Below are 230,686 nucleotides of genomic sequence, written 5' to 3'. Positions count from 1 at the left end.
ACGCCCGCACGAGCACGTGGACGACGCCACGGTCATGCGGCCTGCCCGGGGAACCGCGGCGGCCGGTCCGACCCCGGACGACGACCCCACCATCATGGGCGGGCGCGTCGGTGGCGGCCTGGCAGGATCTCGGGCGCCGTCACGCCCGGCGAGGTCCTATCCCGACGCCGGCGGGGAGTGGGAGCCCGACGGCACCACCGCGCGGCGCGTGGAGGAACAACCGGCGGGTTCGCCGTTCGCCGCCTGGATGGGCGAGAACAAGATCGGCATCATCGCCTCACTGGTGGTGCTGGTGCTGGGCATCGTGGGTGCCGTCTGGCTGGCTAACAGCATGGCAGTCCAGCCACGGGAGGACCCGGACCCCGCCTTCATCAGTGAGTCACCCGGGCTGCCGCTGCCGGAACCTGAAGATCCCGTGGTGGCCGCCGAGAACGTGACGGCCACGGTGGACGGAACGGATGCCGTGTTCACCTGGGAGAACCCGGATCCGAAGGAGGGGGACACCTACATGTGGAGGACGTCCACGGCCACGGGCCAGGGGCGGATCACCACTGCGGACGAGGCCACGGCCACCACCCCCGTGCTGGAGGAGGACCGGACGTGCATCGAGGTCGTGGTGATCCGGTCCAACGGCAAACAGTCAGATCCGACCGTGGGTTGTCTGAATTAGACCCTGTCTCAATACGGGCTCGCACAGGATTCACGGGCATCATGGGACTGTGACGTTGATTCAGGGAGAGTGGCGATGAGCGTGGACGAGCAAGGTCAACGGGTCCAGCCGGCTTCGCCGGACGAGCAGGACCATCGAGACCAGCAGCTCACCGAGGGCAGCTCGGCGGCGCTGTCGATCGACTTCGTCGGCGAGTGGTACGAGGTCATGCCGGACCAGGTGTTCACCATCGGCCGCGAGGGTGACCTGGAGATCGACGACAACCCGTATTTGCACCGCCGGTTCATGGAGATCCGGCAGATCGACGGGCTGTGGTGGTTGTCCAACGTGGGCACCATGATCTCCGCGACCGTGGCGGACTCCTCCGGCGGCATGCAGGCCTGGGTCTCGCCCGGCTCCCGCATCCCGTTGGTCTTCGGCCAACTCAACGTGGTGTTCACGGCCGGGCCGACCACCTATGAGTTCTCGGCTCACCTGAAGAGCCCTTCGTTCATGCAGCAGTCCAACGGCAATGACGCCGTGGGGGAGACCACCATCGGCCCGGTGATCTTCACCCCGGCCCAGAAGGCACTCATCGTGGCCTTGGCCGAGCCGATCCTGCGCCGCGGTGGCACCGGATTCTCCACGGTGCCCTCCTCCGCCAATGCCGCCAAGAGGCTGGGCTGGCCGCTGACCCGGTTCAACCGCAAGCTGGACAACGTCTGCGACAAGTTGGATCGCGTGGGCGTGGCCGGGCTGCGCGGTGGTGGCGGCAAGCTGGCCACGAACCGCCGTGCCCGCCTGGTGGAGCATGCTGTGACTTCCCACCTGGTCACTCCGGATGACCTGCCGCTGCTGGACCAGTCCCTCGGCGACGAGGACTGACGCGGCTGCTCTGCCATCTGGACTGAACCGGCTGTACCGGGCGGGGCCGCCCGACTGAGTACATCACCGGCCACCGCCGGCCGAAGCTTGGCGCGGCACTGCCGTGCACGGTAGACACATCGCATGTGTGCAGGGTCTGGATACGGGGGCAAGCAGCCTTCTCGGGTGCTCGCGGCGTCCGCGATGCTGACCGTGGCGCTGGCGGTCTCCGCCTGCACGGCTGACGGCGGCGGTGGAGCCGCAGCGGGGAAGCAGCCGATTCCGCACCAGAGTTTCGCCAGCCGCCCGGACCTCAAGCCTCCGGTGGTGGAGATCACCCCTGGTCCCGCGTGGTCAGCCGAGTATGAGCAGTCCGAGGAGTTCACGTTCCTGACCCCCAACTACGGCTCGAAGACTCCCTCGGACGGGGCCGTGATCCTGGACGCCCGTGGGGAGCTGGTGTGGATGAGCCCGGCCGAGGATGACGACCCGGAGGACAATCCGTTCGACCTCCGGGTCCAGGAGTACCAGGGCGAGCCGGTGCTCACCGTCTACGAGGGAACCAGTGACGGCGGCATGGGGGATGGCGAGATCATCGTCCTCGACCAGTCCTATGAGGAGATCGCCCGCGTCACCACCGGCGGCTCGCTGGGGCCCGGCCAGGCGGACTTCCACGACACGACGATCACGCCGGAGGACACCATGCTGATCGCCGCCTACGTGCCGGCACCGGCAGACCTCAGGGACGTGGGCGGCCCGGAGGACGGGCACATCCAGGACGCCGTGGTCCAGGAGGTCGACATCGCCACCGGTGACGTGCTCTTCGAGTGGAGCGCCATCGGCCATGTACCCCTCACGGAGACCTTGCTCGACTTCGATGACGAACAGGCGGAACTGGAAAAGGAAGCCGAGGAGGCCGAGGAATCCGAACAGGCCGACTCGTCCGAAGCCTCCGATTCACAGACCGGACCGCCCGAGCTCGGCACGGAAGAGCACCCCTTCGACTACTTCCACATCAACTCCGTGACGGAGGACGATGACGGCTCTCTGCTGGTCTCGGCCCGCCACACCAACGCGGTGTACAAGCTGGACCGCGCCACCGGCGCGGTGGAATGGACTCTGGGCGGCTCGGCCAGCGACTTCGAGATGGGCGAGGGAGCGGACTTCACCTGGCAGCACGATGCACACCGGAGCCCGGACGGCACGCTGACCCTCTTGGACAACCACTCCCACGGCGGCAGTGACGACGAGTCCTCCCGCGGACTGCGCCTGGCCCTGGACGGGGACGCGATGACCGCGGAGGTGGCCACCGAGTACCTGCCGCCCGCCGACCGGGTGGCCAGTTCCATGGCGAACGTGCAGCAGCTGGCCAACGGGAACATGCTGATCGGCTGGGGCGCCCGCCCGCACTACTCCGAGTACACGCCGGGAGGCGAGCTCATCTACGACGTCTGCCACGGCGATGAATGCCGGGAGGACGAGTTCGAGGGCGGCGGCGGCAGCTATCGGGCGTACAAGTTCGCCTGGGAGGGACGGCCGGCGTCCGACCCGGACGTGGTGGTCCAGGACGGCGGTGAGGAGTACGACGGCGGCCCGGTTGCCTTCGTCTCCTGGAACGGAGCCACCGAGGTCACCCGGTGGCGGCTCATGGCCGGCGAGGACGAGGGCAGCGCCACCGAGCAGGCCGTCGTCGACCGCGAGGGATTCGAGACGGCCATCCCGGTTCCGGACGCTGCCGCGGAACTGCCGTACGCCGTCGTCGAGGCCCTGGACGCCGAGGGCACGGTGCTCGGGACGGCCCAGGCCCGGTGAGCGCCCGAGGGCGGGCGGAGGGTTATCCCGGGGGTTAGCGCGGCTAGGCTGGACCGGTGAGCAGCGAGCAGAAGAACGTCACGGATCCGAGCGTCGATCCACAGGTCGATTCCGCCGTCCAGCCCGAGGCGGAGGACATCCCGCCGGAGTCCCTGCGGGAGCAGTACGAGCACCTCGTGGACGAGATCCGCAAGCACCGCACGGCGTACTACCAGAACGATGCCCCGCTGGTCTCGGACGCTGAGTATGACGCGCTCTACCGCCGCCTCGAGGACCTGGAGGCGCTGCATCCGGAGATCGTCTCCAATGACTCGCCCACCCAGGAGGTCGGCGGGGAGGCGTCCGCCGCCTTCGCCCCGGTGACCCACCTGGCCCGCATGTACTCCCTGGACGACCTGTTCTCCATCGATGAGCTGCGCGCCTGGTACGCGAAGACCTCAGCCTCGATCGCGAACATCGCCCCCAGCGCTGCTGAGAAGGGCGTCCGCTGGCTCGTCGAGGTCAAGATCGACGGGCTCGCCGTGAACCTCCTCTACCGGGACGGCAAGCTCGTCCGGGCGGCCACCCGGGGGGACGGCACCACGGGTGAGGACGTCACGCACAACGTCATGACCATCAAGGACATCCCGCAGCAGCTCGCCGGGTCCGGCTGGCCCTCCGAGGTGGAGGTCCGCGGAGAGATCTTCATGCCCAGCGCGGATTTCCGCACCTTCAACGAACAGCGGGTGCGCGATGGCCTGGCCCCCTTCGCCAACCCCCGTAATTCCGCGGCCGGCTCCCTGCGGCAGAAGGATCCCGCCGAGACGGCCAAGCGGCCGCTGAGCATGTTCGTGCATGGCATCGGTGCCCACACCGGCCTCGACGCCGAGTCACAGCACGCCACCTATGACCTCCTCGCGTCCTGGGGACTGCCCACCAGCCCGTACACGAAGATCGTGGACTCCCTCGAGGGCGAGGGCGAGGGCGAGGGCGAGGGCGGCAGTGGCAAGGACGGCAACGGCGGCATACTCGGTTTCATCGAGGACAACGGCAACCAACGCCATGACCTCGTCCATGAGATCGACGGCATCGTCATCAAGGTCGACTCCTTCGCGTTGCAGCGGGCCCTGGGCCACACCTCCCGCGTGCCCCGTTGGTCGGCGGCCTACAAGTATCCGCCGGAGGAGGTCCACACGCGGCTGCTGGACATCAGGGTCAACGTGGGGCGCACCGGCCGCGTGACCCCGTACGCCGTGATGGAGCCCGTCCTCGTGGCCGGCTCCACCGTCTCGATGGCCACCCTGCACAACCAGGACGTGGTCAAGGCCAAGGCCGTGCTCATCGGGGACACCGTGGTGTTGCGCAAGGCCGGGGACGTCATCCCGGAGATTGTCGGTCCGGTGCTGCCGTTGCGCGAGGGCAAGAAGCAGGTGGAGGGGACCGGCCCGGTCGGGGAGGACGAACTGCGCGAGTTCGTCATGCCCACCGAGTGCCCGTCCTGCGGCACCACCCTCGCGCCGGCCAAGGACGGGGATGTGGACCTGCGCTGCCCCAACGCCCGTTCTTGCCCCGCCCAGCTCACCGGCCGCATCGAGCACGCCGCCTCCCGCGGGGCGTTCGACATCGAGGCGCTCGGCGAGGAGGCCGCCCTCTGGCTGACGAACGGCCCGGGGCCGGATCCGGCGGAGAACAATCAGCATGTGCGTCCCGAGGGGCCGGGGGTCATCACGGAGGACGCCGAGCTCTTCGACCTGGCGGACAGCGGCGAGAAGAACCTCAAGGATCCCTTCGATCCGGAAGGGCTGTCCGCATTCCAGGCCCGGCTGCGCGAGGTCATGGTCTGGCGGGAGAAGCGGAAGAAGGATCCCGAGACCGGCAAGCCGGTGCCCTCGGGCGAGTGGGAACTCAAGCCCTACTTCTGGACGCAGGGCACGGCCAAGAAGCCCGCGGAGCCCACGGCGAACACCCGCCGGCTCTTCCAGGAACTGCACAAGGCGAAGACGCAACCGCTGTGGCGGGTGCTTGTCGCACTCTCGATCCGGCATGTGGGCCCGACGGCGGCCCGCTCCCTGGCGACGGCGTTCGGCTCCCTGCAGGCCCTCCAGGCACTGGCCACGGAAGGGTCCGCGGGGCACACCGGGACGGAGGCAACGGCCGCGGACGAGCGCCGCGCCGCGGCACAGCAGCGCCTGGCGGACGTCGACGGGGTCGGGCCGATCATCGCCGAGGCGGTCATCGACTGGTTCGCTTCAGCCTGGCATCGGGAGATCGTCGAGCGTTGGCATGCGGCCGGCGTCGTGATGGAGGACGAGCAGGACGAGGACACCCCGCGCACCCTGGAGGGGTTGACGATCGTGGTGACCGGGTCGCTGGAGACCTTCAGCCGGGATTCCGCCAAGGAGGCGATCATCGTCCGCGGCGGCAAGGCGTCTGGCTCCGTCTCCAAGAAGACCGACTACCTGGTGGCCGGGGAGAACGCCGGCTCCAAGCTGGACAAGGCCGAGTCCCTCGGTGTCACGGTGCTGGACGAGGAGGGGTTTCGGACGCTGCTGGCCGAGGGACCGCCGGACTCTGAGGGCCCTGACGAGACTGACGCTGACTCTGCGTCTGACACCGAAACCACGGAGGAGACCGCATGAGCGCCAAGGGCCTGCTGGCCGTCGCCCGAGCCGCGGCCCGCGCCGGGGCCGAGGTGCTCGCCGAACGTCCCCTGGGCCCGACGCCGGCCACGCGTGCCGAGCTCGGAGCAGTCACCAAGTCCTCGGGCTCGGACTGGGTCACGGACTTCGACCGCCGCGCGGAGCAGGCGGTGCGCGAGGTCATCACCGCCTACCGCCCGAATGACGCGATCTCCGGTGAGGAGTACGGCCACACCGAGCCGGAGCACCCCTCCGGCTACCGCTGGTCGATCGACCCATTGGACGGCACCACGAACTTCATCCGGGGGATCCCGCAGTTCTGCACCTCCGTGGCCGTGGAGGGGCCGGCGGCGGCAGGCGAGACGCGCTGGCTGGCCGGGGCCGTCGTCGCGCCCGCCCTGGGCCGGACCTGGTACGCCTCGGCCGGCGACGGGGCCTTCTCCACCGTGGACACTCCGGGGATCCCGCAGGCCGACCTCCCGCCGGCCTCCGGGGAGCCGGTGCGCCTGAACGGGCCCCTTCCAGGCCGCTCCGGCCGATTGCTGGCCACGGGCTTCGCCTACGCGGGGCAACGCCGCGACTTCCAACTCGGCGCCCTGGCGGCGCTCATGCCCCATTTCGGGGACGTGCGGCGCATCGGTGCGGCGGCCCTGGATCTGTGCATGGTGGCTGACGGCACGCTGGACGCCTACGCCGAGTACGGCATCCAGGAACACGACTGGGCGGCCGGCGCGCTGATTGCCGAAGAGGCCGGAGTCCCGGTGCGGCGCCCTGCCTCCGGGGACGGCACCAACCACCCGGACTGGACGGTGGCCGGGGTGCTGGACTCGTCAGAGCCGACGGAGACGACTGAGCCGACTGGTCAGTCGAGCCCGCGGGCACACTCGTTGTTGCCGATGCCGCCCGTGGAAGACTGAGTCCATGCGCCAGCTGATGTCCAAGGCGTGGTTCGTGCCCGCCGTCATGCTCGCCCTCGGGCTGCTCTTCGCCTACTGGGGGCTGATCGGCCGGGGCCCGCTGAACTACGTGGCCGCGGCCATCCTGCTGTTCTTCGCCCTGCGCTTCGTCTCCACCACCCAGGTGCGGTCCCTGCCGGTCTCCGGGGTGGACGAGCACCTGGCGGCCGGGGGAGTGGTGGTGTACTGGCGGCCCGGCTGCCAGTATTGCGCCCGGCTCATCCGCGAGCTCGGCACCGAGGGGCGGGAGCGCGTGTACTGGGTGAACATCTGGAAGGACGCCGGCGCCGCAGACCGCGTCCGGCATTACCACCACGGCTTCGAGACCGTCCCGACGGTGGTGACCGCGGACGACCACTTCGTGGCCAAGGACGCCGAGTCCTATGACCGGGCCAAGGCCGTCATCCGCGGAGCCACTCCGGTGGACTGACCCCGATCACCCGGCTCAGCGCCGCGGGCGGCAGGCCATCGTTCCCCTGGACATCGACCCGGAGGGTTCCGCAGCCGGTGCAACGCACATAGAGCACCAGCCCCTCGGAGGTCAGATGCCGCGATTCCGCGCGCCACGCATGCTCGTGCCGGGTGGTCCGGTCTTCCTGCAGGGGCAGAGGGAACGTGTGGGGTGAGGTCATGAGGCCATCGTGATGTAATGGCATTATGCATCTCAACCCTTACGGAGAATACGCGGTCCTGCTCGCGGCCTCCCTGGCCAACGAGTGGCCTGATGACCGCCAGGGCATCGAGGAGCGCACCCGGGCCTTCGGGATGACGATGATCTTCCCGGCCGGAGCAGATGACCATGCCGCCACCGGCGCGGTGGTGGAGGACTGGCTGCGCGTCGTCGATGCGCCGCCGGAGGACGGTGAGCGTGCCCGCCTGCTGAACGAGCAGATGGCGGCGGCTGCGGCCTACCCACGCCTGACCGATCACGACGGCGAGGGGTGGCACCTCCACTATCGGGGCGAGAACGACTCGATGCCCTTCGTCCTGCGCGCTGTCATCAGCGTGGGGACCTCGTTGCACCTGGCCACGCGGGGGATGCACCGGCTGGGACGCTGTGCCGGCGAGCCTTGCTGCAACGTCGTCGTCGATGTCACCCGCAACGGCCGCCAGCGGTACTGCTCAGTGCGGTGTGCGAACCGAGCCGCCGTCCGTCGGCACCGGGCCCGTCCGTCACGGTGACGGGGGCGCAGCAACTCTGGACAGCTTCTTGCGTGATGGGGGCCGGTGTGTCGCAGGATCCACCCAGGTCGGTGGAGCAGACTCCGGTCTCGGGCAGGTCCAGTTGCACGGCGTCAGCGGCGGCTTGGTCCCCGGCCAGGGAGGCGGCGATGGAGCGGACTTGTTCGTAGCCGGTGGCCATCAGGAAGGTCGGGGCCCGCCCGTAGCTCTTCATGCCCGCGATGTAGAAATCCGACTCGGGGTGCGCGAGCATCCGCGCCCCGTGTGGGGCCACAGAACCGCAGGAGTGGAACTCCGGATCGATCAGCGGGCCGAGCTGACGGGGTGCGTCCACGGCCGGGTCCATGTCCAACCGGAGTTCGGACAGCATGCCCAAATCCGGGCGGAACCCCGTGGCTGGGGCCACCAGATCCGCAGCCACGGTCTGCTCGCCGGTCGGAGTGGAGGCATGCACGGAGAATCCATGCTCTGTGGTGGTGAATCTGGTGATGGTGAAAGAGGTGTGGATCTCGATAACCCCGGAATCCACCAAACGGCGCAGCCGGGTGCCCAGGGTGCCGCGGGCGGGCAGCTCGTCGCGATCCTCGCCGCCGTAGACGCTGGAGACGTCGGCCGAGCGCACGGCCCACGAGATCCGGGTGTCCGGCTCGTCCTCGGCCAGGGAACCGAGCTCGAGCAGGGTGTTGGCGGCCGAGTGGCCGGCCCCTACGACGAGCACATGCCGGCCGGCGAACCGCTGCCGATCCCGACCGGTGACGTCTGGCAACGCGGCGGTGATGCGCCCGGCCGCGAGCGCCTCGGTCTCGCCGGGGGCGGGCAGTCCGGACTGGCCCAGGGGGTTGGGCCGGGTCCAGGTTCCGGAGGCGTCGATCACCGCGGAGGCCTGGATATCCTCCATGGTGCCGTCGGTGTGCTGGGTCCGGACCAAGAAGGGGGTGTCGGCTCGGCCGGTGGTGCGGGTCTTGTCCATCCCGGCCCGGGTCACGGCGAGGACCCGAGTGTCGGTGCGCACGTGTTCGGCCAACGCGGTGGTGATGGCCAGCGGTTCCAGGTACTGATCCACCAGTTCGGTGCCGGTGGGCAGGGTCTGGGCGTCGGGTTCGGTCCAGCCGGTGGTGTGCAGTAGGCGGGCCGCGGCGGCGTCGATGTTGTACTGCCAGGGTGAGAACAGGCGGGTGTGGCCCCACGCGCGGATGGCGGTGCCGACGTCGTGCCCTGCTTCCAGGATCAGCGATGTCAGGCCGCGTTCGTGCAGGTGCGCCGCGGCAGCCAGTCCTACGGGCCCGGCGCCGATGACCACGATGGGCAGGTCCTGCGCCTCGGTGGGTGGGGGTGTGGTGGTGGAAAAGGCCTCAACCATGGGGATGATCCTCAATCGTTCGGTGTGGACGGCGTCGAGGGGTCGGGCAGCAGCTCGGTGATGAGCTGTTGGATGCGGGCCTTGATGTCGTCGCGGATGGGGCGCACGCCCTCGATGCCCTGGCCGGCCGGATCTTCCAGCTTCCAGTCCTCATAGCGCTTGCCGGGGAAGAACGGACAGGCGTCTCCGCACCCCATGGTGATGACCACGTCCGAGTCCTTCACGGCCTGCTCGGACAGCACCTTGGGTTGGTTCGCGCTGATGTCGATGCCTTCCTCGGCCATCGCCTCCACCGCAGCTGGGTTCACGGTGTCTGCCGGGGCGGAGCCTGCGGAGCGGACCTCGATCCGGCCTCCGGCCAGGTGCGACAGGTAGGCGGCGGCCATTTGGGAGCGGCCGGCGTTGTGCACACACACGAACAGCACAGAGGGCTTGTGCGTCGTGGCGGTGAGCTCGGCGAGGAGGACCCTGACGCGGGTGTCGATGTCGTCGCGGACCAGGCGCATCCGCTCGGCTCCCTCGATTCCGCGGGCGGAGGGCTCGTCGGTGTGCCAGGTCTCGATGGTGCCGGCCATGCCGTCGACCGGCTCGACTTTGGCCTCGTCGCCGAGGACGACCACTCGGTCCACGCGGGCCAGCAGGCGCGGGTCGATGGGCTTGGGGCGCCCAGCAGACATGTCCGCGCCGGCCTCGGCGATGACCTCAGCCGAGAGCGCGTTGATCGTCTCGCCGGGTTGGGTGCCAGCGGAATGGACCTCAACGGCATCGGCGGCCCGGTACTCCATCAGGGCCGCGGCCATCTGGGACTTGCCGCCGTTCTTCGCACAGACGAACATCACAGACGGACGGGATGGGGATCGTGGATCGGTGGACATCTCTACAGGTCTCCTGTCGGGGCGACGGTTCAGGCGCGGGTCGCCGAGAGGGCCTCAGCGCGAGCGGGGACGGTGGGGTCGCCGGGGAAGAGCTTGCGGCCGGCCCACAGGGACACGTACACAAGCCCGACCAGCACGGGCACCTCGATCAGGGGGCCGACGACGCCGGCCAGGGCCTGGCCGGAGGTGACGCCGAAGGTGCCGATGGCCACGGCGATGGCGAGCTCGAAGTTGTTACCGGCGGCAGTGAACGCGACGGTGGTGGACTTGGCGTAGTTCAGCCCGATGGCCTTGGACGCGATGAGGCTGATGCCGAACATGAGTACGAAGTAGGCCAGCAGGGGCAGAGCGATCCGGGCGACGTCCCAGGGATTGGTGGTGATGGCCTCACCCTGCAGGGCGAACAGCAGAACGATCGTGAACAGGAGTCCGTAGAGGGCCCAGGGGCCGATGCGGGGCAGGAAGTGGTTCTCGTACCAGTCCCGGCCCTTGGCCTTCTCACCGAAGTGGCGGGTCAGGAACCCGGCCAGCAGGGGAACGCCCAGGAACACCAGGACGCTGAGCACGATCGACCAGACGGAGAAATCGGCCGAGGTGGTCGGCAACCCCAGCCAGGACGGGAGTACCTGGAGGTAGAACCAGCCCAGGGCGCCGAACGCGATGACCTGGAAGCCGGAATTGATGGCCACCAGTACTGCGGCGGCCTCCCGGTCCCCGCAGGCCAGGTCGTTCCAGATGAAGACCATGGCAATGCAGCGTGCCAGGCCGACGATGATCAGCCCGGTGCGGTACTCGGGCAGGTCCGGCAGCAGCATCCAGGCCAGGGCGAACATCAGGGCCGGTCCGACGACCCAGTTCAACATCAGGGAGGTGACCATAAGCCGCTTGTCCCCGGCAACGCGGTGGGTCTCGTCATAGCGGACCTTGGCCAGCACCGGGTACATCATCACCAGCAGGCCGATGGCGATCGGCAGGGACACCTCGCCGACCTTCACTGCTTCCAGGGCGGTGTTCAGGCCGGGGATGAATCGGCCCAGGGCCAGTCCGACGACCATGGCCAGCAGGATCCAGGCCGGCAGCCAACGGTCGAGGAAAGACATCTCCTTCATCACCGGCTGGTGCGGGGCGGTGGTGGTGCTCATGCAGGCCCAACTCTCGTATCGATAACCATCGATGGGAACACTACTGGTCATATCGATGATCGTCAATGTAAGATGGGATGATGGTACCGACAGCTACCCAGACGGCCATTGCCGCCGCTGACACCGCGGACCGCCACCGCGCAGCCTCCGATTCATCCGGGTGCTGCTCCCTGGCGGCCGGTCCGATCGGCGTCGACGACGCTCACCGCTCAGCGGGCATGTTCAAGGCTCTGGCCGACCCCATGCGACTGCGCCTGTTGTCCCACGTGGCCGCGCAAGGGTGCGAGGCGGTCTGTGCCTGTGACCTCACCGAGGACCTGGGCATCAGCCAGTCCACCGTCAGCCACCACATGAAGAAGCTGGTCGACGCCGGGCTGATCGCCCGCGAACAGCGCGGCAAGTGGGCGCACTACACCGTGGTGCCGGAGGCCTTCGCCGCCCTGCGCAGCCTGCTCGAGATCGGCTGAACCGCCCCCTTCTCTGTGAGGGGGAAGGCGCTCATTCCAGTGAACATCGTCGGGCTCCTGCTCGGCATCTCAGGTCAGATCGTCAACGGCCACGGTGGCGGCCTGGGCCACGAAGTCGTCCTGGAACTGCCCCTCCGGGTCATCGAGGTTGGTGTAGACGGCCACCAGCAGCGGGGCATCACCCTCGCGCTCGATGACGGCGAGGTCATTGCGGGTGCCGTGGCCCAGCCCGGCACCACTCTTGTTCGCCACCGTCCAGGGGGCATCCTCCGGCACAGCCGCCCGGATCAGCCCCTCGCTGTTCTCCGAGGCCCGCATGGCCTCCAGCAGCTCATCCTGCGCCCACGGTTCGAGGGTCTCTCCCAGGGCGTAACCGCGCAGGTTCTCTGCGGCCTGGCGCGGCGTCGTGGTGTCCCGGGTCTCTCCGGGAGCCCACTCGTTCAGCGCTGGCTCCTCGCGGTCCACCGAGGTGATCCCATCCCCCATGCGGACCAAGGCGGCCTGCAGGCCCTCCGGGCCGCCGAGTGCATCGAAGAGCAGGTTGCCGGCGGTGTTGTCACTGTGACTGATGGCGGCCCCGATGATCTGCTCCAGGGTCATGCCCGTCTCCACGTGCTGTTCGGCGATCGGAGAGTTCGCCACCAGGTCCTCGGCGGAGTAGTGGATCCGCTGGTTCAGGTCCGCCGGCTGACTCTGGGCGAGCACGGCGGCGGCGGAGAACACCTTGTGCGTCGAGGCATATCCGAAACGCTCGTCCGCGCGGTACTGGACCTCCTCGCCCGTCCCGGTGTCCACGGCGTAGACCCCCACCCGCCCGGAGAACCGCTCCTCCAGATCGGTCAGGGCCTGATCTGTGGACGGAGCACTGGAGGCAGCGGGCCCGGCTTCCGCAGCAGGGCTGCACCCCGTGAGGAGCAGCGGGGCCAGAAGGACCGGAAGAATGAATGACGTGCGCATCGGTTCAGGCCTACCACGGCTCTGATCAGCCTGCGATGACCGGCGCGCTGTCCGCCCTGCAGCTGTCTACACTCAATGGGAGCCCGAACGACCTCCCGGAAGGGGACCGCCATCTCCGAGCCGACCCAGGCCCTCCCCACCCGCACCAGGCGCCTTCTCCTCGGCACCGCCGTCCCCGTGACCATCGCGCTCGGGCTGGGCATCCGCGCCCTCAGCACGGCAGCCTGGACGGGGCCGGCCGGAGATGCCCTGTATGCCGTGCTGATCTACCTCCTCGTCGCCATCCTGCTTCCGGCCCGGCCCCGGGTCCTCGTGGCCGGCCTGGCGCTGACCGGGTGCGTTGTGGTGGAGCTGCTCCAGCTCACCGGCCTCTCGGCGGAGCTGGGGGCACTGTGGGCACCGCTGCGCCTGGTCCTGGGCACCACCTTCGGGTTCGTGGACCTGGTGGCCTACGCCGGAGGAGTCGCCCTCGCCTACGCGGCCGACCGTCTGCTCGGCGTAGGATTCAGCCGTGCCGCACGAACGCCCTGAGAATCCAGACCCCACCGAAGACCTGCACCCGGCCCTCCGCGCCGCCGGGTGGCCGCAGTCGGTCTCGCGCGTACCCGGCGTCATGGTGCGTGACGCGCGGGCGGAGGATCATGCGGCGATCGCCCACCTCACGGTGACCTCCTACATCGACGGCGGTCATATTGACCCTGAGGACGAGTACATCGTGAACCTCCAGGACGTGGCCACCCGGGCACGCCAGGCCCGCGTCCTCGTCGGAGAGGTGGAGGCGAGCACGCTCGCCGAGCCACCATCACATCCTGGCGAGCCCGACGCCGGCCTGGCCGCACCCAGCGCCGCGGGCACCGTCGTCGCCGGGTCGGTGGTGCTGACCCTGCCGGGGATGCCGATGTCCGAGACCGCCCGGGAGGGCGAGTTCGAGTTCCGGATGCTGGCGGTGGACCCGCGGGTCCAGCGCCGCGGGGTGGCCCGCGCCCTGGTCCGTGCCGCGATCGACCGGGCCGAGCAGCTGGAGGGGATCGACGCCATCGTGTTGACCACCATGGTGACCATGACCGGAGCGCACCGGCTCTACGAATCCGAGGGATTCGTCCGGGTCCCCGAGCGGGACTGGCGCCTCTCGGACATCGGCCAGGCGCCGACGTCGGGCGAGGACCCGTTGTACTGGGTCTACCGGCGCGCGGTCTGAACCCAGCTCGGCAGTAGTCCGCACTAGACTGGGTGACCGAACCACCCCGCCCGCGGAACCACAGGAGATTCATGTCCGCCATCACCCGTGAGGACGTCGCCCACCTGGCGCGACTGGCCCACATCCGGATGGACGAGAACGAACTGGACAAGATGTCCGGAGAACTCGCCTTCATCATGGATGCCATCACCTCGGTCAGCGAGGTCGCCGGCCAGGACGTGCCCCGCACGTCCCACCCGATCCCGCTGCGCAACGTGTTCCGCGAGGACGTGCCCTCGGGCATGCTCACACAGGAACAGGCACTCGCCATGGCACCGGACGCCGAGGACGGCCAGTTCAAGGTCCCCGCGATCCTGGACGGGGAGTGATCGGCATGACTGAGCTGACTGAACTCTCCGCGAATGAACTGATCAAGCTGACCGCCCTGCAGATGGCCGAGCGCCTGCGCGCCGGCGAGATCACCTCGGTGGAGCTCACCCAGGCCCACCTGGACCGCATCGCTGCGGTGGACGGCCCGGCCGACGGCCAGGGCACCGGCGTGCACGCCTTCCTCCACGTCAACACCGAGGAGGCGCTCGCCGTGGCCGCCGAGGTGGACGCGATCCGAGCCGCCGGCGGCACCGAGGCGCAGGACCTGCACCCGCTGGCGGGCGTCCCCATCGCGGTGAAGGACCTCATCGTCACCGTCGGCCAGCCGACCACCGCGGCCTCGAAGATGCTCGAGGGCTGGATGAGCCCCTATGACGCCACCGTGGTGGAGAAGATCCGCGCGGCCCGCCTGCCGATCCTGGGCAAAACCAACCTGGATGAGTTCGCCATGGGATCCTCCACCGAGCACTCCGCGTTCGGGGACACTCGCAACCCGTGGGACCTGGGCCGGATTCCCGGCGGCTCCGGTGGTGGCTCCGCCGCCGCGGTGGCGGCCTTCATGGCCCCCCTGGCCCTCGGCACGGACACCGGCGGCTCGATCCGCCAGCCCGGCGCCGTCACCGGCACCGTGGGCGCCAAGCCCACCTACGGCGCGGTGTCCCGCTACGGCGTCATCGCCATGGCCTCCTCCCTGGACCAGGTGGGCCCGGTGACCCGTACCGTCTCCGATGCCGCCGCCCTGCAGGAGCTCATCGGCGGTCACGACCCCAAGGACTCCACCTCCCTGCCCGAGCCCATGGACGGCCTGCTCGAGGCGGCCCGCAACGGCGAACTCGCCGGGCTGCGCATCGGCATCATCGCAGAACTCGAGGGCGAGGGCTTCCAGGAGGGCGTGCTGGCCCGCTTCCAGGAGTCAGTGCAGGTCCTCAAGGACGCCGGGGCAGAGGTCTCCGAGGTCTCCTGCCCGCACCTCGGCTACGCCCTGGGCGCCTACTACCTGATCATGCCCTCGGAGGTCTCCTCCAACCTCGCCAAGTTCGATGGCGTCCGGTTCGGCAACCGCGTGGTCCCGGACGGCGGCGGCACCATCGAGCAGGTCATGGGTGCCACCCGTGCGGCCGGCTTCGGCGACGAGGTCAAGCGCCGCATCATCCTCGGCACCTACGCGCTCTCGGCGGGCTACTACGACGCCTACTACGGCTCCGCGCAGAAGGTCCGCACCCTGATCCAGCGCGACTTCGCCGCCGCGTTCGAGCAGGTGGACCTGCTGATCTCGCCGACCTCGCCGGTCACCGCCTTCCCGCTGGGGGAAAAGCTGGATGACCCGGTGGCCATGTACAACAACGACATCGCCACCATCCCCGCCAACCTGGCCGGCATCCCCGGCATCTCGGTGCCGGCCGGCCTGTCCGAGGGCCTGCCCGTGGGCATCCAGTTCCTGGCCCCCGCCCGGGGGGATGCCACCATGTACCGCGCCGCCGCCGCACTCGAGTCCCGCCTCGAGGAGGCCTGGGGCACCCCGTTCTGGGCCCAGGCCCCGGAACTGGCCGCCTCGAGCGCCGCCGCACCGGCCGGCGTCGAGAACGCCGCCGCTACCGCAACTGCAGGAGGAGAGAACTGATGGCCGCCGTCACTGACGAGGTGCTCACGTTCGACGAGGCGATGGCCCAGTACGAGCCCGTGCTCGGCTTCGAGGTCCACGTGGAGCTCAACACGAAGACCAAGATGTTCTCCTCGGCCCCCAACGGCTTCGGCGACGAGCCGAACACCAACGTCACCCCGGTGGACCTCGGCCTGCCGGGCGTGCTGCCCGTGGTCAACGGCAAGGCCGTGGAGTACTCCATCAAGCTCGGGCTGGCGCTGAACTGTCAGATCGCGGAGGTCTGCGGTTTCGCCCGGAAGAACTACTTCTACCCGGACACCCCGAAGAACTTCCAGACCTCGCAGTATGACGATCCGATCGCCCACGACGGCTGGCTGGACGTCGAACTCGAGGACGGCACGGTCTTCCGCGTGGAGATCGAGCGCGCCCACATGGAGGAGGACGCCGGCAAGCTGACCCACCAGGGTGGGGCCTCCGGCCGCATCCAGGACGCCGCCTCCTCGCTGGTGGACTACAACCGCGCCGGCGTTCCGCTGGTGGAGATCGTCACCAAGCCGATCACCGGGGCCGGTGAGCGCGCCGCCGAGCTGGCCAAGGCCTATGTCACCCAGATCCGTGACATCGTCAAGAACCTCGGCATCTCGGACGCCCGGATGGAGCGCGGCAACGTCCGCTGCGACGCCAATGTGTCCCTGATGCCGAAGGGCTCCACCGTGTTCGGCACCCGCACCGAGACGAAGAACGTCAACTCCACCCGGGCCGTGGCCCATGCGGTGACGTACGAGATCCAGCGCCAGGCCGCCGTCCTCGCCTCCGGCGGCAGCGTGACGCAGGAGACCCGCCACTGGCAGGAGGGCACCCGCACCACCACCTCGGGCCGTCCCAAGTCGGACGCGGACGACTACCGTTACTTCCCGGAGCCGGACCTCGTGCCGATCCACACCACGGCGGAGTGGATCGAGCGCCTGCGCGCTGAGCTGCCGGAGCCGCCGGCCGAGCGCCGCAAGCGCCTGCAGGCGGACTGGGGCTTCTCGGACGAGGAGTTCCGGGACGTGGTCAACGCCGGCGTGCTGGACGAGATCGCCGCCACCATCGAGGCCGGCGCCAGCGCCTCCGCCGCCCGCAAGTGGTGGATGGGGGAGATCGCCCGCCTGGCCAACCTGGCCGAGAAGGACATCGCCGAGCTCGGGGTCACCCCGGCGGACGTGGTCGAGGTCGAGGCGTTGATCGCCGAGAAGACCATCAATGACAAGCTTGCCAAGCAGGTCCTCGGCTTCGTCGCCGACGGCGAGGGTGCCCCGCGGGCCATCGTTGAGGCCCGCTCGCTCGCCGTGGTCTCGGACGACGGCGCGCTGAACGCCGCCGTGGAGGCCGCCATCGCCGAGAATCCGGGCGTGGTGGACAAGATCAAGGCCGGCAAGCTGCAGGCCATCGGTGCCCTGATCGGCCCGGTCATGAAGGCCACTCGCGGCCAGGCGGACGCCGCCCGTGTCCGCGAGATCGTGATGGAGCAGTTGGGCGTCAGCGAGTAGCCCACCCGTCAACCTCCCAGAGACCAGGTTCCCAGAGAGGGGCAGCATGCCGTGGGAGTTGCGTGACGGTGAGCCGGTCATCGACCCGGCGCTGGCCCGCGCCCTGCTGAGAGAGCAGCACCCCGACCTCGCCCGCATGCCGCTGGGGGAGCCCGTCCGCGGTTGGGACAACACCATGGTCCGGCTCGGGGAGCGGCTCGCCCTCCGCCTGCCCCGGCATGCCCAGGCCGAGACGCTGCTCGACCGGGAAGTCGCCTGGCTGCCACGGCTGGCGTCCCAGCTGCTGGCCGGACTGCCGTCCGGCACCGCACCGCACACCATCCCCGCCATCCCGACGCCGGCCCGCACCGGCGTGCCTGGCGCCGGCTACCCGTTCCGCTGGGCCGTGGTGCCCTGGGTGCACGGGACACCGGCGGTCCACGCGCCCCTCGAGGTCCGGGATGCCTACGCCCCCAGCCTGGCCGCCACCCTGCGGGCACTGCACCAGCCGGCACCCGCCGACGCCCCCGCCAGCGCCTTTCGCGGGGTGGACCTGGCCGACGTGGAGGACCGTTTCGCCCGGCGCTGGGATGCCTTGGCCGGCGATCTCGGCCGGGAACGCCGGGACCAGCTCGCCGAGGTCTGGAGCCGGGCGGTGAACGCGGCGCCGTACTGCGGTCCCCGGGTCTGGCTCCACGGGGATCCGCACCCGAACAACACGGTGCTGGCCGGCGTCGGGCCGGGGCCCCTGCACAGTTCTCCGGTGCTCGTGGATTTCGGTGACCTGTGTGCCGGGGATCCGGCCTCGGACCTGGGCTCGGCCCTGTTGCATTTCTCACCTTCCGGCCGGGAGGCCTTCATGACCGCCTACGACGCCGGTCTGGTTCCGGACTCTGCCCTGTGGGCCCGGGCGCAGGGCTGGGCGGTGAACTACGCGCTCATCTTCGCGGCCCAGTCCCCGGGGGAGGCGTTGCGCCCGTTGGGGCGGGGCCTGCTGGGCTGAGGCTCGACGCGCCCGTCCGGTCCCACGTTGTGTTCCGTCCACAGCCGTGCCTACGGTGGCCGCAGGCTCGAGAGGAGCTGTTCGACGACGATAGGTGCATCAGATGGCAAAGACCAACGTCCACGTCCTGGGCATGACCGAGGTCCAACGGCACGAACTCGAGACCGTCTCTGGTGCTGAGAACCTGGCGTTCCACAACGTGCTCGACTACGAGCGGCTCGTGGAAACGGCCGAGATCGATTTCGAGGAGCTGTTGGCGGCCGCTCGCAGCCAGCTCGATGCCTTCGATGGGACGGTGGATGCGATCATCGCCCACTGGGACTTCCCGGTCAGCGTGATGGTGCCGATTCTGGCGGCCGAGCGCGGGCTGCCGGCCCCCTCACTGGAGAGCATCCTGAAGTGCGAGCACAAGTATTGGAGCCGGCTGGAGCAGCGGGCCAGCATTCCCGAGTGCGTGCCCGGCTTCGCCGCCTTCGACCCGTTCGACGATCACGCGTTGGACACGATCGACCTGGACTTCCCGTTCTGGGTCAAGCCCGTCAAGGCCCACTCCTCGAACCTCGGCTTCAAGATCGAGGACGAGGCAGGCTTCCACGAGGCCCTGGCCGAGATCCGCGAGCATATCGAGGAGATCGGTGACGCCTTCGATGCTGCCCTGTCCATGGTGGACCTGCCCCCGGAGCTGCAGCAGTGGGGCGGCAACACCTGCCTGGCCGAGCAATTCGTGCAGGGTACTCAGGCCGCACCGGAGGGCACGGTGTTCCGGGGGACGTTCCGCGTCCACGGCGTCCTGGACATGCACAAGGATGCTGACGGCACCAGCTTCGACCGGCTGGACTACCCGGCGAGCAGCGTGCCGGAGCACGTGCAGCAGCGCATGATCGATGCCACCGAGCGGTACATGAAGCACGTCGGCTTTGACAACGGATGCTTCAACTCCGAGTTCATGTGGGACGAAGAGGCGGACCAGCTGTGGATGATCGAGGTCAACACCCGGATCTCGCAGTCCCACAGCGACCTGTTCGCCAAGGTGGACGGTGCCTCGAACCATGAGGTCGCCATCGATATCGCCCTGGGCCAGGAGCCGCGGATGCCGCACCGGAAGGGCGATTTTGCGGTGGCCGCGCAGTGCATGGTCTTCCATGACGGGGACGCCGTGGTCACCCGGGTGCCCACCGAGGAGGACAAGGCGGCGCTGGCGGAACGATACCCCGGTACGGTCCTGACCACGACGGTGCATGAGGGGGATCGGCTCTCCGAGTTGGCAGGCCAGGACAGCTACCGGTACGTCGTCGGAAAGTTCTACCTCGGTGCGTCCAGCCATGAGGAGCTCGGCCGGCTCCATGCGCAGATCGTCGGGGAGCTGCCGTTCGAGTACACCAGTGCAGGGCCTGAAGCCGACCACGAGGAGGGCGGACGATGAAGACCATCACCGAGTTCCCGCACGAGACGCGGGTCATCGAGAACGTGTTCATCCCGATGCGGGACGGTGCCCGGCTCGCCGCCCGGATCTGGATGCCGGTCAACGCCGAGCAGCAGCCGGTTCCGGCAATCCTGGAGTACATCCCCTACCGGAAGCGGGACAGCAGCCGGGCTCGGGATGAACTGAACCACCCGTACATGGCCGGTCACGGCTACGTCTGCGCCCGGGTCGATATGCGCGGCAGCGGCGACTCCGACGGCGTCTTGGTGGACGAGTACCGCGCTCAGGAACACGAGGACGCCGAGGACGTCATCGCCTGGCTGGCCGAGCAGTCGTGGTGCGACGGCAACGTGGGCATGATGGGCATCTCCTGGGGCGGGTTCAACAGCCTGCAGCTGGCGGCCCGCCAGCCCCCGGCTCTCAAGGCCATCATCAGCGCCTCGGCCACGGACGACATCTATGTGGACAACATGCATTACATGGGTGGATGCCTGCTGGGTGACAACCTCTCCGAGGCCACCGTGATGTTCGCCTTCAACAGCCTCCCGCCCGATCCGCAGATCGTGGGCGAACGGTGGCGGGACATGTGGCACGAACGGCTTTCCGGCAGCGGGTTGTGGCTGGAGACCTGGCTCGAGCACCAACGGCGCGACGACTACTGGAAGACCGCCTCGGTCTGCGAGGACTACAGCCAGGTGCAGTGCCCGGTGATGGCCGTCGGCGGCTGGGCCGACGGCTACACCAACTCTGTGTTCCGTCTGATGGAGAACCTGGACGTCCCGCGCAAGGGACTCATCGGCCCCTGGGGCCACAAATATCCGCACCTCGGTGTGCCGGGCCCGGCCATCGGCTTCCTCCAGGAAGCCGTGCGGTGGTGGGACCACTGGCTCAAGGGCAGGGACTCCGGGGTGATGGACGAGCCGATGCTCCGGGTGTGGATGCAGGACAGCGTCTCGCCGGCCGCCTCCTACGAGGATCGCCCAGGGCGCTGGGTGGCAGAGGACCAGTGGCCTGCCCCCGAGATCGAGGACCGTGAGTTCATCCTGCGTGGCCACCACTTGGAAGAGGCCGGCTCGGACGCCGATCCGCACGGCGAGTCCGACGCCGAGATCGCCGTCAAGTCGCCCCTGAGCGTGGGCATGTTCGCCGGTAAGTGGGCGTCGTACGCGGCCGTGCCGGACCTGCCCTTCGACCAGAGGGAGGAGGATGGCGGTGCCATCTTCTTCGAATCGCGTCCGCTCACCGAGGATCTGGAGATCTTCGGCCTGCCGGAGTGCCACCTGGAGGTCTCCGCGGACCAACCGGTGGCCATGCTGGCCGTGCGGCTGTCCGACGTGAACCTGGACGGCGAGGCCACCCGGGTGACCTACGGACTGCTCAACCTCACCCACCGGGACGGCAGTGAGGACCCGAGGCCGCTGGAGCCGGGGAAGAAGTACCGGGTCACGGTGCCGCTCAACGGCATCGCCCAGACCTTCCCGGCCGGCCACCGCCTCCGGTTGTCCATCTCGACGTCCTACTGGCCCCTCGTCTGGCCATCCCCTGAGGCGGCCACCGTCACCCTGAGCACCGGGATCAGCAGCCTCACCGTCCCGCAGCGTGCCCGCCGGCCGGAGGACTCGCGGCTGCGCGAGTTCGGGGAGCCGGAGGCCGCCGCCCCCTTGGAGATCACCCAGACCTCACCGGGCCGGCACCACTGGCGGGTCACCCGCGACCTGGCGACGAACGTCTCCTCGCTGGAGATCGCCAATGACCAGGGCGCCTTCCGCATTGAGGATACCGACACCCACATCCGGCGTGGGACCGAGGAGTGGTACAGCTTCCGCTGGAACGACGTGAACTCCGTGCGCGGCGAGACCCGGACCGTGCGCCGGATCCAGCGTCAGGACTGGGGCGCCGAGGTCACCACCAACACGGTGCTGACCTCCACGCCCACCGAGTTCATCATCGACGCCGAACTCGACGCCTACGAGCTCGACGCCCAGCGTGGTGATCCCCGCGTCTACTCGCAGAGTTGGCACCGCCGCATCCCGCGGGACCTCGTGTAGGACACGTGCAGGGACCGCCCTCCGGCCAGGTGCCGGTGGGCATCCCGGCTCGGCCTACTCCGGGCGGCGGCTGCGGAAACTCCGCGCCGCCGCCCGGGCCACCAGGGCGCAGCACACCGCCAGGCACACCAGGGCGCCGAGGGAGAAGGCGCCGGTGATCCCGGCATCGGTGGTCTGGCCGCCCGGATCCGCGGTGACGGCGAAGATGGCTGCGGCGGCCGCGGTGCCGAAGGAGCTGCCGATGGTGCGCAGCACCTGGTTGAAACTGACGGAACTGCCCAGGCCCTCGGCGGCCACGTTCCGGGCGATCAGGGCGGGCATGGCCGCATAGCTGGAGCCGATGCCCAGGCCGAAGAGGAACATGCCGAGCAGGACCTCCCAGAGCTCCGTGTGGGCGAACCAGAGGAGTATCCCGGACGCGGCGGCCAGTCCGGCCCCGATCGGCAACAGGGCCGTCAGCGGCACCCGGTGGGAGAGGCGGCGGACCATCCGGTTGGCGGTGAAACTGCCGACGGACAGCGGCAGCATCACAAAGCCTGCCCAGAAGACCGGGAGCGCCAGCCCGTATCCGCTGGAGGCGGGAGCCTGGGCCACCAGGCTGGAGACCGAGAGGCCGATGTAGATGGCGGCGCCGAGCCCGATGGCCGAGGCGTTGGCCAGCAACACCTCACCGTTGGCGAACACGCGCAGGTTGATCAGCGGGTGGCGCGCACGCAGGGACGTCCGCACCCAGAGTGCCAGCAGGAAGGCGGCCAGGATCAGGGTGGCGAGGGTCCAGGGGGAGGACCAGCCCCAGGTGGGCCCTTCGCTGATACCGAGCAGCAGGCTGCCCAGGCCGGTGCCCAGCAGGATCGCACCGGCCGTGTCGAAGGGGGCCCGCACGGCATCGACGTCGCCACCGGCGGGAACGGTCCGGGCGACCACCACCATGGCGGAGAGGACGAAGAGTGCGGCGAACCAGAAGGCGAAGCGGTAGTCGACCAGCCCGGCGATGATGCCGGTCAGCGGATAGCCGATGCCGAGCCCGGTGGACACCGTGACGGACAGGCTGGAGATGGCCGGCTGCACCTGGGGCCCGGCAAGATACCGGCGCGCCAGGGCAATGGTCACCGGCACGATGCCGTAGGTCAGCCCCTGGAGGGCCCGGCCGATGAGGAAGACCGTGAAGTTCGGTGCCAGGGCGGCGACGACGGACCCGGCCAGGATCACGGTCAGGGACACCATCAGCAACCGCTTCTGGTTCGGCCCGTCACTGATCCGTCCCATCACCGGGGTGGCGATGGCGCCCACCAGGAGGTTCACGGTGAGCATCCACTGGGCGGTGCTCACGGAGACCCCCATGTCCTGGGCCACGGACGGCACCAGCAGCATGCCCAGCGAGCTGACCACGGCCGTGCAGAGGGCCGCGTAGACCAGGGCCGGCTCCAGGCGTCGAGGGGTATCAGTCATGCGGCTCCTCAGAAGGTGCCTCAGGCGTGGGCTCAGGCGCAGGTGTGGACGCAGCCGCGGAGAGTGTCTCGGAAGCCGTCCCGGCCGTGAGCCTGCGCAGGACCGGGATGGCGGAGGCGAGCGTCTGCCGCTCCTCCGGCGTCAGGCGTTCACGGATGGCCTCGTAGAGCCATGCGCGGCCGGTCCGGGTCTCCTCGGCCAGTTTGAGTCGGCCCGCCTCGGTGGGGTGAATCCATGAGCGCCGTCGATCCATCTCATCCGGGATCCGTTCGACCAGTCCCAGAGCCTCGAGTTCCCGGGCGGCAAGCGAGATGGCCTGAGGGCTGACCTGGACCTTGACGGCCAACTCCGCCGAGCTGGCCCGCCCGTTCTCGGCCACGTGGCGCAGGATCCCCACCTTGCCGGGGGACAGGGTCCGCTCCACGTGGATCCGGTGCAGAATCGGGAGCAGGGCTTCGAGCAGTTCGGCGGTCGGCGCGGAATCGGAGTTCAGGTCATGGGGCACGCCCCAACCATACAAGCAACTTGATCAAGGTGCTTGCGCATGTGGGGGAAACCACGTTCTCGCTGGTCGGTCAGCCCCACCACGCTGGCGGGTCAGTTCAGGCGGTGTTCGTCCGTCCGACGCACAGCAGGCTCAGCCGGCTGAGGAACCGGTCGGCATCCCGGGGCAGGCGTGCCGCCCGTGCCCAATCCCGCAGTGGCAGCGTTGCCTCCACGTCCAGGCGCAGGTCGGCATCCACCAGCACATCCACCAGGAACGCGAAGCGCTGGAACGCCTGAACGTCGATCTCCTCGGGGTGCGGCACGGCCAACAGGCGCCACCTTGAATAGGTCCGAGTCAGTCCGAGGAAATCCTGCACGGACACCGGCGTGCCGCACAGCTGGCCGAAGGTCGCCTCGACCTCGCCGGCCTCCGGATCGGCGAAGGCCACCTCCAGCTGCCGGGTCCCGCTGAACCCGACTGGCACGCGCGTGAAGGTCCCGGCCGCCGTCGGCCCCGGCGATCCGGTGACCGTCCAGGATCCGGAGGCGAAGCCCGAACCCCGTCCGTCGCCTGCGTTCAACGGCCGGTAGTCCACCCCGTCCGGGATCTGCCACTCGGTCAGGGCGGACTGGATCATCTCGATCACGGGCACCATCGTGTGGTGGAACAGCGGGTCCGGGAGCAGCTCGTCGGCCGGGTAGTTCGAGGTCAGCAGGAGCCCGGCATCCAGGGAAAGCAGACCGGGCAGGACACGGCGCAGCAGCATCGCATCGCCGACGTCATGGACGTGGAACTCGTCGATGAACACCATCCGGGCGTCCCCGACGATCCGCGCCACCGCGTGGTCGATCCCGATCGGCCGGCCCGCCTGCGCGCTCGCGACCACCTGGTTCACCTGCCCCAGCAGGGCATGCATGTGCAGCCGCAGCTTCGGCACCTCGAGTGCGTTGAAGAACTCCGCGCCGAGCCACGTCTTCCCGCGCCCCACCCCGCCATGCAGGTACACCCCGCGCGTGATCCTTCTCCCGGTCAGCAACTGCACGGTGGCCCGCTGCCCTGCGTCCAACACCTTGCCGTCTGACTCCAGTGCGGCCGTCAGGGTCGTCTCCCGCAGGTGCGGCCACGGACCCCGTTCCCGACGCCGGCCGCTCACCAGCCGTCCACCGTGCTGGCCACCGGCACGTGCTCGGCCTGCCACCGGCCCAGCGCCTCGGCGGCTCGTTCGATGCGGGGGAGTACCTTCCGCAGCAGCTTGGGCCAGTTCGCCGGCGGGATCTCGCTCGCCGGCCCTTCACGCAGGGAGGCATCGTAGATCGTCTCCAAAGCCATCCATCCCAGCCACACCCGTCCCCGGAGGGCTTCGTCGGCGTCACGGGCGATGCCCTCCAGTTTCTCCTCGCCGTGCCACAGCGCGAGGTAGGCCGGGTTCAGTGCCGGGTCCCACACGGCGGCCAGATCCCAGTCCAGGATCCCGGTCAGGTGCCAGCGCTCTCCGTCATCTCCGTCCCTTCCGATCCCTTCGGCGGCAGAACGCTGCCACCGCATGTTGTGCCCGGCCAGGTCCCCGTGGACCAGCGACGGTGGCACCACCGGATCCTCCGTCCATGCGGTGTGCGTGGTGGTCAGGGTGGCGACCGTCTCGGCCCAGCGGTCCGCTGAGACCGCGCCACCCGGACCCTCCGGCGACCCGTCGGTCCAGACGCCGGGCCCGTGCGACGCCGCCAGCATCGACGGCACTGACTGCACTGCAGCGACCTTCTCCGCGGTCCAGGGGCCACGGTAGGCGAACGGCGGGCCGAGGTACGGCGCCAGGGGAGCGGTGTCGATTCCCGCCAGCGTCCGGCACAGCTCGCGCAGCACCGGCACCTCGCCGGTGTGCGGTGGGTGCGCCTCGCCCGGGAGGTACTCCTGCACCACGGCGGCCATCCCCGCCGGCAGCCCGTCCGCCTCCCCGACCACCTCGGTCAGCGGCACGGGCACGGCGAAGGGGAGCGCCGCCGTCGTGCTGAGGATCTGCAGGGCGGCCATGCGGTCGCTGAGGTGTGCCGCGGCCTCGTGGGTGCGGGTCATCCGCACGGCGCCCACGCCGGGCAGCACGAGCACCCGGTGGAACTGACCGCCCTCGTCGATCACGCCGGCAGGCCAGTCCGCCTCGGACAGCCGGCGAGCGAGTCCGTCGTCAGCGGCGAGGGCAGAGGCCAAGGGCCGGGCGGCCGCGGCGCAGGCGGCGGCGACGTCGTCAGGAGTCGGTGCGGAGGCCATGGATCCACGGTAGCGCGGGAGCCGGCTCTGCCCGGGGCGGGACGAGGGGACCGAAGCCCTGGGGCCCGGGCACTCCTACACTGGGGCGGTGACCACTCCAGCTTCGTCGTCTCCGAACGCCCCGACTCCGCCGACCCGGCCGGCAGTGGCAGGGGGGCTCGAAGCCCTGGCGGCGCCCTCCGCCCGGATGGTCCGCTGGGAGATCGCCATCGTACTGGCGCTGTCCCTGGGGAAGTCGGCGGTCTACGCGATCGTCAACCTCATCGACAAGTGGACGCAAGCGCCCCTGTCCGGGCAGACCACCACGCTGAACCCGGCGCTGGACGATCGGCAGTACTTCGACCTGACGTACCAGCTGCTGGATATCGGTTTCGCCCTGGTCCCGGTGCTGCTGGTGCTGCACCTGGTGTGGATCCGGGGGCGCAACCCGCTCCGCACCTTCGGCCTGGACTTCCGCCGGCCGGGCGCGGATGTGGGCCTCGGAATCGGACTGTTCCTGGCGATCGGCCTCGGAACCCTGGCGGTCTACGCGGCCGGACGCGCCGCCGGCGTCACCACGGCCATCGTCGGCAGCGCGCTGAACGAGTACTGGTGGACCACCCCGGTGCTGCTGTTCTCCGCCCTGCGGCACGGGCTGCTGGAGGAGATCATCGTGGTGGCGTGGCTCTTCGACCGGATCGGCTACCTGCAGCAGCGGCGCGCCGGGCTCGATCCGAGCCGGCCCGGAGGCCTCGCCGGAGCGGACGGCGGGCTGCGCACCTGGGCGAGCGGCGCCGTCGTTCCCTTGAATCCCGTTGCTGTGCTGGTGGGCTGCGCCGTCCTACGTGGCACCTACCACCTCTACCAGGGGGTGGGGCCGGGGATCGGCAATCTGCTCATGGGGCTGGTGTTCGGCGCAGTCTACCTGAGATACCGGCGGGTGATGCCGCTGGTGATCGCACACTTCCTCTTGGATGCCGCCGGGTTCGTGGCCTATCCGCTGCTCGCGGCGGCAGGCCTGTTCGGCACCTGAATCCGTGACGTGAGTCTGGAGGGATTCACGTATATCGGGGCTGAGAGGTGAATCCCTCCGGACTCAACGCAGGGTGGTGCGTGGGGTCAGAGCGTGATGGTGCCCTTGGGGGTCTCGAAGGTGACCTCGAGGATGCCGGGGGTGCCGGAGGGTGATTCGAAGACCACATTGAGATCCCCGACCGTCTCCTCCGGATCGTCCAGGCCCAGCCAGCCGCGAACCCGGTCGCGGGAGCCGGCGATCGTGATGGAGGACAGTTCGGCCTGCGGTGTGTGAGCCTGTGAGGGGTGCAGGTCCTCGGTGCCCTCATCCCAGCGCAAGAGGTACGGGACCTGCGGGTCGGCGATGAGGCCCTTGATGCCGATCTGGCGCCACGTGAGCTCGCGGCCGTCCGGGAACTTGCGGTTGCCGGGCACGGACTGGCGCTCCAGGCGCTCCTCGAACGGGGCGAGGTCGTCCACGGTGACACACCAGCCCATCCAGCCGCCGCCCATCTCGGAGCGGGCGCGCACGGCCTGGCCGAACGGGGCCTTCTCGGAGGAGGGGTGGTCCAGGACCTCGACCACCTCAAGGTACTGGCGGTTGCGCAGCGGGAAGATCGCATTGCGCGTGCCGAAGCGAGGGTGGACACCGCCCTTGACGCGCTCGATGCCGAGCGTTTCGGCGAGGCGGGCCACCGTGGCGGCGAGTCCTTCTTCGGGTCCAACGGCGTACGAGACGTGATCCAGGCGCATCATGCCCATATCGTTGCACTTTCTTCAGTCACGGACCGGTTAGGTTAACCTCACTTGGAATGTGGTCGAGGTCACAGGTCTGATCGGCCCTCGATGCCGGGTGCCGAAGTCCGTGAGGATGATGGCCGCTCGGACCCCGCCGTGAGGCGCTTTACGACGTTCCCTGGTGGCCGGGGATGAATCCCCGGAGCCGATCTGGCAGACTTGATGAAGGTCATGAGTGCCAGCATCAAGCCCCGGCTTGCTGGCCGGCAACCCTCCAGCTCGCGGTGGGGTGCCCCGGGTGAGGACCAGGCAGGTGCCAACCGGCACCGGCAAGCGCGGGCCACCACGCCGCGTCGGGTTGCTGGACGATGTCCATGCCCGCCGGCACCATGCAGGTGGCCCTGGACTGACAGGAGCCGTCACATGACTGACACCCCCGATAACACCCCCAACACCACCCCGAACACCGAGGCCGTCGCCGATCCGGCCCAGTGGGGCTTCGAGACCCGCCAGGTCCATGCCGGTATCCCCGAGGAGAACCCCTACGGCGCCACCGTGCTGCCGATCATCCAGTCGAACTCGTTCGACTTCCCCTCTGCAGAGGTCGCCGCGGACCGCTTCGCACTGAAGGACCTCGGCCCGATCTACTCCCGCATCGGCAATCCCACGCAGGAGGCCGTAGAGGGCAAGATCGCCGCCCTGGAGGGCGGGGTCGGGGCACTGCTGCTGGCCTCGGGTCAGGCCGCCACCACCTTCTCCATCCTCAACCTCGCCGGCGCGGGGGACCACGTCGTCGTGTCGGCCTCGCTGTACGGCGGCACACAGAACCTGTTCAAGCACACCCTGGCGAAGATCGGCATCACCACCACCTTCGTGCAGGACCCGGACAGTCCGGATGCGTGGAAGAGCGCCATCCAGGACAACACCAAGGCCCTGTTCGGTGAGACCCTCGGCAACCCCCGCGGGGACGTGCTGGACATCCGGGCCGTCGCCGACGTCGCCCACGCGGCGGGGGTGCCGCTGATCGTGGACAACACCCTGGCCACCCCGTACCTGCTGCGTCCGATCGAGCACGGCGCGGACATCGTGGTCCACTCCGCCACCAAGTACCTCGGCGGCCACGCCGCGGCCATGGGCGGTGTGATCGTGGACGGCGGCACCTTCGACTTCGCCGCCCAGCCGGAGCGCTTCCCCGGCTTCAACACCCCGGATGAGAGCTACAACGGGATCGTTTTCGCCCGTGACCTCGGTGTGGACGGCATCCTCGGCGCCAACCTGGCCTTCGTGCTCAAGGCGCGGGTCCAGTTGCTGCGCGACTACGGCAGCGCGATCAGCCCCTTCAACGCCTTCCTCCTCAACCTGGGGCTCGAGACGCTGTCCCTGCGCATGGAGCGCCACGTGGCGAACGCACGCCAGGTGGCCGAGTACCTGGAGGGCCACGCCCTGGCCGAGACGGTCATCTACCCGGGCCTGGCCTCCAGCCCATGGCACGAGCGCGCGAAGCAGTACCTGCCGCAGGGCCCGGCCGGCTTCGTCTCCTTCGAGATCGCCGGCGGCCGCGAGGCCGGGGCCCGGTTCGTGGACGCACTGCGCCTGCACCACCACGTGGCCAACATCGGTGACGTCCGCTCGCTCGTCATCCACCCGGCGTCCACCACGCACTCCCAGCTCACCGAGGAGGAGCAGCGTGCCGCCGGCGTGACCCCCGGCCTGGTCCGCCTGTCCGTGGGTGTGGAGAGCATCGAGGACATCCTGGCCGATCTTGACAACGGCTTCGCCGCGGCCGACGTGAGCGCCTAGGTCCGGAGATATTCGCATGACCACCACCACCCCCCAGCCGACCGCCACGGACCTGCCCGAGGGCGGCCTGCACACCCAGCGCATCGGCGCCCTGGACTTCGAGACCGGAGGGCACCTGCCGGAGGCGGAGATCGCCTACGAGACCTGGGGCAGGCTCAACGCCGAGAAGTCGAACGCCGTGCTGGTGCTGCATGCCCTGACCGGGTCCACGCATGTGGCGGCCTCCTCCGGTGATCCGGAGGAGGGCTGGTGGGAGGGCGTCGTCGGCCCCGGCTGCGCCATCGACACCAACACCTGGTTCGTGATCGCCCCGAACATCCTGGGCGGTTGCTACGGGAGTACCGGACCGTCCTCGCTGGACCCGGAGGGTAACCCTTGGGGTTCCCGCTTCCCTTTCACCACCATCCGCGATTCCGTCCATGCCGAGGCGCGGTTGGCCGACGCGCTGGGCATCGAGCGCTTCCAGGCCGTGATCGGCGGCTCCATGGGGGGCGCCCGTGCCCTGGAGTGGGCCGCGACCTACCCCGACCGCGTGGCCGGCATGGCCGTCATCGCCTGCGGCGCGCACTCGACCGCCGAGCAGATCGCCTTCGCTCAGGCACAGGTGCAGTCCATCACCCTGGACCCGAACTTCCGCGGCGGGGACTACTACCCGGGCCCGACGCCGGACGGCGGGCTGGGGATCGCCCGCAAGATCGCGCACATCACCTACCGGTCCGAACCGGACATGGTCGCCCGCTTCGGCCGCGCCGCGCAGCCCGAGGAGAACCCGTTCGGCGAGCCGGTCCGGCGGCAGGGGCGCTATCAGATCGAGTCCTACCTGGACTACCAGGCGGCCAAGCTGGTCAAGCGCTTCGACGCGAACAGCTACCTGGTGCTAACCGAGGCCCTGATGAGCCACGACGTCTCCCGCGGCCGCGGCCCCGAGGCAGAGGTGCTCGGCTCCATCCGGGTGACACCGTTCATCGCCGCCGTCGAGTCCGACCGCCTGTACTTCCCGGGCCAGTCCCAGGAGCTCGCCCGCCAACTGCCCGGTGACGTCACGGTGCACATGATCGATTCGCCGATCGGTCATGACGGGTTCCTGACGGACCTGGACCAGGTGGCCGCGGAGATGACGCGGGTGCTCGGACTCTAGGTCCTCACCCGCCGCGCTCAGTCGGCCCGTCCCGTCCCGCGGTGCCCCGTGTCAGGGCCAGATGGCCGCCGAGGAAGCCTGCTGAAGCCGCAACGGCGTTGCCGGCCGCAGCCAGTCCGACCCCGAGGGTGTGACGGCCCCGGAGGCGGGCGACGAGGGATCCCAGGAACAGGAAGACGGCGGCATCCGTTCCCAGCGCGTGGACCGCGCCGATCCGGTAATCGGCCCCCTCGGTCTCCGTCCAATCGGCAGCGCCGGCGAGTGCTGTCGGAATCGCGGCCAGCAATCCCGCCGAGACCAGTAGCGTGGCGCCGCGGCGTGACGGCGTCCCCCCGGCCAGGTCGAGGAGGGAGGCGCCCATCCAACTACCGAGGGTGATGTCGGTGAGGGGCGGGTGTACCGAGTGGCCGAGGGCGTTGGTGTGGAAGGGGCTGTGGCGCACCCGGTCGAGGATCGGCCCGTAGACGAATCGCTGGGCCTCGGCCAGGCGTTCCGCCGTGGAACTCTCGCCGACCGTGCGCAACATCGCTGTCGAGAGTGGTTCTGAGTCCGTTGTCCTGTGCATCGATGCTTCTTCTTCAGCTCAGATCGGATGGCCCGGGCACAGGCGTCGTTGACATGACGTGACCTCCTGGGAGATGCGGGGAATCGTTCCCCGCAGGAGAATTGTCCCACCGCGTCCTCGTTGGGGGGGAGTCCTCGACGCCGCCGGGTTGAGCCCGGCAGTCCTATTGTCCGGAGGTGTCCGCGCCCTGGGGCATCGGGTGCCCGAACATCGGCTCGGCGAGTGGCCGCTTCGGGGACAGCCCGTCACCGGAGGACTGGCGCCGCAACCGCCGCAGCACCCAGGGCATCAGGTGCTCACGGGCCCAGAGCACGTCCTCGGTGGCTGCTTGACGCCACGTGCGCGGCACCGGTGGCTTCGGCTCCAACGGCACCAGGTCGTGGGGGACGTTGAGGGTCTCCAGCACCATGGCGGTGATCGTGTGGTGCCCCGTGGGGGAGAAGTGCAGCCGGTCCGCGGCCCACATCTCCTTCCGGGTCAGCTCGCGCAGGGCCCAAAGATCCGCCACCACAGCCTCGTGCCGCAAGGCCACGGTGTGCACGTTCTCGTTGTAGATCGCCACCTTGCCGCGGATGCGACCCATCACGGGGGTGTCCCGGATGTCAGGGCCGGTGAAGAGCACCACCGTGGCCCCGCTGGCGGCGAGTTTCCCGACCAGGTCGTCCAGCTTCCGGGCGATCTCATCCGGGTCCCCGCCCGGCCGGATCACGTCGTTCCCGCCGGCGCAGAGGGTGATGAGGTCCGGGTTGAGCTCGAGGGCCGGCGTGGTCTGTTCGGCGGCGATCTGGTCGATCAGCCGGCCGCGGATGGCCAGGTTGGCATAGGAGAAGTGCTCGCTGTCCGGGACTCGGTGGGCCAGCTCCTCGGCCACCCGGTCCGCCCAGCCACGGTGAGAGCCGGGCCGCTCCGGGTCCGGGTCGCCGATGCCCTCGGTGAAGGAATCGCCCAGGGCCACGTAGCGGCGCCAAGGGTGGATCGGGTGCAGAGGCGCGTCGGAATGCAGGGGCGCATCAGAATGCAGAGGAGCCGAGGAACCAGACATGCCACGATCCTAGATGCCTGGTTACCCATCGGTCACTTCGCAGTACTGGCGGAACGCATCGATGACTCCTCGCCTACGCTGGGATCATGACCGAACCGCAGACTCCCGACCCGTCCCATTCCGAGCCCACTGAACCGTTCGTCCGCTGGTCCCGCCCTGAGGCCGAGCGCGAGGGGACCCATCTGCTGGTGGTGCTGCACGGCTACGGCGCAGACGAGAACGACCTGTTCGGGATCGTTCCGGAGCTGCCGGAGAAGTTCACGATCGCCTCGGTGCGGGCACCGCTGGTCATGGATCACGGTGGCTACACGTGGTTTCCGCTGACCAACTCCCTGCAGTCCTCACCCCTGGCGGTGCGGGCTGCCATCGAGGACCTCCAGGAGTGGGTGGCCGCGCAGCGGCCGGACTTCGCGAGCACCTCCCTACTGGGATTCTCCATGGGCATGGCGATGGCCACCTCGCTGCTGCGCCGGGAACCGCAGGCCTATGCCTGCGTCGTCGGACTCTCGGGGTTCGCGATCGACCCGACCATGGCGCCCGGTGCCGAATCCGCAACACCGGAGGCCGGCGTCGTGCCCTCGGAGGTGTCCGGTGCCGGCCCCCTGGCCGGCTTCTTCGATGACGAGGCCGTTAAGGCGGTCAAGCCCCCGGTGTTCTGGGGCCGGGACCAGGCCGACCCGGTCATCACCCCGGACAAGATCGAGTACACGCACGCCTGGATGAACGATCACGTGAACATGACCAAGGTGCTCTACGCCGGCATCGGCCACGGAATCGGCCCGCAGGAACTGCGACACGTGGGCGAGTTCCTGGACTACGTGGTGAAGTAATCCGCCCTCAGACGAAGGTGCCTTCAGCCCCCGGCCGGAACCACTTTCACGGCCTCGCCGGAGAACTCGAACACATCCCCTGGGTGCAGCTGGCGGCCGCGGCGGGTCTCCGGATCCCCGTTGACCTGGACCAGGCCGGCCTCGATCACCGCGCGGGCGTCCGCCCCGTCCTCGACCAGGTTGGCCAGCTTCAGGGCCTGTCCCAGCCTGATCATCCCATCGCGGATCTCCAGCGGTGCCGGATGTGCGGACGGGGCCTCGGGGGCGCGGCGGTGACGGTGAGGGGTATCGGGGCTCGGGTGTTCGGACATACCTCCATTGTGGCCTGAGATCCGTGCCGGTGCACCAGCCGCGGCCCGCGGGGGACCTAGACTGGGCCGGTAACCGACGAATGCCGGCGTGCCACGCGCGCCGGCTCCAGTGCGCTGACCGCAGCCAGCGGCCGAAGTAACAGACACGGATGTGATGCCCCCATGGCCCCCAAGACCACCCTCGACCAGGTCATCTCCCTCGCGAAGCGACGCGGCTTCGTGTTCCAGGCCGGAGAGATCTACGGCGGCTCCCGCTCGGCGTGGGACTACGGGCCCCTGGGTGTGGAGCTCAAGGACAACATCAAGACGCAGTGGTGGAACACCTTCGTGCGCGGCCGTGAGGACATGGTCGGCCTCGACTCCGCCATCATCCTGCCCTCAGCCGTGTGGAACGCCTCCGGTCACGTGGCCACCTTCACCGACCCGCTGGTCGAGTGCACGTCCTGCCACAAGCGCCACCGCCAGGACCACCTCATCGAGGACTTCGTGGCCAAGAAGGGCCGTGCCCCCACGGGCGGGATCGGCGGCATGGACGAGATCGCCTGCCCGGACTGCGGCACCCGCGGATCCTGGACCGAGCCGCAGATGTTCTCCGGGCTGATGAAGACGTTCCTGGGCCCCGTGGACAACGAGGAGGGCCTGCACTACCTGCGCCCCGAGACCGCGCAGGGCATCTTCGTGAACTTCCTCAACGTGGTCAACGCCGCCCGGCGCAAGCCCCCGTTCGGCATCGGCCAGATCGGCAAGGCCTTCCGCAATGAGATCACCCCGGGCAACTTCATCTTCCGCACCCGCGAGTTCGAGCAGATGGAGATCGAGTACTTCACCCACCCCGAGGCCGCCACGGAGCACTTCAACACCTGGGTGGAGGCCTGCTGGAACTGGTTCATCGATCTGGGCATCAACCCGGACAACATGCGCCGCTTCGACGTCCCGGACGGCGAGCGCGCCCATTACTCCGATGCCACGATCGACCTGGAGTACAAGTTCGGCTTCGCCGGATCCGAGTGGGGCGAGCTCATGGGCATCGCCAACCGCACGGACTTCGATCTGAACTCCCACACGGAGGCCTCCGGAACGAAGATGCAGTACTTCGACCAGACCTCCGGGGAGCGCTACACCCCGTACGTGATCGAGCCCAGCTTCGGCCTCACGCGGTCGATGATGGCCTTCCTGGTGGACGCCTACCGCGAGGAGGAGGCGCCCAACACCAAGGGCGGCACGGATGTGCGCACCGTCCTGGGCCTGGATCCGCGGCTGGCGCCGGTCAAGGCCGCCGTCCTGCCGCTCTCCCGCAAGGAGGAGCTCGTGCCCACGGCCAAGCGCCTGGCGGACGAGCTCCGGGGCGTGTGGAACATCGACTATGACGACGCCGGCGCCATCGGCCGCCGCTACCGCCGCCAGGACGAGATCGGCACCCCGTTCTGCATCACCGTGGACTTCGACTCCCTCGAGGACCAGGCCGTCACCATCCGCGAACGCGACTCCATGTCCCAGGAGCGCGTGGCCCTGGACCAGGTGCGCGGCTGGCTGTTCGAGCGGCTGTCCAAGTAAGGGGAGGGGTACAGATGACGGTTCCCGACGCCGGCCCCCAGCTCCCAGCGGGTGTCTCCCTGCGGCCGTGGGCCGAGGGAGACGACCTGCGGCTCCTGGAGCTGTGGGGAGACCCCACCGACGCCCAGCACCACCAGGACCGCGCCATGCTGCGCCCCTCGAGGACCCGGCCGGACGAGCCCTGGGCCCGGTGCCTGGTGGCGGAGGACGAGGGCATCCCGGTCGCCGCCGCGGTCGTGTATGCCTCCTCCGTGCATCCGCAGCGCCTCTGGTTCTACGCCGAGACGGCTCGCGAGTTGCGGGGCCGCGGTCTCGCCACCGCACTGCTGACCGCACTGCGCGCCGAGGCTGAGGCCGCCCGGGCCGAGGGGACGTTGGTGACCACGGAACTCAAGACCCGCTTCGCGGTGGCCGCGGACGCGCTGCCGGAGACCGCGCCGGACGCGGCCGAGACCGGCGCCGCGGCGCAGCAGCCGACCAACCACCCGGCAGCGTCCTTCCTGGCGGGGCAGGGATTCGCGCCGCTGCAGCGGTCCCGGCGCATCGCCGTCGGGCCCGGGGTCATCAAGGCGCCGGAACTGGACGGCACCGGGCTGGCCGTGGAGGACCTGGCGACGGGTTCGGTGGAGCTGACGCAGGCGGTGGCGGCGTTCTACGCAGCCACGCATGACTGGGACCCGTCCGATCTGAGCATCGGCCAGGCCCAGCAGCTGCTGCTCGGCCCCTCCACCGGGGCCTCCGGAGCGGTCGTGCTGCGCTCCCAGCCCAAAGCCCAGGGTGGCGGGATAGACGCCTTCGCCATCTCCTACACGCCGGAACGCACCGAGGAACCCACGGACGTGCTGCTGGGCTGGAACCCGGAACTGGCCCGCGTGGACGCCCAAGCCGCGGCCGCCTCGCTGCTGGCCCTGCTGACCACGCAGTACCCGGTCCAGCTCGAGGTGGACGACTCCATGGACATCCTCACCCCGATCCTCGACCAGCTGGTCACCACCGGCCACGCCCGGGTGCTGCTGGACACGCGGATCTGGGCCACCGATGTGCCCGATGCCTCCTGAGCACGGTCCTGAGGTAGGTCACGAACACGGCCACGGGCACGGCCTGCCGGCGGGGCCCGGTGCCGACGAGGCACTGACCGGGGCGGGTGGGTCAGGCCGCCGGCGGGTGGTCATCGCCCTCGCGGCGATCCTCGGTCCGCTGACCGTGGTGCTGATCGCGGCCATGATCGCCCTCTGGCCGTCCGGGTCCCATCAGGAACTCTCCCTGGCCGATCCCTACGGCACCTCGCAGGGCATCACCATGGTCACGGGCACCGTCACCGGACTGCAGCCCCGGGACTGTGGCCCGGAGGCCGGGACCCTGGAGACCCCGACCGGCGGGATGGCCGGGGACCCCTCAGCCGCGCAGGTGGCGTGCGTGGATGCCGTGGTGGATCCGGACGGTGGCGGCACCGACAGCGCGGTGGTGCCCATCCCGACGTCGATCAGTGCCTCCATGGACGTGGAGGTGGGGGACCGGCTCAAGGCCCTGGACCTCAGCGCGCTGCCGGGCGGGGACGCCGGCGCCGGCGGGGAGTCGGACTACGTGTTCGTGGACTTCGAGCGGACTGTCCCTGTGGTGGTCCTGGCCCTGCTGTACGCCCTGGTGGTGGTGGCCGTGGCCCGTTGGCGGGGTTTGCGGGCCATCGTGGGCCTCGGCCTGGCATTCACGGTGCTGTTCGGCTTCATGTTCCCGGCACTGCTGGAGGGTGGTCCACCGCTGTGGATCGGGCTGGTCGGCTGCTGCCTGATCATGCTCGTGGTGCTGTACTTCGCGCACGGGTTCTCGCTGCGGACCACCACCGCGTTGCTGGGGACCCTGATCGGCCTGGCCCTCACCGCCGTGCTCGCGTTGTGGGGGACTGATGCGGCGTATCTGACCGGGCTGGGGGACGAGTACTCCTACATCTTGGCCACCGTGGCCCCCGAGGTGCGGCTGTCCGGGATCGTGCTGTGCGGGCTGCTCGTGGCCGGGCTCGGGGTGCTCAACGACGTCACGATCACCCAGGCGTCCGCCGTCTGGGAACTGCAGGCCGCGAACCCGGCGGTGTCCAAGCGAGAACTGTTCGCCTCCGGGATGCGCATCGGCCGAGACCACATTGCCTCCACCGTGTACACGATCGCCTTCGCCTACGCCGGAGCGGCCCTGCCCGTGCTGATGGTGGTCTCCCTCTACGACCGCAGCCTCTGGGACACCCTGATGTCCGGCGAGCTCGTGGAGGAGATCGTGCGGATCCTCGTCGGCTCGATCGGGCTGGTGCTGGCGATCCCGATCACCACCGGCATCGCGGTGGCGGTGGCGAAATCCGTCGCGGCGCCGGTTTCCCAGGCTCCCGCCTCTAAGGTGGATGCATGACTGAGCTATCGACCGCCGTGGTCTTCATCGATCTGCAGGAGGGGTTCTTCGAGGATCCCTCCTCACGGGACAACCGTGAACTGATGGTCGCGGAGTCGAACCGGTTGGCCGGGCTCGCCCGCCAGGCCGGCATCCCCCTCTTCGTGGTCAGCACGGTGCACGCGCGGGACAAGTCGACGTGGACGCTGAAGATGCTCGAGGACGATCAGGGCTTCAACTTCCCCGGCACGCCCCAGGTCCAGCTGCTGGACGGGCTGGACCTGGAAGCGGCCACGCATCTGGAGAAGATCCGGGACAGTGCCTTCCACGGGACCTCCCTGGCCCAGCGGCTGCGGACCGTCGGAGCCCGGACCGTCATCCTGGCCGGGGTGACGGCCGAATCGTGCATCGCGGCGACCGGACGTGACGCCTTCGCCCACGACTTCCGCGTGGTCTACGCCCGTGAGGCCATCGCCTCGTCCACAGCGGAGGTCGGATGGCCCCTGCTGGAAGGGCTCTGCGACACCTTGCGCCAGCAGATCCTCAACCGTCCGGACCTGGAGCGGTTGCTCACGGCAGATGGCTGAGCCTGGCGCGGGGGCTACCGCCGGTAGGTACTGGGCCAGCCGCTCCGCAGCCGCCGGACGAGCCCGTCGGGCTGCCGCTGTAGCCGGCCGGTCACGAGGCCCTCGTGCAGGCCCTCACTCAGCAACTGCCGGATCTTCGGGGCGGAGGTCGGCAGGAATGCGCCGTGGGGCACGGCGCCGTTGATGGTGCGCTGCACGCCCTCGGGCAGGCTCTTCAGCCCGCGGGCGATGCCATCATTGAGGCTCTGGGTGAGACCGGACGTGAAACCGGCGGTCAGGGCGAGGTGCTGCTGGGCCAGTTCGAGCAGTTCCTCATCCGGCATTCCCCGGTCCGCGGGCAGCAGGACCCACAGGGCGTTGGCGACCTCCACCGGGGGGATGTCCTGGATGCTGACCTCCGCGTCGCGGCCGAAGGTGCGGTAGACGCCCCAGTGCTCGATCACCGTGGAGCCGGGCCACAGGAAGCCGTGGTGGTCGGCGGTGTACCGGCGGGTCTGAATCAACTGGTCGAGAGCCTTCTGGGCACGGTAGGCGTGGCCGGCACCTCCGCTGCGTTCCCGGAGGGCTTTGAGGGCCGTGTCCCGGCGGAGGGGGTAGGCCGCGTCGAGGAATTCCTTCACTGACCGTGCGGCGCTGGCCTGCTCGAGAGAGCCCAGGCGGGGGAGCACCGCGGACCGTCCCCACCGTGGGTCCAGGAGGAACTGGGGATGGGGGACCTGCAGCGTTCCGGGGCGGGTCCACCCCACGGACCGCACGGCGCGGTCGGTGTCCCGGTAGGCGTCCTCCAGCCGTTCGACGAGCAGTTCGAACTCCTGCAGGTTCTGCTCGGTGGGATCCAGGCCCGACGCCGGATCGCGGCTCCCGTTGCCGAGCTCCCGTCCGGCGCGGCCCGGCGCCCGGGAGACCGACCGCTCCAACTCGGCCCGGTCCCTCTGGGCGCGCTTGAGCGTACCGGAGAACCCACGGACCACGGGGCTGGAACGATCCAGCCAGCCGGGGGCGGCCAGCGCGTCGTCCGGGCTGCGCTCGTAGCGGTCGGCATCCAGGGTGACCTGGTTGAAGCGGCTCTCCAGGGCCCGCCACCGGTCCTGCCGACCGGTCAGGAGGTGGCGCTGGATGACGGCCACTCCGGCCCAGCCGCCGAGCCCGACCACCACGGCCAGCACGAGGAGCAAGACGACCCAGAGATCCATGCTTAAAAGTTACTTCACTTCCAGCCCATGGCCCGCGCCACCTCGGCCCACTGCGTGAACAGATGCGCGTTGTACTCCACGCCCAGCTGATTCGGGTTGGCCATCAGCACGTAGTCGGCCGCCTGCACGGCCTCGTCGGCACGCAACAGCTCCACCACCTCGTCGAAGGTGCCGGAGTACGTCGGGCCGCCGCGGGCCTTGCCGCCCTCGAGGTGGCCGGAGGAGTCCGAGCGCTCGCGGCGGCCGCCGAAGTACATGTCGTCCTGGGCGGAGACGATCGGGAACACCGAACGGGTCACCGCCGTCATCCCGCCGGTCGTGTGACCGGACGCGGCATAGGCCTGCCGGTACTGGGCGATCTGGTCGGCCTGCTGGACGTGGAAGGGACGGCCATCGTCCTGCAGCAGGAGCGTGGAGGAGAGCAGGTTGTAACCCTGCTCTCCCGCCCGGACGCCGGAGACGGTGTTGCCGGAACCCCACCAGATACGGTTCGGCAGTCCGGGCGACTGGGGCTGGATGGAGAGCTTCTCCTGTCCCGGCTGGGCCCAGCCGGAATCCGGATCGGCGTGCGCCACGAGCCCACCCGAGATGGCGTCTCTGAAGCGGTCACCCCGGGCCTGGGCCAGGTCGGACCAGGACTGGCCCGGATCCAGGTCGTAGCCGAACTGGTGCTGCCCGTCCCGGGCGGCCTCGGGGGAGCCGCGGGAGATGCCCAACTGGAGCCGGCCGCCGGAGATGAGGTCCGCCGTCGCCGCCTCCTCGGCCATGTACAAGGGATTCTCGTACCGCAGGTCGATCACGCCGGTACCGAGGTCGATGGTCTTCGTGGCCGCTCCCATGGCTGCCAGCAGCGGGAACGGTGCGGAGAGCATGTTCTGGAAGTGGTGGGACCGAATCCAGGCTCCGTCCAGGCCAGCCTCCTCCGCGGCCACCGCCATCTCGATCGTCTGGCTCAGGGTGGCTCCGGCGTCCGGGGTGCGCGAGCCGGGCACGGAGCTCCAGTGCCCGAAGTTCAGGAATCCGATCTTCTTCATGACTGCAAGAACATCACGGTGACCGGGGTTCTTCCAACGTTGGCCTGTGGCGTAGGCCTCCACCGGTGGAGGGAGCCAGCGGAAGCCGGCACGTTCTGGGATAATGGGTGGAATGACTGCCGTGACCGACGCTTCCCAGCGCACCGAACCAGCGGTCCAGACTCCAGAGCGCTTGAACCTGCCCGCCCTGCATCTGGGCCCCCTGACCATCGAGACCCCCGTGGTGCTGGCCCCCATGGCCGGCATCACCAACAACGCCTTCCGCCGGCTCTGCCGTGAATACGGTGGCGGACTGTACGTCTCGGAGATGGTGACCGCCCGGGCGCTGGTGGAGCGCCGGGCTGAGTCCCTCCGGATCATCCACCACGATCCGGATGAGACCCCGCGCTCCGTCCAGCTGTACTCCGTGGACCCCGTCACCACCGGCCAGGCGGTGCGGATGCTCGTGGAGGAGGACCGTGCGGACCACATCGACCTGAACTTCGGCTGCCCCGTCCCCAAGGTCACCAAGCGCGGCGGCGGCTCCGCCCTGCCCTGGAAGTCGGAGCTCTTCGCCGCCATCATCGGGGCGGCCGTGCGGGAGGCCTCCACGAAGGACATCCCGGTCACCGTCAAGATGCGCCGTGGCATCGACGAGGATCACCTGACCTACCTCGACGCCGGCCGCACCGCCCGGTCCCTGGGCGTCGCCGCCGTGGCCCTGCACGGACGCACCATGGAACAGCACTACTCAGGCCAAGCCGACTGGGACTCCATCGCTCGGCTGCGTGAGGCCCTGCCGGACATCCCGGTCCTGGGCAACGGGGACATCTGGAGTGCCGAGGACGCCATCGCGATGGTGCGGCAGACCGGGGTGGACGGGGTCGTCGTCGGCCGCGGCTGCCAGGGCCGGCCGTGGCTCTTCGGGGACCTGCAGAACGCCTTCGAGGGGTCGGACGAGCGCTTCCGGCCGGGGCTGGCGAAGGTCGCGGACACCTTCTACCGCCATGCGGAGCTGCTCGTGGACACCTTCGGTGGGGACGAGGGCAAGGCTCTGCGGGACGTCCGCAAGCACGTGGCCTGGTACTTCAAGGGCTACCAGGTGGGCGGTGAGCTGCGGGCACGGCTCGCCCAGGTCCCGGACCTGGCCACCTTGCGCGAGTTGCTGGACGAACTCGATCCGCACGCCCCGTACCCCGGGCCCGACGCCGAGGGGCCGCGGGGGCGTGCCGGTTCGCCCAAGCGCCCCCACCTGCCCGAGGGCTGGCTGGACTCCCGGGAGCTGAACGCCGAGCAGAGGGCGCTGATCCAGGCAGCCGAGCTGGACGTCTCCGGTGGCTGAGCCGGCGTCGTTCCCGGTGTCTGCCCGGCGGGTCCGGCACCATCAGGCGGTGCTCTTCGGCGCCGAAGGCCGGCCACCCTACGCGGGCCGTCCGATGGAGCTGCCCGGATACGCGCCGCAGGACCGGGAGCGCTGGCTTCCGGAGCCACCCAAGAGCTCCTACCGCTCGGACTTCGAACGGGACCGGGCCCGCATCCTGCACTCCTCAGCCCTGCGCCGGCTGGGAGCCAAGACCCAGGTGGTGGCCCCAGACGAGGACGATTTCGCCCGCACCCGGCTGACCCACTCCCTCGAGGTGGCCCAGGTGGGTCGCGAACTCGGGCGGTCGCTGGGCTGCGATCCGGACGTGGTGGACGCCGCGTGCCTGTCCCACGACCTGGGGCACCCACCGTTCGGGCACAACGGGGAGAAGGCCCTGGACGCGCTGAGCCAGGACATCGGCGGGTTCGAGGGCAACGCCCAGACCCTGCGGCTGCTCGCCCGGCTGGAGACCAAGAAGTTCTTCGAGGACGGCCGCTCCGCCGGACTCAACCTCACTCGCGCGTCCCTCGACGCCTCCTGCAAGTACCCCTGGACCAGGGATGCGGCGCCGTTGAAGTCAGACGGCGAACCCACCCGCAAGTTCGGCGTCTACACGGACGACCTGCCCGTGTTCGAGTGGTTCCGCCGCGGCGTCACCGGAACCAGGAAATCGATGGAAGCGCAGGTCATGGACCTCGCGGATGACATCTCCTACTCGGTGCATGACGTGGAGGACGGGATCGTCAACGGCCAGTTCCAGTTGAAATGGCTCACCGACCCGGAGCACCGGGCCCTCGTCATCGAGCGCACCCGCCAGTGGTACCTGCCGGACACGGACCCCGCCGCGGTCGAGGCCGCCCTCGCCCGGCTGGAGGCCACGGATGTCTGGGTCACCGAGGCGGACGGCACCCGCCGGTCCCGTGCTGCGCTGAAGGACATGACGAGTCAGCTCATCGGCCGGTTCTCCAATGCGGCGTTCGACGCGACCCGTGAGGTCTTCGGCAACGAGCCCCTCACCCGCCACGGCGCGGACGTGGTGATCCCCGAGGACACCGACATCGAGATCGCGACCATGAAGGGCATCGCCGCCGCCTACGTCATGAGCTCCGACGCCCGCCAACCGCTCTACGCCCGCCAGCGCGAGATCCTCACCGAGCTGGTGGAGCTGTTCTGGGAGACCGGGGAGAGATACCTCGACCCGATGTTCGCCGGGGACTGGCGTGAGGCCGCCGACGACCGGGGGCGCCGCCGCGCGGTGATCGACCAGGTCGCCTCGCTGACGGACTCCACCGCCATCGAGTGGCACGCCACCCTGGTCCGCGGCGAGCAGTTCCGCCGCAGCTGGGTCTAGTTGGCCCGTTCCTCGTTCCGCCGGACGATCTCGGTGATCCAGATCGGAGCGAACGGTGAGGTGCAGTTCGGGGGAGTGGGGTAGTCCTTGAGCACTTCGAGGCGCTCGCCGATGGCCAGGGCCCGGTCCCGCAGCTCCGGGTTCTCGATCCCGATCGCGGCCAGGGTGTTGTTCATGGACCACTGCAGGTCCTTCGGGGCGTCCTGCATCCGGGCCTCGATGGTGTCCAGCAGCGCGGACAGGTCCAGGACCTCCGGCTTCTTGTACACCTGGTGGCTGATGAGGTCCCAGCCCGCGGCGGCCACCAGCTGGTCCGGGTCCTCGGCCCACAGCTCCCGGAGCTCCTCCAGGTGGGGGCTCTTCTTGGCCACGTAGTTGACCAGCCAGTCGTGGACCTTGGGAATGCGTCCCTCGCGGATCATCGCGTCCAGCTCTCCGACGCCGAACCTCTTCGGCGAGCAGATCAGCAGGGCGACCAGCCGCGTGGCGGTGTCGCCGGTGGCCCAGAGCTCCAGGGCGAAGTCGTGCCGGGGTGCGGGCGGGAGCTTCACGGCCTTGGCCACCCCGCGCAGCTTCGTCAGATTCACCCCGTGATCGTCGCCGCGCTGCTCGTTCGCCGCGCGCATCTTCGCATCCTCGAGGGAGGCCAGCTCTGCCTGTACCGCCTCGACGGTGGGTTGGATCTCAGTCTGAGCGCTGGTGGCCATGGTGACCATCGTAGGCCCGGACCAGCGCCGGAAGCACCTGCCCGGCGGCCCCGCGCAGGCTCACGGTGGCCGCGGTCGAGAACTCGGTGACCTCCGGATTGACCTCGACGACGGCGGCGCCGGCTCCCAGCGCCGCGTACGGCAGGGAGGCGGCCGGCTGCACGGTGGCCGAGGTTCCGACGACGACGGCCATGTCGCACTGCTCGAGGGCGGCGAGAGTGTTCGCCAGGGCGTCCGCCGGCAGCATCTCCCCGAACCAGACCACCCCGGGACGCAGCACCCCGACCCCGCAGACCGCGCACCGGGGCGGGGCGACGCGGAGTATGGATTCCAGGTCCGGAGCGGAGCCCGCATCCCCCTCCGGCGCCGTGCCGGTGTCGTGCACGGCGGGTTCGCCGCAGTCGGCGCAGCGGTCGTCGAAGAGGGAGCCGTGCAGGTGCGCCAGCACCTCGGCGCCGGCGCGTTCGTGCAGGTCGTCCACGTTCTGGGTCGCAATGGTGAGCGAGTCGCCGTTAGCGGCCAGCCGCCGCTGCCACGCGGCGACCGCGAGATGCCCGGCGTTGGGTGGGCAGGACCGGATCAGCCGGGCGCGCCACTGGTACCAGGACCAGACCAGCTCGGGGTCGGCCAGGAAGGCGTCCTCGGTGGCCAGCTGCTCGGGGGAGTAGCGCTCCCAGAGCCCCGTCTGCGCCTCACGGAAGGTGGGCACGCCGGACTCGGCGCTCAGGCCGGCTCCGGAGAGCACCACCACGCGCCGCGCGGCGCGGGCTAGGTCGGCCGCCTCCGCCAGACCAGGGATGATCTCTGCGTCCATGAGTCCATCTGACCACCTTCCGCCCCCGGACCCCGCATCATGAGCGCGCCAGTCGTCGAGACACGCCGAGCGGATCGACAGTTGGCGCGGCCGTGATCCCACATCTAGTGGCCGGGGTCTCGGCGACCTGTGACCACCGCGACAAAAGTACGTATACGTAAGGTAGAGTGTTCAACGATCGTGTGAGCGCCGTCATGGACACCCATGGCGCAGGACTCAATCCAGCCGCCCGCGAAACCCTGACCGTCTCATCTCGGAGGTCCCATGGCCACGTCCGTCCCCGCCCGTTCCGGGTCCGGCTCACTCGTGTTGCGCGGACGCAACTGGGTCGCGCCCCTCTGCTGGTTCGCCGTCCTGCTCGATGGCTTCGACGCCGTGGTCCTCGGTGCCATCATGCCCATGCTCACCTCCGATGCCTCCATGGGCATCGACAACGGCACCGGCACCGTGATCGCCACCGCCGGCCTGGTCGGCATGATGATCGGCGCCCTCGGTATGGGCTGGCTGACGGACAAGTTCGGCCGCCGCAAGCTGCTGATCGGCGCCGTGATCGCCTTCTCCATCCTGACCTTCGTCACCGGCTTCGCCCAGGACGCCACCACCGTCGGCATCCTGCGCTTCCTGGCAGGCCTCGGCCTGGGCGGCTGCCTGCCCACTGGCATCTCCATGGTCACCGAGTTCGCCGGCCACAAGAAGGGCTCCAACGCCACCACCCTGATGATGACCGGTTACCACGTGGGTGCCGTGATCACCGCGCTGCTGGCCATCTGGGCTGCCAGCGAGACCGTTTCCGGCTGGCGTGAGATGTTCTTCATCGGCGGTCTGCCGGCCCTGGTCCTGGTGCCGCTGATGTGGCGCTACCTGCCGGAGTCCCCGGACTTCCTGCTCTCGCAGGGGCGCACGGCCGAGGCCCGCCTCGTGGCCGAGCACTACGGCGTCGAGATCGACGAGGAGCCCGAGCGCACCTTCGTGGGCTCTGCGGGGCAGGCGGAGGCCGAGAAGACAGGCGCCGCGCTGCTGCTGTCCGCCAAGTACCGCCGCAATACCATCTTTATGTGGCTCGCCTCCTTCATGGGTCTGCTGCTCGTGTACGGCCTGAACACCTGGCTGCCGCAGATCATGCGCGCCGCCGACTACGATCTCGGCAACTCCCTCGGCTTCCTCGTGGTCCTCAACGCCGGCGCCGTGATCGGCCTGATCATCGCCGGCAAGGTCGGCGATGCCATCACCCCGCGCAACGCCGCCATCCTCTGGTTCATCGGCTCCGCGATCCTGCTGGCCGCCCTGGCCATCAAGCTGCCCCTGCTGGGCATCTACGTGATGATCTTCATCACCGGCTGCTTCGTGTTCTCCGCGCAGAACCTCGTCTACGCCTTCGCCGCCACCAACTACCCGCCGAAGGTCCGTGGCACCGCCCTCGGCATGGCCGCCGGGGTGGGGCGCCTCGGCGCCATCTCCGGCCCGATCATGGGCGGCACCATGGTCGCCGCCGGCATCGCCTACCCCTGGGGCTTCTTCGGCTTCGCGATCGCCGGGGCCCTGGGCGGCCTCGCCGTGACCGGGATGCGCACCATGCGCCGTGGCCAGGGCAAGGGCCAGGTCGAGGCCGCACCTGTGGACAGCGACGACCGGGAGCAGGTCTCGGCCTAGACTGTCTGCATGGCAGGCCTGATCAAACGCGAGGACATCGATCTTGTCCGCGAGCGATCAGACCTCAAGGAGATCGTGGACGCCTTCGTGACGCTGCGCAGCGCCGGCGTCGGCTCCTACAAGGGACTGTGTCCCTTCCACGATGAACGCAGCCCCTCCTTCCACGTCCGCCCCTCGGTCGGCACCTATCACTGCTTCGGCTGTGGGGAGTCCGGGGACGCCATCGCGTTCCTGATGAAGATGGAGCACACCACCTTCGCCGAGACCGTCGAGCGGCTGGCGGCGCGCGCCAACATCGAACTGCACTACGAGGACGGCGGTTCCGGCCCGGACAAGGAGCAGGTCGGCCGCCGCCAGCGGTTGCTCGAGGCCAACAAGATCGCGGACGAGTACTTCCGGGAACAGCTCGGCACCTCCGGTGCGGCCACCGGCCAGCAGTTCCTCGCGGGCCGCGGCTTCACCTCCGAGCACGCCCAGCACTTCGGTGTCGGCTACGCCCCCCAAGGCTGGGACAACCTGCTCAAGCACCTGCAGCGCAGGGGCTTCCGTGAGGACGAGCTGAGGCTCACCGGATTGTTCTCCGAAGGCCAGCGCGGCATCTATGACCGCTTCCGGGGTCGGCTGGTCTGGCCTATCCGGGACATGACCGGCGCCACCATCGGATTCGGTGCCCGCAAGCTCTTCGAGGACGATCCCGGACCCAAGTACCTCAACACCCCGGAGACCGGTCTCTACAAGAAGTCCCAGGTGCTCTACGGGATCGACCTGGCCAAGCGGAACATCGCCAAGAAACGCCAGCTCGTGGTCGTCGAGGGCTACACGGATGTGATGGCTGCTCACCTGTCCGGGGTGGATACCGCCGTCGCCACCTGTGGCACGGCCTTTGGCTCGGACCACGTCAAGATCGCCCGCCGGCTGATCTCGGACGACGGCACGGGCGGGGAGATCATCTTCACCTTCGATGGGGACGCCGCGGGGCAGAAGGCCGCGCTGCGGGCCTTCGAGGAGGACAACAAGTTCCTCGCCAAGACCTTCGTGGCCGTGGAGCCGTCCGGGATGGACCCCTGCGACCTGCGCCAGGACAAGGGTCCGGAGGCGGTCGTGGCGCTGATCGACTCGCGCCGCCCGCTGTTCGAGTTCGCCATCAAGGCGGGGATGAAGAACTTCAACCTGGACACCGTGGAGGGCCGCACGGGTGCCCTGCGGCACGCAGCCCCCATCGTCGCCGGCATCCGCGACTCCGTCGTCCGCCCCGGCTATGAGCGTGAGCTGGCCGGCTGGCTCGGCATGGAGCCGGCCACCGTGCACCGCGCGGTGCAGAGCGCGCAGCGTGCGGCGGCCTCGCCGGCGCCGGGACATCGCCGGGGCCATCCCGACGACGGCCGGTCGGCGGGTCACGGCGCCGAGGGCGACGCCGGCCGGCCCGGGGAAGCGGGGCCCGGCTTCCAGCGCCCGGACGTGCGCGATCCGGCGGCCCGGATGGAGAAAGAGGCGCTCGAAGTGGTGCTCCAGCAGCCGACCCTGCTCTCGGCGGAGCAGTGGCAGGCGTTCTACGCCGCCGATTTCAAGGTGCCCGCCTACGCCGTCATCCACTCCGGGATCCGTGCCGCCGGCATGGCCGGTGCCACCCCGTCACAGTGGGTGGAGCAGGTCCGCCAGGAGGTGCCGGTCGAATTGGGATCACTCGTCAGCGAACTGGCCGTGACGCCGTTGCCCGCCCGGACTTCGGAGGACCTGGTGCGGTACTGCCGGGACATCATGAACCGGCTGTTCGAGCTGCAGATCACCCACCGGAAGGGCGACCTCATGGGCCGGCTGCAGCGCCTGGGCCCCCAGGGGGATCCGGCGGAGTTCGCAGCGCTGAACCGCCAGCTGGTGGACCTGGAGATGAAGCGCCGGTCCCTGCGCGCCCGGGACTGATGACCGGCGCCGGCGCGGCGCCGGCGCGGCGCCGGCACAGCGCCGGCCTTCGGGCCGGGCGCGCAGGGGATGACCGGTCAGTTGTCGGTGGTGACCGCGCCGGTCATGGCGTCGACGTGCAGGTCGTCGTCCTCGCCCTGGGCGTTGTCGAGCTCGACCTCCCAATGCAGGGCGTTGTCATCGTCATCCAGACTCAGACTGTCGATGGTGCTGCCATCACGGCCCTCCAGTGCGGCACGGGCGGCGTCCTCGGCGGTGATGTCCGCCTCCTGGGCGCGGCGGATGTCCTCCTGATCATCGTCGTCGTCATCATCGGTGTCCTCACGGACCTCGCCGTCCATGGTGACGTCGAAGTCGAGGATCTGCTCGCCGACGACGGCCTCGATGTCAAAGCGCGTGTCGTTGTCGTCCAGGTCGATCTCCACGATGAGGGCGCCCTCCTGCTCGGCGAGGAACGCATCGATGGCCGCGAACACCGGGTCGTCCCCGGCCACCGCGGCGGTGGTCTCACCGGACGCGGACGTGCTCGGATCGGTGGCCGAGGCCGACTGGTTGCCGGTCGCCCCGTCCGTGCTGTCACCGGTGGGGTCCGACGTCTCGGCCGCGGCGCCGGACGTGGCAGTCGTGGCGGTGTCGTCCGAGTCATCCGGCTCGGCCACCGAACAACCGGTCAGCAAGGCCAGGGCCAGGACGCCGGTCCCGGTCCACGCGAGGGTCTGGGTGAACGTTCTCTGGGCTACCTTCTTCTGCATCATGGCACCAGTGTGCCAAATCGGCATGAGCGGGTCATGAGAGTCTGATGAAGCGCTGATGAGAGGGCACGTCACGGCTTACTTCAGGACGTAGAGCATCTTGGCAGTCTCGCCGCGGGTGACATCACGTCCCGGGCGGAAGGTGCCGTCGGCGTATCCACTGATTCCGCCTTGAGCTCGGAGCCAGCTGATCGCCAGGTAGTGCGAGGACGACTCGCTCACGTCGCCGAAGGGAGACGTTTCGGTAGCGGTGTGGTTCTCCTCGGAGGCACGGAAGACGAACGACGCGAGTTCGGCCCGGGTGACCTGTTGGTTCGGCCGGAACGTCTGGTCTCCGTAGCCCAGGGAGTAGTGGTTCTTCGCCATCCACCGGATGGCCTGGTAGTGGGATGTGGTGGGGTCGACGTCCGTGAACTGGGGACCGCCGTTGTTGCTGGCCTGGTCACCGGAGATCCGGTAGAGGAAGGAGGCGGCCTCGCCGCGGGTGATCGCCTGGCCCGGCCTGAACGAGCCGTCGGCGTACCCCGTGGTCACACCCTCCTCCTTCATCCACGTGATCGGGGTGAGGAAAGTGTGGTTCGTGGAGACATCGGAGAACGGACCGGCCGGCTGCGGAGTGGAGCCATCGGTCGGCAGGGCAGCCTGCCCGTTGAAGTAGGCGGTGGGGCTGGCATACGTGTACGGCAGGTGAGTCAGGCCGGAGCCGGTGCCGTAGAAGACCGTGGTGCCGTACATGCGGCCATGGGAGTCAGTGAAGAACGCGACGCCGTAGGTGTCGAATCTCTCGCTCAGCATGTTGGCGCGGTGCCCGGGTGAGTTCTTCCACTGGGTGAACATCTCAGCGGCGCTTTGGCTGGATGAGTAGGCGACGTTCTCTCCCCAGGCGCCCCACAGCCCTTCGAGTGGCTGGTACCGCTGGTGGGGTTGCTGGTGTTTCAACTTCCCGTCCTGGGCCTGTGTCCTGGACCAGTCGTAGGCGTCGACTGCGGCACCGACGTTGAAGGTCATGGGCGCGACGCCGTTGCTCTGGCGGAACTGGTTGACGAGGCGGTGGAACTCGATGATCTTCGACTTCTGCTGCTTCAGCGCGGCCGCCTCTGCGGAGGTGACGGACGCAGTTGCGGACTGCGTTGGCGCCTCGACCGCCAGCGCGGGGGCCACGGACCCCAGGGACATCCCTGCGGCCAGGAAGGCCCCAGCCGCCACTGCCGCCAGGCGCTTCGAGTTGTTCTGAACTGACATCACGGTTCTCCTCCAGTCGGCCACCATCCCGTGGGCGTCGCCCGGTGGCGCGTCTTCCCTGTGGTGTCAGCCTATCGGCCAGTCCCCGAGCGACTCCCACCAGCCGGTGATCCCAGAAGAGATATCCGGTGCCAATCGGTCATGGTGGCGTTGCGCGTGTACACCTTGCCGTGGGCTGCCGTTCACGCAGCGAGCACAGGGTAGGTGAGTCAACGGTTACCCCCGGCCGGAACCACATCCATCGGAAGGTACTTCGTGAACGCGATCACTCGCTCCCCACGCCATCGATCAGCCCGCCTCGCCGCAGGCGTCCTGGCCCTGGCCACCACCGGCGCCCTGCTCAGCCCGGCCGTCACCGCCGCCGCGGCCACCCCCATCACCGCCCAGAAGTCCGAGACCGCGCAGACGGCCCAGACCGCAGAAACCGCCGAGACTGCCGAGCAGGCCGGCGCCGCCTGGGACGAGAGCGCCTTCCGCGGCGCCGTAGACGTCGTCGACGGCGACGACGAGACGCCCGAGGTCCTCGAGGGCGTGGTCTTCGATGACCTGAACCAGAACTCGCAGCAGGACGAGGGCGAGCCGGGCGTCGAAGGCGTGAGCGTGTCCAACGGCCGCGACGTTGTCACCACTGACGAGGACGGCGCCTACGAGCTGCCGGCCTTCGACAACATGACCGCGTTCGTCACCCAGCCGGCCGGCTACCAGGTGCCCGTGGATGACGAGAACGTGGCCCAGTTCCACTACCACCACCTGCCCGAGGGCTCCCCGGAGCTGAAGTACGGCGGCCTCGAGCCCACCGGCCCTCTGCCCGACCAGGTCAACTTCCCGCTGGTCGAGAGCGAACTCACCGCATCCTCGGAGCAGCACTGTGCCATCGGGGCAGACGTGCAGACCTACAACGAGAAGGAGGTCAACTTCGCGCGGGAGGGCGCCTTCGCCGACCTGGCCGCACGTGACGACTACGCTGGCTGCGGTGCACTGTTCATCGGCGACGTCGTCGGTGACGATCTGTCCCTCTTCTCCCAGACCCGCGAGCTGACGAGCATGCTCAACGGCCCGGCCCGCTTCCTGCCCGGCAACCACGACCTCGACTTCGACTCCCTGGACGGCGAGCACGAGTTCGACACCTTCCGCGCCGAACTCGGACCGGAGTACTACTCCTACGATGTCGGGCAGGCCCACGTGGTGGCGCTGAGCAACATCGTCTACCCGAAGGCTCCGGGCGAGACGAGCGGCTACACCTACGGCCTCGGCGAGAACCAGCTCGAATGGCTGCGCCAGGACATCGCCAACACCCCCGAGGACAGCGTGGTCGTGCTGGCCGGCCACAGCCCGCTGCTGGAGTTCTACTACTCGGACTCCCACACCCACGGACAGATCGAGGAGATCTACGAGATCCTCGAGGGCCGCGAGGTCATCTCGCTCGGTGGGCACACCCACATGTCGGAGAACCTGCGCGAAGGCGATCTGATGGCCGGTTGGCGCGACGAGCTCGGGGACGCGGGTCTGCCGTTCACCCACCTGACGGTGCCGGCCATCTCGGGCCAGTGGTACAACGGTCGCGTGATGCCGGACGGGTACCCGACGGCCGTCCAGCGGGACGGAACTCCTCCCGGGGTACTGACCCTGGACATCGAGGGCACCGAGGTCATGGAGCGCTTCACCGCCACCGGTATGGATGATCAGGACCAGATGGCCCTGGGCTTGAACACCCCGGAGTACCGCGAATGGTTCGATACGTACCACGATCAGCGCGGAGACGCCCCGGAACTGGAGAATGCGCTCTCCGCAGAGCAGGACGACCTGGCGGAGACGTGGCTGACCACCAATTTCTGGATGGGTTCCACCGGGGCGACCGTGGAGGTCTCCATCGACGGAGCAGATCCGGTTGAGGCCGAGCGCACTCAGCAGATGGACGGCGAGGAGCCGAACATCGGGGCTGCTTACACTGACCCAGTCGCCACCCAGGAGCAGCTGGTTCACGGTGGCGGGCTACACGATCGCACCTCCCACCTGTGGCGCCTGCCCCTGTCCGAGGACCTGACTGTCGGGGAGCACACCGCCGAGGTGACCGCCACGGACGTCCACGGCCGTGAGTTCACCGAGACGCTGACCTTCAACATCACGGAGAACGGCCCGGAGGCGCCGGTGTTCTCGGACAATGAGCCGGGCTCGGCGTTCTACGCCCCGGTGCAGTGGATGGCCGCCAACAACATCTCCACCGGCTACACCGACGGCACCTTCCGCAAGTACCGGGACGTCACCCGCGGCGAGACCGCCGCCTTCCTCCACCGTTACGTGAAGCCGGAATTCGACACCCCGGAGGACAGCCCGTTCGAGGACGTCACGGACGCTGGCTCGTTCTACGAGCCGATCACCTGGGCCGCCGCCGAGGAGATCACCCTGGGCTACGCGGACGGCACCTTCCAACCCCACCGTGCCGTGACGCGCGGTGAGTTCGCCACGTTCCTCTACCGACTGGCCGCCCCGGAGCACAACGCACCGACCGACAGCCCCTTCGAGGACCTCAGCACCGGCAGCAACCACTACGAGGCCATCACCTGGCTGGCCTCCCAGGGCATCACCATCGGTGACACCCACGGACACTTCAACGAGGCCGATCCCGTCACCCGCGGCGAGATCTCCGCCTTCCTCGAGCGCTACGACAACACCCAGCACTGACGCACTCAAGCGCTGACGCAGTAAAGCTCCGCCCCCGAGCCATCCGGTTCGGGGGCGGAGCTGTTTACCTCAGTTCAGGAAACACGGGGGCAAAGAAAAACCTCCCTGACGGCTGGACGCCTGAACAGAGAGGTTCTCTTGCTCCCCCGACTGGACTCGAACCAGTAACCCTTCGATTAACAGTCGAATGCTCTGCCAATTGAGCTACGGGGGACTGCTGGTGCTGTTCGTAGAACTGCATGACAGCGGGTTCCACTGTACCGAAGTTCGGCGGAACTGTGAAATCGGCGGAGGGAATCCTGCCGGTGCCCGGCACGGCTAGAGTTTTTCGGTGACCACGTCCTCCATGCCCGCCGAGATGACACCGCTGCGCCGGTGGCTGCTGCTGGTCGCGGTCAGCGCCGGGGTGCTGCTGATCACGCTGGACAACACGATCCTCTACACCGCGCTGCCGACCCTGACGGCGGAGCTCGGGGCCACGGCGTCGGAGTCACTGTGGATCCTCAACGCCTATCCGCTCGTGATGTGCGGCCTGCTGCTGGGTGCGGGGACGCTGGGGGACCGGTACGGTCATCGGCGGCTCTTCCTCATCGGCTTGGTGCTCTTCGGGGCCGCCTCCCTCGTGGCGGCCTTCGCGCCTGGCGTCACCGTCCTGATCACCGCACGGGCCCTGCTGGCCGTCGGCGCTGCTTGCATGATGCCGGCCACCCTGGCCCTGATCCGCATCGGCTTCGATGATGTCCGCCAGCGCAATGTCGCCATCGGCGTCTGGGGGAGCATCTCCGTGGTCGGTGCGGCACTGGGCCCGATCGTCGGCGGCCTGCTGCTGGAGCACTTCTGGTGGGGCTCCGTGTTCCTCATCAACGTCCCGGTCGTCCTGGGTGCCCTGGTGCTGACTCCGTGGGTGGCGCCGCGGGCCCGGCCGGACCGGTCCAGGTCCTGGGACGCGCTGTCCTCCCTGTATGCCATGGTCGCCCTCACGGGAGCCGTCTTCGCGATCAAGGAGGCCACCGGCCCGGACCCCTCGTGGCCACTGCTGGCGGTCACCGCCGCCAGCGCCGTGGCCGGGGCCTGGCTGTTCGTCCGGCGCCAACGCGAGCTGGACGATCCGGTCCTCGACTTCGCCGTCTTCCGCAACCAGGCCTTCTCCGCAGGGTTCCTGGCGGCGGCCTGCTCGATGTTCGTGATCGGCGGTGTCCAGCTGGTCACCACCCAGCGCTTCCAGCTGGTCGAGGGCTATACGCCGCTCCAATCGGGCCTCCTGGTCGCCGCACTCGCCGCAGGGTCTCTTCTCACGTCCCTCGCCGGCGGTGCCACGCTGCACGTGCTCGGACTGCGCACGCTCATCACCGGCGGCTTCATCCTCGGCACGCTGGGCATGACCCTGGCCGCACTCGGGGCCACGAGCCACCTGGGTCTGCTGGTGACCGGTCTGGTGCTGACCGGAGCCGGCATGGGCGCGGCCATGTCCGTGGCGTCCACGGCCATCATCGGCAACGTCCCGGCCCGTCAGGCCGGCATGGCCTCCTCCGTCGAGGAGGTGTCCTACGAGTTCGGCAACCTGCTGGCCGTCGCGATCCTCGGCAGCCTCGCCACCCTCGTCTACACGCTGACCGTCCAGCTGCCGTCCGGAGCCCCGGCGGGAGCGGCGGACAGCATGTCCCAGGCCGTGACGGTGGCCCCCGGTGACCCGGCCGTGCTGGCCGCCGCGGGCGCCGCGTATGACACGGCATTCGTGACCGTGCTCGCCATCATCACCGCCGTCGTCGCGGTGTGCGCCGTCGCCACCGGTTGGCTCCTGCGCCACTACGGCCCCGGCACCCCGGCCAGCGCCTACGAGAGCAATCACTAGTCCGGCCGGCGCAAGCCGTCACGCCCTCTCAGGAGACATCACCCGCCGTCGGGTCCCTCCAACTCCAGTCGGGACCAGGCGGCCAGGTCCCGCAGCAGCTGCCGGTCGTGCGTCGCGACGACGACGGCCGCCCGGGTGACCAGCAGTGCCTCGGTGAGGGCGTCCACCACCGGTGCGGACAGGTGGTTGCTGGGCTCGTCCAGAAGCAGCAGATCCGGGCGCTCCGCCAGCCGCAGGGCCAGGTGCAGCCGGCTCCGCTGCCCCGCGGACAGGGCGCCGACCGGGGTACGCAGTGCCTCTGTGTCCAGCAGCCCGGTGGCTCCCAGAGGCACCAAATCCTCCTCAGAGCGGGTATCGGCCGCGAGCAGCCGGTGCACATGGTCCCGGTACAGCTCGTGGGCGAGCATCCGCGTCGGCCAGACCGGGGGCTCCTGGCCGACCAGCGCGATCCGGGCCTCAGGGGAGTGACGCACTTCGCCGGCATCCGGTGCGATCCCGCCGGCCAGCACCTCCAACAGGGTGGATTTGCCCGCCCCGTTGGGCCCGGTCACGAGCAGGCGCTCACCTCCGGTCAGCCGCAGATCCACCGGCCGCCTCAGCCGGCCGGCCACCGTCACCCCGCTGCAGTGCATCAACGGCTGTCCGGCCCGAACCGCCAGATCCGGAAAGGTCAGCTGCGCCGGTGGTTCCGGCACGGAGATGCGGTGTGCCTCCAGGTCCGCCTGGCGCCGCTTCACGGCCTGCACGACGCCGGGTGCCCGGCTCTGGCGTTGGTGCTTGCCATGCCCCTTGTCCGGCCGCCACGCGGATTCCAGCAGGTCCCGCGCCGCGTCGGCGGCCTCGGCCAGGCGGTGGTGCTCGGCCCGTTGGGTCTCATGAGCCTGCACCCAGCGTTCACGGGCGGCGTTCCGCCCCGATTGCCAGCCGTCATAGCCTCCGGCGTAGAGGGTGGGCCGTCCGTCCACGCTCGGGTCCAGGTCGAGGAACTCCTCCGCCACATCCCGCAACAGGGTCCGGTCGTGGGAGACCAGAGCCAGTCCGCCGGGATGTTCGCGCAGACTCGCGGTCAGGAAGTCCAGGCTGCCGGCATCGAGGTGATTGGTCGGCTCGTCCAGCAGCAGCGTGTCGTACCGCGCACCGAGCACGCAGGCCAGCCGGACCCGGTACCGCTGCCCCACAGACAACTCCGCGAGCAGGCGGGACCGGTCCGTCACGGCGTCCAACGCCGCCAGCGCCATGTCCACCCGGCGTTCGGCGTCCCAGGCGTCGAGGACGGTGGCCGTCTCCAGTGCGGCCGCATAGTCATCGTCCGCACCGGTCGAGCCCCGGGCCAGGGCGTCCGCAGCAGCGTCCAGGGCTGTCAGAGCCCGTTGTGAGGCCCCGATGGCCTCGCCCACGAGCGTGCCCACGGTCTGGCCGGGGCCTGCATCGAGGGTCTGCTCGGCCACGCCGAGCGTGCCCACCCGGGTGACCGAGCCGGCGTCGGGCCTCAGGGTTCCGGCGAGGACGCGCAGCAGGGTGCTCTTGCCGCGGCCGTTCTCGCCGACGATGGCGAGGCGGGAACGGACGGAGATGGTGACGCGGGCGTCACGGAGGATCCGCCGGCCGCCGCGGACGACGCAGAGGCCGTCCGCGCGCAGATGAGCGGCCGAGCCCGCGGGAAGCGTCGTCTCCATGCGGAGGTCGGCGGGGGAGGAAGGGTGTTCAGGGAAACGTGGGTTCACGGTGGTTCTTTCGACTCGTCAGGGAGCCGGGCACGCCACGAGGCCGCCCGGCAGGAACCGGGACGGCGGTCGGGGGTGGATCAGTTGATAATGGGGTGTCTCACCGGGCCGCCGTCAGCGGCCGGGACGTATCCTGATCATCGCGATGCTGGTGTGAACCATGCGGGCCATTCTAATCAGTGCTCGTCTGTTCTGGTCGGTTCTTGTCCGTTCTCGCCTGTTCTCGTCTGTGCCCGCCCGTTGTAGACCGCTGCACTCCCTGGGGCTGGACTAGTCTCAAGCCATGACGAGCACGCCCGGAGGGCCAACCGAACCCTCCGGACCGGCCGGCCAGCGGAACCGCGCCGCGCTGGTGTCCGTGCTCGCCGTCGTGCTGATCGGCCTGAACCTGCGGGCCGGGATCGCCTCGGCCGGGCCGTTGTTCGAGGACCTGCAGAACCTGCTCGGCTACGGGCCGCTCATCGCCTCTCTGCTGCCGACCATCCCGGTGCTGTGCTTCGCGGTGGCTGGCGCGGGCACCTCCTGGCTGGTGCGCCGGTGCGGGCTGGAGCCGGCCATCGCGCTGGCCCTGGCGCTGCTCACCGGGGGACTGGTCCTGCGTGTCTTCGAGTCCACCGCCCTGCTGCTGGTCGGCACCGTGATCGGCATGTGCGGCCTGGCCGTCTGCAACGTGGCGATGCCCACCTATATCCGCCAGCACCACGGGGCCAGGGCCGCCACGATGACGGGGATGTACACGGTGTCCATGACGATCGGCGCCACCTCGGCGGCAGCCCTCGCCGTCCCCGTGGCCCGCGGACTGGGTTCGCCCACCGCAGGTCTCGCCGCCTGGGCGGTCCCGGCCGCTGTCGCGCTGGCGGTGTTCGTCCCCCTGGCGGTGCGCAGCCGGCTGTCCGGGGATTGGGCCGCACGCCGGGACGTGCCCTACGTCTCGCCGTGGGGGCTGCTGAGGACACGCAAGGGCCAGCTGTTCACGGCACTGTTCGCCGCTCAGGCGTTCCTGGCGTACGGGGTCCTCGGCTGGTACCCGCACATCCTCATCTCCCGGGGGCTGGACGCCACCACGGCCGGGCTCATGCTGGGCCTGATGCAGCTGGTCGGCATCCCCACGATGATGGTGCTGCTCACGCTCGCCGGCCGGCCCTGGCTGTTGCGCACGGCGTTCATGATCACCTGCGGCGCATCCCTGGCCGGTTATGTGGTCCTGCTGCTGGCGCCGGTGGACTGGGTCATCGGAACCTCGATCCTCATGGGGCTCGGCTTCTGCGTGTTCCCGCTGCTCATGCTCCTGATCAGCCGCAGCGGGGAGACCCCGGCCGAGACCACGGCACTGTCCACGCTCGCCCAGTCACTGGGATACCTGGGAGCCGCCATCGGCCCCTTCGGCCTGGGCCTGATGAACGGGCTGCTGGGGGACTGGGCCGCCGCCATCATGGTGGTGATGGCCGTCTCCGCCCTGCAGCTGGTCCTGAGCTATCGCGTCAGTTCCCCGGCGGCCCGGTTCTGACCGGTCCTGAGCCGCGTCCGCGCGTCGGAGCCTTGGAACTGCGAGTGAGCCCAGCCTTCCCTTCTTTAGCAGAGCCTTTCCTTCGGTGACAAGGCGCTCGTGCGGTTCTACTGTGGTCCCATGAAGATCTCAGAAGACCTTGTGAAGAAGTTCAACGAACAGATCACCCTCGAGTTCGAGTCCTCCCTGGCCTACCGCCAGCTGGCCATCGAGGCGGACGAGCAGGACCTGACCGGGTTCGGCTCGTGGCTGCGCCACCAGGCGGACGAGGAGATCGTCCACGCCAACAAGTTCATCGACCACGTGGTGGACCGCGGAAACCATGCCGAGATCGGCGCTATCAACGCCCCCGTGGTGCGGGCTGGCCTGAGCCCGCTGGAGATCTTCGAGGAGTCCCTGGCCAACGAGATCAAGGTCTCCAACGCCATCCGTGACCTGTACCGGGAGACCGAGGCCGCCGGCGACCTGGACTCCCGCCCGCTGCTGAACTGGTTCGTGGACGAGCAGATCGAGGAAGAGGCCACGGTCAGTGAGATCATCGGCCGCATCAAGCTCATCGGCAATGACGGCGCCGGCCTGTTGCGCCTGGACGCCGAGCTGGGCTCGCGTTCCGTGGGGACCACCGAGGCCTGATGTCCGCCCCCGGGGAGACCCGGCCGGAGATCGAGGAAGCCGGCGCCGCTCATCAGGGGGAGAGAGGGCGCCGGCTTCAGCTCGACCCTACTCGCGTAGCTTGAACTGTCAAGTGACGGTCCGGGGGCGATCTCTGGGAAAGGACGGTCGGTGGTAGGTTTGACCTGCCCGGACCGGTCCGGGACAGCACCGAATTCCAGTCGTAGACCACAGGGAAGGCACACTCACATGGCCAACCAGAGTTCTCCCCGCGTGACGGACCAGACCCGCTCCAGCTCGTTGCCCGACCTGGTGACCACGGCGGGGCGTCTGCTTCCCCTGCAGCTCAAGGATGAGCTGGCCATGGTCAAGAGCCAGATGGGCAAGAAGGCGATCACCGCCGGGATCGGTATCGGCCTCGCCGTCGTCGGCCTGGTGTTCCTGTTCATCATGGTGGTGGCACTGATCGTCGCGATGATCGGTGGTTTCGCCCAGGAACGGCCCATCTGGTTCTCCGCGCTCATGGTGGCGGCCGGCGCGCTCCTCGTCGCCCTGATCTTCCTCCTGATCGGCCTCTTCCGCGTGAAGGCGGCCATGCCGCTGGTGCCCGCGGAGACCATTCAGGGCGTGAAGTATGACCTGGGGTACCTCAAGGAGGGCAACGCCTTCGACCCGGCGGAGTTCGACCGCCTCGAGGCCCAGAAGGCCGAGGAGAAGAAGGTCGCCGCCGCCCGGGACGCCGAGCGTCGCAAGGCCGCGGCCGCAGAGGACAAGGCCGCCCGGAAGCGTGGAGAGGCCCCGCAGCACGCCACCGTCCAGAGCCCGTCCTACGCCGAGTTGCGCCGCCGCACCCAGCTGCGGCGTCAGCACCTGGGTGACATCCGCTCGGGTCTGGAGGAGAAGACGGACCTCAAGTCCCAGTTCTCTGCCTTCACCTCCCAGTTCAAGGGCGATGCGTCCGGCGCCGGTTCCACCGAGCAGGATCCGACCTCGCCGACCGCTCCGCACCACACCGGCGCGCGGGCGGGCCAGAAGGCCAACGACGCCGGTGACTTCGTGAAGGACCGGTGGCAGCCCCTGGCGATGCTCGGTGCCGCGACCACCGCCGTCGCCGTGTTCGCCCGCCAGCTCAAGAAGTAGCCGCGCCCACGGCGGGCGCAAGCCACTCCATGCGTTTGATCGGTGCGGGCACCCGGGACGATATCGACTACGTGGTCACGGACCGGTTCTGGACCGTCCCGAATGTCATCACAGTCGCGCGGTTCTGCCTGGTCCCGTTCTTCGTCTGGCTGGTCTTCACGCAGCAGTACCTGGCCGCCTTCATCGTGCTCGCGGTGCTCTCCTGCACTGACTGGGTGGACGGCTACATCGCCCGCCGCTTCAATCAGATCTCCACGGTGGGCCAGTGGCTCGATCCGATGGCGGACCGGCTGTCCCTCATGGTCATCGTGGTCACCCTGGTGCTCGCCGGCATCGCCCCCCTGTGGCTCGTGGTCAGCGTCCTGGCCCCGGACCTGATCCTGGGGATCACCGCCCTCATCCTGTTCGGGGGCAGCCCTGAACTCGAGGTGACCCCCCTCGGCAAGATCCGCACGGCGCTGTTGCTCGTGGGCACGCCGTTGCTGCTGCTGGGCCAGGTGCCCGGGCTGGCCGAGGACGCGCTCACGGTGGCCGCCACCATCCTGCTGGGGCTCGGCTGTGCCGGCCACATCTGGGCCGCCGGGGACTACCTGGCCGGCTGCGTGCGCAAGCACCGCGAACTCCGGAAACGGGGCATCGACCCCCGGGACCGGGCCAGCTGGTCCCTCGCATGAAATGGCTCTCCATCCTGGCGGCCCTGGTGGCTGCCTGTTGCCTGGCCCTGGGCAGTGAACGCCAGTCCGTCGGTGTCCGCCGCCACGAGGCCCACCTCCGCATCCATCCCCGGTCCGGATTCCTGACGCTCTTCGCTTCCCCCGTGTGGCTGGCCGGCGGCGCCCTGATGATCCTCGGGATCATTCTCAACGTCTACGCCCTGGCCACCGCCCCGCTGACGGTGGTGCAGCCGATCGGTGCCATCGCCGTGGTGATCACCACGGTGCTCAACGCCCGGATCCAGCGCCTGAAGCTCAACCGCGTCACGATATGGGCCATTACCGCGTGTGTGGCCGGCTCAGCGGGATTCGTTCTGATCGCCTTCATCGCCACGGAGGAGAACCCGGCGCCCACGCTGCGGCAGGAACACCTCACGGCGATCGTCGCGCTCACCGCCACGGCCGTCTTCGCCCTCGTGGCGGTGATGTCCCGACGCCGGCCCAGCGCCTTCCTGTTCATCCTCGGGGCCGGCGTGCTGTTCGGCTTCGTGGCGGTCTTCGTCCGCCTGGCCTCGATCCACCTGCTTCGCGGTGATGCCGGCGGCCTGCTCGGCATTCCCTGGTATCAGCTGGGCATCATGGCCCTGGCCGGGCTCCTGGGCGTCTATTTCGTCCAGATGGCGCATCGGTACGGCCCGCCGGACCTCGTGGTCGCCGGCCTGACGGTGGTCGACCCGATGGTCGGTGTCCTCACCGGCGTCATCGTGTTGGGTGAACTTCAACCGAATCTGCCCTGGTGGGTGGGTTTGTGCATGGTCGTGGCGGCCGCCATTGCTACGCTCGGAGTCGTCGCCTTGTCACGTCATCACCCGGACGTGATCAAGCGCCGCGAACAACGTCGCCGTGCGGCCAGCGCGCCGGCCGAGGACTAGAACGGTCCGGTTCCGTGCGGCACCGGCACCCCACCAGACAGGAGCCCCTTGCCCGTGACGGCAGCAACCGACCGCAAACTGAAGGTCCTCATCGCGGCGGACACCTACCCGCCGGATGTCAACGGAGCCTCCGTCTTCTGCTATCGACTGGCCCGGGCCCTGCATGCGCGGGGTCACGAGGTCCACGTGGTCGCCGCTCGCAACGAGTCCGGACCCGACTCCGTCCAGTACAACGACGAGGCCACCGTCCACCGCCTGCAGTCCGTGGCCGCGCCCACCCACGAGTACTACCGGCTCGTGTTCCGCCGCCATGCCAGCCAGTCCATCGGGGCCCTGCTGGATGAGATCCGCCCGGACGTGGTGCATGTGCAATGCCACTACATGATCGGTGAGGCCGCCATCAAGGAGGCGGAGAAGCGGCGCATCCGCACCATCGCCACCAACCACTTCATGCCGGAGAACTTGGAACCCTTCCTGCCGTTCCCGCAGTGGTTCCTGGATATCGTCTCCAAGAACTCCTGGCGGGACATGGGCCGCCTGATGCGCAAGACCGCCGCCGTCACCACGCCCACGGCGCTGGCGGCCAAGACCATGACCGAGAACGCGGGCCTGGACTACGTGCTGCCGATCTCCAACGGCATCGACTCCTCCGCGTACGAGTTGGCCCCGGGGGAGACGGTCGAGCGCCGGGAGCACCCGACGGTCCTGTTCGTGGGCCGCCTCGCGGTGGAGAAGAACGTGGATGTGCTCATCCGCGCCATCGGCGTGTTGGCCTCCACGGTGGGTGCCCACCTGGAGATCGTGGGCGACGGCGAACAGCGCACCGCCCTGCGCGGCCTCGTGGACGAGCTGGGGCTCCAAGACCGGGTGCATTTCCTCGGCCACGTCAGTGATGCCGAACTGCACCGGGTCTACCTGAGGGCAGATGTCTTCTGCCAGCCCGGTACGGCCGAACTGCAGTCGTTGGTCTCCCTCGAAGCCATGAGCGCCTCCCGACCCGTCGTCCTGGCCGATGCACTGGCGCTGCCGCACCTGGTCTCCGATGGTGACAACGGCTACCTGTTCACCCCGGGCGACCCGCAGGACCTGGCGGAGAAGCTGGCCGCCGTGCTGACGGCCAGTGATCAGGAGCGGGCGCGGATGGGGGCTTCCTCCCACGACCGCGCGGTCCAGCACTCCCAGGAGAAGACGATCGACCTGTTCGAGATGCTCTACCGCGGAGCAACCGCTGAAGAGGTCCGCGCACTGCTCTAGGATCGGCCGCGTGGAGTGGTTCACCGAGATCCTGCCGGTCTGGCTCGCGGCCCCTGACGGAGAATGGGCGCGGGAGATCCTGCAACGCGGGGTCGCGGCCCTGTATCTCGTCGCGTTCCTGTCCACGCTGAACCAGTTCCGTCCCCTGCTGGGGGAGCGAGGCCTGCTGCCGGCCCCGGAGTTGCTGGAAGCCGGACGTCAACGTGGGCCCACCCTCTTCCGCCGCTGGGGCTACAGCGACCGTCGGCTGGTGATGCTGGCCGTCGTCGGGATGGCGGTCTCCGCGCTCCTGGTGGCGGGGATCCCGCAGGCCGGGTCGCCGTGGCTGCCGCTCGCGCTGTTCCTGGGGCTGTACGGGTTGTACCTGTCCGTGGTGAACATCGGGCAGGTGTTCTACGGCTTCGGCTGGGAGATGCTGCTGCTCGAGGCCGGATTCACGGTGGGCCTCCTCGGCTCCCAGCAGGTGCCGCCGCCGGCACCGGTGCTGATCCTTGTCGTCTGGCTGGTGTTCCGCCTCGAATTCGGGGCGGGGATGATCAAGATGCGCGGCGGCCCCGAATGGCGGGACCTCACCGCACTGGACTACCACCACCAGACGCAGCCGATGCCGAATCCGTTCAGCCGGCAGGCGCACCTCAAGCCCCCATGGTGGCACCGCTGCGAGGTGGTCGGCAACCACGTGGCCCAGCTCGGGGTGCCGTTCCTGCTTTTCCTGCCCCAGCCTGTGGCCTCGATCGGCGCCGGAGCAATCATCCTGACCCAGCTCTGGCTCGTCGCGACCGGCAATTTCGCCTGGCTGAACTGGGCCACGATCATCCTAGCCTCCGCTGCGCTCGGGGACTCGGTGCTGCACCGCCTCATCCCGGCCCTGCCGGCGGACCTGGGCGCAGACGCCGCGCTGGAGGCCGGGAACGCGAGCGGCGGGTCTGCCACCGGCGTCCCCGTGTACTGGACCGTGATCGTCCTCGCCGGATCGGTGGCCCTGATCGTGGCGTCCGTGCCGGCCCTGCGGAACCTGTTCTCCCGCCGCCAGCTGATGAACGCCTCCTTCAATCGATGGCAGCTGGGCAACGCCTATGGGGCCTTCGGCTCGGTGACCCGGCAGCGCATCGAGATCATCATCGAGGCCACCGAGGCAGGTTTCGGAGACCATCCGCCGGAGGACGAGGCGGACTGGCAGCCCTACGAGTTCAAGGGAAAGCCCGGCGATGTGCGGCGTCGGCCACGGCAATGGGCGCCCTATCACCTGCGGCTGGACTGGATGATGTGGTTACTTCCGCTCAGTGGTCTCCACCAGCGCTGGTTCCACACCCTGCTGGCCCGGCTCCTCGTGGCGGACCCGGCCGTGCTGGGGTTGCTGCGCCGGGATCCCTGCGCCGGCCGGCTGCCGCGGTTCATCCGCGTGAGGTCCTTCCGCTACCGCTTTGCCACGCGCGCGGAGCGCCGCGAGACCGGCCAGTACTGGATGCGCGACGACGGCCGGATCGTCATCGGTCCCCTCGCCGCCCGCTAGGATGGACACTTGCGCGCCCGGCACGGCCGTGCGCCGAGGGGCGTTAGCTCAGTTGGTCAGAGCAGGGGACTCATAATCCCTGGGTCGCGGGTTCAAGTCCCGCACGCCCTACTCATCACCGCACTTCGGATACCGAAGAAGACGCCGATCCACTCGGCGGCGTCCATTTCCGACCGCACTGACCCGTCATCGTCAGCGCTCGCATCATCATGAAAGAGGGAAACCACGTGAGCTACGAACAGCCAGCCCCCTATCCGCCGGCAGGGCCCATGCCCCCGGCACGCCGGACCAACGGCGTCGGCATTGCGGCACTCGTCGTCGGCATCATCGCCATCCTGCTGTCCCTGATCCCGATCGTCGGCATCATCGTGGCCGTTGTGGCCGTCGTCCTGGGCATCATCGGTCTCGTCCTGAAGAACCGGGCGCGCGGCATGGCCATCACCGGTCTGATCCTCGGCGCGGTCGCCCTGGTGGTCGGAGTCATCGTCACCATCGTCGCGGGCGTCTTCGTCAGCGAGATGGACCGGCAGATGAACCAGGAGAACGCCATCGAGTACCGGGCCACGGTCTCCGCCGGTGCGGCCACCGTCTCCTACGGATCCGTCAGCGGACAGTCCACCGCGGAGTTCGAGGGCGAGTGGACCGAATCCCTCAACGTCACCGGCTTCGACATCCCGAGCCTGATGGTCAGCGGGGACATCCTCGGCGAGGACCAGGAACTGACCTGCGAGATCATCGTCAACGGTGAGACCGTCTCCTCCCAGAGTGGCACCAGCACCGTGTCCTGCTCCGGCAGCACGATCGACTGACCTGCACCTTCAACGAACAGTCATGGTCAGCTGACCACCACGGACAGAGCGCCGGCGGGCTCGGGCAACCGAACCCGCCGGCGCTCTTTCAGTAGTAGCGGCCGGCCTGCGGGAGCATGTTGTACGGGCTGTAGTTGATGTTGGTGATGGACAGGCCCTCTTTCTCGTTGCGGGCGTGGGCGATCTTGCCTCCGCCGAGCACCACGGCGATGTGATAGACCCCGGTGCCGGAGCCATTGCTGGACCAATAGACCAGATCGCCGGGTTTCGCCTGGGAGACGGGCACATAGGACGTGGCGGCGCCGTGCTGAGCCCGCGCGGTGCGGGGGAGTGACCGTCCGGCGGCCTTGAAGGCGTCCACGGTGAAGCCTGAGCAGTCGTACTCCCAGGGACCGTTGCCGCCCCACTGATACTGCGCACGGGGGTCCTTCGCCTTGGCGGTGGCCCAGGTGACGACCTTCGAGGTCCAGGACGGGGCGGTGGTGGAGGGCATCTCCGCCTGGTTCGGCAACGGGCTGACGGCGGGGGTGCTGACGTCACCCCGGTGGGCGATGAAGCGGTGGGCCTTCTGGAGCATGATGGCGGTCTCGCCGCGCGTGATGCTCTGCTGCGGTTTGAAGGTGCCGTCGGCGTAGCCCCGGGCGATGCCGTTCTCCTGCAGCCAACTGGCCTCATGGTAGAAGGACGTGGACCAACGCATGTCCGCGAAGGGGGAGTAGTTCGGGCCCTTCTTCGTGGCCCCCGCCAGTCGGTAGATGAAGGCCGCCATCTGGCCACGGGTGATGTCCTTGGTCACGCCGAAGGAGCGATCGGCATTACCGGTGGACACACCCGCCTGGGCCATCCAGGTGATCGGACCGGAATAGTACTGTCCCGTTGCGGGCACGTCAGTGAAGTACTTTTTCCCGTTTTGGATGTACTTCGGGGTGACCTGGCGGAAGAGGAAGGTGGCCATCTCCGCGCGGGTGATGTTCTGGTACAGGCCAAAACTGCCATTGGTGTAGCCCGTGGCGATCCCGTTGCAGTACACCCAGGTCACGGCGGAGTAGTACGTCTTGTTGGTCTTCTTGACGTCGGAGAAATTGGATGAGGAGCACTGGGCGGCTGCCGCCGGGGGCGCCGTCATCACGTCCGCCGCCACGCCGGCGGTGGCGGCGGAGGCCACCAGGGCCGTCGCACCGATGAAGGCTGCAACGCGGTGCCGGAAGGGTCGTTGCGTGCGGAAAGACGGGACGGTGGGGCGAGCGGATGAAGACACAGTGGTCCCCTTCAAGGTGCGAATCACGAGCATGACAGGTCCCACGCCGGACTAGCCGTGTCCTAGGAAAGGCCAGGGACAGTCCAGGGAAAGAGGCGCGGGGGCGGCGGCCCACCGGCGGGTCAGGAGCTACCCGCCCGAATGACATCGGGCCAGGAGTCAGGATATCGCACTGTTATGGAACTGACACCTCGAAATCCCACGATTCACCGGAGACATGTGCCTCAGGCGCCTCGCAAACCAGGGTCCTGTTGCCCGGTACCGTGGAACCGTGCCAGCCCCCGAGACTCCCGAGACCCCTCAGGTCCCCTCAGCAGCCCGTGCCACGGGCGTCCCGCAACAACGCCCCGTCCGTCTGTTCATGGACGCCCGCTACACGCGGATCGGATTCCATGACGGCATCTCGCGCTACGGTGCCAGCCTCATTGCCGCGGCCGCCCGCCTCGCGCCGGCGGTCGAGGTCACGATGATCATCTCGGACGAGGCGCAGCTGGACATGTTGCCGGCAGGCCTGCCCTGGGTGAAGGTCACGGACCCGACCTCCCCTGCCGAACCGTTCCTGGCCCGGCAGCTCAATCCGTACCGGCCGGACATCGTCTTCTCGCCCATGCAGACCATGGGCTCCGCCGGCCGGGACTACGGCCTGATCCTGACCCTGCATGACCTGATCTACTACCAGCACCGCACCCCGCCGGGGGACATGCCCGGGCCGGTCAAACTGCTCTGGCGGGCCTTCCACCTGGCGTATTGGCCCCAACGGCTGGTCCTGGACCGGGCCGATGCCGTGGCCACCGTCTCCGAGACCACCCGCACGCTGATGAGGCGTCACCGGCTCACCCGGCGTGAGATCCGCATCATCGGCAACGCGCCCCAACCGGTGGACCGGCCCCGTGATCCCGAGCAGGCCCCGGAGCGGTCGCTGGTCTACATGGGCTCCTTCATGGACTACAAGAACGTCCAGACCCTCATCCGGGCCATGGCCCACCTGCCCGGTTACCGGCTGCACTTGCTCTCCAAGATCACTGCCGTCCGGGAGGGCGAACTCACGGCCGTGGCCCGTGCCGCCGGCGTCCGGGAGGACGCGGTGGTCTTCCACCACGGCACCACGGACGAGGACTATGTTGAGCTGCTGCGCTCGGCCACCGCCCTCGTGATCCTCTCCCGGGCGGAGGGCTATGGCCTGCCCCTCGCCGAGGCCATGGCGCAGGGAACCCCGGTGGTGGTCTCGGATGCGGAGATCTTCCGGGAGATCGGCGGGCCCGACGGCGGCGCCGCACGGTTCGTGCGCCTCGGGCCTTCCGCTCCCGGTGGCGGAGCGGCCGCTCACCCGGCGGACACCTCGCCGGCCGAGATGGCCGCCCGGGTCCGTGAGCTGGAGGATCCTGCGGTCTTCGCCGCGGCTTCCCGGGCGGCGGCCGAGCGTGCCGGCCTGTTCAGCTGGGATGCCTCCGCACGAGCGCTCGTGGACCTGGCCCGGGACATCGCCGGGCGGCGGTCCCGCTCCGCCTAGCTGCCCCTGCCGGTGCGTTCCGCCGGGCCGCCCCTACCGGGGCGGGCCGCCCTCGAGTGGCCACAGGATCGACGGTCCGGACCAGCCCAGCAGCACCAGCGGATCGAGGTAGCGGTCCCAGGCCGCGCCGTCGACCACCCAGCCATCCGGGATGCGCACACCCCAGTGCACGCAACGCTGGGGGCAGTGCTCTGCCTCCGAGGCCACGGTGCCGCCGTTCTCTCCGCCGTCCTCTCCGCCGGTGTCGTCCCCTTCACTCCGGCCCGGACCCACGGTGCCCAGCAGTTCTCCGGCTTCCACGCGGTCACCGACGGACCAGTGCTCCGCGGCCGTGACCGGTTCCAGGCTCGAGAGCATGCCGTTGGCGTGGGCGAGCGTGATGACGGGCCGCCCTGCCACCGGTCCGGCGAAGCGCACCGTCCCGGCCCCGGGGGCCACCACCTCGTCCACCGTCGCCTCCCAGTCCACGCCGCGGTGGCCGGCCGCCCACGGTTCCGGGGGAGGATCGAAGGCCCGCAGGACCGCGCCCGAGGTGGGCGGCACCCAGCCGCTCGTCACTTCGGTCGCCGTGGTGACCTGCGACGAGGACGCCACGGGTGCTGCCGCCGTGATCGGCGGGACGGCGGCCGGGGCTGCCAACCCCAGGGTCGCCAGGCCGAGCAGGCGCAGCACCAGCGGGAATCGACCGCCGCCGTCGGCGGGAAGGGTGGGCAAGGACCAAGGTGACATGACTCCAGACTGGGGCGCCGGCGTCGTGCGTGGGGGGCGGGAACGGTCTGCTGGTGGATGAGTACGCCAGACAGGTTCCCTGTGGAGGAGCGGAGGCCGCCCAAGAGACCAGGAACCGGGAGGAGCCACGGGGCGGAACGGCTGACGCAGCAGGGCAGGCCGGAAGCCGGCCGGTTCGGAGCATGGATTCGGCTGGGGTAAGATTGGGCCAGCAGTTGTGTGCCCTTGCCGTCAGCGATGACGTGCGGAGTGCGCCGCTGACTACGCGTATGACTGATGCCGGCCCCCCAGGGGTGCGGCAGGTTCCCACCATCGGTCCCGGACGCCCGCTGAGCGGGTGCCACGGGTCAGCGTCGGGAATGCCGGGTTCGCCCGCAGGACATGCCAGGGACCGGACCACCACGGAACGGTCGTCAACCGACAACATACAAGGAGCGACATGCCTGTCGTCACCATGCGCCAGCTGCTGGACTCCGGCGTCCACTTCGGACACCAGACCCGCCGCTGGAACCCCAAGATGAAGCGCTTCATCTTCACCGAGCGCAACGGCATCTACATCATCGACCTGCAGCAGTCCCTGTCCTACATCGACCGGGCCTTCGAGTTCGTCAAGGAGACGGTGGCCCACGGTGGCACCATCCTCTTCGTCGGCACCAAGAAGCAGGGTCAGGAAGCCATCGCCGAGCAGGCCACCCGCGTGGGCATGCCCTACGTCAACCACCGTTGGCTCGGCGGCATGCTCACCAACTTCGCCACGGTCTCCAAGCGCGTGCAGCGCATGAAGGAGCTCGAGGAGATCGACTTCGAGGACGTTGCCGGTTCCGGCCACACCAAGAAGGAACTCCTCCTGCTGCAGCGTGAGCTGACCAAGCTGGAGTCCAACCTCGGCGGTATCCGCAACATGACCCGGACCCCCTCTGCGGTCTGGATCGTGGACACCAAGAAGGAGCACCTCGCCGTGGACGAGGCCCAGAAGCTGGGCATCCCGGTGGTCGCCATCCTGGACACCAACTGCGATCCCGACGAGGTCACCTACCCGATCCCGGGCAACGATGACGCGATCCGCTCCGTCAACCTGCTGACCCGCGTGGTGGCCGACGCCGTGGCCGAGGGCCTCATCGCCCGCAACCAGGGCAAGTCCGGCGGCCAGGCCGCCGAAGAGCCGATGGCCGAGTGGGAGCGCGAGCTCCTCGAGCAGCACCAGGCCGAGCAGGCCGCCGCTCCGGAGGCCGGCCCCGCCACGGGCGGCATGTCCTCTCCGCAGGGCGAGCAGGCCGCCCAGGCCGATGTCGAGGCCGCACAGGACGTTCCGGCTTCGGCGGACGCCTCCGAGGTGGCCGAGGCTGCCGAGGGCACCGAGGCACCGGCAGCGCAGGCCCCCGAGGCCAAGTGATCCACCACCGGCCGGCCCCACACGGGGCCGGCCGGTGTCTGCCCGGACCAGGTCCGGGCACCAGAACCAAGCACCACAACACCACTTCGGGACAATCCCGCTACAGGTAAGGATGGGTACCACGCATGGCGAACTACACCGCAGCTGACATCAAGGCCCTGCGCGAGCGCACCGGCGCCGGAATGATGGACGTCAAGAAGGCGCTCGACGAGGCCAATGGCGACAGCGACAAGGCGATCGAGATCATCCGCGTGAAGGGCCTCAAGGGCGCCACCAAGCGCGAAGGCCGTGCGGCCGTCGAGGGCCTGGTCGCCGCCGTCGTCAAGGACGGCACCGGCGTCATGATCGAGGTCAACTGCGAGACCGACTTCGTCGCCAAGAACGAGAAGTTCATCGAGCTGGGCAACGTCGTCCTCGAGCAGGCCGTCTCCACCGGTGCAGCCGACCTCGAGGCCCTGCTGGCCTCCGAGTTCAACGGCCGCACCCTGGGCGAGCACGTCGTCGACGAGGGCGCTGTCCTCGGCGAGAAGGTCGTCGTCCGCCGCATCGCCCGCGTGGAAGGTGCCTTCGTGGACGCCTACCTGCACAAGACCTCCAAGGACCTTCCCGCCCAGGTGGGCGTGCTGTTGGCCGTGGATGCCGACACCGAGGCTGCGCAGACCGCCGCTCACGACGTCGCCGTGCACACCGCCGCCTTCGCCCCGACCTACCTGTCCCGCGAGGACGTGCCGGCCGAGACCGTCGAGAACGAACGTCGCATCGCCGACGAGACGGCCCGCGCCGAGGGCAAGCCGGAGCAGGCCATGGCCAAGATCGTGGAGGGGCGCCTGACCGGCTTCTTCAAGGAGATCGTGCTTGTGGACCAGCCGTTCGCCAAGGATCCGAAGCAGACCGTCGGCAAGGTCCTGACCGACGCCGGCACCGCCGTCGCCGGTTTCGCCCGCTTCCGCGTCGGCAACTGACCGACCCGCACGGCGGGCCCCCGCCCACGCGGTAGGATCGGACCGACCGCGCAGCGGATGAGTCTGAAAAGGGGGTGGTCATCCAACATGGATGGCCACCCCCTTTGCTCTGCCCGACGAACCCCCTCACGTGGTGCACCGCCACCACCGCCAGTCCCGATGAGCCCAGGAGGCCAGCCCATGGAGAGCACCGACCAGCGAACCACACCGGACATCCGCGACGCCACGTCCTTCAACGAATCCCGGGACCTGCAGCAGGCCCAGGCCGGTGACACCCGAGGCAATCCCGGCCGGACCGGGAAGCGCCGGGTGCTGCTCAAGCTCTCCGGCGAGGTCTTCGGAGGCGGCAAGGTCGGCGTGGATCCGGACACGGTACGCGGCATGGCCGAGCAGATCGCCGATGCCCGGGGGGAGGTCGAGATCGCCATCGTCGTCGGTGGCGGAAACTTCTTCCGCGGAGCCGAGCTCTCCGAGAACGGCATGGACCGCCGGCGTGCCGACTACATGGGCATGCTCGGCACCGTCATGAACTGCCTGGCTCTGCAGGACTTCCTGGAGCAGGCCGGTGTGTCCACCCGCGTCCAGTCCGCCATCCACATGGAACAGGTCGCCGAGCCGTACATCCCGCTGCGCGCCATCCGTCACATGCAGAAGGGCCGCGTGGTGATCTTCGGGGCCGGCACCGGCCTGCCGTACTTCTCCACGGACACCGTGGCTGCTCAGCGTGCCCTGGAGATCGGTGCCGACGAGGTGCTCATGGCCAAGTCCGGCGTGGACGGCGTCTACACCGCAGATCCGAAGAAGGACCCCTCGGCACGGAAGTATGAGCACCTCACCTATGATGAGGCGCTGCTGAACGACATCCGGGTGATGGACCAGACCGCGATGACCATGTGCAAGGACAACGGCCTGTCCATGATGGTGTTCGGCATGGAGGGTCAGGGCAACGTCACCCAGGCCCTGCTGGGTGAGAGGATCGGCACCACCGTCACCCTCTGACCTGCACCGCCGGTCCGTCCGGACCGCCCACCTGGGACCGCCGCACGAGCGGGTGTCCTAGGATTGACCACAACCGCACCAGAACCCAGGAGACAACGTGACGCAGGAAACCCTTCAGGCTGCCACCGAGCAGATGGAGAAGACGATCGAGGCCACCCGCGAGGACTTCGGCTCGGTCCGCACCGGCCGGGCGAACCCCGGGCTCTACTCCAAGGTCATGGTGGACTACTACGGCTCCTACACGCCGCTCCAGCAGCTCGCCTCCTTCACCACCACCGACGCCCGCACCCTGCTGATCACGCCGTTCGACGTGTCCGCACTGCGCAACATCGAGAAGGCCCTCTCGGACTCCGAGGTCGGCGCGAACCCGTCCAACGACGGCAAGGTCATCCGCGTGGTCATGCCCGAGCTGACCGAGGAACGCCGCAAGGAGTACGTCAAGCTCATCAAGACCAAGGCCGAGGACCACAAGGTCTCCCTGCGCAACACCCGCCGCAAGACCAAGGAGACCCTGGACAAGATGGTCAAGGACGGGGACGTCGGCGAGGACGAAGGGGCACGCGCCGAGAAGGAACTCGACGCCATGACCCGTCGGTTCACGGACGAGATCGACGAGATGGCCAAGCGTAAGGAAACGGAACTCCTCGAGGTCTGAGCACCCCACCACACCATGACTGATCCCTCCGCGCCCGCTGCCTCGCAGCCGGTCCTGCCGCCGGTTCCGCAACCGGACCAGCCGGAACCACCGGTGACCCGGCGGCAGCGGCGGGAGCAGGAGGCCGCCCGGGCTCGCCAGGCCAAGGCCGGCCGCAACATCCCGGCTGCCATCACGGTCGGCTTGCTGCTGCTCGGTGGCGCCCTCGTCGGGTTGATCTGGTTTCCGGTGGTGCTGGCGATCCTCGTCATCGCACTGCTGCTGCTGGGGGTCACGGAAACAGCGCAGGCCGTCTCGCGGCGCGGCCTCGACATCCCCCGGATGCCGCTCTGGGCCGGCGCCGTGGCGATGCCCCTCGGCGCCTTCGCCGGCGGGGTCGAGGCCCTGGTGCTGGCGCTGCTGGGCACACTTCTGCTGGTCCTGGTGTGGGCGGTGGTCGAGGATCTGCCGGCCCGGGGAGAGTCCGTGATGGCCTCCGCCTTCATCGTCCTCTGGGTGCCGTTCCTGCTGTCCTTCGCGATCGCCCTGCTGGGCCAGGAGCACGGCAACCTCATGGTGGCCTGCATGCTGCTCATGGTGGTCTCCAATGACACCTTCGGCTACATCGTCGGCGCCAGCTTCGGCAAACACCCCATGGCGCCCAAGATCAGTCCCAAGAAATCCTGGGAGGGCTTCGCCGGATCGGTGGCCGGCTCCGTGATCGTGGGCACGGCCGCGGTCCATCTGTTCCTGGACCACCCGTGGTGGGTCGGCAGTCTGCTCGGCCTCCTGACCGTGGCCTCGGCGACCGCCGGTGACTTCGCCGAATCCATGATCAAGCGGGAGCTGAACATCAAGGACATGGGGTCGATGCTCCCCGGCCACGGCGGTGCCATGGACCGGTTGGACTCGCTCGTGTTCTCCGCACCGGTCGCCTACATGGTCTTCGCCCTGCCCTTCGTGTGAGACCGGCCTGCTGCGGTGTGAGAGAGAGTCCTGACACCCCGGCGGCCTGACGGGATCTGCCGGTCCCGCTGGCTACGATGGACTCGTTGGCGGACCCCCCACTCTTTTCGAAGGAGCCTTCTCGATGGACCACGGCACGCGGCAGGATTCCGAAGGACTCCAGCAGCAGGTGATGCGGTCGGCCGACCGCCAACCCTTCGACCTCGCGGACCGGCGCACCTTCGGATACCACCGCAAGCAGGTGGACCGGTTCCTGGCCCGGGCCCGAGTCGCCTATGAGGGCGGGGGAGACCTGCGCTCTGCCGACATCCGCCACATCACCTTCGACGCGGTCAAGGGCGGCTACCGGGCCGACCAGGTCGACGACGTCCTGGACCGGCTCGAGGACGCCCTCGCCCGGTCCGAGCGCGAACGGCGCATCGAGGTGGAGGGCGAGGAAGCCTGGATGAATCGGGTCCACGCGTCCATCGACGTCCTCCGGGGCCGCCTCGACCGCCCCGACGGCGAGCGATTCCGCCGCCCGGCCCGGGATCGGGACGGCGGCTACGACCGGGCCGAGGTGGACGCCCTGTGCCACCGCCTCTCGGCTCGCTTCGACGACCGCACCGAGGGTGCTGACCTGGGTGCCGATGACCTGCGCAGGGTGGTGTTCGCGGCTGCTCCCGGCACCGACGGCTATGACGAGGCGCAGGTGGACGCGTTCCTCGACGCCGCCATCGACGTGCTCTCCATCCTCGACTGACCGGCCCAGCCGGCCTGACCGGCCAGTTCGATCCGTTGTCAGCGGCCACCCTTACCGCCGGCCTCACCGCCGCCCAGGAGCGACTCGACGAGCGGCACCGTCCGCCAGGCGACCAGTTCGGTCATGGCCAGGGACGTGTCCGCACGGTCCACCCCGTCGATCTGCAGGATCCGCGAGTGGATCCTGAACAAGTCCTCGGCGTTCCGGGCCGCCACCCGGGCCAGGACATCCGCCGAGCCGGTGAGGCCGTGCGCCTGGACCACTTCGGGGATCCCGCGCAGGGCCGCGGTGATCTCGGTGAGTCGCTGCTGGTGGACGTGGATCTGCACGAACGCCGTCAGCGGGTGCCCGAGGGCGTCCATGCTGATCCGGCGTTCGAAGGGCAGGAACACCCCCTCCTCCGTGAGCCGGACCAGGCGCGCCTGGACCGTGTTGCGGGACAGGGAGAGCGCCTGGGCAAGGGCCACGGTGGTGGCATCCGGCGTCTTCGAGAGCTCGACGAGAAGCCTCAGGTCCGTGGTGTCCAACGTGCGCATGGTGCTCACTTTCTCGGGAGGGTCTCGCGCGGTCGCTGAGCAGGATGCCCAGTGCGGACAGCGTACCTTGTGCAACCCTGTCGCTGTGACTAGCATCACAGGACAGCGGTCGACACCCTGACCGCGTCCACGGCTATGGCACGGCACCCACCCGGTGCGGGCCTGAACGAGGAGGTCACCATGGGATCCACCAGCCTGATTCCCCCATCCACCGGCATGCCCCACGTCCCCGAACCGGACCTGCTCCAGGTGCTCACCCCGGAGGGCCATCGCCGTCCGGATCATGACCTGGACCCCTGGCTGGAGGACGTCACCCCCGCGATGCTGACATCCCTGCACCGGGACATGACCCTCATCCGCCGGATCGACACGGAGTGCACGCACCTCCAGCGTCAGGGAGAACTCGCCCTGTGGCCGCCGCTGCTGGGGCAGGAGGCCGCGCAGGCCGGTTCGGCCGTGGCCATGCAGGACGACGACTACGTCTTCCCCTCCTACCGGGAGAACGGCGTGGCCTACCTGCGGGGCGTCGACCCACTGGGCCTGGTCCGCCTGTGGCGCGGCGCCACGTTCGCCGGCTGGAAACCCCAGGACCACAACTTCGCGGCCCAGCAGATCATCATCGGCGCGCAGGCGCTGCATGCCGTCGGCTACGCCATGGGCATCACCCGGGACGGCGCGGACGCGGCGGCCATCGGCTACTTCGGCGACGGTGCCACCAGTCAGGGCGACGTCAACGAGGCCATGGTCTTCGCCGCCAGCTTCCACGCCCCCGTGGTGTTCTTCTGCCAGAACAACCACTGGGCGATCTCCGAGCCGGTCGGCCTGCAGGCCAAGCGCCACATCGCCGACCGCCCCTGGGGCTTCGGCATCCCCGCCATGCGGGTGGACGGCAACGACGTCCTCGCGGTCATGGCCGCCACCCGCCGCGCCCTCGAACGGGCGCGCAACAGCGGCGGCCCCACCTTCATCGAGGCGGTGACCTACCGGATGGGCCCCCACACCACCGCGGACGATCCGACCCGCTACCGGGACGCGGAGGAGGTGGAGGCCTGGCGCGCCAAGGACCCCATCGACCGGCTCGAGAAGCACCTGGCCGAGCTGGGGGAGGACGTCGAGGCCCTGACGGCCGACTCCACCGCCGCGGCGGATGCCATGGCCGCGGAGCTGCGGGCCGGCGTCGCCGCCTTGGCCGATCCGGAACCGGCTGATCTCTTCGACCACGTCTACGCGGAGCCGCACCACGAGCTGGAGCGTCAGCGCGAGCACTACCGCCTCTACCTGGAGCAGTTCGACGGGCCGCAGCTGGAAGCGGGTGTGCGATGACGGGGGCCGCCGCCGAGAACCTCACCTTCGGCAAGGCCATCAATGCCGGCCTGCGTGCCGCCTTGGCCGATGACCCCGCCGTCCTGCTCATGGGCGAGGACATCGGCCAGCTTGGCGGAGTCTTCCGCATCACCGACGGCCTGCAGGACGAGTTCGGCGAGGACCGTGTGGTGGACACGCCCCTGGCTGAGTCCGGCATCATGGGCACTGCCGTCGGCCTGGCCTACCGGGGCTACCGTCCCGTCGTGGAGATCCAGTTCGACGGGTTCGTCTACCCGTCCTTCGACCAGATCGTCTCCCAGGTCGCCAAGCTCCACCACCGCACTCACGGAGCCGTGACCATGCCGATCACCATCCGCATCCCGTTCGGCGGCGGCATCGGCTCACCCGAGCACCACTCGGAGTCACCGGAGGCCTACTTCGTGCACACGGCCGGGCTGCGGGTCGTCTCCCCGTCCACGCCGCAGGAGGGGTTCGACCTCATCCGCGCGGCCGTCGCGAGCAACGACCCGGTCGTCTACCTGGAGCCGAAGCGCCGCTACCATGACAAGGCTCCCGTGGACCTCACAGCGCCGTTGCGCCCTCTCGGCCCGGCCGCCCTGGCCGCCCAGGGATCCGATGTCACCCTGGTGACCTATGGTCCGCTGGTGAAGACCTGTCTGCAGGCCGCGGAGGCCGCCGCCGCGGACGGGGCCTCCCTCGAGGTGATCGACCTGAGGTCGCTGTCCCCGATCGACTTCGGGCTCATCGAGTCCTCCGTGCGCAAGACCGGCCGGCTAGTGATCGCCCATGAGGCCTCCCGCACCGGGGGGCTGGGTGCCGAGATCGCGGCCACGGTGACGGAGCGCTGCTTCCACTGGCTGGAACACCCGCCGGTGCGTGTCACCGGATTCGACATCCCGTACCCGCCGGCCAAGCTCGAGCACCACCACGTGCCGGACCTGGACCGCATCCTCGATGGCGTGGACCGGGCCCTGGGCCGCCCGAACTCGCTCGACTCCCTGGACCCCTTCGCGGCACCCGTACCGCTGGGATCCACGTCCGACCACACGTCAGGAGCCTGACATGCTCAAAGTCTTCAACCTGCCCGATCTCGGCGAGGGACTGACCGAGTCGGAGCTGCTCTCCTGGAAGATCGCCGTCGGTGACACGGTCGCGGTGAATGACGTGCTCGCGGAGGTGGAGACGGCCAAGGCGGTCGTCGAGCTCTCCAGTCCCTTCGACGGCACCATCGCCGAACTGCACGGGGAGCCCGGGGCGGTCATCCAGGTCGGTGCCCCCATCATCTCCTTCGACCTGCCCGGAGCGGGACCGGACAAAACCGACAATGCCCCCGCGTCCGACGCCGGCTCCTCCTCCCTGCCGGATGGCCGGGTTCCGACGCTGGTCGGCTACGGCGCGGCAGTCGAGGGAGCCGGGCGCCCTGCCCGGCGCGCCCGGGCCGGGCGCCCCGCGGCGCCCGATCCGGTGACGGCAGCCCAGCCGTCCGGCTCGCCGTCCTCGGTACCGGTGCCGGCCGGGGCCACCGCAACGCTCACGGCCGAGCGCCCGCGTTCCACCCCGCCGGTCCGCAAGCTCGCGCGCGACCTCGGGGTGAACATCGCCCTGCTCGCGGGCAGCGGAGCGGGGGGAGTGGTGACCCGCGAGGACGTCGCGGCCGCCGCGGACGGTGCGCGGCCGGCGTCGGCCAGTCCGTCCGGGACGGATACCCTGACCGAGGCCGCGGCCGGTGGGGTCCGCACCCTCGGGGGCCGGCCCCGCACGGAGGAGGAGCCGATCCGCTCTGTCCGCAAGGCCACCGCCGCCGCCATGACGTCCAGCGCGTTCACGGCCCCGCATGTGACCGAGTTCCTGACCGTGGACGTCACCGAATCCGTTGAGTTGCTGCAGGAGGTGAGGCAGCGGCGGGACTTCCGCGAGTTGAAGCTCACTCCCCTCACCCTGGTGGCCCGGGCTGCCTGCCTGGCGCTGGAGCGCACCCCCGAACTCAATGCCCGGTGGGACGGGGACGGTGGGCGGATCATCCGGCAGAACTACGTCAACCTGGGCATCGCCGCGGCCACCCCGCGCGGACTCATGGTGCCGAACCTCAAGGACGCCCAGGACCTGGATCTGCGCTCGCTGGCGATCAGGCTGGCCGAGCTGACGGAGGTGGCCCGGGAGGGGAAGCTGACGCCCGAGCAGCTCTCCGGGGGCACGTTCACCCTGACCAACGTGGGGGTCTTCGGGGTCGATGCCGGCACCCCCATCATCAATCCGGGGGAGGCGGGCATCCTGGCCATCGGTCAGGTCCGGCGGATGCCGTGGGAGTACCGGGATGAGATCGCGCTGCGCCAGGTGATGACGCTGTCCCTGTCCTTCGACCACCGGCTGGTGGACGGCGAGCAGGGCTCGCGGTTCCTGGCCGACGTCGGCGCGGTGCTGGCGCGCCCGGGCATGGCCCTGGCGCTGTTCTAAGGCCCGTCAGCCGAGGTGGTCAGCCGAGCTGCATGATGAGCTCGGTGACCACCTCGGACCGCGCGTTGGAGAAGTTCTTGTCCTCGCCCACCACGGAGAAGCCGCGGCGGGTGAGGATCTTCTGCGAACCGATGTTGTCCGCCGGCACGTGCGCGCGCAGGGGACGGTCCGTGAAGGCCTCCAACAGGGCGTCCACCGCGGAGGTGGTGATGCCCTGGCCCCAGTATTCGCGGGCAGTCCAGAAGGAGAGTTCCGGCTCCTCGCCGATGCCGGAGACGACGACGGCCCCGGCGACCTGGCCGTCCTGCTCGATGGTCCGGACCTTCGTGGCGGGGTCCTCGAGCAACCGGGACCAGTGGTAGTCGAACACGCCGCGGTCCTGGGGACTGCGCGGGGCGAAGGCGGCCATCAGGTTGGCCTCGGGATCCTGCTGGTGCTCAAAGAAGTAGTCCAGGTCCTCGGACCGGACTTCACGAAGTTGCACGGAAATGGTGACCTCCTCGTCACGGGGTGGGGCCTGAACCACGGTGGCCCTCGCTCTCACACTGTACGCGGAATACTAGCGGGCCTCGGATCCCGCCAGCAGCGCGGACAGGGCCATCCCCTCCAACAGGGTGCGCCGTCCTCGCTGCTCCGAGGGTGAGCGGCGGACCGAATGCGGGGTGGAATTCACGAGCCCGAGGGCCGCCTGGGTGCGGAAGACCGCCGTGCCGTGGTCCTCGTCCGGGTGCAGCAACCGCAACTGGTCCGCCCAGACGCCGATGTAGTCCCGCTGGAGCCGGACCACCTCGGCGCGCACATCCGGCTCGAGATGGCGCATCTCCCGGCCCTGCACGGCGATCACGTCGCGGTGGGAGAGGGCGAAGTCCGTCTGAAAGCGCACGAGGGCGGCCAGGGCCCCTCGTGCTCCGGCCTCGGTGCCGGCCACCCGGTGGGCGCCGTCCAGCAGGTCCCGGCTGACCTGGAGCAGCAGCTCGCCGAGGACTGCGGTCTTGCCCGGGAAGTGCCGGTACACCGCCGGGCCGCTGACACCGCAGGCCGCGCCCAAGTCCTCCAATCGGACCGAGGTGAAGCCCTGGTCGGCGAACAGCCGGGCGGCGGCCTCCAGCAGGGATTGGCGGCGATCGGCCTTGGCGGCGGCACGGGCGGTCTGTTCGGAGGTCATGGCGTCCTGGGGATGTCTATGGGATGAGCTGGGGGCGGGGCTGGTGGGGGCCAGGCGGTCCGGCGGTGGACAGCGAGCCCCCGGGGTGTCTACGATCACATCATAGTTTCAGTTAATCGCGATTTACTCAGATGGGACACGCCATGAGCACCACCCAGCATTCCGCCGGTCTGGCCGGACCCGAACTCGACGAGGACTACCGGGACCTGGTCGGCACCGTCCGGGAGTTCGCCGACGAGGTGGTGGCACCGGTCTCCGCCGTCCTGGATGCGCGTCATGAGTTCCCCTACGAGATCGTGCGTCAGATGGGGGAGATGGGTCTGTTCGGCCTGCCGTTCCCGGAGGAGTACGGCGGCATGGGTGGCGACTACTTCGCGCTGGCGCTGGCCCTCGAGGAGCTGGGGCGGGTGAACCAGTCCGTGGCCATCACCCTGGAGGCCGGAGTGTCCCTGGGGGCCATGCCGGTCTACCGCTTCGGCACCGAGGAGCAGAAGGACACGTGGCTTCCGGACCTGGTGACGGCCCGTGCCCTGGCCGGCTTCGGGCTGACCGAGCCCAACGGCGGGTCGGACGCCGGGGGGACCCAGACCACGGCGACCCTGGCTGACGGCACCTGGACCGTGAACGGGGCCAAGGAGTTCATCACCAACTCCGGCACGGACATCACCCGGCTCGTCACCGTCACGGCGGTGACCGGCGTCGACGAGGCGAGGAGGGGGCCGGACGGCAGCCCGGGCAAGGAGATTTCCACCCTCCTGGTGCCGTCCGGCACGCCCGGGTTCACCGTGGGTGCGGCCTACGACAAGATGGGCTGGAACTCCTCGGACACCCACCCGCTGTTCTTCGACGGCGTCGAGGTGCCGGAGGCGAACCTCCTGGGCGAGCGGGGCCGTGGCTACGCCAACTTCCTCTCGATCCTGGACGAGGGGCGCATCGCCATCGCCGCCCTGTCCACGGGGGCGGCCCAGGGGTGCGTGGATGAATCGATCGCCTATGCGAAGACCCGGACCGCCTTCGGGCAGGCCATCGGTAAGAACCAGGCCGTGTCCTTCAAGATCGCCCGGATGCAGGCGCGGGCCCACTCGGCCCGGTTGGCGTATTACGAGGCGGCGGCCAAGATGCTGGCGGGCAAGCCGTTCAAGACGGAGGCGGCCATCGCCAAGCTGGTCGCCGGAGAGGCGGCCATGGACAATGCGCGGGATGCCACGCAGGTGTTCGGTGGCTACGGATTCATGAACGAGTCCCTGGTGGCGCGCCACTACCGCGACTCGAAGATCCTGGAGATCGGTGAGGGCACCACCGAGGTCCAGCTCATGCTGATCGCGCGCTCCCTCGGCCTCTGACCTCGCGCGACACTGATACTGAAAATTGCTCGAATGGCTGTGATCTGTATCACTGAGCGCTTAGGATGGCCGAGTCATACTCGCCGGTAGCCTGCGGGCACCACACTGACTGGGGGATACGTGTCTTCAACACCACACCCAGACCTGGCCGACAACGGCCACGTCGATTTCCGCGCCGTTCAGGCCACGCCACAGTTCCAGGAGTTGCGGAAGACCCACCGCAGCTTCGTCTTCCCGTGGACCGTGGTCTTCATCGTCTGGTACTTCCTGTACGTCATCCTCGCGGCCTACGCCCCTGAGTTCATGTCCATCAAGGTCCTCGGCAACATCAATCTGGGGCTGGTGATCGGGCTCCTGCAATTCGTCTCGACCTTCGTCATCACCGGGCTCTACGTGGCCTTCTCCAACAAGAAGTTGGATCCGCGGTCCACGGCCATCCGGGAGGAACTCGAAGCCCTGGACCCGAGCATCGCCAACCAGAGCCTCTCCGGTTCCGGTAAGCCGATCGATGAATCGACCGACGGAGGCCAGAAGTGAACACTCTCTCCCTGCCAACCCCCGTCCTGACTGCCAGCGCCGAGGGCACCAACGTCGGTGAGCCGTGGCTCAACATCCTGATCTTCGGCCTCTTCGTCGCGATCACCCTCATCATCGTCCTGCGGGCCTCCAAGAACACCAAGACCGCGGCCGACTACTACGCCGGCGGCCGGTCGTTCACCGGTACCCAGAACGGCACCGCGATCGCGGGAGACTACCTCTCGGCCGCGTCCTTCCTCGGCATCGTGGGAGCCATCGCCATCAACGGCTATGACGGCTTCCTCTACTCGATCGGTTTCCTCGTGGCGTGGCTCGTGGCCTTGCTCCTGGTGGCCGAACTGCTGCGCAACACCGGCAAGTTCACCATGGCGGACGTGCTGTCCTTCCGCCTCCGGCAACGGCCGGTCCGCATCGCGGCGGCGCTCGCCACCCTGATGGTCTGCCTCTTCTACCTGCTGGCCCAGATGGCCGGCGCCGGAGCGCTCGTCTCCCTGCTGCTGGGCATCGACGAGCGGCTGGGCCAGTCCGTGGTCATCGCGATCGTGGGCGCGCTGATGATCGTCTACGTGCTCGTGGGCGGCATGAAGGGCACCACCTGGGTCCAGATCATCAAGGCCTGCCTGCTGATCGCCGGTGCCTTCATCATGACCATCTGGGTCCTGGCCCTGCTCGGCTTCAACTTCTCCGCCCTGCTCGGTGCGGCCGTGGAGCTCAGCCCGGAAGGCGAGGCCATCCTCGACCCGGGCCTGCAGTACGGCCTCAGTGAGGTCACCAAGCTCGACTTCCTGTCCCTGGGCCTGGCCCTCGTGCTCGGCACCGCCGGCCTGCCCCACGTGCTGATGCGCTTCTACACGGTTCCGACCGCCAAGGAGGCCCGCAAGTCCGTGGTCTGGGCCATCGTGCTGATCGGCGCCTTCTACCTGTTCACCCTGGTGCTGGGCTACGGGGCCGGCGCCCTCATTGGCCCGGAGCGGATCGAGAACGCGCCGGGCGGCGTCAACTCGGCGGCACCGCTGTTGGCGTTCGAACTCGGTGGACCGCTGTTGCTGGGCCTGATCTCGGCCGTCGCCTTCGCAACCATCCTGGCGGTGGTGGCCGGCCTCACGATCACCGCGGCCGCGTCGTTCGCGCACGACATCTACGCGAACGTCCTGGCCAAGGGCAAGACGAGTCCGGAGAAGGAGGTCAAGATCGCCCGCCGCACCGTGGTGGTCATCGGCGTCCTGGCGATCATCGGTGGCATCGGCGCACAGGGCCAGAACGTGGCGTTCCTGGTGGCACTCGCCTTCGCGGTCGCCGCATCCGCCAACCTGCCCACCATCCTCTACTCGCTGTTCTGGAAGGGCTTCACCACCCAGGGCGCCCTGTGGTCGATGTACGGCGGCCTGGGTGCCGCGATCCTGCTGATCGTCTTCTCCCCGGTCATGTCCGGCACGGAGACGTCCATGATCGTCGGCGTCGACTTCGCCTGGTTCCCGCTGAAGAACCCGGGCATCGTCTCCATCCCGCTGGCCTTCCTCCTCGGATTCATCGGCTCCAAGCTGGACAAGCGCACCGAGAACCCGGAGAAGCAGGCCGAGATGGAGGTGCGTTCCCTGACGGGCATCGGCGCCGAGAAGGCGGTGGACCACTAACCCCCACGACCGATCAGACACCGTGCGGGCCAGGAGAACTCGTTCTCCTGGCCCGCACGGCGCTGTCCGGCTCCGGGGGAGCGGATGGCAGGGATCTCCCGGTTCGTCCGGTCATAATGGTCCGGTGACTTCCGAACCGCTGTACCTGCCCGACGCCGGCCCCACGAGCATCCGCCGGGTCACCCTGATCGGCTCCACCGGCTCGATCGGCACCCAGGGACTCGAGGTCATCGCCGCGGCTCCGGAGCGCTTCGCGGTCGCCGGGCTGTCCGGCGGATCCAACACCGCCCTCCTGGCGCGCCAGGCCGTGGCCACCGGCGCCGGCGCCGTCGGCAGCGCGAGCGCCACCACGGGCGAGCTCGCTGAGGCCATCGCCGCCGCAGCCCAGCAGGCCGGGGTGCCCACGCCCTCCCCGGAGTTGTTCTCCGGGCCCACCGCGGCGGCCGAGGTCGCCGCCTGGGAGGGCGCCGACGTCGTGCTCAATGGGATCACCGGGTCCATCGGCCTGGCGCCCACGCTCGCGGCGCTGCAGGCCGGACATCTGCTCGCGCTGGCCAACAAGGAATCCCTCATCGTCGGCGGGGCCCTCGTCAAGCAGGCCGCCGCTCCGGGCCAGCTCGTCCCGGTCGACTCGGAGCACTCCGCCCTCGCCCAGGCCCTGCGCTCCGGGGCCGCCGAGGAGGTCCGGCGCCTGGTGGTCACCGCCTCCGGCGGGCCCTTCCGCGGCCGGACCCGGGACCAGCTCGCCGGGGTCACCCCGGCCGAGGCCCTGGCGCACCCCACCTGGGACATGGGCAAGGTGGTCACCACCAACTCGGCCTCCATGGTCAACAAGGCCCTCGAGGTGATCGAGGCCCACCTGCTCTTCGACCTTCCGCTGGACCGGATCGACGTGGTCGTCCACCCGCAGTCGATCGTCCACTCGATGGTCGAGTTCACCGACGGCTCCACGATCGCCCAGGCCTCCCCGCCGGACATGCGCCTGCCCATCGCCCTCGGCATCGGCTGGCCCCACCGCGTGCCCGGCTCTGCCGCCGGCCTGGACTGGACGCGGGCCGCGACGTGGACCTTCGAACCCCTGGACGAGGACGCCTTCCCCGCGGTGCGGCTCGCCAAGCAGGCCGCCGGCGCCTCCACCACGCACATGGCCGTCTACAACGCCGCGAACGAGGAGGCCGTGGAGGCCTTCCACACCTGCCGGATCGGCTTCACCGAGATCGTGGACACCGTTCGCGCCGTCGTGGAGGACTATGACCCGGACGTCGTGCTGGCCGGCCAGGATCTGAGCGTCGAGGCGCTCGCGGCCGCCGAACAGTGGGCCCGCACCGCAGCACAGGCGCGGTGGTGACGGTGGAGATCCTGTGGTTCATCGTCGGCGTCCTCGCCGTGGCCGTCGGCATCGCCCTGTCGATCGCCCTGCACGAGGTCGGCCACCTGGTGCCCGCCAAGCTCTTCGGCGTCCGCGTCACGCAGTACATGGTCGGCTTCGGCCCCACCGTGTTCTCCCGCAAGAAGGGGGAGACCGAGTACGGGGTGAAGGCCATCCCGCTGGGCGGCTACGTCTCCATGGTGGGGATGTACCCTCCGGAGCACCCCGAAGAGGGCGAACGGCCGCGCAGTGCCAGCACCGGCCTGTTCCAGCAGATGGCCACCGACGCCCGTCAGATGTCCGCCGAGGAACTGCAGCCGGGGGACGAGAAGCGCACATTCATCTCGCTGCCGGTGTGGAAGCGGATCATCATCATGCTCGGCGGGCCGTTCATGAACCTCGTCATCGCGTTCGCCCTGACGGCCATCCTCGTGACCACCACGGGCGTGGCCACCGCCACGACCACCGTCTCCGAGGTGTTCAAGTGCGTGCTCCCGGCCGCCGTCCAGCAGGAGCGGGCCGCCGCCGGCGAGGCAACCGGGCAGGACGGCACGGAGGCCTGCCGGCCCGGGGACCCGGCCGCGCCGGCCTTCGAGGCCGGCCTGGAACCGGGGGACACCATCACCGCCTTCAACGGCCGCCCGGTGGACGACTGGGATGAGCTGTCCTCCGCCATCCGCGAGCGGGCCGGTGAGCCCACGGCCATCACCTGGGAACGTGACGGTGCCGAACAGTCCGGGACCATCACCCCGAAGCTCACCGAGCGGCCGGTCGCCGATTCCAGCGGCCGCGCGCAGACCAACCCGGACGGCAGCACCCAGACGGAGGACGTCGGCTTCGTCGGAATGGGCTCCGAGGTCCAGAACGTGCCGCAGCCGATCACCGAGACCTTCCCGGTGATGGGTCAGCAGCTGAAGGCGACCGCCGACGTGGTGGTAGTGCTGCCCGTGAAGCTCTGGGAGACGGCCGTCGCCGTCTTCGGCCCGGAGGAGCGCGATCCCAACGGGCCGATGTCCGTGGTGGGCGTGGGCCGCATCGCCGGTGAGGCCGCCGCCTTGGAGGACGTGCCGCTGGCGGACAAGGCTTCCCTGCTGCTCTCCCTGGTGGGTGGTGTCAACGTGGCCCTGATGGTGTTCAACCTCATCCCCCTGCTACCCCTGGACGGCGGTCACGTGGCCGGGGCGCTGTGGGAGGCCCTCCGCCGCGGGTGGGCCAAGCTGACCCGGCGCCGGGACCCCGGGGTCTTCGACATCGCCAAGCTGCTGCCGCTGACCTACGTGGTCGGGATCGCCCTGCTCGGCATGGGCCTGTTGCTGATCGTGGCGGACATCGTGGATCCCATCCGCATCTTCTAGCCAGAGCGGACGGACCGAGGTGTCGCACAACCTCTGGACCGGAGAGGTGTCCTACGCTGGCCCCATGGCCGAACCACAGAAGATCTTCGCCGTCCAGTACAACTACGTCCCCGGGCTGGGTGACCAGCGTGACGTGCACCGCGCCGCCCACCGTGAGTTCCTGGGCTCCCTGGGCACCGCCATGGTGGCCGCCGGCGCCTACGTGGATGATCCGACGGCGGCCCTGCTGCTCGTCAAGTCCGATGCGGCTGAGAGCGTCCGGGACCTGCTGGCCGGGGACCCCTTCCAGCAGCACGGCCTGATCTCCTCCATCGATGTCCACGAATGGTCGTGCGCGGTCGGTGACCAGGCGGCCGCCCTCCGCGGGAACGGGGCCTGAGTATCGAACGCCGCCGCGTCCTGACGTCCCTGGCCGGACTCACCGCCGCCGGTGCTGTCGCGGCACTGACCGCCTGCACCCCCAGCCCGCAACCGGGCGCCGGTGGGCCGGCGGGCTCGGGCTCGGCGCCGCCGTCGGGCACTCCGACCCCGAGCCCCACGCCCACTCCCACCCCGACGCCGACCCCGGAGCTCCCCGGCGGGGGGACCACCCTGTTCCCGGGCCGCCGCATGGTGGCGCTGTACGGCACGCCCGGCACCGGCTCCCTGGGCATGCTGGGTGAGCAGGACGTGGACGAGGCCCTGGAGCGGGCCGCCGCCCTGGCCGCGGACTACCAGCCCTTCAGTGAGGAGCCGGTGATCCCGGCCTTCGAGATCATCTCCACCGTGGCGACCTCGTCTCCGGGACCCACGGGGGACTACACCTCCTACGTGGACCGGGATCAGCTGGCCGAGTGGGTCGAGGCCGCTGGAAAGGCGGACACCTACGTGGTCCTGGACCTGCAACCGGGAACCCAGGACTTCACCACCCAGGCCCAGGCCTTCGAGGAACTGTTGCTGCTCCCGCACGTGGGGCTGGCGCTGGACCCGGAATGGCGGCTGCAGCCCGGCCAGCGGCACATGGAGCAGATCGGGCAGGTCTCCGCCGCGGAGGTCAACGAGACCACCGCCTGGCTGGCGGAGCTCGTGGCGAAGCACGATCTGCCGGAGAAGCTCGTGATCCTGCACCAGTTCCAGGCCCGGATGATCCCGGACCGGCAGGACGTGGAGGCCCGGGACGGGCTGGTGCTCATGGTGCACGCGGACGGCAACGGGTCCGCGGAACAAAAGCAGGGGACGTGGCGTTCGCTGAAGAAGGACCTGCCGTCCGGGATGCGTCTGGGGTGGAAGAACTTCATCGACGAGGACTCGCCGACCTTCACCCCGGAGCGGACCATGACGGAGGTCTCACCCCAGCCCTGGTTCATCTCGTACCAGTAGACTGGGGCGAACGGAACCCCCGTACCCCGATCAGCCCCACAGGAGTTGTCAGTGCCCGTCAGTCTTGGCATGCCCGCCGCACCACCGCCCGTCCTGGCACCTCGCCGCAAGACGAGGCAGTTGCAGGTGGGACGAGTGGGCGTGGGCTCCGATCACCAGGTCTCGGTCCAGACGATGACCACCACGAAGACGCATGACATCGGCGCCACGCTCCAGCAGATCGCCGAGCTCACCGCGGCCGGCTGTGACATCGTCCGGGTGGCCTGCCCCACGGACAAGGACGCCGAGGCGCTCAAGGTGATCGCGCAGCAGTCCACCATCCCCGTGATCGCGGACATCCACTTCCAGCCGAAGTACGTGTTCGCGGCGATCGAGGCCGGTTGCGGTGCCGTGCGCGTGAACCCCGGAAACATCCGGAAGTTCGACGACCAGGTCAAGGAGATCGCCCAGGCCGCCTCGGACCACGGCACCTCCATCCGGATCGGCGTCAACGCGGGTTCGCTGCATCCCGACCTGCTCAAGAAGTACGGCAAGGCCACCCCGGAGGCGCTCGTCGAGTCCGCCGTGTGGGAGGCCTCCTTGTTCGAGGAGCACGGCTTCCGCGACTTCAAGATCTCCGTCAAGCACAACGACCCGGTGATCATGGCCCGCGCCTACGAACTGCTGGCCGAACAGGGCGACTGGCCGCTGCACCTCGGCGTCACCGAGGCCGGGCCCGCCTTCCAGGGCACCATCAAGTCCGCCAGCGCCTTCGGCTATCTCCTCGGCAAGGGCATCGGTGACACGATCCGCGTCTCCCTGTCCGCCCCGCCGGTCGAGGAGGTCAAGGTCGGGCTGCAGATCCTGCAGTCCCTGAACCTGCGCGAGCGCCGCTTGGACATCGTCTCCTGCCCCTCCTGCGGCCGTGCTCAGGTGGACGTGTACTCCCTGGCCGAAGAGGTCACCGAGGGCCTGAAGGACCTCACGGTTCCGCTGCGCGTGGCCGTCATGGGCTGCGTGGTCAACGGGCCCGGGGAGGCCCGCGAGGCCGATCTCGGCGTGGCCTCCGGCAACGGCAAGGGCCAGATCTTCATCAAGGGCGAGGTCGTCAAGACGGTGCCGGAGGACGAGATCGTGGAGACGCTGCTGTTCGAGGCCCGTCGGATCGCCGCCGAGTCCGGCCTGGAGGAAAGCAGCGAGGGTACCGATGGTCAGAATCCTGTCCAGGGCTCGCCCGTGGTCACCGTCTCCTGACGACGCCGTCCGCCGGGCCACCGGCGGGGCCGTCCGGGTCCTGAACCACGCCGACACCACGGCCCTCACGGCCCTGGCCGCCGCCGACCCGGTGGCGAATTGCTTCGTGGAGTCCATCCTCGAGAAGGGCCGCGACGCGACGCCGGCCCGGTCCGGGGGACCCCTCTTCCTCGGCATCTTCACCCAGGCCACCCCCGTGACCGCCGGTCGCCCGGCCGAGCTGGAGGCCGCCTGCTGGGTGGGCGCCAACGTGGTCCCCGTCGGCGCTACCGCCGAGGCCGGCGCCCTCTTCGGGGTGGCGCTCACCGCCCTGCACCGCCGCTTCGCCTCCGTCTACGGTCCGCGCGAGGCGGTGCTGCCCCTCTGGGACGAGCTGTCCCGGGGACCGCAACGGGCCCGCCAGATCCGGGACGACCAGCCCCTCATGGTCCTGCGCGGCCGTCCCGCGGTGGAGCCCTCGCCCCGCGTCCGTCCAGCCCGCCCCGAGGAGTTCCCCGTGGTGCTGCCCGCCTGCGTGGCGATGTTCGAGGAGGAGCTCGGCTTCTCGCCCCTGCAGAACGGGGCGGTGCAGTACCGGTTGCGGGTGGAGGACCTGATCCGCAACGGCTGGTCCCTGGTGGATCTCGATGACGCCGGCCGGGTCCGCTTCAAGGCCGATCTCGGCGTGGTCTCCGCCAGCTGCACGCAGATCCAGGGGGTGTGGGTCGAACCGAGCCAGCGCGGACAGGGCCTGGCCGCACCGTCCGTGGCCGCCGTGACGGAGTACGCCCGGCAGACGGCACCCCTGGTGAGCCTCTACGTCAACGGCTTCAACACCGCAGCCCTGCGCACCTACCGCACCGTGGGGTTCGAACAGGTCGGCACCTTCGCCACGGTCTTGTTGTAGGCTCCGCGATCCTGTGCTCCGGGCCTGGGCGCTTGACCTATGCTTTTCCTAGCTCTTGTCCGTCCGACCAGCCCGTGCGGCCCGGCGTTGACGGAGCCGCCAGGACCAGCTATGAGGGGACAGGACATGAACCGCCAGAACACCCGATTCCGTGCCGCGATGCTGCCGTCGATCGTGGGCATGGGACTGCTCACCCTCTCCCTGGCCGCCTGCGGCGGCTCCGGAGATGAGGAAGAGTCCAGCGCTCCGGCCAGCAGCGCCGCCTCCGATGAAGCCAGCGTGTCCGCCACGCCGTCAGCCACCGAGGACGCCACGGCGGATGCCTCCGCCACCGCATCCTCGGATGCCACCGGCCTGGACCAGCAGGTCGAGGAGGCGTTGATGACCGTCCTCGGTGAAGGGGCCACCATCCTGACCGGTGAGCAGTTGGAGCAGGCCACCCAGGAATCGCAGGGCTTGACCGAGGACATGACGGTGACCCCGGAGGAGTGCTTCGACGCTGGCCAGGCCGCCTCGGGCGAGCTGGCTGAAGGAGTCGAGAACATCGGTGGCCTGAGTATGGACCTCAGCGATGCCACCATGCCGTCCACGGACATCCTGATGGTCACGACCTTCCCCTCTGCCGATGCGGCGGCGCAGTCTCTGGAAGCGACGCAGACGCAGTCCGAGGACTGCTCCGAATTCACCGTGGAGATGGGTGACGCCATGTCCATGGAGATGAGCCTCGAGGTCCAGCCCGTGGAGGTGCAGGCCGACGGCTCGTTCGCCATGACCAGCACCACGACCGTCGCCCTCAGTGGCGCCACCCTGCCACCCGGCACCGAATCCACGACCGCCACCACGGTGGTCGTCCAGGACGATGACCGCCTGATCACCTATTCGGGGACCGGCGGCGGTGACGGGGTCGTGCCCGTCGAGGACGGTGTGACCCTCGTCGAGGACCTGCGCGCCGAACTCGACGGCTGAGACCCCTCCCCGGCGAGGCATCCTCGGCCAGCAGACCACCACACGTCCACCAGCACCCCAGCTAGTCCAGCAACCACCGATCGGAGCCCTCGTGCCCCTGCGCATGTCCACCCTGTTCCTCCGCACCCTGCGTGACGACCCGGCCGACGCCGAGGTGGCCAGCCACAGGCTGCTCGTCCGCGCCGGGTACATCCGGCGTTCCGGCCCGGGCGCCTACACGTGGCTGCCACTGGGGCTGCGCGTGAAGAACCGGGTCGAGCAGATCGTGCGCGAGGAGATGGACGCGATCGGCGGTCAGGAGGTCCAGTTCCCGGCGCTGCTGCCCAAGGAGCCCTACGAGGCCACCGGCCGCTGGGAGGAGTACGGTGACGCGCTGTTCCGCGTCCAGGACCGCAAGGGGGCGGACTTCCTGCTGGCCCCCACGCATGAGGAGATGTTCACCCTCCTGGTCAAGGACCACTACTCCTCCTACAAGGATCTGCCGGCGTACCTGTACCAGATCCAGACCAAGTTCCGGGATGAGGCCCGTCCGCGCGCCGGCCTGCTGCGCGTGCGCGAGTTCATCATGAAGGACTCCTACTCCTTCACCGTGGACGACGCCGGCCTGGACCAGGCCTACGCCGACCACCGGGGGGCCTACCTGCGGATCTTCGACCGCCTGGGCCTGGCCGTCGTCCCCGTCCAGGCCCAGGCGGGGGCCATGGGCGGCTCACGCTCCGAGGAGTTCCTCCACCCCTCACCGATCGGTGAGGACACCTTCGTGGAGTCCGACGCCGGCTTCCGCGCCAACGTCGAGGCCGTCACCACGGTGCCCCCTGCCGCCCTGGACGAGGCCGCAATCGCGGCCCTGCCGGCCGCCGAGGTCAAGGACACCCCGGACTCCACCACGATTGCGGCCCTCGTGGACGTCGCGAATCAGCTCGCACCGCGCGGCGAGGGCGGCTCCTGGACCGCCGCGGACACGCTCAAGTGCGTGGTGCTCACGGCCGTGCTGGACGGCAACGAGCGCCGCCAGTTCATCGTGGCCGTCCCCGGCGACCGGGACGTGGATCTCAAGCGCCTGGAGGCCGGCATCGGCGAGCTGCTCGAGGTGGCCGGGGAACCCGGTGTCGAGCAGGCCACCGAGGCGGACCTCGCCCGCCATCCGTCCCTGGTCAAGGGCTACATCGGTCCCAACAACGAATCCGGCCTGCCGTTCTTCGTGGACCCGCGCATCGTCACCGGCACCGCCTGGATCACCGGTGCCAACGCCCTGCAACAGCATGTCTTCGGGCTGGTGGCCGGGCGAGACTTCCAGTGGGACGGCGTCATCGAGGCCACCGAGGTACGGGACGGCGACCCGGCCCCGGACGGCTCCGGCCCTCTGCGCACCCGCCGAGGCATCGAGATGGGGCACATCTTCCAGCTCGGCCGCAAGTACGCCGAAGCCCTCGACCTCAAGGTCCTGGACCAGAACGGCAAGCAGGTCGTGGTGACCATGGGCTCCTACGGCATCGGCGTCACCCGCGCCGTCGCCGCCCTGGCCGAGTCCCACCACGATGAGAAGGGACTGGCGTGGCCGCGCGCCATCGCCCCCGCGGACGTGCATGTGGTGGCCACCGGCAAGGGTGAGGAGATCTTCGCCGCCGCGGAGCAGCTCGTCGGCGACCTCGAGGCCCAGGGCCTGACCGTGCTCTACGACGACCGCAAGAAGGTCTCGGCCGGCGTGAAGTTCTCGGACGTCGAGCTCATCGGCATCCCCACCTCCGTGGTCGTCGGCCGCGGCCTCGCCGACGGCGTGGTCGAGGTCAAGGACCGGGCCACGGGCGAGGCACAGTCCGTGGAGGTCGCCGGCGCCGCAGCCGCGATCGCCGGCCTCGTCCGCTCCGCCTAGGTCTTCGGCAGCATGGAGGCACGGCCGTGCTGACCGGCCTCGAGGACATCACCGCGGCCACCCTCGTGATGGTCCTCCTGGCCGGTCTCGCCGCCGGGTGGATCGACGCGGTGGTGGGCGGGGGAGGACTGCTCCAGCTGCCCGTACTGCTCATGGTCCCGGGCATCACCCCGGTCCAGGCGCTGGCCACGAACAAGCTGGGCTCCGTCTTCGGGACCACCACCAGCGCCATCACCTACTACCGGCGCATCCACCCGGACCTGAGCACCGCCCTGCCCATGGCGGTGGTCGCCCTGGGAGGCAGCTTCGGCGGGGCGATCGTCGCCACGCTGCTGCCGGCCGAGGTCATCAAGCCCGTCATCCTGCTGGCCCTGGTCGGCGTGGCCGTCTTCACGGCGGCCAGGCCCCAGCTGGGCCGTGACACGGGACTGCGCTACTCCGGCCGGCGCCACCTCGCGGTGGCCCTGGTCATCGGCCTGGTGATCGGCTTCTACGACGGCGTCCTCGGCCCGGGCACCGGGACGTTCCTGGTGATCTCGCTGGTGGCGGTCCTCGGCTACACCTTCCTGCAGGGCTCGGCGCAGGCCAAGATCGTGAACCTGTTCACCAACCTCGGCGCCATCGCCTTCTTCCTGCCCTCCGGCCACATCCTCCTCGGCCTGGGCCTCGTCCTGGGGGTGGCGAACATGATCGGCGGCTACCTCGGGGCCCGGATGGCCATCAGGCGCGGCTCGGGCTTCATCCGGATCGTGTTCCTCGTGGTGGTGTTCGTCCTGATCGTCAAACTCGGTTACGACTTTGTTGCCGACTGGGCTTGAATGGACCCATGCACGACGCCACCGAACACGCCACCGAACACCCTGAACGCACACCCCTGGCCGCGCTGGTCGCGCCCGCCGTCGAGTCCACCGGCCTGTACTTCGAGTCGGCCACGGTCGAGGGCGAGCCGGGTCAGCTGATCCTGAAGGTCGTCGTGGACCATGCCGACGGCACCGCCGGGCTGGATCTGGACGAGGTCGCCGAGGTGGCCCAGGCCATCTCGACCGCGCTCGATGCGGCGGGGTCCGACCTGCCGGAGCTCGGCACCGAGCCGTACCAGCTCGAGGTGTCCTCCCCGGGCGTCGAGCGACCGTTGACCGAGCCGCGGCACTGGCGCCGCAACGTCGGTCGTCTGGTCTCGGTCGAGGTCCTGCCCGACGACGGCCCGTCGCCCTCGCCGACCACCTCACCGGCCACCTCACCGGCCACCTCACCTGCGGCCTTGACCGAGGCGTCCGCTCCGGCGCCGGCCGGTCGGTTGACCGGGCGTATCCAGTCCGCCGACGAGGCTGGCGTCGTGCTGGTGCCGGTCAGGCCGGGGGCGAAGAAGGGGATGCCCGCGAAGATCGGTGATCCGGTCCGGCACGCATACGACCGCCTGGGGCCGGCCACGGTGCAGGTAGAGTTGACCCGCGGTGGCGGAAGTGCTGCCGATGAAGAACTGAATTCGGAGGTCTGAGTGGACATCGACATGAGCGCCCTGCGGATGCTGGAGACCGAGCGTGAGATCCCACTGGACCGCCTCGTGCCCACCATCGAACAGGCTTTGGTGGTCGCGTACCACAAGTCACCCGGCGCCCTGTCCCGGGCCCGCGCGGAGATCGACCGCAAATCCGGCCACGTGACGATCTGGGCCACCGAGATCGACGAGGACGGCCAGGCGGTCGGCGAGTTCGACGACACCCCGCAGGGCTTCGGCCGGATCGCCGCGTCCACGGCCCGGCAGATCATCCTCCAGCGACTGCGTGACGCCGAGGACGACAACATCCTGGGCCAGTTCAAGGGCCGCGAGGGCGAGATCATCTCCGGGCTGATCCAGCAGGGCACCAACCCGCACATGATCCAGGTGAACCTGGGCTCGGTCGAGGCCGTCCTGCCGCCGCCGGAACAGGTCCCCGGCGAGGACTACTCCCACGGCCAGCGTCTGCGCGCCTACGTGGTGGACGTGCACCGCGGGCTCAAGGGCCCCTCGATCACGCTCTCGCGCTCCCACCCGGGGCTGGTCCGCAAGCTGTTCGAACTGGAGGTCCCCGAGATCGCCGACGGTTCCGTGGAGATCCTCGCCCTGGCCCGAGAGGCCGGACACCGGACCAAGATGGCCGTCAAGGCCACCAAGGCCGGCATCAACGCCAAGGGTGCCTGCATCGGCGAGATGGGCTCCCGCGTCCGCGCGGTGATGAGCGAGCTGAACGACGAGAAGATCGACATCGTCGACTTCAGCGAGAACCCCGCCGCCTTCATCTCCTCCGCCCTGTCCCCGGCACGGGTCAGCTCCGTGGAGATCGTGGACGAGGCCACCCGGTCGGCCCGCGTGGTCGTTCCGCGGGACGTGCTCTCGCTGGCCATCGGCAAGGAGGGGCAGAACGCCCGTCTGGCCGCCAAGCTGACCGGCTGGCGGATCGACATCTCCGGCGAAGAGGCCTGAACCCGGACCGGTGGCCGCCATCTGCTGGCCCACCGGACCGACTGAGGTAGACTGGCCAGGTCCATTTCCATTTCCTTGACGGAACAGGCTCCACCATGCAGGCACACACCCCGGTGCGCACCTGCGTCGGGTGCCGAGGGAAAGAGGACCACACCAAGCTGGTGCGCCTGGCGCTGGAGGAGGTCACGAGTCCCGGACTCGTGGTTCCCGACTGGCGCCGGCGCAAGCCGGGCCGAGGGGCCTGGATCCACCCGGATCACGCTTGCCTGCAGGCCGCCCTGAAGAGGGGCGCATTCAATCGGGCCTTCCGGGGCCGTGTGGATGCGACCTCCCTGGCCGGACTGTTCGCCGGGCATCCGGATGCACCGGTGTTGAAGACCGAGAACGAAAGCGGGTCAGAGATCTGATGGAAACCCGATGAGCACCACACGATGAGTGCCCAACGATGAACACCACCCGTCATTACGGTCCGCTTGACACGGCCAGGGGGAGCTGAGGCTCCCCTCGAGGCCACGACGCGGACCAGAACAGGAGAACCGTGGCTAAGGTCCGCGTCCACGAGCTCGCCAAAGAGCTCGGCATTTCATCCAAGGAGGCCCTGAACAAGCTTCAGGACATGGGCGAATTCGTTCGTTCCGCCTCCTCGACCATCGAACCCCCGGTGGTCAAGAAGCTGCGTTCCGCCTATGCGGACGCCGCACCGAAGACTCCCTCCAAGCCGGCCGCCGCCAAGCCTGCGGCAGCCACTCCGGCACCGGCCGCCCCCGCGGCCGAGAAGCCGGCTGCTCCGGCAACCCCGGCAGCGGAGAAGCCGTCTGCTCCGGCAGCCCCGGCCACTGCCAAGCCTGCGGCAGCCACTCCGGCACCGGCACCGGCCGCCCCTGCGGCGCAGAAGCCGGCCGCTCCGGCACCGGCCGCGCCTGCGGCCGAAAAGCCTGCTGCTCCCGCCGCGCCGGCCACCCCTGCAGCATCGACGGAGGCTCCCGCGCCGGCGGCGCCAGCCTCTCCGTCCGCACCGAAGCCGGCCTCCCCGGCCCGTCCGGGTGCCCCGAAGCCGGGCGGCACCAAGCCGGCCGCTCCGCGGCCCGGCAACAACCCGTTCACCTCCAAGCAGTCCGCGCCCCGCGCCGATGAGCGTGGTGGCGAACGCGCCGGCGGCCCGCGCCCCGGTGGCCCCCGCCCCGGCGGTCCCCGTCCGGGCAACAACCCCTTCGCGCCCAAGCAGGGCATGCGCTCGGGCCGTCCGGATGCCGGTGAGCGCACCGGTGGTCCCCGTCCCGGCGGTCCGCGTCCGGCCGGTGCCGGCGCAGCCGCCGGTGGCCCGAAGCCGGGTGGCGCACGTCCCAGCCCGAACATGATGCCCGGCCACATCAACAAGCCGCAGCCGGCCTCCGCCCGTCCGGGTGGCGGCGGCCGTGGCCGTCCCGGTGGCGGCCCCGGTGGCACCGGTCCTGCCGGTGGTGGCGGTGGCCCGCGCGGCGGCCGTGGCGGACGCGGTGGTACCCAGGGTGCCTTCGGCCGTGGTGGTCCCGGCGGCCGCAAGCAGCGCAAGTCGAAGCGCGCGAAGCGTCAGGAACTGGAGCAGAAGTCGGCACCGTCGGTCGGCGGCGTCTCCGTCCCGCGCGGTGACGGCACCACGCAGCTCCGCCTGCGCCGCGGCTCGTCCCTGAGTGACTTCGCCGAGAAGATCAACGCGGATCCGGCCTCGCTGGTGACCGTGCTCTTCCACTTGGGCGAGATGGCGAACGCCAACCAGTCCCTGGACGAGGACACCTTCGCGGTACTCGGCGAGGAGCTGGGCTACCGGATCGAGATCGTCTCCCCGGAGGACGAGGACAAGGAGCTCCTGGAGGGCTTCGACATCGACCTCGACGCCGAGGAACAGGCCGAGACCGAGGACGACCTCGAGAAGCGCCCGGCCGTCGTGACCGTCATGGGCCACGTGGACCACGGCAAGACCCGTCTGCTGGACGCCATCCGCTCCACGAAGGTCATCGAGGGCGAGGCCGGTGGCATCACCCAGCACATCGGCGCCTATCAGGTGGACTTCCAGCACGGTGAGGACGACCGCAGCCTGACCTTCATCGACACCCCGGGCCACGAGGCGTTCACCGCCATGCGTGCCCGTGGTGCCAAGGTCACGGACATCGCCGTGCTCGTGGTCGCCGCCGATGACGGCGTCATGCCGCAGACCGTCGAGGCACTGAACCATGCCCAGGCGGCCGGTGTGCCGATCGTGGTTGCGGTCAACAAGATCGACAAGCCCGATGCCTCTCCGGAGAAGATCCGCGGCCAGCTCGCCGAGTACGGCGTGGTGCCCGAGGAGTACGGCGGCGACACGATGTTCGTGGACGTCTCCGCCCGGAACAACCTGAACATCGATGAGCTGCTCTCGGCCATCCTGCTCACGTCGGATGCCGCGCTGGAGCTCACCGCCAATCCGAACAAGGGCGCCCGCGGTGTGGCCATCGAGGCCAACCTGGACAAGGGCCGCGGTGCCGTGGTCACGGTGCTCGTGCAGTCCGGCACCCTGCGGGTCGGGGACACCATGGTGGTGGGCAATGCCCACGGCCGTGTCCGCGCGATGTTCGACGACGACGGCACCACCGTGACCGAGGCGCCGCCGTCGCGTCCGGTCCAGGTGCTGGGTCTGTCCTCCGTGCCGCGGGCCGGCGACACCTTCCTGGTGACCGAGGACGACCGCACCGCCCGTCAGATCGCCGAGAAGCGCGAAGCCGCCGATCGCAACGCCATGCTGGCCAAGCGCCGCAAGCGGATCTCCCTGGAGAACTTCGACCAGGCCGTGGCCGAGGGCAAGATCGACACCCTCAACCTCATCATCAAGGGCGACGCCTCCGGCGCCGTGGAGGCCCTCGAGGACTCCCTGCTCGAGATCGAGGTCGGTGCCGAGGTGCAGCTGCGCGTCATCCACCGCGGGGTGGGTGCCATCACGCAGAACGACGTCAACCTGGCCACCGTGGACAACGCCATCATCATCGGCTTCAACGTCCGCCCGGCCGAGCGCGTCAACGACCTCGCCGACAAGGAGGGCGTGGACATGCGCTTCTACTCGGTGATCTACGACGCGATCGACGACATCGAGAATGCGCTCAAGGGCATGCTCAAGCCGGAGTACGAGGAGGTCCAGCTGGGCACCGCGGAGGTCCGCGAGGTCTTCCGCTCCTCCAAGTGGGGCAGCATCGCCGGTTCCCTGGTCCGCTCCGGGCTCATCCGCCGCAACGCCTCGGCCCGCCTGGTGCGGGACGGCAACGTGGTGGCGGACAAGCTCAAGATCGAGTCCCTGCGCCGGTTCAAGGACGATGCCACCGAGGTCCGCGAGGGCTACGAGTGCGGTATCGGCCTGGGTGGCTTCAACGACATCAAGGACGGCGACATCATCGAGACCTTCGAGATGCAGGAGAAGCCGCGCGTCTGAGTTGACGCGCCGGCCGATCCCCCCAAGGAGAAAGGACGGTCCCATGGTGGATCAGGCACGTGCGGCCCGGTTGGCCCAACGGATCAAGGTCCTGGTCGCCGAGGCCCTGCGCAAGCGGGTCAAGGATGACCGGGCCGAGGCCATCACCCTCACCGAGGTGCGGGTGACCAACGACCTCCAGCACGCCACCGTGTATTACACGGTGCTCGGCGACGCCACGGCGGCCGAGGGTGCCCGGGAGGTCCTCGAGGCCCACCACGGCGCCATCCGGCACGAGGTCGGCCGCCAGCTGACCATCCGGCTGGTGCCGACCCTGGAGTTCGTGGCAGACGAGGTCCCGGAGGTCGCGGCGCACCTCGAGGAGGTGCTCGCCCAGGCCAAGGAGCGCGACGCCGAACTGGCCCGGTTGCGGGAGAACGCCTCCTTCGCCGGTGAGTCCGACCCGTACAAGAAGGACGGCGAGGACAGCGGGAACGAGGACACGGCCCGTTGAGCAGTTCTTCCAGGCAGTCCCGGGACCGGGAGCTGCCCGAGGGCGCTCCCGGCACCCAGGCCTCCGGCCTGGTGCTCGTGGACAAGCCGGCCGGCTGGACCTCCCATGACGTGGTCGGGAAGGTCCGCCGGCTGGCCGGCACCCGCAAGGTCGGTCATGCCGGCACCCTGGATCCGATGGCCACCGGCCTGCTGGTGGTCGGCTTCAACAAGGCCACCCGTCTGCTGACGGCGATCACGGGGACGGACAAGACCTACCTGGCGACCATCCGGCTCGGTGTCTCCACCGTGACGGACGACGCCGAGGGTGAGGTGTTGCAGACCCGGCTCGCGAACGCGGTCACCCCGGAACGGGTGGCCGCCGCCGTGGCCGGCCTCACGGGGGACCTGCAGCAGGTCCCCTCGGCGGTGTCCGCCATCAAGTTGGACGGGCAGCGCGCCTATCACCGGGTGCGGGCCGGCGAGGACGTGCGCCTCGACGCCCGGCCCGTCACGGTCCGCCGCTTCGAGGTCACCGATTACCGGCGTGCCGAGGACGGTACGACCGTGGACCTCGACGTCGAGGTGGACTGCACCTCGGGGACCTACATCCGTGCCCTGGCCCGGGACCTGGGGGAGGCCCTCGAGACCGGCGGCCACCTGACCGCCTTGCGGCGCACCGCCGTCGGGCCGTTCTCCGTGGCCGACGCCGTGACCCTCGAGGACCTGGCGGTGCGTTTCACCTCCACCGAACTCTCCGAGGCCGCCGCCGGGCTGTTCCCCGTGCGCCGGCTGACCGGTGAGGAGGCCTCCGAGCTGTCCTTCGGGCGGCGCATCGAGGCCACCGGCAGCGAGGGGATGGTGGCCGCACAGGCGCCGGACGGCACCGTCGTCGCCCTGATCTGCGACCAGGAGCGCCAGGGCCGCCCGGAGTCCCTCTCCGCCAAGCCCGAGATCGTCTTCGCGCCCGCCCCAGCGCCCGCCCGGGCGCCCGGCCAGGACGGCGGGCGGACGTGACCGAGGTGGCGACCGACGGCTGGTTCTGGGTCGGCACCGCGCTGTGTGCCGTCTCCTTGGTGATCTGCGTGGTGATGACCTTCATCCGCACCTTCCCGGATGACTTCTCCATCCTCTCCGTGGCCGCGGTGGAGCTCTTCCTGGTGGTCTACGGCGTGGGCGCGATCTTCCGCCAGGGCGGAGGCGAGCCCCTCCAGGGGGAACTCTGGGAGTTCTGGGGCTATGTCCTCACGGCGCTGGTGGTCTCCCTGGTCGCGGTGGTGTGGGCCGTCACGGACAAGACCCGCTGGTCCAACCTGGTGATGGCCGCCGTGGGGCCGACGATCTTCGTGATGTTATACAGACTGCAGGTGATCTGGTTTGGCTGAGGCCGAGAACAACGAGAACAAAGTGGACAACGCGCCCCGGCGGAACCAGGGACTCGGCCGCATCCTGGTGATGGTCTACGCCGTGTTCGCCCTGTCCTCCTTCGCGCGGTCGATCTTCCAGATCGCCACGCACTTCGAGCAGGCGCCGCTGGCCTACCTGTTGTCCGCCTTCGCCGCCGCCGTCTACATCGTGGCCACGCTGTCCCTGGCCCGTTCCGGCCGCACGGCCTGGTACGTCTCGGTCGTGGCAGTGGGCATCGAACTGGTGGGCGTGGTCGGGGTCGGGCTCTGGACGCTCCTGGATCCGCAGCTGTTCGCCGATGACACGGTGTGGAGCCGCTTCGGCGCCGGATACGGATACATCCCCCTGATCCTGCCGATCCTGGGCCTCGCCTGGCTGCTGGGACACCGCCCCCGCGTCGAAGTGGAAGGCCGCCCCTGAGGGGGTGGATAATCGAGTGATGAGCCGGAGCGGAGGGACTGCATGCACTATTGGGACGGCCTAGCCGCCGTACCGGAGAATCCCGCACCCTCCGTGGTCACCATCGGGAACTTCGACGGGGTGCACCGTGGCCACCTCCAGGTCCTCGACCAGGTCGTCTCCGCCGCGCGCGGTTCCGGGGCGACCTCCGTAGCCATCACCTTCGACCCGCACCCCCGCGTGGTGCACCGGCCCAATGACCTCCAGGAGGCCATCACCGGCTACGAGGAGAAGGCCCGGCTGATCGAGCAGGCCGGCATCGACGCGATGCTGGTCATCCACTACACCCTCGAATTCGCCCAGCAGAGTCCCGAGGAGTTCGTCAAGAACGTGATCGTGGACGCCGTCAACGCCACGGCGGTGGTGGTCGGCCGGGACGTCCGCTTCGGCTACCGCAACTCCGGTGACTTCAGCACCATGGTGGAACTCGGCCGCCGGTACGGCTTCGACGTCATCGACGTGGCCGACTTCGGCGAGGACCGCCGCTGCTCCTCCACCTGGATCCGCGAAGCGCTGCGCGAGGGCAAGGTCCGCGAAGCCGCCGGTGTGCTGGGCCGCAACCACCGCGTGCACGGCGAGGTCGTCCACGGCTTCGCCCGGGGCCGCGAGCTCGGCTTCCCCACCGCCAACCTCTCCGACGAGGTCCAGGGCATGATCCCCGCCGACGGCGTCTACGCCGGCTGGCTCTTCGATGAGGCGCACCGATGCTGGCCCGTCGCCATCTCGATCGGATCCAACCCGACCTTCGAGGGAGTGTCCCGGGTGGTCGAGGCCCATGTCATCGACCGGCCGCAGGAACAGGTCGAGGCCTTCGACCTGTACGGCCAGTTCGTCACGGTCGAGTTCGTGGAGCGGCTGCGCGGCATGGTCGCATTCGAGGGCATCCCCAAGCTCGTCGAGCAGATGACCCAGGACGTCGACCGCACCCGCGAGGTCCTCGCCGCCGTCCCGGCGGACCCCCGTCCATGACCGTCCGGTGACAGCCCAGTGACACGTCCCGTCCCGAACCGGCCCGGCGGGGACCCCCGCCTCGACAACGCCTCCCGGCAGAGCCTCGGGGCCGCCTTCGCCACCGGGGGAGAGCACTACCACGCGGTGCGGCCCTCCTATCCGGCGCAGACCGTCGAGTTCATGGTCCCGGCCGGCGCCCGCACCGCCGTGGACCTCGGCGCCGGCACCGGACTCTTCACCCGGCTGCTGGCGGACCGGGGACTCGAGGTCACCGCCGTGGACCCCTCGGCCTCCATGCTGGAACCGCTGCGGCGCGCGGTGCCCGCCGCCGCCGTCGTGCAGGCCGCCGCGGAGCACACCGGACTTCAGACCGGCGGCTTCGACCTGGTCACGAGCGCGCAGGCGTGGCACTGGATCGACCCGGACGCCGGCTCGGCGGAGGCCGCACGGCTGCTGCGCCCCGGCGGGACGCTGGCCCTGGTGTGGAACCAACTGGACACCTCCGTGCCCTGGGTCCACCGGCTCACCCGGATCATGCATGCCGGAGACGTCCACGCGGCCCGCTCCGGCCGGCCACAGCGGCGCACGCGCGCCCCCTTCGGAGCAGAGGAGCACCACGAGGTGCACTGGACGGACCGCACGACGCCGGCCGGCCTCCACGCGCTGATGGCGTCCCGTTCGTATTGGCTGCGCTCGGGCGAGCGTATCCACGCGAGGATGACCGCCAACCTCGAGTGGTACCTGCACGAGCACCTGGGATTCGCCCCGGACGAGACGATCGAACTGCCGTACCTGACGCTCGCGCTGCGCACGCGACGCGGCTGACGGCAACTGGACTGCTAGACTGGAATGCTGGTGCCCGCTGTAGTCCGCGGTGGCGGGATCCACCATTCATGATCGCGGCACAACTCATAAGGAGTTCGCGTGGCACTCGACCCCGCCGTCAAGCAGGACATCATCAAGGAATACGCCACCCACGAGGGCGACACCGGTTCCCCGGAAGTGCAGATCGCTGTGCTGTCCCGTCGCATCTCGGACCTGACGGAACACCTGAAGTCCCACAAGCACGACCACCACACCCGCCGCGGCCTGATGGCCCTGGTCGGTCGCCGTCGTCGTATGCTCGGGTACCTCGAGCGCACCGACATCGAGCGCTACCGCTCGCTGATCGGGCGCCTCGGCCTGCGTAAGTGACCTCATGACTTCAGGCGGCGTCCCGGGCGTGGGGGTTTTCCCCATTCGGGCCGCCGCCTCTAGTCTGGTCTGGGATGGCCACCCGATGTGACCGTCCCTGCTGTACACCAGTCAGCACACCCATCAAGCCCGTCAGCGTCCATCCATTCGCGGTCCTCGACAGTGGCTTCCGGAACCTCACGACCATCGTGTCCGAGCGTCCGGAGGCTTCGATCGAAGACCGGGTGGTGACGCGGCGGGCCGCGAAGAAAGGACACCCACCCATGGAGGGTCCCGAAATCAAGTTCGCCGAAGCCGTCATCGACAACGGCACCTACGGCCAGCGCGTCGTGCGCTTCGAAACCGGCCGTCTGGCCCAGCAGGCCGCCGGCGCGGCCATGGTCTACATCGACGAGGAGACCTCGATGCTGTCGGCCACGACCGTCGGCAAGTCCCCGCGTGAGGGCTTTGACTTCTTCCCGCTGACCGTGGACGTCGAGGAGCGCATGTACGCTGCCGGCCGCATCCCCGGGTCGTTCTTCCGCCGGGAGGGCCGCCCGTCCACGGACGCCATCCTCACCTGCCGCCTGATCGACCGCCCGCTGCGCCCCGCCTTCACCAAGGGCATCCGCAACGAGGTCCAGGTCGTCGTGACCGTCACCTCGATCGCTCCGGACGAGGTCTACGACACCGTGGCCATCAACGCCGCCTCGATGTCCACCCAGCTCTCCGGGCTGCCGTTCTCCGGCCCGATCGGCGGCGTCCGCGTGGCCCTGATCGACGACGGCACCGGCAACCGCCAGTGGGTCGCCTTCCCGAAGCACTCCCAGCTGAAGAACGCCGTGTTCAACATGGCCGTGGCCGGCCGTGTGGCCGGGGACGACATCGCCGTGATGATGGTCGAGGCCGAGGCCACCCCGGACTCCTGGACCCTGATCAAGGAACAGGGCGCCACCGCTCCGACCGAGGAGATCGTGGCCGAGGGCCTCGAGGCCGCCAAGCCTTTCATCAAGGCCCTCTGCGATGCGCAGGCCGACCTGGCCCAGCGCGCCGCCAAGGCCCCCGTCGAGATCCCGGTCTTCAAGGACTACGAGGACGATGCCTACGAGGCCGTGGAGCAGTTCGCCGCCGCCCGCCTGCAGGAGATCTACTCGATCGCCGACAAGCAGGAGCGCCAGAACACTGACGACGCCTACCGCGCCGAGGTCGTCGAGGCCCTGGCCGGCGAGGGCACCCAGTTCGAGCAGCGCCGCGGGGAGATCGCCAAGGCCTACGGTGCGGTGACCAAGAAGGCCGTGCGCCAGCAGATCCTGACCAACCAGGTCCGCATCGACGGCCGTGGCCTGACGGACATCCGCAAGCTGACCGCTGAGGTGGAGGTCCTGCCGCGGGTGCACGGTTCGGCGATCTTCGAGCGCGGCGAGACCCAGATCATGGGTGTCACCACGCTGAACATGCTGAAGATGGAACAGCAGATCGACTCCCTGGCCCCGGAGACCCACAAGCGCTACCTGCACCACTACAACTTCCCGCCGTACTCCGTCGGCGAGACCGGCCGAGTGGGCTCGCCCAAGCGCCGCGAGATCGGCCACGGTGCCCTCGCCGAGCGCGCCATGGTCCCGGTGCTGCCGAGCCGTGATGAGTTCCCGTATGCGATCCGCCAGGTCTCCGAGGCCCTGGGCTCCAACGGTTCCACCTCCATGGGTTCCGTCTGCGCCTCCACCCTGTCGATGCTGAACGCCGGTGTGCCCCTGAAGGCCCCCGTGGCCGGCATCGCCATGGGCCTGGTCTCGGACACCGTGGACGGTCAGACCCGCTACGCCGCCCTGACGGACATCCTCGGCGCCGAGGATGCCTTCGGCGACATGGACTTCAAGGTGGCCGGCACCTCCGAGTTCGTCACCGCGATCCAGCTGGACACCAAGCTCGACGGCATCCCGGCCTCCGTGCTGGCCGCCGCGCTGACCCAGGCCCGTGAGGCCCGCCTGCACATCCTGGGTGTCCTGAACGCCGCGATCGACGCCCCGGACGAGATGAGCCAGTACGCACCGCGCATCATCGCCGTCAAGATCCCGGTGGACAAGATCGGTGCCGTCATCGGTCCCAAGGGTGCCATGATCAACCAGATCCAGGACGACACGGGCGCGGACATCTCCATCGAGGACGACGGCACCGTGCTGATCGGCGCCACCGAGGGATCGGCAGCCGAGGCCGCCCGTTCCGCGGTCAACGCCATCGCCAACCCGCAGGTCCCCGAGGTCGGTGAGCGCTACCTCGGCACCGTGGTGAAGCTGACCACCTTCGGTGCGTTCGTGTCCCTCACCCCGGGCAAGGACGGTCTGCTGCACATCTCCGAGCTGCGCAAGATCAACGAGGGCAAGCGCGTCGAGGACGTCGAGGACGTCGTCGAGGTCGGCCAGAAGATCCAGGTCGAGATCACCAAGATCGACGACCGCGGCAAGCTGTCCCTGGCCCCCGTGGTCGAGGGCGGCGAGTCCGAGAACTCCGAGAACAACGAGTCGGGCGCCGAGGAGTCCGAGGAGAACTGATCTCCCGCTGATCGCCTGATCGAGCTGACCCGTCAGCTCCACCGGCCCGTGGCCCGCACTTCGGTGTGGGCCACGGGTGGTTAAGGCCTCGGTGAGGTCAGCCGTGGTGGCGCTGGTAGTTTCGGAGACATGAGTCCTACGCTGCCGATCCCCGCTGATTTCACCGGAACCATCCAGGACGCCGGCCACGGCTCCGTGGTCCGGCGTTCCGTGCTGCCCGGGGGTGTCCGGGTGCTGACCGAGGCGATGCCGGACCAGCGCTCGGTCACCATCGGTTTCTGGATCGCGGTGGGCTCACGGGACGAGGCGGAGGGTGGTTTCGGCTCCACCCACTTCCTGGAGCACCTGCTCTTCAAGGGCACCCCCACCCGGTCGGCCATGGACATCGCCACGGCCTTCGATCGCGTCGGCGGGGAGTCCAACGCCTCCACGGCCAAGGAGTCGACGTGCTACCACGCCAGGGTGCTGGACACCGACCTGCCGATGGCCATCGACGTCATCACGGACATGGTCACCTCCGCCCTGATCGACGCGACCGAGCTCGAGACGGAACGCGGGGTGATCCTCGAGGAACTGGCCATGGACGCCGACGATCCGATCGACACCGCGCACGAGGCCCTGGCCGCGGCCCTGCTGGACGGGCATGAGCTGGGCCGACCCATCGGCGGCACCGCCCAGACCATCAACGCCGTGACCCGCGAACGCGTGCTGGAGCACTACCGCCAGTGGTACCGCCCGGACGAACTGGTGGTGACCGCCGCCGGCGGCCTGGACCATGACGAGGTGTGCCGGCTCGTGATCGAGGCGCTGGACCGCTCGGGCTGGGACCTGCCGGAGGGTGCTTCCCCGGCCCCGCGCCGCAGTCACGTGTACACGGGAGCAGGGATCTCCGAGGGACTGCACCGGATCTCCCGGCCGGTGGAGCAGTCCTCGATCCTGGTCGGCGGGCGCTCCGTCCACTCCCTGGACCCCGACCGGTTCGCGCTGGCCCTGATGAACTCCACCCTGGGAGGGGGCATGAGCTCGCGCCTGTTCCAGGAGATCCGGGAGAAGCGCGGTCTGGCCTACAACACCTACTCGTTCTCTGCCGCCTATTCGGACGTGGGCTACTTCGGCCTCTACGCCGGCTGCTCCCCGCAGAAGGCCGACTCCGTGGCCGAGCTCATGGTCTCGGAGCTGGAGCGCCTGGCCGAGCACGGCATCACGGACGAGGAACTGGAGCGTGCCCGCGGCCAGCTCTCCGGCGGCACCGTGCTCGGGCTGGAGGACACCGGCTCCCGGATGTCCCGTTTGGGCCGGGCCGAACTGGTCACGGGGGAGTTCGTGGACCTGGACGGCGCCCTGGACCGGCTGCGCGCCGTGACGGCCGAGCAGGTGCAGACGGTGGCCCAGCGCCTGGCCGCCTCCCCGCGGGCCACGATCATGGTCGGCCCGGATGCGTCGGCGGACGGACTCTCCGGCAGCTGAGTGTTTCCAGGACGTTTTCATCCGGGTGTCCTGCGGGGAGTCGCTTGACTCGAAGTGGTGTGTGCAACATTCTGGACGGCATCGACCTCTCACAGGCCGATCCGTCGCCCGAGGGGCCGGGCACCGCACCACGGACAGAAAGACCGGTTCACCGTCATGGATCAACTGCAAACAGTGCTGGACAACATCGGCTCGTTCGTCTGGGGTCCGTTCTTCCTCATCCCCCTGCTGTTGGGCACCGGCCTCTACCTGACCATCCGTCTGGGCTTCCTGCAGTTCCACAAGCTCTTTCCCGCCCTGAATCTGGGGATCATCCGCCGGCGGGATGCGGACACCGAGGGAGACATCTCCCAGTTCCAGGCCCTGACCACCGCCCTGGCCGCCACGGTCGGCACCGGGAACATCGTGGGTGTGGCCACGGCGATCGGCATCGGCGGACCCGGTGCCCTGTTCTGGATGTGGGTCACGGGCCTGCTGGGCATGGCCTCGAAGTACTCCGAGGCGTACCTGGCCGTCCGGTTCCGCACCACCGACGAGGCCGGGGACAAGTCCGGCGGCCCGCAGTACTACCTGCAGAAGGCCATCAAGGGGCCCTTGGGCAAGACCCTGGCCCTGACCTTCGCCGTCTTCGCCTTCCTCGCCTCGTTCGGCATCGGCAACATGACCCAGGGCAACTCCATCGCGGCCAACGTCGAAGGCTCCTGGAATGTGGCCCCGTGGATCACCGGCATCATCCTGACCGTCATGACGCTGCTGGTGCTGGTGGGCGGGATCAAGGCCATCGGCAAGGTCACCGCCGGGTTCGTTCCCGTCATGATCGTCTTCTACGTGGCGGCCTCGCTCTATATCCTGATCGCCAACCTCGTGGACATCCCGGCCGCCTTCGCCCTCATCTTCACCGATGCCTTCACCGGCACCGCCGCGGTCGGCGGCTTCACCGGCTCGATCCTCATCATCGCCATCCAGTACGGCGTGGCACGCGGCATGTTCTCCAATGAATCGGGGATGGGCTCGGCGGCGATCGCAGCAGCAGCGGCCCAGACGTCCCACCCGGTTCGGCAGGGACTGGTGTCCATGACGCAGACGTTCATCGACACGCTGATCGTGGTGACCTGCACTGGCCTGGTGATCATCACCACCGGAGCCTGGAACGTGATCGACGAGGCGACCGGTGAGCAGATCTCCGCGGCGCTGATGACCGGCGAGGCCTTCTCTCACGGCCTGCCCGGAGAATGGGGTCACTGGATCGTCACCATCGGTCTGATCATGTTCGCCTTCTCCACCATCCTCGGCTGGTCCTACTACGGTGAGCGCAACGTGGAACGGCTCTTCGGTCAGCGGCTCGTGATGCCCTACCGTGTGGTCTTCTCGCTCGTGGTGTTCGTGGGCTGCACCGTGCCGCTGTCCATCGTCTGGAGCTTCTCCGACATCATGAACGGCCTGATGGCACTGCCGAACCTCATCGGACTGCTGGTCCTCTCCGGTTTGATCGCCCGCGAGACCCGGCACTACCTCAAGCATGATCCGAAGCTGGTGGCGAGCACCGCCGAGATCGAGGCCTTCATGGTGGACCGGCCGGGCTGGGCGGATTGGAAGTCCGGAAACGTGGTCGGCTCCTCCCGCACGCACACCGGGCGGTCACCGGTGAAGCCCGCCGGTGACCGGCACTAGGAGCGAGCCGCTGGCTGCCGGTGCGCGCGTCGGCGCCGGGGGCCTCCGGCGCCGCCTAAACTGGAGGTCATGACTGCGCCCGAGACCGAATCCCGCACCGTATCCCGCCCTGAACCCAACGCCGAGCCGATCCGGGTCGCCATCCTCGGAGCCACCGGCAAGATGGGCCGCTACGCGGTGGCGGCCGTGGGCGGAGCGCCGGATCTGGAGCTGGTGGCTGAGCTCGGCTCCCGGGATCCCGTCTCGGCCGCCCTCGACGCCGGCGCGAGCCACCTGCTGGACCTCACCGTCCCGCAGGTCTCCCCGGACAACGTGGCCTTCGCCGTCGAGCACGGCCTGCACGCCGTCGTCGGGACCTCCGGTTGGTCCGCCGAGCGCCGGGAGACGCTTTCGGGGCAGCTGGCGGCGCATCCGGAGGTGGGCGTGCTGATCGCCCCGAACTTCTCGGTCGGCTCCGTCCTGGCCAGTGCCTTCGCCGCGAAGGCCGCCCGTCACTTCCCCTCGGTGGAGATCATCGAGATGCACCACCCGGACAAGGTCGATGCGCCCTCCGGCACCGCGGTGCGCACCGCGGGACTGATCGCGGACGCCCGCCAGGCGGCCGGCGTCGGAGCCTCCCCGGACGCGACCACCCATGATCCGGACGGCTCCCGCGGGGCCCTGGTGGACGGGATCCGCGTGCACGCCGTGCGACTGCGCGGACTGGAGGCCCATCAGGAGGTCCTGATGGGCGGGCCGGGGGAGCAGCTGGTGGTCCGCCACGACGCCTTCGACCGCGGGGCCTACATGCCCGGTGTCCTGCTGGGGTTGCGGACCGTGGCCTCCCGGCCCGGTCTGGCCTACGGCCTGGACGCCTACCTGGACCTCGACTGAGCTGGACCGGAGACGATGAGAACCAAGATCGGAGTGGTGGCGATCGCCGCCCTCATGCTGCTGTTCGCCGTGGTGGCGGTCGTATCCGCCGTGAGCTTCCTGCAGGCACCCCAGCCCATCGCCAAGATCCTCGGGGTGGCCGTGCTCTGCGTGGTCGCCGTGGGCGTGTGGACCCTGTGGCGTGAGCTGCGCTTCGGCCTCACGATGGAGAAGATGGGCCGCACCCTGGAGGCGGAGGGCGGACTGCCCGAGGACAACCTGCCCCGCTCGGCCGCCGGGCGCATCGACCGCGCCGCCGCGGACGTCCAGTTCGAGACCTTCCGTGCCGAGGCCGAGGCCGCTCCGCAGGACTGGCGCTCCTGGTACCGGCTCTCCCTCGGCTACGACGCCTCCGGGGACCGTTCCCGGGCCCGGAAGGCCATGAGGGACGCGATGGCGCTGTACTCCACCCGGTCCGGGAGCTGAAGGACCCGGCTCTGATCGGGCCGTTCTCACCGGGCCGCGGGTGTGGCCAGGCGTGGCGCCCCCTCGGTACTGTGTGCGCAGCAGCACCGCACACTGCCGGCCAGGGAGGGCCTTTGGAACACGTCGCAGAACACCATCCGGACCACGAGTCACCGCACACCTCACAGCACGTCCCGGAGCAGCGCATCACCCTCCGGATCGATGGCACCGACCACGAACTGACCGTAGACACCCGCACCACCCTGCTGGACGCCCTGCGCGAACGCGCCGGCAACACCTCGCCCAAGAAGGGCTGCGACCACGGACAGTGCGGCTCCTGCACGGTCCTGCTGGACGGGCGCCGGCATCTGACCTGCCTGGCCCTGGCCGTGGCCTATGACGGCGCCGAGATCGTGACGGCGGCGGGACTGGCCGGACCGGCAGACGAGGGGGACCTCCACCCGGTCCAGCAGGCGTTCATCACGCATGACGGCTTCCAGTGTGGCTACTGCACGCCGGGTCAGGTGTGCTCCGCCGTCGGGATGCTAGAGGAGGCCGGCCGGGGAGCTCCCAGCCACGTGACCGCTGACCTCGAGGCGGACGTGGACCTCACCGACGAGGAGATCCGCGAGCGCATGAGCGGCAATCTGTGCCGCTGCGGCGCCTACGCCGGCATCCTCGGGGCGATCCGGGAGTCGGCGGGCCGATGAGACCATTGACCTACGCAGCCCCCGCCACCGCCGCAGAAGCGGTCAGCGCCGTTAGGGGGGATCCACAGGCGCGGTTCCTGGGCGGCGGAACGAACCTGGTGGACCACCTCAAACTCGGGGTCAGCACGCCCGGACGGCTGGTGGACATCAGCCGCCTTCCGCTGGACACCGTCGAGCAGACCGAGGCAGGGGTGCGGATCGGCACCAACGTGCGCAACAGCGACCTCGCTGCACATCCGCTCCTGCGCAGCGGCTGGCCTGGCATCAGCCGGGCCCTGCTGGCCGGGGCCAGCGGCCAGATCCGCAACCAGGCGACCACCGGCGGCAACCTGCTGCAGCGCACCCGGTGCGTGTACTTCCAGGACGTCACCACCCCGTGCAACAAACGGGAGCCGGGCAGCGGCTGTTCGGCGCTCGAGGGGTACGGCCGGTACAACGCCGTGCTCGGGGCCAGTGAGGCCTGCGTGGCCACCCACCCCTCGGACCTTGCCGTCGCCCTGACCGCCCTGGACGCCGTCGTCGTGGTCCTGGGATCCGACGGCGAGCGGCGGGTCCCGATGGCGGACCTGCACACCCTGCCTGGGCACCACCCCGAGATCGAGACCACGCTGTCCCACGGTGAACTGATCACCGCGGTCGAGCTCCCGGCCACGCCGCTGGCCCGGCGCTCGACCTACGTCAAGACCCGGGACCGGGCCTCCTACGCCTTCGCCCTCGTCTCGGTCGCCGCCGCCCTGACCCTCGACGACGACGGCGCGGTCGCGGACATCGCGCTCGCCTGGGGCGGGGTCGCCCACAAACCGTGGCGGGCCGCCCGGGCCGAGGCAGCGCTGCGGGGACGCCGGCCGGACGAGTCCGCGATCGCCGCGGCCGTGGAGGAGGAGCTGCGGGAGGCGGCCTTCGGCCCGGACACCGAGTACAAGCGCCCGCTGCTGCGGGGTGCCACCACGGAAGCGCTGTCCCGGCTCCTCGGCGGCCTGGACGGGAAGCCGGGCGGGACATCGGAGCAGGAGGGGGCACGATGACTGCGAACTCCGTACGGGCCGTGGCCATGGGCACCGCGATGGAGCGGGTCGACGGCCGGGAGAAGGTCACCGGCCGCGCGACCTACGCCATGGAGAACGACGCCGAACTGGACCGGCCACCCCTGCACGGCTGGATGGTGACCTCCAGGACCGCCAAGGGGCGGGTGCTGCGCGTGGACGCGAGTGATGCCCTGGACCACCCCGGGGTGGTGACCGTGCTGGACCACACCACGGCACCGAGGCTCGCCTCCACCGAGGATCGCGAACTGGCCGTGCTGCAGGACGACCGGATCGGGTTCCGTGGCCAGATCGTGGCCCTGGTGCTCGCCGAGACACCCGAGTCCGCGCGGGAGGGGGCCCGGCTGGTCCGGGTGCATGAACAGGCTGAGCCGTTCTCAGCCACCCTGGAGGGGGCCGAGACCTACCGGCCCGATTCGTCCAGCGTGGGATCCGAGACCGACACCGAGCAGGGCGAGGTGGACGCGGCGCTGGCAGCGGCACCGGTGCGGATCGATCACACCTACACCACCCCACACGAGCACAACAATCCCTTGGAGCCGCATGCCGCCACGGCACTGTGGCGGGACGGGACGCTGACGATGTGGGACTCCACCCAGGGCGTCCACCGGGTGGCCGCGACCCTGGCCCCGATGCTGGGGATCGAACCCGAACGGCTCCGGGTGCGGGCACCGTACGTCGGCGGCGGCTTCGGCAGCAAGGGCCCGCCCCACGGCCCGGAGGTGGCCGTGGCGCTGGCCGCGATGTGGGCCGAGGGGCGGCCGGTGAAGCTGGCCGTGACCCGGCAACAGATGTTCCCGCTGACCGGCTACCGGACCCAGACCGTCTCCGACCTGCGCATCGGGGCGGAACCGGACGGCCGGATCATCGCCCTGGAGCATGCCGTCACGGTCCAGACCTCAGCGATCAAGGAGTTCGTGGAGCACGCCGCCGTCCCGGCCCGGATGATGTACGCGGGGGAGCACCGGCGCACCAGCCACCGGGTGGCCTCGCTCGACGTCCCCGTCCCCTCCTGGATGCGGGCGCCCGGGGAGATGCCGGGGATGCACGCCCTGGAGGTGGCGATGGACGAGCTGGCCGTGGCCGTCGGCGTCGATCCGGTCGAGCTCCGCGTGCGGAACGAGCCCGAGGTGGACCCCGGGAGTGGTAACCCGTTCAGCAACCGGCGCTTGGTCGACTGCCTGTACCGCGGCGCGGAACTGTTCGGGTGGGCGGATCGGCCCGTAGCACCCCGTGCCACCCTGGACGGGGACTGGTGGGTCGGGACCGGCGTCGCCTCCGCCACCTATCCGGCCAACTTCTTCCCCGGCAATGCCGCGCGCGTCACGGCCCTGGAACGGGGACGCTATGCCGTCGCCATCGGTGCCGTGGACATCGGCACGGGCGCCCGGACCGCGCTGCTGCAGATCGCCGCCGACGCCCTGGGGGTGGGTGTGGCCGAGGTCGACCTGGCGATCGGTGACACGGACCTGCCGTTCGCCACCGTGGCCGGCGGCTCCTCGGGCACCGGGTCCTGGGGTACCGCCATCACCCAGGCCGCACAACAGTTCCGGGCCGACCACGGCGAGGCCCCGGACCCCGGAGTGCAGACCACGTCCACCGCCCAGTCCTATCCGGACACGGAACACCTGGCGATGCACTCCTACGGCGCCGTGTTCACCGAGGCGAGGGTGCACCGCTGGACCGGGGAGGTGCGGGTCCCGCGGATGCTGGGCGTCTACTCGGTCGGCCGGGTGATCAACCCGACCACCGCACGCTCGCAGTTCCTGGGCGGGCTCGTCATGGGACTCTCGGCCGCCCTCTTCGAGGAGTCGGTGCGGGACCCCCGCTTCGGACACTTCGTGACCCAGGACCTGGCCACCTATCACGTGGCCTCCCACGCGGACATCGGCGACCTGCGCGTCGAGTGGCTCGACGACGTGGATGAGCGGGCCACCCCCATGGGCTCCCGGGGCATCGGGGAGATCGGCATCGTCGGGACCTCGGCTGCCGTGGTCAACGCTGCCTACCACGCCACCGGGGTCCGGGTCCGGAACCTGCCCGCGACCTCTGACGCCTTCCTGTGAGGCCCACGCGTCCTCCGGTGGGCCCCGGGCCCGTCGGGGTGAGTGGCTCGCAGGTGCAGGTGCAGGTGCAAGTGCCGGCAGGGCCGTTCCCGGGCGGCGCACCGGTGGTGGGCGTGCTGCTGGCCGCCGGTGCGGGCCGACGCCTGGGCCGGGGGCCCAAGGCCCTGCTGTGCATGGACGGGATGCCCCAGGTGGTCCGCATGGCGCGTGCCCTGCTGCGAGGCGGCTGTGACGCGGTGGTGGTGGTTCTCGGCGCCTCGGACGAGGAGGTACGGAGGATCCTGGACGGCGCGCTGACGGGCACCCCCGAGGGACAGCGCGTGCATACCGTGGTGAACGCGGACTGGGAGTCGGGGATGGGATCGTCCTTCCGGCTCGGGATCGAGACCGCCGACCGGCTGCTCGCCCCTTCCGGCCCCTCATCCGGCCTGGTCGTGGTGGCCCTGGTGGACCAGCCCGACGTCGGCGAGGCCGTGGTGCGCCGCCTGCTGGCCTCTGCCACCGCCTCCACCACCACCGGGTCCACCGGGTCCACCTCGGCCACCGCCCAGGCCATCGGCCCTCGGGTGACGGCTGCCGGGTACCCGGATGCACAGGGGCGGCTGGTCCGCAGTCATCCCTTGGTCTTCCCCCGGCCCTGGGCCCGGGAGGCGGCCGCCCTGGCAGCGGGAGACGCGGCCGGACGGGTCTGGCTGAGCAGCCACCCTGAGGTGGTGGACGTCGTGGACGTCGGGCACCTGGCCACGGGCCGCGACGTGGACACCCCGCAAGACCTCGACCGGCTCGGCCCGGGAACGGAGGCCGATGTCCGAGCGTGACGACCTGTGGCAGGAGATGGGCCCGGTCCTCGACGGTGACGCCGGCTTCGTGCTGGCCACCGTGGTCTCCACCTCCTCGAGTGCGCCGAGACCGGCGGGGACGCAGATGGCCGTCCTGGACGACGGCGCGGTCATCGGCAGCCTGTCCGGGGGATGCATCGAGGCGGACGTTTACGCCCACGCCCAAGAGGTGGCGACCACGGGCCGGGCGCTGGTCCGGGACTACGGCTACAGCGACGGTGCGGCACTCGACGTGGGGCTGACCTGTGGCGGCTCGCTCCGGGTCTTCCTCGAACGCGTCGCCCCGGCGGACCTGGACTTCTTCCGAGCCCTCGCCGAGGCCCTGCGCTCCGGTGAACCGGTCGCCACCGTCACAGCGCTGCCGGGACCGGACGCCGGGTGGCGCGGTCTCGTGACCGCGACGGAGTACGGGAGGGAGTCCGGGAGGGAGTCCGGTATGGAACCTGGAACGGAGCCCGACTGGCGCCTCCACGAGGCCGCCGCCCTGCTGCGGGAGTCTCGCTCCGGCGTCGTGACCGTCCCGAGCCCCGCCGGCGGCCCGCCCTCCGACTATGCGGTGCGCAGCTTCACGGCGCCGGCGCACCTGGTGGTCTTCGGCTCGAACGCGTTCGCCTCGGCCCTGGCCCGGTTGGCCGCCGAGGTGGGGTACCGGGTGACCGTCTGCGACGCCCGGGCGGCGTTCGCCACCCGCGAGCGGTTCCCCGAGGCGGACGAGGTCGTCGTGCGATGGCCCCACGAGTATCTGGACGAGCTTCACGTCGATCACCGCACGGTCCTCTGCGCGCTGACGCATGACCCGAAGTTCGACGACCCGCTGGTGGCGAAGGCCCTGCGCTCTCCGGCCGGCTTCGTCGGCGCCATGGGATCGCGGCGCACCAGCCGGGAACGGACGGAGCGCCTGCGGGACCTGGGGCTGAGCGAGGAGGAACTCGCGCGGCTGCATGCGCCCCTGGGCCTGGACCTCGGGGCCGGGACCCCGCAGGAGACCGCGGTGTCCATGATGGCTGAGATCATCTCGGCCCGGAGGTCCGGGACGAACCTGCCCCTGACCCAGGTGGGCGGCCCCCTGCACCGTCAGCGGTGAATCCAGGGGCATCAGGGGCGCGGAGCGTCAGGGCCGCGGCCCGGCCAACGTGCCGGAGACGGTCGCGACGAGCCACTCCAAAGGGCCCCTCCAGCCGAATCCGCGCCACAGGGTCCCGGCGACGAGGCAACCCACCCAGTAGGCCAGAAGCAGGCCGAGACGGGGCCAGTCCGCCGTCGCCGTCTCGAAGAGGTCCAAGGCCACCAGGTGCCCCACGTACAGCGTGAGGGGCAGGGCACCGGCACCGATCAGCGGCATCAGCGGCCAGACGAGCACCCCGCGGGCGATCTGGGTCAACAACAGGCAGACGCCGAGCACCAGGGCGGAGGTCCCGCAGGTCAGCAGCAGGTCCGGCGGCGCCCCGGAGTGGGGCGTCGCGAGCGTGAACCACACCGGAAGGTGCTGCACCGACTCGGTGGACAGACTCGCACCGGTCAGCAGCTCGGCCTCGAGGGCACGCGTGCCGGCCCCCGTCCCGGTGGCCAGGGCCGAGGCCACCCCGGGCCACTGCTGCAGTCCGCGGGAGAGCAGGAAGGCCACCGCGGCCAGGGCGGCGCCACCGGCGGCCAGGACGGCCGCCACCCGCATCCGGTCCAGCCGCAACCGGCCCAGGAACAGGCCGAAGAGCACGTAGCCGAACCACTGCAGCACGGGATAATAGCCCGTGAACAGCAGGTCCCAGGCCAACAGCCCGGGCTGGGAGACCAGGTCGATGAGGGTCGGATTGGACCACAGCCGCCAGCCATCCACATAGGCCGTGGACCCCACCGCCGACTGCATCGCCGCGGACAGCAGGCTCGCGAGCACGGGGGACAGCAGCACCCAGCCGATCGCCCAGGCGGCCAGGGCGCGGGCCCCCAGATGCAGGAACGGCACCGCGATCAGGAACAGCAGTGCGTACTGGGCGAGGATGACGGCGACGTTCATGTCCAGGGAACCGCAGGCGAGCCCGAGGACGAACAGCAGCAGCGCGCGCACCGCCACCCGGCGGCGGTCCCAGCCGAGGAGGGGACCGCGGTGGGGTGCGCCGGTCCGGCCCGCGCCACCACTGAGCAGGGCCAACCCGACGCCGGCCAGTGTGGCGAACAGGGCCGAGGACTTCCCGGCGAACACCAGCCCGACGACGGTCGGCTCCGTCCCGTCCGCGGACACCAGTCCGAGCAGATGGGTGGCGATCATGCCCAGCAGGGCCAGGCCCCGGGCCGCGTCCACACCGGGGATGCGCCGCTGCACTGCCGTGGTCGCCGCCATGGGGCCCCTTCCTTGTCCTTGTTCCCGATCCGATCCTGGTTCGTACTTGGTTCGTTCTTGGTTCGGTCTTGGTTCGTTCGTCGTGTCAGCCCAGACTCTCGACCTCCGGCTACCTGCCGCAGGCCATTCTCGCAGGTAGGCTGGAAGTTATGATCGAGACCCCTGCCGCGCGCTCCGCGAACACCTTCGGCACCGTTGTCCCCGCCATGGTCACCCCCTTCACGGCCGACGGCGGCCTGGACCTAGATTCGGCCCAGAAACTGGCGAACCACCTCGTGGACGAGGGCGCCGACGGGCTGGTCATCACGGGCACCACCGGGGAGACCTCGACCCTGCTGGACGAGGAGAACGTGGCCATGTTCGAGGCCGTGGTGGAGGCCGTGGGGGGCCGCGCCAAGGTCATCGCCGGCACCGGCATGAATGACACGGGGCACTCGGTGCACCTGTCCCAGCTGGCCGCCAAGACCGGAGTCGACGGCCTGCTGCTGGTCACGCCCTATTACAACAAGCCCAACCAGGCGGGCATCCGGGCGCACTTCGAGACCATCGCCTCCGCCACCGACCTTCCGGTCATGCTCTACGACATCCCGGGGCGCTCGGTCATGCCGATCAACCCGGACACCATCATCGCGCTGGCTGAGCACCCGAACATCGTGGCCCTCAAGGATGCCAAGGGCGACTTCCAGTCCACCACCCTGGTGGCGGCGAACACGGACCTGGACATCTACTCGGGCGAGGACTCCCTGACGATGCCGCTCATGACCCTGGGTGCCGTGGGCGTGGTCTCCGTGACGGCCCACGTGGCCACGCGGCTGTACCGCCGGATGGTGGACGCCATGCTCGCCGGCGACTTGGCGGCGGCCCAGGCACTGCACTTCGAGCTGGATCCGTACCAGCGGGCGGTGATGACCCACATCCAGGGCGCGGTCTCCGCCAAGACGATCCTGAACTGGCAGGGCATCCTGCCGAACTCCGTGGTCCGCCTCCCGCTCGTGGAGGCCACCGAGGACGAGAAGACCATCATCCGTGCCGACCTCGCGGAGGCCGGACTCACCTTCTAGAAGGGACCGAACCCCATGGCACCAGGCTCCCGCCTGTCCACTCCACCCGCGCTGAAGCCCGGCACCTGCCGCATCGTCCCCCTCGGCGGCCTCGGCGAGGTGGGCCGCAACATGACCGTCTTCGAACTGGACGGCAAGATCCTCATCGTCGACTGTGGCGTGCTCTTCCCCGAGGAGCACCAGCCCGGCGTGGACCTGATCCTGCCGGATTTCAGCTATATCGAGGACCGCCTCGATGACGTGGTCGGCGTGGTGCTGACCCACGGCCACGAGGACCACATCGGCGCCGTGCCGTACCTGTTGCGCCTGAAGGCGGACATCCCCCTGATCGGCTCCACCTTGACCCTGGCCCTGATCGAGGCCAAGCTCGAGGAGCACCGGATCCGTCCGCTCACCCTCACGGTCACGGAGGGGGACACCGAGCACCTCGGCCCCTTCGAATGCGAGTTCGTGGCCGTCAACCACTCCATCCCGGACGCCCTCGCGGTGGCCATCAAGACGCAGGCCGGCACCATCCTGCACACGGGTGACTTCAAGATGGACCAGTTGCCGCTGGACGGCCGCATCACTGACCTGCGGGCCTTCGCCCGGCTGGGGGAGGACGGCGTGGACCTGTTCCTCACCGACTCCACCAATGCCGAGGTTCCCGGGTTCACCACCACGGAGAAGGAGATCGGCTCCGTCCTGGAGGGCCTGATGGCGCGGGCCAGCCAGCGCGTCATCGTGGCCTCGTTCGCCTCCCATGTGCACCGCATCCAGCAGGTCCTGGACGCCGCCCACCAGCACGGCCGAAAGGTCTGCTTCGTGGGACGGTCCATGGTCCGCAACATGGGCATCGCCGCCAAGCTCGGCTACCTCAAGGTGCCAGAGGGCATCCTGGTGGACCTCAAGCAGGTGGACCAACTGCCGGATGACCGGGTGGTGCTGATGTGCACCGGCTCCCAGGGCGAACCCATGGCTGCCCTGTCCCGGATGGCCAACGGGGACCATCGGATCCAGCTCAATGCCGGCGACCTCGTCATTCTGGCCTCGTCCCTGATCCCGGGCAACGAGACCTCGGTGTTCCGGGTGGTCAACGGCCTGATGAAGCTCGGCGCCGAGGTGGTTCACAAGGGCATGGCCCAGGTCCATGTGTCCGGGCACGCGTCCCAGGGCGAGCTGCTCTACTGCTACAACATCGTCAAGCCCACCCACGTGATGCCCGTCCACGGGGAGACCCGGCACCTGATCGCCAACGGCAAGATCGCCGAGTCGACCGGGGTGCCGAGGGAGAAGGTCCTGCTCACCGAGGACGGCTCCGTGGTGGACCTGATGGACGGCGTGGCGCGCGTGACCGGACAGGTGGAGTGCGGATTCGTCTACGTGGACGGTTCCTCGATCGGCGAGATCACCGACGCCGACCTCAAGGACCGCCAGGTCCTCGGCGAGGAGGGGTTCATCTCGATCATCTCCGTGGTCAACCGCCAGACCGGCACCATCGTCTCCGGTCCGGACATCCACGCCCGCGGCGTGGCGGAGGACGACTCGGTGTTCGACGAGGTCAAGCTCAAGATCGCCCGCGCCCTCGAGGAGGCCGTGCAGTCCAACGCGGATCACACCACGCACCAGCTCCAGCAGGTGGTCCGCCGCGTCATCGGCACGTGGGTCAACCGCAAGCTGCGCCGCCGGCCGATGATCGTCCCGGTGGTCCTGGAGGCCTGAGGCGCCGGACCGGCCGGTACAACCGGGTGCCGCGGGTCAGTACCGCGGCGTCCACCGGTCCCCGCGTGCCTTCGGCAGGGTGGCGGTGTACACCACGGCGGCGGCGATGAAGGCCAGCACGAAGCCGAGCAGCGCCAGGCCCATCTGCTCCTGCCCCGCGGTCGCCGCCGGTCGGCCGAGGGAGGCGGCGATGTTGGCGATCACCACGCCCAGGAGTCCATGCCCCGTGCCGTAGGCGGCCACCACGATCCCCTTCTCCAGATCGTGCCAGTGCCCGGCCTGCGCATGTTCACGGGCGAGGAGCCATCCGACCACGAAGGCGACGGCAGCCGCGGCAACCGCGGCGGTCACCAGGGGCCAATGCGCGGAGTACTGGGCGTTCCCCCGACCGTCCACGTGCGAGACCCACTGCAGCGGCATCATGCCGCTCGCGGCGGCTGCGGCGTAGAGGGCCACCACCAGGGCGATGGCCGCCGCCGGCACGGTGCGGGTCAGCCGGACGGCGCGGCGCCGCTCGCCGGCGTCCAGGTAACGGCCCGGGGTGCGGTCTGGAGAGCGCTCTGCTGAGTGGTCCGGGCGACCGCCGACGGTGGCCTCGTCGGCCGTTCCCACTCCGTGCTGCTCTGCCGTCATGGGCGCATCCCCGTCTCCCTGCTCATCGCGCTGGCCGGGGGAGCACCCCTCTGTCCCGCCGGAACCGTCGCCGGAACCGTGGCCAGAACCCCTGTGTTGGTCACGGACAGCCTACGGGGACGCCGGTACCCTACGTAGCATGGCGACCCGTACTTCCCCGACGCGTTCGCAGTCCAGCCGGTCCTCGACCTCCACCGCCCGCAAGGGTGCGGAGCCGAAGTCGGCGAAGTCGTCTGCGCGCCCGTCCGGCTCCACCCAGCGCAACCGCAGCGCGCCCGAACCCGCCCCGCAGCCGGCGGGCAACCTGTTCGTGCGCGCGGCGCGCGGGTTCTGGATGGCCCTGGCCACGCCGATCGGCGCCGGCGTGCGCAAGATCGGCCGCGACGCCAAGATCGATCCCGAGGACCGCCGTGACGGCACCGGTTTCTTCCTCGTGGCGCTCGCCCTCATCATCGGCTCGGTGGAATGGTGGGGCCTGCGCGGCACCCCGGGCTACGGCACCGTGGTCCACCACGTGGCCGCCGGCACCCTCGGCTGGGCCGCCCTGCTCTTCCCGGCCGTGCTGCTCATCATCGCGGTCCGGTACTTCCGCACGCCCCAGGAGCACCGGGACAACGGCCGCATCTCGATCGGCCTGCTGGTCATGCTGGTCGGCGCTGCCGGGATCGCCCACCTCGTGGCCGGCCTGCCCGCCGTGGCCGATTCCTTCGAGAACCTCCTGGCCGGGGGAGGCCTGGTCGGCTACCTCGCCACCACCCCGCTGGCCTCCCTGCTGACGCCATGGCCCGTGTGGGCGCTGATGGTCGTCCTGGTCCTCTTCGGGCTGCTGATCGTCACCGCCACCCCGGTGGGCCAGATCCCGCAGCGCACCCGGGACGCCTATGCCTGGCTCACCGGCCAGCCCGACGGCGGCGCGGCCTCCGAGCGCTCCAGCCGCGCCGCCCGCGGTGCCCGAGAGAGCCGGGCCGACCGGGACGGAGAGGACGAGCACGATCAGTCCTACCTGACGCAGCATGATCGCGACCACGCCGGCAAGCCGGAACAGCAGAACAAGCAGGGCAGGAAGAAGCGCAAGGGCACCCGGCTCTTCGGGCGCGACGACGAACAGCCGACCGCGGTCCTGGACCAGAACGGTGATCCGGTCACCACCACGGAGGCCTATGAGACCGCCGTGATCGGCGATGCCGATCCTGACGGGCCCCACGGTGCGCAGCAGGGTTCAGTCTCCGCGGCGACCCCCGCCGAGGCCGAGTCCTCCGGGCACTCCGGGCCGGCCGTGCCACCGGGCGTCCGGCGTCCGACCGCCGGGGAACTGGCCATCGCCCGCGTCAAGGAAGCGGCCGGCGTCGGGCCCGATGCCCCCGCCGGGCCGGCGACCGAACCGATCGGCACCGTGCCGCCCGCGATGCCGGCGGCAGCACCGGCAGCGGCCGTGAAGGCGACCCCGGTGGCCCGACCGGCTGAACTGCCGCCCATGCCGGCACGCTCCGAACAGCTGCACCTGGGCGGGGACATCACCTACACCCTGCCGGACTCTGCCCTGCTGCCGGCCGGCCCGCCGCACAAGGATCGCACCGAGGCCAATGACGCCGTGGTGGCCGCCCTGACCTCCACCCTGGAGCAGTTCAAGGTCGACGCCGAGGTCACCGGGTTCTCCCGCGGCCCCACGGTCACCCGCTATGAGATCGAGCTCGCGCCGGGCACCAAGGTGGAGAAGGTCACGGCGCTGTCCAAGAACATCTCCTACGCCGTGGCGTCCTCGGACGTGCGCATCCTCTCGCCGATCCCGGGCAAGTCCGCCATCGGCATCGAGATCCCGAACGCGGACAAGGAGGTCGTCGCCCTGGGCGACGTGCTGCGCTCCAACGCCGCGCGCAAGACCGACCACCCGATGGTGATGGGCGTCGGCAAGGACGTCGAGGGCGGCTTCGTCATGGCCAACCTCGCCAAGATGCCGCACATGCTCGTGGCCGGTGCCACCGGTGCCGGCAAGTCCTCGTTCGTGAACTCGATGATCACCTCGATCCTCATGCGTTCCACGCCGGATGAGGTCCGCATGGTCATGGTGGACCCCAAGCGCGTGGAGCTCACCGCGTACGAGGGCGTCCCGCACCTGGTCACCCCGATCATCACGAGCCCGAAGAAGGCCGCGGAGGCCCTGCAGTGGGTGGTGCGCGAGATGGACACGCGCTATGACGACCTGGCGGCCTTCGGCTACAAGCACGTGGATGACTTCAACAAGGCGATCCGAGCCGGCAAGGTCAACCTCCCGCCGGACTCCAAGCGCGTGCTCAAGCCCTACCCGTACCTGCTGGTGATCGTGGACGAGCTCGCGGACCTGATGATGGTCGCCCCGCGGGATGTCGAGGACGCGATCGTCCGCATCACGCAGCTCGCCCGTGCCGCCGGCATCCACCTGGTGCTGGCCACCCAGCGACCCTCGGTGGACGTGGTCACCGGCCTCATCAAGGCCAACGTGCCCTCGCGCATGGCCTTCGCCACCTCATCCGTCACGGACTCCCGCGTGGTCCTGGACCAGCCCGGTGCCGAGAAGCTGCTCGGCCAGGGTGACGCCCTGTTCCTGCCGATGGGCAAGTCCAAGCCGATGCGCGTCCAGGGGGCCTGGGTCAACGAGTCCGAGATCCACGCGGTCGTGGAGCACGTCAAGACCCAGATGACCGCGCAGTACCGCCAGGATGTGGTCCCGGAGAAGACCGAGAAGGTCATCGACGAGGACATCGGTGACGACATGGACCTGCTGCTGCAGGCGACTGAGCTCGTGGTCACCACGCAGTTCGGCTCCACCTCCATGCTGCAGCGCAAGCTGCGCGTCGGCTTCGCGAAGGCCGGCCGGCTCATGGACCTGATGGAGTCCCGCGGCGTCGTCGGCCCCTCGGAGGGCTCCAAGGCCCGCGACGTGCTGGTCAAGCCCGATGACCTGGCCGACCTGCTGGCCACCATCCGCGGTGACGGCCCGCCGGCAGCGGCCCCAAGCGAGGACGCGCCGGAGGCCTACGCCGAGGACGTGGTGCACGCGGACCGGGCCGACGCCACTGGCGCCTCGGACGGCTTCGGCAGTGACGATCACGTCAGCGGTTCGGGCAGCACGGGCGGCTCCGGTCAGCCGGGCGCGGCATATCCGGAGATGCCCCAGCGTTCCGGCCAGGCCCCCTCGGACCAGGAACTGGTGCGCGGGTCCCTGCCGGCGGAGGTCTCCGACCGGTCGGACCCTGACTACGGGCGTGACCTGGTGGCGGATGACCTCGCCTCCCGTCCCACGGCGGACGACTGGTACGACGACGACGGTGGCGAGGACGGCGAGGGTTCCGAGGACGCGTGGCATCTCACCGGCCGGTGAGATCCGTAGACTGCACGCATGAGTGAGAACTGGAACCTGCCCAACCTCCTGACGGCCGTCAGGATCGTCATGGTCCCGTTCTTCATCTGGATGCTCGTGGCCGGAGGGCCCTCGGGCGAGGACTCGATGGCCCTGCGCTGGGTGGCCTTCGCCCTGTTCGCCGTGGCCATCTACACCGACAAGCTGGATGGCGACATCGCCCGGTCCCGGGGCCTGGTCACCAGTTTCGGCAAGATCGCCGATCCCATCGCGGACAAGCTCCTGACCGGCTCCGCCTTCATCGTGCTCTCCCTGCTGGGCGAGCTCTGGTGGTGGGTGACCGTGTTGATCCTCGTCCGTGAATGGGGCATCACGGTGATGCGATTGATGGTGCTGAAGTACGGCGTCATGCCGGCCTCCAGGGGCGGCAAGCTCAAGACCGTGCTCCAGGCCGCGGCCCTGCTGTGGCTGTTGGCCCCCCTGGGCGCGGTACTGGGGGACTGGTGGCTGTGGGCCGGCTGGACCCTGATGGCCGCCGCCCTCGTGGTCACCCTCATCACCGGCGCCGACTACGTCCTCAAGGGCCTGCAGCTGCGTCGGGACTCCCTCGCCGGCGGGGCCAGCCGTGATTGACCGGGTGGAACCGGAAGAGCCGGTGGAACCGGCCGAACTGGCCGATGCGGAGAACCTGCCGGGCGCCGTCGTGCAACTGTTGATCCGCCACGGCCTGACGGTCGCCACCGCGGAATCCCTGACCGCCGGACTGCTGGCCGCCACCCTGGCCGAGGTGCCCGGAGCCTCCGGGACGCTGCAGGGCGGCGTGGTGGCCTACCAGAACCACGTCAAGGAGCGGCAGCTCGGCGTGGACCCGGGCCTGCTGGCCCGGGCCGGCGCGGTGGACGCCGAGGTGGCCCGGCAGATGGCCGAGGGCGCCCGCCGCGTGACGGGGGCCGACGTCGGGATCTCCACAACCGGCGTGGCTGGGCCGGAGGCGCACCAGGGGAAGCCGGTGGGCACGGTCTACGTGGGGCTGGCCGGGCTGCCCGGCCACGCGGAGCCGGAAGCCGTGCTGCTGCACCTCGACGGCGGCCGGGAGGCGATCCGGCGGACCACCGTCCGCCGGGCGCTGCAGATGGTGCAGGCGCGTCTGACCCGATCGGCATGACAATTGCGTCACGGAAGTGTTCGGATGCGTTGGCACGCTTGCCTCCGGGTCCGGGGTTGTCGGTAGGCTGGGACCACGCCGCGCCGTCAGCTGGGAATCGGCTGGGAATCCAGAGGAGGGGCGGCCGCAACGGGAACAAAAACCGGCCTGGTCACCGTTGTACCCACCAGTTGGCCTGACCGGCCACTCCCAGGACCCACTCAGGAGAAGACAGTAGACATGATGAAGCATCCGGTAACCGTCAACGGCATCACCCGTTGGCTGGAGACCGGTGAAAACGTCCCCACCGACTCCCTCGAGACCAAGGAGCACGCCGTGCCCGTCCTTCGCCAGGAAATCGGAGACGTCCTGCGTGACGTCCGCCAGCGCCAGCGCCGCACGCTCCGCGAGGTCTCCCACCATGCGCGAGTCTCCCTCGGCTACCTGTCCGAGGTCGAGCGCGGACAGAAGGAAGCATCCTCGGAGCTGTTGTCCTCCATCTGCAGCGCCCTGAACGTCCCCATGTCCCTGATGCTGCGCGAGGTCTCGGACCGCATCGCCCTCCAAGAGGGAGTGCACATCCCGGACACCGTCCCCGTGGACCTCGAGAGCGGCTTCGCCCCCGAGGAGTTCGGTGCCCGTATCCCGGACGAGGTCCCGGACGACTTCGGCCAGCTCGCCGGCAGCCACTGACCAAGACCGCAGCGCAGGACCGCAGACCCTCGGGACTGCGGTCCTGCTGCCGTGAGGGGACGGAAAGGTCCAGAGATGAAGCACAGTGAGTTCCGCCGGTTGATGGACGACGAGTTCGGACCCGGCAACGCCGGCGTTATCGCCGCGACCCTCGTGCTGCCCTCCCTCCTGGAGACCGCAGACCAGGCCCTCGACGCCGGCGTGGACCCGCGGCGCGTGTGGCTCGACGTCTGCGACCTCCAGGGCGTCCCCGAAGGGCGCCGCCTCGGCCGTGACCTCCCGGTGCGGGACCGCGCCCAGGACTGATTCCGGGGCGGAGGCCGGACGGCTCCGAGGACACGCCGGAGCCCGGCTCTTCGAAAACATCTTCGAACAGCGGTAAGCTCCTCCACAGGACATGAACCGGGGACGGCCCGGGCATGTCATCCACAGCACCAGCGGCGTTCCGCTAACCCGTCCGGGCGATCCACTAGGTTCGTCATCAGTACAGGGGAACGGCTCGAAGGCCGCCCGCCACCAGCACACGTAGGGGTGAATCATGGCGTCAGCCACTGACCGCGACAAGGCTCTGGAAGCCGCACTGGCCCAGATCGACAAGCAGTACGGCAAGGGCTCGGTGATGCGCCTGGGTGACGAGGTCCGCGCTCCGATGCAGGTCATCCCCACCGGCTCTGTGGGCTTGGACGTCGCCCTGGGCATCGGCGGCCTGCCGCGCGGCCGCGTGGTGGAGATCTACGGTCCGGAATCCTCCGGCAAGACCACGGTCGCCTTGCACGCGGTGGCCAACGCCCAGCGCAACGGTGGCATCGCCGCCTTCATCGACGCCGAGCACGCCCTGGACCCGGAGTACGCCAAGAAGCTCGGCGTGGACACGGACGCCCTGTTGGTCTCGCAGCCGGACACGGGCGAGCAGGCCCTCGAGATCATGGACATGCTGGTGGGCTCCGGTTCACTGGACATCGTCGTCATTGACTCCGTGGCGGCCCTGGTGCCCCGCGCCGAGATCGAGGGCGAGATGGGTGACAGCCACGTGGGCCTGCAGGCGCGGCTGATGTCCCAGGCGCTGCGTAAGATCACCGGCCGCCTGGCCCAGACCAAGACGACCGCCATCTTCATCAACCAGCTGCGTGAGAAGATCGGCGTGTTCTTCGGCAGCCCCGAGACCACCACCGGCGGCAAGGCCCTGAAGTTCTATGCCTCGGTCCGCATCGACGTCCGCCGCATCGAGACCCTCAAGGAGGGTGGCAACCCCGTCGGCAACCGCACCCGCGCCAAGATCGTCAAGAACAAGATGGCCCCGCCCTTCAAGCAGGCCGAGTTCGACATCATCTACGGCGAGGGGATCTCCCGCCAGGGGGCCCTGATCGACATGGGCGTGGACGAGGGCATCGTCAAGAAGTCCGGCGCCTGGTACACCTACGACGGTGACCAGTTGGGCCAGGGCAAGGAGAACGCCCGCCGCTTCCTCAAGGACAACCCGGATCTCGCCGACGAGATCGAGACCCGCATCCTGGAGAAGCTCGGCATCGGCGTGGTTCCTGAGGACGAGGCCGAGGGTGAGCCGCAGCTGCGTGCCGTCTCGGGGCAGTCCCCGGCGTGATGACACGTCGCCACCTCCGCGCGGTACCGGACGTCCCCGAGCACCTCGCGGACGATCCGGAGCCGGCCGCCGCGGAGGTGGCGCGGACCATCGTGCTGCGCCAGCTCACCGCCTCGCCCAAGTCGCGGAAGCAGCTGGAGGAGAAACTCGCCGAGCGGGATGTCCCTGAGGACGTGGCCGCCGCCGTGCTGGACCGCCTCGAGGACGTCCGTCTCGTGGATGACACCGCCTATGCGGAGAACTTCGTCCGCACCCGCCAACGCTCCAAAGGTCTCGCCCGCGGTGCCCTGCGCCGGGAGCTCCAGCAGAAGGGCGTCTCCGGAGAAGCCGCCGAACAGGCCCTCGAGACTATCAGCGAGGAGGCTGAACGGGAGGCCGCCGTTGAACTCGTCCAGCGCAAGATCCGCGGGCGCCCGCTCCCGTCCGGGGAGTCGGCCGAGGACCGGGCCGAGCGGGACAAGACCGTCCGGCGCCTGGCTGCCATGCTCGCCCGCAAGGGATACCCGCCCGGCATGGCCCTGGGCATCGTCAAGGACGTCCTCGGTGGTCTTGAGGACGAGGCGGATGCTTTCGCCCCGGACGACGACTAGAATGTTGCGGTGACTTCCGCCCCCCACCATCTCGATGAGCGTACGTACCAGGTGCGCACCTTCGGTTGCCAGATGAACGTGCACGACTCCGAGCGCATCTCCGGCCTGCTGGAGGACGCCGGGTACGCGCCGGCCGAGGGGACCACCGATCCCGACCTCGTCGTGTTCAACACCTGTGCCGTCCGGGAGAACGCGGACAACAAGCTCTACGGGAACCTTGGCAACCTACGCGCCGTCAAGGACAACCACCCCGGTATGCAGATCGCGGTCGGCGGCTGCCTGGCCCAGAAGGACCAGAAGACCATCATCGACAAGGCCCCGTGGGTCGACGTCGTGTTCGGCACCCACAACATCGGCTCGCTGCCGACACTGTTGGAGCGGTCCCGCCACAACCAACAGGCCGAGCTCGAGATCCTGGAATCGCTGGAGACCTTCCCCTCTACCCTGCCGACCAAGAGGGACTCCACCTACTCGGGATGGGTCTCCATCTCGGTGGGCTGCAACAACACCTGCACCTTCTGCATCGTCCCGGCCCTGCGCGGCAAGGAGAAGGACCGCCGTCCCGGAGAGATCCTCGCCGAGGTCCAGGCCCTCGTGGACGCCGGTGCCGTGGAGGTTACCCTGCTCGGCCAGAACGTGAACACCTACGGTGTCGAGTTCGGCGACCGTGGTGCCTTCGCGAAGCTGCTGCGCGCCTGCGGCTCGATCGAGGGACTGGAGCGGGTCCGCTTCACCAGCCCCCATCCGGCCTCCTTCACCGACGATGTCATCGATGCCATGGCCGAGACCCCCAACGTCATGCCGCAGTTGCACATGCCGCTGCAGTCCGGCTCGGACCGGATCCTCAAGGAGATGCGCCGTTCCTACCGTTCCAGGAAATTCCTGGGCATCCTGGACAAGGTCCGGGAACGGATCCCGCACGCCGCCGTGACCACGGACATCATCGTCGGATTCCCCGGGGAGACCGAGCAGGACTTCCAGGACACCCTGGACGTGGTGGAGGCCTCGCGCTTCGCCTCGGCCTTCACGTTCCAGTACTCCATCCGCCCGGGGACCCCCGCCGGTGAGATGGAGAACCAGGTCCCCAAGGCGGTCGTCCAGGAACGCTTCGAGCGTCTGACCGCTCTGCAGGACCGCATCAGCGCCGAGGAGACGGCGAAGCTGGTGGGCACCCGCCAGGAGCTGCTGGTGACGAACCACTCCGGTTCCAAGGACGCCGCGACCGGCAGGTTGGCCGGCCGCGCCCCGGACAACCGACTCGTGCACTTCAGCGTCCCGGAGGGCGCCGAGGTCCCACGGCCCGGTGACGTCGTCACGGTGACGGTGACGGCATCGCACCCCTACTTCCTGATCGCGGATCCCACAGCGGAGGACCCGGAGGGCTATGTCCTGCGCCGGTCCCGTGCCGGCGACGCCTGGGACCTGTCCCAGGCCGTCTCCTGCGGTGTGCCCTCACCCGGCACGGGGGCAGCTCGTGCCGAGGCTACTGTCGGCTCGGCCGGCGTGAGCCTGGGCATGCCCACCCTGCGCCCCGCATGACCGACGCCGGCCGCGCGCCGATCGTGGCCGTCGTCGGGCCCACGGGCACCGGGAAGTCCGAGCTGGCCCTGGACCTGGCCGAGCGGCTGGGCGGGGAGATCGTCAACAGCGACGCCCTGCAGTTCTATCGCGGCATGGACATCGGGACGGCCAAGCTCCCCGTCTCCGGGCGGCGGGGGATACCCCACCATGTGCTGGATGTGCTGGACGTGACCGAGGAGGCCTCGGTGGCCCGTTTCCAGTCCGAGGCGCGGGCCGTGATCGGCGACATCCGGGCTCGGGGCCTCGTTCCGATCCTCGTCGGCGGCTCCGGGCTGTACGTGCGGGCAGCACTGGACGAACTCGAGTTCCCCCCGACAGACCCGGATGTCCGGGCCCGGATCGAGTCAGAAGGTCACGAGATCGGCCTGGTGGGCCTGCGGGAACGGTTGCAGGCCGTGGATCCGGACAGCGCGGCACGTCTCGGGGATGCCCGGCGGATGGTGCGCGCCCTCGAGGTCTTCGAGCTCACCGGGCGCACGTTCACCTCGTACATGCCCCAGCGGACCTACCTGCGGCCGACAGTGCAGGTGGGGTTGGACCTGGATCGGCCCCGATTGCATGATCGGCTGCACGCCCGCGTGGTCGCCATGGCCGAGGCGGGCCTGCTGGATGAGGTCCGGGCCCTGGACGCTCTCGGGCTGCGGCAGGGCAGGACGGCTTCGCGGGCGATCGGCTACGCGCAGTTCCTCGCCGTCCTGGACGGACGGGCGGACACGTCCTGGGCCATCGAGGACACCGCCACGGCGACCCGCCGCTTCGCCCGCCGCCAGATCACCTGGTTCCGGGCGGACCCGCGCGTCACGTGGTTCGATCCCACGCGTCCCGGCCTGCTGGAGGACGTGCTGGGACACCTGGCCCGGTCAACGGGGCAGCAGGCCGCCACCTAGACTGAGGTCATGAGCCTGCCGATCGCCCAGGACCCCGACCGCCTGCGGACCGCCCTTGACCAATTGGCCGGGCTGGCCTTCACGAAAGGGCACGGCACCGGCAACGACTTCATCCTCGTCCCCGACCTGAGCGGCGAGACCGAACTCGCGCCGGACCATGTGGAGGCGCTCTGCGACCGCCACTTCGGGGTGGGCGCGGATGGGCTGATCCGCGTGGTCGAGTCCACGCACCTCATCGAGGGACGGGATCTGCTGGAGGACCACCCCGAGGCCACGTGGTTCATGGACTACCGCAATGCCGACGGCTCCGTCTCCGAGATGTGCGGCAACGGGGTGCGCGTCTTCGTGCACTATCTCGCCACCCGGGGCCTGGTGGACCTCGAGGTCGGACAGCAGCTTCCGATCGGCACCCGCGCCGGCCTCCGCACCGTCACCCGGATCGGCGAGGAACAGTACTCGATCGACATGGGGCCGTGGAGCTATATCGACCCCGAGCTGGCCGAGGAACGGGCCTCGGACTCGCTGGTCCTCGCCGCCGGGCTGGCCGACCCACGTCCGGCCCTGAGCATCTCGATGGGCAATCCGCACACCGTCGTCGCGCTGGCCGAGAACGCGGACCTGGCGGAACTGGACCTGGCGAAGCAGCCCAACGTGGAACCGGTGCCGCCGAACGGCACCAACGTGGAATTCGTGGTGGCCGCCGACCCGCTCTTCCTGAACGGCGTCGGCCGACTGGACCTGCGCGTCCACGAGCGCGGAGTGGGGGAGACCCTGTCCTGCGGCACGGGGGCCTGTGCCGCTGCCACGGCCGTCCGCATCTGGGCCGGAGATCGCGACGCCCTGACCTGGGAGGTCGGCGTCCCGGGCGGCACGGTGGGCGTCGAGTTCATCCCGCAGGCCGACGGCACCGAACGCGTCATCCTGTCCGGGCCCGCCACCTTTGTCTTCGACGGAACGGTGGCTTGACAAGGGCCTGACCGACGGCTATCGGATTCGGTCCACCTGCAGGATCCGGAAGCCCTTCTCGCTGCCGAAGCGTGACGCCGTGAATTGGCCCGGGAACCGTTCGTCGAGGGCCGCGGCCATCCAGGGCAGCAGCGAATCGGCCCCGAGGTTCTTCTGCACCACCAACAGGGCCCGGCCCCCGGGGGCCAGCCGGGGCAGCCACTGCAACAGGATCGAGTGCAGTGCCTCCTTGCCCACCCGGATCGGCGGATTGGACCAGGTCAGATCGAAGGTCTGCTCGGCCGGAACCTCGTCTGGCCGGTAGACGGAGATGTTGTCCAGGCCGAGGGCGGCGGCATTGTCCCGGCACAACTGCGCGGCACGGTCATTGACCTCCACCCCCGTGACCTGGGCGCCGGGGCTGGACAGCGCCAGCGTCAAGGTGAGCGGCCCCCATCCGGTGCCGATGTCCAGGAAGGAGCCCGACGCCGGCGGGTCCGGCACCGTACGCAGCATCGCCGCGGTGCCCTTGTCCAGGCCGTCGGGGGAGAAGATGCCGCCCGCCGTCTCGACGGTGACGTCCCGGCCGGCCAAGGTGACGCTGAGCCGTCGTCGTTGTTCCGGGCCGACCGGCTCGGCGGAGAAGTAGTGTGCGGAATCCATCACGGCCGATGCTACCTCTGCTTGACAGCGTCCCTATACTGGATGGCATGTGGATTTACCTGCGTTGAGTCGGACGTGCCCCTGAGGCACCGACGCTCCGGACTTTCATCTCCCCGCTGTGCAGCGGGTCGAGACACCGTCCGTGATGGCACCCACTTTTCCCTGAGCCTGTGTGACCCGCCTGTCCGGGTCCTGGTCTGCCGCGATTCCTCGCGTCGATCCCACGCCGGCCCGATCTATGAAGGAGGCCCACGTGGCCCCGAAAACCCCTCTCCACAGCCGCGACCTGAACACTCTCGGCGTCCCCGCCAGCGACTACCCTAGAGACCACACCTCTTCCAAGGAGACCATGACCGAGACCACCCCGCAGGGGAACGAACAGCCCGCGAACGAGCAGCACGGAAACGAGTCCGAGATCCGGGACGTGATCGACCGGATCCTCGCGGCCGATGCGGCCAGTGCCGCCAAGAACGCCCCCGAACATGGCCGAGCGCTCGCGCTGTCTGAAGGCGGTGACGGGCACACCGAGGCGGACGGCGAGCAGTTCGACCTGGCCGAACGTCAGGCGTTGCGGCGCGTCAGCGGATTGTCCACCGAGCTCGAGGACATGAGCGAGGTCGAGTACCGTCAGCTGCGCCTGGAGCGGGTCGTTCTCGCCGGCCTCTGGTCCGAGGGGACCTCGGAGGACGCCGAGAACTCCCTGCGCGAGCTTGCGGCCCTGGCCGAGACCGCCGGTTCCGAGGTCCTGGACGGACTGATCCAGCGCCGCCATCTGCCCGATCCCGCCACCTTCCTGGGCAAGGGCAAGGCCGAGGAGCTGCGTGGCATCGTGGCGATGACCGGGGCGGACACCGTCGTCGTGGACTCGGAGCTGGCGCCCTCTCAGCGCCGTGCCCTGGAGGACATCGTCCGCGTCAAGGTCATCGACCGCACGGCGCTGATCCTGGACATCTTCGCCCAGCACGCCCAGTCGCGTGAGGGCCGCGCCCAGGTGGAGCTGGCTCAGCTGGAGTACCTGTTGCCGCGCCTGCGCGGTTGGGGTGAGTCCATGTCACGCCAGGCCGGTGGTCGTGCCGCCGGCGGTGAGGGCATCGGCTCCCGCGGTCCCGGTGAGACCAAGATCGAGCTGGATCGCCGCCGTATCCGCACCCGCATGGCCAAGCTGCGCCGGGAGATCGCCGCGATGAAGCCGGCGCGCGAGACCAAGCGGGCCAACCGGCGCCGCAACCGGGTGCCCTCCGTGGCGATCGCCGGGTACACGAACGCCGGCAAGTCGTCCCTGCTCAACCGCCTGACGCATGCCGGTGTGCTCGTGGAGAACGCCCTGTTCGCCACCTTGGATCCGACGGTGCGCAAGTCCGTCACCCCGGACGGCATCGGCTACACGCTCTCGGACACGGTCGGCTTCGTCCGCTCGTTGCCGACGCAACTGGTCGAGGCCTTCCGCTCCACCCTGGAGGAGGTGGCCGACGCGGATGTGATCCTGCACGTCGTCGACGCCTCGCACCCGGATCCCGAGGGGCAGATCGCCGCCGTGCGATCCGTGCTGGCCGAGGTGGACGCCCGGCAGATCCCGGAGATCATCGTGCTGAACAAGGCCGACGCTGCCGACCCGGTGGTCGTGGCCCGGCTGCGCCAGAAGGAACCGCGGTCGGTGGTCGTCTCCGCCCGCACCGGCGAGGGGATCGAGGAACTCGAGCGCGCCGTCTCGGACGCGATCCCGCGCCCGAACGTGGCCCTGGACCTATTGATCCCGTTCACGGACGGGGACGTGGTCTCCCGCCTGCACTCGCCGGACGCGGACATCATCTCGGAGACCTACGAGGCGGAGGGTACGCGGCTGCGGGTACTGGTCCGCGAGGACATCGCCGAGGACCTGCGCCGTTATGCCGCCAAGGGGTCCGCGGACGGTCAGGAGCGCGCCGGAGCATGACAGAGACGGTCGAGGAAGCCGCGCCGGTTGCCGAGGCGGAGCCCGCCGCCGAGCCCCGCACCGACGCCGAGCGGGAGGCCCTGCGGCTGCTGGACGCCGCCGTCACAGCCACCGGGGGTCAGCGCCGGGAAGGGCAGCGGCGCATGGTCGTGGAGGTCGCCCGGTCCCTGGAGACCGGTCAGCACCTGCTGGTGCAGGCGGGCACCGGCACGGGGAAGTCATTGGCGTACCTGGTGCCGGCGCTGCAGCACGCCCTGGAGGCCGAGAACCCGGTCGTGGTGGCCACCGCCACCCTGGCGCTGCAGTCCCAGATCATGCGACGGGATGCGCCCAAGCTGCTGGAAGCCCTGCGGGACGAGCTTCCCCGTCCCATGAACGTCGCCTTGGTCAAGGGCCGGTCCAACTACCTGTGCAAGCACAAGCTGGAGGGCGGCTTCCCGGAGGAGGACGGCCAGGCACTGTTCGGCATGGCCGACGACGGCGAGCTGCTGTCCGGATCCGACGGTGGCCCGACCAGCCCCCTGGGCCGCGAGGTCCTGCGGCTGCGTGAATGGTCCGAGGAGACGGACACCGGGGATCGGGACGACCTCGACCCGGGCGTCACCGACCGCGCGTGGCGCCAGGTCTCGGTGTCCGCGGTGGACTGCCTCGGTGCGCAGAAGTGCCCGATGGCGGCCGAGTGCTTCTCCGAGCGGGCGCGCGCGGACGCCGGGGAGGCGGACGTGGTGGTCACCAACCATGCCATGCTCGCGATCGCCGCCTTCGAGGGGCTCGCGGTGCTGCCCGAGTTCGAGGCCGTGGTGGTGGACGAGGCCCACGAACTCCAGGACCGCGTGACCGGGGCGGTGACCGGCCAGCTCTCCGGGGCCATCGTGCAGGCAGCGGCCTCCTCGGCCCGCAAGCACACGGCCATCGCCGTGGAAGACCTGGTGCAGGCCGGGGCCGGCCTCGACGCCGCCTTCACCGCCACACCTACGGGACTGATACCGCGTGGGCCGGATGAGATCCAGCAGAACGCCCTGAAGGCCGTCCGCGATGCGGCCCGCCAGGGGCTGAGTGATTCCAAGCCGAGCGGGGGAGGTGCCGACTCCTCGGCCGACGGCGGGCGCCAGATGGCCCGGTCCCGGATGCAGGACGTCCTGGACGTGGCAGAGCGGATGCTGGAGACCATCCCGGACACCAGTCATCCCGAGGTGTTGTGGGCCTCCCGGCCGGGTCGCTTCGAGCCCGGCACCGGGTGGATCCCCGGGGACGAGTCCGCGGCTCCGATGCTCTACGTGGCACCGCTGTCCGTGGCCGGCAAACTCCGCGAGGGGCTCTTCGGTCAGGCCACGACCGTGCTGACCTCGGCCACGCTGGCCATCGGCGAGTCGTTCAACCCGGTGGCGGGATCCCTCGGCTTGATGGGCGAGGGGGCACCGTCCTGGACCGGTCTGGACGTGGGCAGCCCCTTCGACTACCCGAGGCAGGGCGTGCTCTACGTGGCGCGGCACCTGCCGAAGCCGGGTCGGTTCGCGGCCCCCGAGAGCTATGACGAACTCGAGGCACTGCTCAAGGCGTCCGGCGGCGGCGCTCTGTGCCTGTTCTCCTCCAAACGGGCTGCGGAGGACGCTGCCGCCGAGATGCGCACCCGGCTCGGTCCGAAGCCCACGATCCTGTGCCAGGGCGACACCACGCTGACGGCGCTGGTGCGGCAGTTCGCCACGGAGGAGGACACCTGCCTGTTCGGGACCATGAGCCTGTGGCAGGGCGTGGACGTGCCCGGCGAGTCCTGCCGCCTGGTGGTCATCGATCGGATCCCGTTCCCGCGACCGGACGATCCCCTGTCCACGGCGCGGTCCAGGGACATCAGCCGCCATGGCGGCAACGGGTTCATGGCGGTCTCCGCCTCGCATGCGGCGGTCCGCCTGGCGCAGGGCGCCGGCCGGCTCATCAGGACCGCGACGGACCGAGGTGTGGTGGCTGTCCTCGACTCGAGGCTGGCGACGGAACGGTACGGGTCGTTCCTGCGCTCGACCCTGCCGGACTTCTGGCCGACGGCCGATCCCTCCGTGGTCCGCGGCGTGCTGGAGCGGCTCCGCCCCACTGACTAGCGGATCAGCATCTCGAGCGCCCCGACCGTGCGGATAGCCCGCCATTCGAGGCCAGGGGCCGGGCTCCAGGCCGGCCAGTCCACGGACCATCCACCGTCGGCCTCCTGGGCGGATGCGAGCCACCGACGGTCCCGGGACATCACGGCCGCAGGGACCAGGCCGCCGAGAAGGTCTGAGGGGAAGGGGACGGTCCACGGTTGGTGGACCAGGTCGACCGCGTGGATGCTCTCGTCCTCGGCGCCACCCTCCACGGGGAGGGAGCCGTCAGCGGACAGCCGCTCACGAAGGGCTGCCAGGATCGGGCTGTCGGCCGAGTCCGTGGGAAGACCGTCCGCAGCAAGGAACCTCAGGGCGTACTTGGCCTCATAGGCGGGCAGCACGCCGGAAGTCGCCCTCCGGGACAGACGGAGCCGGCACCAGTCCGATGCGGCCTCGGCCCACCCACCCGAGAACCCCGTCAGCAGCGCCGCGGCGGCGAAGCCATACGTCAGATGCGAACCGCCCGGGTCCGGCTGGACCCACGGCGCATGGGGCCACTCCAGGGAGGCCTCGGTGACGAACGGCACGGAACCGTCCAGTCCGGAGGTCGAGGCCACCCATTCCAGTCCAGAGCGCACCCAGGGGTGCTCGGCCAGATCCCAGCCGGCCAAGAGGTCCAGAGCCGTCAGCGTGGAGAGCGCCTCACTCTTCGGTGACCGCACATCGGGTTCGAGGCCGTGACCGAATCCACCGTCTGGATTGCGGTACGCCCCCAGTGCGGCCAGGACACCCTCGGTGCCGCCGCCGTGGAGCAGCAGGTCCACCCGGCGGCGTTCGAGCAGCCGCCCGTGGGTGTAGACGAACTCCTCGGCATCCGCCACGCGGACACCCGGCGGCAGGGGCCGATGGTTCATGGGGCTCAGAGCGCCCGGAGTACCGTGACGACCTTGCCCATGACTGTCGCCTCGTCTCCGAGAATCGGCTCATACGCAGAGTTCTGCGGCAGCAGCCACGTGTGGCCGTCTCGCTGCCGAAAGGTCTTCACCGTGGCCTCGTCGTCCAGCAACGCGGCGACGATGTCTCCGTTCTGAGCGTTGTTCTGCTGACGCACCACCACCCAGTCGCCGTCGCAGATGGCCGCATCGACCATGGAATCGCCGGAGACCTTCAGCATGAACAATTCCCCCTCGCCGGTCAGCTGACGCGGCAGGGTCATGACGTCCTCGACCTGCTGGTCGGCGAGGATCGGCCCACCGGCGGCAATCCGGCCGACCAGGGGGACCGGGACGGCATCACCGTCGGCGGCCCCGGTGTGCAGGGTCCGCACCGTCCCGCCCGGCGTGGCCGCCGATTCGGCGGGCATGACGGCGGACTCGGCCACGAGGGCCCGGCCGTTCTCGTCCAGCAGGACCTCCATGGCGCGCGGGCGGCCCGGATCCTTGCGGAGGTAGCCGAGCTTCTCCAGCTGACCCAGTTGATGGGTGACCGATGAGAGCGAGGCCAGGCCTGCCGCATCGCCGATCTCCCGCATGGACGGCGGATACCCGTGTGCGGCGATCGCAGAGCGGATGGATCCGAGGATGATCCGCTGACGATCGGTCAGGGGCCGGACCGTGGGGTCGCGGTGCGGGTCCGGGGCGGGAGAGGGAATCCGGGGGGCCATTCGACCATCCGTTCTTATCGTGTCCGTCGGTCTTGGTGAAGTGTCTCGTGCTGGGTCGCTGGGTCTGACGCTACCGGAGTCACACCCTCGATTCAAAGATATGTTCGAATTTTTCTTGGCATGTTTCGAACAGGCGTGCTAGACATGACGTCGAAGCAGTCGAACACACGTTCTAGACGGCCCGGGGTTCCGGGAGGAGAGGCAGAAGAGCATGAGCACTGCAGCATCGGTCCAGACCCGCACGGCCGGCTCCGCCGGATTCCACCTGAACCGCCGTGGTCGTTTCCTCTTCGTGGGATTCCCCGTCATCGTCCTGGCAGTCCTGGCCGCAGCAGCCGCCGTCTTCTTCGGCGCCCACGGGATGGCTCCGGCGGCGGCCTCCGATGACCAGCCTGTTGCGGCCGTGGAGACCATCACGGTGAACTATGGCGACACTCTGTGGGCCATCGCCGGACGCACCGCACCCGACTCGCCCCGCAATGAGGCGATCCTGCGCATCGGCGAACTGAACGACCTCGATGGTGGTGAGCTGCAGCCCGGGCAGGTGTTGTTCGTGCCGGCCGGGTCCTGAGTCTCGTCTGGATCCGGCTCGGGCGTCGGGGATTCGACTCGCTCCGGCAGGCCGGTAGAATGGCCTGCGTCCGTGGTGGGGCAGATCCATTGTTGATGACGGGGCACGCATGGGGTACAAGCGCAGGCAGATGAAGTCTGTGGCGACCCCGGTGGCCTTCTCCGCCGTCGGTGCCCTCGTGGCCACCGGTGCCTTCCTCTATCCCGGCTTCGACACCGCTGACCTCGAACTGCATGATTCAGGCATCTGGGTCACTCACAACAGCGGGGGCTACGTCGGCCACCTGAACCACGAGTCGACCATTCTGGACGGTGGTTTCCGGCCCCCGGTGGAGGACTTCGAGCTCCACCAGGAGGACGCCACCGCCCTCATGCTGGACCCGACCTCCGGTGCCCTGACATCCATTGACACCACGGCCATGGTCGCCGGCGACCAAGTCATGCTGCCGGCCACCCAGGATTTCGCGCTGGGCGCTGGCGTCATCTCGGTCAGCAACCCCGCCGAGGGGGCCGTCTACGCCGGGACGGTGGACCCATCGCCCCAGGTCTCCACGGACGAACCCCTCTACGAGGCGGAGGGCGCCGTGACGTCGACGACCACGGCGGGGGGTGAGGTGTTGGTGGCCGACCTCGACCAGGACAGCGTCATCCGTTTCGGTGCCGAAGGTGAGCAGCCTGGAGCCCTGGTAGAGACCGGGAAGGATGGCGTCGAAGGGCTGTCCGGCATGCAGGAGCCGCAGCTGGTGGCCGTGGGCGACGTTCCCGTGGTGGTGGATTCCGCCTCCGGCACCCTCGCCTGGCCCGGCCACTCCGTGCAGGATGAGCGGCTGGTGGGCGCGGTGCCACAGCCGTCCGGTCCCGAGGCGGAGCAGTTGGCTTTGTCCACTGAGCGGGACCTGCTCACCGTGGCGCTGTCCAACGGGGACATTCAGGCGATGAGCATCGTGCCGCCCACGGATCCCTCCGCCGGATCGACCACGCCCGCCGGTGCTGACGGCAGTGTGGCGGCAACGGCCCCCGTGCGGGTCGCCGGGTGTCTTCATGCCGCCTCGGCCGTCACCGGGCACTACCTGCAGGACTGTGAGGGCGAGGAACAGGATCAGATCGCCCCCATTCCCGAGCTGACGGCCGGCGCGGAACTGGTCTTCCGGGTCAACCGCGACGTCGTGGTGCTCAACGACACGACGTCCGGGACCAACTGGATGGTCCTGGACCAGATGAAGGTCGTCGCCAATTGGGACGACCTCGAACCGCCCCAGGGGGAAGGCGAGGAGAAGGAAGAGGAATCCGACGAGGTCACCCAGGAGACCGCCCTGCCGGAACGGCAGGAGGAGAACAGACCTCCGGTGGCGGAGGACGACAGCTTCGGCGTGCGCCCTGGGCGGACCACGCCGTTGCCCGTCCTGTTCAATGACTCCGATCCTGATGGCGACGTCCTGACGGCCTCCCTCGATGGCGACCAGCCGTCGGTGGGTACGGTGCAGGAGATCATCGACGGCATCGGGATGCAGATCGTCGTCCCGGAATCCGCGAGCGGCCGAGCCGCGGTGACCTATGTCGCGTCTGATGGGCGTGGCGGCACGGACACGGCCCGGATCTCGTTGCGGGTGGTGCCGGACAGTGAGAATCGTGGGCCCACGCAGGAACGCAAGGCGGTGCTGCGCGTGCCGGCCGGGGAATCGGTGACGAGCCAGGTCCTCACCGACTGGATCGACCCTGACGGCGACGACCTGCAGCTCGTGGGCGCCCTCGCCGAGGAGCCGGATGCCGTCCGGACCCGCCCGGACGGCCAGCTCACGTTCCAGGACAACACCGGCGAGGCCGGACGCCGGGACATCCAGGTCTCCGTGTCCGACGGGCGCGAGACCACCACGGGCACGGTACAGATCGAGGTCCTCGAACGCGGTTCGATCCATCCGCCGATCACCCAGGCGGACCACGTCACCGTCCAGGTGGGGCAAGAGATCACGTTCTACCCGCTCGAGAACGACACCGACCCTCTCGGGGGCCAACTGCGCCTCGCCCAGGTGGCTGCTGCCGACGATGCGGAGATCGACTACTCTGCCGCCGGGGGAGCGGTGCAGTGGTCCTCGGATGTCGCCGACACCTACTACGTCGAGTACCTGGCGGCGAACGAGTACGACTCCGCCCCGGGGCTGATCCGGGTGGATGTCGTGGAGAGCGAGGAGAGCTCCGGACTGCCGGTGGCCGTGCGTGACATCGCCCTGTTGCCGGCAGGCGGTCAGACCCTCGTCAATGTCCTGGGCAATGACACCGACCCGACCGGCGGCGTGCTGGTGGTGCAGGGGGTCCAGGATGCCACGACCGAGTCCGGGGCGCCGGCGCCGTTGAAACTGGCCATCGAGGACTTCAACCACATTCGGGTGGTGGACACCGGTGGCATGACCGGTCCGGCCACCTTCTCCTATGCGGTGTCGAATGCCCAGGGCACCTCCCAGGGCGAGGTCACCGTGGTGCCGCTGCCGGAACCGGAGGTCATGCAACCGCCCATCGCCGTCGCGGATGCGGCGAACGTCCGCGTCGGTGACGTGGTCACCATCGACGTCCTGGGCAATGACACCCACCCCAACCAGGAAGAGCTGACCCTGGTCCCGGAACTCGACCGCCAGGCCGCCGAAGGCCGCGGCATCGGATTCGTATCCGATGGAAAGGTCCGGTTCCGCGCCGGCAGTGAGCCCGGACGGGCGACTCTCGCCTACACGGTGCGGGCCCCGGACGGACAGGAGGCCTCGGCCACCGTGGAGATCACCATGGTGCCGATGGACCGCGAGTCCAACAACCCGCCGGTGCCGCACTCGGTGTCCGCCCGCGTGCTCTCCGGAGAATCCGTGGCAGTGCCGATCCCCTTGGACGGGATCGATCCGGACGGCGACTCCGTCACCCTGGAGGGCGTGCAATCTCCACCCACCCAGGGCTCCGTGCGCATGGAGAAGGGCCGCTTGGTCTACACCGCCTCCAGTGTCGCCACGGGTTCCGACGTCTTCACCTACTCGGCAGTGGACCGGCTGGGGGCCCGAGCCACCGGTACGGTGACCATCGGGATCGCCCAGCCGCTGAGCACGAACCATCCACCGGTGGCCTTAGATGACTCGGTCGAGGTCCGGCCCGGGCGCACCTTCACCACGAACGTCCTGGCCAACGACGCCGATCCTGACGGCGATCAGGTGGTCCTGGTGCAGGATCGATTCGCCCCCAGCCAGCCGGAGGTGCCGGTGGACATCGTGGACGGACGGGTCCGCGTCATGACCCCGGCGACCGAGGGATTCCTCAACATCGGTTACACCATCGCCGACCCCGCAGGTGCCACCGATACCGCCAACCTCTCCATCCGCGTGGACGAGGAGGCCCCGCTCATGCCGCCCGTCGCCCGCGACGACCTCGTCGGGGTCGAGGAGATCGACGGCCGGGAACAGATCTCCGTCTCGGTCCTGGACAACGACGAGGATCCGGACGGCGCCGTGGAGGACCTCGAGCTCGGCGTGGACGAGGCTGCCCAGTCGGCCGGTGCCCGGGTCGAGGGCACCAACGTGGTCGTGCCCGTGCAGCCGGCGGCACAGGTCATCATGTACACGCTGACGGACGTGGACGGCGGGGTGGGCCGTGCCTTCATCCTGGTGCCGGGCAACGACCACCGCGCGCCCTGGCTGACCACGACCGAACCGCTGCGCGTGGTGGCCGGTGAGGACCTCCGCGTGGACCTGACCGACCACATCGGTGTCCGCGACGGTCGCACGCCACGGCTGACCGATGACAGGTCGGCGTCCGCCACCCCCGCATCCGCCGCGTTCACCGTGGGATCGGCCACCGAGGTCCGGTTCACCGCCCCGGCCGACTATGCCGGTGGTGCGTCGGTCAACGTGACGGTGACGGATGGCGAGGACGGCTCGGACCCGAACGGGCTGGTGTCCACGTTGTCCATCCCCATTACCGTCGAGCCGCGTCCGGACGAGAACAATCCGCCGACGGTGCAGTCCAGCTCCCTGCAGATCGAGCAGGGCGGTGACCCCGTGACCTTGGACCTCAGCCCGCTGGCGTCGGATACCGATGGCGACGAACTGACCTTCTCCCCGGGTCAGGTCAGCGGCGAGTTCGCTGCCGAACTCGTCGGCACCGAGCTGACGGTGACCCCCTCCTCCAACGCCGAGCGGGGCACGACGGGCACCGTGGCGTTCACGGTGTCCGACGGTGAGGCCGAGCCCGTCCCCGCAGAGATCGCCGTCGACGTGGTGGGCACCTCCCGGGCGCTCCCGCGCGCCCTCGATGACGAGGTCCCGGATGCCCGGTCCGGCGAACCCGTCACGGTCAACGTCCTGGAGAACGACATCAACCCGTTCGAGGGCGAGGCGCCGCTGACCGTGACCGCTGCCCGGGTGGTGACGGGCGAGGGGACCGCCGCGACGGACGGCTCGACCGTGACCGTCACCCCGGGACAGGACTACTCGGGCCGAATGCAGGTGACCTATACGATCCAGGATCTGACGGCCGATCCTGCCCGGCAGGTCCAGGGCAACATCACCGTGATCGTCAAGGGCCGTCCGGACGCCCCCGGCGTTCCCCGGATCGAGTCGGTGGACGACCAGACGGTCGAGCTGTCCTGGGCCGCACCGCCGGACAACGGCGATCCGATCACTGGGTACACCGTGACGGACACGACCACCGGTTCCACCCAGCAGTGCTCCTCCACCGCGTGTTCCATCACCGGCCTGGAGAATGCCGTGGAACACCGCTTCACGGTGGTGGCCACCAACGGCGTGGGCGAATCGGATCCGTCGGGTCTTTCGGCGCCCGCCATTCCGGACGTGCGACCCGAACAGCCGGCCCCGCCCACCGTGGATGCCGGTGACGGCCTCGTCGCCGTGCAGTGGACGCCGCCGGTCAACCGCGGTTCGGCCATCACGGACTATCGCGTGCAGTTGAGCCCGGCACCGCCCGGGGGCGGCCTGCGCTCGGCCGGGGCCGGGACGTCCCTGAGCTGGGACGGCCTCACCAACGGCGTGGACTACCAATTCCGCATCCAGGCCGTGAACCAGGCCGACGAGCCGTCCGAATGGTCGGGCTGGTCGGTGGCCGCGACGCCGGCCGGCAAGCCCTTCGCCCCCGGGACCCCCTCGGCGGTCCGGGACACCTCCGCCGTCGATGGCGGCGTGGTCCGGTTGTCCTGGTCCGCTGCGGATGACAACGGCGCTGCCCTCCAGGGCTACACCGTGACGGCACATTCCGGCAGTTCGAGTGAGTCCCGCGATGTGGCCCCGGGGTCCACGTCGATGAACTGGTCCGGGCTGGACAAGTCCACCGCCTACACCTTTTCCGTGGTCGCGCGGAATGCCGAGGGCACCTCCCCGCCGTCCGGACGGTCCGCGGCCGTGACCCCCTATGGGCTGCCCGGGGCCGTGAGCGGACTGACCACCTCACCCACCGGAACCAACCGCCAATTGGACATCTCCTTCTCGGGGGCGGCGAGCAACGGCTCACCGGTCTCCTACGAATACTCCCTCGGCAGCGGGTGGGCGTCCCTCGGGACGTCGACGTCCTCCACCATCAACGTGCCGGCCAACGGGTCCACCTACCAGCTGAGTGTCCGCGCCACGAACGACGCCGGCGCCGGGGACTCGCGGACCGTCTCCACCCAGGTGGCCTACGGGCCGTTCACCATGCCCATCATCCGCGCCACGCCCCAGGTCGGCAGCGTGAAGTTCACCTGGAGCCCGACGAACACCACCACCATCGGCAACGGCCGGTCCGTGACCGTCACGCCGAAGGTGGACTCCACCACCGTGGACAACAACGGCTCCTTCACGACGGAGCGGACGCGGGCGGCCACGTCCTCCACGATGACCATCCAGGTCTGTGTCACCGGGACCTCCACGTGTGAGACGGTGACCGAGTCAGGGACGTCCCAGGCCGTCCCGGATCCCTCCGTCAGCATCTCCCGCGGTGGCAGCGCGGCGAGTTTCGGCCAGTGTCAATCCGGTGAGTACACGGACTGCTGGCGGACCGACAAGACCTTCTCCAACTTCGATCCGGGCACCACGATCGAGTACACGTGCACGGCGATCGGCTCGTCGTCCACGGACAAACCCGGGAGAGTCTTCACTTTCGGCGACTACTCCGTCACCGTGGACGCGAACGGCAACGCTACCCAGAACAACACGAACTGCATCGCCCATGATGGCCACCGGCAGATCTGGCTGGACCTGACGAGCCACGGCATCGAGTCCAACCGCATTCAAGCACCCGGTGACTGAGGTCTCTGCGCGACATGCGCCGGCCACGGCCGTGGCCGAGGCCTAGGCTGTCTTGGGTGAGCGATTCGGATTCCCAGTCATCCCCGGAGGCCCTGGCGGCCCTGCCGCTGCGCGAGAACCTGCGGGGCCTGAGCCCCTACGGCGCCCCGCAGCTGGACGTGCCCGTCACGTTGAACACCAACGAGAACACGCATCCGGTGCCGGACGAGGTGGTGCAGGCCATCGCCGCATCCGTGGCCGAGGCGGCCGTGACCCTGAACCGCTACCCGGACCGCGAGTTCACCGAGCTGCGCAAGAGGCTGGCCGAGTATTTGGGCCACGGGCTGTCCGAGACGCAGCTGTGGGCCGCCAACGGCTCCAACGAGATCCTCCAGCAGCTACTCCAGGCCTTCGGCGGCCCCGGACGCACGGTCATGGGCTTCCCGCCCACCTACTCCATGTACCCGTTGCTGGCCGCGGGGACGGACACCGGCTACGTGGCCGGTGTGCGCGGGGAGGACTTCTCCCTGTCGGCCGCCTCGGCCGCACAGCAGGTCGCGGAGCAACGGCCGAACGTCGTGCTGCTGTGCTCGCCGAACAATCCCACCGGCACGGCCCTCGGCCTGGACGTGGTCGAGGCCGTCTACGAGGCAGCCGAGGCCCACCAGGGCATGGTCGTCGTGGACGAGGCGTACGCCGAGTTCGCCCTCGCCGGCACCGAATCGGCGCTGTCCCTGTTGCCGGGCCGGCCCCGTCTCGTGGTGACCCGCACCATGTCCAAGGCTTTCGCCCTCGCCGGGGCCCGGCTCGGATACCTGGCGGCCGCCCCCGAGGTCACCGATGCCCTGCGCCTGGTGCGCTTGCCCTATCACCTCTCCGCCGTGTCCCAGGCGACGGCCAACGCCGCGTTGCAGCACTACGCGGTGCTGTTGGAGACAGTCGAGGACATCAAGCGCCAGCGGGACCGGATCGTCGAGGGCCTGCGCGCCCTCGGCCTGGACCCGGCCGTCTCGGACTCCAACTTCGTGTTCTTCGGCGGACTCGGTGATGCCCATGCCGTGTGGCACGGGCTGCTGGACCGCGGGGTGCTGGTGCGCGACGTCGGCATTGCCCACCACCTGCGCGTCACTGCCGGGACCGAGGCCGAGACCACGGCCTTCCTCGACGCCCTCGCGGAGGTCCTGGCCGAGTAGGGGCGCGTAGCCACCGATCTCCGGCCTACCTCCTGCGCGCCCGGACTCCCGATGGAGCCCGATAGAATAGACCACCGAATCGCCTCACCGTGGCGGTCCGTCGCCGTCACGAGAGAGCATCCACCACAGCAAGGAGCTGAGCCGCCATGGGCGCAGAGCTGATATCCGGACGCAAGGCCCGGATCCAGCGGACCACTTCCGAGTCCGACGTCTACGTCGAGATGGACCTGGACGGAACCGGCACCTCGGAGATCTCCACCACGGTGCCGTTCTACGACCACATGCTGACGGCCCTGGCCAAGCACTCCCAGATCGACCTGACGGTGCGGGCCACGGGGGACATCCACATCGATGTGCACCACACCGTCGAGGACGTGGCGATCTCCCTCGGCGAGGTCCTCAAGACCGCGCTGGGGGACAAGGCGGGCATCCGCCGCTTCGGCGAGGCCTCGGTGCCGCTGGACGAGGCGCTGGCGCGCGCCGTCGTCGACGTCTCCGGGCGCCCCTACCTGGTGCACAAGGGCGAACCGGAAGGCCAGCAATACCACCTGATCGGCGGTCACTTCACCGGGTCCATGACCCGCCACGTCTTCGAGGCCATCACCTACCACGCGTCCATTTGCCTGCACATGGACGTCGTCCGCGGCCGGGACCCCCACCACATCGTGGAAGCCCAGTTCAAGGCGTTCGCCCGTGCCCTGCGCGCCGCGGTGGAGGACGACCCGCGGATGTCCGGGGTGCCGTCCACGAAGGGAGCACTATGACCGGAACTCGACCGACCGTCGCCGTCCTCGACTACGGCTCCGGCAACACGCACTCCGCCGTGCGCGCCCTCCAGCGGGCCGGGGCGGACGCCGAACTGACGGCGGACGCGGACACCGTGATGAACGCGGACGGGCTCGTGGTCCCCGGCGTGGGTGCCTTCCAGTCCGTCATGGAGGCCCTCCAGGCCACCGGCGCCACCCGGTGGATCGGCCGCCGCGTGGCCGGTGGCCGGCCCGTGCTCGGCATCTGCGTGGGCCACCAGATCCTGTTCGACGCCGGCGTGGAGCACGGCGTGCGCACGTCAGGCATGGGGGAGTGGCCCGGCGTGGTGGAGGCGCTGCCGGCTCCGATCGTGCCGCACATGGGCTGGAACACCGTGCGACCTCCTGCCGGCTCGGAGCTGTTCCGGGGCATCGAGGATGAGCGCTTCTACTTCGTGCACTCCTACGGGGTGCTGGACTGGACCTTCGACCAGACCCACCAGGCGATGAACCCGCCGCAGGTGACCTGGTCGAACCACGGGGCCGACTTCATCGCCGCCGTGGAGAACGGCCCGCTGTCCGCCACCCAGTTCCACCCGGAGAAGTCCGGGGACGCCGGCATGCAGCTGCTCACCAACTGGCTCGGAACCCTCTGATGCCGTACTGGACCACCCTGCTCATCGCCCTGGGCGGCCTGCTGCTCGGCGGGGCCTACTCCCTGCGCAAGCAGGAGTTCCCGGTGTGGCTGCAGATCGGCTTCGTGGTCTGCGCCGTGATGGCGATCGTGGCCGGATTCCTGCTGCTCCCGTAGGCACCCGGCCCGCACCGAATCAACCGTTTCACCCGAATCACCCCTGACCCTGTTGTCTTTACTGCAGATGTCTCTATTCCCGCATTCCCGAGAGGACCCACGTTGACCGAGAAGAAGCTTGAACTGCTGCCCGCCGTGGACGTCCAGGACGGCCAGGCCGTGAGGCTCGTCCAGGGCGAGGCCGGCACCGCCACCGGGTACGGGGAGCCGCTGGAGGCCGCCCTGGCGTTCCAGCAGGCCGGTGCCGAGTGGATTCACCTGGTGGACCTGGACGCCGCCTTCGGCCGGGGGGACAACCGCGAGGTTATGTCCCGGGTGGTCACGGAACTGGGCGTGAAGATCGAGCTCTCCGGCGGCATCCGGGACGACGCCTCCCTGGAGAACGCCCTGGAGATGGGTGCCACCCGCGTCAACCTCGGCACCGCCGCCCTGGAGGATCCCGAGTGGACGGCACGAGTCATCGAGCGCTTCGGTGACCAGATCGCCGTCGGCCTGGACGTGCGTGGCACCACGCTGGCCGCCCGCGGCTGGACGAAGGAGGGCGGGGACCTCTGGGAGGTGCTGGCGCGCCTCGAGGAGGCCGGCTGCTCCCGCTACGTGGTCACCGATGTCACCAAGGACGGCACCCTGAAGGGCCCGAACACCGAGTTGCTGGCCGAGGTCGCCACCAAGACCGCGAAGCCCGTGGTGGCCTCCGGCGGCATCTCCTCGCTCGAGGACATCGCCGCGCTCTACGCGATGGTGGGCGTGGGTAACGGTATCGGCGTCGAGGGCGCCATCATGGGCAAGGCCCTCTACGCCGGGCGCTTCACGCTCGAGCAGGCCCTCGCCGTGGCCGGCGGTGCCAGCATCGAGCAGGCGGTGGCGGAGCACCCCGCCCCGTGACCGGTACCGATTCCGGCCGGCACCTCCCCGGGCACATCCAGGCCGCCATCCAGCGCAACCTGGAGCGCCAGCACCGGGACGACGCCGGCCGCCCCGCCGACTCGGCCGGCCTCGCCTGGGAGGGCCGGGACCTCTCCGGAGAAGGGATCGGCGGCTCGGCGAACCCGCTGCACGCGTTCGACACGGACGACGGCACCGCGGACCCCGCCTGGGGCCCGGTGCTGGACCGGTTGGCGGGCGGCGAGGCGGGGGAGCCCGCCGTGGTGGACGTGCTGTCCCGCATGCGCGTGTTCGCCGCTGTGCTGCCCACTGTGGTGGAGATGGCTGGGGAGACGGCCCACGGTCACGACGGGCACGCAGACGGCCACGAGCACGGGGGCAAGCACGGGGACAAGGAGTCGGACATCGCCCTGGTGACGCTGAAAGCCCCGGACGGCCGGACGGCCCTGCCCGTCTTCACGAACGTCCCGGCCCTGACGGCCTGGCATCCGCAGGCCCGGCCCGTGGCCACCTGGATGCCGCGCGCGTGCCTGTCTGCGGTGGACGAGGGGGCCGAGCTGGTCGTGGTGGATCCGGCGGCAGAGCGCACCTTCGTGGTGCGGCGCCCCGCCGTGTGGGCGCTGGCCCAGCAGCAGGACTGGACGCCGTCGTACGCCGACGAGGCGCTGGCCGGTGAACTGGCGTCCGTGGTGGACCTGGTGCCCGGACTGGAGCGCATCGGCCTGGCGCCGGGCTCCGGGGTGGCCTCCCGTACCGCTTCCGGCGCGGTGCTGCCCGGCGGCGGTTCCGGGCCCGAGCTGCGGCTGGTGGCCTACCCTGAGCCGGCCCTGAGTGCGGCCCAGGATGAGGCCGGGCTGCGGCTGATGGCCGCGACCCTGCAGCAGGTGCTCGGCGAGGTGCCCTCCCTGGCGGACAAGGCGGACTCGGTGGAGATCACCGTCAGTCGCTGAGGGTGGCCGGCTCCCCGCCCTCCAACGATCGGCCCAGCCGGGAGAACACCCGGAGCAGCGTCTCGGCCTCGCCGTCCTCGAGCCGGTCCAGGAACAGGTCCTTGACTTGGCGTGAGTGCACGGCGGCGGCCTTGCGGAAGAGGTGCCGGCCGGCGTCGGTAATCACGGCCTCCGCCCCACGCCGGTCCGTGGCCGCGGCGCACCGCTCCACCAGGCCGCGCTGCTCCAGGGTCTTGACCTGGTAGGTCACGCGGGAGGGGGAGAAGACCATGAGCCGGGCCAGCTCACCCATGCGCAACCGTCCCTCCGGCGCCTCGGAGAGCAGCAACAGCAGGTTGTAATCGGCCAGATGCAGCCCGGCCGACTCCTTCAGCGTCCGGTCGAGTCGGTCCTGCAGCAGAGCCGTGGCCTCGAAGTAGGCCCGCCAGGACTGGCGTTGCACACCGGTCTCGTGGGCGCCCGGGGCGGAGGTCCGGGACCAGGCGTCAGTTTCCGCGGAGGAGTTGGTCAAAGGAGATCACCTCCAGGGGCTTGGCCTCGCCGGTGGCCCGGCGGGGGCGGGCCGGCAGCCGCCCGACCACCGAAGCCAGGTCCTCGCCGGCGGCGTCGATCCGGTGCTGCAGCGGCGTGGTGCGCGCCGATTCCTGGCCGCCGGTGACCTCGCCCCAGTCGTCCGAGGCGGCGAACACCGAGGAGGACAGGACCTTGGAGCGCAGGTAGCTGAACAGCGGCCGCATCGCTGAGTCGATCATCAGCGAATGGCGGGGCGTGCCGCCGGTGGCGCCGAGCAGCACGGGGACGCCACGCAGGGCATCGTTGTCCACCAGGTCCCAGAAGGCCTTGAACAGGCCTGAGTAGCTGGCCTTGAAGGTGGGGGACACGGTGACGATTCCGTCGGCCTGCTCCACCTGGTCCAATGCGGCCTGCAGGGTGGCCGACCGGGACGGGTTGACCGTGGCCTCGGCGATCTCTGTGGCCAGCAGTCGCAGCTCCACCACATGGATCTCGGGGACGATTCCCTCGGCGGAGAGGTGGTCCGCCGCGGCCGTGGCCATCCGGTTCGCCAGCATCAGCGAGGAGGACGGATCGCCCAGCCCGCCGGAGACCACCACGAGGTGGCGGGCCTGCGGCGTGAACGGGTCCGTGGCGGTGGGGGAGCCGAAGTCCGGGGTGTCTTCCATGGCTCAATTCTCCTTCGTGCTGGTGCTCGGGGCGGCATCAGCGCTGGACGCAGCGGCCTGGGCGGCCCGTTCCTGCGCATCCTGCCAGGCCTGTGAGCCCTCCTTGCCGCCGGGGACGGGGGCCTCGCCGCGACGCGCCCGCTCCACGAGGAACTCGTGGCTCGGGGCCTCGGGGACGTCGGCCGGCTTCAGCGCCGCGAATTCCTTCCGCAGTACCGGCAGGACCTCCTCACCCAGAAGATCGAGCTGCTCCAGCACCACGTCGGTCGGCAGGCCGGCGTGGTCCATGAGGAACATCTGCCGCTGGTAGTCGCCCACCCAATCGCGGAACTCGAGCGTGCGCTCGATGACCTGCTGCGGGGAGCCCACGGTCAGCGGGGTCATCCTGGTGAACTGCTCCAGGGACGGACCGTGGCCGTACACCGGGGCGTTGTCGAAGTACGGGCGGAACTGCTTCACGGCGTCCTGCGAGTTCTTGGCCATGAAGGCTTGGCCGCCCAGGCTCACGTAGGCCTGGTGGGCCTGGCCGTGACCGTAGTACTCATAGCGCTGGCGGTAGAGCTGCACCATCTGGATGATGTGCTCCTTGTTCCAGAAGATGTTGTTGTGGAAGAACCCGTCACCGTAGTAGGCGGCCTGCTCGGCGATCTCGGCGGACCGGATCGAGCCGTGCCACACGAACGGCGCGACGCCGTCCAGCGGCTGCGGGGTCAGTGTGAAGTCCTGCAGCGGGGTGCGGAAGCTGCCCTGCCAGTCGATGTTCTCCTCGTGCCACAGACGGTAGAGGAGGTGGTAGTTCTCCACGGCCAGCGGGATGCCCTGGCGGATGTCCTTGCCGAACCAGGGGTAGACCGGACCGGTGTTGCCGCGGCCCATGGTCAGGTCCACGCGGCCATCGGCCAGGTGCTGCAGGTAGGAGTAGTCCTCGGCCAGGCGCACCGGGTCCATGGTGGTGATCAGCGTGGTGGCGGTGGACAGGATGAGCTTCTCGGTCTGTGCCGCGAGGAACGCCAGCAGGGTGGGCGGGTTGCCCGGGGCCACGAAGGGCGGGTTGTGGTGCTGGCCGGTGGCGAAGACGTCGAAGCCGGCCTGCTCGGCGTGCTTCGCGATCCTCACGGTGTCCTTGATCCGCTGGTGCTCGGTGGGGGTGGTGCCGTTGGTGGGGTCCGTGGTGATGTCGCCGATGGTGAAGATGCCGAACTGCATGGTTGCTCCTTGCTGGCTTCCGGGATGGCCGCCGGTGGGCCTCATTCTGAGTATTGCAAATTTGAATCATCTGGTCCAACGGTGGGAGTCCTCGGACTATTCCCTGCTCTGCTCCTGCTCTGCTCCCTGGTCTTCGCCGGCCCTCACCGCGCGTCCCCTTGGACCGTGCGGCAGGGGAAGGGAAGACTGGGCGCATGAGCCCCACGAGCAGCCTGAGCGGCCAGGACCTGTTGGTGATGCAGCAGGTCACCGGCTTCATGTCCAACGACTTCGCGATCGAGAATGGCGAGGGGAACGTGGTGGCCCACGGTCACACGCGGGGCTCGGCGGCCTCACGGATGTTCCGCGGCAACCGCCAGTTCGAGATCCAGGACCTGGACGGCACCCCGCTGTTCCGCGTGGAGGACCCTATGACCCTCGGCCGGGACCGGTACCGGGTCACCGGCCCCCAGGGGGAGCCCATCGCCGAGATCGTCCAGCGGATCTCCTTCTTCCGCACCTCCGTGGCGATCTCCGTGGTGGACGGCACGGACCTGCAACTGGACGGTTCGCTGTCCGGGTTCTCCTTCCGCCTGATGGCGGGGCAGGTGCCGGTGGCCAGCGTGGACCGGAAGTGGGCCGGGTTCGGCAGGGCCATGCTGGGCCGCAGTCGCTATGCGGTGGAGCTGGATCCCGGCATGCCGGAGGTGGTGCGCTACGCCGTCATCGGCAGCGTGATCGCCCTCGACCTGATCCGGGACAAGGCCAGCAACAACAACTGAGCCGTGCTCGCCCGGCTACGCCCGGGTAACCTGATGCCGTGAACTTCGCCGCCTACGGGCACCTGCTGCGGGACGTGCGCATCCGCCGTGTCCTGGGCGTGGGCTTCATCGCGCGATTCCCCAATGCGGCCACGGGCATCATCCTGACCCTGCACGTGGCCGTGACCATGGACTTGGGCTACGGGGCAGCCGGCCTGGCCGTGGCGGCCATGACGCTGGGCATGGCCGTGGGCTCGCCGTGGCGGGGCCGGCTGGTGGACCGGCTCGGACTGCGCCGGGCCCTGATTCCCTCCGTGGTCACGCTGGGGGCGGTGTGGACGGCCGTGCCCTTCCTGCCGTTCCCCTGGCTGCTGTTCGGCGCCTTCCTCGGCGGACTGTTCGCCCTGCCCGTCTTCTCCGTGGTGCGTCAGTCCATCGGCGTGCTCACCCACGGTGCGCGGCGCGAGACCGCGTTCGCGCTGGACTCGATCATCACCGAGACCATCTTCATGGTCGGCCCGGCGCTGGGTGCCGTGGTCGCCACCAGCTGGTCGAGTGCCTGGGGGCTGGCGATCATCGGCTGGTCCGCCGTGGCCGCCGGGCTGTACCTGATGTGGTTCAACCCGCCCACTCGCTCCTCCCAGCTCGGGACCTTCCTGGCCCGGCCCGGCACCGAGCGTGAGTATTCCGCCGAGGAGGACCTGCGGCGGGCGGTGGACGGCTCCGTGCAGGGGGCCCCGGCGCACCTGGACCTCACGGCCACCGAGCTGGCCACCGGCGCACTGCCCGTGGTCCGCTCCACACCCCAGCACGACGCCGGCCCGCGCCCTGATGCCCACGTACACCCGGGTGCCGGCCTGGGTTCCCGCGCAGACTCGCCGGCCGCAGCCTTGCGCGGGCCGTTGGCCCGGCTGCGCACCTCCTTCGGCTGGCTCAGCGGCACCGCGCTCGCGGTGCTGGCCGTGTCCCTGGGCTCCGGGATGCTGATGTCCGGCACCGAGGTGGCGATCGTCGCGGAACTGGAACGCTCCGGCCAGGCCGCCCAGGCCGGCGTCGTGATCGCGTTCTGGTGCGGGGCCTCCGCGGTCGGCGGCATCCTCTACGGGGCCATGGGCCGGCGGATCTCCCCGTTGCTGCTGCTCGCCCTATTCGCCCTCGGCACGCTGCCGATGGCGCTCGTGGACGGCGTGTGGGCCCTCTCGGTGGTCTCGCTCATCTCGGGGCTGTTCACGGCTCCGACCCTCGCGGCCGCCTCCGCCCTGATGTCCACCGTGGTGACCGAGGAGCGGCGCGGTGAGGCGCTGGGCTACTACGGTTCGGCCATGACCGCCGGCGCGGCGCTCGGCGCGCCGGTCTCCGGTGCCTTCATCGACGGCATCTCGCCCGAGGCCGGCTACCTGTTCGCCGGGCTGATCGCCCTGGCCATGGTCGGCCTGGCCGTGGCGGCACGCTTTCTCGTGCGGCGTCGCCGCGCGCGGCGCTGACCCGCTTCCCGGTGCGAGTCAGCTTCCGGTTCGATCCGGTGGTTCAGCCCGAGACGCGCTCCAGCGTGGCAAGTGTGCGTGCCAGGACCAGTTCCGTGGCGGCGGGGTCGAAGTCCGGGTGGCCGTGCTCGGTGAACAGGTGCTGGTCGCCCGGGTACTCGTAGAGCTCGGCGACGTCCCCGGCCAGCCGCCAGGCCGTCGGGCGGTCGTCCTCGCCCCAGGGATCGCTGCTCTTCAGGTGCAGGTCCAGCGCGACGCCATCTGGCCAGTGGGGTGCGAAATGGTCTACTGGCAGCGCTGCGGAGACAGCGATGCAGGCGCGGGCTGAAAGCCACGTCTGGGCGAGCCGGTAGGCCGGCATGGCGCCCAGTGAGATGCCGAGGAAGACCGTGGCCCCCGGGTGGGCGGCGGCCGCCTCGTCCGCCCGCTGCAGGATGCCGTCCACGCCCACGTCCTGCTCGGCATGGGCCACCCCCTCCTCAATCGTGCCGAAGGTTCGGCCGGCGAAGAGGTCGGGGGTGTACACCGTAGGCCCGGCGTCGGCGAGCCGCCCGGCCAGCCAGCGGACGCCGTCGGTCAATCCCCGGGCGTGGTGGAACAGCAGGATCTCGGTCATGGTGAGGATTATTCGCCAGCAATGGCACGCGCGGTACCGCTGGCGGCCGCGGTGGTGCCCCGACGGGCGAACAGGGCGTCGACCCCGGCCGTGATGAGGTCGAGCCCCATGGAGTATTCGGCCTCGACGTTGGCCGGATCTGCCGGCTCGGTGGGGACTTGCTCGGCAGTGTCAGGTCCGCTGACGCCGTCGGGTCCGTCGATGGGGTCACCCATGAAGCCGCCGGTCGAGACCATAGCGGCCAAGTGGGGAAAGTCCTCGGGTGTGATGACGGTGGAGAGGCGTTCCAGGCCCTCGGCGGTGAGGGACAGCCCGCCCTCCGCAGCGAGGGAGCGTTCCAGTTCCACCAGGGACATCACATGCTGCGAGATCAGCAGGATCACCCCGATCTTCTCCCCGTCGTCCAGATTGAGCCCGGCCATGGTGGCCAGTCCCAGTTCGGCCGCACGCAGGGTGTTCGGCATGAGGACAGCGGCCTGGTCACGGGGGAGGTCCATGAGCCAGGGATGAGCTCGATAGGACTCGCGGATGAGGTCCGCCCAGGCTTTGATCCCCGCGGGCCACACGGCCGGCAACTGAGCTTTCGCAGGGACACCCACGGCGGCATCCTGCATGAGGCGCAACAGCTCGTCCTTGCTGCTGACATACCGGTAGAGGGACATCGTCGTGAATCCCAGGGATCGCGCCACGGAGGACATCGTGACGGCCGTGAGGCCCTCCTCGTCGGCGATCCCCACGGCGGCCTCGGCGATCCTGCGGTGGTCCAGGCCCCGGGCTGGACCACGCTGCGGGGTCTCGAGGAGCCCCCAGGCTGCGGCGACGGCACGGGGCAGCCCGCCCTCAGTGGTCTCGTTTCCCATCCCAGCATCTTCTCATTCACCGTGGGGGACGGGCGCACTGGTGACCCGTGACTGTGTATGCCATACTCAGTGTATGCCATACACAACTCCATTGGTAGACATCGACGGCCTGTCCCAGTCGTTCGGCGACCGCCGAGTCCTCCGGGACCTGAGGGTGAGCCTGCCGCCCGGAATCCATGCCCTGCTCGGACCGAACGGCGCCGGCAAGACGACCCTGATCAACATCCTGTCCACGCTGATCCGCCCCGATGCCGGTCGAGCCCGGGTGCTGGGCCTGGATGTCCATGCCGACCGGGCCCGACTGCGACGCAAGATCGCCCTCACCGGCCAGTACGCGGCGGTCGACGAAGCCCTCAGCGGCATGGAGAACCTGGACATGATGGGGCAGCTCTTCGGTCTGTCCCGTTCAGCGGCGCGACGCCGCGGCGGGTTGCTGCTGGACCAGTTCGGGCTGACCGCCTCGAAGTCCGCCAAGGTCTCCACCTATTCGGGGGGAATGCGCCGCAAACTGGACATCGCCGTCAGTCTGATCGCCGAGCCGGAACTGATCTTCTTGGACGAACCCACCACGGGCCTGGACACCCGCAGCCGCCAGGCCCTCTGGGACGAGATCCACCGGCTGGCGGACCACGGCACCTCGGTGTTCCTGACGACCCAGTACCTGGACGAGGCCGAGGCGCTCGCCGAGCAGATTCTGGTGCTCGACGACGGCCGGATCGTCGCCGAGGGAACGGCCGATGAGCTCAAGGAGCTCGTGGGCGGTGCCACCATCCAGCTGCACGACGGCTCCGGTCATCTGCGGGCCGAGCACGCCACCGACGGGTCGGCTGCCGACGTGTCCCGCACCCTGGCGGAACTGGCGGCCCAGTATCCCGACCTGGCGGTGACCGTCCGCAAGCCCAGCATGGACGAGGTCTTCCTCCAACTCACAGGCCAGCCCACCGAAGGAGCCGCATCGTGACCGCCACCGCGACCCGTCCCGCCACCGATCCTGCCGCTCCTGTGACCGCAGGCACCGGATTCCTCACGTCCCTGAGAGTGTTCTCGGTCCGCAGCCTGAAGAAGTCCTTCCGGGACGGCGAGTCGATGCTCATGGCGATCCTCTTGCCGGTGCTCCTCATGCTGATCTTCACGTTCATCATGGGCGGGGCCATCGACGTGGGCGGCGGGGGAGGGCGAGAGGCCTACCTGGCCTACGTCATGCCGGCCGTGGTCCTCACGGCGGCCGGCTTCGGGGCCTCCTACACGGCCGTCGTGGTCAGCCAGGACGTGGCCACCGGGTTCATGAACCGGTTGCGGACCATGCCGTTCCCCTCAGTGACCGTCCTGCTGGGCCACACGGTGTCCTCCATGGCCCGCAACCTGATCGCCACCGCCGTGGTCTTCCTGGTCGGCTTCGCGGTCGGGTTCCGCACCGAAGCCACGGTGGGACAACTGTTGGCCGCCGTGGGACTCATCCTGTTGTGGATCCTGGCCATCACGGTGATCTTCGCCCTGCTGGGCCTCGTGGCCGGTTCGCCGGAGTCCGCCAACGGCTACGGCTTCATCCTGTTGTTCCTGCCGTATGTCTCGAGTGGCTTCGCGCCAGTGGACACCATGCCCGGGTGGCTGCAGCCCTTCGCCGAGCACCAGCCGATGACCCCCGTCATCGATGCCGCCCGCGCCCTGATGAACGGCCAGGATCCCGGGGCCGACCCCTGGGTCGCCGTGGCCTGGTGCCTCGGATTCATGGCGATCGCCATTTGGCTCATCGCCGTGGTGTTCCCGCGGAAGACGGCTCGGTGACCACGTCTGCGGGGGCACCCGCCGTCAATTGAACGGCGACGCCGGGAGCCGGGTGGTCCGGTGAGATCATGACCGCCCGTCCCGGAACTTCCTTCACCCGCTGCAACGTCGGCCACACCATCCGGTGCTCCGGGGTGGAGCCGGCCGGAAGGTAGAAACGCGTGGGAACCAGGCCCAGGACGCGACCACCGGCCAGCTCTCGGGCTCCGAACAGCGCGGCGGCCAGCACCTCGGGACCATGGTCCCGCAGGAGGGTGGCCAGATGCTCCTCCACCGTCTCGTAGCCCGTTCCGACGCGTTGCGCCGACCAACGCCCCCACGAGGTCACCACGAGATGGACGCGGTGATGCTCTGCCAGGTGACCCCTGACCTGCTCCAGGAGGTCTGCCAGATCCTGCGGGGTGGCCCGGTCGGCTGCGAGCACACTCCAGGAACCCAGCACGCCGAGCGAATCCGCCACGCCATTGCCGTCCAACACGAAGGTCGGGACGGCGGGGCCCAGGAGCGCGAGGTGGTCGAGGAAGGACTGAGCTGCCGCGTCGACGCCGCCGGCCGACGTGCCGATCCAGGCCACCGGACTGTCCCGCCCCGGCAACCAGCGCACGGGGCGTTGCGCCCTCTCGTGGTGAAGGTCGGCCAGGCCCAGGATGGCCGCGTCGGGGAACAGCCGCCGGTCCTCCGGCGTCGGGGTCCACTGTTCGGGGAGGGCGGGCATGACCGCCTTCGCGGGAACCGGCAGGGCGCGGGAGGCGGCCTCGGCACCGATCCGGGCCACCAGTTCCTGCCAGGGGGCCGAATCGGTCTCGGGCTCACCGTCGGTCCACCGCGCCAGGGCCGGAGGGCCGGTCGCCACCGAGAACTGACCTGCCTGGAAGGGCCTTGGCGGTCCGCCGCCGTGCCTCAGATAGGCGCGTCCCGGGGAATCGGCGGCGATCGTCACGGCGTCAGAGGTGCCCAGCAGGTCCCACGATTCCTGCTCGGTGGCCGTGCGCAGGCAGATCACGGTGCCCAGATTGGACCGGACATCCGGGCTGACGGCGCCCTGTGCCCGTTGGGTGGCCAGGACGAGGTGGAATCCGAGTGAACGTCCCGTGGCAGCCAGTCTGGCCAGCAGCGTGGCAGCCTGGGGATGGTCGTCGACGAGAACACGGAGCTCATCGACGGCCACCACCAGACGTGGCAGGTCCGCGTTCGGGTGGGCATGCCGGTAGGCACGGAAGTCCGCTGCGCCGGCGGCCAGGAACAGTTCCTCCCGGCGGCGGAGCTCGGCGGAGAGGGCATCGAGGGTGCGCAGCGACTCCGCTTCCGCGAGATTGGTCTCCACCGACATGGTGTGGGGCAGCCCGGCCAGGACCGCAAAGGACGATCCGCCCTTGAAATCCATCAGGACGAAGGACACCTCGGTGGGTGGATGAGCCGCGGCGAGGCCCGTCAGCAACGTCAGGAGCAGCTCGGATTTGCCCGAGCCGGTGGTACCGGCGACGAGCAGGTGTGGCCCGTGGGCGACCAGGTCGATGGTGACGGGGTCTACGCCGGGCGAGAGCTCGGTCCGGAGGGACTCGACCCCCGGTTGAACCATCAGAGGTTGAGGCAGGGCCATGCGGATCGGGTCCCGGCCCATCTCCGGCCGGTGTGCCGTGCCCATCTCATCCAGCAACCAGGATGCGGTCCGGGCGGTCATGCCATGCCACCGCAGAGCCGTGAAGTCCAGGCCTGCGAGCGAAGCGACCCCCCGGTCCGCGCTCACCCGGTCGTCCTGGCCTGACGTGCCGCCGGCCATGGCCTCGGAATGCTGTTCTCGCCCTACGTCACCGAGCAGCACGCGGTGCCATCCCGCGGGGAGGTCCCGGGCAGAGGTCCCGGGCCAGCAGACGATGGTGCCGGCTGAAGCCCGGGACGCACCACCCCAGGGGGTGTCACCCTGAGCGGTCCGCATCACCACGCCTCGGCCTGAGGCGATGGCATCACGGCACAACTGCACGTGCAGCCACCGTCCCATGGCCTGCAGGGTGGAGGGCTGCCCCGTGACGACCGTCGTCCGTCCGGGGAGCAGCACCGAGGTGGCGGGCAGGTCCACCGTGGACCAGCGAGTCCACTGGTCGTCCTCTTTCGCGGTGTCCACCCGGAGGCGGGCGGTCCCGGTGCCCCAGCGGATGACCGGACCGTCCGTTGGAACACCGTCCATGCCGAAGCGATCCACGGAGTCGGCCCGCGCTGCCAGAGCGAGGCGCCCTGGAGTGGGCGCCAGATCATCGAGTCGGACGCTGATCCGCTCGGCACCATCCCGGATCCGCCGGCCGTGGCGCCGAGACGCCACTCGGTGCTGGAACCACATGACGGCCACGACGGCCACCGAGACGAGACTGAACAACAGGAAATACCACAGGCCGGTGACCACGGCCATGACCACTCCGATGACCAGGGGCCCGGCAGCCATGATGGCCTGAAGCACCGCATTCGGCCGAGCCGGTTCCGGCCCTGGATCCACGACCGGGTCCGGGATCGATCGGATGGGTGACAGGGGGACCGGCCTGCCGCGGACCAAGCGGAAGGTCGTGCTGCCGGCTGTGTGGGGCCGGTCCCCGGTCCAGAGCAGCTGTGCGGGGCGCTGATCGGCATCTGCCCCGGTGACGAGGACACCTTCCGCATCGACCTCCAACCGGAAATGCGGGGCGGACAGATAGGGGTCGGTGACCAGCCATTCGGCGTGGTTCCGGCCCACAGTGAGTCCGGAACGGGGCAGCGGGGCCAGCCGGCCGGCGTCGGGACCGTCCTCGGCCACCACCGTGACATCCGGCCCGGGACCGCGGGTATCCGTGCTGTCTCCGGGGCGAGCGATCACCACCAGGTGGTTCGCCGTGGGCTGCCGCCCGTCAGCAGGCCGACCAGGCCGGCCGGCGTCTGAGTTGACGCCCGAGAAGCGGTATCCGGGGAATCGGTCGCGCAACAGACCGTCAACCAAACTGACGGAATCAGGACCGGCGGTCGGCGGCCCATTGACCACCTTCCACCATTGGCCTTCCGTCGCCGGCAGGCCCAGTATTCTCAACCACACGCCAGGTTGACCTCCCGCAGTGCTGATGTTCCTCACGCCAGAATGCCGTGAAGGTGGGTGGTCTGGAGGACGGGGTCAGCGAGAGTGTGGACAACACGCCCGAAGCATGGATATCCACAGTTCACCTGGGATGCAGTGTGCTGCGGGTCCAGAACTCTGTACGCTCAGACCCAGGTTGAGGCCCGTCCGGGTCGTCATGGAGGGGAAACCATGGAAGCCATCCGCATTCTCGAGGATGAGGTCCGCGAGCTGATCCGCCGACGGGGCATGGATCCGCAGCGTGAGCCGGAGGAGATGCGCCGTCTGGTGCAAGCCGCCACGGCGGACTATGACGCGCGCTCCTTGATCGGTTCACTGCCGCTCTTGCCGGACCGTGACGACGCGGAGAAGACCGTCTTCGACTCCGTTGCCGGTTTCGGCGTGCTCCAGCCCCTATTGGACGACGATACGGTCGAGGAGATCTGGATCAACTCGCCCACGGCCGTGTTCTGCGCGCGGGGCGGTGTGTCCGAGCTGACCAACATCTCGTTGACCGAGGAGAACGTCCGGGATCTGGTCGAGCGCATGCTGAAGTCATCGGGCCGCCGCCTGGACCTGTCCTCCCCGTTCGTGGATGCGGCCCTGCCGGACGGTTCACGCCTGCACGTGGTCATCCCGGATATCACTCGCCGGCATTGGTCCGTCAATATCCGGAATCGGGTGGATACCTGGTGAGCGTATCTTTATATTGTGCCGGGCGCATTCAACTACCCCGCGGGGAATAGCAGTGCGGGGGCAAGAGCCAAAGCAACGTTGATAATTCCGACACCGATACCGAATAACATGCGGGGAAGCTGACGGTCCCTGAACGGAGTTTCTGCACCCAGATTGAGTGCAAAGAGCGGCGCAACACGATGAATGATTGCGGCGGCACCCGCGGCGGGCAGCATGACAAATAATGCAAACAGGCCGATGAAACCTACGGGCATGGCGACGAGGCTGGACATGAACGCGCGCAACGCATCACTGGTGACAGTCGCACCCAGGAATGCGACACCGCCAAGCACAGTTAGAGCGCCAAACAGCCAACGGAAACTAGTCAACTGACGCCCAAACCACGGCGTTCCACGCCTAACCGTGTCCTCCAGTTCCTTGATGGTGCCATTCGACCACTGCCGTGAGGCGGACGAGATGTTGATGCTCAGGCCTCTGCGCCTATCTGCTTTGAGGTCGACGCGGGACGTATATGGACTGGAACCGTAGAAGGTCACGGTCAACGAGTCATAGGGCTCACGGGCTATCCGGTCGCCCAGCGTAGCGGCACTTCCGGAAATCTCGTCCCTCACTCTGGGACGAGTGGCCACCATGTCGAGCACAATGGCGCTGTCACGTCTATGCAACGCTATCTCGTACTCATTTCGCGTGATCACAGCTTCATACGGGGACATGGGCCGGGCCCCCGATGCGGTCTGGTCGCTTGTATCATCCAGCCTCGTCTTGTTCTTCTCTAGTTCCTTCTCAAGGCTCGCGATCACTTCTTCATTCTCTTGCTTTGCCAGTTGGACCAAGGCCTTCTCCAGCGTTTCGAGAATCGCGGTGAATTGGCTCACCGTGCCGAACCAGGCGGTGGAGTCAATGTAGCGCGTATTGCGCTCGTCCGAGGATGTCACCACTGCAGGCTAGCGAATATCCGCCCCGCTTACTTGGCAGAGTCGCCCCGCACTCCTAGTGGGAGAGCGGGAATCGACCCGCGCGAGTCGACTTGCGCACGGGATTGTTCTCTGATATAAGCACCGCTACAGTTCTTCTCGACGGCGCCGCCGGGGCGCCGGGTACAGGAGCACACACCATGAGCACGACCTACCTCGACGCTGAATCCATCGGCCACGTGTCGGAAATCCTCTACGCCCACGTGGGGCACTTGCTGGAGGCGGACAGGTTCGACGCGCTTGTCGACGAGCTGGCCGCCGCGGGCCAGTAGGCGCCAGGACGCACGAAAGCGCCCCGCCAGCCCATCAAGGGCTAGCGGGGCGCGTCTGTGTGTCAGCCCATCGTGCGGACGATGACGGCCTCGTGATGGTGCACGCGGCCGCGGATCGTGTGCGGCGCGATGTCGCCGTGCACCTCGTATGTCCTGCCGCCGTGGTGGATCGCATCGCGAGCGGTGATCTTGGAGGACGCGGGCAGAATGAGCCGGTACCGGGTGACGACCTGCGCGCCGGGGTCGGCGGCGGTCATTTCGTCGCTGTCCATCGGCTGCAGTGCGGCGCGGGTGGGGACGCGGACCTCATCGACGATGGGATTACCGTAGTCATCCCAATCGCCGGTCTCGATCCGCTGCACGGTCTCGATGCGGTCGTGCAGGATCATCACGCCGACCGCCGCCGATAGCGGTTCAGGACGAACGTCTCCGCCAGGGAAAAGCCCTTGAACCCGGCGTCTTGCCGGACGCTGCCGACGCTGTAGCCGACCTGCTCGGGGTTGGCCACGAGCCGGGCGGTCGCCGTCGTGATGACGGCGGCCAGCTCGTCGTTCGGCGTACCCGCGGCGAAGCCTCCGCCGCGCGTGTAGGCGCGGACCATGGTCGTGACGACGGCGACGTGCTCGTCTGCGAGGGCGGTCAGCTCGGTGTCATCGGCGGCCCCCAGGAAGGCCGCCACGTCGGCGCCAGTGGGGGCCGTCATCAGGCGCCCGCCGTCAGGACGATGACGCCCTCGGGGCGCAGCAGGCCCAGGTCGAACCGGGAGGTCACGCGCAGGCCGATCTCGTCGTACTCGGCGTACCGCTCGGACAGGACGGTCACGGTCGGGTTGGTGTCGCGGACGACGGCCACCTCGGACATGTTCGCCAGTACGGCGGTGCCCTGCGGCAGCTTGTTCGTCACGATGACGCCGGTGCCGTGGAGGCGCTGGGCGGCGTCGGCGGTGATGTCGGTCTGGACCAGCCCGCGGCCGTCGGCGCCCTTCAGCTTGCGCAGGGCGATGTAGTCGGCGGCGTTGACGATCCAGGTCGACGGGGTGACCTCGGCGGCGTGCGCAAGGGCCAGGGCGTCGAGCAGCGAGTCCGGGTCGGCGACGTCCAGGGTGCCGGTCTGCACGCCGGGCTGGTTGATGATGCCGGTGATCGAGCCGTCGGCGCCGTCGCCGGTGAGCAGGGCGCTATCCAGCTTGTTCGCCACGTCGTTGACGAGACGGGCCTGCAGCACGGCGTCGAGGCCCATGACGGACTGACGGGCCAGCTCGGCGGTGTACCGGGTGATGACCTTCAGGCTCTTGCGATCCGACGGCATGAGCTTCAGCTCGTCGAACTCGACGTCGTCAGTCGGGATCAGCTCGCCCTCGCCGACGAAGCCGGGGGCGGTGCCCGCGGTGAGGGTCGGGATGCGCAGCGGCTCGGAGGAGTCGAACACGGTCGGTCCGGCGGCCATGACGACGGATGCAGCTTCGAGAGGCTGCACGAGCAGGTTCGCGACCTGTTCGCGGGTCAGGGTGGGCGCGGTGGTGGTGGAAGTAGACAAGTGAATGCCCTTTCGGGGTGTCAGGAATAGGGATTGTTTGACGGCCACCGGGGCACGCCAACGACCCCGCAGCCGCCAGGGCTACGGGGTCGAAGAATGAATGCGTTTAGATCGCGGTTAGATAACCGTTAGTCCGCGCTGTGAATAGGCTGTTCTTGCGGGCGGCTCGGCGGCCTCGCGGCGCAGCTGGTCGGCCAGGGCGCGCAGCTTGCGCTCGGCGGCCCCGAGGTCGTCGACGTCGTCGGCCCGCCGGATCACGGCGACGACGTCGTCCAGCTCGTCGGCGACGGTGCGGGGATCAAGCATTGGGGCGCATCATCCCTAGGAGGGAGACGGCGCTGCCGTCGCCGGACGGTACGGCGCCCTGCCCGACGCTTCCGCGCGGCGTGCGGTTCGCAAGGTGCGGCTTCGCCGCGAGCAGGTCGTCAACCGCGGCGGTCAGCGCCTCGGGATCGTCCAGGTGCGCAGCGTCGAACTCCAGGTCGGACGCGTCGGCCAGTCGGCCGGTGGCCTCCACGAGCGCCGTGTGTAAACGCTGCGCGAGCCCGTCGGCGGCCTTGGCGCGGTCGCGGTAGCGGGCGCTCTCAGCGCGCAGGCGCTCCACGTAGGCGCGCGGGAAGGTCTCGCCGTCCTCGGTGGCCTCGGCGTCCTGTTCGGGCGTCTCCGGGGCGTCTGCGTCGCTGTCAGCGGCGGGCGTTGCGTTGTCGTCCGCCGTGGTGGTCGGCAGCTCCTCGGCGGGGGTGCCGTCAGCGTTGGTCAGGTCGGTGGTCATGTGATCTCCTCGGGCTAGTTGACGGGGCGCGACGAGCAGCCGCACCCCTTGTGGTGATAGGGCTCCACGCCCGCGGGCGCCGGTCCCATGTCGGCAAGCTCTTGGCACAGCTCGCAGGCGCCGACGTTCGGCACGCGGACCCACTGCCGTACGCCGTGCTCGCGGTACGCGCGGTCGGTGGCCTCCTGCGCCGCTGCCAGCGTCACGGCGGACGCGAGCACGGTCGCCGCTGCAACCGGGTCGGTGTCCCACTCGGGGCGGGCGCGAGCGGCGGCCAGCTCGGCGCGGGCGTGGCCGGCGGCGTCCTCGCGGACCTCCAGACCGATCGCGGCCAGCACCGTGCCGCGCAGGCGCCCCACCTCGGCGGCTGCGGCGATGTCCGCCAGGGCCGCGCCCTGCGCCTGCGCACGGGTCAGCAGCGCCACGGCGGCGGCCTCGAACGCGGCGTCCGTGAGGCGCCCGGCGGTGTGCCGTTCCACGAGGGCCACGAGCTGCGCGACGATCATGTCCGCGAGGCGGGTCTGCGTCGCGGTGTTCATGCCAGCAGCTCGCCGAGGTCCGTGCCGGTGTTGTCGAGCGCTTCGGCCCGGCGGGCGGCGCGGATCGCGTCCACCTCGTCGGCGCCGTAGCCGAGCCGGGCCAGGGCGTAGGACGCGGGCAGCAACCCGGCTTGATAGAGCTTGGTCACGGCGTCGGCCTCTTGCGCGATCGAGCGGGTAGCGGCGTCGGCCCAGCTCACGCGGACCTCGGCGTCGAACCTGCCGGTCAGGATGCCGTGCATCAGTCGCGCCACCTTCTCCCAGGCGCGGCCGAAGGTCGCTTGCCGAGCCTCGGCGCGAGCGGTCAGCGACGCCTCGGCAGCGCGCAGGCCGTCCGCGCTTGGCGGCTGCACGCTGTTGACGCCGAGGTAGTGGGCGGGCAGCCCGGCCACGGTCTGAATCTGTGAGGTGATGACCGCGAGAGCGGACTCGTACGCCTTCAGGTCGGCCGCGGGCAGGCTGCCGAACTTCGCGGCCGGGTCCTCAGCGAGCAGCATGCGGTCCCCTTCGGGGAAGGGGTTTTCCGCGACCAGCTCGCCGGTCGGCTCGCCGTCCTCGTCCAGCTCCTCGACCTCTTCGAGCTCGACGCCGGTCGCCCAGCGCCGCGGGCGCGCGTAGTACTCGCTCGCGACGAGCAGATCGGCGAGCAGCTTGTCGAGCGCGTCCTGCAGGGGCAGCAGGTCGGCCAGCTCGCTAGCACCGCCGCCGAGCAGCCGGTCGGTGTTCGCCAGCTCGACGACGGGCACGACGCCGAGCGGGTTGTCCAGCGACTCGACGACGCGGAACTGCCCGGCGGATGCGGCGCCGACGGTGTCGCTGCGGTACTTGATGACCTGCTCGGGCCCGTACAGGATCGCCTCGGTGCCGGTCGGCGTGCCCCAGCGCTTCAGCGCCGAGACGACGCGGCGGGTCGCCGGGTCGCGCTGCACGGTCACCTGATGGGCGGACTCGATCGTCACGAGCGGGGCGCCCTCGGCGTCGGCCCACACGATGACGTAGCTCGCGCCGTGCACGAGCGCCTCGCGGTGCGCCGTCCCGGCGAGCTGGTCCAAGTCGTTCGCCAGCCATGCGGCCCACAGCTCGGGAGCAGCCGCGCCGTCGACGGTGAAGCCGGTCACGCGTAGCCGCTCGGCGAGCGCGGTCACGGCGACGCGGCACACGTTGGAGCCCAGGGCGTTGAAGCCGCTGCCGAGGGCGACCTTCGCCGCGGGTGCGAGGTAGGACATCGGCGAGCGGCCCTCGTACGCGGCGTCATAGCGGGCGCGCTGCGCGGTCCCCGCGTCGAGCTGTTGGGATAGGGCGGTGAGGGTGTCTGTCATGTGCGGAAGCTCCTTGCACGTCGTCGTTTTTGAGGGCGCGTCGCCAGCCACGTGGCGCGGCTGTGCGCCATGAGGGCGGCCGCGGCGAGGTCGATCTTTCGGCCGCGGCGCTTGGCCTTGTCCAGGCGGATGCCGCCCTTGCTGTCCTCGTGGACGACGGCGGCGCCGATGTGCGCGGCGAGACGTGCGTCGCCGTCGTGCGTCAGCCCGGCGTTTACACACGCGCCGAAGAAGTCGGCCGTTGCCGCAGTGATGCGGGACGCCGACCAGGGGAAGGACACGACGGGCAGGCCGTCGGCCTCCAGGACTTGCATGGTGCGCTGCCACCTGAATGGATCAACGACGACCTCGCGCACGTTGAATGTCTCGGCCAGCTCGCGGATACGGTCCTCGACCTCCAACACCGGCACCTGCCAGCCCGGCAGCTCCGGCGGTGCCTGCCACAGCCCGCCGACGGTGAAGTGCGGCCTGCGGTCCACGGTGGCGACGACGATCGCCGTCGAGTCGCTGTTGAACGACCCATCGAGCGAGACGATGACGTCGGCACCGGGCGGGATCGGCCGCGGTTCGGCGAGGCCGTCCCACACGCCGTCGGCCAGGAACCCGCCGGACGTGTCCGTCACCCACTGCCCGAGCCGGGCGCGCCGGAATGTCGACTCGCGGGTCTTGGGAGGCAGCAGCGCGCGCACCGCATCGCGATACAGGAAGTCATCGAGCGCCGGGTTGGCCAGCTTCCAGCAGTGTTCACAGTCGATGGGGTGGTCCTCGAACCCGGCGGCGCTGTGCTCGCGGTAGACCTGCGAGGTGTCCTCGGGGTGCTCGCGGGCGTAGTTGCGCAGGTCGGCGAGGACACTGTCGTCCGGGTCAGGGCCCGGCGTGCCAATGGCGATCAGCGTCGAGCGCTCGCGCTTGCCGCCTGCGAGGCTGACGACCTCGAACACGTCGCGGCTGACGACGCCCGCCTCGTCCACGATCGCGAGCGTGAAGTCCAGGCCCTCCAGCGACGGCGCGGACGCGGGCAACACGGCGAACGACGCGCCGCGGGCGGGCACGACGAGCCGGTCGGCGTAGACCTGCACCCGGGTTTCCAGTTCGGGGGACAGCTCGACCATGCGTTTCGCGGTGTTGAACACGATGCGCGCCTGCCGCTCGTCCACGGCCACGACGACGACGCTCGCGCCCTCCTCGCCACACATGAGGTCGTACAGCCCAAGGGCAGCAACGAGGGTCGACTTGCCCTGTCCTCGCGGGAGCAGCCAGCCCGCGGTGCGGGGCTGCACCTCGGCGTCCAGGACGGACCCGGCGAGGTCGCGCTGCCAGTCGCGGATGCGCATCGGAGCGCGGGCGCCGGTGCCCTTCGGCACCTTGACGAACTTCTCGGCGAACCTCACGAACCGTGCGGCGCCCGTGGCGCGAGGACTGAACGGCAGCGGCGACGGGTCTACGGCTGCCTTGCGGCCGGGTGCGGCCATAGACCCCCCTTTCAGGCGGTAGGGCTAGAACAATGGGCGATACAATTCGGCTCCGGCCCTGAACGCCGCCAGTCCAGCGGGGGTGCGGTCACCCCTGCCCCCCAGGTCTCGAGGGTCAGCGGTCGCCGAACTCGACGCGGTAGCGCTCGGAGCCGGGGCGGGAGCTGCCGCGGTCGGTGTTGCACGCGGCACACACGACGTCGACGTCCTGCAGGCGCAGCGGCAGGCCGCGCTCGTGGCGGTGCCACGCGCTCGGCAAGTGGTCCGCCTGCAACATGTCGGGACGACCGCAGTCGGTGCACCAGTCCTGTATGCGCCGGGCACGCCGAGACAGCGCATCCCATCGAGCGTCATAGCCCGAAGCGCGAGCGGAGCGTCCGGGTTTGCGCACCTCGTGCGAACGGCGGTGACCGGCAGCGCAGTCAGTGCACCGCTTGCCCACACGCTGCGGACGACCGCAGGACAGGCAAGGGCGCTGCGGTTGCCAGCTCACCGCCGAGGCGCAGCGTCTATGTCCTCGACGAGGTCGTGCAGCCCGTCAGCGAGCGAGCGCGCCTGCTCCGGCGTGAGAAAGATAGCCACGCTGTTACGGCCCTTCATCAGTGCGATACCGCGCGTACTCTTGCCGTCGCTGCCGCGCCAGGTGCGGCGCTCCATTGCCGAGTAGAACGGCGGGCGGCCGGTGTAGGTGTGGGCAGGGAGTGCCGCCGGGGTGGACGGCGCAGCTGCGGCCGCGGCAGCCGGGGACGGAGCCGAATAGGCCAGGGGACGCGGCGGTGTAGGGACAGGGACGCTCACGGGCGGGCCTCCTCGGCGGTCATGGCGGCGAGCTGCGCGCGTAGGCGCGCCAGCTCCTCGCGCTCGCGGCGACGGTGTCGGCGGACGCGGCAGCGCGTACTACAGGTCAGGCGGCGGGGGTCGACGTCGTCAGCGAACGGGTCGCCGCACTCGGCGCAATGGCGGGGGTCGGTAAGCATGGCGGGCGCCTCTCTCGTATGGGCGTCGCTAACGGACGTGGGGCAAGAAGTAGCGCCCGACCTGTCCGGGAAGCTCAACCCGCCACAAGCACGAGAACGGGGAGCATCAGAACCGGACAGGCCGGGCGCTGCCGAGCGGAAGGAAGGCGCCCAGCGTGACGGGCTGCGCCGCCCGAGGAGGGTGCGCAGCTTTCCGCCACATATAGATAGAGGGCCACGCGTAACCAACAAGGGCCAGCGACGCCGAAACGACTGACGCGGGGTGCGGGCGGTGCCCGGCACGTGCAGGGGTGGCGGAAGTGACGGTAAAGCGTCACTTCTCTATTACTTGTTCGAGAGAGAGAACTCTTAACAAAGGAATACGTAGTGACGGTACTTCCGTCATTTCATCACCCGCACCCGGCGTCAGCTCCGCCAGCGGATGACGACACGATCCTCGTTCGGCGTCATGTACCGACCGCCCGGCGGCGTAGGACTGACCTCAACAGAATCCATCGCCACCGCAAGCAGCGTTCGGCGCCATGCGACGCATTCCGTCGCCGCCCACGCCTCGGCGAGCGTGCGCCCCGTGGCCCGATGCTCGACCTCGGCGGTCTGCGGCGTCGATCGCAGCTCAGTTCGACGACCTTTGAGCGTCTCCAGGCGGCTCAGCAGTGCGGGCACGTCCGCGCCGTCGGCGGTCAGCGCGGCCGACGCCTCGCGCAACGCGACCTCGACCTCAGCCAGCGCCGCCTCGGTCGCCGCGACGGTGGAGGCGACAACCTCTTCGACTTCAGGCCACTTCCCAGCCACCGACAGGAACTCATCTGCGACGATGCGCTCTAGGTCGGCTGCGCTTATGCGAGGGTTACGGCACACAATCGCGTAGTTTCCGCCAGCGGAGCACCGGTAACCCGCACGGCGGCCCTCGGTGCTCGAAAAGACGTACATCTTCCCGCCGCAATCGCTGCAGAAAACGAGACCGGACAACACACGAGCAGCACGCCGTCGGGGCTCGGTACCGACCTTCACGCCGTTGTACGTTCCGAAGCGCCGTCGAACGGCCTCGACGGTTGCGACGTCGAGCAGTTGCGGCCATACCTGTAACGGCAACCCGTCAGGACCGCGGACAACGTCGCCGCCGTGCCGCTGCCGACCGAGTACGGCGTCAGAAGTCCAGATGCGCCGGATCGCCGTAGCGGTCCATTTCCCGCGGTCCGCCCCCTCCCAATCGCGCCCGAGCTGCCGCTCCCGGCGGGCTTTCGCTCTACCCGTCGGCACGCCGTGGGCGTCCAGATCGCGCATGATCGACCCCATCGACTCGACGCCTTCAGCCAGACGCGCCGCCACGTCGCGGACGACGGGCGCCTCGGCCGGGTCCACCAGGAGCACGCGACCAACACCGTCCGGCGCAGGGGCCGAGCGATACCCGAACGGCGGGGAGCCGCCAGCGAACTTGTTCGACACGAGACGCCGGTACTGAATCGAGCTACTGATGCGCTTCGAGGCATTATCCGCCTCGGTCCGGGCGACTTCGGAAAGCACACCTGCGATCAAGCGGAAAGCCGATTGCGCGGACGTGAGCCCATCCTGCAGGGCTACGAACAGCGCAGGGCTACCGGCGCGCTCGCGAGCATCCAGCGCTCTCGACAGCTCACCCAGACCGTCCCATCCCTGTCGAGTGAACCGGTCCAGTTTCCACACGGCCAGGACGTCGGCTTCGTTGTCGGCGATTCGGCGGACCGCCTCGGATGCCTTCTCGCGGGCCTTGCGCCCTGATATGCCGTTGTCGGTCAAAACGTCGATGATTTCCCAGCCCTGCCGCTCGGCATGGGAGCGTAGATCGGCCTCCTGCCGGACGATGGACGTCGAATCGTCGGTGATAGATGAGAGGCGAAGATACAGGATTGCGCGGGGCGCGGTGGTCATGGCGTGGGCCTTTCACTTGGTCGGCTGACGTAGTGAGAGACCGCCATGAGGTGGCGGTCAGCTCACTAGGTGTCATCCGGCAAATTCGTGGTCCGAGCCCATCGGGTCGAGGACCTGGTGCGGTCAGGATCCCTGAGCGCGGATGCCGCACGCTTCCTGGATGCCAGTGTTGACGCCGGGTTGAACATCCTGGTGTCCGGTGCCACCCAGTCCGGCAAGACCACGATGCTCAATTGCCTGTCGGCCTCCATCGGCAGCAGGGAACGGGTAGTGACGGTCGAGGAGATCTTCGAACTCAAACTTCCCTTGCGTGATGTGGTCCAGATGCAGTGCCGCCAGCCGAACCTGGAGGGCCACGGCGAGATTCCCCTGCGCCGTCTTGTGAAGGAGGCACTGCGTATGCGCCCGGACCGGCTGATCGTGGGGGAGGTCCGAGAGGCCGAGAGCCTGGACATGTTGGTTGCTTTGAATTCAGGCCTGCCCGGCATGTGCACGTTGCACGCCAACAGTGCGTCGGACGCCCTGACGAAGATCTGCACGCTGCCCCTGATGGCCGGCGAGAACATCTCCCGGAACTTCGTGGTCCCGACGGTGGCGTCCTGTTTCGACCTCGTGGTGCATTGCGCGCGGGACCGCCATGGCCGCCGGTACGTGGAGGAGATCCTGTCCGTCGGCAGCCGGGTGGAGGAGGGGATCATCGAGTCCTCGACCGTCTTCCACCGCGTTGACGGCCAATTGGTCCTCAGTCCGTCAGCCATGTTGGAGAACCGCAAACTCGAATCCCGGGGCTACGACGTGCGCTCCGTGGTGGGGGTCGGCTGATGTCGCTGTTCCTGGGGCTGATGCTGGGGGCCGGGTTGTTCCTGGTGTGGTGGTCGTTCTGGCCCCGCGGGGACACACCGGTGGTGATCCGCCGGGACAGCAACCTGCGGCAACTGCTCGCCCGTGCCGGCGTCGAGCAGGTCGGCCCCGCCGGTGTGGTGGCGGCGATGATCGGCTGCGGAATGGTGGCGCTGCTGCTGGTCTTCATCGTGACGCGGGCCCTGCCGATCGCGTTGTGCTTCGGTCTGTTCGGGGCGCTGGTGCCATGGGTCGCGCTGAATTGGCAGGCGAAGAAGCGGCGCACCCTGCTGCGTGATGTGTGGCCAGATGCCGTGGACCACCTCCGATCTGCCATCCGTGCCGGCCTGACACTGCCCGAGGCACTCATCCAGCTCGGGGACAAGGGACCGGAGGAACTCCAGCCTGCCTTCCGCGAGTTCGCCCGGGACTACCGTTCGGGACTGCGGTTCATGGACGCCCTGGACAACCTTAAGTTCCGGATGGCCGATCCGGTGGCCGACCGGTTGATCGCCGCCCTGCGGCTGACCCGGGAGGTCGGCGGCGCAGACATCGGCAACCTGCTGTCCACCCTCGCCGAGTTCCTGCGTGAGGATGCCCGGACCCGTAGCGAACTGGAGTCCCGTCAGTCCTGGACCGTCAATGCCGCTCGCCTGGCCGTGGCGGCCCCGTGGATCGTGTTGCTGCTGTTGGGAACCCAGCCGGACGCAGTACGCGTCTACCAGACCTTCACGGGCCTCCTGGTATTGGCCGGCGGCCTCGTGGTCTCCGTCATCTGTTATCAACTCATGCTGAGGATCGGTGCACTGCCGGAAGAGCAGAGGGTGCTGTAGATGACGACGTTCTCCCTGGCCCTGGTCTTGGGGCTCGCCCTCGGGTCCGGGCTGGCCCTAGTGCTGGTGGCGCTGCCCTGGGGGTGGCAGCCCTCGCTGGCACGTCGCGTCGAACCCCAACTGAGGCACCATGCACCTGCCTCATCACTGCTGAACGAGCAACAGGTCGTGTCCCCCTGGGGCGCCCTGGGCCGGATCATGCAACCGGTGCTGTCGGCCGGCGTACGGCAGTTGGGGCGACTCAACCTCGGTCACCAAGCTCTCGAACGCAAACTGGATGCCGCGGGATCCGGCCTCTCCGTCCAGGACTACCGGGCCCAGCAGCTCATCGCCGCGGCCGGAGGAGCCGCATTGGGGGTGACGGGATGCGTGGCGCTCGCCGTCAACGGAGCCCTGAATCCGGTCATCGGCGTCATGCTCGTGGGAACCTTGGCCGTGGTGGCCTTCTTCTTCAGGGACAACCTGTTGACCGGCCAGATCAATCGCCGCCGCGCCCGGATCCTCAGCGAGTTCCCCTCAGTGGCGGAGCTGTTCGCTCTGTCCGTCAGCGCCGGGGACAGTGCGGCCGGAGCCCTGGAACGGGTTGCCACCTCGGCCAGGGGAGAACTGGCCGGGGAGTTCGGCACGGTCCTGTCCGACATGCGCTCCGGATCCTCCATCCATGCCGCGCTGAAAGCGTGTGCACGCCGGATCCAGCTGGCGCCGGTGGAACGGTTCATCGAGGGGGTCCTCGTCGCCCTGGAACGGGGCACGCCGCTGGCCGATGTGCTCCGGGCCCAGGCCAAGGACGTCCGTGAGCTGTCCAAGCGGGAACTGCTGGAATCCGCCGGCCGCAAGGAGATCGGCATGATGGCGCCCCTGGTCTTCGGCATCCTGCCCCTGACCGTCATCTTCGCCGTGTACCCCGGGATCTCGATCATGAATCTCGGCTTTTGAACCACCGCCCAACCAATAGAGTCACTCAGCCGACAACCCAACCGACAGCCCATCCTGGAGGGGACTATGACAGACAAGACCGAACCGAAATACCGGGCCCTGGCAGCCCTGACCACCTTCCTGGGCGAGGCCCGTGATGACGAGCGGGGAGACGTGCCCGGCTGGGTGATGATCACCTTGATGTCGGCCGTGCTCGTCGCCGGACTGCTGGCCATCGCGGGCCCGGCTCTGACGGACCTGTTCAACCAGGCGATCAGCCAGGTCACCCAGAACTGACCGTGCTGAACGCGCGTGAGGGCGAACGCGGATCGGCAGTGGCCGAATCCGTCATGGTGATGGCGCTGCTCTCGATCATCTTCGCCGCGATCCTCCAGTTCGGCATCATCATTTACGTCCGCAACACGTTGATCGATGCAGCCAGCGCCGGGGCCCGGTACGGAGCGCTGGGGGACCGGACGCCCGACGACGGCGCGGCCAGGACCCGAGAACTGCTCGCCGGGTCGATTCCGGGCGGCGGCCAAGCCGATGTGTCTGCGGAGACGACGGGCGGGGACGGAACCGCCATGGTCAGGATCACCGTGCGCACGCAGATGCCCATGGTCGGCTTCCTGTCCGGTCCCGTGGGATTGGAGGCCGATGGCCATGCCTACCGTTACTGACACGGCTATCCGCACCACGATCGACGCTCGGCGAACGGAAGCGCGGGGAGAGGAAGGCTCGGCCACGGTGGAGTTCGTGCTCCTGGCCGCACTCCTCCTGATACCGGTGATCTACTTCCTGATGTTGACCAGCCAGATCCAATCCGCGGCCTATGCGTCCGTGGCTGCTGCAGACCAGGCGGCCAAGGCGATGGCCGGAGCTCCGGATGCCTCGAGTGCCGCCGGCCGTGCCGACGAGGTCGTCGCCTTGACACTGGGGGACTACGGGTTGGATCCCTCTGTGGCGCAGTCCGCCCTGTCCTGCTCCACCAGCCCCTGTCTGGAGCCCGGCTCCTCCGTGTCGGTGGAGGTGTCGATCCGGGTGCCGGTGCCGTTGTTGCCGCAAGGACTCGGCTGGGACGCCGCCGTCGCCACGGTCACCAGCAACTCCCAGCAGCCTGTGCCGAGGTTCGGATGAGGGCCCGCATGCGGTGTCAGGACGAATCAGGACGGGACTACGGGGTCAGCCGAGCCGGAGAAGAAGGCCAGACCACGGTGCTGGTCGTGGGGCTGACGGTGGTCTGCCTGCTGCTGGCCACCGTGATCCTTGCCGTGACCACAGTGAACCTCGAGGCCCGCAAGCTGCTGTCCGCAGCGGACGGGGCCACCATGGCGGCGGCGGACAGCTTCACCATCGCCATCGAGGAAGGCGCCGACGCCGGACACGTCCCGGTGCTCGCTGACGCCGAGGCCGCCGAGGCGGTGGCCGGATATCTGGCCGCCGCCGGTGCACACGGGCGGTTCGACGGGCTCGTGGTGGAATCCGTCTCCGTGGGCGACGGCGGCCAGACCGTCGACGTGGTGCTGACGGCCACCGCCCATCCACCTATCGTGAATTGGATCGTGCCGGACGGCATCCGGATCGTGGCGACCAGTTCGTCCCGTACCGCCCTGACACGCTGAGGAGACTCCATGTCGACCGACAACCCCGAGAACACCGAGCACCCGGATCTGCAGCGACTGCGCCGCTGGGAGGACTCCGGGGGCACCTGGGTGGTGGCCGCCCGCCGGGCGATGTCCTCCGGCGAGACCGTGACCCTCTCCCTGATGACCTGTGATGGGGGAGAGGAGATGGACGTCTTCTCCTCCGCTGATCCGGTGCTGGTGGAGTACGTCTCGCGGGACGCCAGATGACGGGCGGCGGGGCCGGCGTCGGGCCTGGGAACAACGCCGGCCCCGCCGCGTTGTAGGCTGGACCCCACCATGGCTGAGACTGACTACACCGCTGAAATCGCGCAACTGCGCTCCACGCTGTCCAACATCGAGCAGGTGTCGGACATGGAGCAGATCAAGGCGGACATCACCCGGCTGGAGGCGGAGGCCTCCGCACCGGACCTCTGGGACGATCCCGAGGCGGCGCAGAAGGTGACCTCCAAGCTCTCCCACCGGCAGACCGAGCTTGAGCGCGTCGCCAAGCTGGAGCAGCGCATCGATGACATGGAGGTCATGGTGGAGCTCGCGGCCGAGGAGGATGATGACTCCGCCCGGGAGGACGTGGCCAAGGAACTCGAGGCCCTGCGCAAGACGATGTCCGACCTGGAGATCGTCACCCTGCTGTCCGGGGAGTACGACGAACGCGACGCGGTCATCACCATCCGCGCCGGTGCCGGTGGTGTGGATGCCGCCGACTTCGCCGAGATCCTGATGCGCATGTACCTGCGCTGGGCTGAGCAGCGCGGCTGGGCCACCAAGGTCATGGACACCGCCTATGCCGAGGAGGCCGGGCTGAAGTCCGCGACCTTCGAGGTCAAGGCCCCCTACGCCTTCGGCACGCTGTCCGTGGAGGCCGGCACCCACCGCCTCGTGCGCATCAGCCCGTTCGACAACCAGGGCCGGCGCCAGACCTCCTTCGCCGCCGTCGAGGTCATCCCACTCATCGAGTCCGACGACTCGGTCGAGATCCCGGAAGCCGAGCTCAAGGTGGACGTCTTCCGCTCCTCCGGCCCCGGCGGCCAGTCGGTGAACACCACCGACTCAGCCGTGCGCATGACGCACATCCCCACCGGGATCGTGGTCTCGATGCAGAATGAGAAGTCCCAGATCCAGAACCGTGCCGCCGCCCTGCGCGTCATGCAGTCCCGCCTGCTGCTGGTGCGCAAGGCCGAGGAGGACGCGAAGAAGAAGGAGATGGCCGGGGACGTCAAGGCATCCTGGGGCGATCAGATGCGCTCCTACGTGCTGAATCCGTACCAGATGGTCAAGGACCTGCGCACCAACCACGAGGAGGGCAACCCCTCTTCCGTGTTCGACGGCGCGATCGACGGCTTCATCGACGCCGGCATCCGCTGGCGCGCCGGTGCCCGCCACGGCGAGGACTGACCACCCGGTCCCTCGGCCGAACGGACTCTTGTTCCCTGGTTCCCTTGTCCGCGCCGGAACACCCTGCCTACAGTGACCACGAGGCCCGATCCGGGCCGTGGGCCCGTCCCGGGCTCTCCCGTCACCATCCGCAGCAGGAGGCCGGCATCATGCGCGCAGCACGGTACTACGACGCCAAAGACATCCGCATCGAGGAGATCGACAACCCGACCGCGGGCCCCGGGCAGGTGCTCATCGACGTGGCCTGGTGCGGCATCTGCGGCACGGACCTGCACGAATACCTGGACGGTCCGATCTTCATCCCGCCGGCCGGACATCCGCATCCCATCTCCGGTGAGTCGGCCCCGCTGACCATCGGCCACGAGATGTCCGGCACCGTGGCCGCGCTGGGCGAGGGCGTGAATGATCTGGAGATCGGGCAGAAGGTGGTGGTCGAGCCCTACGTGATCCGCGAGGAGCACGAGAACGACCAGGACTACCAGCTGTCCCCGGACATGAACTTCATCGGCCTGGGCGGTCACGGCGGGGGCCTGGCCGAACAGATCGCGGTGCGGCGGCGCTGGGTGCATCCGGTGGCAGACCACGTCAACCTGGACGAGGCGGCCCTGATCGAACCTCTCGCCGTGGCCCACCACGCCTTCGTCCGGTCCGGGGCACAGGCCGGAGACGTGGCCGTCATCGGCGGCGCCGGTCCCATCGGGGCGCTCACCGCCGCCGTCCTCAAGGGCGAGGGCCTCACCGTCTACGTCTCCGAGCTCTCCGAGTTGCGCCGGCAGCGGGTGCTGGACGCCGGCGTCGTGGATGACGCCTTCGACCCCCGAGAGGTGGACGTGGCCGCGAAGGTCAAGGAGCTGACGGGTGGTCGCGGGGCGGACGTGGGCTTCGAGGCCACCAGCGTGGACGTGGTGCTGGAGATGCTCCTGGAGGCGGTGCGCCCCGGGGGCGTGATCGTCAATGAGTCCATTTGGGGCCATGAACCGAAGGTCCCCCTCCACCAGCTCGTCCTCAAGGAGATCGACCTCCGCGGCACCATCGGGTACGCCTGGGACCATCCGGCCACCATCAAGCTGATCGAGGACGGCACCGTGGACGTCAAGCCGTTCATCACGGGCAAGATCGGCCTGGACGACCTCATCGATGAGGGATTCGACACGCTCATCAACCACAACGAGACCGCGGTGAAGATCCTCGTCTCGCCCACCGGGAAGGGGCTCTGAACCGGTGGCCGAGCCAGACCTGCCGCCCGTCGCCGAACGCGTCGTCACCGCCGAACGTCGCATCGCCGCTGATGCCGGCACCATCTTCGAACTGATCGCGGACCCGGCCCGCCAACCCGAGTGGGACGGCAACGGCAACCTGGCGGAAGCCGCACTCGGCCAGCGGGTCACCGCGGTCGGGGATGTGTTCACCATGGTCCTGACGAAGGACGGTGCCGTCCGAGAGAACCACGTCGTCGAGTTCGTGGAGGGCCGGCGACTCGCCTGGCGGCCGGCCCCGGTGGGCGGGGAGCCCCCGGGCCACCTGTGGCGTTGGGAACTGGAACCGGCACCGGGCGGCGGCACGCTGGTGCAGCACACCTATGACTGGACGCGGCTGGCCGACGAGACCCGCTTTCGCCGGGCCCTGGCGACCACGGAAGCCACCCTGAGGGCATCGATGGACCGGTTGGCCGCGCTGGCAGAGTCAGTCCGATAGGGCCACCGGACCGGACCACAGCTCACGGCTCGGTGGGCCCGGATGCGTTCGGTGGTGTGGCGGTGAAGCGATCCAGGAGATCCTGGATGATGTCACGGACATCATCCGGCCGGCGCGCCGCGACGGCGCCCAGGTAGCCCTCCGGCGCGGGAACCACGCAGGCCCACAACTCCTCCACGTGCCGGTCCATGGCCCGATCCACGGGGTGCCAGGTCAGGGTATGGGCCCGGTCTGCAGAGTGGAAGGTGGTCTCGGCCCGGCCGGGGCCCAGCAGGAGTTGGTCGGGAGGGTGGTCCAGCCCGGTCCCGGCGGCCTTCAGCACCGCCTCCTTGAGCACCCACAGGGCGATGCGTCGCGTCACGGGACCGCCGGTCGGTGTGCCCGCCGATGTGCCCTGCGGTCCGCCGATCTGTAGGCCGGCGCGGTCTCCGCGGCCGGAGAACCGCTCGCGCTCGGCCGCGTGCAGGGCATAGTCGTCGAATCCCGGGAGGATCTGGTCCGGGACGCGTTCCAGGTCCACCCCGATCCGGTCCTGCTCCCGCGCCACCCCGGCCAGGACGGCGCCACGCCGGCTGGCGGTGCTCAGGCTGAGTCCCGGCAGGGTGGGGCGTCCATGGCCGGTGCCACAGCGCGGGCAGGTCCGGTCGATCGGCAGCGTGCGGGCGACGTGGGGCGATGCGCCGCGTTGATGGGCGACCAGGAGCCGCAGCGCCGCCCGCCCCGCCAACAGGCGTTGGCCATCGGCGGGATCCCGGCGCAGTCCGGCCTGGATCAGGTCGCCGGAGGAGACGACGTCGGACACCTGGCCGCCAGCCCATCCGGTCACCCGGGGCATGGCGCGGGCCAGGGCGTCGACACCGGTGGCCACCACGGTGATCACCGTCCGACGCGCCGGTACTGCGCCACGGCCAAGGGGGCGAAGACGGCGATGATCGCCACGCAGCACAGTGCCGCATACAGCGGTGCGTTCTCGGCGGGCCAACCTGCGGCGGCCTGGAAGCCCGCGGGGGCCTCGTTGCCGAACCCCTGGCGGGCGGCGGTGGCCACGGCCGTGACGGGATTCCATTCGGCGATCCCCTGCAGCGGGCCGGGCAACGAGGCGGGGGAGACGAAGGCACCGGAGACGAAGCACACGGGAAAGAGCCACAGCAGCCCGAGGCTCTGGGCGACCTCCACGCTGCGGGCCGTCAAGGCGATGACCGCCCCGATCCAGGAGACGGCGAAGGCGAAGAACAGGAGCAGGCCCACCGTCCCGACCACTTGGAGCGGATCAGTCCCGACCCGCCAGCCGATGGCCAGCCCGCACGCCAGGATCACCAGCAGGGAGACCACACTGGTGGCCAGATCCGACCAGGTCCGCCCGAGCACGACGCCGACGCGGGACATCGGCAAGGCGCGGAATCGGTCGATGATGCCATGGTGCAGGTCCTTGGCCAGATAGACCGCGGTGAAGGAGGAGTTGAAGGTCAGGGTCTGCGCCAGGATGCCGCCGATGAGGAACTCGCGGTACTCGCTGCCACCCAGCGTGCCGCCGAAGACGAACGCCAGGATGAGCACGAACAGGATCGGCTGGGCCACCCCGGTGACCAGCGCGCCGGGGGTGCGGCGCACGACGGTGAGGTTGCGTCGGGCGATCACGCCGCCGTCGCGCACGGCTGAGGCCACCCCGGAGATCACGCCGGAGGGTCGGCGGGAGACGGTGGAAACGCGGGCGACGGCGGAAACGGTGGAAACGGCGGGGCTCATGCGGTGCTCTCCTGCAGGAGTTCGGAACGCCGCGCCCCGGCGGGGCTGCGGGTGATCCTGAGGAAGACCTCATCCAGGGTCGGCTGCCGGAGAGCGGCCTCGGTCACGGGAATCCCGGCCGAGGCGAGGACCTCCAGGACACGGGTCAGGCTCCGGCCGCCGTCCGGGGCGGCCGCGGTGATCCGGCCGGACCGCTGCTCGGCGACGGCCTCCAATTGCAATGGCCCCAGCAGATCCAGGGCCAGTGCCACCGGACCTCCAGCCTCCAGGACCAGGTCGATGCGGGCGCCGCCGGCCAAAGACTTCAGGGAGGCCGAGGTCCCCTCGGCGACGATCCGGCCGCCGTCGATCACGGTGATGGAATCCGCCAGTTCGTCGGCTTCCTCCAGGTACTGCGTGGTGAGCAACACGGTGGTCCCATCCCGCGCCAGCGAGGTGATGGCGTCCCAGGTGTCCCGGCGGCTGCGCGGGTCCAGCCCGGTGGTCGGCTCATCCAGGATGACCACCGGAGGGCGGGCCACGATGGCCCCGGCCAGGTCCAGCCGCCGGCGCATGCCCCCGGAGTAGGAGCCGGCCGGCTGGGTCCGGGGCACTCCGTCGAGCCGGAACTGCTCCAGCAACGCCGCCGCACGGTCCCGGGCCTCACGCCGGCGCATGCCGTAGAGCTCGCCCACCATGCGCAGGTTCTCGGGGCCGGTGAGCTTGTCGTCCACCGCGGCGTACTGTCCCGAGACTCCGAGGTTGGCGCGGACCAGGTCCGGGCGGCGCCGGACGCTGTGACCCGCCACCAGGGCGTCACCGTGGTCCGGGGACAGCAACGTGGTCAGGACCCGGACGCTGGTGGTCTTGCCGGCCCCATTGGGGCCGAGCAGTCCCTGGACGGTGCCCGCGGGCACCTCCAGGTCCACGTCGTCGAGGGCTGTGTACGTGCCGAACCGTTGGGTCACGCCGCGCAGTGCGATCACGAGACCGCCAGATCCCGCGAGGACAGTGGCGTGATGTCCCGCCAGTGCTCCTCCACGTACTCCAGGCAGGCCGGCCGCAGGGCTGGGCCGTGCACCACCACCCATCCCGGCGGCACGTCGGCGAACTCGGGCCACAGGGAGTGCTGGCCACGGTCGTTGACGAGCACGCGGAACTGGTCGTCGTCGCGGTCGAAGGGGTTGGTCATGATCTCTCCTGGTGATCGTGGGTGGCGCCGGGTCGGCGGGTCTCATCAGGGGTTCGGGGCGGAACCGGCCGCGGATGGGTCGAGGCGGCAATTTCCTCCGGCCACCAGCGGTTTCTCACGGCAGTTCTAGTTGCAGGATCTCGGTCAGGGTCCGCAGGGATTCCGCCGTGCTGAGCAGGCCATCGTGCGAGGCGGCCAGACGATGGTGCTGGACGCGTCCGGAGACATGGCGGTGCCAGGAATCCGGGGCCGGCCGGTCGGCGGGCACGTCCCGGGTCGCCTCGAACAGGACCAGGTCACCCTCGAACGTGGGCGCCTGGGTGGCATCGAGAAGGGTCACGATGGACCGGAAACGGCGGACGATGCGGTCGATGCTGTCCTCGGGAACCTCTCCCAGGGGACTCCCGGCCCGCTGCAGCCGGTCTCGGACGGACGCCGCCGTCAGCCGGTCCCCGGGTTCCGTGGCCACACCATTGGCCGCCAGGAAAGCGTGCCACAGGTCCTGGGAGTCCTCGACGCCGGCCATCGAGTGACCGGCCGGATAGGCATCCAGCACGGCCAGCAGTCCGACCCGCTGCCCCGCCGACTGCAGGGCAGCGGCGATGGCGTGGGCCAGCCGCCCCCCGAGCGACCACCCCACCAGGTGGTAGGGGCCATCCGGCTGGATGTCGCGGATGACGCCCACATACCGGTCCACCAGTTCCGACAAGGTCTCCGGCTCGGTCTCGGGCGGAGTCTCCGGGGAGATCGCGCCCATCTGCAGGCCCAGGATGGGACGGTCCGTGTCCAATCGGTCGGCGAGGGCGGAGTAGGACCAGGCCAGTCCGTTGCCCGGGTGCAGTGTGAACAGCGGTTCACCACGACCGTCAGGACGAAGGGGCAGCACCGGCCGTAGGCTCGCGGCCACCGGATCCGCGCCGGCGGTGGCGAGGGCAGCCAGACCGGCAACGGTCGGGGCCTGGAAGAGCGCCCGCACCGGCAGCGTGGTGCCCAGGGCGGAGTTGAGTGCCGCGATGGCCGGCTGGGCCACGAAGGAGTGTCCGCCCAGGTCGAAGAACGAGTCGTCCGCCGAGACCTCGGCGACGCCCAGCACCTGGGTGAAGGCAGCGGCCACGGCCTGTTCGGCCACGCCCTCCGGGGCCCGGCCCGAACCACTTCGGGACTGCGCCTCGGGCAAGGCACGTTCGTCCACCTTCCCGTTGGCGGTGAGCGGTATCTCGCTGACCACCGCCACGGCTGCCGGGACCATGTAGGCCGGAACGCGGTTCTGCAGGGCGGCGACGACGGCGGTCCGGACGCGGTCGTCGGACTCGCCACCACCACCACCAGCACCGCCATCGACCCCGGCACCGTCCACCCCGAGCCCACCGTGGGCGGCGGGAACCACCCAGGCTACGAGGGCGGTGCCCTGCTCCGTCTGCCGGGCACGCACCACCGCCTGGGTGGCCACACCGGTGGAGCGCAACAGTGACTCCACCTCGGCCGGCTCCACCCGATGACCGCGGATCTTGACCTGGCCGTCCGCGCGGCCGATCATCCTGATCCGCAGCCGCCCGTCGGGGGCGTCCGTCGCGGACGGTGCCGGGAGACCCGCACCGGATTCACGGCCAGTCTCCGGGCCCGCCACGGCTCCCGAGGCCGGGCGTGCCGCCACCAGGTCGCCGGTGCGGTACATCCGGCTGCCGTCCGCGGCGAACGGATCGGGGACGAACCGGGCGGCCGTCTCCCCGGGGCGCCCCCGGTAGCCGTGGGCCAGTTGGGGGCCGGCCAGCCAGAGTTCACCGGTCGAGCCCTCAGGCACCGGCTGCAGGCGGGCGTCCAGCACATAGGCCCGCATGGCGGCGGTGGGGGAGCCCAGCTCTGGCGCTGGGTCTCCGGCCACTTCGGCCACCAGGGAGTCCACGCCGGCCTCGGTCGGGCCATAGAGATTCCAGCTGCGGGTCCGCCGGAGGCCGCGCAGCCAGGACCAGAGCTCCGGATCCACCGGCTCCCCACCGAGGAGCAGGGTGAAGTCGGGGGAGTCCGGACCGCCCAGGTATCCGTCGAGGTCGGTGGCGGACCGTACCGCGGAGACATAGCTCGGGGTCGTCTCCCAGGCGCTGATCCGGTGGGCACGGAAATACGCCACGAGGGCCTCCGGGTCCCGGCGGGTCTGATCCGGAACCACGTGCACCTCGTACCCGGCGACGGCCCAGAGCACCGGGTCCAGGGCGGCGTCGAAGCCGACGCCGGTGGTGTGGGCCATCCTCGCGCGCGCCCCCTGCTCGCCTGATACATCCTTTGCATCCGGCATGACGGTGGCGCGGTGTGAGGCGAGCAGCTGGGCCAGGGCGGAGTGGGGCACCTGGACGCCCTTCGGGCGGCCGGTGGTGCCGGAGGTGAAGACCACGTAGGCCGGATCCCCGGGTGCCGGCATCTCCGGTGCCGAGCCTGACCCGGGTGGCATCGCTGCCAGGTCGGTGCCCGGGGCGGGGGCCTGAGCCAGCTGGTCCGTACCGAGCACCCGATCGGGAGCCAGGCCGGCCTGCCGGGCCGCGTCCGCGGCGATCTGCGCGGTCGAGGGGTCGTCCGGTGCGCGGCCGGAATCGGGGCCGTGCAGCACCAGGCGTGCGCCGGTGTCGGCGATCATGTCCGCCAAGCGGGCCGGCGGCAGGGTGGAGTCCACCGGCACGGCCACCGCTCCGGCCTGCCAGACGGCCAGGAGCGTTGCCACCGTGTCCACGGATCGGGGCAGGCAGAGGGCCACCGCGTCGCCGCGGGAGACGTGCCGGGCCCGCAGGCCGGCGGCGAGTGCGCCGACTCGAGTCCACAGGCTGGCGTAGTCGACGGCCTCCGTGGAGTCGACGAGGGCCGTGGACTGCGGCCGGCGGCGGACGGTCTGGGCGAAGTGCTCCAGCACCGGTACCGCGTCTTCCGCGGACGGCCACGGCTTCAGTCGTGTGGCGGCCCCGGCCATCTGCGTGTGGGCGAGGGGCCGGTGCGGTGCCGAAGCGATCTCTTCCAGGAAGACCAGCCAGCGGTCCATCAGCCCGTGGACGGCCGCAGCGCTGAACAGCGAGCTGTTGTACTCCAGCACGGCCTCCACGGTGGGGTCGTCCCCACCGCGGGGCCGGAGGGTGATGGACAGGTCCAGTTTGGCGTGGCCGGTGGATTCCGAGGGTAGTGGCGCGGCCGTGACGCCGGGAAGTTCCGGCACCAGGTCAGTGGGCTCCTCGACCGAGAGCATGGTCTGGAACAGTGGATGACGGCCCAGCCGGCGTTCGGGGGAGAGCTCCTCCACGATCTGCTCGAAGGGCACCTGTTCGTCCTCCAGCCCCTCCAGCGTGACCTGACGGGCCAGGTCCACGGCCTCCGCGAAGCTGAGCCGGCCCTCCCGCAGTGACAGCCGCAGGGGAAGGGTGTTGACGAAGAACCCCACCATGTCCAGCACGTCAGGGTCGGACCGGCCGGCGGAAGGTGAGCCGATAACGAGGTCGTCGCCGGCCCCGATCCGGTACAGGTACCCGGCCAGGGCCGCCAGCCACGTGTGGAAGCCGCTGGCGGAACGGCCGGCGGACACCCGGCCCAGGCGGTCGGCCAGCCCGCCGGGAATCTCGAAGCGGTACTGGGCCGCCGGCTGCGCACCGGTGTCCCGCCGCCGGCCGTCGGCCGGGAGGTCCAGCTCCTGGGGTGCGCCGTCCAGCTGTCGGACCCAGCGCTCCAGGGCATCCGGCCCGGTGCGTTCGGCCACCTGGCGCCGGGCGAAGTCGGCCATCTGCACCCGCAGCGGCCGGCTCAGGGCGAGGCCCGAGGAGACCCGGGCCGCGTAGGCCGTGGCGAGGTCGCGGACCAGGGGCCGCAGGGACGCCCCGTCAGTGGCGATGTGGTGGATGACCAGGTCCAGCCGCCAGCACTGCTCACCCTCCGGGATCAGCGCTGCCCGCAGGGGCGGCTCGTGAGTGAGGTCGAATCCGGCCGTGACGTCCACCGGGCCGGCGTCGAACAGCCGGTCCGGCACGGGGCCGACGCGCTGCACGGGCGAGCCCTGCACGGCCGGGTAGACGGTCCGCAGGACCTCATGACGCTCGACGACGTCCCGCAGGGCTGCCTCCAGGGCATCCGGTTCCAGCGCCCCCTCCAGGCGCATCCGCACCACCACGTTGTACTCGGCGGTGCCCGATTCGAGCTGGTTGAGGAACCACAGCCGGGCCTGGCCCGCGGTCAGCGGCAGCGGGGCCGCCGGGTCGCGAGGGTGGGCGTCCACCCACTGGCTGAGGGACACGGTCCCAGCCGATCCCGCCGATCCGGCTGATGTCTCGACATCACGGACCTCGGGCCGGTCCCCGCCGGCGGCGGCGAGCATCAGCGCCGGGGTGGGCGCCTCGAACACCGTCCGCAGGGGCAGGTGCAGCCCGGCCTCCTGCTGCAGGCGACCAATCAGGGTGACCGCCAGCAGGGAGTGGCCGCCCAAGGCGAAGAAGTCATCGTCCAGGCCGACCTCCGTGACGCCGAGCACCTCGCCCATCACCGAGCACAAGGCACGCTCCGCCTCCGTGACGGGCGCCGTGGAAGAGGTTCCGGCCGCTCCGTCTCCGAGGTCCGCCAGGGGATCCGGCAGCGCCGCCTCATCGATCTTCCCGTGGGCGGTCAAGGGCACCGCCGGGATCATCATCGCCCGGGTGGGCACCAGGTAGGGAGGCAGTTCCAGGGCAGCGGCCCGACGAGCCTCGTCGGGGTCCCGCGAGCCGACCAGCCAGGCCGCCAGCTGCTCGGTCCCGGCGCCACCGGGGGCCACCACCCGCACGACGGCGGACGTCACCCCGTCCAGCCGCTCCAGCACGGCCTCGACCTCGGCCGGTTCGATCCGGTAGCCGCGGATCTTGACCTGGCTGTCGTTGCGGCGCAGGAACTCCAGGGACCCGTCAGCCGATCGGCGCACCAGGTCACCGGTACGGTACATCCGGGCGCCCGGGACCTCCGTGTAGGGATCGGCCACGAACCGGGCCGCTGTCTCCCCGGGGCGGCCACGGTAGCCGTGGGCCTCGGCCGGTCCGCTCAGGTACAGTTCACCGGCGACCCCCGGGGGGACCGGGGCGAGGGTGGAGTCGAGGACGCGTGCGGTGAGGTTCGCCACGGGGGTGCCCAGATGAGGGCTGCCGGGCTCGATGGGTCCCGTGAGGGCGTCCACCGTGAATTCGCTGGGACCGTACAGGTTCCAGCCGCGGAGCACGGGGGACGCGGCCACGCGATCCCACAGGACGGCGGGCAGGGGTTCCCCGCCCAGGGCCAGCAGCAGGGTGCGGTCCTGCTCCTGGAGAAGGTCCTCGAGCCCGAGGGCGAGCAATTGCTGGGCGTAGGAGGGAGTCGTCTCCACGACGTCCACGGTGGCCAGCGCCTCCACCACGGCCTGGGCGTCCACCCGCTCCGCCTCCGAGGGCAGGACCAGGGTGGTTCCGGCCGCGAGCCACAGGATCGGGTCCCAGGCGGCGTCGAAGCCCAGTCCCGGCAGGTGCAGCATGCGGGGCAGGTCCGGGGCGGCGAGCCGCTGGCCGGCGTCGATGATCGTGCGCCGGTGGTGCGCCAGGAGGTTGGCCAGGGCACGGTGCGGTACCTGGACGCCCTTGGGCGCGCCCGTGGTGCCGGAGGTGTGGACCAGGTAGGCGGTGTCCTCGAGATGGGGTGCAGCCGGCAGTGGCCGTCGGCTTCGGGTCCCGGCGGTGCGGAGCGTGTCCGGCCCCACCCGGGGCGGGACCGCGTCGGGAGCATCCTCACCGATCACCAGCCGCGGCGCGGCACTGGTGGTGATGTGCGCGATCCGGGCGGCCGGATAGGAGACGTCCACGGGCACCGCGACCGCGCCGACGCGCAGGGTGGCCAGCATGCTGACCAGTGCCTGTGCGGATCGCGGCAGGGAGATCAGCACCCGGTCGCCGTGGCCCACCCCGTGGACCACGAGGCCACCGGCCACCTGGTGGACGGCCTCCAGCAACTCGCCGAAGGTCATCCGGCCGGCGTCGTCCTGCACGGCTGTCTCCTGGGGATGGCGTGCGGCAGTCTGCTCCAAGGTCTCCAGAAGGGTGTTGGGCGCCGGTACGGACGGACCCTGGCCCCACTCCGCCAGCCGGTCTCGCGTGGCCGGTCCCACGGCATCGAGTTCGGAGAGGTGGCGCTGCGTCGAGGTGGCGAAGGCCGTGAGCACCCGGTCCAGGGCGTCGAGGATCCGCTGGCCCGTGCTGGGCTCGAACAGGGCGCGGTCGTAACCCAGCACCACCTGCAGCTGCCCGTCGTCACCCTCGGGGGTGCTGACATCGATCATCAGGTCCGTCTTGACTCCGGCGCTCGTCATCTGGGCGGGCACGGTGACATTGACCCCGTCCAGGTCCAGCACCGCCGGCGGGGTGTTCTGCAGCGTCAGCATCACCTGGAACACCGGGTGGCGTCCGGCCACCCGGGGCGGGTTCACCGCATCGACCACGGCATCGAAGGGCAGGTCCTGGTGTCCGTAGGCCCGGGTATTGGCCTCCCTGACCCGCTCCAGCACCTGGACCAACGTCGGATTGTTGGCCACATCCGTGCGCAGCACGAGGGTGTTGACGAAGAAGCCGACCAGGGGCTCCAGCGCCGGGTCGCCGCGGCCCGCGACGGGTGTGCCCACGACGATGTCGTCCCCGGCGCCGTGCTGCCTCAGGGTCACGGCGACGGCGGACTGGAGCACCATGAAGAGGCTGCTGCGGTGCTGGGCGGCCAGGTGCCGCAGGGCGGCGTGACGAGCTGGATCCACGGGAAGGCCTACCTCGCCCATACCGGACGGTGCGCCCTCCTCGCCGCGTGCCCGGTCCCGGGGCAGATCGATCTCGGCGGGAGCGTCCTGCAGGGCCTGCTGCCAGTACTCGTGCATCTGACGGGGGAATGCCTCGCCATCCCCGAGGAGCTCGCGCTGCCACAGGGTGAAATCGGCGTACGAAACCTCCAGATCCGGAAGCTCGGCGGCCCGGCCGTTCCGGCGCGCCGCATAGTAGGCAGCGAGATCCTGGGCGAAGGGAGCCAGGGACCACCCGTCCGTGGCGATGTGGTGCATGACCACCACCAGGGTGTGCACCTGCTCGTCCGTCTGCAGCAGGACGGCCCGCAGGGGCGTCTGGGTGGTGATGTCGAAGGGGCGCTCCGCCTCCGCCTGGACCGCGGCGGCGAGACTGACAGCGGGGATACGCACCGCGGTGAAGGGTGGTGCGCCCGCCTCGGCGCCGAGCACCTGCTGCACCGGTTCGCCGTCCAGCAGGGGAAAGACGGTGCGCAGGGGTTCATGCCGCCCGGCCACATCCGCCAGGGCCCCGCGCAAGGCCTGGGCGTCCAGGCCTCCGGTCAGCTCCAGCACCAGCGGCACGTTGTAGGCCGCCGAGTCCGGGTCCATCCGGTTCAGGAACCAGAGCCGCCGCTGCGTCAGGGAGACGGGCAGCCGCTCGGGGCACGCCATCGGCTGGAGTGCCAGTGGACTGGCGGTGTCGCGGCGTTCTCCGAGCCGTCGGTCCAGGGCACCCACGGTCGGGCACTCGAAGATGTCCCGCACCGCCACCGGCATGCCCAGCTCGGCCGTCAGGACCGCGGCGAGTCGGGTGGCCAGCAGCGAATGCCCGCCCACGGCAAAGAAATCGTCATCCAGGCCCAGTCCGGAGCCGGTGCCGTCGTGGCCGAGCACCCCGGCGAAGGCCGCGGCGATCCGGCACTGGCGTGCCGTGCTCGGTCGCTGGGCCTCATCCAGGACGCGGGATGTGGATGAGGAGGAGGGCGTGTCCAGGGGATCGGGCAGGCGGTGTCGGTCGAGCTTCCCGTTCGTCGTGAGGGGCAGTTGCTCCAGCACCATCACGGTGCCGGGAACCATGTAGTCCGGCAGGCCCTGCCGCAGGCGTTCCCGGATGGTGACTCCGTCCAGCCGGTCCGGGGTGGCCGGCTCGGTCAGCGTGACGTAGCCGGACAGCCGGGCCGTCTCGTCCCGGCCATGCACCACGACGGCGGCCTGGGCCACTCCGTCCTGACGCTGCAACGCGTCCTCGACCTCGCCGATCTCCACGCGGTAGCCGCGGATCTTGACCTGGTCGTCCAGTCGCCCGAGGAACCGCACCGAGCCGTCATGCCGGAGCCGCACGACGTCGCCGGTGCGGTACATCCGTGAGCCGTCGGCGGCGAAGGGATCCGCCACGAAGCGGGCCGCGCTGAGTCCCGGCTGGCCCACGTAGCCACGGGCCATGTTGGCACCGGCCAGGTACAGCTCGCCGACGGCACGTTTCGGAACCGGTCGCAGGGCCGCATCCAGGATGTAGTGGCGGCTGTTGCGCACGGGACGGCCCAGGTGCGGTTGCGTCTCCGGCGTGATCCGGGCGACCAGGCTGTCCACCGTCGTCTCGGTGGGACCGTACAGGTTCACCGCATGGACTCCGTCCAGGGAGGCGAGGCGTTGCCAGACCTCAAGACCGACCTCCTCACCACCGACCGCGACCACGGTGGGATGGCCGTCCTGATCGAACAGCCCGGCGTCCAGCAACGTCTGGACGAAGGACGGGGTGGTCTCGATCGAGTCGATCCGATGGTCGATCAGGTAATCGGCCAGTCGTTGCGGATCCCGCCGGACCTCCTCGTCCACCAGGTGGAGCGAGTGGCCCGCCAACAGCCACAGGAGCGGGTCCCAAGAGGCGTCGAAGGAGAGTCCGGAGGTGTGGGCCACCCTGGCCGGCCGCCCCAGTCGTCGCTCCGTGGGCTCGAACAACGTGCTGCGGTGGTCGAGGAAGAGGTTCCGCAGAGCCGCCCGGGGCACACCGACCCCCTTGGGGCGTCCGGTGCTGCCGGAGGTGAAGATGATGTAGGCGAGGTCCTTATCGGAGACTCCGCCGACGGCGGGGACCAGCGTCAGCGGATCGTCCGGGCAGCGCCGCCAGGCCGGCTCGGTGTCAGCGTCGACGGTGAGGCAGGGGACGTTCCAGTCGCCCCCGGCGGAACGGTCGATGGCGGCCTGGCGACCCGTGGTCAGCAGCAGCAGCGGACCGGCGTCCTCGATCATCCCGTGCACCCGCTCCGCGGGATACTCGGGGTCCAGGGGCAGGTAGGCCGCCCCGGACTTCAGGACCGCCAGCACCAGGACGGGCAGGTGCACTCCACGCTCCACGCGAACGGCGACGGCGTCCCCGCGGCCGATCCCACGGTGAAGCAGATGGTGCGCCAGCCGATTCGAGGTGGAGTCCAGCTCCGCGAACGTCAACGCGCCGTCCGTCCCGACGACGGCGGTGGCCCCGGGGCGCGAGGCCACGGTGCGGGCGAAGGAGGCCAGGACCGTCTCGTCCGCGGCAGGATGTTGCGGGCCGAGCCCGTCCTCCAGGAGGACCTCGGCCTCCTGCGGAAGCGTGACCGGGAGCTGGGACAGGGCGGTGCCCTCCTCGGCGGCGAGGAGGCGGTCCAGGAATGCGAGGAAGCGCTCGCCGTGGCCGTGCAGAGTGGAGGTGGTGTGCAGCTCGGCGTCGCCCTCGAGCAGCAGGGCAGCCTCGGCGGCGTCGCTGGTGAGCCCAGAGATCACGAAGGACAGATCGTGCACGGGCCCGGTCGAGAGGACGTGCACGGATCCGGTGGCCGCTCCGAGTCTCAGGTCCTCGACGAGGGGCAGCAGGTTGACCGAGGGGCCGGCATGTCCCGGAGCACCGGAGAGCCGTCCCGGGTGGAACTGCTGGTGTGCCACCGTGCCGCGCAGCGTCTCGGCCGTGGAGGCCATCAGGCTCCCCACGGTCGTCCCCGGGGTGGCGTCCACGGGCAGGGGAAGGATGCTGGAGAGCATGGACGGCGTCGACTTGGCGATCCGGCCCCGCCGTGCCGTGACGGGCAGCCCCACGGAGACCCGGTCATGTCCGGTGATCCGGGACAGGTAGTAGCCGATGGCGCCGATCAGCGTCCGGGAGACGTCCCGGCCCTGTTCGCGCAGGGAGGCGGCCTGGTGACCGGCCAGGGGGATCCGGACGCGCACCACCTCGCGTGCCGGCCGGGTGGTGGTGCCCTCCAGGCCGTCCACCGTGGAGTCCCGCTGCAGGGACTGGCGCCAGAACTCCTCGTCCCGCACGTACTGCTCGGATGACTCGTAGTCCTCGATGGCGGCGAGCAGGTCCTGGTGCCGGGGGAAGGGTGAGGCGATCCGGGCTGCCGTCCGGGCGATCCTCCCCGCCAGGGCGCGCACCGGCAGGGCCCGGGGCACCCGCTGCCGCAGTTCGGTGTAGACGCGGGCCAGGTAGTGCAGGGCCAGCACCGCAGAGTAGCCGTCGAGCTGGATGTGGTGCACGCGCTGGAAGAGCAGGGAACGGTCCGGAGACAACCGGAACAGCACGGCGCCGAACAGATCGCCCTGCTCGATCGGACGAGGGGTGGTCATCTCTTGGTCCATCCGGTCCCGGGCCTGCTGCCACGCCTCCTCCACGTCGGGCTCCTGCCGGAGGTCCACGACGTGGAGGAGGTCTGCCGTCGGTTCGGGGCGGTCGAGCGTGGCGAAGGGGCCGGCGTCGTCCGCGGCGAAGCGCATCGACAACGCATCGATGTCCCGCACCGTCTTGGTCAGGGCCATGGTCAGGAGGTGGAGATCCACGGGACCGGCGAGATCGAGGTACTGCCCGATCTGATAGGTCGGGTTCTCGGGATCCAACTGCTGCGCGTACCAGATGCCGTGCTGGGCCTCGGTGAGGGAGAGTGCCTCGGACCTGTTGGGTCGAGCGTGTCCGGCAGGCGATGTCTGGCGGTGGGGCATGGCAGTGGGTCTCCTGATCTCAGCGGCGGGCGGTGACGGCCCGGAGGTCTCGGTCGGGGATATCTGTCAGGAGGGCATCACTGCTGGAACTGGCCCAACTGCAGACCGTTCAGCAGGCCGCCCAGGTCAAGCAGGGGACCGTCCACCAGCGGACCGTTGATGAGGGTGAGGCCGGCCACCACCGCCTGTGTCAACGAGGCGGGATGGGCGCCGGTGATCAGGGCGTTCAGGATCATCAGCGCTGCCACGGCCAGCACAGCCAACACGGCCCACTGGGCCGGGCGGGTGGACGGTCGGGTCATGGTGTGTTCACTCATGGTCTTCACTCCTGGTGTTCCAGTGGATACGCGCCCCGGGCGGGGCGTTGGTCAGTGTTCGGAGCGCGAGCGGGAACGGATGGCATGTGGGGTCGAATGTGAACCAGATCACAGGCATGAGGCCGCACGGTCGCCCACGGGTGATCGGACTGGACCTACAGTGAGACCGTCAGGGAACTGAACGTCGGAAAGGCGGTGGAGTGAGTGGATCCCGTGCGGGCCCTCGTCGAGTCGCTCGCGGCCGACGATGCCATCCTGGCCGAGACGGTCGAGAGCCTCCGGGCCACGATCCCCGGTTATGAGCATGTCCCCGCCGAGTCCCTGGAGGCCTCTGCCCGCCGCAATCGGGCGCTCAGCATCCGCACCATCCTCGACGGCCTGGCCCCCGAGCCCGAGGCGATCGACGAGGCGGAGACGCTGACCGAGGAACGGATGGCTCAGGGCGTCGAGATCGCCAGTGTGCTGGCCGGCTTCCGCGCCTGCATGTCCATCATCCTGCGCCATCTGCTGGCCGCGGCCCCGCGCTACGGGGTGCCGGTGGAGACGGCCCTGTCCTTCTCCACCCTGCTCTGGTCCCTGGGTGACGCCTTCACCACCCGCGCCGTGGTCTCCTATCGCGACCGCACCATCGCCCAGGCCGTGGCCGATTCGGCCCGCCGCGCCCACTGGATCGGCGCCGCCCTGGCGGGGAGCCTGGACCGAACCGCGCTGTTCGCCGGTGCCTCCGTCTTCGGTGTGCCCCGTGACCGGCCGGTCCGGGCCTTGTGTGCGGACGGCGCCGCCGTCCCCGCCCTCCAGGACTGGGCCGAGGACGCCGGGGCCCAGGCCGTCGTCGTGCCGCAGGGTACGGGGGCCATCGGCATCCTCATCGGTGAGCCCGACGCCGGCCCGTCGCCCGCGGGGGCGACCATCGCCCTCGGTGCCCCGGTGGTCCTGGGCGAGCTGCCCCGATCCTTCGACGTGGCCACCCGGGTGCTGGCGTCCGCCCAGCGGGTGGGGGTGGACGGGGTCGTCGACGTGGACCGGCTCTCCTGGCGCATGGGCGTCTTCGCCAGCCCGGAGACCACAGGCCTGCTCGACGGCATCTATCTGGAACCGTTGCGGGAGGAGGGGGCGTTCGGGGAGCTCATCATCGAATCCGTGCGCGCCTACCTGGAGCACCGGATGAACATCCCGGCGGCTGCCGAGTCCATCCCGATCCACGTCAACACCCTGCGGTACCGCCTCAGGCGCTATCGCGAGCTCACCGGAGCCGACCTGGGAGACCTGAACGCCCTCATCGAGGTGGCCTGGGCCCTCGCCGCCGACCAGGGCTGCGGCTAGAGCTCGCCGATGAGCTCGTGTTGTATCCGGCTACGAATCCGGCGCCCACCTCTTGTGGATCAGGACGTGGCCTGAATCACCCCTCCGGGGCATGGTGGTAGGTGCGGCCCCTCAGCGCCGTGACACCTCACCCACCAAGGAGAACCGAATGATCTTGGGGATCATTGGCATCATCCTGTCCCTCGCCCTGCTGATCACGCTGGCGTACCGGGGCATGCCCGTCATCATCGCGGCGCCGATCGCGGCCGTCGTGGCCCTCGTGTTCTCCGGCGCGCCGATTCTCGCCTCCTACACGGAGATCTTCATGCCGGCCCTCGCCGGGTTCGTGGGCCAGTACTTCCCGCTGTTCCTGCTCGGCGCCATGTTCGGCGTGCTGATGACGGTCACCGGCTATGCCGAGTCCATCGCCCGCACGGTGGCGCGCTGGATCGGCGCCCGCAACGCCCTGGCCGCCACCGTGATCACCTCCGCCCTGATGACCTACGGTGGCATCAGCCTCTTCGTGGTGGCCTTCGTGATGTTCCCCCTGGCGCGCGAACTGTTCCGCGTGGCGGACATCCCGAAGCGGCTGATCCCGGGGACCATCGCCCTGGGCATCTTCACGTTCACCATGACGGCCCTGCCGGGCTCCCCGCAGGTCCAGAACCTGATTCCAGGGCAGTTCTTCGGGACCGACGGTTTCGCGGCCCCGGGGATCGGCCTCGTGGGAACCGCGATGATCCTCGGGCTCGGCCTGGCCTGGCTCGAGTTCCGTCGCCGCCGGCTCATGGCCAACGGTGAGCACTTCAGCGATGCGAGTCCCCGCCGCGGGGACGGACCCGGTGCGGCGCTGGCCGGCGCTCAGGCCCAGGTCAAGGAGGCTGAGACCGGCACCTCCGGTGCCCACATGACTCCGCGCAACGGGGTCGAGGCCTTCATCCCGCTGCTGGCCGTCATCGTCGTCAACTTCGGCTGCACCCTGCTGGTCTTCCCGGCCCTGAACTGGGACTACCTGCAGGAGGAGAAGTTCGGCGCCATCGAGCTGAGCTCCCGCGCCGGCATCTGGGCCGTCATCATCGCCCTGACCGTGGCCATCCTGGTCATCGTGGCCTTCAACATCCGCCGCTTCGGAGACCTGCGCACGGCCTTCGTGGACGGGGCCAAGGGCTCCATGCTGCCGATCTTCTCCACGGCCTCGGAAGTCGGCTACGGTGCCGTCGTCGCGTCCGTGGCAGCCTTCGCCGTGGTCCGGGACTCCGTGTTCAGCATGGGCGGCAATGCGCTGATCACCTCGGTGTTCTCCACCTCGGTCACCGCCGCCATCACGGGCTCCTCCTCGGGTGGCATGACCATCGCCCTGAACGCCTTCGGCGACGACCTCAGGACGCTGGCCTTGGATCAGGGGGTGAGCCTCGAGGCCATGCACCGCCTGACCGCGATGGCCGCCGGTGGCCTGGACACCCTGCCCCACTCCGGGGCCGTGGTCACCCTGCTGATCGTCTGTGGCATGACCCACCGCCAGTCCTACAAGGACATCTTCATGGTCACCCTCGTCATGCCGGTCATCACGGTCGCCGTGCTCACCGCCGTGGTCTCGGTGGTCGGGGCCTTCTGACGCGCCCGGCCCGCCCGATCTAGGCTGGATGTCATCCACGCCACACCAAGACACACCAAGACACCTCCCGCCTCAGCCACAGGAGAACACCCATGACCACCACACCTTCTGCTCGCTCTGCCGCGCCGGCTGCCCCTGCCGCCCACGACGCAGTGATCGTCGGTGGGGCCCGGACCCCCTTCACCCGCCTGCTGTCCCAGCAGGCCTCCCTGACTGCTGTGGACCTCGGCGCCCACGCCATCAAGCACGCCCTGCAGCGTGCCGGCGTGGACGGCGCTGACGTGGACTCGGTCATCATGGGACAGGTCGTCCAGGCCGGCCAGGGACAGAACCCGGCCCGTCAATCCGCCCTCGCCGCCGGACTGGACTGGAGCGTGCCGGCCACGACCATCAACAAGGTGTGCCTGTCCGGCCTCACCGCCGTCATCGACGCCGCTCGGCTGATCCGCCTGGGAGAGGCCGAGGTGGTGGTGGCCGGCGGCCAGGAGTCCATGACCAACGCCCCACACCTGCTGGTGGGAGCCCGGAAGGGCTACAAGTACGGCCCGACGACGGTACTCGACTCGGTCGCCTACGACGGTCTGACCGATGCGCTCAGCAAGGAGGCGATGGGCGAGCTCACCGAGTCCGGCAACACGGAGCGGCAGATCGACCGCACCGCCCAGGACGAGGTCGCCGCGGCCTCCCACCGGCGAGCCGCCGATGCCCAAACTGACGGCACCTTCGACACGGAGATCGCGCCCATCGAGATCCCGCAGCGCAAGGGCGAGCCGGTCGTCCTCTCCCAGGACGAGGGCGTGCGCCCGGACACCACCGTGGACTCCCTGGCCGGGTTGCGCCCGGCGTTCGCGCAGGACGGCGGCATCACCGCCGGCAACTCCTCGCCGCTCTCCGACGGCGCCGCCGCCCTGGTGGTCACCTCGAGGGCCTATGCGGAGTCCAGGGGCCTGACGGTCCTGGCCACCATCGGGGCACCCGGCCAGGTGGCCGGACCCAAGGACTCCTCCCTGCACTCCCAGCCGTCCAACGCCATCCGGGCGGCGCTGGCCAAGGCCGGTTGGTCCGTGGGGGAGCTGGACTTCATCGAGATCAACGAGGCCTTCGGCGCCGTGGCGGTCCAGTCTCTGAAGGATCTGGAGTACCCGCTGGAGCAGACCAACCTCCACGGCGGTGCCATCGCCCTGGGCCACCCCATCGGTGCCTCGGGGGCCCGGCTGGCCCTGACCGCTGCCCTGGAGCTGTCCCGGCGCGGCGGCGGCCGGACCGCCGTCAGCCTGTGCGGTGGCGGCGGCCAGGGCGAGGCCCTGCTGCTGAGCCTCTGACCACCACCCCGTCCCCCCCCGACTCCGAAAGCAGGAACGACCCGTGACCGAACCCGTGATCGAACCAGGGACCGAATCAGTGACCCGGCATCAGCAGACCACCTCGATCTTCCGGGACAGTATCCTCGCCGGACGCACCGCGGTGGTGACAGGAGGGGCCTCCGGAATCGGGGCAGCCTGCGTGCGTGCCCTGGCTGCGGCGGGGGCCACGGTGACCGTGGCCGATCTGAACGCGGAGGCCGCTGAGGCGCTCGCAGCCGAGGTCGGCGGTACGGCCTGGGTGGCTGACCTCGCCGAGACCGAGGCTCTGGACGACCTCCGGCTGGACACGGACATCCTCGTCAACAATGCCGGGATCCAGCGGATCGCCCCGATCCACGAGTTCGACCCCCAGGCGTGGAGGTTCATCCACCGGCTCATGCTGGAGTCGCCGTTCCTGCTCACCCGCGCGGCCCTGCCGGGCATGTACGAACGGGGCTTCGGCCGGATCATCAACCTCTCCTCCGCCCATGGGATGCGTGCCTCGGCCTTCAAGAGCGCGTACGTCTCCGCCAAGCACGGCCTCGAGGGCCTGTCCAAGGTGACCGCCCTGGAGGGCGCGGCGCACGGGGTGACGTCGAACTGCATCAACCCGTCCTATGTGCGCACTCCGCTGGTGGAGAAGCAGATCGCCGACCAGGCCAAGACCCATGGGATCTCCGAGGACGAGGTCGTGGAGAAGATCATGCTGACCGAGTCCGCCGTCAAACGCCTCGTGGAGCCGGAGGAGGTCGCCTCGCTGGTGCTCTGGCTGGCCTCGGACGCCTCCGGCATGGCCACCGGCGCCTCCTATGCGATGGACGGTGGATGGACCGCCAGCTGAGACCTCAGACCAACAGACCAGTAGAACGGAAGGGCAGACCATGAGTGTGGACAAGACGGTGGGTACCGCGGCGGAGGCGGTGGCCGATATCGGCGACGGGTCGTCGTTGGCGGTGGGCGGTTTCGGGCTGTCCGGCAATCCGGTCCAGTTGATCGAGGCGTTGCGGGACCAGGGGGCGACGGAGCTGTCGATCGTGTCCAACAACTGCGGTGTGGACGGCTGGGGGCTCGGGCTGCTGCTGGCCTCCGGGCAGATCGCCAAGATGACCTCGTCCTATGTGGGGGAGAACAAGGAGTTCGCCCGTCAGTATCTCGAGGGTGAGCTGGAGGTCGAGCTGGTGCCGCAGGGAACCCTGGCGGAGAAGTTGCGGGCCGGGGGAGCCGGCATTCCCGCGTTCTACACGCGTTCCGGCGTCGGGACCCAGGTGGCTGAGGGGGGTCTGCCGATGCGGTACAACACGGATGGCACGGTGGCGAAGGCCTCGGCGCCGAAGGATGTGCGCTCCTTCTGTCTGGGCCAGACGGGGGAGAAGGACTATGTGCTGGAGGAGTCCATCGTGACGGACTTCGCGCTGGTCCACGCGGCGGTCGGCGACCGCCACGGCAACCTGGTCTTCAACAAGGCCACCCGCCAGTTCGCGCCGCCGGCGGCGATGTCCGCGACCGTGTGCATCGCCCAGGTGGAGAAGCTGGTCGAACCCGGGGAGATCGATCCGGACCAGGTCCACCTGCCCGGGGTCTACGTGCACCGGATCGTGGAGGTCGGGCCGGATATCGAGAAGCCGATCGAGAAGCGAACCGTCCGCGCCGCCGGACCGGACAGCGAGGAGGGGAACCGATGAGTTGGAGTCGAGACGAGATGGCGGCCCGGGCGGCGCAGGAGCTGCCGGACGGTGCCTATGTGAACCTGGGGATCGGGATGCCGACACTGATCCCGAACCACATCCCGGATGAGCGTACGGTGGTGCTGCAGTCCGAGAACGGGATCCTCGGGGTCGGTCCGTACCCCTTCGAGGAGGACGTGGATCCGGACCTGATCAATGCGGGCAAGGAGACGGTGACGGTCCGCCCGGGAGCCTCGTTCTTCGATTCGGCCACCTCGTTCGGAATGATCCGCGGCGGCAAGATCGACGTCGCGGTGCTCGGTGGCATGCAGGTGGCCCAGAACGGGGATCTGGCGAACTGGATGGTACCGGGCAAGATGGTCAAGGGCATGGGCGGGGCCATGGACCTGGTCCACGGTGCCGGCCGGGTGATCGTGCTGATGGACCACAACGCCAGGGACGGGGCCCCGAAGGTCCTCACGGAATGTGACCTGCCGCTGACAGGCCAGGGGGTGGTGGACCGGATCATCACGGACAAGGCCGTGATCGACGTGGACAAGACAACGGATCCGACCGCCCCGCGCCTGGTGCTGGTCGAGACCGCTCCCGGGCTCACCGAGGATGAGGTCCGCGAGGCCACCGGCGCCACGCTGCACTGACGAACGCCTCCTGATGCGCCCTCACTGACGCACCCCCGTCAGGGCCCGACGCCGGCCGGCGGGCGCCGGGGCCCGGCCACCTTTCGCGGTGGTCGGGCCCCTTGCTCCGCGCCGACTCACCGCCCAGCGTCCCACCGCTGTTATCGCTTCGTGACTACCGTGGGGAAGGCCGGCACCGAGACTTCCCCAACCCAGCCCCTGGTGCCGCGGGATGATCGCGTCCAGGGGCAAGTGTGGAACATGATCCGGTTCGAGCAGGTCTCCAAGGTCTATGACCGCCGTTCCCGTCCGGCCTTGCATGACGTGACGGTGGAGTTCGAGCGAGGTGAGTTCGTCTTCCTCGTGGGTGCCTCCGGTTCCGGGAAGTCCACCTTCATCCGCCTGATGCTGCGTGAGGAACGCGCCAGCAGCGGGACGGTCTACGTGGTCGGCCGTAACGTGGCACGGCTGCCCTCATGGCGCGTGCCCAGGCTGCGCCGCGGGATCGGTGTGGTCTTCCAGGACTTCCGCCTGCTGCCCAACAAGACCGTCTATGCGAACGTGGCCTTCGCCATGCAGGTGCTCGGCAAGGGCAGGGCCCAGATCCGCCAGACCGTTCCCGAGGTCCTCGGGACTGTGGGCCTGGAGGGCAAGGAGAGGCGCATGCCGCACGAGCTGTCCGGCGGCGAGCAGCAGCGCGTGGCCATCGCCCGCGCCATCGTCAACCGGCCGGAGATCCTGCTGGCCGATGAGCCGACCGGCAACCTCGACCCGGAGACCTCCCTGGGCATCATGGCCGTGCTGGACAAGATCAATCAGAACGGCACCACCGTGGTCATGGCCACCCATGATGACGACATCGTGAACCAGATGCGCCGCCGCGTGGTCGAGCTGCACACGGGCGGGATCGTCCGCGACGAGGCCGGCGGCGGCTACCGGACGGAGGTGGAGGCATGAGGTTCGCCTTCGTCCTCGGGGAGACGTTCTCCGGCATCCGCCGCAACCTGTCCATGGTCGTCTCGGTCGTGCTCGTGACCTTCATCTCGCTGACCTTCGTGGGGGCGGCGGGCCTGCTGCAGCAGCAGATCAACCAGATGAAGGGATACTGGTATGACCGGGTCGAGGTGGCCATCTTCCTCTGCACGGACACCTCCACCACCACCTCGTGCGCCTCCGGCCCCGTCACGGACAGCCAACGCCAGGCCGTCCAGGACCTGCTGGAGGCGCCCACGGCCGCTCCCTACGTCAAGAGCTTCGACTACGAGTCGCAGGACCAGGCCCTGGAGATCTTCCAGGAGCAGTTCAAGAACTCGGCCATGGCGGGCACCGTCACGGCAGATCAGCTGCCGGAGTCCTTCCGGGTGGCCCTGGTGGATCCCGAGCAGTACGAGGTCGTCAACGAGCTGTTCTCCTCCATGCCCGGCGTGGAGATCGTGTCCGACCAGCGTGAGCTGCTGGAGCAGATCTTCTCCCTGATGAACATGGCGTCCGTCATCGCGGTCTCCGTGGCGGTGGTGATGCTGGTCTGTGCGGTGTTGCTGATCGCGACCACCATCCGGCTCTCCGCGTTCTCCCGTCGGCGGGAGACCGGAATCATGCGCCTGGTCGGTGCCTCAAAGACCATGATCCAGCTGCCGTTCCTGCTGGAGGGAGTGATCGCCGCCCTCGCGGGCGCCGTCCTGGCCAGCGTCACCACGTGGGCCGTGGCGGAGTTCTTCATCGGGGACTGGCTCACCGGCCAGTATCCGGGAACCGGCTTCATCGCGGGCGGGGACGCCCTGGTCCTCATCCCGCTGCTGCTGCTCGTGGCGGTCCTGCTGGCCGCACTTTCGTCGATCCTCACTCTGCGCCGTTATCTCAAGGTGTGACGATGGTGAGACAGGTGTGACTCGTGAGACACTTGTGACCAGATGTTGTCCGATTCGAGACATTGGACGACGTGATTCACCCGCAGGTCGACCGACCTGCACCCCGACCATCCCAGTTCGCATTCCCCGACGGAGGAAACCGTGAAGCCACGCCGACTCTCCCGCGCCATCATCGGTGCCGGACTGGTCACCTTTCTGACCCTGTCCATGGGCGGCACCGCCACGGCCCAGGACTCGATCGACGACCTGCAGCGCCAGATCGAGCAGGCCGAGCGTCAGCAGTCCGAGATCGATGAGGAGATCGGCAACCTGGGCGGGAAGCAATCGGACCTGGAAGAACGTCAGGGCGACCTCGACGCGTCCCTCGAGGGCCTGGACGCCGACATCGCCGACAAGATCCGGGAGCTGAACTCGCTCCAGGACCAGCTGCCCGGAGCCCAGGAGGCGCTGACCGCGGCCGAAGGCCAGGTCTCGGCCGCCGCGGCGGAAGTCCAGTCCCTCAATGAACGCGTGCGGCAGGCTGAATCGAGCCGCTCCGAGATCCTCGCCGAGATCGCCGCGAGCGAACAGGAGCTGGACGAGGCCTCCACCGAGATCGGGCAGATCGCCAACCAGGCCTACAAGCAGGGTGGCGTCTCCTCGGACCTCGCCTTCATCCTGGGGATGAGCGACTCGTCGCTGCCGGACGCCATGGGACTGGCGAACCAGGCCATGCGCATCCAGAACAGCCGCATCTCCACGGTCTCCCAGAGCAAGTCCACGGACGTCAACGCCGAAGTGCGCCTGGCCGCCGTCGAGACGGAGATCCGGGACCTGCGGGCCCAGGCCGAGGAGGCGCTCCAGCGCGAGGAGCAGGCCCGCGACGCGGCCGCCGCCGCCAAGCGTGAACTCGACCAGATGGTCTCCACCACCTCGCAGCTGACCGACGAGCTCAAGGCGCAGCGCCCTCAGATCCAGGCACAGATCGATGCGAACCGCGCGGCTCAGGACCAGGTCAACGCACAGATCGCCGAGCGCCAACGGGAGCTGACGGCCCAGGCCGGGAAGGCCAGCGACCTGCAGGAACAGCACCGTGCGGCCGTGGCCGAGGCCGAGCGCAAGCGTCGCGAGGCCGAGGAGGCGGCCCGCAAGGCCCGGCAGGCCTCGGCGGCGAACCGGGCGGCCGCGCAGGCCTCCGCCGAGAAGGCCGAACGCGAGGCCAGCGCCGCGGAGGACCGGGCGAGCGAGGCCGAGAAGGCCGCCAGCACCTCGAACAGCTGGGGCCTGCAGTGGCCACTGAACACCTACATCACCTCTGGATTCGGCTGGCGTCCGACGCCGTCCGGTACCTTCGACTATGGGGGCGCCGGGGGGTACGTGCACACCGGCATGGACTTCGGCGGTGGCTGCGGCCTGCCGATCCGGGCCTCCGCGGACGGCGAGGTCTGGAACGCGGACTGGGCGGTGTGGACCTCGGGCAAGCGCGTGGTCATTTCCCACGGCGTGGTCAACGGGCGCGCTCTGGCCACCAAGTACCACCACATGACCCGGTACATCGTGTCCCCGGGGCAGAACGTCAAGCGCGGCCAGATCATCGGCTACACCGGCACCACTGGCAACTCCACCGGCTGCCACCTGCACTTCGAGACGATCCTGGACGGCCAGGCCGTCAACCCCGCCGGTCTGCTCTGAGGTTGACCCGGTGCCGGCCCTCGACACCACCCCTTGACGGTGGCGGTACACTGGTAAGTCTGTGTAGTGCGCATCCGACCCGTCGGAAAGGAGGGGACCGGCTATGGCCAAGAAGTCCGCCGGCAAGTCCGGCAAGTCGTCCACCCCGGACGGCCGTCAGATCATCGCGACCAACCGCAAGGCCCGGCACAACTACCTCATCCTGGACACCTACGAGGCCGGGATCTCCCTGATGGGGACCGAGGTCAAGTCCCTGCGCGAGGGCAACGCCTCCCTCGTGGACGGGTTCGCCGTCTTCTACGGGGATGAGCTCTTCCTCGAGCAGGTCTACATCCCGGAGTACCTCAACGGGTCCTGGACCAACCACTCTGCACGCCGGCGGCGCAAGCTGCTGCTGCACCGCCAGGAGTTGACCAAGATCTCCCGCCAGATCATGGAATCCGGACACACCATCGTCCCACTGCAGCTGTACTTCAGGGACGGCCGCGTCAAGGTCGAGATCGGCGTCGCCCAGGGTAAGAAGGACTATGACAAGCGCCATGCCCTGCGCGAGAAGCAGGACAATCGTGAGGCGCAGCGTGCCATGAGAATCCGCAACCGCCGCGCAGCCTGATATCAGGAGACCGGCCGGAATACCCCGGGTCGGGGATGCGTTACACTGGATAGTCCGGACCAGGCGGGGAATCAGAGAAGCCCCGCAGGGAACCGGTTGATTGAGAACAGAACATGGGGATGATCGGTTTCGACGATGTGAGTCGCGACAGGGGAAGCGGGCCGAGGATGCAGAGTCATCTCGTCAACGCTCTCTGCAAACCAACAAGTGCCGAATCTAAGCGCACTGACTTCGCTCTCGCTGCCTGATCAGTGAACGAGTCCGTCAACCTGAGGATGCTATCGCCCCAGGACCTGGCGTCGATTAGATAGCCAATGTCCACCACCCTCGCCGGGGGTCGTGGTGGAGACCTTAATCCGGCTGGGCCCGGGTTGGCTGCCTGTTTGCGGGACAGCCAGGGCCGAGTAACACCCACAGCAAACTGCGCCCGGAGAAGACCTGGCAACACTGCATCGGACGCGGGTTCAATTCCCGCCATCTCCACCATCCCACCGCACAGGCCCTGGAACACCGTTCACCGGTGTTCCAGGGCCTGTGTCATGCCCGTCCGTCCCCTAGACTGGGGCTACCATGCCAGTCACCGCCGGTCCCGCCCTCCACGCCGTCCTCCTCTTCCTGCTCGAACTCGGGCTCTTGGGCGCGGCGGGGTTCTGGGCGCTGACGCTGTTCTCCAGCCCTTGGGCGGCCGTCGTGGCCGTGATCGTGGTGGCGGCCGCATGGGGCCTGCTGCTCTCGCCCAAGGCTCCGGCCCGGCCACCGTGGCCTTGGCACGCCGTAGCCGCTCACGTGCTGTTCGTCCTGGGCGCCGTGGTGCTCTTCGCCGTCGGCCAGCCATGGATCGCCGCCGTCTACCTCGCGCCGATCCTCGCGTCCGTGGTCCTGACCATCGTCTATCGAGATCGGGCGGGCCGTGCCATGGAGCCGGTCCGCGAGTCGGCCGCCCCCTCGGGCCGCCGCGCCGCCGGCCGGTAGGCCCAGAGGCGGGTACGTGACGGCCGGTGGCCGGATTCTCGGTGACCGGCAGGCCTCCGGCTACCGGAAGGCGCCACCCGTGGCGAGCCCGAGTCCGACGGCCACCAGGGCCAGAGCCAGATGCGCGGACCAAGACCCGACGGCGGCGGCGAACCTCCCGGACAGGGCGTCCCGCGCCGTGGAGACGGAGACGGTGGAGAAGGTGGTGAGGGCTCCGGCCAGGCCGACCACCCAGATGGCCTGGGCAGGTTCGGAGACTCCCGTGGTGGCCAGCCCGGCCACGAAGGAGCCGATCGCGTTGGCCACGAGGATGCCTCGCGGATGGAGGTAGTGATCCGCGAGCAGCCGCAGGACCGCTCCGACGGCACCCGCCAGGGCCAGTGCCAGCATCATCGTCAGTGACGTCACGGGTGCCCTCCGGAGGAGTTCCCCGCCACCGGAGCGGACCACCCTCCCAGACGCAGTCCGGCGGCGGCGCAGGCGGTCCCCAGCGTCGCTCCGGCCGCGAGGGCCAGGAGGGTGCCGGCCAGGCCCGTCATGAGGACGATCCCGCCCGGGGAGCCGGTCTGGATGAATCCCGTGAGGCCGAAGGCCGTGGCCACGGAGGCGGCCAGAACCACGGCGGACAGCGAGGTGTAGGCCCCCAGCACGCCGACGCCGAGGCCAGCCACGAGCCACCGTGGCAGGGTCCGCCGCGAGCTGATGCCGGCCAACAGCCCCAGCAGGAGGGACCCGGACAGGTTCACCAGCCCCAGGCTGATCCATCCGGCCACGGGCGAACCGGTCTCCGGGGCCGGCGCCACGAGCAGCCAGCGCAGCAGCGTTCCGAGGGCACCGCCGGCCGCCACGGAGCCGACGACGGCCCATCCGGGATGCCGTGGTCGTTCCATCAAGCCTGTTGCTGGCCGATCAGCTCGGGATTGAGGGATTCGAGGGCGTCCGGATGCAGCAGCCCGTTGGTGGCCAGGGCGTTGCCGCCGAAGGGGCCGTCCTCGCCCTCGAGTGAGGTGAAGCGCCCGCCGGCCTCGGTGATGATCGGTACCAGCGCCGCCATGTCATAGAGCTCGAGCTCCGGTTCGCAGGCGATGTCCACGGCACCCTCGGCCACCATCATGTAGGACCAGAAGTCACCGTAGGCGCGGGTCCGCCACACGGTGGAGGTCAGCTCGAGGAACTCGCGGATGTTGCCCCGCTCCCGCCACCCCTCCAGGGAGGAGTAGGACAGCGAGGCGTCCTCGATCTTGGAGACGTTGGAGACGTGGATGCGGGTGGCTGAGGCCAGGGACTTGCCGGTGTAGGCGCCGGTGCCCTGGGCGGCCCACCAGCGGCGGTTCAGGGCCGGGGCGGAGACCACGCCGACCACGGGCACGCCGTCGTCGATCAGGGCGATGAGCGTGGCCCAGACGGGGACCCCGCGCACGAAGTTCTTGGTGCCGTCGATCGGGTCCACGACCCAGCGCCGCGGCCCGTGCCCGTGCTCGCCGAACTCCTCGCCCAGGACGGCATCACGGGGCCGGGCACGTGCCAGGTTGCCCCGGATGAGCTCCTCGGCACCGCGGTCCGCATCGGTCACCGGGGTCAGATCCGGCTTCGTGTGAACCGTGAGGTCCTGCGCCTTGAAGCGGGACATGGTCTGGGAATCCACCGAGTCGGCCATGATGTGGGCCAGTCGAAGATCATCGGTGTAGTTCTTGGGCGCATCGGTCATGGAGGCCACGCTACCGTTCCCCGGTGGCCGCATCGGAACGCCCGTCGAGGAGGCGTCGCAATGACGCCAGCCGTTCGGGGCCAGCCGCCCCCGCGTGCCCCCCGGCCACCCAGGCGTCCAGGGCGCACCCGGGTTCCCCGGCGGCGTGCAGGCAACCGCGCGGGCAGTCCGCCAGCGCCGGGGCCAGGTCCTCGAAGGCCTCCACCACGCGGTCCCGGTCCACCAGCCCCAGCCCGAAGGACCGGATGCCGGGGGTGTCCACCAGCCAGGATCCGTCCGCGTCCGGCAGCGGGATCGCCAGCGCCGAGGACGAGGTGTGGCGGCCGCGGCCCGTGACGGCGTTGACGTGGCCGGTGGCACGCCGGGTCCCGGCCAGGGCGTTGAGCAGGGTGGACTTCCCGACGCCGGAGGGCCCCACGAGCACGGAGATGTGGCCTTCCAGCCGGGTCCGGAGGGTGGCGAGCAGGCCGGCGTCCAGATCAGCGTCACCGCTCGGCCCGTCCGGCTCTTCCGATTCATCCGCCTGCGCCGACTCCGCGACGCCTGTCGGGGCCGGTTCCGCGGCGCCCGAGGTGAGGACCTCGAGATCGAGGTGGCGGTAGTGGGAGAGCAGGTCGGCGGGATCGCGCAGGTCGGTCTTGGTGATGCACAGGATCGGCTCGATGCCGGCATCATAGGCGGCCACCAGGGCCCGGTCGATGAACCCGGTGCGCGGTTCCGGATTGGCCGCGGCCACCATGATCACGAGGATGTCCACGTTGGCCACCACCACGCGCTCGTAAGCGTCCGAATCGTCGGCGGATCGGCGCAGGACCGTGGACCGGTCCTCGATCCTCACGATCCGCGCGAGGCTCCCCTCGCGGCCGGAGAGGTCCCCGACGACGCCTACGAGGTCACCCGTGACCACGGGGTTGCGGCGCAGCTCCTTGGCACGCATGGCGGTGATGTCCCGAGTGCCGTCCTCGTCGCTGACCTGCACGGTGTACCGTCCGCGGTCCACCGTGACGACCCGCCCCACCAAGGCCTCTCCGTGCGTGGGGCGGTCCTTGGTGCGAGGACGGGAACCCTTCTTGGACGGGCGGGCACGGACATCGGACTCGTCCCACCGGCGCGGGTCGAAGTCGCGGCCGGGGCGGCTCATCCCCCCACCAGCCCGGTCCACATCTCCGGGAAGTCCGGCATCGTCTTCGCCGTGGTGGCGATGTTGCGGACGGTCACGTCCGGCACCACCAGGCCCACGACGGCGGCGAAGGTCGCCATCCGGTGGTCCTCATAGGTCTCCAGCGTGGCCCCGTGCAGTGGTGTGGTCCCGGCGGGGAGGCCGGTGAACACCAGCTGGTCCCGGCCCTCCTCGACCGCACCGCCGAGGCGCCCGGCTTCAGTCGCCAGCGCCGTCAGGCGGTCTGTCTCATGGCCGCGCAGCTGGCCGATGCGGGTCAACTGCCCCGGACCATCCGCCAGCAGGCAGAGGGCCGCCACGGTGGGGGCCAGTTCACCGGTGTCCGCGATCTCGCCCGGGGCGGTGATCCGTGCTCCGCCGGTCACGGTCAGCGTGCCCGTGGCACCACCCGGGACGGTGGGGGAGAAGTCCACGCGGGCGCCGAAGGCGGGCAGGATGCTGCGCCAGCGGTCACCGATCTGGGTGGTCCGGGCGGGCCAGTCGGGGACGGACACCGTGCCGGCCGTGGCGACGGCCGCCGCCAGGAAGGGCCCGGCATTGGACAGGTCTGGTTCCACCGCCGTGTCCAGGGCGCGGATCGGCCCGGGGGAGACCCTCCACTCGCCGGGAACGGAGTCGTCCACCTGGATACCGCAGCGCCGCAGCACCGCTACGGTCATGCCGACGTGCTCGGGACTCGGCACCGTGTCCCCGGTGTGCACCAGGTGCAGGCCATCGCGGAAACGGGGGGCGGCCAGCAACAGGGCGGAGACGAACTGGCTCGAACCCGAGGCATCCACCTCGACCCGGCCGCCGTCCACTCCGTCGGTGCCGTGGACGGTGAAGGGCAGGGTGCCGGCGTCGACCCCGGGGCCGTCCATCCGGACGCCGAGTCCGGCCAGGCCGTCCAGGACCGGACCCATGGGCCGGGACAGGGCGGCCTCGTCACCGACGAATCGGACAGAACCGGACACGAGTGCGGCCACCGGTGGGACGAACCGCATGACGGTGCCGGCCAGGCCGCAGTCGATGGTGACGTCGCCGAGCGGGCCGGACGGGCCGGCGTCGGACCCGGTGATGGGAACGGTCGTGGGAAGGGGCGTGACCTCCACCGTACCGGGCGCGACCTCCGTGATGGTGGCCCCGAGGGCGACGAGGGCCTGGACCATGAGCCGGGAGTCACGGCTGTCCAGGACGCCACGCAGGCGGCTGGGCCCGTCGGCCAGGGCGGCCAGCACCAGATACCGGTTGGTGAGCGACTTGGAACCGGGCACGCGCACGGTGCCGGAGACGGGGCCGGAGGCTCGGGGTGCGGGCCAGGGATCGAGGGGCGCGGGAAAGGTGCTCACCCTGCCCAGATTACCGGCCGCGGAATATCCCTGCTGGTTGGGTTGCTGTACTCGCCAAGATCCACCTGCTCCAGCTGCTCTCCACCAGTCCAGCGCAGTCCAGCACAGTTCTGCACAGTCCAATCGTCCGGGAAGGATGGTCCTCATGGCCCCAGCCGTAGTGTCGCTTGCCGAACGGCCCCTCCTGACGGACCGGGCCGTAGACTGGCAGGCAATGGATACCAAAGACACCGCCTCGGTCCCCGCGGCGCACGACAACCCGGACGTGGACCTGGCCTCGGAGTCGGACGGCGCCCGGCGCATGCGCTTCGAGCGGGACGCACTGGAATACGTGGACCAGTTGTATTCGGCCGCCATGCGTATGACGCGTAACCCGCAGGACGCCGAGGACCTGGTCCAAGAGGCGTTCACCAAGGCGTACTCGTCCTTCCACCAGTACAAGCCGGGGACCAACCTCAAGGCATGGCTGTACCGAATCCTGACGAACACCTACATCAACCTGTACCGCAAGCGTCAGCGCCAGCCCCAGCAGGCGGCCACGGACACGGTCGAGGACTGGCAGATGGCGCAGGCTGCCGAGCACACGTCCAGCGGACTGCGGTCCGCCGAGACCGAGGCGTTGGACCACCTGCCCGATTCGGACGTCAAGGATGCCCTGCAGTCCATTCCGGAGGAGTTCCGCCTGGCCGTGTACTTCGCGGACGTGGAGGGCTTCGCCTACAAGGAGATCGCCGGGATCCTCGACATCCCCATCGGCACGGTCATGAGCCGGCTGCACCGCGGCCGCAAGCTGTTGCGCGGCCTGCTGACGGACTACGCCCGGGACCGCGGCATCAAGGTCGACCGGGCCGGCAAGAAGGGCCCCCAGGGCGCGAAGAACCAGAAGAGTACCACCACGACGACAGACCACACGACTGACACGGACAAGGAGGCGGGCAGATGAGCGAGGACTGCCAGAAGATCGGCGACTGTGAGGATGCCCGCATCCAGCGGCTCTACGAGTACCTCGACGGTGCGCTGACCCACCAGGACCTCGAGGAGGTCAAGAATCACCTGGGTGAGTGCACGGACTGTTCCCACGAGTACGACCTGGAGTGCATCATCCGCTCCGTGGTCAAGCGCAGCTGCTCCGAGAAGGCTCCCTCGACCCTGAAGGTCAGCATCATGGCCCGCATCAGTGAGATCAAGGTGGAAGCCGGCCATTGATCGCGCCGGTGCGTGCTGGTTGCGAGAGCGGCCCGCGGCGACGGCTTCACGCAGGACCAGAACAGGCTTAACGCAACAGACCCCGCCGGAGCGGACGGATCAACCGTCCCGATCGGCGGGGTCTAGTGCGTTGCAGGGCCTCAGGAGTTGGGCCGCTTGCCGTGGTTGGCGCTGCCCTTGCGGCGGTCCTTGCGCTTGCGTCCACGCTTGCTCATCGCGGTTCCTTCCGGTGATGGATGCCGTCATCGATACATGACAGCGTCCTCCAGTTTGGCACACGCCGGTTGCCCGGCCCAACTTGGGGGACTGGCCGGCCCAGACCGAGGAGTAGGCCGCGCCGGCCCGGTCAGGCGGTGGGCTCCGGCAGGTTCAGCCACTGGTACCAGCCCCGGTGCAGCACGAGCCAGGCGATGAGGCCGTAGCCGGCCTGGCCGGGCAGGCCCTGACCCGCCGCCAGGTCATTGCGCCACTGCTCGTGGTTCACCAGCGGTGTGAAGGTATCCACATAGTAGTGGTGGCGCCGGTCCGCCACGTCCATGTAGGCCGTGTTCAGCTCCTGCAGACGCGCATTGCGCTCGCCGTCCAAGGAGGGGACGGGGCCCACCACGAGGGTGGCGATGTCCAGCTGCGCGGCCCGGTCCAGGATGTTGGCCAGGTTCAGGCGCGCACGGGCCGTGGAGGACTCCCGGTCCAGGTCGAGATCGGACAACCCGATGACCAGCCGGTTCTCGGTCCCCTCGCCGTAGCGCAGTGCCGTCTCCGACTGCCAGCGCTGGGACAGGGCCTCGGTTCCCTCATCCGGGCGGGCGAGGACATAGCTCTCCAGCTGCACCCCGGGTGACGAGGTCTTGGCCAGCACGCGGCCGAGCCAGCCCAGGGCGCGGGGGTCGCCCACGCCGGCCAGCAATTCATTGCCGACGGAGGCGATGCGGATCCGACGAATCTCCACTGTTTACCTTTCGATGGGGTGCCCGTCACTGTACCAAGGCCGACTGGGAGCCGTGTACGGAATCGGGGTCTGGAGGGAAGCGCTGGGGAGCACTCGGCCCGGCCACCTGAGGTGGTGGCCGGGCCGAATACCCCCGTCAGGGACTGGCGGTGACGCTCAGCGGCCGAAGGCCTGGTCCAGCAGGATGGAGGCCTCATGATCGTGGCGGACCTTGGAGCCGGCGGACGTGGAGGCCGACGCCGGGCGGGACACCAGGGTGACCTTCCGGTCCAGTTCCGGCAGCAGGTTCAGGGCCATGAACGGCCACGGACCCTGGTTGGCGGGTTCGTCCTGGACCCAGGACACCGTGGCGTTCGGGTACTTGGCCAGCTCGGCCTGGATCTCCTCGGAGGGCAACGGGTAGAGCTGCTCCACGCGGATGATCGCCGTCTTGGTGTCCCCGTCCTTCTGGCGGCGAGCCAGCAGGTCGTAGTACAGGCGGCCGGAGACCAGCAGCACCTTCTCCACCGAGTTGCCGACCTCGTCGTCCGGGATGACCGCCTGGAAGCGGCCCTGGGTGAAGTCCTCCACCGTCGAGGACGCCGCCTTGAGGCGCAGCAGCTGCTTGGGCGTGAACACGATCAGCGGACGGCGCGGACGCGCGTAGGCCTGCTCGCGGAGCAGGTGGAAGTGGTTCGCACCGTTGGACGGGTTGGCCACCCGCATGTTGTCCTGGGCGCACATCTGCAGGAAGCGCTCGATCCGTGCGGACGAGTGATCCGGCCCCTGGCCCTCATAGCCGTGCGGCAGCAGCAGCACGAGCGAGGAGTTCTGACCCCACTTCTGCTCCGAGGAAGAGAGGAACTCGTCGATCACGGTCTGGGCGCCGTTGACGAAGTCGCCGAACTGGGCCTCCCACAGCACGAGGGCGTCGGAGCGCTCCACGGAGTACCCGTAGTCGAAGCCCATCGCGGCGTACTCACTCAGGAGTGAGTCGTACACCCAGAACTTGGCCTGGTCGCTGGACAGGTTCCTGATCGGCGTCCACTCGTCGTCCGTCACGCGGTCGTGGAAGACCGCGTGACGCTGCACGAAGGTGCCGCGGCGCGAGTCCTGGCCGGCCAGTCGCACCGGCACGCCCTCCATGAGCAGCGAGCCGAAGGCAGCGAGCTCGGCGAAGCCCCAGTCGATGTCCCCGTTCACGGCCATCTTGGCACGCTTCTCGAGCAGCGACTTGAGCTTCGGGTGGATGGTGAAGTCCTCGGGGATCTCCAGGTGGGCCTGACCGATCCGCTGCAGGGTCTCCTCGGTGATCTTGGTGCCGTCCGGCGCCTCGGGAGTGCGATCCTCATCGTCCGTGGTCTTCTCCAAGCCGGTGCCGATGACGGGGATGGGCGAGGTCTGAGCCTCATGGGTCTCCGCGAACACGCGCTCCAGGCGTTGCTGGTAGTCCTTCAGGGCCGAATCGGCCTCGTCCTGGGTGATGTCACCGCGGCCGACCAGGTTCTCCACGTACAGCTTGCGCACCGAGCGCTTCTGCTCGATGAGGTTGTACATGCGCGGCTGGGTCATCGAGGGGTCGTCACCCTCGTTGTGGCCGCGGCGGCGGTAGCAGATCATGTCGATGACGACGTCCTTGTTGAACCGCTGCCGGTACTGGTACGCCAGCTGGGCCACGCGGACCACGGACTCCGGGTCGTCGCCGTTGACGTGGAAGATCGGCGCCTGGATGGTCTTGGCCACGTCCGTGGCGTAGACCGAGGACCGGGCGGAGGACGGCGGGGTGGTGAAGCCGACCTGGTTGTTGACCACGACGTGGATGGTGCCGCCGGTGCGGTAGCCCCGCAGCTGGGAGAGGTTCAGCGTCTCCGCCACCACGCCCTGGCCCGCGAAGGCCGCATCCCCGTGCACCAGGATCGGCAGCACGGAGTAGGAGTTCACGGAGTCGCCACCGCGGTCCAGGCGGTCCTGCTTGGCGCGGACCACACCCTCCAGGACCGGGTTCACGGCCTCGAGGTGGGAGGGGTTGGCAGCCAGGTAGACCTTGGTGCGGTTGCCGCGGTCCGAGGTGAAGGTGCCCTCGGTGCCGAGGTGGTACTTCACGTCACCGGAGCCCTCCACGGAACCCGGGATGGCGGTGCCTTCGAACTCGCGGAAGACCTGGGCGTAGGTCTTGCCCGCGATGTTGGTCAGCACGTTGAGGCGGCCGCGGTGGGCCATGCCGATCGCGACCTCGTCGAGGCCTTCATCAGCGGCGCCGGAGATCACCCCGTCCAGCAGGGCGATCAGCGATTCACCGCCTTCGAGGGAGAAGCGCTTCTGGCCGACGAACTTCGTCTGCAGGAACGTCTCGAAGGCCTCGGCGGCGTTGAGGCGGCCGAGGATGCGCAGCTGCTCCTCACGCGTGGGCTTGGCATAGGGATGCTCCAGCTCGTCCTGGAACCATTTGCGCTCGGCCGGGTCCTGGATGTGCATGTACTCCACGCCGGTGTTGCGGCAGTAGGCATCCCGCAGCACGCCGAGGATGCTGCGCAGCGGCAGCATGGGCTGGCCGCCGAAGCCGCCGGTGGGCCACTCGCGGTCCAGGTCCCACAGGGTCAGCCCGTGCTCCAGGATGTCCAGGTCCGGGTGCTTGCGCATCGTGTACTCGAGCGGGTCCACGTCTGCGATCAGGTGGCCGCGCACGCGGTAGGAGTGGATCATCTGCTGGATCCGTGCGACCTTGTTGATCTGGTCTTCCGGGTTGACCTGGACGTCCGGCTTCCACTGCACCGGCTCGTAGGGGATCCGCAGCGATTCGAAGATCTCCTCGTAGAAGCCCTGCTCACCGAGCAGCAGCCCGTGGATGATCTTCAGGAACTCGCCGGAGGCGGCACCCTGGATCACACGGTGGTCATAGGTGGAGGTCAGCGTGATGGTCTTGGAGACGGCCAGGCGGTTCAGGGTCTTCTCGGAGGCCCCCTGGAATTCGGCCGGGTAGTTCAGGGCACCGACGCCGATGATGGCGGCCTGGCCCTCGGAGAGGCGCGGCACGGAGTGCACGGTGCCGATGCCGCCGGGGTTGGTCAGTGAGACGGTGGTGCCGGCGTAGTCGTCCAGGCCCAGCTTGTTGTCCCGGGCGCGCTTGACCAGATCCTCGTAGGCGCGCCAGAAGTCGATGAAGTTCATGGACTCGGCACCCTTGATGTTCGGGACCACGAGGGTGCGCGAGCCGTCCTTCTGCGGCAGGTCGATGGCCAGGCCGAAGTTGATGTGGGCCGGTTCCACGATGGAGGGCTTGCCGTCCACCTCGCGGTACAGGACGTTCATGGCCGGGTACTGGGCCAGCGCGCGGATCAGGGCGTAGCCGATCAGGTGCGTGAAGGAGACCTTGCCGCCGCGGCTGCGCTTGAGGTGGTTGTTGATGACCACGCGGTTGTCGATGAGCAGCTTGGCGGGGACATCGCGCACCGTGGTCGCGGTCGGCATGGACAGCGAGGCGTCCATGTTCTTCGCCACGGCCCGTGACATTCCGCGCAGGGGGGAGACCTTGTCCTCGGTGGACTCCTCGGACCCCTTCTTCTTGGTCTTCTCCGGCTCGGACGGAACAGGGGCGGTGGCCGGGGCGCCGGACTTCTTCACGGCGGGGGATGCGGAGGCGGCGGACGGGGCGGTGGCCTTCTTCGGGTCCTCGGCCTTCTCGGCCGGTGCGGCCTTGGCTGTCTTCCCTGCCTTCTCTGACTTCTCAGTCTTTTCACCAGAGCCGGCGGACTGGCCCGAACCGTTCGAATCGGCACGCTTGCCGACGTCGACGGCGGTGTCCTTCACGGCCTGCGAGGACGCCCTGGCCGGTGAGGCGGACGGAGCGGCTGCGGACGCCGGGGTGTCCGCTTCCAGCCGTTCGAAGATCTGGACCCACTTGGCATCCACGGAGGATTTGTCCGCCTTGTACTTGTCGTAGATTTCCGCGACGAGCCATTCGTTTCCGGGAAATTCCGCGGAAAGCCGGTCGGACGTGAGTTCTGGCACGGTGGTAACGCCTCTTCCGTAAGTTTCTGTATGGTTCACCGGCGGGTGCATCCCTGCTGCGCGCCCCGCTCCGGTCCGCTCTGTTGGCGCGCCTCCCCAAGCATAGTGATAGTTCGGCGTCAGGTTCCAACGCATGCCGGGATTTTCTGCAAGACATCCGCGAGGCCTTCGCGAACCCCCTGCGAATCGGTTCGTGGGAGCATGGGGCCATGGAATTCCTCACGACGCCGACCACCGATCTCACCTATGCGGATGTGTTCCTGGTTCCCTCGAAGTCCGAGGTCACGAGCCGGATGGACGTGGACATCTCCGCGGACGACGCCACCGGAGCGACCATCCCGCTGGTGTCCGCCAACATGACCGCCGTGACCGGCCGCCGCATGGTGGAGACGATGGCCCGGCGCGGTGGACTGGGCATCCTGCCGCAAGACGTGCCCCTGGACGTCATCGAGCAGGTGGCGGGCTGGGTGAAGCGCCGTCACCCCGTCTTCGAGACGCCGCTGCGGGTCCGTCCCACCGACACCGTGCTGGATGTGCTGCACCTGCTCGGCAAACGCAACCACCCGGCGGTCTGCGTGGTCGAGGGCGGGACGGGCGCGGACGGGACGGGCGCGGACGGGACGGGAGAGGAGGAGGTCTTCGCCGGCATCGTCCGCCGCGAGGACTGCGAGGGCGTGGACCGCTTTTCCTCGGTGGCCTCGGTGCTCCGGTCACCGGCTCTGACCTTCGAGGCCGGGTCCTTCCCGTCCCTTCAGGAGGCCTTCGGCCAGCTGGACACGGCCGGCGTGGCGTACGCCCCGGTCCTGGACGGCACGGCGCTGGTGGGCGTGATGACGCCCTCGGGCGCCCTGCGCTCGGGGATGTTCGCCCCCGCGCTGGACCGGAACGGGGCGCTGGGTCTCGGCGCCGCCGTCGGGATCAACGGAGACGTGGCCGGCCGGGCCACCGCCCTGGTGGAGTACGGCGTGGACGTGCTCGTGCTGGACACCGCGCACGGCCACCAGCAGAAGATGCTGGACGCCCTGGCCGCGGTGAAGTCTCTGGACCTGCCGGTGCCCGTGGTGGCCGGCAACGTGGTCTCGGCCGGCGGCGTGCGCGAGCTCGTGGCCGCGGGTGCGGACATCATCAAGGTCGGCGTGGGGCCGGGCGCCATGTGCACCACCCGGATGATGACCGCCGTGGGCCGGCCCCAGTTCTCCGCGGTGCTGGACTGTGCCGCGGCTGCCCGGGACCTGGGCAAGCACGTCTGGGCCGACGGCGGTGTCCGTTACCCGCGTGACGTCGCCCTGGCCCTGGCGGCGGGTGCCAGCCAGGTGATGATCGGCTCCTGGTTCGCGGGCACGGTTGAGTCCCCCGGGGACCTGGTGGCCGACGCCGACGGGCGCCAGTACAAGGAGAGTTTCGGCATGGCCTCGGCGCGGGCCGTGCAGAACCGCACCAAGGCGGAGGACGCCTATTCGCGGGCCCGCAAGGCCATGTTCGAGGAGGGCATCTCCACCTCGCGGATGTACCTGGACCCGGAGCGGCCCTCGGTGGAGGACCTGCTGGACATGATCACGGCCGGGGTGCGCTCCTCCATGAGCTACGCCGGCGCGAGCGACCTGGCCCAGTTCCGCGAGCGCGCCGTCGTCGGGGTGCAGTCCGCGGCCGGCTACGAGGAGGGGCGGCCGGTCCGGCAGTCCTGGTGAGGTGCCGGTGAGATGCCGGTGAGGCGCGGCGGGAAGTGTTCCGTATACTGGGAGCACTATGGACAGACACCGATCTGGTGCCACCGCCCGCCGCCGGGGATCCCTTCTGGATTCCGCCGTGGCCGGAACGGAGCCCTCTAGTACGTGCCCACTGAACGACCCGGCCGCTGACGGTCCCGCGGGGGGTGGGTGCTGACGTGGAATGGCTCCTGCTTGCCCTGGGCCTTCTGCTCGTCTTCGGGACCGGCTTCTTCGTGGCCGTGGAGTTCTCGATGATCGCCCTGGACGTCCCCACCGTCCAGCGGCTGGTGGACGAGGGCGACCGCGGCGCCGAGCCGCTGCTGAAGTGCCTGAAGTCGCTCTCGACACAGCTCTCCGCGTGCCAGCTCGGCATCACGCTGACGACCCTGCTCACGGGCTACCTGATGGAACCGTCCCTCGGTGCCCTCCTGGCGGGGCCGATGGCGGCCCTCGGGTTGAACGAGGCCACCGCCTCGACCGTCTCGATCGTGGTGGCCATGGTGGCCGCCACCCTCGCCTCGATGCTCATCGGCGAGTTGATCCCGAAGAACCTCTCGATCGCCCGGTCCATGCAGGTCGGCCGCGCCCTGGCGCGCCCCATGCTGGTGTTCTCGCTGGTCTTCCGGCCGGTGATCTTCATCCTAAACGGCTTCTCCAACCGGGTACTGCACCTGTTCGGCATGGAGGCCAAGGAGGAGATCTCCGGTTCGCGCACCCCGGAAGAACTCTCGTCCCTGATCCGCCGGTCCGCCGAGATGGGCACGCTGGACGAGAAGACCGCCGTGTTCGTGGACCGCACCCTGCGGTTCTCCGATCGCACCGCGGCCGACGTGATGACCCCGCGCATCAGGATGGAGTCGATCGAGGTCGACGAGCCCCTGGATGCCGTCATCGAGACCGCCCGCCGCACGGGCTACTCCCGGTTCCCGGTCATCGGTGACTCCCCGGACGACGTCCGTGGGGTGCTCCACGTCAAGAAGGCCGTGGCGGTGCCGCGCGCCAAGCGTCAGGAACTCGTGGCCGCCACCATCATGACCGACGTCGGCCGCGTGCCGGAGACCGTGCACCTGGACCAGCTGTTGACGGAGCTGCGCTCCTCCAGCCTCCAGGTCGCCATGGTCGTGGACGAGTACGGCGGCACCGCCGGCATGGTCACCCTCGAGGACCTCGTGGAGGAGATCGTCGGCGAGGTCTCCGACGAGCATGACCGGGTCACCCCCGGAGTGCTCCAGACCGCCTCCGGCAAGTGGTACTTCCCGGCCCTGATGCGCCCCGACGAGGTCGGTGCGCAGATCCCGGCCCTGAAGGTGCCGGAGGACGGCTCCTATGACACGGTCGGCGGCTACATCATGGCCGTGCTCGGCCGGGTGGCCGAGGCCGGGGACACCGTGGCGGCCGACGGCGGCACCCTGGTGGTGGAGCGGATGGACGGGCGCCGGGTGGACCGGGTCAAGTTCGTGCCGAGCGCCCCTAACCTCGCCGCGGCCGAGGCGTCCGGTTCATCCGGTTCAGCCCGTTCAGCCGGATCAGCTGATCAGCGGAAGGCGGCCCACCGATGAACGCGCTCAACAACGACGTCATGGGCATCGTGTGGCTGGTAGTGCTGCTGATCGCCAACGCCTTCTTCGTGGCCGGCGAGTTCGCCGTCATGGGCGCCCGCCGCAGCCAGATCGAGCCCAAGGCCGATGCCGGCTCGGGCCGGGCCCGGACTGCCCTGTTCGCCATGGAGCACGTCAGCCAGATGCTCGCCGTGTGCCAGCTCGGCATCACGGTCTGCTCGCTGCTGATCCTCAACGTGTCCGAACCGGCCATCCATCACCTGCTCGTCCTCCCGCTGGAGGGCATGGGGGTCCCGACGGCGGCCGCGGACGTCACGGCCTTCGTCATCGCCCTGCTGGTGGTCACCTTCCTCCACGTCACCTTCGGCGAGATGGTCCCGAAGAACGCCGCCGTCTCCATGGCGGACAAGGCGGTCATGCTCCTGGCCACCCCACTGGTCTGGCTGAACAAGGTCCTGCACCCGGTGATCGTGGCCCTGAACTGGGCCGCCAACATCGTGTTGCGGGCCCTGAAGGTCGAGCCGCAGGACGAAGTCAACTCGACGTACACCCTCGAGGAGGTCCAGTCCATCGTGGCCGAGTCCACCAGGACTGGCCTCGTGGACGACGGCTCCGGCCTGATCTCCGGCGCCCTGGAGTTCTCCGACTACACGACCGAGGCCGTCATGGTGCCGGTCTCCGACGTGGTCTCCCTGCCGGCCGACGTGGCGCCCAAGGCCTTCGAGACGGCGGTGGGCCGCACCGGCTTCTCCCGCTTCGTGCTGGAGGACGGCGATGGCTCCTACACCGGGTACCTGCACCTCAAGGACGTCATGACCGTTCCCGGGGAGCGCTACCGGGAGCCCGTGCCGGTGACCAAGGTCCGTTCCATGGCCAACGTGTCCGTCACGGACGAGATCGAGGACGCCCTGAGCCTGATGCAGCGCACCGGTTCCCACGTGGCCCGGGTCATCTCGGCCGAGGGAGAGACGGTCGGCGTGCTGTTCCTCGAGGACGTGCTCGAGATCCTGGTGGGCGAGATCCACGATGCGACCCAGTCCAACAACCCCCTGAAGCTCCAGGCTCCGGGGCGGTAGCGGGGCTGAGGGCACCCACGGGCGTAGCGAGGCTCCTGGTCTGACAGCAGCACGGATTATTGGCAACGGTTCGCAGCATGCTAAGTTGACAACCGTTCTCAATAGATCTCACCGCCCGGAAGGCACCCCATGCACGAGACCCCGTCGCCCGCCACCCGACCCGCCCCCGGGCGGCCGGGTCGAAGACGGTCCGGCACCCCGCGGCGGCGCATCCTGCCCCTGGCGGCTCTCGCGCTGACCGGCACCGTCCTGGCCGGATGTGCGGGTGGGGGCTCCGGGGAGGAGGCAGCCTCGGGCGGGACGGAACCCGTGGCCGTGGCCACCACCACCCAGCTCGGCAGCATCCTGGACAGCATCACCTCCTGTGCCGGGACCACCTCGTCCACCGTGATGGGCCCCGGTGACGATCCGCACGACTTCTCGCCTTCCTCGCGGCAGATCGCCGAGATGGCGGACGTCGGTCTGGTCGTCACCAACGGCCTCGGCCTCGAGGCGGGGATGCAAACAGCCCTGGACAATGCCACGGCGGACGGGGCCCACCTGGTCGCGGTGGCCCCCGAGGTGGACCCGTTGCCGTTCGCTGAGCACGACGGGCATGAGGGCGGTTCCCATGAGGGTCACTCCCATGACGGCCACTCCCATGAAGGCGCCGACCCGCACTTCTGGATGGACGTCGCCCGCATGGGCCAGGCGGCCGAGCTGATCGGGGCGGAACTCGCCGAGGTCACCGGAGACGGGCAGTATGCGGACTGCGGTTCCCAGGCGGCCGAGGAACTGGCCGCGGTGGACGCTGAGGTGCGCCAGATCCTGGAAGTGATCCCGGAGGACCGCCGCACTCTGGTGACCGACCACGCCGCCTACAACTACTTCGCCGAGGCCTACGGGTTCGAGATCGCCGGCGTGGTCGTCCCCGGAGGCTCCACGGACGCCGAACCGTCCTCCGGGGAGCTGGCCGGACTGGTGGCCCAGATGAACGAGGAGGGGGCGGACGCCCTCGTCACGGGTGCCGGCGCCGGCAACAAGCTCGTGGCAGCGCTGTCTGCCGAGACCGGGGGAGAGGTCCCGGTCGTGGAACTCTACGAAGGTGGGATCGGCCCAGAGGGTTCCGGTGCCGAGACCTATGCCGACGCGATGGTGCTCAATGCCCGCACCCTCGCCGAGGCCCTACAGTGAGTGACGTGCTGCTCTCCGCGTTCCCTGTGTTCTCCGTGTTCTCCGCGGGTTGGCTGGTCGAGCCCTTCGCCCTGGGCTTCCAGCAGCGCGCCCTCGTCGGAGGTCTCGTGGCCGCGGTGATGTGCTCCGTGGTCGGGGTATGGCTGGTGCTGCGCGGCATGAGCTTCTTCGGTGACGCCTTCGTCCACGGCGTGATCCCCGGTATCGCCGCCGCCGTGCTCTTCGGGTTCTCCCCGTACGTGGGGGCCGCCATCGCCGCCGCCGCCATGGTGGGCGGGATGCAGCTGATCTACCGCACCACCACGCTCAAGGAGGACACCTCCATCGGCCTGCTGTTCGTGGGCATGATGGCCCTCGGCGTGGTCCTGATCTCCAAATCCGAGTCCTATACGGGCTCGCTGACGGCCATCCTCTTCGGCGACGCCCTCGGTGTCAGCTGGGAGGACATCCGCACGCAGACAGTGATGGCCGTGGTGGTCATCGCCTTCGCCGTGCTGCTGTACCGGCCCCTGATGTCCCTCTCGTTCTCCCCGGCCAAGGCACAGTCGCTGGGGATGCATCCGAAGCTCACGCACGGGCTGCTGCTCGTCCTCATCGCCACGGCCGTCATCGGCAGCTTCCAGGCCGTGGGGACGCTGCTGGTGTTCGGCCTGCTCGTCGGGCCACCGGCCACCGCGGCCCTCGTCTCCCGCACGGTGCCGGTGATGATCACCTGGTCCGTGGCCATCGCGGTGGTCTCGGTCTGGTGCGGGCTGACCCTCAGCTACCACTGGGGCACGGCCGGCTCGGCGACCATGGCGCTGGTGCCGATCGTGCTGTTCTTCCTCGTGCTGGCCGTCCGGGAGGCGGTCCGAGGGGTGCGGCGGCGTGGGCGTCCGGACGATCCGGCGCATCCGATGAATGATGCGAACAACGGCACGGTGGACGAGGCGGTGAGCGCATGAGCGGCGTCCTCGTCGACGCGCGGGACCTCGTCCTCTCCCACGGCCACCAGATCGCCCTGCACTCCTCGTCGTTCCGGGTTCCGCTGGGCGGGGTCACCGCTGTCATCGGACCTAACGGGTCCGGCAAATCGACGCTCCTGCAGGCGATCGCGGGGGTGCTGGAGCCGGCGTCGGGCTCCTTGACGGTGCTGGGCGGCTCGGTCCGGGACAGCCGGCAGCGCATCTCCTATGTCATGCAGTCCGTGGTCTTCCCGGTGGGAACGCCGATGACCGTACGGGATGTGGTCCGGATGGGCCGCTATCCGGCAGCGGGGTGGCTGCGGCCGTTCACGAAGGCCGACCGTGCGGCAGTACGGGAAGCCATGGAACAGATGAAGGTGGAGGATCTGGCGGGCCGCCACCTGGATGAGCTCTCCGGCGGTCAGCGGCAGCGGGTCTACGTGGCCCAGGGGCTGGCCCAGGGGCATGAGGTGCTCATGCTGGATGAGCCGATGACCGGACTCGACATCACCTCGGCTCGCACCATCGACCGCATCATCCACGCGGAGACCACGCACGGACACTCCGTGGTCCTCACCACGCACGACCTGGACGAGGCGCGCGCCGCAGACCACGTCATCCTCGTGCACGGCCGGGTGGTGGCCTCCGGCCGCCCCGAGGACGTCATGACGCGCTCGAATCTGGAAGCCGTCTACGGCCTTGGCTCCCTGCACGGCTCCGCGGAGGACGACGCCCCGGTCCTCGTGGATCCGGACTGCACAGCGGAAGAGGTTCAGGAGCGGGAGCAGTCCGGGCAGATCCCGTAGATCTCCACCGTGTGCTCCACCTCGGTGAACTCGTGCTCGGACGCGATCCGGGCCGCCCACTGCTCCACGGCGGGGGCCTCGATCTCCACCGCGCGGCCGCAGCGGCGGCACACCAGGTGGTGGTGATGGGTCTGGGCCTCGCAGCGGCGGAACAGCGATTCGCCGTCATCCGGGTTCAGCACGTCCACCAGCCCGTCCTGCTGTTGTTGCTGGAGGACGCGGTACACGGTGGCCAGGGAGACCTGCTCGCCGCGCTCCTTGAGGACGGCGAAGAGTTCCTGGGCGCTGACGAAGTCGGTGAGCTCGTCCAGGGCACGGTTTACGGCGGTCTTCTGCCGGGTGGAGCGGCTTTTCACAGGTCCGGCATTCATCCAGGCAAGGCTACCAGCGTCCTCGTCCCGCGGGGCCGGGGAGCCGGGCAGCGAGAGATCGGCAGGGAACTCGTGCCTGACGTGGAGCACCTTCCTCCGTTAGGGTGGAGCGGTGCCTACCCAGATAGTCCTCACCAAGTACGGCCATGCGTGCATCCGGCTCGAGAAGGACGGGCGTCGCGTCGTCCTCGATCCGGGGAATTTCACCGATGTCCCCGTGGCCCTCGACGGCGCCGAACACATCCTCGTCACGCACGAGCACGCCGACCACCTCGACGACGGCCCGGTCCTGGAGCACCTGGCGGCACACCCGGACGTGACGGTGCGGGCGCCCGCCGCTGCGGTGGCCCGACTGGCCGCAGCGGCGCCGTCCGCCGGTGTGAATCCGGACCGGATCATCCCCACGGGGCCCGGGGAGGAATTCGAGACGGCCGGGTTCGCGGTCCAGACCGTGGGCGGCCAGCACGCCGTGATCCACCCACAGATCCCCGTGGTGGCCAACACCGGCTACCTCATCGACGGCCTCGTCTACCACCCGGGGGACAGCTACATCGTCCCACCGGGCCCGGTCCCGGACACCCTCTTGGTGCCCCTGAGCGCCCCCTGGAGCAAGCTGTCAGAGATGGTGGACTTCATCACCGCCGTCCGTCCCCGCCAAGCCATCCCGGTGCACGACGGCCTGCTCAACGGCCGCGGGCTGCCGATGTACCGCCGGCAGGCCACGACCTTCGCCGAGCGCTATGGCACCGAACTGACCGTCCTGGAGGAGGGGGAGAGCACGTGGATCTAGCCTCCCAGCCTCCCGTCCTCGTGGACGTGCGGGTCCTGGCCTCCTGGCAGGGCCGTGACAGCCTGGTGCCGGACGGCCTGCCGGCCGATCCGCCAGCCGAGGCGCCGGCCGGATTCGTGAAACGTGAGCCCGCCCCGACGGAGGAGACCCTCAAGATCCTGGATGTGCGGTGGACGCCGATGGGGACCGGCAACGGCCATGAGGAATACCTCCGGGGCCACATTCCCGGGGCGGTCTACGTGAGCATGGGCAGCCAGCTGGCCGGCCACTACGGACCGCGGGAGGGCCGTCATCCGTTGCCCGATCCGGCCCGCTTCGGGGACACCGTGCGCATGCTCGGTCTCAACGACGGAGACACCGTGGTGGTCTACGACGATGCCCACGGCACCTCCGCGGCCCGCGCCTGGTGGCTGTTGCGGCACGCCGGGGTGGAGAAGGCCTACCTCCTCGACGGCGGGCTGGGAGCCTGGCGGGCGGCGAACCTGCCGCTGCAGGCCGGCGACGTCATCCCCCGGCCCGGGCGGGTCCGGACCACCTGGGGACAGATGCCGGTGCTGACCATGGACGATGCCGCCACACTTCCCGAGGACGGCATGCTGCTCGACGCCCGTGCGGCGGAACGCTACCGCGGCGAAGCCGAGCCACTGGACCCCGTTGCCGGCCACATCCCCGGGGCGGTCAGCGCCCCGACCGCGGACAACGTGGACGAGACGGGTCACTTCCGGCCGGCCGGCGAACTCGCCGAACGGTTCCGGGCGCTGGGCGTGGACGACGCCAGCATCGTGGGCGCCTACTGCGGGTCCGGCGTGAGCGCGGCCCATCAGATCGCGGCACTGCATGTCGCCGGGATCCCGGCCGCCCTGTACCCGGGGTCGTGGTCGGCCTGGTCCAATACCCCGGGACGGCCCGTGGCCACCGGAGAACGGCCGTGACGCCGGCCCCCCGTGGACCGATGCCGGTCCCGCGGGGGAAGATCGAAGCAGCAGTGAGCACCAGTCCCGCACCAGGAGGCCACACCATGAGCACCGTCTTCACCCGCATCATCAACGGGGAACTTCCCGGCCGGTTCGTCTGGAAGGACGAGACGTGCGTGGCGTTCCTCTCCATCGGCCCCCTGACCCAGGGCCATACCCTCGTGGTGCCGCGCGCTGAGGTCGACCTCTGGACCGACGCGGAGCCCGAGCTGGTCTCCCACCTGATGACCGTCGCGCAGGCCATCGGTCAGGTCCAAGTGGAGGCCTTCAACGCGCACCGGGCCGGACTCATGGTGGCCGGCTATGAGATCCCGCACCTGCACGTGCACGTCTGGCCGTCGAACTCCCTTGATGACTTCGACCTGGACCAGGTGGACAACAACCCCGAACCCGAGGACCTCGACGAGGCCGCCGACCGGATCCGGGCCGGGCTGCGGGTGGCCGGTCACACGGAGTATGTGCCCGAGGACTGAGCCGATCCCGGAGTAGCCGACTCGGCCCCGGAGCAGACGGGCTAGGCCGCAGCCTGCTTCAGGGCCTGGCGCACCCGCTTCTCCGAGACGGAGACAGCGGTCCCCAGGTCCTGCGCGAAGTAACTGATGCGCAGCTCCTCGATGAGCCACCGCACCGCGTCCAGCGCGGGCGGGGCGGACTGGCCGGCGGGCAGCTTCCGCACCTCGGCGTCGAAGGCATCCTCGAGACCCTGCACCACGGCCATGTCCCGGGCATCGCGCTGCACCTGGCCCCCGGCCTTGAGCTTGTCGATCCGCCGGAGCATGCCCTGCAGGTAGCGGGGCAGGTGCTGCAGGTGGGCCCACCCGGTCGCGGCGACGAACCCCGGGAACACCAACTGTTCCAGGTGGGCCTTGATGTCGTTGAGGGCGGGGGCCATGGCCAGGGACACCGACCCCTTGAGCTCCTTGCGCACCTGGGTGGCGCGGGACAGCACCTGCTCCACGATGGCCGTCACCGCGAAGACGGTGTCGATCAGCTCGGCCCGCACGGTGGTGAACAGCTGGCGGAACTCGGCCTCGGTGAACGGCAGGGACTCCGGGACCAGCCGGTCCACCGCGGCCCGGGTGCAGTCGTTGATCAACTGCTCCACCGAACCGTGGGGGTTCTGCGTGAACGTCAGCTTCTCCCGGTTGTCCAGATGGTCCAGGACGTAGCGCTGCGGGCTCGGCACCAGGGCCAGCAACAGGTTCACGACGCCGGCCCGGTGCGCGGCCTGCTGGTCCTCCTCGGTGCGGAACACCGTCAGGCCTGCGGCGGGCGAACCGTCCGGGGCGGTCTCGGCGGTGAGTCCCGGATAGCCGGTGATCCGCTGAGTGCCCGAGCCTGTCGAGCCCGCAGAGATCACCGTGTCCACCTTGCGCGGGATGTCCCCGACCACCCAGTCGGTCAGTCTGTGCCGCTCGGCGAAGGCAGTACTGGCCGGGCCGTCGGCGGGACGGTCGGCGGAGCGGCCGGAGGAACGGGCGTGGGTACCGCGCCGGACGTTCTGCGGGGACGGTGCAGAGCCGGCGCCACCGCCGGCGCCACCGCCGTCGCCACCGCCGCCGACGCGGGCGAGCGACTCCGCGATGGCCGTGCGGTTCGCCCCGGCCAGCCGGTCCTGGAGCGCGGCGAGGTCCTGGCCCGTGCCCATGACGGCGCCGCGGGCATCCACCACGCGGTAGTCGGGCACCAGGTGCGGCGGGATGGCGGACAGGTCCCAGGAACCCGGGGGGATGACCACGCCCTTCATCCGGCGCAGGGCCAGTTCCAGGGCGGGCAGCAGATCGTCCGCAGCGGGGTCCGCGTCCCGGGCCAATTGCTCGACGGCGGCCCGCGCCACGTCCGGCGCCGGCACGAAATTCTTGCGCACGGCCTTGGGCAGGGAGCGGATCAGGGCCGTCACGAGGTCGACACGCAGCCCCGGGACGAGCCAGCGGAACCGTTCCGGGTCCATCTGGTTGAGCATCAGGATCGGGATGAGGACGGTGATGCCGTCCGACTCGCCGGCCCCGGCCGCCGGGTTGAAGTCGTAGGACAGTTCCAGGTCGATTCCGCCCCCGTCCGTCGGATGGTGGAACACCGTGGGGAACTGGTCCGTGTCCAGCTCCTCGGTGTCCACGGCCAGGAGCGACTGCTGATCGAGGTCCAGCAGGTCCGGGGACGTCTGCCGCGTCTTCTTCCACCAGGAGTCGAAGTGCCGCTCGGAGACGACGGTGGCGGGGATGCGCGCGTCGTAGAAGTCGAAGAGGTCCTGATCCGAGACGCGGAGGTCGCGCCGGCGCAGGCGCGTCTCGAGGTCCTCGATCTCGGCCAGGGCTGTCCGGTTGCGTGCGAAGAATTGGTGCCGGGTCTTCCAGTCGCCTTCCACCAGGGCGTGGCGGATGAACAGCTCACGGGAACCGGCCGGGTCGATCCGCCAGAACTGGACCTGCCGGTCCGGGATCAGGGTGATACCGAACAGCGTGACCTTCTCCCGAGCGACCACCGAGCCGGAGCGTCGGGACCAGTGGGGCTCGTTGTAGGTCCGCTTCGCCAGGGCACCTGCGGCCTCCACGGCCCAGACAGGATCGATCTTCGCCACCATCCGGGCCCAGAGCCGCGAGGTCTCCACGAGCTCGGCCGCCATGACGAAGGCATGCCGCTTCTTGAACAGCGCCGAGCCTGGGAACACCGCGAACCGCGTGTTGCGGGCACCCTGGTAGTCGCGCTTGCGCTCGTCCCACGCCCCGATGTGGGACAGCAGTCCGGTCAGCAGGGACCGGTGCACGGGTTCATGCTGACCCACCGGGTCCACGGGCCCGGGGGAGACGGAGATGCCCAGCGGCTTGGCCAGCTGGCGCAGCTGCTGGACCAGGTCCTGCCACTCGCGGACCCGGAGGTAGTTGATGTACTCGGTGCGGCACATCCGGCGGAACTGGTTCCCGGAGAGCTCCTTCTGTTGCTCGCGCAGATACGCCCACAGGTTCAACAGCGCCGAGAAGTCCGAGTTCTCATCCTTGAAGCGGGAGTGCTGCTCATCGGCCTGGGCGCGCTGCTCGGTGGGGCGCTCGCGGGGGTCTTGGATGGTCAGGGCCGCGGCGAGGACCATGACCTCGCGCACGCAACCGCGCTCGCCGGCCTCCACGATCATCCGTCCCAGACGTGGGTCCACGGGGAGCCGGGCCAGCTTCCGGCCGACCGGCGTGATGGTGCCCTTGGGATAGGACCTGCCGCGCTCATCCGGCTGGCCGCTGTTCAGTGCCCCCAACTCCGTCAGCAGGGCCGCACCGTCGGTGACCTGCCGGGAGTCCGGCGGCTGCAGGAAGGGGAAGTCGCCGACGTCGGCCGGGGTGGTCGCCACGCCCATGGAGCACATCTGCAGGATGACGGCCGCGAGGTTGGTGCGCAGGATCTCCGGGTCGGTGAACTCGGGGCGGGACTCGAAGTCCTCCTGCGAGTACAGGCGGATCGCGATGCCGTCCGAGGTGCGGCCCGAACGCCCGGACCGCTGGTTGGCGCTGGCCTGGCTGATGCGCTCGATCGGCAGCCGCTGGACCTTGGTCCGGTGGGAGTACCGGGAGATGCGGGCCGTACCGGTGTCGATGACGTACTTGATCCCGGGAACGGTCAGCGAGGTCTCTGCCACATTGGTCGCCAGGACGATGCGCCGCCGGGGGCCGGTGGAGAACACGCGGTGCTGTTCCGCCATGGACAGCCGCCCGTAGAGCGGCAGGATCTCCGCGTTCCCGAGGCGGCGGTTGGCGGCGACCCGGGGCGCCAATGCCTCCGCGGCGTCACGGATCTCACGCTCGCCGGAGAAGAACACGAGGATGTCCCCGTCCGGCTCGCGGGACAGCTCGTCCACGGCATCGCAGACCGCGTCCACGGGATCGCGGGACTCTTCATCGGTGTCGGTGTCGGCGTCGGTGTCGAACCCCGCGGAGCCGTCATCCTCTTCGCCCGGACCTCCTGCACTGCCCGGAGCACCGTCACGGCGCGGGGCGTCCAGGGGGCGGTAGCGGATCTCCACGGGAAAGGTGCGGCCGGAGACTTCGATGATCGGGGCCGGCTCGTCCTGACCAGCGGCATCGGGCAGCGCGAAGTGGGCGGCGAAGGACTCCGGATCGATGGTCGCGGAGGTGATGATGACGCGCAGGTCGGGGCGCCGGGGCAGCAGGCGCTTGAGGTATCCGAGCAGGAAGTCGATGTTGAGACTGCGTTCGTGCGCCTCATCGATGATGATCGCGGAGTACCTGGACAGCAACTGGTCATGCTGGATCTCGGCGAGCAGGATGCCGTCCGTCATGACCTTGACCCGGGTCCGTGCGGACGTCTGGGCCGTGAAGCGGACCTGGTAGCCGACGTCGGAGCCGATCTCCGTGCCGAGCTCGTGGGCGATGCGTTCGGCCACGGAGCGGGCGGCCAGGCGTCGCGGCTGGGTGTGACCGATCATCCGCTCGGCATCCAGCACGCCCTCGTCGGCCAGCTCGAGGAGCATCTTGGGCAGCTGGGTGGTCTTCCCCGACCCGGTCTCGCCGGCCACGATGACGACCTGGTGGTCGCGGATGGCACCCATGATCCGGTCCCGTTCGGCGGAGACCGGCAGGTTCGGTGGGTACTCCAGGCGGATGGTGGAGGCGTGCACGGAGGGGTGCGTCGTGGCATCGGACATGGCACCGGCCAGTCTACGGGGCGTGCGGGTCGGTGGGCATGCCGGCTCAGGGAGGCGCCATATCAGCGGGGATGCCGGGGCAGCGGCGATGTCGGCTCAGGCTGCCCGGTCGCCGGCGGAGGGAGGATGGCCGGCGAGGTGGAAGTCCACGGGGCCCTGGAACACGAGTCTCGGGAGGAGGCCGGGACATAAATCAGCGTCAGAAGGCAATGGAGCGTCAGACGGTAGTCGAACGCGGTGTCCGATGGTGGGGGTGGTGCCGGGCGGCACCGTGGGGGCTCGGACCCCTGATGGTGCGGGCGGCACCAGGCGTCGGGGCAGGCGGGTGTACTGGTGTCCGGTGGGGGTGGTGACGGTGAGCTCGTCCGGCGTGGAGCGGTGGGTCCAGCCGGGTTGTTCCTTGGTCTGGTTGCAGCGCACGCAGAGCCCGGAACCGTTGGCGTAGCTCGTGGTCCCGCCGTCACGGTGGGGCGTGGCGTGATCGAGGTGGCGGATCGGCGCTGCGCAGAACGGAGTGCGGCAGGTGTCGTCCCGGATCAGGATCATCTGACGCAGGCCGCCGGTGAAGGTGCGGCGGTGAGAGTCCATGGCTACGAGATGACCGGTCTCGGGTGCGGTGTAGAGACGGCGCAGGAACACGTCTGCCTCCGTATCGGAGAGGACACCTCTGGCGGTCGCGGCGGGGATCGGGCCCAGGCCGGGAATCCAGGCCGGGGCGTGGTCTCCGTCCAGCAGCGCCTGGTCGGTCATGACGAGCTGGATCTCGACCGGGACGGAACCGGCCTCGCTCTGCCCCGTGAGCCGTTCGACGAAGGTGTCCGTGAGGACCTGCTGCGGCGTGCGCTCGCCGGCGTCCCCACCGGCGATCAGCGTGGCGGCCGCAGCGGTGAGGCTCTGATGGCAGGCCGCGGCCTGGGCCAGGGGCAGCAGTGCGGTGAGGTAGGCCATGCCGGGGCTGCTCTCGGCCGGTTTCAGGCTGAGGTGCCGGTCCCGGCAGGCCTGCTCCTGGTGTTCGACGGCCGCAGCCGGGTCCTGCCCCTGGGCATGGGCCTGGGCCTCACGGGTCAGCTCGCGGTGACTGAGATGGCCGAGCCGGTCCGCCAGTGCGGCGTCCACGGCGTGCCGGTGGTGGGGATCGAGCCAGTGGGTCTGGCGGTCGACGGCCGCGGCCTGGTCTTCCGTAATGGTCCCGTCGGTCAGCGCCTCCAGGGTGTGGGGGAGGTGCTGGAGGAGGTTCAGGGCCAGGCGCAGGTGGTGGGAGCCGCGGGAGTGGGCCGCCTTGCGCGCCAGGGCGACCTCGCCCGGAAGGCCGCGGCCGCGCCTGGTCACGGGGATGCCGCGGACTCCCTCGGCGTGGGTGCGGTGGGCGTGCAGGGCGGCGGTCTCACGGGCCTGGGCGGCGGCGCAGGCCGCCTTGAGGGCCTCCAGGGCGTGGATGCGGTCAATGGCCTCGGCCTCGGGTCCGTCCGGTGAGGCGATGGCGTTCGGAGGGGTGCCGGAGTCGTTACCAGGAGAATCCGCCTCGACCAGGTCGTCACGGTCGAGGGCCGCGGCCGGGGCCATCAGCGCCAGGGCCTGGCGTAGTCCGATGAGGTCCAGGGCGTTGACCAGAGCCTTGACCGGAGCGGGACCGGCGGCGGGAGCGCTGCCGGTGGCGCCGCCGTCGGGCAGGGGGTCCAACCTGATTTCTTCGAACATGTGTACTACTCTACGGAGGTGCTCGGACACGATAAGCACCCCGCGGTGGAACGGTGGACGGGGCTGGTCATCCGGTCGCCTGTGGAGGAGCCCCCGTTCTCCACGGTATTCACTACGGCCTTCTCCGCGTCCGCGAAGATCTCCGTGCGTGGTGCCTGACTGTATGACGTGGGACACGACTATGGTGGGATACCGTCGTACCCCGGATCCCTCGCACCGGCGCACCCGCGTCCACCCGGCGTACGCGGTGGTGAAAGGACCCCCATGATGCTCGGTAGCCAGAAGAACCGCACCGGACTCCGTGCAGGAGCGCTGCTCGCTGTCTCCGCACTCGCCCTGACCGCCTGCGGCAACGACGGAGGCGACGGCGGCTCCGCGACCGAGGGCGGCGACGGCGCCGAGTCCTATTCCATCGGTGTGTCACAGTTCCTTTCCCACCCCTCGCTGGACGCGGCCCGCGCCGGGTTCGAGGAACGGATCGAGGAGTCCGGCCTGGACATCACCCTGGACGTCCAGAATGCCCAGGGCGATCAGGCGACCGCCAACACCATCGCCGGCTCCTTCGCCTCCGGTGACCACGACCTCGTGCTGGCGATCGCCACCCCGTCCGCACAGACCGCCGCCCAGGCCATCACCGACATCCCGGTGCTCTTCACCGCCGTGACCGACCCGGTCTCGGCCAACCTGGTGGAGTCGAACGAGGCCCCCGGCGGCAATGTCACGGGTACCTCCGATGCCAACCCCGTGCTGGAGCAGCTGACCCTGCTGACCGAGCTGGATCCCGAGGCCCAGACGGTCGGCATCGTCTACTCCTCCGGCGAGGTCAACTCCGAGGTCCAGGTCGAGTGGGCCAAGGAGGCCGCGGAGGAGCTGGGCCTGGAGATCGTCGAGGCCACCGTCTCCAACTCCTCCGAGGTGCAGCAGGCCGCGAACTCGCTCTCCGACGTCGACGCCCTGTACGTGCCCACCGACAATGCGGTGGTATCCGCCCTGGAGACCCTGATCGGTGTGGCCCAGGACCGCCAGATCCCGCTGATCCCCGCCGAGGGCGATTCGGTGGAGCGCGGCGGCGTGGCCACGTACGGCCTGAGCTACGACCAGCTCGGTGCGCAGACGGCGGACATGGCCCTCCGCATCCTGACCGAGGGTGCAGACCCTGCCACCATGCCGGTGGAGACCCAGACCGAACCGGAGCTGTACGTGAACCCGGCCGCCGCCGAGGCCATGGGCGTGGAGATCCCGCAGTCAATGATCGACGAGGCCGACCACGTGGTGGGCCAGGAGTAGGCATCCCTTCATGAACACCGCCATCGAACTGGGCCTGATCTACGCGATCATGGCCCTCGGGGTCTACGTGACCTTCCGCATCCTCGACTTCCCAGACCTGACGGTGGACGGCTCGTTCACCACGGGCGCGGCCGTCGCCGCCATCTCGATCGTCAACGGGGTGAACCCGTATCTGACCTTCCTGCTGGCGTTCGTGGCGGGATTCCTGGCGGGCGTGATCACGGGTCTACTGCACACCAAGGGACGCATCAACGGCCTCCTGGCCGGAATCCTCACCCAGATCGCGTTGTATTCGATCAATCTGCGGATCATGGCCAAGGCCAACGTCCCCTTGCTGGGCGAGGAGACGGCCATCAGCCCGCTCAAGGACGCCGGCCTGATCGGCGGCTGGGGTTCCATCGGCATCTTCGCGGCCGTGGCCATCCTGCTGGCGCTCATCCTGGCCTGGTTCCTGCACACGGACCTCGGCCTGGCCATGCAGGCCACCGGGGACAACGAGAAGATGATTCGCTCCTACGGGGTCAACACGGACAACCAGAAGATCCTGGGCCTG

The 230,686-nt window shown here is 69.6% G+C and carries 207 protein-coding genes, 2 tRNA genes, 1 other RNA gene, 2 pseudogenes and 1 riboswitch (2 of these 213 cut by a window edge); of the genes and pseudogenes, 146 read left to right on the top strand and 66 right to left on the bottom strand.

The window, feature by feature from the left end:
• From IEX49_RS02050 to IEX49_RS02025, 6 genes are all read left to right on the top strand, one after another.
• On the top strand, positions 1–670 hold the 3' portion of the coding sequence (locus IEX49_RS02050; protein ID WP_188803675.1) for a serine/threonine protein kinase. It extends 1,016 nt beyond the left edge of the window; 670 of the gene's 1,686 nt are visible here — the last part of the coding sequence; its start codon lies beyond the left edge, outside the window; the stop codon is at positions 668–670.
• Between the two features lie 207 nt (positions 671–877).
• Positions 878–1,534, top strand: coding sequence for a hypothetical protein (locus tag IEX49_RS02045; RefSeq protein WP_188804205.1), 657 nt, complete (start codon positions 878–880; stop codon positions 1,532–1,534).
• A 165-nt stretch (positions 1,535–1,699) separates the two neighbouring features.
• The gene (locus IEX49_RS02040) at positions 1,700–3,325 is read left to right on the top strand and encodes an arylsulfotransferase family protein (protein WP_188803673.1); all 1,626 of its coding nucleotides are present in this window, start codon (positions 1,700–1,702) and stop codon (positions 3,323–3,325) included.
• 56 nt (positions 3,326–3,381) lie between these two features.
• Positions 3,382–5,943 (top strand): NAD-dependent DNA ligase LigA, encoded by a 2,562-nt coding sequence (gene ligA, locus IEX49_RS02035; RefSeq protein ID WP_188803671.1) that lies wholly within the window; start codon positions 3,382–3,384, stop codon positions 5,941–5,943.
• Positions 5,940–6,860, top strand: a complete 921-nt coding sequence (locus IEX49_RS02030; RefSeq protein WP_188803669.1) for an inositol monophosphatase family protein — start codon at positions 5,940–5,942, stop codon at positions 6,858–6,860. Before ligA ends, IEX49_RS02030 begins: the two co-directional genes overlap by 4 nt.
• Before the next feature lie 4 nt (positions 6,861–6,864).
• A complete protein-coding gene (locus IEX49_RS02025) occupies positions 6,865–7,329 on the top strand; it encodes a glutaredoxin domain-containing protein (RefSeq protein ID WP_229672086.1) in 465 nt (154 codons plus the stop codon).
• Here the strand turns inward: IEX49_RS02025 and IEX49_RS02020 are convergent.
• Positions 7,301–7,531, bottom strand: a complete 231-nt coding sequence (locus IEX49_RS02020) for a hypothetical protein (RefSeq protein ID WP_188803667.1) — start codon at positions 7,529–7,531, stop codon at positions 7,301–7,303. The genes IEX49_RS02025 and IEX49_RS02020 overlap by 29 nt on opposite strands.
• A gap of 25 nt (positions 7,532–7,556) precedes the next feature.
• On the opposite strand from IEX49_RS02020, the gene IEX49_RS02015 reads away from it, so the two are divergent.
• A complete protein-coding gene (locus IEX49_RS02015) occupies positions 7,557–8,081 on the top strand; it encodes a CGNR zinc finger domain-containing protein (RefSeq protein WP_188803665.1) in 525 nt (174 codons plus the stop codon).
• On the opposite strand, the gene IEX49_RS02010 is transcribed toward IEX49_RS02015, so the two are convergent.
• The 3 genes from IEX49_RS02010 to arsB form a co-directional block, all read right to left on the bottom strand.
• Complete coding sequence (locus IEX49_RS02010; RefSeq protein WP_188803663.1) at positions 7,993–9,441, bottom strand: NAD(P)-binding domain-containing protein; 1,449 nt, start codon at positions 9,439–9,441, stop codon at positions 7,993–7,995. The two genes, IEX49_RS02015 and IEX49_RS02010, sit on opposite strands and share 89 nt — an antisense overlap.
• Before the next feature lie 11 nt (positions 9,442–9,452).
• Positions 9,453–10,277: an arsenate reductase/protein-tyrosine-phosphatase family protein gene (locus IEX49_RS17190; protein WP_505625262.1), complete on the bottom strand. Its 825-nt coding sequence runs from the start codon at positions 10,275–10,277 to the stop codon at positions 9,453–9,455.
• Positions 10,278–10,345: 68 nt separating this feature from the next.
• Positions 10,346–11,458, bottom strand: coding sequence for an ACR3 family arsenite efflux transporter (gene arsB / locus IEX49_RS02000; protein ID WP_308421899.1), 1,113 nt, complete (start codon positions 11,456–11,458; stop codon positions 10,346–10,348).
• Positions 11,459–11,535: 77 nt separating this feature from the next.
• Here arsB and IEX49_RS01995 point away from each other — a divergent pair, with 77 nt between their 5' ends.
• Positions 11,536–11,925: an ArsR/SmtB family transcription factor gene (locus tag IEX49_RS01995; protein WP_188803659.1), complete on the top strand. Its 390-nt coding sequence runs from the start codon at positions 11,536–11,538 to the stop codon at positions 11,923–11,925.
• Positions 11,926–11,994: 69 nt separating this feature from the next.
• Here IEX49_RS01995 and bla read toward each other — a convergent pair whose 3' ends face one another.
• A complete protein-coding gene (gene bla / locus IEX49_RS01990; protein ID WP_188803657.1) occupies positions 11,995–12,882 on the bottom strand; it encodes a class A beta-lactamase in 888 nt (295 codons plus the stop codon).
• Positions 12,883–12,957: 75 nt separating this feature from the next.
• Here bla and IEX49_RS01985 point away from each other — a divergent pair, with 75 nt between their 5' ends.
• From IEX49_RS01985 to IEX49_RS01950, 8 genes are all read left to right on the top strand, one after another.
• Positions 12,958–13,413 (top strand): ribosomal maturation YjgA family protein, encoded by a 456-nt coding sequence (locus IEX49_RS01985; RefSeq protein ID WP_188803655.1) that lies wholly within the window; start codon positions 12,958–12,960, stop codon positions 13,411–13,413.
• Positions 13,394–14,080, top strand: coding sequence for a GNAT family N-acetyltransferase (locus tag IEX49_RS01980; protein ID WP_308421898.1), 687 nt, complete (start codon positions 13,394–13,396; stop codon positions 14,078–14,080). Before IEX49_RS01985 ends, IEX49_RS01980 begins: the two co-directional genes overlap by 20 nt.
• Before the next feature lie 71 nt (positions 14,081–14,151).
• Entirely contained in the window at positions 14,152–14,448 is a 297-nt protein-coding gene (gene gatC, locus IEX49_RS01975; protein ID WP_159549672.1) for an Asp-tRNA(Asn)/Glu-tRNA(Gln) amidotransferase subunit GatC, read from the top strand.
• Positions 14,449–14,453: 5 nt separating this feature from the next.
• Positions 14,454–16,070, top strand: a complete 1,617-nt coding sequence (gene gatA / locus IEX49_RS01970; protein WP_188803653.1) for an Asp-tRNA(Asn)/Glu-tRNA(Gln) amidotransferase subunit GatA — start codon at positions 14,454–14,456, stop codon at positions 16,068–16,070.
• A complete protein-coding gene (gene gatB, locus IEX49_RS01965) occupies positions 16,070–17,584 on the top strand; it encodes an Asp-tRNA(Asn)/Glu-tRNA(Gln) amidotransferase subunit GatB (RefSeq protein WP_188803652.1) in 1,515 nt (504 codons plus the stop codon). The genes gatA and gatB overlap by 1 nt, the downstream gene beginning before the upstream one ends.
• Positions 17,585–17,630: 46 nt before the next feature.
• On the top strand, positions 17,631–18,566 hold the full coding sequence (locus IEX49_RS01960; RefSeq protein ID WP_188803650.1) for a phosphotransferase: 936 nt from the start codon (positions 17,631–17,633) through the stop codon (positions 18,564–18,566).
• Between the two features lie 103 nt (positions 18,567–18,669).
• A complete protein-coding gene (locus IEX49_RS01955; RefSeq protein ID WP_188803648.1) occupies positions 18,670–19,989 on the top strand; it encodes an ATP-grasp domain-containing protein in 1,320 nt (439 codons plus the stop codon).
• The gene (locus tag IEX49_RS01950; RefSeq protein WP_188803646.1) at positions 19,986–22,037 is read left to right on the top strand and encodes a CocE/NonD family hydrolase; all 2,052 of its coding nucleotides are present in this window, start codon (positions 19,986–19,988) and stop codon (positions 22,035–22,037) included. Before IEX49_RS01955 ends, IEX49_RS01950 begins: the two co-directional genes overlap by 4 nt.
• A 54-nt stretch (positions 22,038–22,091) precedes the next feature.
• Here the strand turns inward: IEX49_RS01950 and IEX49_RS01945 are convergent, their stop codons facing one another.
• From IEX49_RS01945 to IEX49_RS01930, 4 genes are all read right to left on the bottom strand, one after another.
• Positions 22,092–23,486, bottom strand: a complete 1,395-nt coding sequence (locus tag IEX49_RS01945; protein ID WP_188803644.1) for an MFS transporter — start codon at positions 23,484–23,486, stop codon at positions 22,092–22,094.
• Positions 23,479–23,991, bottom strand: coding sequence for a MarR family winged helix-turn-helix transcriptional regulator (locus IEX49_RS01940; RefSeq protein WP_229672085.1), 513 nt, complete (start codon positions 23,989–23,991; stop codon positions 23,479–23,481). Before IEX49_RS01940 ends, IEX49_RS01945 begins: the two co-directional genes overlap by 8 nt.
• 97 nt (positions 23,992–24,088) lie before the next feature.
• Positions 24,089–25,126, bottom strand: a complete 1,038-nt coding sequence (gene zapE / locus IEX49_RS01935) for an AFG1/ZapE family ATPase (RefSeq protein WP_188803642.1) — start codon at positions 25,124–25,126, stop codon at positions 24,089–24,091.
• Positions 25,123–26,235: a phosphotransferase gene (locus IEX49_RS01930; RefSeq protein WP_188803639.1), complete on the bottom strand. Its 1,113-nt coding sequence runs from the start codon at positions 26,233–26,235 to the stop codon at positions 25,123–25,125. The genes zapE and IEX49_RS01930 overlap by 4 nt, the downstream gene beginning before the upstream one ends.
• A gap of 88 nt (positions 26,236–26,323) precedes the next feature.
• On the opposite strand from IEX49_RS01930, the gene IEX49_RS01925 reads away from it, so the two are divergent.
• Complete coding sequence (locus tag IEX49_RS01925; protein WP_373286657.1) at positions 26,324–27,247, top strand: CPBP family intramembrane glutamic endopeptidase; 924 nt, start codon at positions 26,324–26,326, stop codon at positions 27,245–27,247.
• A gap of 86 nt (positions 27,248–27,333) precedes the next feature.
• Here the strand turns inward: IEX49_RS01925 and IEX49_RS01920 are convergent, their stop codons facing one another.
• Positions 27,334–27,990, bottom strand: coding sequence for a VOC family protein (locus IEX49_RS01920; RefSeq protein ID WP_188803638.1), 657 nt, complete (start codon positions 27,988–27,990; stop codon positions 27,334–27,336).
• 203 nt (positions 27,991–28,193) lie between these two features.
• A riboswitch (SAM riboswitch) is annotated at positions 28,194–28,308 on the top strand.
• A gap of 81 nt (positions 28,309–28,389) precedes the next feature.
• On the opposite strand from IEX49_RS01920, the gene IEX49_RS01915 reads away from it, so the two are divergent.
• Positions 28,390–29,766 carry an O-acetylhomoserine aminocarboxypropyltransferase/cysteine synthase family protein gene (locus IEX49_RS01915; protein ID WP_188803635.1) on the top strand — a complete coding sequence of 459 codons (1,377 nt, stop codon included), beginning with the start codon at positions 28,390–28,392 and terminating at the stop codon, positions 29,764–29,766.
• 16 nt (positions 29,767–29,782) lie between these two features.
• Positions 29,783–30,904, top strand: coding sequence for a homoserine O-acetyltransferase MetX (gene metX, locus IEX49_RS01910; RefSeq protein WP_188803634.1), 1,122 nt, complete (start codon positions 29,783–29,785; stop codon positions 30,902–30,904).
• A gap of 4 nt (positions 30,905–30,908) precedes the next feature.
• Here metX and IEX49_RS01905 read toward each other — a convergent pair whose 3' ends face one another.
• Both IEX49_RS01905 and IEX49_RS01900 read right to left on the bottom strand, forming a co-directional pair.
• Positions 30,909–31,430, bottom strand: coding sequence for a (2Fe-2S)-binding protein (locus IEX49_RS01905; protein WP_188803632.1), 522 nt, complete (start codon positions 31,428–31,430; stop codon positions 30,909–30,911).
• A gap of 202 nt (positions 31,431–31,632) precedes the next feature.
• The gene (locus IEX49_RS01900; RefSeq protein ID WP_188803630.1) at positions 31,633–32,511 is read right to left on the bottom strand and encodes an SGNH/GDSL hydrolase family protein; all 879 of its coding nucleotides are present in this window, start codon (positions 32,509–32,511) and stop codon (positions 31,633–31,635) included.
• A gap of 86 nt (positions 32,512–32,597) precedes the next feature.
• Here IEX49_RS01900 and IEX49_RS01895 point away from each other — a divergent pair, with 86 nt between their 5' ends.
• Positions 32,598–33,341 carry an alpha/beta hydrolase gene (locus IEX49_RS01895; RefSeq protein WP_188803628.1) on the top strand — a complete coding sequence of 248 codons (744 nt, stop codon included), beginning with the start codon at positions 32,598–32,600 and terminating at the stop codon, positions 33,339–33,341.
• A 23-nt stretch (positions 33,342–33,364) separates the two neighbouring features.
• Here the strand turns inward: IEX49_RS01895 and IEX49_RS01890 are convergent, their stop codons facing one another.
• Positions 33,365–33,652, bottom strand: coding sequence for an RNA-binding S4 domain-containing protein (locus tag IEX49_RS01890; RefSeq protein ID WP_188803627.1), 288 nt, complete (start codon positions 33,650–33,652; stop codon positions 33,365–33,367).
• A gap of 162 nt (positions 33,653–33,814) precedes the next feature.
• Between IEX49_RS01890 and IEX49_RS01885 the strand changes: the two genes are divergently transcribed.
• The 4 genes from IEX49_RS01885 to IEX49_RS01870 are packed head-to-tail and all read left to right on the top strand — an operon-like array spanning position 33,815 to position 38,166.
• Positions 33,815–35,206, top strand: coding sequence for a glycine--tRNA ligase (locus tag IEX49_RS01885; RefSeq protein ID WP_188803625.1), 1,392 nt, complete (start codon positions 33,815–33,817; stop codon positions 35,204–35,206).
• 14 nt (positions 35,207–35,220) lie between these two features.
• A complete protein-coding gene (locus IEX49_RS01880) occupies positions 35,221–36,264 on the top strand; it encodes a GNAT family N-acetyltransferase (protein WP_188803623.1) in 1,044 nt (347 codons plus the stop codon).
• Positions 36,254–37,600, top strand: coding sequence for a YibE/F family protein (locus IEX49_RS01875; RefSeq protein WP_188803620.1), 1,347 nt, complete (start codon positions 36,254–36,256; stop codon positions 37,598–37,600). The genes IEX49_RS01880 and IEX49_RS01875 overlap by 11 nt, the downstream gene beginning before the upstream one ends.
• Complete coding sequence (locus tag IEX49_RS01870; RefSeq protein WP_188803618.1) at positions 37,597–38,166, top strand: cysteine hydrolase family protein; 570 nt, start codon at positions 37,597–37,599, stop codon at positions 38,164–38,166. The genes IEX49_RS01875 and IEX49_RS01870 overlap by 4 nt, the downstream gene beginning before the upstream one ends.
• 14 nt (positions 38,167–38,180) lie before the next feature.
• Here IEX49_RS01870 and IEX49_RS01865 read toward each other — a convergent pair whose 3' ends face one another.
• A complete protein-coding gene (locus IEX49_RS01865; protein ID WP_188803616.1) occupies positions 38,181–39,359 on the bottom strand; it encodes a hypothetical protein in 1,179 nt (392 codons plus the stop codon).
• Positions 39,360–39,373: 14 nt separating this feature from the next.
• The gene (locus IEX49_RS01860; RefSeq protein WP_188803614.1) at positions 39,374–40,393 is read right to left on the bottom strand and encodes an LLM class flavin-dependent oxidoreductase; all 1,020 of its coding nucleotides are present in this window, start codon (positions 40,391–40,393) and stop codon (positions 39,374–39,376) included.
• Between the two features lie 112 nt (positions 40,394–40,505).
• On the opposite strand from IEX49_RS01860, the gene dusB reads away from it, so the two are divergent.
• The gene (gene dusB, locus IEX49_RS01855) at positions 40,506–41,714 is read left to right on the top strand and encodes a tRNA dihydrouridine synthase DusB (RefSeq protein ID WP_188803612.1); all 1,209 of its coding nucleotides are present in this window, start codon (positions 40,506–40,508) and stop codon (positions 41,712–41,714) included.
• A gap of 94 nt (positions 41,715–41,808) precedes the next feature.
• A complete protein-coding gene (locus tag IEX49_RS01850) occupies positions 41,809–43,086 on the top strand; it encodes a deoxyguanosinetriphosphate triphosphohydrolase (protein WP_188804193.1) in 1,278 nt (425 codons plus the stop codon).
• On the opposite strand, the gene IEX49_RS01845 is transcribed toward IEX49_RS01850, so the two are convergent.
• Together IEX49_RS01845 and IEX49_RS01840 are read right to left on the bottom strand one after the other, a co-directional pair.
• Positions 43,083–43,793, bottom strand: a complete 711-nt coding sequence (locus IEX49_RS01845; RefSeq protein WP_188803610.1) for a DNA alkylation repair protein — start codon at positions 43,791–43,793, stop codon at positions 43,083–43,085. The genes IEX49_RS01850 and IEX49_RS01845 overlap by 4 nt on opposite strands.
• Positions 43,771–44,607, bottom strand: a complete 837-nt coding sequence (locus IEX49_RS01840; RefSeq protein ID WP_188803608.1) for an NAD-dependent deacylase — start codon at positions 44,605–44,607, stop codon at positions 43,771–43,773. Before IEX49_RS01840 ends, IEX49_RS01845 begins: the two co-directional genes overlap by 23 nt.
• A gap of 264 nt (positions 44,608–44,871) precedes the next feature.
• Here IEX49_RS01840 and IEX49_RS01835 point away from each other — a divergent pair, with 264 nt between their 5' ends.
• Positions 44,872–46,257, top strand: coding sequence for an MFS transporter (locus IEX49_RS01835; protein WP_188803606.1), 1,386 nt, complete (start codon positions 44,872–44,874; stop codon positions 46,255–46,257).
• Between the two features lie 9 nt (positions 46,258–46,266).
• Positions 46,267–48,177 carry a DNA primase gene (gene dnaG, locus IEX49_RS01830; RefSeq protein WP_188803604.1) on the top strand — a complete coding sequence of 637 codons (1,911 nt, stop codon included), beginning with the start codon at positions 46,267–46,269 and terminating at the stop codon, positions 48,175–48,177.
• A 77-nt stretch (positions 48,178–48,254) separates the two neighbouring features.
• On the opposite strand, the gene IEX49_RS01825 is transcribed toward dnaG, so the two are convergent.
• A complete protein-coding gene (locus IEX49_RS01825; protein ID WP_188803602.1) occupies positions 48,255–48,932 on the bottom strand; it encodes a PepSY domain-containing protein in 678 nt (225 codons plus the stop codon).
• Between the two features lie 75 nt (positions 48,933–49,007).
• Complete coding sequence (locus tag IEX49_RS01820) at positions 49,008–50,171, bottom strand: CAP and S-layer homology domain-containing protein (protein ID WP_188803600.1); 1,164 nt, start codon at positions 50,169–50,171, stop codon at positions 49,008–49,010.
• 255 nt (positions 50,172–50,426) lie between these two features.
• On the opposite strand from IEX49_RS01820, the gene IEX49_RS01815 reads away from it, so the two are divergent.
• Entirely contained in the window at positions 50,427–52,853 is a 2,427-nt protein-coding gene (locus IEX49_RS01815) for a calcineurin-like phosphoesterase C-terminal domain-containing protein (RefSeq protein WP_188803598.1), read from the top strand.
• 141 nt (positions 52,854–52,994) lie between these two features.
• On the opposite strand, the gene IEX49_RS01810 is transcribed toward IEX49_RS01815, so the two are convergent.
• A tRNA-Asn gene (locus IEX49_RS01810) sits at positions 52,995–53,067 on the bottom strand.
• 117 nt (positions 53,068–53,184) lie between these two features.
• Here IEX49_RS01810 and IEX49_RS01805 point away from each other — a divergent pair.
• Positions 53,185–54,705, top strand: coding sequence for an MFS transporter (locus IEX49_RS01805; protein WP_425549747.1), 1,521 nt, complete (start codon positions 53,185–53,187; stop codon positions 54,703–54,705).
• Positions 54,706–54,743: 38 nt separating this feature from the next.
• Here the strand turns inward: IEX49_RS01805 and IEX49_RS01800 are convergent, their stop codons facing one another.
• On the bottom strand, positions 54,744–56,381 hold the full coding sequence (locus IEX49_RS01800; RefSeq protein ID WP_188804190.1) for an ATP-binding cassette domain-containing protein: 1,638 nt from the start codon (positions 56,379–56,381) through the stop codon (positions 54,744–54,746).
• A 331-nt stretch (positions 56,382–56,712) separates the two neighbouring features.
• Here IEX49_RS01800 and IEX49_RS01795 point away from each other — a divergent pair, with 331 nt between their 5' ends.
• The 9 genes from IEX49_RS01795 (at position 56,713) to IEX49_RS01755 (ending at position 64,849) form a co-directional block, all read left to right on the top strand.
• Positions 56,713–57,936, top strand: coding sequence for an MFS transporter (locus IEX49_RS01795; RefSeq protein ID WP_188803596.1), 1,224 nt, complete (start codon positions 56,713–56,715; stop codon positions 57,934–57,936).
• 120 nt (positions 57,937–58,056) lie between these two features.
• Complete coding sequence (locus IEX49_RS01790; protein WP_188803595.1) at positions 58,057–58,569, top strand: ferritin; 513 nt, start codon at positions 58,057–58,059, stop codon at positions 58,567–58,569.
• 228 nt (positions 58,570–58,797) lie between these two features.
• Positions 58,798–59,688 carry a phage holin family protein gene (locus IEX49_RS01785; protein ID WP_188803592.1) on the top strand — a complete coding sequence of 297 codons (891 nt, stop codon included), beginning with the start codon at positions 58,798–58,800 and terminating at the stop codon, positions 59,686–59,688.
• Between the two features lie 29 nt (positions 59,689–59,717).
• Entirely contained in the window at positions 59,718–60,362 is a 645-nt protein-coding gene (locus IEX49_RS01780; RefSeq protein WP_188803591.1) for a CDP-alcohol phosphatidyltransferase family protein, read from the top strand.
• Entirely contained in the window at positions 60,359–61,273 is a 915-nt protein-coding gene (locus tag IEX49_RS01775) for a DMT family transporter (protein WP_188803589.1), read from the top strand. Before IEX49_RS01780 ends, IEX49_RS01775 begins: the two co-directional genes overlap by 4 nt.
• A gap of 54 nt (positions 61,274–61,327) precedes the next feature.
• Positions 61,328–62,527, top strand: coding sequence for a glycosyltransferase (locus IEX49_RS01770; protein ID WP_188803587.1), 1,200 nt, complete (start codon positions 61,328–61,330; stop codon positions 62,525–62,527).
• 10 nt (positions 62,528–62,537) lie between these two features.
• On the top strand, positions 62,538–64,040 hold the full coding sequence (locus IEX49_RS01765) for a lipase maturation factor family protein (protein ID WP_229672084.1): 1,503 nt from the start codon (positions 62,538–62,540) through the stop codon (positions 64,038–64,040).
• 37 nt (positions 64,041–64,077) lie between these two features.
• A tRNA-Ile gene (locus IEX49_RS01760) sits at positions 64,078–64,151 on the top strand.
• Between the two features lie 116 nt (positions 64,152–64,267).
• Positions 64,268–64,849: a hypothetical protein gene (locus tag IEX49_RS01755; protein ID WP_188803585.1), complete on the top strand. Its 582-nt coding sequence runs from the start codon at positions 64,268–64,270 to the stop codon at positions 64,847–64,849.
• 88 nt (positions 64,850–64,937) lie between these two features.
• Here IEX49_RS01755 and IEX49_RS01750 read toward each other — a convergent pair whose 3' ends face one another.
• Positions 64,938–66,107 (bottom strand): S-layer homology domain-containing protein, encoded by a 1,170-nt coding sequence (locus tag IEX49_RS01750; protein ID WP_188803583.1) that lies wholly within the window; start codon positions 66,105–66,107, stop codon positions 64,938–64,940.
• A gap of 361 nt (positions 66,108–66,468) precedes the next feature.
• On the opposite strand from IEX49_RS01750, the gene IEX49_RS01745 reads away from it, so the two are divergent.
• Positions 66,469–67,617: a glycosyltransferase gene (locus IEX49_RS01745; RefSeq protein ID WP_188804186.1), complete on the top strand. Its 1,149-nt coding sequence runs from the start codon at positions 66,469–66,471 to the stop codon at positions 67,615–67,617.
• A 33-nt stretch (positions 67,618–67,650) separates the two neighbouring features.
• Here the strand turns inward: IEX49_RS01745 and IEX49_RS01740 are convergent, their stop codons facing one another.
• Complete coding sequence (locus IEX49_RS01740) at positions 67,651–68,346, bottom strand: M23 family metallopeptidase (RefSeq protein ID WP_188803581.1); 696 nt, start codon at positions 68,344–68,346, stop codon at positions 67,651–67,653.
• A 439-nt stretch (positions 68,347–68,785) separates the two neighbouring features.
• Here IEX49_RS01740 and rpsB point away from each other — a divergent pair, with 439 nt between their 5' ends.
• The 6 genes from rpsB (at position 68,786) to IEX49_RS01710 (ending at position 74,042) form a co-directional block, all read left to right on the top strand.
• Positions 68,786–69,739, top strand: a complete 954-nt coding sequence (rpsB, locus tag IEX49_RS01735) for a 30S ribosomal protein S2 (RefSeq protein ID WP_188803580.1) — start codon at positions 68,786–68,788, stop codon at positions 69,737–69,739.
• Positions 69,740–69,864: 125 nt separating this feature from the next.
• Positions 69,865–70,701, top strand: a complete 837-nt coding sequence (gene tsf / locus IEX49_RS01730) for a translation elongation factor Ts (protein WP_188803578.1) — start codon at positions 69,865–69,867, stop codon at positions 70,699–70,701.
• A 180-nt stretch (positions 70,702–70,881) separates the two neighbouring features.
• On the top strand, positions 70,882–71,700 hold the full coding sequence (gene pyrH / locus IEX49_RS01725; RefSeq protein WP_229672083.1) for a UMP kinase: 819 nt from the start codon (positions 70,882–70,884) through the stop codon (positions 71,698–71,700).
• Positions 71,701–71,797: 97 nt separating this feature from the next.
• Positions 71,798–72,355, top strand: a complete 558-nt coding sequence (gene frr, locus IEX49_RS01720) for a ribosome recycling factor (protein WP_188803576.1) — start codon at positions 71,798–71,800, stop codon at positions 72,353–72,355.
• Between the two features lie 15 nt (positions 72,356–72,370).
• Positions 72,371–73,300 (top strand): phosphatidate cytidylyltransferase, encoded by a 930-nt coding sequence (locus IEX49_RS01715; protein ID WP_188803574.1) that lies wholly within the window; start codon positions 72,371–72,373, stop codon positions 73,298–73,300.
• A gap of 124 nt (positions 73,301–73,424) precedes the next feature.
• Positions 73,425–74,042, top strand: a complete 618-nt coding sequence (locus IEX49_RS01710; RefSeq protein WP_188803572.1) for a DivIVA domain-containing protein — start codon at positions 73,425–73,427, stop codon at positions 74,040–74,042.
• A 38-nt stretch (positions 74,043–74,080) separates the two neighbouring features.
• Here IEX49_RS01710 and IEX49_RS01705 read toward each other — a convergent pair whose 3' ends face one another.
• Positions 74,081–74,578 (bottom strand): Lrp/AsnC family transcriptional regulator, encoded by a 498-nt coding sequence (locus IEX49_RS01705; RefSeq protein WP_188803570.1) that lies wholly within the window; start codon positions 74,576–74,578, stop codon positions 74,081–74,083.
• Between the two features lie 180 nt (positions 74,579–74,758).
• Between IEX49_RS01705 and pdhA the strand changes: the two genes are divergently transcribed.
• The 3 genes from pdhA to IEX49_RS01690 are packed head-to-tail and all read left to right on the top strand — an operon-like array spanning position 74,759 to position 78,358.
• On the top strand, positions 74,759–75,901 hold the full coding sequence (pdhA, locus tag IEX49_RS01700; protein ID WP_188803568.1) for a pyruvate dehydrogenase (acetyl-transferring) E1 component subunit alpha: 1,143 nt from the start codon (positions 74,759–74,761) through the stop codon (positions 75,899–75,901).
• Positions 75,898–76,965: an alpha-ketoacid dehydrogenase subunit beta gene (locus tag IEX49_RS01695; protein ID WP_188803566.1), complete on the top strand. Its 1,068-nt coding sequence runs from the start codon at positions 75,898–75,900 to the stop codon at positions 76,963–76,965. Before pdhA ends, IEX49_RS01695 begins: the two co-directional genes overlap by 4 nt.
• A gap of 1 nt (position 76,966) precedes the next feature.
• A complete protein-coding gene (locus IEX49_RS01690; protein ID WP_188803564.1) occupies positions 76,967–78,358 on the top strand; it encodes a dihydrolipoamide acetyltransferase family protein in 1,392 nt (463 codons plus the stop codon).
• A gap of 19 nt (positions 78,359–78,377) precedes the next feature.
• On the opposite strand, the gene IEX49_RS01685 is transcribed toward IEX49_RS01690, so the two are convergent.
• The gene (locus tag IEX49_RS01685; RefSeq protein WP_188803562.1) at positions 78,378–78,842 is read right to left on the bottom strand and encodes a GNAT family N-acetyltransferase; all 465 of its coding nucleotides are present in this window, start codon (positions 78,840–78,842) and stop codon (positions 78,378–78,380) included.
• A gap of 75 nt (positions 78,843–78,917) precedes the next feature.
• A complete protein-coding gene (locus IEX49_RS01680; protein WP_188803560.1) occupies positions 78,918–79,523 on the bottom strand; it encodes a TetR/AcrR family transcriptional regulator in 606 nt (201 codons plus the stop codon).
• A gap of 143 nt (positions 79,524–79,666) precedes the next feature.
• Between IEX49_RS01680 and IEX49_RS01675 the strand changes: the two genes are divergently transcribed.
• The 33 genes from IEX49_RS01675 (at position 79,667) to IEX49_RS01515 (ending at position 115,185) form a co-directional block, all read left to right on the top strand.
• Positions 79,667–80,866: an acyl-CoA dehydrogenase family protein gene (locus IEX49_RS01675; RefSeq protein ID WP_373286656.1), complete on the top strand. Its 1,200-nt coding sequence runs from the start codon at positions 79,667–79,669 to the stop codon at positions 80,864–80,866.
• Between the two features lie 120 nt (positions 80,867–80,986).
• Positions 80,987–81,403, top strand: a complete 417-nt coding sequence (locus IEX49_RS01670) for a DUF485 domain-containing protein (protein ID WP_188803557.1) — start codon at positions 80,987–80,989, stop codon at positions 81,401–81,403.
• 11 nt (positions 81,404–81,414) lie between these two features.
• Entirely contained in the window at positions 81,415–83,037 is a 1,623-nt protein-coding gene (locus IEX49_RS01665; protein WP_373286666.1) for a monocarboxylic acid transporter, read from the top strand.
• Between the two features lie 124 nt (positions 83,038–83,161).
• Complete coding sequence (gene dxr / locus IEX49_RS01660) at positions 83,162–84,385, top strand: 1-deoxy-D-xylulose-5-phosphate reductoisomerase (protein ID WP_188803556.1); 1,224 nt, start codon at positions 83,162–83,164, stop codon at positions 84,383–84,385.
• Positions 84,379–85,761: a M50 family metallopeptidase gene (locus tag IEX49_RS01655; protein ID WP_188803554.1), complete on the top strand. Its 1,383-nt coding sequence runs from the start codon at positions 84,379–84,381 to the stop codon at positions 85,759–85,761. The genes dxr and IEX49_RS01655 overlap by 7 nt, the downstream gene beginning before the upstream one ends.
• A gap of 64 nt (positions 85,762–85,825) precedes the next feature.
• Positions 85,826–86,140, top strand: a complete 315-nt coding sequence (locus IEX49_RS01650) for a YciI family protein (protein WP_188803552.1) — start codon at positions 85,826–85,828, stop codon at positions 86,138–86,140.
• A gap of 230 nt (positions 86,141–86,370) precedes the next feature.
• A complete protein-coding gene (locus tag IEX49_RS01645) occupies positions 86,371–87,120 on the top strand; it encodes a hypothetical protein (RefSeq protein WP_229672082.1) in 750 nt (249 codons plus the stop codon).
• Positions 87,121–87,189: 69 nt separating this feature from the next.
• Positions 87,190–88,353, top strand: a complete 1,164-nt coding sequence (ispG, locus tag IEX49_RS01640; RefSeq protein ID WP_115930803.1) for a flavodoxin-dependent (E)-4-hydroxy-3-methylbut-2-enyl-diphosphate synthase — start codon at positions 87,190–87,192, stop codon at positions 88,351–88,353.
• The gene (locus tag IEX49_RS01635; protein ID WP_188803550.1) at positions 88,307–89,239 is read left to right on the top strand and encodes a GNAT family N-acetyltransferase; all 933 of its coding nucleotides are present in this window, start codon (positions 88,307–88,309) and stop codon (positions 89,237–89,239) included. The genes ispG and IEX49_RS01635 overlap by 47 nt, the downstream gene beginning before the upstream one ends.
• A gap of 126 nt (positions 89,240–89,365) precedes the next feature.
• Positions 89,366–90,205: a hypothetical protein gene (locus IEX49_RS01630; protein ID WP_188803548.1), complete on the top strand. Its 840-nt coding sequence runs from the start codon at positions 89,366–89,368 to the stop codon at positions 90,203–90,205.
• A 91-nt stretch (positions 90,206–90,296) separates the two neighbouring features.
• Positions 90,297–92,078: a proline--tRNA ligase gene (locus IEX49_RS01625; RefSeq protein WP_188803546.1), complete on the top strand. Its 1,782-nt coding sequence runs from the start codon at positions 90,297–90,299 to the stop codon at positions 92,076–92,078.
• 26 nt (positions 92,079–92,104) lie between these two features.
• Positions 92,105–92,896, top strand: a complete 792-nt coding sequence (locus tag IEX49_RS01620) for a sulfite exporter TauE/SafE family protein (RefSeq protein WP_188803544.1) — start codon at positions 92,105–92,107, stop codon at positions 92,894–92,896.
• A gap of 8 nt (positions 92,897–92,904) precedes the next feature.
• A complete protein-coding gene (gene rimP, locus IEX49_RS01615; RefSeq protein ID WP_188803542.1) occupies positions 92,905–93,576 on the top strand; it encodes a ribosome maturation factor RimP in 672 nt (223 codons plus the stop codon).
• Positions 93,577–94,542: a transcription termination factor NusA gene (gene nusA / locus IEX49_RS01610; RefSeq protein ID WP_159549829.1), complete on the top strand. Its 966-nt coding sequence runs from the start codon at positions 93,577–93,579 to the stop codon at positions 94,540–94,542.
• Between the two features lie 95 nt (positions 94,543–94,637).
• On the top strand, positions 94,638–94,949 hold the full coding sequence (locus IEX49_RS01605; RefSeq protein WP_188803540.1) for a YlxR family protein: 312 nt from the start codon (positions 94,638–94,640) through the stop codon (positions 94,947–94,949).
• A gap of 131 nt (positions 94,950–95,080) precedes the next feature.
• Entirely contained in the window at positions 95,081–97,978 is a 2,898-nt protein-coding gene (gene infB / locus IEX49_RS01600; protein WP_188803538.1) for a translation initiation factor IF-2, read from the top strand.
• 43 nt (positions 97,979–98,021) lie between these two features.
• Positions 98,022–98,471, top strand: coding sequence for a 30S ribosome-binding factor RbfA (rbfA, locus tag IEX49_RS01595; RefSeq protein ID WP_188803536.1), 450 nt, complete (start codon positions 98,022–98,024; stop codon positions 98,469–98,471).
• Positions 98,472–98,503: 32 nt separating this feature from the next.
• Positions 98,504–99,466, top strand: coding sequence for a tRNA pseudouridine(55) synthase TruB (truB, locus tag IEX49_RS01590; RefSeq protein ID WP_188804178.1), 963 nt, complete (start codon positions 98,504–98,506; stop codon positions 99,464–99,466).
• Positions 99,467–99,471: 5 nt separating this feature from the next.
• The gene (locus IEX49_RS01585) at positions 99,472–99,834 is read left to right on the top strand and encodes a hypothetical protein (protein ID WP_188804176.1); all 363 of its coding nucleotides are present in this window, start codon (positions 99,472–99,474) and stop codon (positions 99,832–99,834) included.
• Between the two features lie 70 nt (positions 99,835–99,904).
• Complete coding sequence (locus tag IEX49_RS01580; RefSeq protein ID WP_229672141.1) at positions 99,905–100,276, top strand: hypothetical protein; 372 nt, start codon at positions 99,905–99,907, stop codon at positions 100,274–100,276.
• Positions 100,277–100,318: 42 nt separating this feature from the next.
• Positions 100,319–101,284 carry a bifunctional riboflavin kinase/FAD synthetase gene (locus IEX49_RS01575; protein WP_188803532.1) on the top strand — a complete coding sequence of 322 codons (966 nt, stop codon included), beginning with the start codon at positions 100,319–100,321 and terminating at the stop codon, positions 101,282–101,284.
• Between the two features lie 18 nt (positions 101,285–101,302).
• Positions 101,303–102,091: a class I SAM-dependent methyltransferase gene (locus tag IEX49_RS01570; protein WP_188803530.1), complete on the top strand. Its 789-nt coding sequence runs from the start codon at positions 101,303–101,305 to the stop codon at positions 102,089–102,091.
• Between the two features lie 99 nt (positions 102,092–102,190).
• Complete coding sequence (gene rpsO / locus IEX49_RS01565) at positions 102,191–102,460, top strand: 30S ribosomal protein S15 (RefSeq protein WP_188803527.1); 270 nt, start codon at positions 102,191–102,193, stop codon at positions 102,458–102,460.
• A 263-nt stretch (positions 102,461–102,723) separates the two neighbouring features.
• Positions 102,724–104,988, top strand: a complete 2,265-nt coding sequence (locus IEX49_RS01560) for a polyribonucleotide nucleotidyltransferase (RefSeq protein ID WP_188803525.1) — start codon at positions 102,724–102,726, stop codon at positions 104,986–104,988.
• Between the two features lie 129 nt (positions 104,989–105,117).
• A complete protein-coding gene (locus IEX49_RS01555) occupies positions 105,118–106,455 on the top strand; it encodes a M16 family metallopeptidase (RefSeq protein ID WP_188803523.1) in 1,338 nt (445 codons plus the stop codon).
• Positions 106,456–106,611: 156 nt separating this feature from the next.
• Positions 106,612–108,126, top strand: a complete 1,515-nt coding sequence (locus IEX49_RS01550) for an alanine/glycine:cation symporter family protein (RefSeq protein WP_188803521.1) — start codon at positions 106,612–106,614, stop codon at positions 108,124–108,126.
• Between the two features lie 69 nt (positions 108,127–108,195).
• The gene (gene dapB, locus IEX49_RS01545; protein WP_188803519.1) at positions 108,196–108,999 is read left to right on the top strand and encodes a 4-hydroxy-tetrahydrodipicolinate reductase; all 804 of its coding nucleotides are present in this window, start codon (positions 108,196–108,198) and stop codon (positions 108,997–108,999) included.
• A 15-nt stretch (positions 109,000–109,014) separates the two neighbouring features.
• Complete coding sequence (locus tag IEX49_RS01540; protein WP_188803517.1) at positions 109,015–109,464, top strand: hypothetical protein; 450 nt, start codon at positions 109,015–109,017, stop codon at positions 109,462–109,464.
• A gap of 185 nt (positions 109,465–109,649) precedes the next feature.
• Positions 109,650–110,153 carry a 2Fe-2S iron-sulfur cluster-binding protein gene (locus IEX49_RS01535; RefSeq protein ID WP_115933137.1) on the top strand — a complete coding sequence of 168 codons (504 nt, stop codon included), beginning with the start codon at positions 109,650–109,652 and terminating at the stop codon, positions 110,151–110,153.
• The gene (locus IEX49_RS01530; protein WP_188803515.1) at positions 110,150–111,178 is read left to right on the top strand and encodes an FAD binding domain-containing protein; all 1,029 of its coding nucleotides are present in this window, start codon (positions 110,150–110,152) and stop codon (positions 111,176–111,178) included. The genes IEX49_RS01535 and IEX49_RS01530 overlap by 4 nt, the downstream gene beginning before the upstream one ends.
• Positions 111,175–113,262, top strand: a complete 2,088-nt coding sequence (locus IEX49_RS01525; protein WP_188803513.1) for a xanthine dehydrogenase family protein molybdopterin-binding subunit — start codon at positions 111,175–111,177, stop codon at positions 113,260–113,262. Before IEX49_RS01530 ends, IEX49_RS01525 begins: the two co-directional genes overlap by 4 nt.
• A gap of 71 nt (positions 113,263–113,333) precedes the next feature.
• Positions 113,334–114,080, top strand: coding sequence for a nucleotidyltransferase family protein (locus IEX49_RS01520; protein ID WP_229672081.1), 747 nt, complete (start codon positions 113,334–113,336; stop codon positions 114,078–114,080).
• Positions 114,067–115,185, top strand: a complete 1,119-nt coding sequence (locus IEX49_RS01515; RefSeq protein ID WP_188803511.1) for an XdhC family protein — start codon at positions 114,067–114,069, stop codon at positions 115,183–115,185. Before IEX49_RS01520 ends, IEX49_RS01515 begins: the two co-directional genes overlap by 14 nt.
• Positions 115,186–115,212: 27 nt before the next feature.
• Here the strand turns inward: IEX49_RS01515 and IEX49_RS01510 are convergent, their stop codons facing one another.
• The gene (locus tag IEX49_RS01510) at positions 115,213–116,436 is read right to left on the bottom strand and encodes a heparan-alpha-glucosaminide N-acetyltransferase domain-containing protein (RefSeq protein ID WP_188803508.1); all 1,224 of its coding nucleotides are present in this window, start codon (positions 116,434–116,436) and stop codon (positions 115,213–115,215) included.
• A gap of 149 nt (positions 116,437–116,585) precedes the next feature.
• On the opposite strand from IEX49_RS01510, the gene dapA reads away from it, so the two are divergent.
• Both dapA and IEX49_RS01500 read left to right on the top strand, forming a co-directional pair.
• Positions 116,586–117,497 carry a 4-hydroxy-tetrahydrodipicolinate synthase gene (dapA, locus tag IEX49_RS01505; RefSeq protein WP_188803506.1) on the top strand — a complete coding sequence of 304 codons (912 nt, stop codon included), beginning with the start codon at positions 116,586–116,588 and terminating at the stop codon, positions 117,495–117,497.
• Between the two features lie 15 nt (positions 117,498–117,512).
• A complete protein-coding gene (locus tag IEX49_RS01500; RefSeq protein WP_188803504.1) occupies positions 117,513–119,198 on the top strand; it encodes a ribonuclease J in 1,686 nt (561 codons plus the stop codon).
• A gap of 36 nt (positions 119,199–119,234) precedes the next feature.
• On the opposite strand, the gene IEX49_RS01495 is transcribed toward IEX49_RS01500, so the two are convergent.
• Complete coding sequence (locus tag IEX49_RS01495) at positions 119,235–119,831, bottom strand: hypothetical protein (protein WP_188803503.1); 597 nt, start codon at positions 119,829–119,831, stop codon at positions 119,235–119,237.
• 139 nt (positions 119,832–119,970) lie between these two features.
• Between IEX49_RS01495 and IEX49_RS01490 the strand changes: the two genes are divergently transcribed.
• The 10 genes from IEX49_RS01490 to dapF all read left to right on the top strand — a co-directional run bounded on the left by IEX49_RS01490 (position 119,971) and on the right by dapF (position 130,629).
• Positions 119,971–123,189 carry an FtsK/SpoIIIE family DNA translocase gene (locus IEX49_RS01490; protein WP_188803501.1) on the top strand — a complete coding sequence of 1,073 codons (3,219 nt, stop codon included), beginning with the start codon at positions 119,971–119,973 and terminating at the stop codon, positions 123,187–123,189.
• Positions 123,190–123,207: 18 nt separating this feature from the next.
• Positions 123,208–123,801 (top strand): CDP-diacylglycerol--glycerol-3-phosphate 3-phosphatidyltransferase, encoded by a 594-nt coding sequence (gene pgsA, locus IEX49_RS01485; RefSeq protein ID WP_188803499.1) that lies wholly within the window; start codon positions 123,208–123,210, stop codon positions 123,799–123,801.
• Between the two features lie 37 nt (positions 123,802–123,838).
• A complete protein-coding gene (locus IEX49_RS01480) occupies positions 123,839–124,333 on the top strand; it encodes a CinA family protein (RefSeq protein ID WP_188804172.1) in 495 nt (164 codons plus the stop codon).
• A gap of 219 nt (positions 124,334–124,552) precedes the next feature.
• The gene (locus tag IEX49_RS01475) at positions 124,553–125,005 is read left to right on the top strand and encodes a helix-turn-helix domain-containing protein (protein ID WP_188803497.1); all 453 of its coding nucleotides are present in this window, start codon (positions 124,553–124,555) and stop codon (positions 125,003–125,005) included.
• A 75-nt stretch (positions 125,006–125,080) separates the two neighbouring features.
• Positions 125,081–125,311 (top strand): DUF3046 domain-containing protein, encoded by a 231-nt coding sequence (locus IEX49_RS01470; protein ID WP_188803495.1) that lies wholly within the window; start codon positions 125,081–125,083, stop codon positions 125,309–125,311.
• A 232-nt stretch (positions 125,312–125,543) separates the two neighbouring features.
• A complete protein-coding gene (gene recA / locus IEX49_RS01465; RefSeq protein ID WP_188803492.1) occupies positions 125,544–126,605 on the top strand; it encodes a recombinase RecA in 1,062 nt (353 codons plus the stop codon).
• Positions 126,605–127,195, top strand: coding sequence for a regulatory protein RecX (locus tag IEX49_RS01460; protein WP_188803491.1), 591 nt, complete (start codon positions 126,605–126,607; stop codon positions 127,193–127,195). Before recA ends, IEX49_RS01460 begins: the two co-directional genes overlap by 1 nt.
• Before the next feature lie 9 nt (positions 127,196–127,204).
• On the top strand, positions 127,205–128,734 hold the full coding sequence (gene miaB, locus IEX49_RS01455) for a tRNA (N6-isopentenyl adenosine(37)-C2)-methylthiotransferase MiaB (protein ID WP_188803489.1): 1,530 nt from the start codon (positions 127,205–127,207) through the stop codon (positions 128,732–128,734).
• Positions 128,731–129,663 carry a tRNA (adenosine(37)-N6)-dimethylallyltransferase MiaA gene (gene miaA / locus IEX49_RS01450; protein ID WP_188803487.1) on the top strand — a complete coding sequence of 311 codons (933 nt, stop codon included), beginning with the start codon at positions 128,731–128,733 and terminating at the stop codon, positions 129,661–129,663. The genes miaB and miaA overlap by 4 nt, the downstream gene beginning before the upstream one ends.
• Before the next feature lie 9 nt (positions 129,664–129,672).
• On the top strand, positions 129,673–130,629 hold the full coding sequence (gene dapF / locus IEX49_RS01445; protein ID WP_188803485.1) for a diaminopimelate epimerase: 957 nt from the start codon (positions 129,673–129,675) through the stop codon (positions 130,627–130,629).
• Between the two features lie 18 nt (positions 130,630–130,647).
• Here dapF and IEX49_RS01440 read toward each other — a convergent pair whose 3' ends face one another.
• Entirely contained in the window at positions 130,648–131,271 is a 624-nt protein-coding gene (locus IEX49_RS01440) for a class I SAM-dependent methyltransferase (RefSeq protein ID WP_188803483.1), read from the bottom strand.
• A gap of 349 nt (positions 131,272–131,620) precedes the next feature.
• On the opposite strand from IEX49_RS01440, the gene hflX reads away from it, so the two are divergent.
• Entirely contained in the window at positions 131,621–133,204 is a 1,584-nt protein-coding gene (gene hflX, locus IEX49_RS01435) for a GTPase HflX (protein ID WP_188803481.1), read from the top strand.
• Positions 133,201–135,297: an ATP-dependent DNA helicase gene (locus tag IEX49_RS01430; protein ID WP_188803479.1), complete on the top strand. Its 2,097-nt coding sequence runs from the start codon at positions 133,201–133,203 to the stop codon at positions 135,295–135,297. The genes hflX and IEX49_RS01430 overlap by 4 nt, the downstream gene beginning before the upstream one ends.
• On the opposite strand, the gene IEX49_RS01425 is transcribed toward IEX49_RS01430, so the two are convergent.
• Together IEX49_RS01425 and lexA are read right to left on the bottom strand one after the other, a co-directional pair.
• On the bottom strand, positions 135,294–136,190 hold the full coding sequence (locus IEX49_RS01425; RefSeq protein WP_188803477.1) for a hypothetical protein: 897 nt from the start codon (positions 136,188–136,190) through the stop codon (positions 135,294–135,296). The genes IEX49_RS01430 and IEX49_RS01425 overlap by 4 nt on opposite strands.
• A 5-nt stretch (positions 136,191–136,195) precedes the next feature.
• Positions 136,196–136,939, bottom strand: coding sequence for a transcriptional repressor LexA (gene lexA, locus IEX49_RS01420; protein ID WP_188803475.1), 744 nt, complete (start codon positions 136,937–136,939; stop codon positions 136,196–136,198).
• A gap of 211 nt (positions 136,940–137,150) precedes the next feature.
• Between lexA and IEX49_RS01415 the strand changes: the two genes are divergently transcribed.
• The 8 genes from IEX49_RS01415 to IEX49_RS01380 all read left to right on the top strand — a co-directional run bounded on the left by IEX49_RS01415 (position 137,151) and on the right by IEX49_RS01380 (position 148,339).
• Complete coding sequence (locus tag IEX49_RS01415) at positions 137,151–137,510, top strand: LysM peptidoglycan-binding domain-containing protein (protein WP_188803473.1); 360 nt, start codon at positions 137,151–137,153, stop codon at positions 137,508–137,510.
• Between the two features lie 130 nt (positions 137,511–137,640).
• On the top strand, positions 137,641–143,775 hold the full coding sequence (locus tag IEX49_RS01410; RefSeq protein ID WP_188803471.1) for an Ig-like domain-containing protein: 6,135 nt from the start codon (positions 137,641–137,643) through the stop codon (positions 143,773–143,775).
• A gap of 56 nt (positions 143,776–143,831) precedes the next feature.
• Entirely contained in the window at positions 143,832–144,947 is a 1,116-nt protein-coding gene (locus IEX49_RS01405) for a histidinol-phosphate transaminase (protein WP_229672080.1), read from the top strand.
• A 146-nt stretch (positions 144,948–145,093) separates the two neighbouring features.
• Positions 145,094–145,711 carry an imidazoleglycerol-phosphate dehydratase HisB gene (gene hisB, locus IEX49_RS01400; RefSeq protein WP_188803467.1) on the top strand — a complete coding sequence of 206 codons (618 nt, stop codon included), beginning with the start codon at positions 145,094–145,096 and terminating at the stop codon, positions 145,709–145,711.
• On the top strand, positions 145,708–146,349 hold the full coding sequence (gene hisH, locus IEX49_RS01395; RefSeq protein ID WP_188803465.1) for an imidazole glycerol phosphate synthase subunit HisH: 642 nt from the start codon (positions 145,708–145,710) through the stop codon (positions 146,347–146,349). Before hisB ends, hisH begins: the two co-directional genes overlap by 4 nt.
• Entirely contained in the window at positions 146,349–146,504 is a 156-nt protein-coding gene (locus tag IEX49_RS01390; RefSeq protein WP_170144506.1) for a CG2302 family histidine operon protein, read from the top strand. The genes hisH and IEX49_RS01390 overlap by 1 nt, the downstream gene beginning before the upstream one ends.
• 102 nt (positions 146,505–146,606) lie before the next feature.
• Positions 146,607–147,389 carry a bifunctional 1-(5-phosphoribosyl)-5-((5-phosphoribosylamino)methylideneamino)imidazole-4-carboxamide isomerase/phosphoribosylanthranilate isomerase PriA gene (priA, locus tag IEX49_RS01385; RefSeq protein WP_188803463.1) on the top strand — a complete coding sequence of 261 codons (783 nt, stop codon included), beginning with the start codon at positions 146,607–146,609 and terminating at the stop codon, positions 147,387–147,389.
• Entirely contained in the window at positions 147,386–148,339 is a 954-nt protein-coding gene (locus tag IEX49_RS01380) for an SseB family protein (RefSeq protein ID WP_188803461.1), read from the top strand. The genes priA and IEX49_RS01380 overlap by 4 nt, the downstream gene beginning before the upstream one ends.
• Here IEX49_RS01380 and IEX49_RS01375 read toward each other — a convergent pair.
• The 3 genes from IEX49_RS01375 to IEX49_RS01365 are packed head-to-tail and all read right to left on the bottom strand — an operon-like array spanning position 148,329 to position 150,726.
• Positions 148,329–148,850, bottom strand: a complete 522-nt coding sequence (locus IEX49_RS01375; RefSeq protein WP_188803459.1) for a MarR family winged helix-turn-helix transcriptional regulator — start codon at positions 148,848–148,850, stop codon at positions 148,329–148,331. The two genes, IEX49_RS01380 and IEX49_RS01375, sit on opposite strands and share 11 nt — an antisense overlap.
• Positions 148,825–149,520 (bottom strand): CE1759 family FMN reductase, encoded by a 696-nt coding sequence (locus tag IEX49_RS01370; RefSeq protein WP_188803457.1) that lies wholly within the window; start codon positions 149,518–149,520, stop codon positions 148,825–148,827. Before IEX49_RS01370 ends, IEX49_RS01375 begins: the two co-directional genes overlap by 26 nt.
• Before the next feature lie 3 nt (positions 149,521–149,523).
• The gene (locus tag IEX49_RS01365) at positions 149,524–150,726 is read right to left on the bottom strand and encodes an LLM class flavin-dependent oxidoreductase (protein WP_188803455.1); all 1,203 of its coding nucleotides are present in this window, start codon (positions 150,724–150,726) and stop codon (positions 149,524–149,526) included.
• Positions 150,727–150,920: 194 nt separating this feature from the next.
• On the opposite strand from IEX49_RS01365, the gene IEX49_RS01360 reads away from it, so the two are divergent.
• Together IEX49_RS01360 and IEX49_RS01355 are read left to right on the top strand one after the other, a co-directional pair.
• A complete protein-coding gene (locus tag IEX49_RS01360; protein WP_188803453.1) occupies positions 150,921–151,487 on the top strand; it encodes an LURP-one-related/scramblase family protein in 567 nt (188 codons plus the stop codon).
• Between the two features lie 38 nt (positions 151,488–151,525).
• A complete protein-coding gene (locus tag IEX49_RS01355) occupies positions 151,526–152,950 on the top strand; it encodes an MFS transporter (protein WP_188803451.1) in 1,425 nt (474 codons plus the stop codon).
• A gap of 43 nt (positions 152,951–152,993) precedes the next feature.
• Here the strand turns inward: IEX49_RS01355 and IEX49_RS01350 are convergent, their stop codons facing one another.
• Together IEX49_RS01350 and IEX49_RS01345 are read right to left on the bottom strand one after the other, a co-directional pair.
• Positions 152,994–153,566, bottom strand: a complete 573-nt coding sequence (locus IEX49_RS01350) for a dienelactone hydrolase family protein (protein WP_188803449.1) — start codon at positions 153,564–153,566, stop codon at positions 152,994–152,996.
• Between the two features lie 8 nt (positions 153,567–153,574).
• The gene (locus tag IEX49_RS01345; RefSeq protein WP_188803448.1) at positions 153,575–154,426 is read right to left on the bottom strand and encodes a TetR/AcrR family transcriptional regulator; all 852 of its coding nucleotides are present in this window, start codon (positions 154,424–154,426) and stop codon (positions 153,575–153,577) included.
• Positions 154,427–154,499: 73 nt separating this feature from the next.
• Between IEX49_RS01345 and IEX49_RS01340 the strand changes: the two genes are divergently transcribed.
• The gene (locus IEX49_RS01340; RefSeq protein WP_188803446.1) at positions 154,500–155,387 is read left to right on the top strand and encodes an ATP-binding cassette domain-containing protein; all 888 of its coding nucleotides are present in this window, start codon (positions 154,500–154,502) and stop codon (positions 155,385–155,387) included.
• Entirely contained in the window at positions 155,384–156,211 is an 828-nt protein-coding gene (locus IEX49_RS01335) for an ABC transporter permease (RefSeq protein ID WP_229672079.1), read from the top strand. Before IEX49_RS01340 ends, IEX49_RS01335 begins: the two co-directional genes overlap by 4 nt.
• Here the strand turns inward: IEX49_RS01335 and IEX49_RS01330 are convergent.
• Positions 156,174–159,158, bottom strand: a complete 2,985-nt coding sequence (locus IEX49_RS01330; RefSeq protein ID WP_188803444.1) for an FtsK/SpoIIIE domain-containing protein — start codon at positions 159,156–159,158, stop codon at positions 156,174–156,176. The genes IEX49_RS01335 and IEX49_RS01330 overlap by 38 nt on opposite strands.
• 318 nt (positions 159,159–159,476) lie before the next feature.
• Here IEX49_RS01330 and IEX49_RS01325 point away from each other — a divergent pair.
• A pseudogene (locus tag IEX49_RS01325) lies at positions 159,477–159,968 on the top strand (CpaF family protein); the annotation flags it as partial.
• Positions 159,969–160,012: 44 nt separating this feature from the next.
• Here IEX49_RS01325 and IEX49_RS01320 read toward each other — a convergent pair.
• On the bottom strand, positions 160,013–160,915 hold the full coding sequence (locus IEX49_RS01320) for a hypothetical protein (protein ID WP_188803442.1): 903 nt from the start codon (positions 160,913–160,915) through the stop codon (positions 160,013–160,015).
• Between the two features lie 179 nt (positions 160,916–161,094).
• Here IEX49_RS01320 and IEX49_RS16985 point away from each other — a divergent pair, with 179 nt between their 5' ends.
• Positions 161,095–161,226: a hypothetical protein gene (locus tag IEX49_RS16985; RefSeq protein WP_268237687.1), complete on the top strand. Its 132-nt coding sequence runs from the start codon at positions 161,095–161,097 to the stop codon at positions 161,224–161,226.
• Positions 161,227–161,288: 62 nt separating this feature from the next.
• On the opposite strand, the gene IEX49_RS01315 is transcribed toward IEX49_RS16985, so the two are convergent.
• From IEX49_RS01315 to IEX49_RS01265, 11 genes are all read right to left on the bottom strand, one after another.
• The gene (locus IEX49_RS01315; RefSeq protein WP_229672138.1) at positions 161,289–161,615 is read right to left on the bottom strand and encodes a phage head completion protein; all 327 of its coding nucleotides are present in this window, start codon (positions 161,613–161,615) and stop codon (positions 161,289–161,291) included.
• Positions 161,615–161,929: a hypothetical protein gene (locus IEX49_RS01310; RefSeq protein WP_188803438.1), complete on the bottom strand. Its 315-nt coding sequence runs from the start codon at positions 161,927–161,929 to the stop codon at positions 161,615–161,617. The genes IEX49_RS01315 and IEX49_RS01310 overlap by 1 nt, the downstream gene beginning before the upstream one ends.
• Positions 161,929–162,762 carry a phage major capsid protein gene (locus IEX49_RS01305; RefSeq protein ID WP_188803436.1) on the bottom strand — a complete coding sequence of 278 codons (834 nt, stop codon included), beginning with the start codon at positions 162,760–162,762 and terminating at the stop codon, positions 161,929–161,931. The genes IEX49_RS01310 and IEX49_RS01305 overlap by 1 nt, the downstream gene beginning before the upstream one ends.
• A gap of 117 nt (positions 162,763–162,879) precedes the next feature.
• Positions 162,880–163,068, bottom strand: a complete 189-nt coding sequence (locus tag IEX49_RS01300; protein WP_188803434.1) for a hypothetical protein — start codon at positions 163,066–163,068, stop codon at positions 162,880–162,882.
• Positions 163,061–163,579 carry a hypothetical protein gene (locus IEX49_RS01295; protein ID WP_229672078.1) on the bottom strand — a complete coding sequence of 173 codons (519 nt, stop codon included), beginning with the start codon at positions 163,577–163,579 and terminating at the stop codon, positions 163,061–163,063. Before IEX49_RS01295 ends, IEX49_RS01300 begins: the two co-directional genes overlap by 8 nt.
• On the bottom strand, positions 163,549–164,073 hold the full coding sequence (locus IEX49_RS01290) for a hypothetical protein (protein ID WP_188803433.1): 525 nt from the start codon (positions 164,071–164,073) through the stop codon (positions 163,549–163,551). The genes IEX49_RS01295 and IEX49_RS01290 overlap by 31 nt, the downstream gene beginning before the upstream one ends.
• Complete coding sequence (locus IEX49_RS01285; RefSeq protein WP_188803430.1) at positions 164,070–165,392, bottom strand: phage portal protein; 1,323 nt, start codon at positions 165,390–165,392, stop codon at positions 164,070–164,072. The genes IEX49_RS01290 and IEX49_RS01285 overlap by 4 nt, the downstream gene beginning before the upstream one ends.
• Positions 165,389–166,864, bottom strand: coding sequence for a terminase TerL endonuclease subunit (locus IEX49_RS01280; protein ID WP_188803428.1), 1,476 nt, complete (start codon positions 166,862–166,864; stop codon positions 165,389–165,391). The genes IEX49_RS01285 and IEX49_RS01280 overlap by 4 nt, the downstream gene beginning before the upstream one ends.
• Positions 166,865–166,979: 115 nt before the next feature.
• Positions 166,980–167,123, bottom strand: a complete 144-nt coding sequence (locus IEX49_RS01275) for a hypothetical protein (protein WP_188803426.1) — start codon at positions 167,121–167,123, stop codon at positions 166,980–166,982.
• Positions 167,124–167,353: 230 nt separating this feature from the next.
• Positions 167,354–167,521 carry a hypothetical protein gene (locus IEX49_RS01270; RefSeq protein ID WP_188803424.1) on the bottom strand — a complete coding sequence of 56 codons (168 nt, stop codon included), beginning with the start codon at positions 167,519–167,521 and terminating at the stop codon, positions 167,354–167,356.
• Between the two features lie 725 nt (positions 167,522–168,246).
• Positions 168,247–169,749 carry a recombinase family protein gene (locus IEX49_RS01265; protein WP_188803422.1) on the bottom strand — a complete coding sequence of 501 codons (1,503 nt, stop codon included), beginning with the start codon at positions 169,747–169,749 and terminating at the stop codon, positions 168,247–168,249.
• 69 nt (positions 169,750–169,818) lie between these two features.
• Between IEX49_RS01265 and IEX49_RS01260 the strand changes: the two are divergent.
• From IEX49_RS01260 to IEX49_RS01210, 11 genes and pseudogenes are all read left to right on the top strand, one after another.
• Positions 169,819–170,571: pseudogene (locus tag IEX49_RS01260) on the top strand (TadA family conjugal transfer-associated ATPase); the annotation flags it as partial.
• A complete protein-coding gene (locus IEX49_RS01255) occupies positions 170,571–171,422 on the top strand; it encodes a type II secretion system F family protein (protein WP_188803420.1) in 852 nt (283 codons plus the stop codon). The pseudogene IEX49_RS01260 and the gene IEX49_RS01255, both read left to right, overlap by 1 nt.
• Entirely contained in the window at positions 171,423–172,358 is a 936-nt protein-coding gene (locus tag IEX49_RS01250; RefSeq protein WP_188803418.1) for a type II secretion system F family protein, read from the top strand.
• Between the two features lie 66 nt (positions 172,359–172,424).
• Positions 172,425–172,634, top strand: a complete 210-nt coding sequence (locus IEX49_RS01245) for a hypothetical protein (protein WP_188803416.1) — start codon at positions 172,425–172,427, stop codon at positions 172,632–172,634.
• 2 nt (positions 172,635–172,636) lie between these two features.
• Positions 172,637–173,017: a TadE family protein gene (locus IEX49_RS01240; RefSeq protein WP_229672077.1), complete on the top strand. Its 381-nt coding sequence runs from the start codon at positions 172,637–172,639 to the stop codon at positions 173,015–173,017.
• Positions 173,001–173,474, top strand: coding sequence for a hypothetical protein (locus IEX49_RS01235; RefSeq protein WP_188803414.1), 474 nt, complete (start codon positions 173,001–173,003; stop codon positions 173,472–173,474). The genes IEX49_RS01240 and IEX49_RS01235 overlap by 17 nt, the downstream gene beginning before the upstream one ends.
• An 8-nt stretch (positions 173,475–173,482) precedes the next feature.
• A complete protein-coding gene (locus tag IEX49_RS01230) occupies positions 173,483–173,959 on the top strand; it encodes a pilus assembly protein TadG-related protein (RefSeq protein WP_188803412.1) in 477 nt (158 codons plus the stop codon).
• Positions 173,960–173,968: 9 nt separating this feature from the next.
• Positions 173,969–174,190, top strand: coding sequence for a hypothetical protein (locus IEX49_RS01225; protein ID WP_188803410.1), 222 nt, complete (start codon positions 173,969–173,971; stop codon positions 174,188–174,190).
• Between the two features lie 69 nt (positions 174,191–174,259).
• On the top strand, positions 174,260–175,375 hold the full coding sequence (gene prfB, locus IEX49_RS01220; protein WP_188803408.1) for a peptide chain release factor 2: 1,116 nt from the start codon (positions 174,260–174,262) through the stop codon (positions 175,373–175,375).
• Between the two features lie 149 nt (positions 175,376–175,524).
• Positions 175,525–176,592: a 2,3-butanediol dehydrogenase gene (locus tag IEX49_RS01215; RefSeq protein ID WP_188803406.1), complete on the top strand. Its 1,068-nt coding sequence runs from the start codon at positions 175,525–175,527 to the stop codon at positions 176,590–176,592.
• A gap of 4 nt (positions 176,593–176,596) precedes the next feature.
• The gene (locus IEX49_RS01210; RefSeq protein WP_188803404.1) at positions 176,597–177,070 is read left to right on the top strand and encodes an SRPBCC family protein; all 474 of its coding nucleotides are present in this window, start codon (positions 176,597–176,599) and stop codon (positions 177,068–177,070) included.
• A 22-nt stretch (positions 177,071–177,092) separates the two neighbouring features.
• Here the strand turns inward: IEX49_RS01210 and IEX49_RS01205 are convergent, their stop codons facing one another.
• The 6 genes from IEX49_RS01205 to IEX49_RS01180 form a co-directional block, all read right to left on the bottom strand.
• On the bottom strand, positions 177,093–177,941 hold the full coding sequence (locus IEX49_RS01205) for a 4'-phosphopantetheinyl transferase family protein (protein WP_229672076.1): 849 nt from the start codon (positions 177,939–177,941) through the stop codon (positions 177,093–177,095).
• Between the two features lie 5 nt (positions 177,942–177,946).
• Positions 177,947–178,816: an ABC transporter permease gene (locus IEX49_RS01200; protein ID WP_188803400.1), complete on the bottom strand. Its 870-nt coding sequence runs from the start codon at positions 178,814–178,816 to the stop codon at positions 177,947–177,949.
• Complete coding sequence (locus IEX49_RS01195) at positions 178,813–179,781, bottom strand: ATP-binding cassette domain-containing protein (protein ID WP_188804286.1); 969 nt, start codon at positions 179,779–179,781, stop codon at positions 178,813–178,815. The genes IEX49_RS01200 and IEX49_RS01195 overlap by 4 nt, the downstream gene beginning before the upstream one ends.
• The gene (locus IEX49_RS01190) at positions 179,778–179,987 is read right to left on the bottom strand and encodes an MbtH family protein (protein ID WP_308421895.1); all 210 of its coding nucleotides are present in this window, start codon (positions 179,985–179,987) and stop codon (positions 179,778–179,780) included. Before IEX49_RS01190 ends, IEX49_RS01195 begins: the two co-directional genes overlap by 4 nt.
• 115 nt (positions 179,988–180,102) lie before the next feature.
• Positions 180,103–190,737 carry a non-ribosomal peptide synthetase gene (locus IEX49_RS01185; RefSeq protein ID WP_188803398.1) on the bottom strand — a complete coding sequence of 3,545 codons (10,635 nt, stop codon included), beginning with the start codon at positions 190,735–190,737 and terminating at the stop codon, positions 180,103–180,105.
• A 77-nt stretch (positions 190,738–190,814) separates the two neighbouring features.
• Complete coding sequence (locus IEX49_RS01180) at positions 190,815–191,054, bottom strand: hypothetical protein (protein ID WP_188803396.1); 240 nt, start codon at positions 191,052–191,054, stop codon at positions 190,815–190,817.
• A gap of 204 nt (positions 191,055–191,258) precedes the next feature.
• Here IEX49_RS01180 and IEX49_RS01175 point away from each other — a divergent pair, with 204 nt between their 5' ends.
• The 12 genes from IEX49_RS01175 (at position 191,259) to IEX49_RS01120 (ending at position 202,740) form a co-directional block, all read left to right on the top strand.
• Positions 191,259–192,377: an RsbRD N-terminal domain-containing protein gene (locus tag IEX49_RS01175; RefSeq protein ID WP_188803394.1), complete on the top strand. Its 1,119-nt coding sequence runs from the start codon at positions 191,259–191,261 to the stop codon at positions 192,375–192,377.
• Between the two features lie 148 nt (positions 192,378–192,525).
• Entirely contained in the window at positions 192,526–193,971 is a 1,446-nt protein-coding gene (locus IEX49_RS01170) for a GntP family permease (protein WP_188803392.1), read from the top strand.
• A 92-nt stretch (positions 193,972–194,063) separates the two neighbouring features.
• A complete protein-coding gene (locus tag IEX49_RS01165) occupies positions 194,064–195,293 on the top strand; it encodes an acetyl-CoA C-acetyltransferase (RefSeq protein ID WP_188803391.1) in 1,230 nt (409 codons plus the stop codon).
• A 106-nt stretch (positions 195,294–195,399) separates the two neighbouring features.
• A complete protein-coding gene (locus IEX49_RS01160; protein WP_188804163.1) occupies positions 195,400–196,155 on the top strand; it encodes a 3-hydroxybutyrate dehydrogenase in 756 nt (251 codons plus the stop codon).
• Positions 196,156–196,195: 40 nt separating this feature from the next.
• Positions 196,196–196,996: a CoA transferase subunit A gene (locus IEX49_RS01155; RefSeq protein ID WP_188803389.1), complete on the top strand. Its 801-nt coding sequence runs from the start codon at positions 196,196–196,198 to the stop codon at positions 196,994–196,996.
• Entirely contained in the window at positions 196,993–197,637 is a 645-nt protein-coding gene (locus tag IEX49_RS01150) for a CoA transferase subunit B (RefSeq protein WP_188803387.1), read from the top strand. Before IEX49_RS01155 ends, IEX49_RS01150 begins: the two co-directional genes overlap by 4 nt.
• Before the next feature lie 240 nt (positions 197,638–197,877).
• Complete coding sequence (gene ftsE, locus IEX49_RS01145; RefSeq protein ID WP_188804161.1) at positions 197,878–198,573, top strand: cell division ATP-binding protein FtsE; 696 nt, start codon at positions 197,878–197,880, stop codon at positions 198,571–198,573.
• A complete protein-coding gene (gene ftsX / locus IEX49_RS01140) occupies positions 198,570–199,484 on the top strand; it encodes a permease-like cell division protein FtsX (protein WP_188803385.1) in 915 nt (304 codons plus the stop codon). Before ftsE ends, ftsX begins: the two co-directional genes overlap by 4 nt.
• Positions 199,485–199,625: 141 nt before the next feature.
• On the top strand, positions 199,626–201,155 hold the full coding sequence (locus IEX49_RS01135) for a M23 family metallopeptidase (protein ID WP_188803383.1): 1,530 nt from the start codon (positions 199,626–199,628) through the stop codon (positions 201,153–201,155).
• Positions 201,156–201,258: 103 nt separating this feature from the next.
• Entirely contained in the window at positions 201,259–201,768 is a 510-nt protein-coding gene (gene smpB, locus IEX49_RS01130) for an SsrA-binding protein SmpB (protein ID WP_188803381.1), read from the top strand.
• 115 nt (positions 201,769–201,883) lie between these two features.
• Positions 201,884–202,254, top strand: a transfer-messenger RNA (tmRNA) gene (gene ssrA, locus IEX49_RS01125).
• An 84-nt stretch (positions 202,255–202,338) separates the two neighbouring features.
• The gene (locus tag IEX49_RS01120; protein WP_188803379.1) at positions 202,339–202,740 is read left to right on the top strand and encodes a DUF2568 domain-containing protein; all 402 of its coding nucleotides are present in this window, start codon (positions 202,339–202,341) and stop codon (positions 202,738–202,740) included.
• Between the two features lie 60 nt (positions 202,741–202,800).
• Here the strand turns inward: IEX49_RS01120 and IEX49_RS01115 are convergent, their stop codons facing one another.
• The 5 genes from IEX49_RS01115 to aroA are packed head-to-tail and all read right to left on the bottom strand — an operon-like array spanning position 202,801 to position 206,965.
• Entirely contained in the window at positions 202,801–203,148 is a 348-nt protein-coding gene (locus IEX49_RS01115) for a fluoride efflux transporter FluC (protein ID WP_188803377.1), read from the bottom strand.
• Positions 203,145–203,630 carry a CrcB family protein gene (locus tag IEX49_RS01110; protein WP_188803375.1) on the bottom strand — a complete coding sequence of 162 codons (486 nt, stop codon included), beginning with the start codon at positions 203,628–203,630 and terminating at the stop codon, positions 203,145–203,147. Before IEX49_RS01110 ends, IEX49_RS01115 begins: the two co-directional genes overlap by 4 nt.
• The gene (gene hisN / locus IEX49_RS01105; protein ID WP_188803372.1) at positions 203,630–204,448 is read right to left on the bottom strand and encodes a histidinol-phosphatase; all 819 of its coding nucleotides are present in this window, start codon (positions 204,446–204,448) and stop codon (positions 203,630–203,632) included. The genes IEX49_RS01110 and hisN overlap by 1 nt, the downstream gene beginning before the upstream one ends.
• A gap of 10 nt (positions 204,449–204,458) precedes the next feature.
• Complete coding sequence (gene rsgA / locus IEX49_RS01100) at positions 204,459–205,589, bottom strand: ribosome small subunit-dependent GTPase A (protein WP_188803370.1); 1,131 nt, start codon at positions 205,587–205,589, stop codon at positions 204,459–204,461.
• On the bottom strand, positions 205,586–206,965 hold the full coding sequence (aroA, locus tag IEX49_RS01095) for a 3-phosphoshikimate 1-carboxyvinyltransferase (RefSeq protein ID WP_373286665.1): 1,380 nt from the start codon (positions 206,963–206,965) through the stop codon (positions 205,586–205,588). Before aroA ends, rsgA begins: the two co-directional genes overlap by 4 nt.
• A 205-nt stretch (positions 206,966–207,170) precedes the next feature.
• On the opposite strand from aroA, the gene IEX49_RS01090 reads away from it, so the two are divergent.
• Together IEX49_RS01090 and rsrA are read left to right on the top strand one after the other, a co-directional pair.
• The gene (locus tag IEX49_RS01090) at positions 207,171–207,899 is read left to right on the top strand and encodes a sigma-70 family RNA polymerase sigma factor (protein WP_188803366.1); all 729 of its coding nucleotides are present in this window, start codon (positions 207,171–207,173) and stop codon (positions 207,897–207,899) included.
• The gene (gene rsrA / locus IEX49_RS01085; protein WP_159550047.1) at positions 207,896–208,162 is read left to right on the top strand and encodes a mycothiol system anti-sigma-R factor; all 267 of its coding nucleotides are present in this window, start codon (positions 207,896–207,898) and stop codon (positions 208,160–208,162) included. The genes IEX49_RS01090 and rsrA overlap by 4 nt, the downstream gene beginning before the upstream one ends.
• A gap of 140 nt (positions 208,163–208,302) precedes the next feature.
• Here rsrA and IEX49_RS17110 read toward each other — a convergent pair whose 3' ends face one another.
• The 3 genes from IEX49_RS17110 to IEX49_RS01075 all read right to left on the bottom strand — a co-directional run bounded on the left by IEX49_RS17110 (position 208,303) and on the right by IEX49_RS01075 (position 213,098).
• Complete coding sequence (locus tag IEX49_RS17110) at positions 208,303–208,377, bottom strand: 50S ribosomal protein bL37 (RefSeq protein ID WP_371300742.1); 75 nt, start codon at positions 208,375–208,377, stop codon at positions 208,303–208,305.
• 131 nt (positions 208,378–208,508) lie between these two features.
• Entirely contained in the window at positions 208,509–209,111 is a 603-nt protein-coding gene (locus IEX49_RS01080) for a GDSL-type esterase/lipase family protein (protein ID WP_188803364.1), read from the bottom strand.
• Positions 209,112–209,267: 156 nt separating this feature from the next.
• Positions 209,268–213,098, bottom strand: a complete 3,831-nt coding sequence (locus IEX49_RS01075) for a multifunctional oxoglutarate decarboxylase/oxoglutarate dehydrogenase thiamine pyrophosphate-binding subunit/dihydrolipoyllysine-residue succinyltransferase subunit (protein WP_188803362.1) — start codon at positions 213,096–213,098, stop codon at positions 209,268–209,270.
• Positions 213,099–213,307: 209 nt separating this feature from the next.
• On the opposite strand from IEX49_RS01075, the gene guaB1 reads away from it, so the two are divergent.
• The 6 genes from guaB1 (at position 213,308) to IEX49_RS01045 (ending at position 220,365) form a co-directional block, all read left to right on the top strand.
• Positions 213,308–214,786: a GMP reductase gene (guaB1, locus tag IEX49_RS01070; RefSeq protein ID WP_188803360.1), complete on the top strand. Its 1,479-nt coding sequence runs from the start codon at positions 213,308–213,310 to the stop codon at positions 214,784–214,786.
• Between the two features lie 197 nt (positions 214,787–214,983).
• Positions 214,984–216,366 (top strand): hemolysin family protein, encoded by a 1,383-nt coding sequence (locus IEX49_RS01065; RefSeq protein WP_188803358.1) that lies wholly within the window; start codon positions 214,984–214,986, stop codon positions 216,364–216,366.
• A complete protein-coding gene (locus tag IEX49_RS01060) occupies positions 216,363–217,442 on the top strand; it encodes a hemolysin family protein (RefSeq protein ID WP_188803356.1) in 1,080 nt (359 codons plus the stop codon). Before IEX49_RS01065 ends, IEX49_RS01060 begins: the two co-directional genes overlap by 4 nt.
• 129 nt (positions 217,443–217,571) lie before the next feature.
• On the top strand, positions 217,572–218,615 hold the full coding sequence (locus tag IEX49_RS01055) for a metal ABC transporter substrate-binding protein (RefSeq protein WP_188803354.1): 1,044 nt from the start codon (positions 217,572–217,574) through the stop codon (positions 218,613–218,615).
• 5 nt (positions 218,616–218,620) lie between these two features.
• Positions 218,621–219,559: a metal ABC transporter permease gene (locus tag IEX49_RS01050; protein ID WP_229672074.1), complete on the top strand. Its 939-nt coding sequence runs from the start codon at positions 218,621–218,623 to the stop codon at positions 219,557–219,559.
• Positions 219,556–220,365 carry a metal ABC transporter ATP-binding protein gene (locus tag IEX49_RS01045; RefSeq protein ID WP_188803352.1) on the top strand — a complete coding sequence of 270 codons (810 nt, stop codon included), beginning with the start codon at positions 219,556–219,558 and terminating at the stop codon, positions 220,363–220,365. The genes IEX49_RS01050 and IEX49_RS01045 overlap by 4 nt, the downstream gene beginning before the upstream one ends.
• Here the strand turns inward: IEX49_RS01045 and IEX49_RS01040 are convergent.
• Positions 220,332–220,736, bottom strand: coding sequence for a Fur family transcriptional regulator (locus IEX49_RS01040; protein ID WP_188803350.1), 405 nt, complete (start codon positions 220,734–220,736; stop codon positions 220,332–220,334). The two genes, IEX49_RS01045 and IEX49_RS01040, sit on opposite strands and share 34 nt — an antisense overlap.
• 112 nt (positions 220,737–220,848) lie before the next feature.
• Here IEX49_RS01040 and IEX49_RS01035 point away from each other — a divergent pair, with 112 nt between their 5' ends.
• The 3 genes from IEX49_RS01035 to IEX49_RS01025 all read left to right on the top strand — a co-directional run bounded on the left by IEX49_RS01035 (position 220,849) and on the right by IEX49_RS01025 (position 222,973).
• A complete protein-coding gene (locus IEX49_RS01035) occupies positions 220,849–221,526 on the top strand; it encodes an MBL fold metallo-hydrolase (protein WP_188803348.1) in 678 nt (225 codons plus the stop codon).
• Complete coding sequence (locus tag IEX49_RS01030; protein ID WP_188803346.1) at positions 221,517–222,458, top strand: sulfurtransferase; 942 nt, start codon at positions 221,517–221,519, stop codon at positions 222,456–222,458. Before IEX49_RS01035 ends, IEX49_RS01030 begins: the two co-directional genes overlap by 10 nt.
• A gap of 86 nt (positions 222,459–222,544) precedes the next feature.
• Positions 222,545–222,973 (top strand): HIT family protein, encoded by a 429-nt coding sequence (locus IEX49_RS01025; protein WP_188803344.1) that lies wholly within the window; start codon positions 222,545–222,547, stop codon positions 222,971–222,973.
• 41 nt (positions 222,974–223,014) lie between these two features.
• Here IEX49_RS01025 and hrpA read toward each other — a convergent pair whose 3' ends face one another.
• The gene (hrpA, locus tag IEX49_RS01020; protein WP_188803342.1) at positions 223,015–227,148 is read right to left on the bottom strand and encodes an ATP-dependent RNA helicase HrpA; all 4,134 of its coding nucleotides are present in this window, start codon (positions 227,146–227,148) and stop codon (positions 223,015–223,017) included.
• 96 nt (positions 227,149–227,244) lie between these two features.
• Positions 227,245–228,846 (bottom strand): HNH endonuclease, encoded by a 1,602-nt coding sequence (locus IEX49_RS01015; protein ID WP_188803340.1) that lies wholly within the window; start codon positions 228,844–228,846, stop codon positions 227,245–227,247.
• A 264-nt stretch (positions 228,847–229,110) separates the two neighbouring features.
• Here IEX49_RS01015 and IEX49_RS01010 point away from each other — a divergent pair, with 264 nt between their 5' ends.
• The gene (locus IEX49_RS01010; RefSeq protein WP_373286653.1) at positions 229,111–230,133 is read left to right on the top strand and encodes an ABC transporter substrate-binding protein; all 1,023 of its coding nucleotides are present in this window, start codon (positions 229,111–229,113) and stop codon (positions 230,131–230,133) included.
• 10 nt (positions 230,134–230,143) lie between these two features.
• A protein-coding gene (locus IEX49_RS01005) for an ABC transporter permease (RefSeq protein ID WP_188803338.1) crosses the window boundary here: on the top strand, positions 230,144–230,686 show its 5' portion. The gene runs 444 nt beyond the window's last position; the window shows 543 of its 987 coding nt (coding positions 1–543); the start codon lies at positions 230,144–230,146; its stop codon lies beyond the right edge, outside the window.

It is taken from the genome of Citricoccus zhacaiensis (assembly GCF_014645315.1).
GTDB lineage: Bacteria > Actinomycetota > Actinomycetes > Actinomycetales > Micrococcaceae > Citricoccus > Citricoccus zhacaiensis.
This window is presented reverse-complemented; position numbering and strand designations above follow the sequence as displayed.

Coding starts and splice junctions, on each gene's coding strand:
- IEX49_RS02045 (WP_188804205.1), top strand. CDS start 878: ATGCCGGACCAGGTGTTCACCATCGGCCGCGAGGGTGACCTGGAGATC.
- IEX49_RS02030 (WP_188803669.1), top strand. CDS start 5,940: ATGAGCGCCAAGGGCCTGCTGGCCGTCGCCCGAGCCGCGGCCCGCGCC.
- IEX49_RS02025 (WP_229672086.1), top strand. CDS start 6,865: ATGCGCCAGCTGATGTCCAAGGCGTGGTTCGTGCCCGCCGTCATGCTC.
- IEX49_RS02020 (WP_188803667.1), bottom strand. CDS start 7,531: ATGACCTCACCCCACACGTTCCCTCTGCCCCTGCAGGAAGACCGGACC.
- IEX49_RS02015 (WP_188803665.1), top strand. CDS start 7,557: ATGCATCTCAACCCTTACGGAGAATACGCGGTCCTGCTCGCGGCCTCC.
- IEX49_RS02010 (WP_188803663.1), bottom strand. CDS start 9,441: ATGGTTGAGGCCTTTTCCACCACCACACCCCCACCCACCGAGGCGCAG.
- IEX49_RS17190 (WP_505625262.1), bottom strand. CDS start 10,277: ATGTTCGTCTGTGCGAAGAACGGCGGCAAGTCCCAGATGGCCGCGGCC.
- arsB (WP_308421899.1), bottom strand. CDS start 11,458: ATGAGCACCACCACCGCCCCGCACCAGCCGGTGATGAAGGAGATGTCT.
- IEX49_RS01995 (WP_188803659.1), top strand. CDS start 11,536: ATGATGGTACCGACAGCTACCCAGACGGCCATTGCCGCCGCTGACACC.
- bla (WP_188803657.1), bottom strand. CDS start 12,882: ATGCGCACGTCATTCATTCTTCCGGTCCTTCTGGCCCCGCTGCTCCTC.
- IEX49_RS01985 (WP_188803655.1), top strand. CDS start 12,958: ATGGGAGCCCGAACGACCTCCCGGAAGGGGACCGCCATCTCCGAGCCG.
- gatC (WP_159549672.1), top strand. CDS start 14,152: ATGTCCGCCATCACCCGTGAGGACGTCGCCCACCTGGCGCGACTGGCC.
- gatA (WP_188803653.1), top strand. CDS start 14,454: ATGACTGAGCTGACTGAACTCTCCGCGAATGAACTGATCAAGCTGACC.
- gatB (WP_188803652.1), top strand. CDS start 16,070: ATGGCCGCCGTCACTGACGAGGTGCTCACGTTCGACGAGGCGATGGCC.
- IEX49_RS01960 (WP_188803650.1), top strand. CDS start 17,631: ATGCCGTGGGAGTTGCGTGACGGTGAGCCGGTCATCGACCCGGCGCTG.
- IEX49_RS01955 (WP_188803648.1), top strand. CDS start 18,670: ATGGCAAAGACCAACGTCCACGTCCTGGGCATGACCGAGGTCCAACGG.
- IEX49_RS01950 (WP_188803646.1), top strand. CDS start 19,986: ATGAAGACCATCACCGAGTTCCCGCACGAGACGCGGGTCATCGAGAAC.
- IEX49_RS01945 (WP_188803644.1), bottom strand. CDS start 23,486: ATGACTGATACCCCTCGACGCCTGGAGCCGGCCCTGGTCTACGCGGCC.
- IEX49_RS01930 (WP_188803639.1), bottom strand. CDS start 26,235: ATGGCCTCCGCACCGACTCCTGACGACGTCGCCGCCGCCTGCGCCGCG.
- IEX49_RS01920 (WP_188803638.1), bottom strand. CDS start 27,990: ATGGGCATGATGCGCCTGGATCACGTCTCGTACGCCGTTGGACCCGAA.
- IEX49_RS01915 (WP_188803635.1), top strand. CDS start 28,390: ATGACTGACACCCCCGATAACACCCCCAACACCACCCCGAACACCGAG.
- metX (WP_188803634.1), top strand. CDS start 29,783: ATGACCACCACCACCCCCCAGCCGACCGCCACGGACCTGCCCGAGGGC.
- IEX49_RS01905 (WP_188803632.1), bottom strand. CDS start 31,430: ATGTTGCGCACGGTCGGCGAGAGTTCCACGGCGGAACGCCTGGCCGAG.
- IEX49_RS01900 (WP_188803630.1), bottom strand. CDS start 32,511: ATGTCTGGTTCCTCGGCTCCTCTGCATTCTGATGCGCCCCTGCATTCC.
- IEX49_RS01895 (WP_188803628.1), top strand. CDS start 32,598: ATGACCGAACCGCAGACTCCCGACCCGTCCCATTCCGAGCCCACTGAA.
- IEX49_RS01890 (WP_188803627.1), bottom strand. CDS start 33,652: ATGTCCGAACACCCGAGCCCCGATACCCCTCACCGTCACCGCCGCGCC.
- IEX49_RS01885 (WP_188803625.1), top strand. CDS start 33,815: ATGGCCCCCAAGACCACCCTCGACCAGGTCATCTCCCTCGCGAAGCGA.
- IEX49_RS01880 (WP_188803623.1), top strand. CDS start 35,221: ATGACGGTTCCCGACGCCGGCCCCCAGCTCCCAGCGGGTGTCTCCCTG.
- IEX49_RS01875 (WP_188803620.1), top strand. CDS start 36,254: ATGCCTCCTGAGCACGGTCCTGAGGTAGGTCACGAACACGGCCACGGG.
- IEX49_RS01870 (WP_188803618.1), top strand. CDS start 37,597: ATGACTGAGCTATCGACCGCCGTGGTCTTCATCGATCTGCAGGAGGGG.
- IEX49_RS01865 (WP_188803616.1), bottom strand. CDS start 39,359: ATGGATCTCTGGGTCGTCTTGCTCCTCGTGCTGGCCGTGGTGGTCGGG.
- IEX49_RS01860 (WP_188803614.1), bottom strand. CDS start 40,393: ATGAAGAAGATCGGATTCCTGAACTTCGGGCACTGGAGCTCCGTGCCC.
- dusB (WP_188803612.1), top strand. CDS start 40,506: ATGACTGCCGTGACCGACGCTTCCCAGCGCACCGAACCAGCGGTCCAG.
- IEX49_RS01850 (WP_188804193.1), top strand. CDS start 41,809: ATGGAGCTGCCCGGATACGCGCCGCAGGACCGGGAGCGCTGGCTTCCG.
- IEX49_RS01845 (WP_188803610.1), bottom strand. CDS start 43,793: ATGGCCACCAGCGCTCAGACTGAGATCCAACCCACCGTCGAGGCGGTA.
- IEX49_RS01840 (WP_188803608.1), bottom strand. CDS start 44,607: ATGGACGCAGAGATCATCCCTGGTCTGGCGGAGGCGGCCGACCTAGCC.
- IEX49_RS01835 (WP_188803606.1), top strand. CDS start 44,872: ATGGCCACGTCCGTCCCCGCCCGTTCCGGGTCCGGCTCACTCGTGTTG.
- dnaG (WP_188803604.1), top strand. CDS start 46,267: ATGGCAGGCCTGATCAAACGCGAGGACATCGATCTTGTCCGCGAGCGA.
- IEX49_RS01825 (WP_188803602.1), bottom strand. CDS start 48,932: ATGATGCAGAAGAAGGTAGCCCAGAGAACGTTCACCCAGACCCTCGCG.
- IEX49_RS01820 (WP_188803600.1), bottom strand. CDS start 50,171: ATGTCAGTTCAGAACAACTCGAAGCGCCTGGCGGCAGTGGCGGCTGGG.
- IEX49_RS01800 (WP_188804190.1), bottom strand. CDS start 56,381: ATGGAGACGACGCTTCCCGCGGGCTCGGCCGCTCATCTGCGCGCGGAC.
- IEX49_RS01795 (WP_188803596.1), top strand. CDS start 56,713: ATGACGAGCACGCCCGGAGGGCCAACCGAACCCTCCGGACCGGCCGGC.
- IEX49_RS01790 (WP_188803595.1), top strand. CDS start 58,057: ATGAAGATCTCAGAAGACCTTGTGAAGAAGTTCAACGAACAGATCACC.
- IEX49_RS01785 (WP_188803592.1), top strand. CDS start 58,798: ATGGCCAACCAGAGTTCTCCCCGCGTGACGGACCAGACCCGCTCCAGC.
- IEX49_RS01780 (WP_188803591.1), top strand. CDS start 59,718: ATGCGTTTGATCGGTGCGGGCACCCGGGACGATATCGACTACGTGGTC.
- IEX49_RS01775 (WP_188803589.1), top strand. CDS start 60,359: ATGAAATGGCTCTCCATCCTGGCGGCCCTGGTGGCTGCCTGTTGCCTG.
- IEX49_RS01745 (WP_188804186.1), top strand. CDS start 66,469: ATGGACGCCCGCTACACGCGGATCGGATTCCATGACGGCATCTCGCGC.
- IEX49_RS01740 (WP_188803581.1), bottom strand. CDS start 68,346: ATGTCACCTTGGTCCTTGCCCACCCTTCCCGCCGACGGCGGCGGTCGA.
- rpsB (WP_188803580.1), top strand. CDS start 68,786: ATGCCTGTCGTCACCATGCGCCAGCTGCTGGACTCCGGCGTCCACTTC.
- tsf (WP_188803578.1), top strand. CDS start 69,865: ATGGCGAACTACACCGCAGCTGACATCAAGGCCCTGCGCGAGCGCACC.
- pyrH (WP_229672083.1), top strand. CDS start 70,882: ATGGAGAGCACCGACCAGCGAACCACACCGGACATCCGCGACGCCACG.
- IEX49_RS01715 (WP_188803574.1), top strand. CDS start 72,371: ATGACTGATCCCTCCGCGCCCGCTGCCTCGCAGCCGGTCCTGCCGCCG.
- IEX49_RS01710 (WP_188803572.1), top strand. CDS start 73,425: ATGGACCACGGCACGCGGCAGGATTCCGAAGGACTCCAGCAGCAGGTG.
- IEX49_RS01705 (WP_188803570.1), bottom strand. CDS start 74,578: ATGCGCACGTTGGACACCACGGACCTGAGGCTTCTCGTCGAGCTCTCG.
- pdhA (WP_188803568.1), top strand. CDS start 74,759: ATGGGATCCACCAGCCTGATTCCCCCATCCACCGGCATGCCCCACGTC.
- IEX49_RS01695 (WP_188803566.1), top strand. CDS start 75,898: ATGACGGGGGCCGCCGCCGAGAACCTCACCTTCGGCAAGGCCATCAAT.
- IEX49_RS01690 (WP_188803564.1), top strand. CDS start 76,967: ATGCTCAAAGTCTTCAACCTGCCCGATCTCGGCGAGGGACTGACCGAG.
- IEX49_RS01680 (WP_188803560.1), bottom strand. CDS start 79,523: ATGACCTCCGAACAGACCGCCCGTGCCGCCGCCAAGGCCGATCGCCGC.
- IEX49_RS01675 (WP_373286656.1), top strand. CDS start 79,667: ATGAGCACCACCCAGCATTCCGCCGGTCTGGCCGGACCCGAACTCGAC.
- IEX49_RS01650 (WP_188803552.1), top strand. CDS start 85,826: ATGGCCGAACCACAGAAGATCTTCGCCGTCCAGTACAACTACGTCCCC.
- IEX49_RS01645 (WP_229672082.1), top strand. CDS start 86,371: ATGGTGGCGCTGTACGGCACGCCCGGCACCGGCTCCCTGGGCATGCTG.
- ispG (WP_115930803.1), top strand. CDS start 87,190: ATGCCCGCCGCACCACCGCCCGTCCTGGCACCTCGCCGCAAGACGAGG.
- IEX49_RS01635 (WP_188803550.1), top strand. CDS start 88,307: ATGGTCAGAATCCTGTCCAGGGCTCGCCCGTGGTCACCGTCTCCTGAC.
- IEX49_RS01630 (WP_188803548.1), top strand. CDS start 89,366: ATGAACCGCCAGAACACCCGATTCCGTGCCGCGATGCTGCCGTCGATC.
- rimP (WP_188803542.1), top strand. CDS start 92,905: ATGCACGACGCCACCGAACACGCCACCGAACACCCTGAACGCACACCC.
- IEX49_RS01605 (WP_188803540.1), top strand. CDS start 94,638: ATGCAGGCACACACCCCGGTGCGCACCTGCGTCGGGTGCCGAGGGAAA.
- rbfA (WP_188803536.1), top strand. CDS start 98,022: ATGGTGGATCAGGCACGTGCGGCCCGGTTGGCCCAACGGATCAAGGTC.
- IEX49_RS01580 (WP_229672141.1), top strand. CDS start 99,905: ATGGTCTACGCCGTGTTCGCCCTGTCCTCCTTCGCGCGGTCGATCTTC.
- IEX49_RS01575 (WP_188803532.1), top strand. CDS start 100,319: ATGCACTATTGGGACGGCCTAGCCGCCGTACCGGAGAATCCCGCACCC.
- IEX49_RS01560 (WP_188803525.1), top strand. CDS start 102,724: ATGGAGGGTCCCGAAATCAAGTTCGCCGAAGCCGTCATCGACAACGGC.
- IEX49_RS01555 (WP_188803523.1), top strand. CDS start 105,118: ATGAGTCCTACGCTGCCGATCCCCGCTGATTTCACCGGAACCATCCAG.
- IEX49_RS01550 (WP_188803521.1), top strand. CDS start 106,612: ATGGATCAACTGCAAACAGTGCTGGACAACATCGGCTCGTTCGTCTGG.
- dapB (WP_188803519.1), top strand. CDS start 108,196: ATGACTGCGCCCGAGACCGAATCCCGCACCGTATCCCGCCCTGAACCC.
- IEX49_RS01540 (WP_188803517.1), top strand. CDS start 109,015: ATGAGAACCAAGATCGGAGTGGTGGCGATCGCCGCCCTCATGCTGCTG.
- IEX49_RS01530 (WP_188803515.1), top strand. CDS start 110,150: ATGAGACCATTGACCTACGCAGCCCCCGCCACCGCCGCAGAAGCGGTC.
- IEX49_RS01525 (WP_188803513.1), top strand. CDS start 111,175: ATGACTGCGAACTCCGTACGGGCCGTGGCCATGGGCACCGCGATGGAG.
- IEX49_RS01515 (WP_188803511.1), top strand. CDS start 114,067: ATGTCCGAGCGTGACGACCTGTGGCAGGAGATGGGCCCGGTCCTCGAC.
- IEX49_RS01510 (WP_188803508.1), bottom strand. CDS start 116,436: ATGGCGGCGACCACGGCAGTGCAGCGGCGCATCCCCGGTGTGGACGCG.
- dapA (WP_188803506.1), top strand. CDS start 116,586: ATGATCGAGACCCCTGCCGCGCGCTCCGCGAACACCTTCGGCACCGTT.
- IEX49_RS01500 (WP_188803504.1), top strand. CDS start 117,513: ATGGCACCAGGCTCCCGCCTGTCCACTCCACCCGCGCTGAAGCCCGGC.
- IEX49_RS01495 (WP_188803503.1), bottom strand. CDS start 119,831: ATGACGGCAGAGCAGCACGGAGTGGGAACGGCCGACGAGGCCACCGTC.
- IEX49_RS01490 (WP_188803501.1), top strand. CDS start 119,971: ATGGCGACCCGTACTTCCCCGACGCGTTCGCAGTCCAGCCGGTCCTCG.
- pgsA (WP_188803499.1), top strand. CDS start 123,208: ATGAGTGAGAACTGGAACCTGCCCAACCTCCTGACGGCCGTCAGGATC.
- IEX49_RS01475 (WP_188803497.1), top strand. CDS start 124,553: ATGATGAAGCATCCGGTAACCGTCAACGGCATCACCCGTTGGCTGGAG.
- IEX49_RS01470 (WP_188803495.1), top strand. CDS start 125,081: ATGAAGCACAGTGAGTTCCGCCGGTTGATGGACGACGAGTTCGGACCC.
- recA (WP_188803492.1), top strand. CDS start 125,544: ATGGCGTCAGCCACTGACCGCGACAAGGCTCTGGAAGCCGCACTGGCC.
- IEX49_RS01460 (WP_188803491.1), top strand. CDS start 126,605: ATGACACGTCGCCACCTCCGCGCGGTACCGGACGTCCCCGAGCACCTC.
- miaA (WP_188803487.1), top strand. CDS start 128,731: ATGACCGACGCCGGCCGCGCGCCGATCGTGGCCGTCGTCGGGCCCACG.
- dapF (WP_188803485.1), top strand. CDS start 129,673: ATGAGCCTGCCGATCGCCCAGGACCCCGACCGCCTGCGGACCGCCCTT.
- IEX49_RS01440 (WP_188803483.1), bottom strand. CDS start 131,271: ATGGATTCCGCACACTACTTCTCCGCCGAGCCGGTCGGCCCGGAACAA.
- hflX (WP_188803481.1), top strand. CDS start 131,621: ATGACCGAGACCACCCCGCAGGGGAACGAACAGCCCGCGAACGAGCAG.
- IEX49_RS01430 (WP_188803479.1), top strand. CDS start 133,201: ATGACAGAGACGGTCGAGGAAGCCGCGCCGGTTGCCGAGGCGGAGCCC.
- IEX49_RS01425 (WP_188803477.1), bottom strand. CDS start 136,190: ATGAACCATCGGCCCCTGCCGCCGGGTGTCCGCGTGGCGGATGCCGAG.
- lexA (WP_188803475.1), bottom strand. CDS start 136,939: ATGGCCCCCCGGATTCCCTCTCCCGCCCCGGACCCGCACCGCGACCCC.
- IEX49_RS01415 (WP_188803473.1), top strand. CDS start 137,151: ATGAGCACTGCAGCATCGGTCCAGACCCGCACGGCCGGCTCCGCCGGA.
- IEX49_RS01410 (WP_188803471.1), top strand. CDS start 137,641: ATGAAGTCTGTGGCGACCCCGGTGGCCTTCTCCGCCGTCGGTGCCCTC.
- hisB (WP_188803467.1), top strand. CDS start 145,094: ATGGGCGCAGAGCTGATATCCGGACGCAAGGCCCGGATCCAGCGGACC.
- hisH (WP_188803465.1), top strand. CDS start 145,708: ATGACCGGAACTCGACCGACCGTCGCCGTCCTCGACTACGGCTCCGGC.
- IEX49_RS01390 (WP_170144506.1), top strand. CDS start 146,349: ATGCCGTACTGGACCACCCTGCTCATCGCCCTGGGCGGCCTGCTGCTC.
- IEX49_RS01370 (WP_188803457.1), bottom strand. CDS start 149,520: ATGGAAGACACCCCGGACTTCGGCTCCCCCACCGCCACGGACCCGTTC.
- IEX49_RS01365 (WP_188803455.1), bottom strand. CDS start 150,726: ATGCAGTTCGGCATCTTCACCATCGGCGACATCACCACGGACCCCACC.
- IEX49_RS01360 (WP_188803453.1), top strand. CDS start 150,921: ATGAGCCCCACGAGCAGCCTGAGCGGCCAGGACCTGTTGGTGATGCAG.
- IEX49_RS01350 (WP_188803449.1), bottom strand. CDS start 153,566: ATGACCGAGATCCTGCTGTTCCACCACGCCCGGGGATTGACCGACGGC.
- IEX49_RS01345 (WP_188803448.1), bottom strand. CDS start 154,426: ATGGGAAACGAGACCACTGAGGGCGGGCTGCCCCGTGCCGTCGCCGCA.
- IEX49_RS01340 (WP_188803446.1), top strand. CDS start 154,500: ATGCCATACACAACTCCATTGGTAGACATCGACGGCCTGTCCCAGTCG.
- IEX49_RS16985 (WP_268237687.1), top strand. CDS start 161,095: ATGAGCACGACCTACCTCGACGCTGAATCCATCGGCCACGTGTCGGAA.
- IEX49_RS01315 (WP_229672138.1), bottom strand. CDS start 161,615: ATGATCCTGCACGACCGCATCGAGACCGTGCAGCGGATCGAGACCGGC.
- IEX49_RS01310 (WP_188803438.1), bottom strand. CDS start 161,929: ATGACGGCCCCCACTGGCGCCGACGTGGCGGCCTTCCTGGGGGCCGCC.
- IEX49_RS01300 (WP_188803434.1), bottom strand. CDS start 163,068: ATGCTTGATCCCCGCACCGTCGCCGACGAGCTGGACGACGTCGTCGCC.
- IEX49_RS01290 (WP_188803433.1), bottom strand. CDS start 164,073: ATGAACACCGCGACGCAGACCCGCCTCGCGGACATGATCGTCGCGCAG.
- IEX49_RS01285 (WP_188803430.1), bottom strand. CDS start 165,392: ATGACAGACACCCTCACCGCCCTATCCCAACAGCTCGACGCGGGGACC.
- IEX49_RS01280 (WP_188803428.1), bottom strand. CDS start 166,864: ATGGCCGCACCCGGCCGCAAGGCAGCCGTAGACCCGTCGCCGCTGCCG.
- IEX49_RS01270 (WP_188803424.1), bottom strand. CDS start 167,521: ATGGAGCGCCGCACCTGGCGCGGCAGCGACGGCAAGAGTACGCGCGGT.
- IEX49_RS01265 (WP_188803422.1), bottom strand. CDS start 169,749: ATGACCACCGCGCCCCGCGCAATCCTGTATCTTCGCCTCTCATCTATC.
- IEX49_RS01255 (WP_188803420.1), top strand. CDS start 170,571: ATGTCGCTGTTCCTGGGGCTGATGCTGGGGGCCGGGTTGTTCCTGGTG.
- IEX49_RS01250 (WP_188803418.1), top strand. CDS start 171,423: ATGACGACGTTCTCCCTGGCCCTGGTCTTGGGGCTCGCCCTCGGGTCC.
- IEX49_RS01245 (WP_188803416.1), top strand. CDS start 172,425: ATGACAGACAAGACCGAACCGAAATACCGGGCCCTGGCAGCCCTGACC.
- IEX49_RS01235 (WP_188803414.1), top strand. CDS start 173,001: ATGCCTACCGTTACTGACACGGCTATCCGCACCACGATCGACGCTCGG.
- IEX49_RS01230 (WP_188803412.1), top strand. CDS start 173,483: ATGCGGTGTCAGGACGAATCAGGACGGGACTACGGGGTCAGCCGAGCC.
- IEX49_RS01225 (WP_188803410.1), top strand. CDS start 173,969: ATGTCGACCGACAACCCCGAGAACACCGAGCACCCGGATCTGCAGCGA.
- prfB (WP_188803408.1), top strand. CDS start 174,260: ATGGCTGAGACTGACTACACCGCTGAAATCGCGCAACTGCGCTCCACG.
- IEX49_RS01215 (WP_188803406.1), top strand. CDS start 175,525: ATGCGCGCAGCACGGTACTACGACGCCAAAGACATCCGCATCGAGGAG.
- IEX49_RS01200 (WP_188803400.1), bottom strand. CDS start 178,816: ATGAGCCCCGCCGTTTCCACCGTTTCCGCCGTCGCCCGCGTTTCCACC.
- IEX49_RS01190 (WP_308421895.1), bottom strand. CDS start 179,987: ATGACCAACCCCTTCGACCGCGACGACGACCAGTTCCGCGTGCTCGTC.
- IEX49_RS01185 (WP_188803398.1), bottom strand. CDS start 190,737: ATGCCCCACCGCCAGACATCGCCTGCCGGACACGCTCGACCCAACAGG.
- IEX49_RS01180 (WP_188803396.1), bottom strand. CDS start 191,054: ATGAGTGAACACACCATGACCCGACCGTCCACCCGCCCGGCCCAGTGG.
- IEX49_RS01170 (WP_188803392.1), top strand. CDS start 192,526: ATGATCTTGGGGATCATTGGCATCATCCTGTCCCTCGCCCTGCTGATC.
- IEX49_RS01165 (WP_188803391.1), top strand. CDS start 194,064: ATGACCACCACACCTTCTGCTCGCTCTGCCGCGCCGGCTGCCCCTGCC.
- IEX49_RS01155 (WP_188803389.1), top strand. CDS start 196,196: ATGAGTGTGGACAAGACGGTGGGTACCGCGGCGGAGGCGGTGGCCGAT.
- IEX49_RS01150 (WP_188803387.1), top strand. CDS start 196,993: ATGAGTTGGAGTCGAGACGAGATGGCGGCCCGGGCGGCGCAGGAGCTG.
- ftsE (WP_188804161.1), top strand. CDS start 197,878: ATGATCCGGTTCGAGCAGGTCTCCAAGGTCTATGACCGCCGTTCCCGT.
- ftsX (WP_188803385.1), top strand. CDS start 198,570: ATGAGGTTCGCCTTCGTCCTCGGGGAGACGTTCTCCGGCATCCGCCGC.
- smpB (WP_188803381.1), top strand. CDS start 201,259: ATGGCCAAGAAGTCCGCCGGCAAGTCCGGCAAGTCGTCCACCCCGGAC.
- IEX49_RS01120 (WP_188803379.1), top strand. CDS start 202,339: ATGCCAGTCACCGCCGGTCCCGCCCTCCACGCCGTCCTCCTCTTCCTG.
- IEX49_RS01110 (WP_188803375.1), bottom strand. CDS start 203,630: ATGGAACGACCACGGCATCCCGGATGGGCCGTCGTCGGCTCCGTGGCG.
- hisN (WP_188803372.1), bottom strand. CDS start 204,448: ATGACCGATGCGCCCAAGAACTACACCGATGATCTTCGACTGGCCCAC.
- rsgA (WP_188803370.1), bottom strand. CDS start 205,589: ATGAGCCGCCCCGGCCGCGACTTCGACCCGCGCCGGTGGGACGAGTCC.
- IEX49_RS01090 (WP_188803366.1), top strand. CDS start 207,171: ATGGATACCAAAGACACCGCCTCGGTCCCCGCGGCGCACGACAACCCG.
- rsrA (WP_159550047.1), top strand. CDS start 207,896: ATGAGCGAGGACTGCCAGAAGATCGGCGACTGTGAGGATGCCCGCATC.
- guaB1 (WP_188803360.1), top strand. CDS start 213,308: ATGGAATTCCTCACGACGCCGACCACCGATCTCACCTATGCGGATGTG.
- IEX49_RS01060 (WP_188803356.1), top strand. CDS start 216,363: ATGAACGCGCTCAACAACGACGTCATGGGCATCGTGTGGCTGGTAGTG.
- IEX49_RS01055 (WP_188803354.1), top strand. CDS start 217,572: ATGCACGAGACCCCGTCGCCCGCCACCCGACCCGCCCCCGGGCGGCCG.
- IEX49_RS01045 (WP_188803352.1), top strand. CDS start 219,556: ATGAGCGGCGTCCTCGTCGACGCGCGGGACCTCGTCCTCTCCCACGGC.
- IEX49_RS01040 (WP_188803350.1), bottom strand. CDS start 220,736: ATGAATGCCGGACCTGTGAAAAGCCGCTCCACCCGGCAGAAGACCGCC.
- IEX49_RS01025 (WP_188803344.1), top strand. CDS start 222,545: ATGAGCACCGTCTTCACCCGCATCATCAACGGGGAACTTCCCGGCCGG.
- hrpA (WP_188803342.1), bottom strand. CDS start 227,148: ATGTCCGATGCCACGACGCACCCCTCCGTGCACGCCTCCACCATCCGC.
- IEX49_RS01015 (WP_188803340.1), bottom strand. CDS start 228,846: ATGTTCGAAGAAATCAGGTTGGACCCCCTGCCCGACGGCGGCGCCACC.
- IEX49_RS01010 (WP_373286653.1), top strand. CDS start 229,111: ATGATGCTCGGTAGCCAGAAGAACCGCACCGGACTCCGTGCAGGAGCG.